Annotated in this window: 206 protein-coding genes, 9 tRNA genes, 4 rRNA genes, 1 other RNA gene and 1 pseudogene (1 of these 221 cut by a window edge); 114 read left to right on the forward strand and 107 right to left on the reverse strand. The window is 37.0% G+C overall.

The annotated features are described in order from the left end of the window. The 5 genes from WC707_03850 to WC707_03870 all read left to right on the forward strand — a co-directional run. Positions 1–290, forward strand: partial view of a hypothetical protein gene (locus WC707_03850; protein ID MFA6066292.1) — the final stretch only. It extends 544 nt beyond the left edge of the window; 290 of the gene's 834 nt are visible here — the last part of the coding sequence; its start codon lies off the left edge, out of view; it ends in the stop codon at positions 288–290. 63 nt (positions 291–353) lie between these two features. Then, positions 354–1,652: a hypothetical protein gene (locus WC707_03855; GenBank protein ID MFA6066293.1), complete on the forward strand. Its 1,299-nt coding sequence runs from the start codon at positions 354–356 to the stop codon at positions 1,650–1,652. A 291-nt stretch (positions 1,653–1,943) separates the two neighbouring features. Beyond that, entirely contained in the window at positions 1,944–2,276 is a 333-nt protein-coding gene (locus WC707_03860; protein ID MFA6066294.1) for a hypothetical protein, read from the forward strand. Between the two features lie 379 nt (positions 2,277–2,655). Beyond that, entirely contained in the window at positions 2,656–3,342 is a 687-nt protein-coding gene (locus tag WC707_03865) for a hypothetical protein (protein ID MFA6066295.1), read from the forward strand. A gap of 254 nt (positions 3,343–3,596) precedes the next feature. Continuing rightward, complete coding sequence (locus WC707_03870; protein ID MFA6066296.1) at positions 3,597–4,301, forward strand: hypothetical protein; 705 nt, start codon at positions 3,597–3,599, stop codon at positions 4,299–4,301. 76 nt (positions 4,302–4,377) lie between these two features. Here WC707_03870 and WC707_03875 read toward each other — a convergent pair whose 3' ends face one another. From WC707_03875 to WC707_03885, 3 genes are all read right to left on the reverse strand, one after another. Then, complete coding sequence (locus tag WC707_03875) at positions 4,378–4,689, reverse strand: hypothetical protein (protein MFA6066297.1); 312 nt, start codon at positions 4,687–4,689, stop codon at positions 4,378–4,380. Between the two features lie 124 nt (positions 4,690–4,813). Beyond that, complete coding sequence (locus WC707_03880; protein ID MFA6066298.1) at positions 4,814–6,052, reverse strand: ATP-binding protein; 1,239 nt, start codon at positions 6,050–6,052, stop codon at positions 4,814–4,816. Between the two features lie 58 nt (positions 6,053–6,110). Beyond that, complete coding sequence (locus tag WC707_03885; GenBank protein MFA6066299.1) at positions 6,111–6,770, reverse strand: transaldolase family protein; 660 nt, start codon at positions 6,768–6,770, stop codon at positions 6,111–6,113. A 141-nt stretch (positions 6,771–6,911) separates the two neighbouring features. Here WC707_03885 and WC707_03890 point away from each other — a divergent pair, with 141 nt between their 5' ends. Genes WC707_03890 through WC707_03905 form a run of 4 tightly spaced genes read left to right on the forward strand, consistent with a single transcriptional unit; the run spans position 6,912 to position 9,558 of the window. After that, the gene (locus WC707_03890; protein MFA6066300.1) at positions 6,912–7,079 is read left to right on the forward strand and encodes a DUF1328 domain-containing protein; all 168 of its coding nucleotides are present in this window, start codon (positions 6,912–6,914) and stop codon (positions 7,077–7,079) included. After that, positions 7,072–7,485 (forward strand): DNA polymerase ligase N-terminal domain-containing protein, encoded by a 414-nt coding sequence (locus WC707_03895; GenBank protein ID MFA6066301.1) that lies wholly within the window; start codon positions 7,072–7,074, stop codon positions 7,483–7,485. Before WC707_03890 ends, WC707_03895 begins: the two co-directional genes overlap by 8 nt. Continuing rightward, complete coding sequence (gene ligD / locus WC707_03900; GenBank protein ID MFA6066302.1) at positions 7,482–8,342, forward strand: non-homologous end-joining DNA ligase; 861 nt, start codon at positions 7,482–7,484, stop codon at positions 8,340–8,342. Before WC707_03895 ends, ligD begins: the two co-directional genes overlap by 4 nt. Beyond that, entirely contained in the window at positions 8,317–9,558 is a 1,242-nt protein-coding gene (locus WC707_03905; GenBank protein ID MFA6066303.1) for a leucine-rich repeat domain-containing protein, read from the forward strand. The genes ligD and WC707_03905 overlap by 26 nt, the downstream gene beginning before the upstream one ends. On the opposite strand, the gene leuS is transcribed toward WC707_03905, so the two are convergent. The 6 genes from leuS to WC707_03935 all read right to left on the reverse strand — a co-directional run bounded on the left by leuS (position 9,551) and on the right by WC707_03935 (position 15,208). Then, the gene (leuS, locus tag WC707_03910; protein MFA6066304.1) at positions 9,551–11,989 is read right to left on the reverse strand and encodes a leucine--tRNA ligase; all 2,439 of its coding nucleotides are present in this window, start codon (positions 11,987–11,989) and stop codon (positions 9,551–9,553) included. The two genes, WC707_03905 and leuS, sit on opposite strands and share 8 nt — an antisense overlap. Positions 11,990–11,991: 2 nt before the next feature. Continuing rightward, positions 11,992–12,477: a hypothetical protein gene (locus tag WC707_03915; GenBank protein ID MFA6066305.1), complete on the reverse strand. Its 486-nt coding sequence runs from the start codon at positions 12,475–12,477 to the stop codon at positions 11,992–11,994. A gap of 4 nt (positions 12,478–12,481) precedes the next feature. After that, complete coding sequence (locus WC707_03920; GenBank protein ID MFA6066306.1) at positions 12,482–13,108, reverse strand: hypothetical protein; 627 nt, start codon at positions 13,106–13,108, stop codon at positions 12,482–12,484. Positions 13,109–13,112: 4 nt separating this feature from the next. After that, a complete protein-coding gene (locus tag WC707_03925; protein ID MFA6066307.1) occupies positions 13,113–13,814 on the reverse strand; it encodes a hypothetical protein in 702 nt (233 codons plus the stop codon). Positions 13,815–13,842: 28 nt separating this feature from the next. After that, entirely contained in the window at positions 13,843–15,003 is a 1,161-nt protein-coding gene (brnQ, locus tag WC707_03930; protein ID MFA6066308.1) for a branched-chain amino acid transport system II carrier protein, read from the reverse strand. Positions 15,004–15,064: 61 nt separating this feature from the next. Next, positions 15,065–15,208: a hypothetical protein gene (locus WC707_03935; protein ID MFA6066309.1), complete on the reverse strand. Its 144-nt coding sequence runs from the start codon at positions 15,206–15,208 to the stop codon at positions 15,065–15,067. 143 nt (positions 15,209–15,351) lie between these two features. On the opposite strand from WC707_03935, the gene WC707_03940 reads away from it, so the two are divergent. Next, positions 15,352–16,002, forward strand: a complete 651-nt coding sequence (locus tag WC707_03940; protein MFA6066310.1) for a hypothetical protein — start codon at positions 15,352–15,354, stop codon at positions 16,000–16,002. A gap of 13 nt (positions 16,003–16,015) precedes the next feature. On the opposite strand, the gene WC707_03945 is transcribed toward WC707_03940, so the two are convergent. From WC707_03945 to WC707_03985, 9 genes are all read right to left on the reverse strand, one after another. Continuing rightward, positions 16,016–16,498: a hypothetical protein gene (locus WC707_03945; GenBank protein ID MFA6066311.1), complete on the reverse strand. Its 483-nt coding sequence runs from the start codon at positions 16,496–16,498 to the stop codon at positions 16,016–16,018. A 5-nt stretch (positions 16,499–16,503) separates the two neighbouring features. Continuing rightward, positions 16,504–17,181 (reverse strand): hypothetical protein, encoded by a 678-nt coding sequence (locus WC707_03950; protein MFA6066312.1) that lies wholly within the window; start codon positions 17,179–17,181, stop codon positions 16,504–16,506. A 33-nt stretch (positions 17,182–17,214) separates the two neighbouring features. Beyond that, positions 17,215–17,898 carry a hypothetical protein gene (locus WC707_03955; protein MFA6066313.1) on the reverse strand — a complete coding sequence of 228 codons (684 nt, stop codon included), beginning with the start codon at positions 17,896–17,898 and terminating at the stop codon, positions 17,215–17,217. Positions 17,899–18,087: 189 nt separating this feature from the next. Continuing rightward, a 5S ribosomal RNA gene (rrf, locus tag WC707_03960) occupies positions 18,088–18,202 on the reverse strand. A gap of 101 nt (positions 18,203–18,303) precedes the next feature. Continuing rightward, positions 18,304–18,418 (reverse strand): 5S ribosomal RNA (gene rrf, locus WC707_03965). A gap of 97 nt (positions 18,419–18,515) precedes the next feature. Continuing rightward, positions 18,516–21,533, reverse strand: a 23S ribosomal RNA gene (locus WC707_03970). 122 nt (positions 21,534–21,655) lie between these two features. Next, a tRNA-Ala gene (locus WC707_03975) sits at positions 21,656–21,731 on the reverse strand. A 44-nt stretch (positions 21,732–21,775) separates the two neighbouring features. Then, a tRNA-Ile gene (locus tag WC707_03980) sits at positions 21,776–21,852 on the reverse strand. Positions 21,853–21,943: 91 nt separating this feature from the next. Further along, a 16S ribosomal RNA gene (locus tag WC707_03985) occupies positions 21,944–23,484 on the reverse strand. Together the 16S, 23S and 5S rRNA genes with 2 tRNA genes alongside form the textbook arrangement of a ribosomal RNA operon. A gap of 466 nt (positions 23,485–23,950) precedes the next feature. Between WC707_03985 and prfB the strand changes: the two genes are divergently transcribed. From prfB to WC707_04005, 4 genes are all read left to right on the forward strand, one after another. Continuing rightward, on the forward strand, positions 23,951–25,036 hold the full coding sequence (prfB, locus tag WC707_03990) for a peptide chain release factor 2 (GenBank protein ID MFA6066314.1): 1,086 nt from the start codon (positions 23,951–23,953) through the stop codon (positions 25,034–25,036). A 93-nt stretch (positions 25,037–25,129) separates the two neighbouring features. Further along, complete coding sequence (locus WC707_03995) at positions 25,130–25,465, forward strand: hypothetical protein (protein ID MFA6066315.1); 336 nt, start codon at positions 25,130–25,132, stop codon at positions 25,463–25,465. A gap of 4 nt (positions 25,466–25,469) precedes the next feature. Next, positions 25,470–25,628 (forward strand): hypothetical protein, encoded by a 159-nt coding sequence (locus WC707_04000; GenBank protein MFA6066316.1) that lies wholly within the window; start codon positions 25,470–25,472, stop codon positions 25,626–25,628. 22 nt (positions 25,629–25,650) lie between these two features. Next, positions 25,651–25,929, forward strand: a complete 279-nt coding sequence (locus tag WC707_04005; GenBank protein MFA6066317.1) for a hypothetical protein — start codon at positions 25,651–25,653, stop codon at positions 25,927–25,929. 95 nt (positions 25,930–26,024) lie between these two features. Here WC707_04005 and WC707_04010 read toward each other — a convergent pair. From WC707_04010 to WC707_04030, 5 genes are all read right to left on the reverse strand, one after another. After that, positions 26,025–26,111 (reverse strand) — tRNA-Leu (locus WC707_04010). A 7-nt stretch (positions 26,112–26,118) separates the two neighbouring features. Then, complete coding sequence (locus tag WC707_04015; protein ID MFA6066318.1) at positions 26,119–26,451, reverse strand: HIT domain-containing protein; 333 nt, start codon at positions 26,449–26,451, stop codon at positions 26,119–26,121. A 51-nt stretch (positions 26,452–26,502) separates the two neighbouring features. Next, positions 26,503–26,589 (reverse strand) — tRNA-Leu (locus WC707_04020). Between the two features lie 55 nt (positions 26,590–26,644). Then, positions 26,645–27,838: a type II secretion system F family protein gene (locus WC707_04025; protein ID MFA6066319.1), complete on the reverse strand. Its 1,194-nt coding sequence runs from the start codon at positions 27,836–27,838 to the stop codon at positions 26,645–26,647. Further along, positions 27,825–28,112: a DUF167 domain-containing protein gene (locus tag WC707_04030; GenBank protein MFA6066320.1), complete on the reverse strand. Its 288-nt coding sequence runs from the start codon at positions 28,110–28,112 to the stop codon at positions 27,825–27,827. The genes WC707_04025 and WC707_04030 overlap by 14 nt, the downstream gene beginning before the upstream one ends. Positions 28,113–28,211: 99 nt before the next feature. Between WC707_04030 and WC707_04035 the strand changes: the two genes are divergently transcribed. Both WC707_04035 and WC707_04040 read left to right on the forward strand, forming a co-directional pair. Next, a tRNA-Ser gene (locus WC707_04035) sits at positions 28,212–28,302 on the forward strand. Positions 28,303–28,393: 91 nt separating this feature from the next. Continuing rightward, positions 28,394–28,470: transfer RNA gene (locus WC707_04040), tRNA-Arg, on the forward strand. A 51-nt stretch (positions 28,471–28,521) separates the two neighbouring features. Here the strand turns inward: WC707_04040 and WC707_04045 are convergent. The 3 genes from WC707_04045 to WC707_04055 all read right to left on the reverse strand — a co-directional run bounded on the left by WC707_04045 (position 28,522) and on the right by WC707_04055 (position 31,018). Next, on the reverse strand, positions 28,522–29,451 hold the full coding sequence (locus WC707_04045; protein ID MFA6066321.1) for a hypothetical protein: 930 nt from the start codon (positions 29,449–29,451) through the stop codon (positions 28,522–28,524). A gap of 97 nt (positions 29,452–29,548) precedes the next feature. Continuing rightward, a complete protein-coding gene (locus tag WC707_04050; protein MFA6066322.1) occupies positions 29,549–30,283 on the reverse strand; it encodes an FkbM family methyltransferase in 735 nt (244 codons plus the stop codon). A gap of 36 nt (positions 30,284–30,319) precedes the next feature. Next, positions 30,320–31,018: an FkbM family methyltransferase gene (locus tag WC707_04055; GenBank protein MFA6066323.1), complete on the reverse strand. Its 699-nt coding sequence runs from the start codon at positions 31,016–31,018 to the stop codon at positions 30,320–30,322. 100 nt (positions 31,019–31,118) lie between these two features. Between WC707_04055 and WC707_04060 the strand changes: the two genes are divergently transcribed. From WC707_04060 to WC707_04080, 5 genes are read left to right on the forward strand one after another with little or no spacing between them, the layout of a single operon-like run. Further along, positions 31,119–31,949, forward strand: a complete 831-nt coding sequence (locus WC707_04060) for a glycosyltransferase family 2 protein (protein ID MFA6066324.1) — start codon at positions 31,119–31,121, stop codon at positions 31,947–31,949. Further along, entirely contained in the window at positions 31,946–32,755 is an 810-nt protein-coding gene (locus WC707_04065; GenBank protein MFA6066325.1) for a glycosyltransferase family 2 protein, read from the forward strand. The genes WC707_04060 and WC707_04065 overlap by 4 nt, the downstream gene beginning before the upstream one ends. A gap of 15 nt (positions 32,756–32,770) precedes the next feature. Beyond that, positions 32,771–33,868 (forward strand): hypothetical protein, encoded by a 1,098-nt coding sequence (locus tag WC707_04070; GenBank protein MFA6066326.1) that lies wholly within the window; start codon positions 32,771–32,773, stop codon positions 33,866–33,868. After that, complete coding sequence (locus tag WC707_04075; protein MFA6066327.1) at positions 33,858–34,856, forward strand: glycosyltransferase family 10; 999 nt, start codon at positions 33,858–33,860, stop codon at positions 34,854–34,856. Before WC707_04070 ends, WC707_04075 begins: the two co-directional genes overlap by 11 nt. Beyond that, positions 34,853–35,758, forward strand: coding sequence for a hypothetical protein (locus tag WC707_04080; GenBank protein MFA6066328.1), 906 nt, complete (start codon positions 34,853–34,855; stop codon positions 35,756–35,758). Before WC707_04075 ends, WC707_04080 begins: the two co-directional genes overlap by 4 nt. Here the strand turns inward: WC707_04080 and WC707_04085 are convergent, their stop codons facing one another. Further along, a complete protein-coding gene (locus tag WC707_04085) occupies positions 35,759–36,550 on the reverse strand; it encodes a hypothetical protein (GenBank protein MFA6066329.1) in 792 nt (263 codons plus the stop codon). It abuts the gene before it with no gap. Positions 36,551–36,565: 15 nt separating this feature from the next. Next, on the reverse strand, positions 36,566–37,771 hold the full coding sequence (locus WC707_04090) for a glycosyltransferase family 2 protein (protein ID MFA6066330.1): 1,206 nt from the start codon (positions 37,769–37,771) through the stop codon (positions 36,566–36,568). Between the two features lie 105 nt (positions 37,772–37,876). On the opposite strand from WC707_04090, the gene WC707_04095 reads away from it, so the two are divergent. From WC707_04095 to WC707_04115, 5 genes are all read left to right on the forward strand, one after another. Then, positions 37,877–37,968, forward strand: a tRNA-Ser gene (locus WC707_04095). A gap of 26 nt (positions 37,969–37,994) precedes the next feature. Further along, the gene (locus tag WC707_04100; GenBank protein ID MFA6066331.1) at positions 37,995–38,615 is read left to right on the forward strand and encodes a LysE family transporter; all 621 of its coding nucleotides are present in this window, start codon (positions 37,995–37,997) and stop codon (positions 38,613–38,615) included. Between the two features lie 76 nt (positions 38,616–38,691). Beyond that, on the forward strand, positions 38,692–39,090 hold the full coding sequence (locus tag WC707_04105; GenBank protein ID MFA6066332.1) for a hypothetical protein: 399 nt from the start codon (positions 38,692–38,694) through the stop codon (positions 39,088–39,090). A gap of 232 nt (positions 39,091–39,322) precedes the next feature. Continuing rightward, complete coding sequence (locus WC707_04110) at positions 39,323–40,276, forward strand: hypothetical protein (GenBank protein MFA6066333.1); 954 nt, start codon at positions 39,323–39,325, stop codon at positions 40,274–40,276. Then, positions 40,269–41,006 (forward strand): hypothetical protein, encoded by a 738-nt coding sequence (locus tag WC707_04115; protein MFA6066334.1) that lies wholly within the window; start codon positions 40,269–40,271, stop codon positions 41,004–41,006. Before WC707_04110 ends, WC707_04115 begins: the two co-directional genes overlap by 8 nt. Here the strand turns inward: WC707_04115 and WC707_04120 are convergent. From WC707_04120 to WC707_04130, 3 genes are read right to left on the reverse strand one after another with little or no spacing between them, the layout of a single operon-like run. After that, positions 40,988–41,599, reverse strand: a complete 612-nt coding sequence (locus tag WC707_04120) for a hypothetical protein (protein MFA6066335.1) — start codon at positions 41,597–41,599, stop codon at positions 40,988–40,990. The two genes, WC707_04115 and WC707_04120, sit on opposite strands and share 19 nt — an antisense overlap. A gap of 10 nt (positions 41,600–41,609) precedes the next feature. Then, positions 41,610–43,241: a cache domain-containing protein gene (locus tag WC707_04125; protein ID MFA6066336.1), complete on the reverse strand. Its 1,632-nt coding sequence runs from the start codon at positions 43,239–43,241 to the stop codon at positions 41,610–41,612. A gap of 28 nt (positions 43,242–43,269) precedes the next feature. Further along, positions 43,270–43,959, reverse strand: a complete 690-nt coding sequence (locus WC707_04130) for a Bax inhibitor-1/YccA family protein (protein ID MFA6066337.1) — start codon at positions 43,957–43,959, stop codon at positions 43,270–43,272. A gap of 61 nt (positions 43,960–44,020) precedes the next feature. Here WC707_04130 and trxA point away from each other — a divergent pair. The 8 genes and pseudogenes from trxA to WC707_04170 all read left to right on the forward strand — a co-directional run bounded on the left by trxA (position 44,021) and on the right by WC707_04170 (position 49,237). Then, positions 44,021–44,371: pseudogene (trxA, locus tag WC707_04135) on the forward strand (thioredoxin). Between the two features lie 117 nt (positions 44,372–44,488). Then, positions 44,489–44,941, forward strand: coding sequence for a hypothetical protein (locus WC707_04140; protein ID MFA6066338.1), 453 nt, complete (start codon positions 44,489–44,491; stop codon positions 44,939–44,941). Continuing rightward, positions 44,925–45,368 (forward strand): hypothetical protein, encoded by a 444-nt coding sequence (locus tag WC707_04145; GenBank protein ID MFA6066339.1) that lies wholly within the window; start codon positions 44,925–44,927, stop codon positions 45,366–45,368. Before WC707_04140 ends, WC707_04145 begins: the two co-directional genes overlap by 17 nt. Before the next feature lie 5 nt (positions 45,369–45,373). After that, on the forward strand, positions 45,374–46,012 hold the full coding sequence (locus WC707_04150) for an ankyrin repeat domain-containing protein (GenBank protein MFA6066340.1): 639 nt from the start codon (positions 45,374–45,376) through the stop codon (positions 46,010–46,012). Next, a complete protein-coding gene (locus WC707_04155) occupies positions 46,009–46,803 on the forward strand; it encodes an ankyrin repeat domain-containing protein (protein ID MFA6066341.1) in 795 nt (264 codons plus the stop codon). The genes WC707_04150 and WC707_04155 overlap by 4 nt, the downstream gene beginning before the upstream one ends. A gap of 36 nt (positions 46,804–46,839) precedes the next feature. Then, positions 46,840–47,631 (forward strand): ankyrin repeat domain-containing protein, encoded by a 792-nt coding sequence (locus WC707_04160; protein MFA6066342.1) that lies wholly within the window; start codon positions 46,840–46,842, stop codon positions 47,629–47,631. Continuing rightward, positions 47,628–48,449, forward strand: coding sequence for an ankyrin repeat domain-containing protein (locus WC707_04165; GenBank protein ID MFA6066343.1), 822 nt, complete (start codon positions 47,628–47,630; stop codon positions 48,447–48,449). Before WC707_04160 ends, WC707_04165 begins: the two co-directional genes overlap by 4 nt. Before the next feature lie 2 nt (positions 48,450–48,451). Further along, positions 48,452–49,237: an ankyrin repeat domain-containing protein gene (locus tag WC707_04170; GenBank protein MFA6066344.1), complete on the forward strand. Its 786-nt coding sequence runs from the start codon at positions 48,452–48,454 to the stop codon at positions 49,235–49,237. Positions 49,238–49,240: 3 nt separating this feature from the next. Here WC707_04170 and cysS read toward each other — a convergent pair whose 3' ends face one another. Next, complete coding sequence (cysS, locus tag WC707_04175; protein ID MFA6066345.1) at positions 49,241–50,566, reverse strand: cysteine--tRNA ligase; 1,326 nt, start codon at positions 50,564–50,566, stop codon at positions 49,241–49,243. A 92-nt stretch (positions 50,567–50,658) separates the two neighbouring features. On the opposite strand from cysS, the gene bamA reads away from it, so the two are divergent. After that, positions 50,659–53,106: an outer membrane protein assembly factor BamA gene (gene bamA / locus WC707_04180; protein ID MFA6066346.1), complete on the forward strand. Its 2,448-nt coding sequence runs from the start codon at positions 50,659–50,661 to the stop codon at positions 53,104–53,106. A 9-nt stretch (positions 53,107–53,115) separates the two neighbouring features. Here bamA and WC707_04185 read toward each other — a convergent pair whose 3' ends face one another. The 3 genes from WC707_04185 to WC707_04195 form a co-directional block, all read right to left on the reverse strand. Next, complete coding sequence (locus WC707_04185) at positions 53,116–53,478, reverse strand: hypothetical protein (GenBank protein ID MFA6066347.1); 363 nt, start codon at positions 53,476–53,478, stop codon at positions 53,116–53,118. Between the two features lie 64 nt (positions 53,479–53,542). After that, entirely contained in the window at positions 53,543–54,031 is a 489-nt protein-coding gene (locus WC707_04190; protein ID MFA6066348.1) for a hypothetical protein, read from the reverse strand. An 11-nt stretch (positions 54,032–54,042) separates the two neighbouring features. Next, entirely contained in the window at positions 54,043–54,546 is a 504-nt protein-coding gene (locus WC707_04195) for a hypothetical protein (GenBank protein ID MFA6066349.1), read from the reverse strand. A 257-nt stretch (positions 54,547–54,803) separates the two neighbouring features. Here WC707_04195 and WC707_04200 point away from each other — a divergent pair, with 257 nt between their 5' ends. After that, on the forward strand, positions 54,804–55,082 hold the full coding sequence (locus WC707_04200; protein ID MFA6066350.1) for a hypothetical protein: 279 nt from the start codon (positions 54,804–54,806) through the stop codon (positions 55,080–55,082). After that, positions 55,079–56,704, forward strand: a complete 1,626-nt coding sequence (locus tag WC707_04205; GenBank protein ID MFA6066351.1) for a penicillin-binding protein 2 — start codon at positions 55,079–55,081, stop codon at positions 56,702–56,704. The genes WC707_04200 and WC707_04205 overlap by 4 nt, the downstream gene beginning before the upstream one ends. Here the strand turns inward: WC707_04205 and WC707_04210 are convergent. Genes WC707_04210 through WC707_04225 form a run of 4 tightly spaced genes read right to left on the reverse strand, consistent with a single transcriptional unit; the run spans position 56,697 to position 60,752 of the window. After that, positions 56,697–57,089, reverse strand: coding sequence for a hypothetical protein (locus WC707_04210; GenBank protein MFA6066352.1), 393 nt, complete (start codon positions 57,087–57,089; stop codon positions 56,697–56,699). The two genes, WC707_04205 and WC707_04210, sit on opposite strands and share 8 nt — an antisense overlap. A 34-nt stretch (positions 57,090–57,123) precedes the next feature. Further along, positions 57,124–58,350, reverse strand: coding sequence for a clostripain-related cysteine peptidase (locus tag WC707_04215; protein ID MFA6066353.1), 1,227 nt, complete (start codon positions 58,348–58,350; stop codon positions 57,124–57,126). A gap of 42 nt (positions 58,351–58,392) precedes the next feature. After that, a complete protein-coding gene (locus tag WC707_04220; GenBank protein ID MFA6066354.1) occupies positions 58,393–59,673 on the reverse strand; it encodes a hypothetical protein in 1,281 nt (426 codons plus the stop codon). Further along, complete coding sequence (locus WC707_04225) at positions 59,673–60,752, reverse strand: glucokinase (protein ID MFA6066355.1); 1,080 nt, start codon at positions 60,750–60,752, stop codon at positions 59,673–59,675. The genes WC707_04220 and WC707_04225 overlap by 1 nt, the downstream gene beginning before the upstream one ends. A 286-nt stretch (positions 60,753–61,038) precedes the next feature. Here WC707_04225 and WC707_04230 point away from each other — a divergent pair, with 286 nt between their 5' ends. Further along, on the forward strand, positions 61,039–61,482 hold the full coding sequence (locus WC707_04230; GenBank protein ID MFA6066356.1) for a thioredoxin family protein: 444 nt from the start codon (positions 61,039–61,041) through the stop codon (positions 61,480–61,482). 20 nt (positions 61,483–61,502) lie between these two features. Here WC707_04230 and WC707_04235 read toward each other — a convergent pair whose 3' ends face one another. From WC707_04235 to WC707_04280, 10 genes are all read right to left on the reverse strand, one after another. Then, positions 61,503–62,429 (reverse strand): hypothetical protein, encoded by a 927-nt coding sequence (locus WC707_04235; GenBank protein ID MFA6066357.1) that lies wholly within the window; start codon positions 62,427–62,429, stop codon positions 61,503–61,505. 62 nt (positions 62,430–62,491) lie between these two features. Next, on the reverse strand, positions 62,492–63,391 hold the full coding sequence (locus WC707_04240) for a hypothetical protein (GenBank protein MFA6066358.1): 900 nt from the start codon (positions 63,389–63,391) through the stop codon (positions 62,492–62,494). A 137-nt stretch (positions 63,392–63,528) separates the two neighbouring features. Continuing rightward, positions 63,529–64,224: a hypothetical protein gene (locus WC707_04245; protein ID MFA6066359.1), complete on the reverse strand. Its 696-nt coding sequence runs from the start codon at positions 64,222–64,224 to the stop codon at positions 63,529–63,531. 167 nt (positions 64,225–64,391) lie between these two features. Then, positions 64,392–65,261, reverse strand: a complete 870-nt coding sequence (locus WC707_04250) for a hypothetical protein (GenBank protein MFA6066360.1) — start codon at positions 65,259–65,261, stop codon at positions 64,392–64,394. Between the two features lie 31 nt (positions 65,262–65,292). Continuing rightward, positions 65,293–65,667 carry a hypothetical protein gene (locus tag WC707_04255; GenBank protein MFA6066361.1) on the reverse strand — a complete coding sequence of 125 codons (375 nt, stop codon included), beginning with the start codon at positions 65,665–65,667 and terminating at the stop codon, positions 65,293–65,295. A gap of 64 nt (positions 65,668–65,731) precedes the next feature. After that, on the reverse strand, positions 65,732–66,286 hold the full coding sequence (locus tag WC707_04260) for a hypothetical protein (protein MFA6066362.1): 555 nt from the start codon (positions 66,284–66,286) through the stop codon (positions 65,732–65,734). A gap of 112 nt (positions 66,287–66,398) precedes the next feature. Then, on the reverse strand, positions 66,399–67,109 hold the full coding sequence (locus WC707_04265) for a hypothetical protein (GenBank protein MFA6066363.1): 711 nt from the start codon (positions 67,107–67,109) through the stop codon (positions 66,399–66,401). Between the two features lie 115 nt (positions 67,110–67,224). Beyond that, positions 67,225–68,259 carry a hypothetical protein gene (locus WC707_04270; GenBank protein MFA6066364.1) on the reverse strand — a complete coding sequence of 345 codons (1,035 nt, stop codon included), beginning with the start codon at positions 68,257–68,259 and terminating at the stop codon, positions 67,225–67,227. A gap of 118 nt (positions 68,260–68,377) precedes the next feature. Next, positions 68,378–69,958: a hypothetical protein gene (locus WC707_04275; protein MFA6066365.1), complete on the reverse strand. Its 1,581-nt coding sequence runs from the start codon at positions 69,956–69,958 to the stop codon at positions 68,378–68,380. Between the two features lie 111 nt (positions 69,959–70,069). Beyond that, positions 70,070–72,595: an AAA family ATPase gene (locus WC707_04280; GenBank protein ID MFA6066366.1), complete on the reverse strand. Its 2,526-nt coding sequence runs from the start codon at positions 72,593–72,595 to the stop codon at positions 70,070–70,072. Between the two features lie 227 nt (positions 72,596–72,822). On the opposite strand from WC707_04280, the gene WC707_04285 reads away from it, so the two are divergent. Beyond that, a complete protein-coding gene (locus tag WC707_04285; protein ID MFA6066367.1) occupies positions 72,823–72,957 on the forward strand; it encodes a hypothetical protein in 135 nt (44 codons plus the stop codon). Here the strand turns inward: WC707_04285 and WC707_04290 are convergent. From WC707_04290 to WC707_04300, 3 genes are read right to left on the reverse strand one after another with little or no spacing between them, the layout of a single operon-like run. Continuing rightward, positions 72,942–73,664: an ATP-binding cassette domain-containing protein gene (locus WC707_04290; GenBank protein MFA6066368.1), complete on the reverse strand. Its 723-nt coding sequence runs from the start codon at positions 73,662–73,664 to the stop codon at positions 72,942–72,944. The genes WC707_04285 and WC707_04290 overlap by 16 nt on opposite strands. Next, the gene (locus tag WC707_04295) at positions 73,651–74,304 is read right to left on the reverse strand and encodes an amino acid ABC transporter permease (GenBank protein ID MFA6066369.1); all 654 of its coding nucleotides are present in this window, start codon (positions 74,302–74,304) and stop codon (positions 73,651–73,653) included. The genes WC707_04290 and WC707_04295 overlap by 14 nt, the downstream gene beginning before the upstream one ends. Further along, positions 74,301–75,077 carry a transporter substrate-binding domain-containing protein gene (locus tag WC707_04300; GenBank protein MFA6066370.1) on the reverse strand — a complete coding sequence of 259 codons (777 nt, stop codon included), beginning with the start codon at positions 75,075–75,077 and terminating at the stop codon, positions 74,301–74,303. Before WC707_04300 ends, WC707_04295 begins: the two co-directional genes overlap by 4 nt. A gap of 165 nt (positions 75,078–75,242) precedes the next feature. On the opposite strand from WC707_04300, the gene WC707_04305 reads away from it, so the two are divergent. Further along, positions 75,243–76,346 (forward strand): hypothetical protein, encoded by a 1,104-nt coding sequence (locus WC707_04305; GenBank protein ID MFA6066371.1) that lies wholly within the window; start codon positions 75,243–75,245, stop codon positions 76,344–76,346. 88 nt (positions 76,347–76,434) lie between these two features. Continuing rightward, on the forward strand, positions 76,435–77,526 hold the full coding sequence (locus WC707_04310) for a M48 family metalloprotease (GenBank protein MFA6066372.1): 1,092 nt from the start codon (positions 76,435–76,437) through the stop codon (positions 77,524–77,526). Here the strand turns inward: WC707_04310 and WC707_04315 are convergent. Continuing rightward, positions 77,514–78,770, reverse strand: coding sequence for a GIY-YIG nuclease family protein (locus WC707_04315; GenBank protein ID MFA6066373.1), 1,257 nt, complete (start codon positions 78,768–78,770; stop codon positions 77,514–77,516). The genes WC707_04310 and WC707_04315 overlap by 13 nt on opposite strands. Next, positions 78,770–79,315: a hypothetical protein gene (locus WC707_04320; GenBank protein ID MFA6066374.1), complete on the reverse strand. Its 546-nt coding sequence runs from the start codon at positions 79,313–79,315 to the stop codon at positions 78,770–78,772. Before WC707_04320 ends, WC707_04315 begins: the two co-directional genes overlap by 1 nt. Before the next feature lie 169 nt (positions 79,316–79,484). Between WC707_04320 and WC707_04325 the strand changes: the two genes are divergently transcribed. The 7 genes from WC707_04325 (at position 79,485) to WC707_04355 (ending at position 85,556) form a co-directional block, all read left to right on the forward strand. Beyond that, positions 79,485–79,853 (forward strand): hypothetical protein, encoded by a 369-nt coding sequence (locus WC707_04325; protein ID MFA6066375.1) that lies wholly within the window; start codon positions 79,485–79,487, stop codon positions 79,851–79,853. A gap of 88 nt (positions 79,854–79,941) precedes the next feature. Beyond that, a complete protein-coding gene (locus tag WC707_04330) occupies positions 79,942–81,147 on the forward strand; it encodes a M23 family metallopeptidase (protein MFA6066376.1) in 1,206 nt (401 codons plus the stop codon). A 21-nt stretch (positions 81,148–81,168) separates the two neighbouring features. Continuing rightward, positions 81,169–81,750 (forward strand): type 4a pilus biogenesis protein PilO, encoded by a 582-nt coding sequence (pilO, locus tag WC707_04335; GenBank protein ID MFA6066377.1) that lies wholly within the window; start codon positions 81,169–81,171, stop codon positions 81,748–81,750. After that, entirely contained in the window at positions 81,747–81,929 is a 183-nt protein-coding gene (locus tag WC707_04340) for a hypothetical protein (GenBank protein MFA6066378.1), read from the forward strand. Before pilO ends, WC707_04340 begins: the two co-directional genes overlap by 4 nt. A gap of 154 nt (positions 81,930–82,083) precedes the next feature. Beyond that, entirely contained in the window at positions 82,084–82,389 is a 306-nt protein-coding gene (locus WC707_04345; GenBank protein MFA6066379.1) for a heavy-metal-associated domain-containing protein, read from the forward strand. 88 nt (positions 82,390–82,477) lie between these two features. Then, positions 82,478–84,079, forward strand: coding sequence for an ankyrin repeat domain-containing protein (locus WC707_04350; GenBank protein MFA6066380.1), 1,602 nt, complete (start codon positions 82,478–82,480; stop codon positions 84,077–84,079). Between the two features lie 16 nt (positions 84,080–84,095). Beyond that, complete coding sequence (locus WC707_04355; protein ID MFA6066381.1) at positions 84,096–85,556, forward strand: ankyrin repeat domain-containing protein; 1,461 nt, start codon at positions 84,096–84,098, stop codon at positions 85,554–85,556. Here the strand turns inward: WC707_04355 and WC707_04360 are convergent. From WC707_04360 to WC707_04430, 15 genes are all read right to left on the reverse strand, one after another. After that, positions 85,553–86,266 (reverse strand): ATP-binding cassette domain-containing protein, encoded by a 714-nt coding sequence (locus WC707_04360; protein MFA6066382.1) that lies wholly within the window; start codon positions 86,264–86,266, stop codon positions 85,553–85,555. The genes WC707_04355 and WC707_04360 overlap by 4 nt on opposite strands. After that, positions 86,253–86,909 (reverse strand): amino acid ABC transporter permease, encoded by a 657-nt coding sequence (locus WC707_04365; GenBank protein MFA6066383.1) that lies wholly within the window; start codon positions 86,907–86,909, stop codon positions 86,253–86,255. The genes WC707_04360 and WC707_04365 overlap by 14 nt, the downstream gene beginning before the upstream one ends. Next, positions 86,902–87,669: a transporter substrate-binding domain-containing protein gene (locus WC707_04370; protein MFA6066384.1), complete on the reverse strand. Its 768-nt coding sequence runs from the start codon at positions 87,667–87,669 to the stop codon at positions 86,902–86,904. Before WC707_04370 ends, WC707_04365 begins: the two co-directional genes overlap by 8 nt. A 115-nt stretch (positions 87,670–87,784) precedes the next feature. Continuing rightward, entirely contained in the window at positions 87,785–88,525 is a 741-nt protein-coding gene (locus WC707_04375) for a tetratricopeptide repeat protein (protein MFA6066385.1), read from the reverse strand. 91 nt (positions 88,526–88,616) lie between these two features. Next, entirely contained in the window at positions 88,617–89,366 is a 750-nt protein-coding gene (locus WC707_04380) for a hypothetical protein (GenBank protein MFA6066386.1), read from the reverse strand. Between the two features lie 68 nt (positions 89,367–89,434). Then, positions 89,435–90,130 carry a hypothetical protein gene (locus WC707_04385; protein ID MFA6066387.1) on the reverse strand — a complete coding sequence of 232 codons (696 nt, stop codon included), beginning with the start codon at positions 90,128–90,130 and terminating at the stop codon, positions 89,435–89,437. Positions 90,131–90,159: 29 nt separating this feature from the next. Further along, positions 90,160–91,215 (reverse strand): hypothetical protein, encoded by a 1,056-nt coding sequence (locus tag WC707_04390; protein MFA6066388.1) that lies wholly within the window; start codon positions 91,213–91,215, stop codon positions 90,160–90,162. 171 nt (positions 91,216–91,386) lie between these two features. Next, complete coding sequence (locus WC707_04395; GenBank protein ID MFA6066389.1) at positions 91,387–92,076, reverse strand: hypothetical protein; 690 nt, start codon at positions 92,074–92,076, stop codon at positions 91,387–91,389. A 200-nt stretch (positions 92,077–92,276) separates the two neighbouring features. Next, on the reverse strand, positions 92,277–93,212 hold the full coding sequence (locus WC707_04400) for a hypothetical protein (GenBank protein ID MFA6066390.1): 936 nt from the start codon (positions 93,210–93,212) through the stop codon (positions 92,277–92,279). Between the two features lie 66 nt (positions 93,213–93,278). Continuing rightward, complete coding sequence (locus tag WC707_04405) at positions 93,279–94,898, reverse strand: ATP-binding protein (GenBank protein MFA6066391.1); 1,620 nt, start codon at positions 94,896–94,898, stop codon at positions 93,279–93,281. Further along, positions 94,891–95,133 carry a hypothetical protein gene (locus WC707_04410; GenBank protein MFA6066392.1) on the reverse strand — a complete coding sequence of 81 codons (243 nt, stop codon included), beginning with the start codon at positions 95,131–95,133 and terminating at the stop codon, positions 94,891–94,893. Before WC707_04410 ends, WC707_04405 begins: the two co-directional genes overlap by 8 nt. Continuing rightward, complete coding sequence (atpD, locus tag WC707_04415) at positions 95,130–96,563, reverse strand: F0F1 ATP synthase subunit beta (protein ID MFA6066393.1); 1,434 nt, start codon at positions 96,561–96,563, stop codon at positions 95,130–95,132. The genes WC707_04410 and atpD overlap by 4 nt, the downstream gene beginning before the upstream one ends. Positions 96,564–96,633: 70 nt before the next feature. Further along, a complete protein-coding gene (gene lon, locus WC707_04420) occupies positions 96,634–99,003 on the reverse strand; it encodes an endopeptidase La (GenBank protein MFA6066394.1) in 2,370 nt (789 codons plus the stop codon). 242 nt (positions 99,004–99,245) lie between these two features. Next, positions 99,246–100,436 (reverse strand): tyrosine--tRNA ligase, encoded by a 1,191-nt coding sequence (tyrS, locus tag WC707_04425; protein ID MFA6066395.1) that lies wholly within the window; start codon positions 100,434–100,436, stop codon positions 99,246–99,248. Positions 100,437–100,445: 9 nt separating this feature from the next. Next, entirely contained in the window at positions 100,446–101,147 is a 702-nt protein-coding gene (locus tag WC707_04430; protein MFA6066396.1) for a hypothetical protein, read from the reverse strand. 113 nt (positions 101,148–101,260) lie between these two features. Here WC707_04430 and WC707_04435 point away from each other — a divergent pair, with 113 nt between their 5' ends. Continuing rightward, entirely contained in the window at positions 101,261–103,330 is a 2,070-nt protein-coding gene (locus tag WC707_04435) for a tetratricopeptide repeat protein (GenBank protein ID MFA6066397.1), read from the forward strand. A 54-nt stretch (positions 103,331–103,384) separates the two neighbouring features. Further along, on the forward strand, positions 103,385–104,059 hold the full coding sequence (locus WC707_04440; protein ID MFA6066398.1) for a hypothetical protein: 675 nt from the start codon (positions 103,385–103,387) through the stop codon (positions 104,057–104,059). A gap of 2 nt (positions 104,060–104,061) precedes the next feature. On the opposite strand, the gene WC707_04445 is transcribed toward WC707_04440, so the two are convergent. Further along, complete coding sequence (locus WC707_04445) at positions 104,062–104,670, reverse strand: hypothetical protein (protein MFA6066399.1); 609 nt, start codon at positions 104,668–104,670, stop codon at positions 104,062–104,064. Positions 104,671–104,833: 163 nt separating this feature from the next. Between WC707_04445 and WC707_04450 the strand changes: the two genes are divergently transcribed. The 5 genes from WC707_04450 to WC707_04470 all read left to right on the forward strand — a co-directional run bounded on the left by WC707_04450 (position 104,834) and on the right by WC707_04470 (position 110,161). Then, entirely contained in the window at positions 104,834–105,907 is a 1,074-nt protein-coding gene (locus tag WC707_04450) for a phosphatidylserine decarboxylase (protein ID MFA6066400.1), read from the forward strand. Positions 105,908–106,042: 135 nt separating this feature from the next. Then, positions 106,043–108,478 carry a valine--tRNA ligase gene (locus WC707_04455; protein ID MFA6066401.1) on the forward strand — a complete coding sequence of 812 codons (2,436 nt, stop codon included), beginning with the start codon at positions 106,043–106,045 and terminating at the stop codon, positions 108,476–108,478. Beyond that, positions 108,475–108,936 carry an rRNA maturation RNase YbeY gene (gene ybeY / locus WC707_04460; GenBank protein MFA6066402.1) on the forward strand — a complete coding sequence of 154 codons (462 nt, stop codon included), beginning with the start codon at positions 108,475–108,477 and terminating at the stop codon, positions 108,934–108,936. Before WC707_04455 ends, ybeY begins: the two co-directional genes overlap by 4 nt. Positions 108,937–109,027: 91 nt before the next feature. Further along, positions 109,028–109,657, forward strand: coding sequence for a hypothetical protein (locus WC707_04465; GenBank protein MFA6066403.1), 630 nt, complete (start codon positions 109,028–109,030; stop codon positions 109,655–109,657). Positions 109,658–109,744: 87 nt separating this feature from the next. Next, positions 109,745–110,161, forward strand: a complete 417-nt coding sequence (locus WC707_04470; protein MFA6066404.1) for a hypothetical protein — start codon at positions 109,745–109,747, stop codon at positions 110,159–110,161. A gap of 4 nt (positions 110,162–110,165) precedes the next feature. Here the strand turns inward: WC707_04470 and hisS are convergent, their stop codons facing one another. Beyond that, positions 110,166–111,413 (reverse strand): histidine--tRNA ligase, encoded by a 1,248-nt coding sequence (hisS, locus tag WC707_04475; protein ID MFA6066405.1) that lies wholly within the window; start codon positions 111,411–111,413, stop codon positions 110,166–110,168. 151 nt (positions 111,414–111,564) lie between these two features. Here hisS and WC707_04480 point away from each other — a divergent pair, with 151 nt between their 5' ends. The 8 genes from WC707_04480 to WC707_04515 all read left to right on the forward strand — a co-directional run bounded on the left by WC707_04480 (position 111,565) and on the right by WC707_04515 (position 118,578). After that, positions 111,565–113,070: a hypothetical protein gene (locus tag WC707_04480; protein MFA6066406.1), complete on the forward strand. Its 1,506-nt coding sequence runs from the start codon at positions 111,565–111,567 to the stop codon at positions 113,068–113,070. Positions 113,071–113,088: 18 nt separating this feature from the next. After that, positions 113,089–115,059 carry a hypothetical protein gene (locus WC707_04485; protein MFA6066407.1) on the forward strand — a complete coding sequence of 657 codons (1,971 nt, stop codon included), beginning with the start codon at positions 113,089–113,091 and terminating at the stop codon, positions 115,057–115,059. A 17-nt stretch (positions 115,060–115,076) separates the two neighbouring features. Continuing rightward, positions 115,077–115,508, forward strand: a complete 432-nt coding sequence (locus WC707_04490; GenBank protein ID MFA6066408.1) for a hypothetical protein — start codon at positions 115,077–115,079, stop codon at positions 115,506–115,508. 282 nt (positions 115,509–115,790) lie between these two features. Further along, positions 115,791–116,219, forward strand: a complete 429-nt coding sequence (locus WC707_04495; GenBank protein ID MFA6066409.1) for a hypothetical protein — start codon at positions 115,791–115,793, stop codon at positions 116,217–116,219. 282 nt (positions 116,220–116,501) lie between these two features. Continuing rightward, entirely contained in the window at positions 116,502–117,473 is a 972-nt protein-coding gene (gene galE / locus WC707_04500) for a UDP-glucose 4-epimerase GalE (protein MFA6066410.1), read from the forward strand. A 65-nt stretch (positions 117,474–117,538) separates the two neighbouring features. After that, the gene (locus WC707_04505) at positions 117,539–118,021 is read left to right on the forward strand and encodes a hypothetical protein (GenBank protein ID MFA6066411.1); all 483 of its coding nucleotides are present in this window, start codon (positions 117,539–117,541) and stop codon (positions 118,019–118,021) included. 17 nt (positions 118,022–118,038) lie between these two features. Beyond that, entirely contained in the window at positions 118,039–118,317 is a 279-nt protein-coding gene (locus WC707_04510; GenBank protein MFA6066412.1) for a hypothetical protein, read from the forward strand. A gap of 54 nt (positions 118,318–118,371) precedes the next feature. Beyond that, entirely contained in the window at positions 118,372–118,578 is a 207-nt protein-coding gene (locus tag WC707_04515; GenBank protein MFA6066413.1) for a hypothetical protein, read from the forward strand. Here WC707_04515 and secA read toward each other — a convergent pair whose 3' ends face one another. Beyond that, entirely contained in the window at positions 118,579–121,137 is a 2,559-nt protein-coding gene (gene secA, locus WC707_04520; protein ID MFA6066414.1) for a preprotein translocase subunit SecA, read from the reverse strand. 108 nt (positions 121,138–121,245) lie between these two features. Further along, positions 121,246–121,953 carry a peptidoglycan editing factor PgeF gene (gene pgeF, locus WC707_04525; GenBank protein MFA6066415.1) on the reverse strand — a complete coding sequence of 236 codons (708 nt, stop codon included), beginning with the start codon at positions 121,951–121,953 and terminating at the stop codon, positions 121,246–121,248. A 113-nt stretch (positions 121,954–122,066) separates the two neighbouring features. Between pgeF and WC707_04530 the strand changes: the two genes are divergently transcribed. The 5 genes from WC707_04530 to WC707_04550 all read left to right on the forward strand — a co-directional run bounded on the left by WC707_04530 (position 122,067) and on the right by WC707_04550 (position 125,732). After that, on the forward strand, positions 122,067–122,498 hold the full coding sequence (locus WC707_04530; GenBank protein ID MFA6066416.1) for a hypothetical protein: 432 nt from the start codon (positions 122,067–122,069) through the stop codon (positions 122,496–122,498). A 145-nt stretch (positions 122,499–122,643) separates the two neighbouring features. Next, entirely contained in the window at positions 122,644–122,871 is a 228-nt protein-coding gene (locus tag WC707_04535) for a hypothetical protein (GenBank protein ID MFA6066417.1), read from the forward strand. A gap of 216 nt (positions 122,872–123,087) precedes the next feature. Continuing rightward, positions 123,088–123,438 carry a hypothetical protein gene (locus WC707_04540; GenBank protein MFA6066418.1) on the forward strand — a complete coding sequence of 117 codons (351 nt, stop codon included), beginning with the start codon at positions 123,088–123,090 and terminating at the stop codon, positions 123,436–123,438. 219 nt (positions 123,439–123,657) lie between these two features. Beyond that, positions 123,658–124,071 (forward strand): hypothetical protein, encoded by a 414-nt coding sequence (locus WC707_04545; protein MFA6066419.1) that lies wholly within the window; start codon positions 123,658–123,660, stop codon positions 124,069–124,071. Further along, complete coding sequence (locus WC707_04550) at positions 124,059–125,732, forward strand: histone deacetylase (protein MFA6066420.1); 1,674 nt, start codon at positions 124,059–124,061, stop codon at positions 125,730–125,732. Before WC707_04545 ends, WC707_04550 begins: the two co-directional genes overlap by 13 nt. 2 nt (positions 125,733–125,734) lie before the next feature. On the opposite strand, the gene WC707_04555 is transcribed toward WC707_04550, so the two are convergent. Then, positions 125,735–126,277, reverse strand: coding sequence for a hypothetical protein (locus tag WC707_04555; GenBank protein ID MFA6066421.1), 543 nt, complete (start codon positions 126,275–126,277; stop codon positions 125,735–125,737). 144 nt (positions 126,278–126,421) lie between these two features. Here WC707_04555 and WC707_04560 point away from each other — a divergent pair, with 144 nt between their 5' ends. The 6 genes from WC707_04560 to WC707_04585 all read left to right on the forward strand — a co-directional run bounded on the left by WC707_04560 (position 126,422) and on the right by WC707_04585 (position 132,460). Then, on the forward strand, positions 126,422–127,336 hold the full coding sequence (locus WC707_04560) for a hypothetical protein (protein ID MFA6066422.1): 915 nt from the start codon (positions 126,422–126,424) through the stop codon (positions 127,334–127,336). Positions 127,337–127,362: 26 nt separating this feature from the next. Beyond that, the gene (locus WC707_04565; GenBank protein MFA6066423.1) at positions 127,363–129,015 is read left to right on the forward strand and encodes an ankyrin repeat domain-containing protein; all 1,653 of its coding nucleotides are present in this window, start codon (positions 127,363–127,365) and stop codon (positions 129,013–129,015) included. A 295-nt stretch (positions 129,016–129,310) separates the two neighbouring features. Beyond that, positions 129,311–130,123: a hypothetical protein gene (locus WC707_04570; GenBank protein ID MFA6066424.1), complete on the forward strand. Its 813-nt coding sequence runs from the start codon at positions 129,311–129,313 to the stop codon at positions 130,121–130,123. A 236-nt stretch (positions 130,124–130,359) separates the two neighbouring features. Then, a complete protein-coding gene (locus tag WC707_04575; protein ID MFA6066425.1) occupies positions 130,360–131,088 on the forward strand; it encodes a hypothetical protein in 729 nt (242 codons plus the stop codon). Between the two features lie 86 nt (positions 131,089–131,174). Beyond that, positions 131,175–131,489: a type II toxin-antitoxin system HicB family antitoxin gene (locus WC707_04580; GenBank protein ID MFA6066426.1), complete on the forward strand. Its 315-nt coding sequence runs from the start codon at positions 131,175–131,177 to the stop codon at positions 131,487–131,489. 149 nt (positions 131,490–131,638) lie between these two features. Continuing rightward, entirely contained in the window at positions 131,639–132,460 is an 822-nt protein-coding gene (locus tag WC707_04585) for a hypothetical protein (protein ID MFA6066427.1), read from the forward strand. A gap of 65 nt (positions 132,461–132,525) precedes the next feature. Here WC707_04585 and ftsZ read toward each other — a convergent pair whose 3' ends face one another. From ftsZ to WC707_04605, 4 genes are all read right to left on the reverse strand, one after another. After that, positions 132,526–133,770: a cell division protein FtsZ gene (gene ftsZ, locus WC707_04590; protein MFA6066428.1), complete on the reverse strand. Its 1,245-nt coding sequence runs from the start codon at positions 133,768–133,770 to the stop codon at positions 132,526–132,528. 55 nt (positions 133,771–133,825) lie between these two features. Further along, positions 133,826–135,067: a cell division protein FtsA gene (gene ftsA, locus WC707_04595; protein MFA6066429.1), complete on the reverse strand. Its 1,242-nt coding sequence runs from the start codon at positions 135,065–135,067 to the stop codon at positions 133,826–133,828. Next, positions 135,064–135,783 carry a hypothetical protein gene (locus tag WC707_04600; GenBank protein ID MFA6066430.1) on the reverse strand — a complete coding sequence of 240 codons (720 nt, stop codon included), beginning with the start codon at positions 135,781–135,783 and terminating at the stop codon, positions 135,064–135,066. The genes ftsA and WC707_04600 overlap by 4 nt, the downstream gene beginning before the upstream one ends. Positions 135,784–135,878: 95 nt before the next feature. Then, the gene (locus tag WC707_04605; GenBank protein ID MFA6066431.1) at positions 135,879–136,613 is read right to left on the reverse strand and encodes an RNA methyltransferase; all 735 of its coding nucleotides are present in this window, start codon (positions 136,611–136,613) and stop codon (positions 135,879–135,881) included. Between the two features lie 98 nt (positions 136,614–136,711). Between WC707_04605 and WC707_04610 the strand changes: the two genes are divergently transcribed. From WC707_04610 to WC707_04630, 5 genes are all read left to right on the forward strand, one after another. Then, positions 136,712–137,383: a phospholipase D-like domain-containing protein gene (locus tag WC707_04610; GenBank protein ID MFA6066432.1), complete on the forward strand. Its 672-nt coding sequence runs from the start codon at positions 136,712–136,714 to the stop codon at positions 137,381–137,383. A gap of 160 nt (positions 137,384–137,543) precedes the next feature. Continuing rightward, a complete protein-coding gene (locus WC707_04615) occupies positions 137,544–138,080 on the forward strand; it encodes a hypothetical protein (GenBank protein MFA6066433.1) in 537 nt (178 codons plus the stop codon). Between the two features lie 13 nt (positions 138,081–138,093). After that, positions 138,094–138,720: a hypothetical protein gene (locus WC707_04620; protein MFA6066434.1), complete on the forward strand. Its 627-nt coding sequence runs from the start codon at positions 138,094–138,096 to the stop codon at positions 138,718–138,720. Between the two features lie 92 nt (positions 138,721–138,812). Next, positions 138,813–139,721, forward strand: coding sequence for a hypothetical protein (locus WC707_04625; protein ID MFA6066435.1), 909 nt, complete (start codon positions 138,813–138,815; stop codon positions 139,719–139,721). A 53-nt stretch (positions 139,722–139,774) separates the two neighbouring features. Then, complete coding sequence (locus WC707_04630; GenBank protein ID MFA6066436.1) at positions 139,775–140,611, forward strand: hypothetical protein; 837 nt, start codon at positions 139,775–139,777, stop codon at positions 140,609–140,611. Here WC707_04630 and WC707_04635 read toward each other — a convergent pair. Further along, entirely contained in the window at positions 140,571–141,518 is a 948-nt protein-coding gene (locus WC707_04635; GenBank protein ID MFA6066437.1) for an RluA family pseudouridine synthase, read from the reverse strand. The genes WC707_04630 and WC707_04635 overlap by 41 nt on opposite strands. Before the next feature lie 144 nt (positions 141,519–141,662). Here WC707_04635 and mgtE point away from each other — a divergent pair, with 144 nt between their 5' ends. The 3 genes from mgtE to WC707_04650 all read left to right on the forward strand — a co-directional run bounded on the left by mgtE (position 141,663) and on the right by WC707_04650 (position 143,309). Then, positions 141,663–143,018: a magnesium transporter gene (mgtE, locus tag WC707_04640; GenBank protein ID MFA6066438.1), complete on the forward strand. Its 1,356-nt coding sequence runs from the start codon at positions 141,663–141,665 to the stop codon at positions 143,016–143,018. 58 nt (positions 143,019–143,076) lie between these two features. Next, positions 143,077–143,152 (forward strand) — tRNA-Lys (locus WC707_04645). A gap of 79 nt (positions 143,153–143,231) precedes the next feature. Continuing rightward, positions 143,232–143,309: transfer RNA gene (locus WC707_04650), tRNA-Glu, on the forward strand. On the opposite strand, the gene WC707_04655 is transcribed toward WC707_04650, so the two are convergent. Together WC707_04655 and WC707_04660 are read right to left on the reverse strand one after the other, a co-directional pair. Beyond that, on the reverse strand, positions 143,298–144,758 hold the full coding sequence (locus WC707_04655) for a recombinase family protein (GenBank protein ID MFA6066439.1): 1,461 nt from the start codon (positions 144,756–144,758) through the stop codon (positions 143,298–143,300). The two genes, WC707_04650 and WC707_04655, sit on opposite strands and share 12 nt — an antisense overlap. Before the next feature lie 54 nt (positions 144,759–144,812). Next, positions 144,813–144,995, reverse strand: coding sequence for a hypothetical protein (locus WC707_04660; protein MFA6066440.1), 183 nt, complete (start codon positions 144,993–144,995; stop codon positions 144,813–144,815). 166 nt (positions 144,996–145,161) lie between these two features. On the opposite strand from WC707_04660, the gene WC707_04665 reads away from it, so the two are divergent. Continuing rightward, positions 145,162–145,731, forward strand: coding sequence for a hypothetical protein (locus WC707_04665; GenBank protein MFA6066441.1), 570 nt, complete (start codon positions 145,162–145,164; stop codon positions 145,729–145,731). Positions 145,732–145,736: 5 nt separating this feature from the next. On the opposite strand, the gene WC707_04670 is transcribed toward WC707_04665, so the two are convergent. The 7 genes from WC707_04670 to WC707_04700 all read right to left on the reverse strand — a co-directional run bounded on the left by WC707_04670 (position 145,737) and on the right by WC707_04700 (position 151,553). Next, complete coding sequence (locus WC707_04670) at positions 145,737–146,012, reverse strand: hypothetical protein (GenBank protein ID MFA6066442.1); 276 nt, start codon at positions 146,010–146,012, stop codon at positions 145,737–145,739. Beyond that, positions 145,999–146,250 carry a hypothetical protein gene (locus WC707_04675; protein ID MFA6066443.1) on the reverse strand — a complete coding sequence of 84 codons (252 nt, stop codon included), beginning with the start codon at positions 146,248–146,250 and terminating at the stop codon, positions 145,999–146,001. Before WC707_04675 ends, WC707_04670 begins: the two co-directional genes overlap by 14 nt. Next, the gene (locus WC707_04680; protein MFA6066444.1) at positions 146,247–146,723 is read right to left on the reverse strand and encodes a hypothetical protein; all 477 of its coding nucleotides are present in this window, start codon (positions 146,721–146,723) and stop codon (positions 146,247–146,249) included. Before WC707_04680 ends, WC707_04675 begins: the two co-directional genes overlap by 4 nt. Then, positions 146,720–147,961 carry a toprim domain-containing protein gene (locus WC707_04685; GenBank protein ID MFA6066445.1) on the reverse strand — a complete coding sequence of 414 codons (1,242 nt, stop codon included), beginning with the start codon at positions 147,959–147,961 and terminating at the stop codon, positions 146,720–146,722. The genes WC707_04680 and WC707_04685 overlap by 4 nt, the downstream gene beginning before the upstream one ends. Positions 147,962–148,093: 132 nt before the next feature. Beyond that, positions 148,094–149,872 (reverse strand): hypothetical protein, encoded by a 1,779-nt coding sequence (locus tag WC707_04690; GenBank protein MFA6066446.1) that lies wholly within the window; start codon positions 149,870–149,872, stop codon positions 148,094–148,096. 51 nt (positions 149,873–149,923) lie between these two features. Further along, positions 149,924–150,196, reverse strand: coding sequence for a septation protein SpoVG family protein (locus WC707_04695; GenBank protein ID MFA6066447.1), 273 nt, complete (start codon positions 150,194–150,196; stop codon positions 149,924–149,926). 223 nt (positions 150,197–150,419) lie between these two features. Then, on the reverse strand, positions 150,420–151,553 hold the full coding sequence (locus WC707_04700; GenBank protein MFA6066448.1) for a hypothetical protein: 1,134 nt from the start codon (positions 151,551–151,553) through the stop codon (positions 150,420–150,422). A 170-nt stretch (positions 151,554–151,723) separates the two neighbouring features. Between WC707_04700 and WC707_04705 the strand changes: the two genes are divergently transcribed. After that, complete coding sequence (locus WC707_04705) at positions 151,724–152,695, forward strand: site-specific integrase (GenBank protein MFA6066449.1); 972 nt, start codon at positions 151,724–151,726, stop codon at positions 152,693–152,695. A gap of 143 nt (positions 152,696–152,838) precedes the next feature. Then, positions 152,839–153,660: a hypothetical protein gene (locus WC707_04710; GenBank protein MFA6066450.1), complete on the forward strand. Its 822-nt coding sequence runs from the start codon at positions 152,839–152,841 to the stop codon at positions 153,658–153,660. Between the two features lie 248 nt (positions 153,661–153,908). Here the strand turns inward: WC707_04710 and WC707_04715 are convergent, their stop codons facing one another. The 10 genes from WC707_04715 to WC707_04760 all read right to left on the reverse strand — a co-directional run bounded on the left by WC707_04715 (position 153,909) and on the right by WC707_04760 (position 162,890). Then, positions 153,909–154,079 carry a hypothetical protein gene (locus WC707_04715; protein ID MFA6066451.1) on the reverse strand — a complete coding sequence of 57 codons (171 nt, stop codon included), beginning with the start codon at positions 154,077–154,079 and terminating at the stop codon, positions 153,909–153,911. After that, positions 154,066–154,749 (reverse strand): hypothetical protein, encoded by a 684-nt coding sequence (locus WC707_04720; GenBank protein ID MFA6066452.1) that lies wholly within the window; start codon positions 154,747–154,749, stop codon positions 154,066–154,068. The genes WC707_04715 and WC707_04720 overlap by 14 nt, the downstream gene beginning before the upstream one ends. Positions 154,750–154,802: 53 nt before the next feature. Continuing rightward, a complete protein-coding gene (locus tag WC707_04725) occupies positions 154,803–155,141 on the reverse strand; it encodes a hypothetical protein (protein ID MFA6066453.1) in 339 nt (112 codons plus the stop codon). A 16-nt stretch (positions 155,142–155,157) separates the two neighbouring features. Next, positions 155,158–155,475 (reverse strand): hypothetical protein, encoded by a 318-nt coding sequence (locus WC707_04730; protein MFA6066454.1) that lies wholly within the window; start codon positions 155,473–155,475, stop codon positions 155,158–155,160. 3 nt (positions 155,476–155,478) lie between these two features. After that, entirely contained in the window at positions 155,479–155,781 is a 303-nt protein-coding gene (locus tag WC707_04735) for a hypothetical protein (protein MFA6066455.1), read from the reverse strand. Positions 155,782–155,796: 15 nt separating this feature from the next. Further along, positions 155,797–156,168 (reverse strand): hypothetical protein, encoded by a 372-nt coding sequence (locus WC707_04740; GenBank protein ID MFA6066456.1) that lies wholly within the window; start codon positions 156,166–156,168, stop codon positions 155,797–155,799. After that, on the reverse strand, positions 156,168–159,158 hold the full coding sequence (locus tag WC707_04745; GenBank protein MFA6066457.1) for a hypothetical protein: 2,991 nt from the start codon (positions 159,156–159,158) through the stop codon (positions 156,168–156,170). The genes WC707_04740 and WC707_04745 overlap by 1 nt, the downstream gene beginning before the upstream one ends. A gap of 25 nt (positions 159,159–159,183) precedes the next feature. Beyond that, a complete protein-coding gene (locus WC707_04750) occupies positions 159,184–160,359 on the reverse strand; it encodes an ATP-binding protein (protein MFA6066458.1) in 1,176 nt (391 codons plus the stop codon). A 35-nt stretch (positions 160,360–160,394) separates the two neighbouring features. After that, entirely contained in the window at positions 160,395–161,786 is a 1,392-nt protein-coding gene (locus WC707_04755) for an ATP-binding protein (protein ID MFA6066459.1), read from the reverse strand. A 633-nt stretch (positions 161,787–162,419) separates the two neighbouring features. Then, positions 162,420–162,890 carry a hypothetical protein gene (locus tag WC707_04760; GenBank protein MFA6066460.1) on the reverse strand — a complete coding sequence of 157 codons (471 nt, stop codon included), beginning with the start codon at positions 162,888–162,890 and terminating at the stop codon, positions 162,420–162,422. A 294-nt stretch (positions 162,891–163,184) separates the two neighbouring features. Here WC707_04760 and WC707_04765 point away from each other — a divergent pair, with 294 nt between their 5' ends. The 9 genes from WC707_04765 (at position 163,185) to WC707_04805 (ending at position 167,699) form a co-directional block, all read left to right on the forward strand. After that, a complete protein-coding gene (locus WC707_04765) occupies positions 163,185–163,700 on the forward strand; it encodes a hypothetical protein (protein ID MFA6066461.1) in 516 nt (171 codons plus the stop codon). Between the two features lie 18 nt (positions 163,701–163,718). Next, a complete protein-coding gene (locus WC707_04770; protein ID MFA6066462.1) occupies positions 163,719–164,063 on the forward strand; it encodes a ribosomal protein L7/L12 in 345 nt (114 codons plus the stop codon). 183 nt (positions 164,064–164,246) lie between these two features. Continuing rightward, positions 164,247–164,705 carry a hypothetical protein gene (locus WC707_04775; protein MFA6066463.1) on the forward strand — a complete coding sequence of 153 codons (459 nt, stop codon included), beginning with the start codon at positions 164,247–164,249 and terminating at the stop codon, positions 164,703–164,705. 11 nt (positions 164,706–164,716) lie between these two features. Next, complete coding sequence (locus WC707_04780) at positions 164,717–165,316, forward strand: ERF family protein (protein ID MFA6066464.1); 600 nt, start codon at positions 164,717–164,719, stop codon at positions 165,314–165,316. 97 nt (positions 165,317–165,413) lie between these two features. Continuing rightward, positions 165,414–165,938: a hypothetical protein gene (locus WC707_04785; protein ID MFA6066465.1), complete on the forward strand. Its 525-nt coding sequence runs from the start codon at positions 165,414–165,416 to the stop codon at positions 165,936–165,938. After that, a complete protein-coding gene (locus WC707_04790; GenBank protein MFA6066466.1) occupies positions 165,935–166,498 on the forward strand; it encodes a hypothetical protein in 564 nt (187 codons plus the stop codon). The genes WC707_04785 and WC707_04790 overlap by 4 nt, the downstream gene beginning before the upstream one ends. A 55-nt stretch (positions 166,499–166,553) precedes the next feature. Beyond that, positions 166,554–167,150 (forward strand): ankyrin repeat domain-containing protein, encoded by a 597-nt coding sequence (locus WC707_04795; GenBank protein ID MFA6066467.1) that lies wholly within the window; start codon positions 166,554–166,556, stop codon positions 167,148–167,150. Beyond that, entirely contained in the window at positions 167,128–167,517 is a 390-nt protein-coding gene (locus WC707_04800) for a nucleoside triphosphate pyrophosphohydrolase (GenBank protein MFA6066468.1), read from the forward strand. The genes WC707_04795 and WC707_04800 overlap by 23 nt, the downstream gene beginning before the upstream one ends. 11 nt (positions 167,518–167,528) lie before the next feature. Next, positions 167,529–167,699 carry a hypothetical protein gene (locus tag WC707_04805; protein MFA6066469.1) on the forward strand — a complete coding sequence of 57 codons (171 nt, stop codon included), beginning with the start codon at positions 167,529–167,531 and terminating at the stop codon, positions 167,697–167,699. On the opposite strand, the gene WC707_04810 is transcribed toward WC707_04805, so the two are convergent. After that, positions 167,675–168,589: a hypothetical protein gene (locus WC707_04810; GenBank protein MFA6066470.1), complete on the reverse strand. Its 915-nt coding sequence runs from the start codon at positions 168,587–168,589 to the stop codon at positions 167,675–167,677. The genes WC707_04805 and WC707_04810 overlap by 25 nt on opposite strands. A 238-nt stretch (positions 168,590–168,827) precedes the next feature. Here WC707_04810 and WC707_04815 point away from each other — a divergent pair, with 238 nt between their 5' ends. From WC707_04815 to WC707_04825, 3 genes are all read left to right on the forward strand, one after another. Then, on the forward strand, positions 168,828–169,706 hold the full coding sequence (locus WC707_04815) for a hypothetical protein (GenBank protein MFA6066471.1): 879 nt from the start codon (positions 168,828–168,830) through the stop codon (positions 169,704–169,706). Positions 169,707–169,777: 71 nt separating this feature from the next. After that, a complete protein-coding gene (locus WC707_04820) occupies positions 169,778–170,668 on the forward strand; it encodes a hypothetical protein (protein MFA6066472.1) in 891 nt (296 codons plus the stop codon). A 118-nt stretch (positions 170,669–170,786) separates the two neighbouring features. Next, complete coding sequence (locus WC707_04825) at positions 170,787–171,974, forward strand: DEAD/DEAH box helicase (protein ID MFA6066473.1); 1,188 nt, start codon at positions 170,787–170,789, stop codon at positions 171,972–171,974. A gap of 60 nt (positions 171,975–172,034) precedes the next feature. Here WC707_04825 and WC707_04830 read toward each other — a convergent pair whose 3' ends face one another. Then, positions 172,035–172,466 (reverse strand): type II toxin-antitoxin system HicB family antitoxin, encoded by a 432-nt coding sequence (locus WC707_04830; GenBank protein MFA6066474.1) that lies wholly within the window; start codon positions 172,464–172,466, stop codon positions 172,035–172,037. A gap of 397 nt (positions 172,467–172,863) precedes the next feature. On the opposite strand from WC707_04830, the gene WC707_04835 reads away from it, so the two are divergent. Together WC707_04835 and WC707_04840 are read left to right on the forward strand one after the other, a co-directional pair. After that, complete coding sequence (locus WC707_04835) at positions 172,864–173,619, forward strand: HAD-IA family hydrolase (protein MFA6066475.1); 756 nt, start codon at positions 172,864–172,866, stop codon at positions 173,617–173,619. Between the two features lie 92 nt (positions 173,620–173,711). After that, positions 173,712–174,356: a class I SAM-dependent methyltransferase gene (locus WC707_04840; GenBank protein ID MFA6066476.1), complete on the forward strand. Its 645-nt coding sequence runs from the start codon at positions 173,712–173,714 to the stop codon at positions 174,354–174,356. Between the two features lie 16 nt (positions 174,357–174,372). Here WC707_04840 and WC707_04845 read toward each other — a convergent pair whose 3' ends face one another. Next, positions 174,373–175,056, reverse strand: a complete 684-nt coding sequence (locus WC707_04845; GenBank protein MFA6066477.1) for a hypothetical protein — start codon at positions 175,054–175,056, stop codon at positions 174,373–174,375. A gap of 93 nt (positions 175,057–175,149) precedes the next feature. On the opposite strand from WC707_04845, the gene WC707_04850 reads away from it, so the two are divergent. The 3 genes from WC707_04850 (at position 175,150) to WC707_04860 (ending at position 179,071) form a co-directional block, all read left to right on the forward strand. Beyond that, positions 175,150–176,157, forward strand: a complete 1,008-nt coding sequence (locus WC707_04850; GenBank protein MFA6066478.1) for a hypothetical protein — start codon at positions 175,150–175,152, stop codon at positions 176,155–176,157. Between the two features lie 39 nt (positions 176,158–176,196). Beyond that, positions 176,197–177,570: a deoxyribodipyrimidine photo-lyase gene (locus WC707_04855; GenBank protein MFA6066479.1), complete on the forward strand. Its 1,374-nt coding sequence runs from the start codon at positions 176,197–176,199 to the stop codon at positions 177,568–177,570. Between the two features lie 205 nt (positions 177,571–177,775). Next, positions 177,776–179,071: an ankyrin repeat domain-containing protein gene (locus tag WC707_04860; protein ID MFA6066480.1), complete on the forward strand. Its 1,296-nt coding sequence runs from the start codon at positions 177,776–177,778 to the stop codon at positions 179,069–179,071. Positions 179,072–179,110: 39 nt separating this feature from the next. Here the strand turns inward: WC707_04860 and WC707_04865 are convergent, their stop codons facing one another. Further along, on the reverse strand, positions 179,111–179,614 hold the full coding sequence (locus tag WC707_04865) for a hypothetical protein (GenBank protein ID MFA6066481.1): 504 nt from the start codon (positions 179,612–179,614) through the stop codon (positions 179,111–179,113). Between the two features lie 102 nt (positions 179,615–179,716). Between WC707_04865 and WC707_04870 the strand changes: the two genes are divergently transcribed. The 3 genes from WC707_04870 (at position 179,717) to WC707_04880 (ending at position 181,310) form a co-directional block, all read left to right on the forward strand. Further along, positions 179,717–180,112, forward strand: coding sequence for a hypothetical protein (locus tag WC707_04870; protein ID MFA6066482.1), 396 nt, complete (start codon positions 179,717–179,719; stop codon positions 180,110–180,112). A 116-nt stretch (positions 180,113–180,228) separates the two neighbouring features. Continuing rightward, positions 180,229–180,906, forward strand: a complete 678-nt coding sequence (locus tag WC707_04875) for an ankyrin repeat domain-containing protein (GenBank protein MFA6066483.1) — start codon at positions 180,229–180,231, stop codon at positions 180,904–180,906. Between the two features lie 89 nt (positions 180,907–180,995). After that, the gene (locus WC707_04880; protein MFA6066484.1) at positions 180,996–181,310 is read left to right on the forward strand and encodes a hypothetical protein; all 315 of its coding nucleotides are present in this window, start codon (positions 180,996–180,998) and stop codon (positions 181,308–181,310) included. Between the two features lie 4 nt (positions 181,311–181,314). On the opposite strand, the gene WC707_04885 is transcribed toward WC707_04880, so the two are convergent. From WC707_04885 to WC707_04895, 3 genes are all read right to left on the reverse strand, one after another. Next, a complete protein-coding gene (locus WC707_04885) occupies positions 181,315–182,004 on the reverse strand; it encodes a hypothetical protein (protein MFA6066485.1) in 690 nt (229 codons plus the stop codon). A 22-nt stretch (positions 182,005–182,026) separates the two neighbouring features. Beyond that, positions 182,027–182,818, reverse strand: coding sequence for a hypothetical protein (locus tag WC707_04890; protein MFA6066486.1), 792 nt, complete (start codon positions 182,816–182,818; stop codon positions 182,027–182,029). Positions 182,819–182,891: 73 nt separating this feature from the next. After that, on the reverse strand, positions 182,892–183,101 hold the full coding sequence (locus tag WC707_04895) for a hypothetical protein (GenBank protein ID MFA6066487.1): 210 nt from the start codon (positions 183,099–183,101) through the stop codon (positions 182,892–182,894). Positions 183,102–183,220: 119 nt separating this feature from the next. Here WC707_04895 and ssrA point away from each other — a divergent pair. The 7 genes from ssrA (at position 183,221) to pth (ending at position 187,759) form a co-directional block, all read left to right on the forward strand. Next, positions 183,221–183,643: a transfer-messenger RNA gene (gene ssrA / locus WC707_04900) on the forward strand. Between the two features lie 182 nt (positions 183,644–183,825). Beyond that, positions 183,826–184,263, forward strand: a complete 438-nt coding sequence (locus tag WC707_04905; protein MFA6066488.1) for a hypothetical protein — start codon at positions 183,826–183,828, stop codon at positions 184,261–184,263. 75 nt (positions 184,264–184,338) lie between these two features. Beyond that, complete coding sequence (locus tag WC707_04910) at positions 184,339–185,079, forward strand: ABC transporter ATP-binding protein (protein MFA6066489.1); 741 nt, start codon at positions 184,339–184,341, stop codon at positions 185,077–185,079. Between the two features lie 15 nt (positions 185,080–185,094). Beyond that, positions 185,095–185,880, forward strand: a complete 786-nt coding sequence (locus WC707_04915; GenBank protein MFA6066490.1) for an ABC transporter permease — start codon at positions 185,095–185,097, stop codon at positions 185,878–185,880. 83 nt (positions 185,881–185,963) lie between these two features. Next, complete coding sequence (locus tag WC707_04920; protein ID MFA6066491.1) at positions 185,964–186,548, forward strand: hypothetical protein; 585 nt, start codon at positions 185,964–185,966, stop codon at positions 186,546–186,548. A gap of 90 nt (positions 186,549–186,638) precedes the next feature. Then, complete coding sequence (locus WC707_04925; GenBank protein ID MFA6066492.1) at positions 186,639–187,238, forward strand: OmpH family outer membrane protein; 600 nt, start codon at positions 186,639–186,641, stop codon at positions 187,236–187,238. An 8-nt stretch (positions 187,239–187,246) separates the two neighbouring features. After that, the gene (gene pth / locus WC707_04930) at positions 187,247–187,759 is read left to right on the forward strand and encodes an aminoacyl-tRNA hydrolase (protein MFA6066493.1); all 513 of its coding nucleotides are present in this window, start codon (positions 187,247–187,249) and stop codon (positions 187,757–187,759) included. A gap of 41 nt (positions 187,760–187,800) precedes the next feature. On the opposite strand, the gene WC707_04935 is transcribed toward pth, so the two are convergent. Beyond that, positions 187,801–188,049 (reverse strand): hypothetical protein, encoded by a 249-nt coding sequence (locus WC707_04935; GenBank protein MFA6066494.1) that lies wholly within the window; start codon positions 188,047–188,049, stop codon positions 187,801–187,803. Between the two features lie 208 nt (positions 188,050–188,257). Here WC707_04935 and WC707_04940 point away from each other — a divergent pair, with 208 nt between their 5' ends. Together WC707_04940 and WC707_04945 are read left to right on the forward strand one after the other, a co-directional pair. Beyond that, positions 188,258–188,680 carry a hypothetical protein gene (locus WC707_04940; GenBank protein ID MFA6066495.1) on the forward strand — a complete coding sequence of 141 codons (423 nt, stop codon included), beginning with the start codon at positions 188,258–188,260 and terminating at the stop codon, positions 188,678–188,680. A gap of 135 nt (positions 188,681–188,815) precedes the next feature. Continuing rightward, positions 188,816–189,469: a hypothetical protein gene (locus WC707_04945; protein ID MFA6066496.1), complete on the forward strand. Its 654-nt coding sequence runs from the start codon at positions 188,816–188,818 to the stop codon at positions 189,467–189,469. 3 nt (positions 189,470–189,472) lie between these two features. On the opposite strand, the gene WC707_04950 is transcribed toward WC707_04945, so the two are convergent. Beyond that, on the reverse strand, positions 189,473–190,243 hold the full coding sequence (locus WC707_04950; GenBank protein ID MFA6066497.1) for a hypothetical protein: 771 nt from the start codon (positions 190,241–190,243) through the stop codon (positions 189,473–189,475). Positions 190,244–190,415 lie beyond the last annotated feature (172 nt).

Raw genomic sequence — 190,415 nt, forward strand, 5'->3', positions numbered from 1 at the left:
CGATACCTACTATTGCAAAAAATATTCCATTATTGTTTATACATTCATGTGATGACATGATAACACCGGTATATTGTTCGCAGCTTTTGAGTAAAATCGCCCGAGACAACGGCAACAATGACGTGTATTATCTCGAGCTTAGCAGTGCCACGCATGGGCAGTATCAATTGAGTCATGAAGCGCAAAAATATCAGGATATTGTTCATGCTTTTTATCAACGATACAACATTCCGCACGACCCCGCCGCCGCCGCCCGTGGCCTTGTCCATCTCGACGCCTGCCGCCTGTAATTTTCTTGCTTTTTTTCTCATGTACTAATTAATATTATTTACAATTAATTTAGGAGAAGCATTATGAAAAATTATTATAGCAAGATTATGTATGTAGCAAGCTTTCTTATTGCTTCTATGCAATTGGTCTTTTCTCAAGAAAAAATACTGGTCAATATTGACCGAAATATTCGAGAGCTAGATGAAGCAACCTCATGTAATATCGGCGATTGGGACAATAACCTAACAAATGCTTGCAAATGCTGTTTAGTTAAAAAAACCCCTCAGTTAGATCAGGGTAAAACTGCCGAAGAAATCATCAGCGAATGTATTCAAAAAGAGCATTGCACGCAGGCGCTTATTGATACGCTCAAAGGACAATCAAGCAACTTGGCATCAACTTTACGCGCATTATATGACAAGTCTGTCATCATAAAACAACTGGACGTTAATGGCATCTCTTTTGATGATAATGGTAATTTTACAGAAAAGGGCGTGGTTACTTTTTTGGAAAGAGCTTACAAAGAAGGCAAATTACCGCACGATGATTTTAAATCAGTAACATGCTTGTCCGCAAAAAATATCCCGGAAGAAAAGGGTTATGCAACCACTCAACTATTTTTAATTAATTCTACATGCGGCAAAAACAAAACTTCATATATCCTTAAAGAAATGGCTGATAAATATACAGAAGCACGCCATCTTGCCGATTTTTATGGTATTAAAAGTTTAGATCAACTTATTTGGCCAAAGATAAAGCCAGGCTATCCATCATTGGCCATTCCTATCGCCCTAATTACATATGACAATCATTATCTATCTTTGATGCCAACAGCACCCGGAACATCTTTAGATAAATATATGCAAAAATATATATCAGAACCAAATGAGCTCAATAAAAAACTTGTTAAAGAAGCCTATTTTGAAGTTGGACGAGCTATGGCAAAATTTCATCAACTATATATGAAAAAAAATGGAAAAAAGCTTACCCCTACAACAATTCATGGCGATTTACATCATAAAAACGTTTTTTATGATCCTGCAAAAAAACGTGTTGTTTTAATTGATAATGAGCGCGTTCCAGGTTTTTTTAAAACTCCAGAATCTGCCGTTACAGATATTGGAACCATATTTTTTGTTAGCACATTTGATGGAATTATAGTCCCAGGAAATTTGGACAAAGAAGCTTGGCTCTCGATGGTTATTCCCGCATTTTTGAAAGGATATGTGAGTCAGTACCCAAAAAATAACCGCCGAGATGTACTTCAAGAAATTATTATGGGCTTAAAAGATTTTGCATTCGGAACCAATCGAGCATTCACTTTTGAACGCTACCATCACATACTTGATCAGTACAATACCCTAAAAAAAATAGGCCTATGATAGTATTTCAAGCGCATCATTATAATGATGCGCTTGAAATAAAAGAATAAGCTTTAGTTATTTATTTTTGGCTCCATGTTATCAACTGATACGCTACTCCAAGTGCCGCGACAGGCACAGCAAACTTTGCACCGGTTCGCAGAGCGGGCTTATCTTCAAATGACTGCATGCAATAATAAAAATTGCATGTGATAGATTGTTTTTTTCCATATTTTCTTATGTGGCACACTTGATCGTTACTTTAAATTCCATGGCACGGCTATAACATCTTCGGTAGTGGCATCATATTTTATGCACCCTGTATACAATTGGTATGGGCCTCAACCAATTACACCAATACCTACTATTGCAAAAAATATTCCATTATTGTTTATACATTCGTGTGACGACATGATAACACCGGTATACTGCTCTCAGCTTTTGAGTAAAATGGCTCGAGACAACGGCAACAATGATGTGTATTATCTCGAACTGAGCAGTGCCACCCATGGGCAGTATCAATTGAGTCATGAAGCGCAAAAATATCAAGATATTGTTCATGCTTTTTATCAACGATACGATATTCCGCACGACCCCGCCGCCGCCCGCGGCCTTGTCCACCTCGACGCCTGCCGCCTGGGATAAACACACGACAGGACTTCATGCTAATAAGCTCGCCGACCCTAATTTAGGGATAAAAATGGCGCAAAATAGCTCGCAATCGGTGATTTAGAAGAAATCGTAGCTACGCCTGGCAGGCGTAGCTACGAAGTAGCGAAGGCTGGTGCGCCATAGCCCTTAGAGCGATAGCGTAACCTATACGACCCTTCAATACCCTTTAATATATCGATCCTATCGCTACTTCCAACCCTTACCACCCCAGTGCTCACGTAGATGCCCTCGCCCCTATCCCCTACCCCTGCCACCTAGGTAAAAAATAGGTTAAAAAATTGACAAATGTGATTTTTATGGTACTATTATAGTAAGTACACTAAGTAAAACAAAATTAATTTAAAGGGAAAATATGATAAAAAAGCTTACAAAATTCTTATTAATACCGTTATTAGTAACCGCTCAGATACAGTCCATGGAAAACGCAGAGGTGGTTGACACAAGAGCAATCAAAGCCCTTGGCGCTGCAGCTTTATTTTGTGGAGCCTACTACGGCGCAAATCTCACAGCCGCGGTCCTTCATGAGCTGGGACACGCTACAACAGGTAAGGCTTTGTATAACGACCCGATTAATATTACTCTGGGACAGACGCCGAAGTCATCTACTATAACCTTTAAAATAAACGTCTCAACAGGTGAGTATGACGAAGTTGAAAACACTGAAGGTATTTTATATAAAAATCCGTATGTGACTATCAACAGAAATTTTTTTAAAAATGGCGGAGGCTCTAGTCATAATCTGGATAAGGATTCACGAATCAAAAATTTTATAGTCAGTGCCGCTGGCCCAGTAGTAGGAACATCATTTGGCGCACTCATAACAAAATATGCTCCATATCCTTATAATGTAATAGGAATTCCTATTATTATAACCAACTTAACTCAATTTATTCCCTTCAATATTAATGGATCTACAAGTGATGGAAGAAATATGGTAAAGCAAATATTTGATACAAACAAAAAATACAGAAAATTTGATGTGGATGAAGCTAAAGCTGCAAAATATTTTAAAGCAAAATATTTTGCAATGGTGGAATAGTTTGCGCAGGCATGGGACTGGCTATGGCTCGCTCCCTAGGTTATTATTAAATTCTTGTCTAACAATCTGTCTTAAATATTAAAAATAAGGGCGTTCAAAATTGAACGCCCTTATTTTTTTACTTAACTAATTTTGCCCACCTCAATACCTGCCATTTGAAATAAAAATATATAAAAAAATTGACAAATGTAATTTTTATGTTATTATTAGATTAATTACACTAAAGTAAAATAAAATTAACATCAGGGAAAATCATGGTAAGATTTACAAAATTCTTATTAATACCTTTATTAATAACTGCTCAAATAAGGTCTATAGAAAATAAAGATATAGCTATAGGCGCGGCGAAAGCCGTTGGCGTTGCCGCGCTCTTTTACGGCGCGTATTACACAGCAAACCTCACCTCAATAGTAGCTCATGAAGCGGGGCATGCTACGGCAGGAAAAATTTTATACAATGATCCAATTAAGTTGGTGTTTGGATGGGGGTCTTCCGGTGTCTTTAACCAAGTCGAAGATGTTTTATTCAAAAATAAGTACATAACGGTCGATAAAAGTTTTTTTAAAGACTATGCGGGATTTTCTTGCGGAAAACCTTTGGACGGCGAGAACCGCAATCGAATGAAAAACATACTCATCGACGTCGCTGGTCCACTGGCCGGAACAGCCTTTGGTGCACTTATAACAAAATATGCCCCATATCCCTATAATATTATAGGAGCTCCTATAATTATTGAAAACTTAACCCAATTAATTCCCATAAATCTCGATAACCAATCATTCAGTGACGGAAGAGACATAATAAAACAAATCTTTTATCCGAACAGAAAAATATACAGAAAATTTGACATTCACAGGTCTAAGGCTGAAAAAATATTAAAGGCAAAAGACATTTGTAATGGTGGAATAGTTTGCGCAGGCATGGGACTGGCTATGGCTCGCTCCCTAGGTTATTATTAAATTCTTGTCTAACAATCTGTCTTAAATATTAAAAATAAGGGCGTTCAAAATTGAACGCCCTTATTTTTTTACTTAACTAATTTTGCCCACCTCGACGCCTACAGGCTTGTGCCGTTGCAATAACTTCTGATACAACACTCGCTGGTTTATTAATAAACTCTGCGGTTATATCTATGACTTCATTTGCCAGTGCTGCATTGGGATTTGCAAGAATATTTGTTATAGTAGCGACTTCTGTTGATTCTGTAACAGCCTGCAGTAATATGCCTGTTGCCGTATTAGACCTTATGCGTAATGAGCAACAGAAAATTTTATAGTTTCGCTCGCCCTGCCTGTGCGCCGTAGCCTCGGCGTAGGCGTAAGTGGCAAACCGAATAACTAATCCCACTTGAACCTATGCACCCTAACCCTTCGATACATCGCTCTAAGAGCGGCACTCAGGGCGACGGGTGCATGCATTCAAACAAATTAAGTTATAAATTTAATTACGCATTATGTGAAGCACTTGATCGTTACTTTAAATTCCATGGCACGGCTATAACATCTTCTGTAACTCGATAACAGATATCCCCAGCATATATCACTACGCCTTTTGCGATATTTAAATGTGGATACGTAGCCCTAAAAGCTTCAATGCCACGAATATCACTTTTACTTACAACTGTAGCAGACTTGACTTCTATGGGATAAAATCGACCGTCAATTTCAACAAGAATATCAACCTCGGCTCCGGCCAATGTCCGCCAATGATAAAAATGGGGGGCCATGGGCAGTGCACCGCAAAATCCTTTTATCATATTAAAGCAATATGATTCAAAAAAGGCTCCCTGCATAGGACTTGCAGCTAAAGCCTCCGGCGATGATATGCGCTGTAAATAGCACGCAAGACCAGTATCAGAAATAATACCTTTGGGCTTAAGCGACAATCTTTTAATGGCATTCATATGAAAAGGGGGCAATTCTGACCATTGATAGGTATGCACAAGTAACCGCAGCCAACGCTGCGCTGTTTTTGGAGCAACGCCAAGCTCTCTTCCCAACTGAGAATAATTTATTTCCTGCGAAGTTAAAGCCGATAACAATGATAAAAAAGTACCAAATGCTGACAAGTCTTCTATATTTTCTAACAGCCGAACATCTCGCTCAACGTACGTTTGCACATATGAAGAAAAATAAAAAGGCAATGCATTGTTTGGCAAATCGATAGTCCCAGGCATTCCACCACGCCATATAGCCTCTATACGCGATGGCACATGTTGCAATAATTCTGAAGAATTTTTAAAAAAAGTATCCGGGTTCTTTAAATACTGCAAAAACCAATTTTTTTCGACATCAAATTCATCATACATTTCATGCGGTGTCATAATACCAATGGGAATAATCACCACCCTTCCAGCCAAACTTTCTGAAACCGACTTTAAAATTGATAATTGCTGGGATCCTGTCAAAAAATATTGCCCGGGTGCATCAGAAGTGTCGGCAAATCTTTTTAATGAAGGTAATAATTCTGGAACAAACTGTATCTCATCTAAAATTAATGGCGAGGTAAAATCTTTTAAAAAAAGATCGGGATTGTTACGTGCGTTATAAATATCCTGAACTGGGTCAAAAACAAATATCTTGATATCTGGAAACATATGAGCCAATAATGAACTTTTCCCAACCTGCCGCGCACCGACCAAGAATATTATTTTAAATAATTTTGAAAAATCTTTAATAAGCTTTTCATAAATACGTTTCTTATAATTCATAAAACACCTCGTTAATTAATCATAACAATACCATTTTACTAGGTGTTTTATCAATATTTTATGGAAATTGCTTAACTCCAAGCTTTTTCCAATCGGCTTCAAAGATATCTATACCGATTTCTGAGAGCGGATGATAGAGAGATTTTTCGAAGATATCGGTTGATACTGTTACGATATCAGCACCATGCAAGGCGGCTTGATGCATGTGCCATACAGAGCGTACTGATGCTGCCAAAATTTCGGTCTCATAGCCGTATGTGTCAAATATTTCTCGCACATCGCTCACAACTTGCAAGCCTGCGCCATCAATATCTTCTAGTCTGCCAATAAAAGGAGAAATATAATCAACGCCGAGCTTTGCCATCATCAGTCCCTGCAATGCCGTAAACACCAACGTAATATTGAGTGATATATTCGCATCGACAAGTTTTTTAATAACAGAACAGTATTCCGGCCAACAGGGGATTTTAACAACAACATTATCAGAAATAGCTGCAATCTTTTTTGCCTGCTCAAAGACAGCGTTCGGATCTTTTTCTGTTACTTCTACGCTCACGGGGCTATCCCCCATGAGTTTGCAAATATTTTTAATAACTTCTATGGGCAAACCGGCTTCTTTGCTCAGTGACGTTGGATTTGTGGTTATACCGTCAATAAGCCCAGAATTTGACCACTTCTGAATATTTTGAATATGCGCTGTATCTAGAAATATTTTCATACCATACTCCTGTTAATTTTTTATTACAGCACAGTATATAAAGCGAGCCTTTTAAATACAATAGTATTGCTTCTGCTCACATTTTTTTAATATACGTAAAGTGTAAACATTTTTAGATACTTAAAAATATAAAGGGAAACTATGTTACTTTATTGGGCAGCAGTATTTTTTATTATCGCACTAGCAGCAGGCATTTTAGGCTTTACCAGCATTGCTCGTGAAAGCAGCGCCGTAGCTCGCATTTTATTTTTTGTTTTTATCATACTTTTTTTGATTTCTGCCATCATGGGAACAGGGTACTTTGCATAAACATATTTTTGTTGTGCAAAAGCATGACGCAAGCCACCTTCACTACGATTTTAGGCTGAAAATCGGCAATGTATTAAAATCATGGGCCGTACCAAAAGGCCCTCCTACAAAACTTAATGAAAAAAGACTAGCCATACCAACTGAGGATCATCCGCTAGCATACGCAACATTTAGCGGGACTATACAAGAAGGTAACTACGGTGCGGGGACCGTAAAAATATGGGATCACGGTACATATTATTCTCTCAAGCAAGAATCCCTCGAAGAATCTTATGATAATGGACGCATGGAAATATGGCTCGAGGGGAAAAAACTTACGGGTCCCTACGCACTTATCAAAACTCATCTTGGAGATAACAACTGGCTGTTGTTTAAAATAAAAAAAACAGGATTACAAAAAACGTGATTAAAAAAAATGTAGAAATAAGTAATCCTGACAAAATATTATTCCCAAAAAGTGGAATCACAAAACACAATATTATTACATATTATCAAAATATCGCAGATCACCTATTGCCCTTTATGCACAATAGGCCACTTACCATGCACAGATTCCCAAATGGAATAGACCATGAAGGGTTTTATCAAAAAAATGCGCCGGATTTTTTCCCCAGTTGGATAAAAACGATACCAATTGCCAAAAAAAATGGCGAAATAACCCATTATATTGTCTGCGAAAACATAGAAACGCTTACCTGCCTTGCAAATAGCGCATGCATTACACCGCACTTATGGCTGAGCACCATAGACAAGCTCCAACAACCTGATCGCTTAATATTTGATCTTGATCCATCAAGTAACGACTTTGATCTCGTGAAAAATATTGCACATAATCTCAAAAAACTATTAGAAGAACTTGGGCTTACGCCCTATCTTATGGCAACAGGGTCTCGTGGTCTCCATGTAATAGTACATATTAATCAAAGAGATAATTTTGATACCGTACGCGAATTTGCACATAAGTGCTCTTATATACTAGAGCATGACAGCCCCCAACATGTTACGCTCGATATTCGTAAAGACAAACGCGGCAAAAAAGTATTTATTGATACGCTCCGTAATAGTTTTGGAGCAACAGCTGTTGCTCCGTATGCTGTCCGAGCACGCGAACATGCCCCTGTTGCAACACCACTTTACTGGGAAGAGCTTGCTGATCGCACATTACGTTCAGATATGTTTACGATCACCACCATATTTGATAAAATAACCTATGACGGAAACCCATGGAAAACATTTCATGGTACAAAAAATCAACTCACGTAATCACATAATCGAAAATATAATCATGCTGAAAAAATATTTTATTATATTGTTTTATTGCGCATCTATACACAGCATGCGTAACGGCAATCAAATAATGGCTATCATTGAAACATCGGACAAAGCATGTGTAACAATTCCAGCTGCATATATAAGCAAGTTAACATTTCATCAAAAAATTTTGCACGCCATAGAAAACAGCATAGGTATATTTATGCATCATGCCCAACCATCAAGCATTCTTGCATTTCTTGGTATATGTATTAAATACCATGATATTGATGCCGCAAACCCTTTTATACCTGAATATAAAAAAACTTCACAGCTCGCTCGGTATCTTTATCAAGAAACAAAAATAAGCAAACATACGCTTAAAGACCTTGTTGAACTTGCACGATATCACAAAGCTCCTAACAGTATAAAAAATGCTCTTTACTGTTTATGTGCTCACACATTAACACCAGAAGAAATAGAAAAATTTGATACGCCAATCTACAACAATATTGCACGATATTATTACCTGCTAACGCATGAAAAACTGAATAATTTCCCCAAAAATATTACAATCGATGTAAACGAATACATGACCTACAATGCCCCACTTCTCGTGGATAAAAATAAAACACTTAATCTGGAAGAATATACTATCTCTGATCTATCAGGCATTGAAAACATACACGATATTAGAACAACGCAGAGCCTGTTCGTAGCACACAATACATTACGCACGCTGCCTGTACAATTTTCAGCTACGCTCAACAATATGCAAAAACTCGATCTTAGCCATAATGAACTTGCAGCATCATGCTTAGAAAATATACACGACTTACCACAGGTAATACATATCGATATCAGCAATAATAGAATTGACTATATCCCAGAAAAATTTGGCCATAATTGCCCAAAACTCCAAGAACTCAAATTACATAACAATACAATAGCAACTATCGCTCCAAAGTGGCTCAAAACGTGCAAAAAAGTAAACACGCTAGCCCTCAATAACAACCACTTAGAAAGTATACCGTATTATTTTTTGCAACAACTGCCAGAACTTACTGATCTTGATCTTTCACATAATAGACTTTCAGAGTTTCCGCACAAAGAGCTGCCATATGCAACAGCTCTTTACAATCTCAACCTTGAAAATAATGCACTGTCGACAAAAACCATAGAAGAAATACAAGCAGTGGCAGGCACAAAAGTTATCTTAACTATTTAATAACAAAGTTAATAATTTTATCGGTAACATAAATAACTTTAACAATCGTTTTATCCTGCAACCATTGAGCAATTTCTTGTCGGGCCAACGGCTCAACGACCAACTGTGATTGTCCCACCGAAAGATTAATACTTGCGCGTAATTTGCCGTTAACCTGAACCGCTATAGTTACCTGAGACGTTTGAACAAAATCAGGATTATACGTAGGCCACGTACATGTATCAAGCTGCTTATGTAATATTTTTTCTAAGAGTTCACTCGCGATATGGGGTGCCATAGTAGATAACAACACTAAAACTGATTCCATGCTTTCTTTATTTAAACGCATATCTTTCTCAAGAACATCATTTAAAAACTCCATAAATGCAGGTATAGCAGTATTCGGCTTAAATGCATCCAAACGCTCCTGAACTTGCTTAATCAAGACATGAACACGCCGCGTTACTTCTTCGGTTTCTTGTTCAACCAAAGTTTTTGGCTGCACCATATGCGCCCACAATCTATTCAGAAAGCGCTTAATCCCCTCCAAGCCATTATCCTGCCATTCGCAGTCTAATTCTGGTGGCCCCATGAAAAGAATATACATACGCAGCACATCAGAACCGTATCGTTCAACAATATCATCAGGGTTTACTACGTTGCCTTTTGATTTTGACATTTTCTCTACAAGCCCAGATTTTTCTGAATATTTACAGACCATACCCTGATTAAACAAATGACTAAATGGCTCATCAAAAGATAAATAACCTGCGTTATACAAAAATTTTACATAAAAACGCGCGTATAAAAGATGCAAAATAGCATGCTCTATCCCACCGACATATAAATCAACGGGCAGCCAATAATTCATGTCTTTTTGACTAAATGGTTCGTCTTGTAAATCTGGATTTGGATAACGTAAAAAGTACCAACATGATCCTGCCCACTGCGGCATAGTATTTGTTTCTCTTTTTGCAGGACCCTTGCACGTTGGACATACGGTATTAACCCATTCGCTTATGCCCGCAAGAGGAGATTCGCCCGTTCCTGTTGGTTGATATTTTTCAACAATCGGCAACTTCACCGGAAGTTCACGTTCCGGCACGGGCACAATGCCACACTTATTACAATGAATAAGTGGTATCGGCTCGCCCCAATAACGTTGACGAGAAAAAACCCAATCACGCAATTTATAGGTGACTTTTTTTTCTGCAAGACCCTTTTCTACGCAATAATCAGCAATTTGTTGCCGTACCTGTGCGGCAACTTTACCAGTAAATGGTGCCGGCTCAATTAAGATGCCATGCTGCGTATCGGTATAACATACTTCAAAACGTTCAACTTTTTTGCGTTCTTCAGCGTCGGTAGGAAATAAAACGGCTTTTAATCGAATATTGTATTTTTTTGCGAATCTAAAATCACGCTCATCATGCGCAGAACATTTAACAATGCCTGTACCATAATCAGCAAGTACAAAACTAGCAACCCAAATAGGCAACTCGCCATTGCCTACAGGATCTACAATATATTTTCCCGTAAATACACCGAGTGGATCTTGCACTAATTTTTCAGGATTATTTGCACGAGCTTCGATAATTTTTGCACATGTATCCAAAATCTCTGCTTTATTATCAACGCCTTCTAATAGCTTGGGTAATAAAGCATGATCAGGCGCTATCACAACAAACGTATCTGCTGAAAACGCTTCAAAATGAGTTGAATATGTTTGTATAACAAGATCAGAATCTTTTACCGGAGCTGTAAAAACAAGCCCTTCACTTTTACCAATCCAATTACGTTGCATCGCCTTAACTTTTTCAGGCCATTCAAGTTTATTAAGACCATCCAATAATTGCTCTGCATATTCAGTAATTTTGAGCACCCACTGCCGAACATTCTTTTGCTCAACGTGCGTACCGCAACGCTCACACGCATTGCTCACCACTTCTTCATTAGCAAGCCCCGTCAAACAAGATGGACACCAGTTAATGGGCACAAATGATTCATACGCAAGACCAGCCTTAAACATTTGTACAAAAATCCACTGCGTCCATTTATAATAATCAGGATCAGTGGTATTAAGTTCTTTTGACCAATCATACAATGCGGCAACTTGCTCAAGCTGTTTTTTAAAAGCAGCAATATTGCGTTCAGTACTTATTTGAGGCTGAATGCCCTTTTTAATAGCATCGTTTTCTGCAGGCAATCCAAAGGCATCCCAGCCCATTGGATGTAATATATTATAGCCCTGTAACCATTTTATACGCGCATAAACATCCGATAACACATATCCACGCCAATGACCAACGTGCAGGCCAGAACCGGAAGGATACGGAAACATATCTAAACAATAAAATTTCTTACCATCCCCCGTAGGTTTTGTTTTTGCTGGAGGATTTTTCGCCCACCGCTCCTGCCATTTTTTTTCTATTGGCGTAAAGTGATATATCATGTTTATATCTCAGATTTATCTGTAGTTTTACTTCTATTATAAATTTCTATTTCTTGTCCGACTTTTTCTTGTTTTTTATTTTTAATAAAATCTTCTAACGCTTGTCTTATAACTTTACAATCTTGCTGTGAATCAACATCAGAAGATTTTTGCATAATCGACACAATGCCATAATCAATCAATTTCTCATATTGCTCCACAGGAAAGCTCATATTACCAGCAACCTGATTAATTCCAGAAGCGAGCACATCTTGTAAATTATTTTTTTTATTTCTTACTCGAGATAATTCACATTTTGCTTGAGAAATATATTTATTATTACGCGATGCGCTTTCCAATTCACTCACAAGTTCAGTCTCTTCCGCTTCAAGCTCTCGCAACATGTTGTTTGCCACGGATAATTGTTTTTCAGAAACAATCATATTCATTGGCGTTAAAACAGAATAAACCGTTACCAATACAATAAAAATATATTTTTTAGATATCATAGCTTCAAATCTCTGATTTTGGGTTATTATTCTCTTCAACTGACAAAACATGTATTTTCTTTAAAAGCTCTTCGTGAGCGGCAATTTTTATGGGATCATCACCAACAAATGTCGACAGAACGTCAGCTGTTTCTTGCAACCGTTTCAGCGCCAATTTTTTTTTATTTTTATCATCCTGCGGCTTTGATCCAATGAACCCCTTCAAGTGTGTATACTGCTCAGCAAATAATAAACATTCGCCCTTTTTTTTATCAAATTTAGCATTAAACGCATGTGCTAACGACTGTATCTGTTTTTTTTTCATAAACCCAGCCATCAGCTGCTTATTTGTTGCATCAAGAGATACCAGCACCGCATGCTCTTCATATCCATCTAACAGCCCGCTTTTGATACTATCTGATAACGTTTCTTTCTCATCTTGCAATACTTTTTCTAAAGCATCAAGATTGTTACCCATGCCAACTAATGCTTCAGAGCAATCTTCTGTGACAACAAAATTCATAGGAGTTGAATGCGTAGCGAGCAGCTTCTCTTCTGGCGATAAAATCTTGCGCTTAACCGATCTACTATTCCCGCCCTCTTCCATGGCATAACTCATAGAAACAGCAAGCAGCATTACCACATATATCATAGTTTTACATTTCTGATTTTGGATCATTATTATTTGCTTGAGACGCTTGCTTATTTTTTAAGTTTTTCGCCTCTTGCATTTGTTGTTTACACTTTTTAACCAAATTCTGCACTTCCCCGTAATTACCAAGATCATCTATAATCATATCACCCTGTTTCAAGATTATTGTATGATGCAATTGATTTATTAAAGACTTTTGTATCGTAATATTTGATAATGCATCATGAAGCTCCTGTATTTTTAATTCTGCATTATTCAACTGTTCAACAGAATATTGATTCTTGTACTGATCAATCTTTAGAGCCGCATTTTGTAGATTATTTATCAGTTTTTGCTCCCTCTGTAGAAGCAAGTTAAAAACAGACTTTAACACGAGCTTGTCATTTGGCGTAACATAATTTTCCATCCGAAAAGTAGGCCGGCTGGGCGCACTCAAAGCCCTTAGCTCATCCATATAACTATCAACTTCAACTGCTTTATCTTTTTTTACTCTATCGGTTGATATTTGTATCTCATGTATGGTTAATGCCCTTTTTATTGGACTCTTCTTCATTGATTTACCAACATGCGCAGAACCAGGCGCAGACGAAGATTTTACTATCTTATCAGGAAATTTTTGAGTAATATCCTTCTGATATTTCGTCATACCTTCTTCCATAGCATAAACACTGGAAATAGCACATAACAATACAAAAATAAAATTCATAAAAAACCCCTGGCTTTTATAATTAAAATTATAATAATGAAACATATATAACATACAAAAGAGTTATAGCCACCGGCAATTTAATATACTTAAATCCAAATAGCTTATACAGTATATTACATAATGTAATAACAATAAAGATCGGATAAGCGGCGACAATAAAAGGAACAGAAAAATCCAAGATTGCTGTAAGTCCCATGCGAGCAATTGCGGCCGTAGTCACCAAAACTAAGCCTACAGAATGCATGTAATTAATGTTACCACGCAAGAGTGAATGTTGAACATAATCAGCAACAACTGCCGTTAATGACACCGTTGTTGTAAAGCATGCCAAGAACACGGTTAAACCTATCAAAGCAGCGCCATACGTTCCTAAAATCCTTAATGAAATAGCGCTAAATATCTGTCCTTCATTAAGAGCTTCCAACCCATGCCCGTGAAATGCGCCTAAATACCCCATGCCAACATATACCCCAGCCAATAAAAATGCAGCGCAAATACTAGAAATGCCAGCGATTTTAATAGCATTGCGTGTTGACGTTTTTTCATCAGCGTGCGCATAACGAGTTAACAATGAAACAATCATAGATCCAAAAAAAATCGACCCTATTAAATCGAGCGTATAATAGCCATAATGAAGACCATCAATAAATAATTTTTTTACAGAAAATGCACTTGGCGTGATCGTAACTCCCTTTACCATACCAATAACAATAATGAGAAGTATGCTCGTCACTTTAAGCGGACTTAAAAATTTACCAATAATATCAAGCAATCGACTTGGCTTATACGTAGCAAAAAAAGTTAAGCTCAAAAAGAAAACAGCAAAAATCAGTGGCGACATTGCCGGTAAAAACGGTTGCAACATTTCATAAGACAACATCACAATACGAGGCATAACCACCAACGGCCCAATAATCATCATACAAAAAAGCGTTGCTATAAAACCAAATGGTGTACCAAGCCTATCAAAAAAAACTCGATAATTTCCATTAAATGAAACAATGGCCAATAAGCCGAGCAAGGGCAAAATAACTCCCGTTACAATAAACCCCGCAAGCCCCGCCAAAACATTGCTACCAGACTCCATGCCAACACGTAACGGAAACATCAAATTACCAGCACCAAAAAGCATCGCAAATATAGTCAAGCTTGTCATAACAACAATAGATAAAAATTTCTTATTCATAAAATCTTTCAAGTAAAAAAGGAGAAAAAATAAAGGCTAAAAATAATAAAAAATATGAGGCTTACCGCCACATATTACACGAAAAAACGGCCGGACAACAACCCGCGCCATACAAAATACATGATACATGTGATGAGATAGATAATGAGATGGATGCTGCCTGAGCATTTCGCACGTCAGACTTACTGTGACTGCGAGTGGACATGATGACTCCTTAAGATGAATTATTAATAATTTCTCAAGATAACAAAATACCAAAAAAACGCAAGCGGATTCCCCTTGGCAAGTGACTCAATAACGGTTAGGATTATTAATAAAAACATCTCTTTACATATAAAAAAGGTAATTGTGAAAATACAAGAACAAAAGCCCACACCCGTCGTTACAGAACACGATGAAAACATACTTGTTGTTAAACGAACAGACCTATTCCCGGTTATTGCATGGCATGGCCTACAAGAAGTCGACCAAGCCTATTTTAGCAACATAATAAGCCAAAAAAAGCAATTTTTGCCGCGCTCCCAAATGGAGCTCGATCCTGAATATAAGCAGATTATCCCGTATCTTATTTTTACTTATGAAGATACGTTTTTCTTAATGCAACGCCAACCTCATGCAACCGAGCAGCGGCTTAAAAGTAAAATGAGTCTCGGTATTGGTGGTCACATCAGAGAGGAAGATATCACTGGTGACGATATTATCAGCTGGGCTACGCGCGAATTTGAAGAAGAAGTTGATTATAAAGGGTCTTATACAGTAGAACCGCTCGGCCTTCTCAATGACGATTCGAATGAAGTCGGTAAGGTTCATGTTGGATTTGTCTATCTCCTCCGCGGCGACTCCCCACTTATTAGCGTCAAATCAGAACTAAAAAGCGGAAGACTTGTCACGTTAGAAGAATGCGATATGCATTATGATACGCTGGAAACATGGTCACAAATTGTTGTTGATTTTCTTCTTGAGTGCTCAGAAGGCAGTGGCTGCTGCTGCTCAAAATAAGTAATTAGCTATATTAAAGAAGGGCACGGTTTTTCACCGTGCCCTTGTGCATTAAAATTATATTTTCTTTTAACAATGGATAACGCTTAAGCATTCGCTCATGCTTTAGTTTTTCACCCTCTTCATGGGAAGCTCCCCAACGTGTTACAATCCAGGGCGTATAATATTTCTTTAATATTTCAAAAATCTTTTTCGTTTTTTTAATATTATTATTATTTTGATCTCCGTCCACATAACAATAACTCATAAATCGCAACATAGAATCTACCGCAAATTTTTTAAAGCCAATGCCTATTCCTTCAGAAATTTGTAAAGATTTGAAAAATTGAAGAGGTGATTTATCTTGAAGTTCTAATTTTTCTTCATCAAGCCTCCCTATCATGTGCTTCCAAACGTCAGGAACGGCTTGCTTTAATTTATCAATATCATAAGCACATGCGCCTTTAAACGAAGCAGATAAACATACAATTGTTAAAAAATATCGTAACAATTTCATAAATTTCACCTTCGCGTTTTTGCTGAATCAACATAATAATAATACGTAGAACCGCCCCAACGGGATTTTGCGCCGCCGGTCCAAGAATGTATTGTAATTTTTTTCTTAATCACATAATTAATATAGTATTGGAACCACTTTTTCATCGATCCGGGATTACTTAATCCAATCTCACATGCGGCTTTATCTAAAATCTGTAAACATTCATTAATCAATTCTGAGCGCTTTTTTTGATTAATTTTTGTTGGCTTTTCATCATAAAGCGCTTCATACAAGACATATATGAACAAATCTTTTGAACAATTTTGATATTCAGGGTTAAAAATAACATCTAAAATTTTTCTACTTTTAGCATACGTACCATGACATTCGGTGCAAAAAGCAATATCCGTTGCATAACAATATCTAAAAAATTTGTTCCAGTCTTGTTCAAATTCTACAGCATTATAAAAAAAAGTTACCGCCGAGTACTCTTCAACTGTAAGAAGCGGGCACTTATCTTTACTCAAATCTTTAAATTTTAAATAATAATATTTAAACTTACTCATATTTTTTATATCAGCATGAGCATCTCTAAAGTGTGCCACCGTATTATAAACATGACTTGGCATGTCAGTTGCAGAAAAAAGCTGGCTCGATATTACTAAAGCTAAATTAAAAATATAATATTTTAAAAAACGCATAATTACCTCGATTAGTTATTATTACTGATTCTTCTAGTGATAAAAAATGACTCCAGCATAACAAAGCGTTCCATATTTTTTTTCTAAAGGAAATTCAATACCCGAATCTAATCTTGTTTTTTTAATAATATCGTCACCCGATTTATATAATTCAGTAAATTTGTTATATAAATGCATGAGCTCTAAACGCTTCTGCACACTTTTGCTTGAAGCAGATTCGTCCTTACATATCAATGCTGCTTTTTCTTCATCTGACAAAGGTCTTTCATAGATAACATTAAATAACCTATCATAAGCTTCATTATTGAGATTTGCTTGCCAAGCATGTCTAACGCAATATGGTACACCATCAAAGTGCTCTACATCTAATACAGAGCCTGTTATATACGGATATTCTGCATAAAAAGTCAAAATGTTTTTGGTTTTTTTAATATTATTATCATTTTGGTCACCAGTAATGTAGCAATAATCTAAAAACTTAAACCAATAATCAATTTCACATTGTTTATAACAGGCTTTAATCGCATCGGTTAATTTATCAGCTTTAACATATTCAATGCAGTATTTTTTTAAATACGCTTTATTTTCAAGCATATCTTCTACCCTGTACTTTAACGGCTCTGAAGCGATCTTTAACTTATCAATATCATAGGCGCATGCACCTTGAAATGAAGCCGATAAACATACAATTGTTAAAAAATATCGTAATAATTTCATAAATTTCTCCATCAATCTATTCTTATTATTTAAATAATTATATTACAAATATTATACTAATCTATAATTTTGTCAAATTTACATCTGTGTAATTATTCAAATAGAAAGCTGCCAGGGGTTATCATAGCGCATTTTCAAGAAAATTAGGCATAAAAAAAGCCCCGAGCATAGCTCGAGGCGTAATTTAATCCCTGGCAGTACCTACTCTTCCAGCCCGTTACCAGGCAAGTACAATCGGCGCTGTAGACTTAACTTCCGTATTCGGAATGGGAACGGGTGTGACCCCACAACTATACCCACCAGGAAAATCTTTAAAATTTGTATTACTAATCTTTTTTCTTATCTCTAAACTAATATAACCTAGATAAAAAAAGCCCCGAGTGTAACTCGAGGCCCTAATTTAATCCCTGGCAGTACCTACTCTTCCAGCCCGTTACCAGGCAAGTACAATCGGCGTTGTAGACTTAACTTCCGTATTCGGAATGGGAACGGGTGTGACCCTACAACTATACCCACCAAGGAAATTTTTCAAATTTTTATTTGTGTCTTGAAATACATGCAATGTAAACTTAATTCCCTAAAATTTTTATCGTTAGCAAAGACGTTTTATAAAAAACGTGATTAAAACATTCGATTTATTAGTACTGGTTAGCTGAACACATTACTGTGCTTACACACCCAGCCTATCGACCTCGTAGTCTTCAAGGAATCTTATTTTTTGGATTGCTCCAAAAAGGGGTATCTTATCTTGAGGCGAGTTTCCCACTTAGATGCTTTCAGCGGTTATCTCTTACGAGCGTGGCTACCCAGCTTGCTTATGGTAAACAACTGGAACACCAGAGGCTCACTCATTCCGGTCCTCTCGTACTAGGAACAACTCCTCTCAAATACCCTACGCCCACGACGGATAAGGACCGAACTGTCTTGCGACGTTCTGAACCCAGATCACGTACCGCTTTAACTGGCGAACAGCCAGACCCTTGGGACCTTCTCCAGCCCCAGGATGCGATGATCCGACATCGAGGTGCCAAACCTCCTCGTCGATATGGACTCTCAGAGGAGATCAGCCTGTTATCCCCGGCGTACCTTTTATCCATTTAGCAATAGCCCTTCCATTCGGAACTACTGGATCACTAACTCCTGCTTTCGCACCTGCTCGACGTGTATGTCTCGCAGTCAAGCTCCTTTATGCGTTTACGCTCTACCGACGATTTCTATTCGTCTTGAAGGAACCTTTGAATGCCTCCGTTACATTTTGGGAGGCGACCACCCCAGTCAAACTGCCCACCAGACACGGTTCTTCGCCCGGCTTACGGGAATTCGAAGTTAGATCTTCAAACAGACAAGGGCGGTATTTCAAGGTTGGCTCCATGCAAGCTAGCGCTCACACTTCAAAGCCTCCCGCCTATCCTACACATATCGATCCAAAAATCAATGTCAAGTTACAGTAAAGGTGCACGGGGTCTTTCCGTCCAGTCGCGGGAAACCGGCATTTTCACCGGTACTACAAATTCACTGAGTGTATCATTAAGACAGCGCCCAACTCGTTACGCCATTCATGCAGGTCGGAACTTACCCGACAAGGGACTTCGCTACCTTAGGACCGTTATAGTTACGGCCGCCGTTTACCGGGGCTTCAATTCAATGCTTCATCTTGCGATTGACATCTCCTATTAACCTTCCGGCACTGGGCAGGCGTCAGACTCTATACATCCTCTTACGAGTTCGCAGAGCCCTGTGTTTTTGTTAAACAGTCGGTTGGGCCTCTTTGTTGAAACCTAAAAATGCTTTCCAGATATAATCTAGTAACATTATAGGCACCTCTTCTCCCGAAGTTACGAGGCTAATTTGCCGAGTTCCTTAATGATAATTATCTCAACGCCTGAGCATTTTCAGCCCGTCTACCTGTGTCGGTTTGCGGTACGATCACTTATACAACTCGCTAGAGGTTTTTCTAGTCAGTGTGGGATCAGTCAAACACGTCTCGCTACTAGAGCTCAACATGCCCATCATACTTCAAGGATAGCAATTTCGCGGATTTGCCTACGAAATTCCTCTTTGTACTTAGATTGGCAAACCATGAGCCAAAATAACCTACCCTACTGCGTCACCCCATCACTCAATCGCTGATAAGTGGTACAGGAATATTTTACCTGTTTTCCATCACCTACTCCAATTGGCCTCGGCTTAGGGATCGACTAACCCTGAGCGGATGAACCGATCTCACGGAAACCTTAGACTTACGGCGAATAGGAATCTCACCTATTTTTTCGTTACTTATACCAACATATTCACTTCTCTAGCCCATCACCTGTCTTTACAGTCAAGCTCGTATCTGCTAGAGAACGCTCCCCTACCCCTGCGTTAAATAAATTTAACACAAGCCATAGCTTCGGTAATTTGTTTGAGCCCCGCTCGTTTTTAAGCGCAAAAACACTTGACCAGTGAGCTATTACGCTTTCTTTAAAGGATGGCTGCTTCTAAGCCAACCTCCTGGCTGTCTGTGTATTTTCACTTCTTTTACCACTTAACAAATATTTAGGGACCTTAGCTGATGGTCTGGGCTGTTTCCCTCTCGACTATGAGGCTTATCCCCCACAGTCTGCCTCCTGTTTTCTAGCGTTGCGGCATTCAGAGTTAGTAAAAGTCCGGTAAGCTTGCGCCCCCAAAACTTAAACTGTGCTTTACCTCCACAACGGATCCAACAAGGCTATACCTAAATATATTTCGGGGAGAACCAGCTATTTCCCAGTTTGATTAGCCTTTCACTCCTATCCACACCTCATCCGAGCAGTTTTCAACCTACACCGGTTCGGACCTCCATCTCATTTAACTGAGACTTCATCCTGGACATGGATAGCTCACTAGGTTTCGGGTCTATCACATGCTACTTAACGCCCTATTCAGACTTGCTTTCGCTACGGCTCCGTTCTTTCTAAACTTAACCTTGCAACATACGATAACTCGTTGGCTCATTATGCAAAAGGTACGTGGTTGCGCGTACGTATACATCGCTTCCACCGCTTGTAGACAATTGGTTTCAGTTTCTATTTCACTCCCCTCTCGGGGTTCTTTTCACCTTTCCCTCACGGTACTTGTTCACTATCGGTCATCAAGTAATATTTAGCCTTACCCGATGGTCTGGGCAGATTCCCGCAGAATTTCACGTGCTCTACGGTACTCGGGAGAATAGATACTTATTATATTTAACTTTTCGCTTACAAGACTGTCACTTTCTATGGTTGCCCTTTCCAGAACAATTCGGCTAAATTAAATATTACATAAGCTAAAGATTGCGCTCTTTAATCATCTAAATCCCACTACCCCTATAACACAACGCACGCAGGCTATCACATGTTATAGGTTTAGGCTGTTTCCCTTTCGCTCACCACTACTGAGGAAATCACGTTGTTTTCTCTTCCTAACGCTACTTAGATGTTTCAGTTCACGTCGTTCGCTTCTTTACCCTATGTGTTCAGATAAAGATACCTTAGGTCAACTAAGGTGGGTTTCCCCATTCGGAAATCTCCGGATCGTAGCTTTATTGACAGCTCCCCGAAGCTTATGGCAGCCTTACGCCTCCTTCATCGCTTCTTGATACCAAGGCATCCACCAAAAGCCCTTTTCAATTAATCACAAACTTTACTAACTTATATTGAGATAAACTCAGTTATTTGTAGAATTAAATTTACATTACATATATTTCAAAGAACACAAAATTTTTATAAACATCGAAAAAAATTCAACATACCTTTTTTGGTGGAGATGATCGGATTCGAACCGATGACCTCCTGCGTGCAAGGCAGGCGCTCTACCAACTGAGCTACATCCCCCTAAGATTACAAATCTTGCTAAAACAAGATGGGAGGCTAGGCTATGGTGGGCCTAAGTCGACTTGAACGACTGACCTCCCCGTTATCAGCGGGGTGCTCTAACCACCTGAGCTATAGGCCCGGTATGTCTGTATATTAAAAGCCTATGATTTTGCAATCATAAAACACACCTTAAAAACTTTAAATTTTAAGATATTAAAGAATCTCCCTCGAAAGGAGGTGATCCAGCCGCAGGTTCTCCTACAGCTACCTTGTTACGACTTCACCCCAATCACTCTCCATACCTTCAGCACTCGCCTCCCTTGCGGGTTAGCTAAAATGATTTCGGGTACAAACAGCTTTCGTGGTGTGACGGGCGGTGTGTACAAGGTCCGAGAACGTATTCACCGCGTCGTTCTGATACGCGATTACTAGCGATTTCAACTTCATGAGGTCGGGTTGCAGACCTCAATCCGAACTTAGATTGGTTTTTTGAGATTGGCTCACTTTTACAAGCTTGCAACTCTTTGTACCAACCATTGTAACACGTGTGTCGCCCTAGGCATAAGGACCATGCGGACTTGACGTCATTCCCGCCTTCCTCCTGGTTTCCCAGGCAGTCCCATTAGAGTGCCTTCTTACGAAGTAGCAACTAACGGCAGGAGTTGCGCTCGTTAAAGGACTTAACCCAACATCTCACGACACGAGCTGACGACAGCCATGCAGCACCTGTGTAATTGTTCGAAGTTACCCTCGAAAAGCTCTATCTCTAGAGCGGTCAAATACATGTCAAGCCTAGGTAAGGTTCCTCGCGTAGTGTCGAATTAAACCACATGTTCCACCGCTTGTGCGGACCCCCGTCAATTTCTTTAAGTTTTAATCTTGCGACCGTACTCCCCAGGCGGATCACTTATCGCGTTAGCTACGACACTAATCTTGCAATGCAAGAACAACGTCTAGTGATCATCGTTTACGGCGTGGACTACCAGGGTATCTAATCCTGTTTGCTCCCCACGCTTTCGTGCCTCAGTGTCAGGAATAGACCAAGAAGCTGCCTTCGCCATCGGTGTTCCTCTCGAGATCTACGCATTTTACCGCTACTCCGAGAATTCCACTTCTCTCTTCTATCCTCTAGCGTACCAGTATCTACCACTGACTCCCGGTTAGGCCGAGAAATTTAATGATTGACTTAATACACCACCTACACACCCTTTACGCCCAATAAATCCGAATAACGCTCGCACCCTTCGTATTACCGCGGCTGCTGGCACGAAGTTAGCCGGTGCTTTCTCTAATGGTACCGTCATTATACAGCTGTATTAAAGCTGCGTTTTTCTTCCCACTTAACAGAAGTTTACAATCCGAAGACCTTCATCCTCCACGCGGCGTCGCTGCGTCAGGCTTTCGCCCATTGCGCAAGATTCCTCACTGCTGCCTCCCGTAGGAGTCTGGACCGTGTCTAAGTTCCAGTGTGGCCGTACACCCTCTCAGGCCGGCTAACCATCATCGCCTTGGTAGGCCTTTACCCCACCAACTAGCTAATAGTACGCAGGCTCGTCTTTTAGCGACAGCAAAGAGGCCATCTTTCTCCCCGAAGGGACTTATGCAGTATTAATCTCGATTTCTCGAGGGTATTCTTCACTAAAAGGTAGATTCCCACGCGTTACTCACCCGTTCGCCGCTTTACTCAGCCCGAAAGCCTTTCTCGCTCGACTTGCATGTGTTAGGCACGCCGCCAGCGTTTATTCTGAGCCAGAATCAAACTCTCCATCACAAAAATTGTAATTGGATATGATCGCAAAATCATAGGCTAAATTTTTAGAAATTTTTTTCGAATATTTCAAAGAAAATTTTTTATCAATCAAGGCGGTTTGCCTTGCTACTGCTTCCTTTTGAAGACTCAAATAATTCTACCAGTTTATTATTGAATGTCAACGTTTTTTATTAAATTGTTTTCAAGCTGTTTTTCGATACAAAATTCAAAAAACACAATAAAAAACCGGTGCGTTTTATTCGAGAAAGATTTCAATGAATTCGACCGCGTTTGCTTGTTTTTGAGTGCTACTTGCTGTCGAGTTCAGGGATAATTATACCTATATGAGGTGCAATGTCAACATTTATTATAAAAATAATATAAAAAGTTTTAAAAAGCATAAATAGGGTACATAAATATATCTTATTGACCGGTATTTTATGATATTCTTAAAGAAAAACAACCCTTCTATATGTAAGATGTATATATGTTATATGATGAACTAAAAGAAAAACTTAAATCAATCGAATCCGACATAACAACGATTACCGCTTTTTGGAATAACTCTCACAATGAAGAGGAGTTCGAAAGACTTGAATCAGAAAGCTTACAAGAAAATTTTTGGCAAAACCCTCATCAGGCAACTATCTTAAAAAGATTACAAGCTCTACGCGCGCAACGCGATCAATATAGAGAAATTATAACAACAGAAAAAGAGCTCGCCGAGCTCATAGTTCTTTTTGAACACGATGAAGTCGAATTAGAGAAATTAAAAACAGAAGTTTTTGCATACATTAAGATGGTCAATCGATTTAAAATATTATTACTACTACATGAAGAGCAAGATAGCGCTAATTGCTTTTTAAACATTAATGCCGGAGCAGGCGGAACAGAGTCTCAAGACTGGTCAGAAATACTCTTAAGAATGTATGTAAGATTTTGCGAACGAGAAAAACTTACCGCAACACTTATAGATTACCAACCAGGGGAAGGCGCCGGTATAAAATCAGGAACTTTATTCATTAAAGGAAAAAATGCATACGGTCTTCTTAAAGGAGAACAGGGCATCCATAGGCTTGTTCGAATTTCGCCCTTCGATGCCAACAAGCGCCGTCACACTTCGTTTGCTGGAGTTTTCATAACTCCTGAAGCTGATCATGTTGAAATAACAATAGATCCAAAAGATTTACGTGTTGACACCTACCGAGCAGGAGGCGCCGGCGGACAACACGTTAATAAAACCGATTCAGCCGTTCGCATAACACACTTCCCCAGTGGAATTGTCGTGCAATGTCAAAATGAACGATCACAAACTCAAAATAAAGAAACTGCTATGAAAATGCTCATGGCCAAACTTGTACAAAAAGAAAAAGATGAACAACAAACAAAATTATCATCTATAGAGAAGAAAAAAATCGAATGGGGATCTCAAATAAGATCCTATGTATTGCATCCCTATAAATTAGTTAAGGATCATAGAACCGAGTTGGAATCGGGACAGCCAGAAGTAGTACTTGATGGCGACCTTATGGATTTTATTGAAGCTTATTTGATCTGGTATAGCAAAAAATAATTACCTATAAATATCGTACTATTGATATTAAAGAGCCGCTTATAGTATTATTAATAATAGGAATATAATAATACTATAAAATAGCGAGCGGCTATGAAAAACTCTTTTTACTGTACAATTGTTTTAACAATAGTTGGATCATCAGTATTTATATCAAATAATGCTATGGAATCAGCAACTTATGAAAAACTAAAAAACAGAGTTGCCGCCCTTAAACAAGAGCTACAAATCCACAGGGAAACGCCCTCACGCATCCCTGTGCTCATCGCACTAAAAAACTTACAAGCAACTATTGCTATTTTTTGCGCATCTGAAGAAGCGCTTGGACGCAAATCGCAATGCGTAGAACTACAAAAAGAGGCGCAATCAATTACGCCTATCGCAATACAAAAACAGTTTCTAATAACACCTATTAAAAAAGAAGAGTGAAATTATGAAAAATTATAATCTTATTGCAATCATTGTTATCATGCTTTCATGCTGTGCGATTATTTATGGTCTTGCAAAAAAAGAATCTCAAGAAGATCCAGTAAAATTAAAAGGACACGACACATCGTCAACAAGTCCAGTACCAGCAATCGTAGAGGAATAAATGAAGTTTAAAGGGAGTTTATATGAAGCATATGTATTACCTATTAACACTCCTATGCCTAACAATTAATATTGCAACAATCGAAGTAAAAATATCATATGATGAATATATTAAGCTTAAAAAACAATATATAGAGTTAAAACAAAAAATTTTAAATTTAAGCGCGCGTAATAGCGTAGGCCTGAGCACTCAATACGCAAATCTCGATAAAGAAATTGATAAATTTTGCGAAACTTCAAAAAGTTATAATAGCCAAACGCTCAAGGAGTGGTGCACGAATTTGCACAATCAAAGAAAATAATCCGTCCTAACGATGAATAATTGTTTTATTTTTTTAAAAAAACTGGCCGTGCCAATCGTAGCTTGCCCAATCGATAGGCGTAGGTAAGCGGAGACTGGTGCCGAGGGCCGGATTCGAACCGGCACAGATATTACTCCACAGGCTTCTGAGACCTGCGCGTCTACCAATTTCGCCACCCCGGCAACTATTTTAATCTGTAAATAATGTGCCTGCTAAAAAATGCGCGTGTAAATGAAATACACGTTGGCCTGCATTATGGCCATTATTAATCAAAAACTTAAATTCCGATGCACCTGCGATTTCTGATGACAGTGTTTGGGCCATGCGCATCATTTTCGACCCATAACAACATTCTTGAGGCGCAAAAGATTGAATATCTTTAATATGTTTTTTAGGAATTATAAGATAATGAATCGGCGCCTTCGGCGCTCTATCTTTTATAACAATAATATCGTTATTTTCGGAAACAATCTCTGATGGTATTTGTCGTTCTATAATTGCACAAAAAACACAGTCGTTCATAAAGTCCCCCAATTAATATTGCCAAGCCTTCAAGCGTGGATAAGCGAAGCCTGGTGCCGGAGGTCGGACTCGAACCGACATGATGTTGCCATCGCGGGATTTTGAGTCCCGTGCGTCTGCCGATTTCGCCACTCCGGCTTTAAAACATAAGGATTTTATTGTATCACAAGGTGCAATAAAATCAATAAATTGATTAGCCCAAAGAATGAGATAATGTTAATAACGGAACATATACGGCAACAAGAAGCAATCCTACAAGAAGACCCAATATAATTAATAATGACGGCTGCAATATGGTAGTAAAAAAAGTTAAAGATTTATGAACCCGCTCACGATACAACTGAGCTGCTTGTTCTATCATCACCGCCAATGTACCCGTTGATTCTCCAATTTTGCACAATGCTTCTAACTCACAAGAATTAATATATTGTTGATGCATTAATGCATCACTCATAGCAACACCCGATGTAATATCGCGAGCAACAGCCTCCAACTCAGATCGCAATACCCTATTAGAAATTGGCTTACTTGCTATAACAACAGCATCGACTAAACGCACACCGCCCTTCACAAGCACTGCTAACGTTTGCAAAAAAAATGCCACCGAAACAGTCCGTACGCAAACACCCAAAATTGGCGTTATAAGAACAATGCGATCGAGCGTATCTTTATAATGCGATAGCCGAGATACTATATATATCCCATATGCCACACCAGTAAAAATTACTAAACATAATAATCCATACCAACTTCTTAACCCATGGCTTATAGAAAAAACAGTCGTAGTCAGCCATGGCAACTTTTTATCAAATGACATAAAAAGCGACTCAAATCGCGGTATAACTCCTATAAAAATGATAAAAAATATGAGACAGAAAAATATAAAGGTGATACTTGGCATTAAGAGCGAATTATAAATAGACTTCAAAAACTTTTGTTCATATTCAGCATATAACGCCAAACTTCCTAATGCCCCTTTGAGATTCCCCGACTCTTCTCCTGCCTGTACCATGGTGCACGCAAAATCGCTAAACAGTCCATCGTGATAAGCAAAAGCTTTGCTCAGCGGAATGCCTTCTTGAATAGCACAAGCGCAATCTTCTATAACAGATTTTAAATAGCTGTGATTGCACGTAGATACCGTTATCAACAACGCATCGTGCAACCTAATCCCTGACATCAGCAATGACGCCAAATGGCGATAAAACGTGGCGATATGTGTTTTTGTATCACCAAAAAATCTATGTCGCACAGTAATCGATGCCTTAATAAGCGCTATTTCGCGCTGCAAGAGATGCGCTGTCAAATGCTCGATCGTCCTGGCAAATAACCGACCCTTTATTGTGGTGCCCGTCAATGAAATACCTGACCACTTATAATAAGGCATTTTGCACCTCCAAGCCGCATGCCTTTTTAAAATCATCTAAAGTTATGTCTGATGTTACCCGTATTTTTTTACGTCGAGCAGTTGCTCCAGAAATAATAGAAACAGATGCTTTCGGCAACCGTAAAGCATCTGCCACCATTGCAATAAGTTCATTATTGGCTTTATTATTTTCTGGAGGGCTTTTAACATAACACTTTATCAAACCAGATTTATCTAAAATCCATTTTTGAAAACCCGCCTGAGGGACAACTTTAATATCAATAATAAGTGTCATACGATCCTATTTAACGTTTTGCTGATAAAGAAAGCTTGCATAAACTATTAAAACATTTATGCTTTCCTGTATACAGTTTTATATAAAAATTGTACAGTAGGAGAGATGGCTGAGCGGTCTAAAGCGCTTGCCTGCTAAGCAAGAGTCTCGGAAACGGGGCACGAGGGTTCGAATCCCTCTCTCTCCACCAGTCTACGTTTATCTGGGCCTTCAGGCTCGGCAAACTACGACTGGCACGGCCAGTCTAAATTTTTTCGGCCAAATTTCTTGAAAATAATTATGCGCCCATAGCTCAATTGGACAGAGCGTCAGACTACGGATCTGAAGGTTGGTGGTTCGACTCCTCCTGGGCGCACCAGTTTCTTTAAAGACTTAATCATCAATCAAAAAACTATCTACAGGCAAATCTTCAATCTTTAACTTCTACCCACTTTTTCTTATTGCGCACTTTTTTTAATTCAACAAAGAAGGGCTTTTTGCAACGATCTCTTGGAATGCTCACCGTATGGATTGTGCCATCGATATTAACACCCGATAAAAGATCGATCACCGCAGGTAGTTGGTGCACAAAAGCCGTTCTAATAAAATCCAAATGCCCCAAATCAGAGCCGCCAATAATTACTCGTGCCTGCACAACATTTAAAAAGTTCTTAAGTTTTCTTTCAGAAAACAACGGAACTTTAACATTGCAGCAACGTTCTATATATTTTGAGGCATAATATGTTCCCTGCGGATCAGATATCTGAGTCCAGTCGCCCATGGAATATAAAGAAATAACATGTTTAAATATTGGCGATGCAGCGTATTGCGCTGTAGCCTCCTGTATTGGCGTAGCCAAAAGAATCAACTTATCAATATTCAAATGGGTATCATGCCGCGCTGCAATAATGCGCCCCAATTCTAATGCAACATTACCACCATGACTATGTCCAATAAGAGTAATCGGTCCTTTATAACCACGTATCTGCTGGTATAACATTTCTGCGGCATTTCTTCTGGCGCTAAACGTTAATTTGCCAGACCAGCCAAATGAATAACACGAAGCTAATGGATACGCTTCAGGATCACCCTCGCTTAAAAGATACAAGAAACGTGATAATAAAAATCTTCTATTAAGTTTATGAGCAGGCACTAATCCAATAGGAGCGTCAATCACATGCAAAATGGAGGCGGCTATAGGAGGCAACGTACCATGAATGGAAATAACTATTGGGCAGGTATCATTAAGATCAAGTACTCGAGGATATTCTGGCTTACCTCCATGTTCTTTTTTCTTTCTTGTTTCACATGAAGAGACAAGCAGCATAACCGCCAAAAATAAAAAAAATTTATTATTCACAAGATAACGCATGGCATTTCACTTTTTTGTAGGGATAACTTAATGAAATATCACTATTCAGTGTAATGCCATGCGTCTTAAAAATTCAATAAAGAGTTTAGTTATCTAATCGTATGAAAAAAGCATCACCATACCATTGCGCAGGATCACGTGGGTTTGTAAAATTGGCACCTATCATAACAAATCCCTCATTTTCTAACCATGCTTTAACATCTTCAAATAAATATTGTCCGGCATAAGCTTCGACAAAACTAACTTCGGTAAAAATTGCTTTTACCGTTTTAAATATACGCGGAGAAGCCTTTAATACATTTAATTCAAAACCCTGCATATCCAGCCACATAAAGTCTATATGGTCCACATTGTAATATTGAGCCCAAGAATCCAATGTTATTCCAGGCACCGTTATAATGGAATTGAATCTCACATCAGAATATCTCAGATGCTCCTTTGGCGGCAGCAGTGAACTTGATGCGCTAGGAGAATGAGGATCACGATCAAGTGTAGAAATATACATATCAACATTTCCATTTTTGTCAGACAAGGCATATGGATAAGCTTTAACGTTATAAAGATTTTGGGTATTTTTGAGAACGCACTGAAAAAGTTGCGGGACAGGTTCAAAAGAATGTATAAACCCATTTTTAAACACATGAGCCATCCTCATGGTATCCCCACCGTCACAAGCTCCAGCCTCTACAATAACCAAATCTTGTGGCAAGTATTTTTTTAATACATCAAATATCAAATGTGGATTACATTCATCTAATTGAATAAAACAGGATATGTTAAAAATTATGGTTAGATTAAAAAATAAAAACATTTTCTTCATAAAACTTCACTCTAGTATGTTGATTGAAAAAATAAATTAAAAATTATTATTTACATATATCTCATCCAAGCCTCCCAAAAAAGTAATAAATTCAAATCCTTGAGATTCCAAAAATGTTCTTATATCTGGATCTTCATAATTATTCTCGACGCTTATAGCTAATATTTTTATCTTATTAAAATCAATCGATTGCAATATTTCCAATTCACCACCCTCAGTATCCAACGACAGATAATCAATTTTGTACACACCCTGCTTTTCCAAAATACTTTCTAACGTCACGCTTGGCACATCCATAATGGTATAAGATCCGCCATGAGCGGCAATATCACGCTTCATGCGCGCAAAGTGCAATGGATGATAGGTATCAACCATACCACTTAACATTTCGGCATAACCCTTAACCGCAAAAAATTTTACAAGGCCACAAGTATTGCCAACGCAGGCATTAACACACATACAATTTCTGTTTTTTAATAACAATTCAAATGCGCCTGCAAGTGGCTCAAAGCAAATCCCTTCCCACCCAAGCTCTTTCTCAAAAAAATAGGTATTACTAAACTCCAGTCCATCATGAGCCCCAATATCAACAAAAAAGCCTTTTCTTTGATCATTAAAATAACGCTCATGCAAAAATTTATCCTGACCAACCTGACTAACATAAGTTCGAATAATACAATTATTGTACAAGCAAGATAATAAAAATAATTGGTATATAATTTTTGTAGAATTCATAGACACTCTCCTGAAAATTAAAAAAATACAATTGCATTTGACAAATTTTTATGTTACTGACTAAAAAAAGCTAACTCCAAATTCATAAAAAAGAAATAACATGTTTAGAAAAAAAATATTATTTTTAATTTTTGTAAACACGCTGTTAGCGGCAATTACCGAAAAACCTTTTGTTATCATAATACCGTCATATAACAATCAAGAATATTACCAAAAAAATCTATCCGATGCTCTTGACCAAGAATATGAAAATTATCGCATTATTTATATTGAAGACGCTTCAACTGATAATACAAAACAGCTCGTAGAACAATTTATTGAAAATCATAAAAATGCCCATCGTATTACGTGTATTTCAAATAATACACGCAAAGGCGCACTAGAAAATCTGTACACTACTATTCACACATGCAATCCCTGGGAAATAATAGTATGCCTAGATGGCGACGACTGGTTATATAACCGTCACGTCTTAGAATATTTAAATGCCGTTTATCGAAATTCTAATGTTTGGATGACATACGGACAATTTATTCAATATCCCGCCAATTATATTGGATGGTGCAAACAGATAGCACCTAATGTCATCCAAGAAAATTCTTTCAGAGACCAATTATGGATCTCGTCACATCTCAGAACTTTTTATGCTTGGCTATTTCAAGCAATTAATAAATCAGACCTACAAATTAATGGAGAATTTTTTCCTATGGCATGGGATTTGGCTATGATGTTCCCCATGCTAGAAATGGCCGGAACTCATAGTAAATTTATAGAAGAAATATTATATGTTTATAATCGTGAAAATAATCTTAATGATGAAAAAATAGATCAACAAAAACAACTAAATTTAGGGTTTCATATTCGATCATTAACTAAATATAAGCCTTTACAAGCATCAGAAACTGTACATTTAAAATGGGGGAAAGTATGAAAAAAAATTTTATATACACATTATTTTTATTACCATTATTATACTGCTCAATAATACGCAGTGCAGATAAAAATTTTGTCGTCATTATACCAACATATAATAATCAAAATCGGTGCATCGCCAATCTGATGTCTGTTTTGGGCCAATTATATAATAACTATCGCGTCATTATTATTGATGATGCATCAACAGACGGTACCGGTGATATTTTAGAACAATTTATTAGTTATTATCAGCTTCATGATAAAGTTATATTGATAAGAAACCAATCGAGACAAGGGGCCCTCGCAAACATTTATAAGGCAGCCCACATGTGCGATCCCTACGAAATAATTGTTGATCTTGATGGCGATGATTGGCTTGCATACGATGGAGTTTTATCATACCTCAATAATGTATATCAAGACGAATCAGTGTGGATGACCTATGGACAATTTTTACAATACCCACTTGGACATAAGGGATGGTGCAGGCAACTACCTCAAGAAATCATCGAGAATAATGCATATCGAGAATATCTATGGATAACTTCTGCGTTACGCACATTTTATGCAAAGCTCTTTCAGCTTATCAAAAAAGAAGATTTGCAATATCACAACACGTTTTTCCCTATAACAAGTGATCTTGCATTTATGTTCCCCATGCTAGAAATGGCCGGCAATCACAGCAAATTTATTAAAAAAGTGCTCTATATTTATGATCGAAATACAGGATCAAATGACGAACATATGAATAAAGAGTTACAAGAAACCATAGAATTACATATTCGTAGATCAAAAAGATATGCACCACTCAAAAAATTATAAGAAGAGAGAAATATCATGAAAAAAATAATCTTAACAAGCGTTTTATTTTTATCAGCTAATGCTCAAGAAAAATTTTCGCTTATTACAACTCTTTACAATGAACCACGACTTGAAAGACTGCTCGAATTCATTACGTGCTTAGAAAAAAATATAGCACATGACTCTATAGATGATATCCACATTGCCTATGATACAACAAAAGATGATTCGTATAATCTCTTGCTTCATTATTTAAAAATACGACCAATCACGATACAATACATACAAAAAAGACCAACATACGGGCAACTTTTTGATTATGCACATCAACATGCAAAAAATAAAAACATTATTCTAACAAATGCCGATATATTTTTTAATCACACGCTTCATCTATTAGATGGCATTGATCTTACTAATAAATTTTTGGCGATAACTCGTTGGCAAGTACAGTTAGATGGAGCGATTACCTTTTATACGGACAACGGATCACAAGATACATGGATATTTAAAACGCCATTACGCAAATTCCAAGATAGCAACATACCATTAGGCATTTGTGGATGCGATAATTGCATAGCCTATCAAGCAATACAATCAGGGTTAGAAGTATATAACCCGAATCTTTCACTACAATGCTGCCACGTCCATCGATCAAATCTATTTACGCAAGAGCATGGACAGGTATGCCCCGGCCCAAAACAAGTAGTCCCCATGTCAAAAATCTATTCACATAAAAACTGTCCTCTCGAATTACAGATCAGCAAAGAAAATGGTTATCAAGAATTAGAAAAATATAAAAATCAAACACCCCTAGAGCGTTCTTATACTATGAGCAAGCTCTATAATGGCAACAATTTTGCCATTGCTGATATTATTACAGCAGAACTTATGATAGGACAATATCAAGACCAAGAATTCGTAAAAAACATACAAAACTATTCACAAAGAGACTATGCTCTATGGCAGGGGCTCATATCGCTTGGTTCAGAAAAATATGATCTTGCGTATACACATTTTCGGGATGCCTTTGAAAATGGATTAATTCATTGGCGAGTACAATGGTATGCGTACTTAGCGCTACAACATTTTAATATAAAATCGCTTACGCACAGAGAAAAAAATGTCCGCTAATAATCTACGCCTATTATGTATATTTTTAATTTCAACAACACTCATAACAGCTGCACCAGCAGAAAAAAAAGTAATTTACATAACCCCAGGTTTATGGGGGAATCTTTTTGATCCATATTATGAAAGCATGTGTCAACTCAGACACATATTGATAGAAAAAGGCTATAAAGTAGAACAGGCCAATTCTATCGCATCATTACCTGATATGGAATGGCTCATAACGTTTGACCTACCATTCCAAGAGCTGCACCATGTACAACAGTATCCGAAAGAAAAATGCGTGGCATTTTTATGGGAGCCGCCTTCAGTAGTTCCTGAAAACTATAATAAACAACTGCATAAGCATTTTTCACGAATATACACTTGGGATGATAGACTAATTGATAACAAAAAATATTTTAAATTTTATTATCCCGTATGCTTTCCCATAATAAACACTCTGGTCCCCTTTACAGAAAAAAAAATGTGCACGTTTATTTTTGCAAACAAGTGGTCTGGTCATCCGCAAGAGTTATATTCTGAACGAAGAAAACTTTTAGAGTATTTTGAAACATTACCTACGCATGAATTTGATTTTTATGGTAGATACTGGAACCCGAAGTTGTATAAAAACTATAAAGGGCCCATAAACAATAAAATAGAAATACTGCAAAGATACAAGTTTTGCATATGCTATGAAAACGTTTATGGAATCCCAGGCTACATAACTGAAAAAATATTCGATTGCTTTAGAGCAGGATGCGTACCCATCTATTGGGGGGCGCCAAATATTAATCATTATATTCCAGAAGCTTGTTACATAGACCGCCGTAGATTCGCCAACAATCAGGAATTGTATAATTTCATGAAAAATATGCCCGAAGCAGAATATAATAATTATATACACTCTGTAGAACAATTTCTTACAAGCGCGAGCGCATACCGCTATTCTATTCCCTATTTTATAGAATTATTTGTTAATCTCATCGAAAGTACAAGTAAATCATGAAATATATATATATTATTCTCGCTGCATACACAGCAGCAATAAGTACCACCCCTCTGTATTTTTGCACAGCAACCAATGATATGTATTTTGCACAACTTATTAATCTCATAGCATGCATTCATAAATACAATTTTGATGAACTTGCAGAAATTGCGGTTTTTGATTTGGGCATGACCACGGAACAACGCACCAATTTAAAAACAGTACAAAAAGTATCTATCCATGATGTGGAATTAACACATCCAGATTTATTAAAACCTGTAAAAACGAGAACGTGGGGCAAGCCCGTACCCGGCTGGTATGCCTGGAAACCAGTCATCATAAAACAAGCACTCGATTTATTCCCCTATATACTGTATATCGATGCAGGAACAACGCTATACGGACCACTTGATTACCTCTTTTTATATATCACAGAGCACAACTATTTTTTTCATAATGGCAGCCCATGGTGCGTTAATCAAGAAGCAACACAACACGTTATAAAAAAATTTAATTTAGAATCACCGTATAATCACTGGATCTTACATCCAACAACACGTGGTTTAGAAGCAGGACTCATGGGCTTAACGCGCGCAATGCTTCAGGATTTTGTATTACCTATGTATGAACTCACTAAAGATTTACGTAATTTTGAAGATGATGGTACCGCGAGTGGCGCATTTGGCAACTCGCGGCACGATCTTACACTTTTTTCGATTCTTGCATTACAAAAAAATTATACCATCCACCAGCACGTTAACAACCCACAAGAGCCGTGCTTATTGCCGACAACTCATGGGCTATTTTCACTACATATAGCATGTAATAAAGAAGATCTACAAAAAGAAACTGCTATCTATTGTTCGCGAAGTGATTTGAGCGAACTTGATAAAAATTGCCCATATATACGCTTAAAATAATTACCTTAAGCGTATATTTAACTCTTTCAACAGTTTATTTATTTGGCGCTTATGATCTTTATACGGCCGCAACATATGTGAATCTATATAATAATTTTTATATAGCTTTTTAGTATCATATGCCCAGTTGCCACGATCAATACGTCTATTTACGGTATGACCAAGTTTAATTAATTTATTTGTTTTTTTATTCCATTCATTAAGACAGTATGAAAGCATATATTCATCGGTTTGCCACCCAATCTGTAAGCAATTCCATTTTTTTATAATATGCGGAATTTCTGCAACATCTGTAATATCAAAAATATCCATAAATACGGATCCGCGGGCAACATTGTAACATATAGGGTATCGATTATTTTTAATATACCAATCATCAGCTCTATCACGATACACTACAAAATGATCATCGGTAATATGCCTCACAGATTCAATAAAATAGTTTTTACTGAGTGGCAACATATCAATATCAGACAATATGCATACGTCATCGGGGAAGTATGCTGGTAAAAACAACCGTATCACTTGCGCATGCAATGCCGTTGGCACACCAGGAATAGGATCAAATCGTATCACATCGCCAACAGTTTCATCTATTTGCGTCCCTGCCGGAGCAATAAGTGCTAGCGTTGGACGCACGCCCACAATATCTTGCCAGGCCTGCGCCACCATTGGCCAAAAATCGATATACATCGGCTTTGTGTCGGTTGCTAAAATTACTCTGTCTATTTTTAAGCACTCGATGGTCGTGCATGCAAAAAAAATAACTAAATATATTTTTACAAATTTCATGATCTCACCCTATCATTATGCTGCAAACGCAAGTTTTTCTTTTCTATCAATATAAAATCTCAAATTATTCTGCAAATGCGTATAATTGGGAAAAGACTTAATTGCAAGGCGCAAAGCGGCTTCGCCTGAATCATATTCTTTGATATACCAGGCGCATCGGCCCAAAATATCATGACGGATAAAATCGTACATATATTTTTCCACAAATAATACATCATCCTGAGGATACGGAACTTGTGCTGCACGCTGTGCAAATAAAAAGCTCAATGCCATACATTGCTTATTTAAATAATACTGAGCAATACGTATAAGTGGCTCCGCTCGAGATGGTCTATACTCATAAGCACGTAAATAATAATCCAACGCTTTTTGCCACATTTTATGCCCTTCCAGCGCAACGCGACTTTCAAAAGCATCACCTAATTTGTAATATGCCATGAAGTTTTCTTCACTCCATCCCTGCATATGAGTTCTGATTTCATAATATTTACAAGCATTGGCAAAATCACCTAGACAGGCATACGTTTGAGCCAAATAAAAAACAGTTCTTGGATCATGCGGATTATCATGATAACTTTTTAATAACAAGTCCCTGTCTCTCAGCCAGCGAATAGCAGACTTATCTCTCCCAACTTGCGTATTTCCAAGCCTAAAATAAATAGAATCAGGAACTTTATATGCGGAGCCAAAATTAAGAACTTCATGAACAACACCAACAAAAAAAAGATCGTAATGCGATTTCATAAGTCGAACACTATAAAAATCTAATGAAGAGCTCAAAATTCTTAGTAAATAACAGGGGATCTGATCATCAAGATGCTCCAAACAAAAACCAAGCAAAGCTTCAATATCATTCAAATACCATTCAGCATCAGGCATAATCATATAAGGAACCTGTGGAAACTGTTGCCGAGCAAGATCCAGAGCTCTATTGCGTGATGTTGCAAAATCAATAAACGGCTCCTGGGCAAATGCATAATTTTTAATGCTACGCTCCACAAAAAACTCCTGCGCTTTTTCTAGCGTAGCATCAGTCGACCCCGTATCAAAAATAAAAAACGCGACGTCATCATCATGGACATACGTCGCTATGGTCTCTTGAATAACATGCGCTTCATCCTTTACCATCAACACAAGTGTGAGCAGCGGCTCCTTGGCAAGCATATAAATGTTCAAAAACAAAAATAAAGTTACAATAATTATTTTTTTAAAATTAATCATACCTCTCCTTTTTCAGTGTGACAATTCCTTCAATTACTTACATTTCAGATATATAAAATAATTGATTTATCGTAAAGAAGAATTACACTAAATAAGAGAATGTTTGGAGAGATGGCTGAGCGGTCGAAAGCGACGGTCTTGAAAACCGTTATTCCGAGGAATCGGAATCGTGGGTTCGAATCCCACTCTCTCCTCCAAAAAAGTCCTTACTACGCATGCCATCATGAATTTACCTATTTTTATACAAGGCATTATTATCGGCATATCCTTAGCCGCACCAATTGGCCCTCTCAGTATTATCTGTATTCGACGTAGTTTAACCGACAGGTTTATGGCGAGTGTAGCAGTCGCACTGGGCGCGGCAACTGCAGATGCTCTTTTCGGTTTTATAGCCATATTTGGCGTAACAACTATTTCAGCATTTCTCATGCATCATAACGCCCTCTTACGTTTTGTCGGGGGTCTTTTCCTTGGATACCTTGGAATAACGACCCTACAAAGAACATCGGTTACAACAACTTCTGGCAATAAATCACAATTTCTCATAACTATTTATCTATCCACTTTTATACTCACCCTCACCAATCCCCTTACGATCGTAGCATTTGGGGCACTCTTCACCGTCTTTGGCATTACAGAACTTGTTAATAATTATACAACAGCCCTACCCCTTATTTCTGGAATATTTTGCGGCTCTGCTACATGGTTTATTTTTTTAAGTACGTTTATTCATCTCTTCAAAAATAATTGGAAACCGGGCACCCTCACCCTTATCAACAAAATTTCCGGCATTGGGCTCATCGTCTTCGCCTGCATCGCCTTTATGAGCATCTTAAAAATATAATAACAATAGTTTTTTACTTGATCGTCAAACGCTGCTACAATTGCCACTATTAATTCCAATTACAACAGGTTATATCATGAAAAAAAATATTCTTATTATTGCATTAATAACATTACTCCCAACAACTCAATGCTTCAGCATAGAAACAAAAACAGTTCTCAGTTTCGGCGCTGGAATAATTCTTGTCGGTTTCAGCGTATGCCATGGAAACAAATGGCATACAATATATACACAACAAAAGCGTGATGCTAAAACTACGTCTGACACAATATCTACTGCAGCAAAAAGAGCCATAGACAACAACCGACAGGACGCAAAATTTTTCACTATAAGCTTAGGGCTTGCCGGACTTGGCTTATTGGCTTACTCAAGTTACTCATATTCACATGCCATGCCCTCTCATACGTATTGGCACAATGCTACCTCACTGTTCTTTCCAAAACAAAAAACTTTTTTAGGCTTTAAAGTCTATTAGCTTAAATCTTGACTAATACGCATTTCTGTAGTTTAATCATAAATAGTATTATTAAACTACAGAAAGAAAAAATCTCATGATGTTATCGCATAACATTTTCTCAGTTTCATTTTTTGCCCCAGCCAGAACTTTCATGGCAGCACTTCTTCTTTGGCCTTTGGCCTAATTCTTTTTTCTCCATCTTTCATTATGTAATTAAAAACTCTTTCTTTTTATTTTTTTAGGATAACTTATGAAAATAGTTATATCGTTCGCCATGCTATCATCCATGCTATATTTTTCTACACACGCTATGGAATTATCTCAAGAATCTATTGCGTCTTGCATAACAGAAAAACCAGCAACCATTCATATCTTTGGAGCCACGCCACGTTACTCAGCTTTTGAAAAATATATGCGTACGCTTACCGAAAACTATGCCGACCTCTCTGCACGTTATGCAAAAAACAAGCGTCTTAAGGGAATTGATGGGAATATCAAAAATTCTATCTGTGCTCTTGCACAAAATCCTGGACTAGAAGTACTTAAAAACAAGCTTGATACTCTTTCTCTCAAAGAACAAATACAGCTTTTTTTGACAACAGGCATAGAACAAAAAACGCTCAAGACTAATATACAACTATTACTTAATACAGCGCATAAAAATAAATCAGCCTCGCATCTTGTGCATATATTCATGCCCAGCTATTTTGCTGATGCGCAAGCATTAAACAAAAAGCCAGAGTGCGCAAAAACGCTCATCACGTTTTTAGAAGAATCTGCAAATTTTTATAAAAAGCTCTACCAAGAAGTAGACCACAGGGATATAAATATACACATTCTTATTCCCAAGCTTGAGCATTTTACCAATATGATAGAAAAAGCCAATACGATCAGCAAACTAGAAGCCAATACGCTCGTTCTTCAAGAAGAACTAACATCTCTTGGTCGCGATCACAATTTTGTATTACTTGATCAGGATATACAAGAATTGGAGCCCATGATCATCACTCTGCGCCAACAAGGCGTGCAACAGATAACAGGTACCGGTATACCGATAACCAATGCTGCGGGCTTCCCTAGTACCATATTTCACCCGTATATACTTAAACAAGACAAGAATTATCCTGCAGCAACTTCACCGATATTTAATAATACGCTTGTAGAATATGTACAAAAACAACACACAGATACTAATCATGAATAAAATACTATTAATAACTATCGCAAGCATTACTTTAATACTATCAGGCGTGCTTTACAAAAAATATATAAACGAGCGCTCAAAAAGAGTGCTTGTGTATACAGGCGATCAGGTTATATTGACTCACCATGCGCAACATGTTGCCTTGCTCGGCTGCACACCACATCCAACTGCATATCTTAAACGCAATAATAACAATGGTGAACTGTTGCGCACCCTCAAACTCGAAGATTTTTTAGATATCGAATACCTCAAAAACTCTTTCGAAAGAACATTTAGTTGTTGCAAAGAACAAAAAATAGATCATCTTATTATTGCTTATTTGCCCGTGTATTATGTCGATATGCGCGAGTTACTGGGTAAAGATTTTGTACAATATTGTCGTGTATTTCTTAACCGCATGGCGCAAGAAATGCCTGATATCATCGAAAAAACAGCACGAGCAAGCGCATTTACTGGTACAACAACACTAGTAATACCGCCTGATTATCAACTAGAACGCGTACCACATTATCTGAATGGTATGCCAGAACGTATAAAATATTTGATTAAGCAATTCCCACGCATAACAAATAAAGCAAAATTAGAAACAATCACCGTTATTAATAATACACAGTCGCAAGAAGATGATATGTTAATCGATTATTTGCAGTATGAGTATCTCTATGAAAAACCAATTACTTACAAAAAATGCGTCACCGGAAAAGACCGGTTTCACAAATACACGTTATAAGACTGCACGTGTACGTGTTCATGCTTTTTGTGCTCTTTATGACAAGCCTTTTTAGGCTTGTCACGAGCTATATCTTCTAATAATTGAGTTTGCTTTTTTTGCTCATACAACTGATTTTTTTGAATACGTTGCTGTTCAATAAATTGAGACTCTTGAGAGAATGTTTTTTGCTTTTCAACAATGCGCATCCAAACCAATAGATCATGTCGAAAATCTCGCAATTTATTATATAACGGGCGATCGAATAAACCGCGTTGCTCAAACCGACGAATATGACTATCAAGCAGATTGCTGTCTCGCTGCATAATATATACAGCTTTATGCAGTGGAGCTCCCTGAGATGCAGTAAGATGATCGTTGCCCACAAAAGACTCCCACAAATATGCAGAAAGCGGCACGTCACAATCACGTGCCACTAAACGAGCTTCTTCCGCAATAGTCGCATCATCAGCTTGCAGGAATGCATAATATCGACTATTCAAATGCATGTAATCATTATATGCGACAGAAAATACATCTTCTGTCGTGCGATGCATACATGACGTCATGGTCAACAGAACAACACCAAATATATACATAACGTGTAATTTCATGAATCCTCTATTATAAAAAATATCCTGCAGCAATAACATACGTACTTTCAGATAATTCTGGCATTGCTTCTCCCTCACGGATAACCGCAAGCTCTTCTGATATCGATTTACCTTTTTCAAGCTGCTTAACATACATTCTGCGACGAGCATTACGCATAGAATAATCTATCCAGCCACCACCAGCAGCCGCCGTTTGCAAAATTTTATCAGCAATACTTGCACCAGTTTCATCTTTTTTTTCCATTTCATTCGACCAAACTCTGCATTTATCAAGGCCTGCAACCAAGCAAGTTCCTTGATTATCGTATACAAAAATACATACATCTCCACGAATAAAATCACTATTATTACTCGTAAAAGCCTCTAACGCTTCTTCGATAGTATGTGATTGACCAAAGGCTATTGCTTTTTCAACCAATGATTGCACCGTGCGTGATTTTGATGTTGGCCAATAACCAGAACCTACTATATAATCACCCGATGGAATCTGAATTTTTTCTATATAAGCGTCTTTATAACCCTTTTTATCAATAAAACTTATCCATCCTTTACCAAAATTTTTCGCCTGATCAAGTACTCTTTGAGTAATAAATTTACCCTCAGGATCCTTAGAATTGCGCAAATTTTGATTAATAAAACCAGGATTTTCAGCATCTGCAAGCACAACACCATCAACATCATACACAAATATTGTTAAAGGCCCCTTAACAAACCCACCTGCTTTATTTGAAAAATCCGCCAATGCAACTTGTCGAGGATTTGATTTAAGATACGCTATCGCACGCTTTACAAAACTTTTAACGGTATCTTCATTAATATCAGGATAGTAACCACCACCAATAATATAACTTTTTTTGGTTTGAGGATCAGTAACTTTTTCTATATATGATCTTTTTTGAACGCCTCTATCGAGATAGTTAAGCCAACCCTTGCCTTCGGTTTGAGCTATTTTTACCATCTCTCTATTTCGATAAAAACCATTAGAATCTTGCCAATCAATAGAATTTTGCCCAACCAGCGAAATATCAGCCCCATGAGCCATTGTATTTGCATCTAAATCATATGCCCATAAATAAATGGGGCCGCGTACAAAAAAACCAATCGGGTTATTAATACGATCAAATGCCTCTTGAGCACCGCGCTCTTTTAAAAAACGAATAGCGTCACGCACCAGCTGTTGACAGATAAATTCATCTGATTCTGGATAAAATCCTGCACCAATAATAAACGTTTTACCATTTTTACTAACTGTCTTAACATATGATTGCTTATTGCTAAAATTTAAAATATAACTAACCCAGCCACCCTTTTCACCTTGCTGGAGCATATCTTCTATAAAATTGCTACCTATTGTATTTTTTTGAGTGGTAAAATTTTGCCAGACCATGTAAGGATTTTCATCGACATAACAAATCCCATCCCGTTCAAAAACAAAGATAAAAATCTCACCCTTTTTCCATTTGGAATCATTTTGAAACGATTGACACGCCCTCAAAAGAGGCTTTTCTTTAAAAAAAACCACCGCTTCTTCGACAAGTTTTTTACAATCAGCAATTTTAACTTTAATATCAACTTCAGTATCGGAGTTAGCCGCAAATGATATGCCCATCGAGCATAATAGTGCAAGGGAAATAAGCTTCATTACATCCTCTTTTTTTAAAAATAAAAAATTAATCTTGTTTTTTGTTTCCCATAATTCTCAATAAGCTTAAGAATAAATTAATGAAATCTAAATACAGCTGCAATGCGGCAATTAACGCAATTTTATCAGCACCTTGAGAATATCCATATGAAACAATCCCTTTAATACGTTGCATATCATAGGCAGTTAAACCGGCAAAGATAATCACTCCAAAAAATGCGGTCACAAGGTCTAGCACCGAGCTTTTAATAAATAAATTACCCACAAGAGCTAAGATCAGACCCCATAGCATCATGCCCATTAATGACCCAAGTGATGTTAAATCAGATTTTGTAACCGCACCGTATACCGCCATTGATGCAAACATTCCTGCCGCAACCATGAAGGTAACGACAATAGATGATGACGTATATACCAAGAAAATTGTAGAAAGCGTAACGCCTGTTAAAATCGCATACGCAATAAACAAACCGAATGCCGCTACAAAACTCAGTCGCATGATCATCATTGATAACACCATAACAACGGCTAATTGCGCTAAAAAAATACCGATAAAAATACCCGGGCTGCTGATCAATGAATGCATGATCGCAGGAGTCGCTGCAATGTAATATGCGGTAAGCCCTGTAATAGCAAGCGCTCCTGACATCCACGCAAAAACGCGATATATCGTATCCTTTACAGCCGCAGAACTTGTTGTTCCATAATAATTTTCCATAGCAGTACATCCTTCTTAACTATATAATTATGAACATAAATCTGATACCTTTTATAAGTATACCATAAAATTATTACCGAGAGGATACAATATGATACTAACCATCACTAAAGAAAACGTTAAACATGAAGTGCAAGAATCAAAAAAACCTGTTGTTATTGATGTTTTTGCAACATGGTGCGGGCCATGCCAACTCATGAAACCACTTTTTGAGCAACTCGCTCAAGAGCTCGGAGATTCCTATGTCTTTGGAGAATTAAATGTTGATGAATCACGCGAACTCGCAATCTCCTACGGCGTAACATCGGTTCCAACCTTTGTCTTTATTAAAAACAATCAAGTCGCAGGAAAAGCAACTGGCTACATGTCTAAAGATGAATTACAGACCAAGATAACCCAAATATTAGGCTAAATGAGCTTATTGAGCAAAGAGACTGGAATAAAAACCAGTCTCTTTGCCTTTACAATTTCCCATAGCGCATACTATATTAAAATAAAATATCCATTTATAGTTCTATAGGAGAGCGTCATGATAGCATCGCATTTATTGTTGTTTTTAATCTTAATAACACAGCTTAATGCGATGGAAAACGATCTCTATAAAATGGTAAAAATAAAAAACGAATCAACCTACACACTACATTTTGACTATGTTGGCATAGAAAACAGTCAGAAAAAAAAATTAATAACCACAATCAAACCGCATGATGAAACTGCCGTTGCTATGGCAAAAACCCCAGCACTATTGCCACTAAAATTACTTTCAGAAATTACTCTCGGAATAATAAACTTTCCACAGGACGCGCTTTTTGATAATTGGTTTAAAGAATGCACCATTACTTTACAAAATAATCAATTAGTAGAAAAATTCACTATTTCAAAAAAAAATTTCGATAGCATAACCGTTACTCAAGAAATCAATGGATTTGGCTTCGCCATAGAACATTTAAAATCATTGGAAAACTATGCATTTGAACAATAAATATATTCTATTCTTTTTTGGCTGTACCATAAACGCAGCGAACAACTTCAAAACAATTACTCTAGAAAACAAAACTGATGATCAAATAAATTTTATCTATGTAAGCAAAATAAACAACAATATCCAAGAATGCATAGCTGAAATCGATAAAAAATCGAGTATCTCTCTTGATATTGCAACCACAAAGCAGCCGTATTATCACAAGATGTTATCATTATTAAAAACAGAAAAAAATGCTGATGTTACACCTCAGAGCATGTGGCTGGGAAAATGCTTCATTAGCATATTGCGCCCCTGCATAACAACAAGTTTAATGATACCCGATAAAGATTTTAATAAAATTATAATAGAAAAAAATAATAAAAACACAATAATAAAAGTTTTTAGAACAGAAGACTATTATCAACAATACGTATTGGAGAAATAAAAGTAATGAATATTTTAATTATTATGCTCTATGCTACGCTCTTTTTATCACAGCCTCTGTCATACACAGGCAATAAACATTCAACCACCTATCAGCCCACCAAAAAAGAAAAAAAACTGATAGCCGCAATACAATCCGGAAAAATAAAAACCGTTCATAAGTTAATTATGCAAGATCCATCACTGCTAGAGAAAAGAACAAAGGGGAAAACCCCTCTGTTATGGGCAGCAGAATATGGTGAGCTTTCTATCATCGCACTCTTACAAGACAAAGGCGCCAATATCCATACGGTAGATATGAAACAAGAAAATGCATTAATGCTTGCCGCTGACAAAGGGCATACGACTGTTTGTCAGTATTTAATTAACGAAGGCATCGATATCAATGCCCAATCCATATTTGGGCACACTGCATTAATAGCAGCTGCATATGAAGGCTATACATCAATTTGTCAATTGCTTCTAGACCATAAAGCTGACATTAGTCTGCGTGACGACCGCAATCATGATGCATATGACTACGCTGCAGAACGAAGAAAACAAGTAACAACAGATAAAGTAAAAAATTATGAAAATATTATGCGTCTATTATTAGAAATGCAAAAACAGAGCGATCAACCGCCACTTAATTTGTTAAACCTATGAAATTGTATGTCATATTATTTTTTTTGAGCCCAAGCATAACATACGCGGGCAACACGCAAGCTCGGATATGTTATAGCACAGCACGCACACACAATAAAAAGCCCAATTCTTATTTAACTCAACGCTCAAAAAGAGTGCCTTCGCTCAAAATCTTGGCTGGACTTGCTGCCGTGACTTATACCGCTTCTAAAGACTACAAAAATACCAATTTATCAGTAGAGATTATCGAATACCTTACGCTTCTCGATATATGCAAAAATGATTATACTAACGGACTTATAATTACAGCGGCGCAAGGCAAAATAGAGTTTATTCAAGATTTTATTGATCTCGGCGCATCAGTCGAAACACAAACAAAACTTGATCAAGCAACGCCCTTATTATGGGCAACAGCACGCAACCATCTTTCTATTATCACAACATTACAATACAATGGTGCTAATATGCACGCCGTTAACATAGAAAAATCAAATGCGCTTATGATTGGAGCGTGCTATGGTCATTATGATGTTTGCCAATACCTCATTAAACAGGGCATAAACATCAATGAACAGAATCAGTGTAAATACAGTGCACTAATGTTTGCAGCTATATCTGGACAACCAAGCATTTGCAAATTGTTAATCGATAACGGAGCTTTTACCGAACTCACTAATAAAAATGAAAAAACTGCGTTACATCTTGCAGCAGAAAAACATGTAAAAATTAATGGACATGAGCAAGCAAAACTAGAAAGATATGAAAATATTATGCGCATATTATTGGACGCCAAAATAAAAGTAGCAAACTAATAGATCTATCAAATATATACAACACAGGAAATAAACATGAACTTCTACGCTCGTAGCACATTATTATTATGTATTTTAGGATCAAACATATTACACGCGGGCAATACACATGCACGAGCACGTAATAATGCAGCTGATAGCAAAAAGAAAAAATCTTATGTAAGGCAACAACCAAAAACAGTGCCGTCCCTCAAAATACTTGCTGGACTTGCAACGCTTACTTACAAAAAACCAAAAGAATACAGCAATTCAAATAAAATCCCCAGAGATCTTATCGCCTATCTCACATTTCTTAATATGTACAAAAGTAATTACTCTCAAGGGCTTTTATTTGCAGCAAAAGACGGCAAAAAAGAATTAATTCAAGATTTTCTTGATCTTGGCGCACCAATCGAAACAGGCGCCGGACTAGCAACCCCATTTCTCTGGGCAGCCCAAGAAGGACACTTGCCGATAGTCCAACTTTTGCAACAAAATGGCGCCAATATCTTCGCAATAAATTCTCAAAAATCAACTGCCCTTATACTCGCATCAATTGACGGCTATTATGATGTTTGCCAATACCTGATCAACCAAGACATACATGTAAATGCACAAAATAAATTTGGACACAACGCATTAATGTGCGCAGCATCAAAGGGACACTCGAACATCTGCCAACTATTACTTGATAAGAAAGCGCATCCTCAAGTCACCGATAATAACAATAGAACGGCCCTTCAACTTGCATTAGAAAAACAAAAAGAAATAAGATTTGATGAACGTGAAAAACAAAAAAACTATGAAATAATTACGCAGCTATTATTAACAGCTGAAAAACAAACATGAAATTTAACACTTATAACATCATACTGTTTTTATTATTTTTGAGTCAACACATAGTACACGCAGGCAATACGCAGAGTAGCAAAAAACAACCACCGCACAATATCGAACTTGATATTATAAAACGAAAACCCTATTTAACGCACAAGCTCAAAAAAGTACCATCGCTCAAAGTATTGGCTGGGCTTGCAACAGTAACCTACAAGAGTCCAGAACAATATACTAATACAAAAAAAATCCCCAAAACGCTTGTAAAATATCTTACATTTCTTAATGAGTACAAAAATAACTACTCTGCAGGGCTCATAATCGCAGCAGCACAAGGAAAAACAGAGCGTGTTCAATCTTTTCTTGATCTCGGCGTACCAGTTGACACACCAACTCATAATCAAGAAATAGCCACGCCGCTTCTATGGGCAGCTCAGGAAGGTCACTTATCCGTAGTCCAACTTTTGCAACAAAATGGCGCCAATATACATGCAACAACTTCACAAGGACTAACTGCACTTATACTCGGAGCACACAATAAACATTATGATGTTTGCCAGTACTGTATTGCGCAAGGCATAGATATAAATGCACAAAGTCAACTTAAAAACACCGCATTACACTGTACAATGAGAAATGGATGTATTCGCATATGCAAACTGTTGCTTAACAATGGAGCACTCACTCAACTCATCAATAACAAAGGAAAAACAGCACTACAACGCGCATTAGAAAAACAAAAAGAAATAAACCCTCATAAACACGAAAAACAAGAAAACTACGAAATAATTATAGGTATGCTATTAGTACATATAGAAGAACACGGAGTATAAACATGTTTTTTTACGTTATATTATTTTTTTTGAGCCCAAGCATAGCATACGCGGGTAATACACACACTCGCATATGTTATAGCAAAGCCTGCACTCAACCTAAAATGCCACGCTCTTATTTAACGCAACAACCCAAAAGAGTGGCCTCACTTCAAATATTAGCAGGGCTTGCTATTGTTACTTATACAGCGCCGACAACATACAATAATGCAACAAAAATACCTCAAGAACTCATTAAATATCTTAACTTTCTTAATGAATATAGAGACAATTATTCTTTGGGTCTTATAGTCGCAGCACAGGAAGGCAAAATAGAGTTTATTCAAGATTTACTTGATCTCGGAGCATACACCGAAGGACATACAAAATCGGAAGCCGCAACGCCACTTCTCAGAGCGGCACAAGGGGGATATTTATCAATAATTGAACTTTTACAGCGCAATGGTGCCTCGATGAATGCTTTGAGCTCCCAAAAAGCTAACGCGCTTATTATCGCGGCGGGACATGGCCAATATAGCATTTGCGAATATCTCATTAAACAAAATGTATATATAAACGCGCAAACTCAATGCGGGCGCAGCGCATTGATGTTTGCGACTATATATGGCCATGAGCAGACGTGCAAATTATTAGTTGATAATGGGGCTCTCATCCAACTCGTCGATGAAGATAGCAAAACGGCACTTCATTTTGCAGCAGAAGAGTATGCAAAAACAGCACTATCTCATCATGAAAAAGAACAAAAATATAAATCTATTATACGACTTCTATTAGACGCCACAAAATAAGTCTCACGTCAGCTTTTTATCCTGAACAATGTATCCCAATGCTTTAAGCTCATCTCGTAATGCGTCTGATTGCTGCCAATCTTTAGTGCGACGAGCGAGTTCACGGGCATCTAGTAATTTTTGAATTTCTGGCGTAATAATAATTTCTTTTTTAACTTCTGGAATTAATGATAAGCCCAAAATGTTTGTAAAAATGTCTTTTACCGCAATCTTTTGAGAATCATCTTCTTGCACTTCTTTACTATGCTCAAAAAAAACGCCCAACATGCCCGGTATATTAAGATCATCAAGCAAATAAGTCATCATAGCATCAGCAACTGACGTTGACCCAGAATTTTTAGTTGTTACGGTATCATAAAAAAGCTTGCAGATTCGCTGATACGTTGTATGTGCAACATCCAAATCATCAAAAGAAAAATCAAGCGGGGAGCGATAATGATGACTTAACAACATATAGCGCAATGCCATCGGGCTATATTTTTCAAAGATGTCATGCAGCGTCAAAAAATTACCCAAAGATTTTGACATCTTTTCTTGATCAATGCGCACAAAAGCATTATGCATCCAATATCGCACAAAAGGCACTGCCTGCACCGATTCTGTCTGAGCAATTTCATTTTCATGATGGGGGAAAATCAAGTCCATGCCCCCGGCATGTATATCGATCGTGCTCCCTAAATATTTGCGCGCAAGCGCGGAACATTCAATATGCCAACCAGGTCTACCAAAGCCCCAGGGACTTTCCCAGCCAACCGCATCATCAGACTTTTTCCACAGAGCAAAATCTAAGGGATCTTGCTTGTCTTCATTAACACTGACGCGCGCGCCGGCGAGCATATCGCCCAGATTGCGCTTGGATAATTTGCCATATTCAGCATAGGTTTTTAAAGAAAAATAAACATCGCCCTGCCGTTCATAGGCATGACCGCTATCAATTAATTGTTTAACAAAAGATATAATTTCTGGAATATGTTGCGTAACGCGCGGCTCAATGTTCGGTTTGAGGCAGTTGAGTGCGCGCATATCTTTTTCATAAGCCGCAATAAAAGTATCTGCGATTACACGGTATTTTGTTTCATCGTTATATTCTTTTTTTGCTTTATTAATAAGCTTATCATCAATATCTGTAAAGTTTCTGCAATACATAACGGTATATTTTTTTGAAAGAAGCCTATACAGAACATCAAAAGTAACATAACATCTTCCATGGCCAATATGAGCGTAGTCATAAGGAGTAATTCCACAAACATACAGAGTAATTTGATGAGCATCCATAGGTATAAAAAGCTCTTTTTTGCCACTAAAAGTATTCGTGATGAGTAGTTTCATGAAAATATCCTTATTACATTTTTTATCAGAAATAGTATCATAATTAAATCTCAATGAAAATCAGTTATGCTATGGGTTTCAGGAGCAGCAGAATGTCTTACACAACGCGCCACCTCTTTATACTTTGGTTATCCATTATGAATAGTGGCAATCTTTATAGTAACGAAATCAACAATTCTGCTCTGGCAGAGTATGATCTTATACCTAAAAGGATTAATGCCATTACCATATCCGGTAACATAGTCGTCTCAACGTCCGCAATAGAAAGTAAAATACCTTACAAGAAAAATGATATTTTTAAAGCATCAAAATCTAACGCGTTAATAAAGACATTATTTAATCTAGGCTATTTTAGAAATATCAAAGTAATGACGGAACCCGTCAGCGATTCTCTTATTAATATTATCATTATTGTCGAAGAAAAAAATAAAGTCGAAAATATTATATATACAGGCAATAAACATCTCACTGCTGATGAAATAGAAAAAAAGATTCATATTTCTGAAATCAAATCAATAGATCCGGAAGAACTTCCCAATCTTGAAGAACAATTAAAAAAATTATACATAGAAAAAAGTTATCATAACGCCACGATTACAAGCTCGCTGGTACAAACAGCAGAAAATCGAGTAAATCTAGAGTTTTGTATAGAAGAAGGAGAAAAATCTCTCATCAAGCGAGTATTTTTCACGGGAAACAAAACTATCCCGAGCAGAAAACTTCGGACACTTATTTTTACTCGAGAAGATTGGATATTAGGTTTTTTTGATAAAGCTGGTAGCTATCAACCTGATGCCATAGAATATGATAAACATGTTATCGAAAATTTTTATCAAAGTAATGGCTTCTTAACCGCACATGTTACAGACGCTCTTGTGGAAACAGACCCGTGCAATAAACATTTTACCGTTACATTTGTCATAGAAGAAGGTGATATCTATGCAATAAACTCGGTAACTGCAAATGGCACAGACGTAATGCCATCAGAACATGTGGTTGCGCGCATTCCCATAAAACCAGGACACGTCTATTCCAAAGAAATGGTCAGAACAACGATGGAAGCTCTCCGGCTCATGTGGGGGGAATTTGGGTACATTTATGCTGACGTTCAACCAAATATCAAACCAAACGTCGCAACAAAAACAGTTGATCTTGAATTTATTACCGATCTTGGCAATAAAATTAATGTTAATCGCATTAACATTATTGGTAACAAAAAAACTCGTGACAAAGTAATTAGAAGAGAATTTATTGTCAATGAAGGAGAAATGCTCACTTCATTTGCCATGGAAGAATCAAAACGTCGCGTAGAGTTACTCGGTTATTTTGATCAAAAAAATGGCGTAAACTGGAAAATATCACGTATTAATGAAAAAGAAGCGGATCTTGATCTTATTCTTAAAGAAGTAAAAACAGGAAAATTATTTGGCCAAATCGGCTTTGGCGGCTTGGATGACATAAAATCACCATCACAATCCTTCAAATTTGGTGGCGGCATACAAGATACCAATTTATTGGGCACCGGTATTAGTTACAATGCCAATGGCACGTACTCGTTCCAAGACAGCACATTATCCGCCAGCATTGCAACACCATGGCTCTTTAATAGGCCGATCAGAGCGGGCATCGATGTTAATCATCGCGACACGATATACGATGATTTTAAAAACGTTAATACAACGCCGGCAGAACGCACAACCGGCTTTGTTGGTAATCTTGGGCTCAAGGTTCCGCGGTTATATTATTCTGTTGTATTATGGGATGGCGGCTGGGATAAAATTAGATACAAATCACCAATTCTTGCTGTGGTTGGACCTCAAGAACAGGCGTTTCAGCCGGGTGTTCAAAAAATTATTGATAATGCATTTATACCCGGTAATTTAGCCTGGATAGGTCTTTCTTCGGTACAAGATTTACGCAACCATCCAACGTTCCCTACCAGTGGTCACCAATGGATTGTCAACACAAAAGTAGGCATACCACATAATGCTCCAGGTAATTTTGGATTTTTCAAATTTGATGCGGACATAAAATATTTTACCCCATTAATCGACGTCTACAATCTTGTCTTGTATATGCATGGTCACGTGGGGCTTATAGCACAACTCGGCAAGCATGAAGTTCCGTATCGTGAGCTGTACCATATTGGTGGTATCGCTACCGTGCGTGGGTTTGAATTTGGTCAAATTGGGCCACAACTTGCCGTACCTAATAATGACATGCTACAAACAAGTTCGTTGGGCGGCAAAAAAGCGTTCTGGCTCAATCTAGAATTACAATTCCCGATTACTCCGGACATGGGTTTGCGCGGCGTCTTCTTTTATGATGGCGGAGCCGGTTGGGATGTTCCAAATGGCAACACGCTCGACCCGCTTCTATTACGCAACAATCATTTTAGTTATCGCCATTCGATTGGCCTTGGTGTACGGCTCTTATATCCAACGCCCGTACGTATAGATTGGGGCTTTAAGCTTGATAGAAAGAAAAAGCGTGGAGAATCGGCAAGCGAAATTCACTTCACCGCCATTCAAGAATTTTGATGCTGTTTTTTACCCAATCATGCGCGGCATTTTTGGATTACGCTTTAATGATAGTATCAAGCGAGATGTTTCAGCATTATAGCCGATTTCAAGAATACCATGAGCAGAAAGAAAATCGTACGTAACAGAACCACGTACTCGTTCATAGCCATCATCAAGAACAACCGCCTGAATGTGTGCCAGCATACCAGTTCTCAAGACATCAGTTGCCAAATTTGCTGATGAATGGGGTTGAACTTCAACGGTTTTTGCTGCCTCCATCGGCGATGTCATATAGCCAACACGTACCGTAAAATCAGTTGTATTGTTAATTTCAATGCCATATGCCGTACATGCGACCAAAAAACTCAGTATGCTTACTATTTTCTTCATAAAATTCTCCTCGTAAAAAGCTGCGGTGAGGGCACCAGAGGCATTCCCCACCGCACACATAATTTTAATAAGCAGCCGGTTGCGATATAGGCTGATTTTGGTCCAATGAAGTTTCATGTGTTTTTCTAGAAAATAAAACTAAATTTACTGGATCCTGAATGTAAGCAGCGTTGGGATCGGCAACAGCCACAATAGGTTTTCCTAAATTTAAGTTTACTTCCGTCCTGTTTCCGCCAGGACAAACTCTTTTATAAAAATATTTGACCGAAATATCATCGCCATACTGGCTTGCAGGATTTAAAAAACCTAACTTAATCGGTCTACCGTCTGGATTAGGTAATGTTTCTGCCCTAACCTTGGTAATCCACCAAGCCCCAACATTATAAGTTCGCATACTATGAGGAGGCACATTAAACGTAAGTGGATCTCCAAGCTTCATTAAAGATATTTTTACTTCTTCATCAAGTCCATTAAGTATTTTAAATTGATCACACAATACAGCATTTGTAATCGTTAAAATAAGTACAGAATATAATAATAGTTTTTTTTCCATAGTATTATTCCTTAACAATTCAAATAATAATTTTTAATTTTACCCTGTAGCTCAGAATTAGTTCCACTTCTAAGTGATGTTAATGAAAGATTACCGGAATCAATAAGAAGCCGATCATCTTCTTTGTACCCAGCATTGGTAGCGCTAGAACTACCAGTACCACTATAATCACCCGTGCCAAGGTTGGCGTTAACTGTAGTAGTATTAGTACCAACAGGCGCTTTTCTTTTATAATAATTAACGGTTATTTCATCAGAATACTTACCATCCGGATTCAGAAAACCTTCTTTGCCAGAATCTGTCCACACGTACACCTCACGAACCTGCTTTGGAAAGCTTCGCTCAGATCTTTTTTGACCAATAGGAACATCAAAATCAATATCACCAGCAGCTATCGTATCCAACTTAACGTGTATAAGCTCTTTGGTGCCATTGGTTATGTGAAAATCACATAAAATATCGGTAATCAACGTTGTTGATAGAAAAACACCTAACAACAATAATAGTTTTTTCATTACTACCCCTTTTACATTAATTCAAATTGTGTAATTTACTACATAATTAATACTAATAAATTTATAATATAAAAGTAAATAATTTATATAAAAATTACTTATTTTAGGGGTAAACTCTGTGATACGGTTATAGTGGTTTACGCCGCTTCGTCCTTCGGACTACGACGGGCGCTCGAGATAAGCGAATTTCGCTCATGGTGAGTGCCGACCGTAGGGAGGTGTATCGAACCATAGCGAACGTATACTTAGGAGAAAACATGACCAAAAACATATCGATACTCAGCATAGTCGGGGTGCAGTTATTGCTTATTTTTTTTTACATCCATCATAATAGCCGGTTAATTAAGCTATCCTACGAAAAACAAAAAAATACAGCGACCTATCAAAATCTACTCAAAGAAAAAAGTGAATTACAACGGCAATTAGAAGAGCTCAATAATCTAAAAAATGTAAAAGAATATGCAACAAACACATTACACATGGTTCCTCAACGACTTGCTGCCATAACACCACTCTATCGCGATCAAATAACATGACAACAAGCCACAAAACGCGATTAATTGGCATATTTTTTGGATTTTTACTTTTTTTTTGCGTCATCACCGCAAATCTGATACGCATACAGTACTTTCAACAAATTTTCTTTAAAAATTTGGCACAAACACAATACCTGCTCACTATTACAGAAGAATCATCGCGAGGGGAAATGTTTGACCGGTATGGAAAGCCGCTAGCAGTTAATACAGAAAGTACTTCTGCCTTTATCACACCATCAACGCTTAAAGAAAAAGAATTAATACACACCTTTCTTAAACAGGAATTCCCTCAAGCGTATCAAAGATTATTACGTAACCCGTATGCAAAATTTATGTACATAAAGCGAAAGCTTTCCCCAGAAGAACTGCTGGCAATTAACAATGCCAACCTCAAAGATATTAATATGTTACAAGAAAAAAGCCGCCTCTATCCATATCCATGCACAGGTATTATTACCGGCATGACAGATATCGATAACAATGGCCTCTTTGGCATAGAACTTTCTTGCAACACTCTCTTAAAAGGAGCTCCGACAATCTATCTTTTGGAAAAAGAAGCACGATCGCGCTATTTTATCAAAAAGGAAATAGAACAGTCAGGCGTATCAGGCAATAATCTTACGCTCACGATAGATCGCGATTTACAATTTTTGGTCCATGAAGAACTCAAAAATACAGTAGAAAAACTACATGCCAAAGAAGGCTCCGTTATTATTATGGACCCACTCACTGGCGATATCATTACCATGGTCCATTATCCAGATTATACAACCCAAACTATGCATGACATATCACTCACTAAAAATAGCCTTATCAGCAATGTCTATGAATTTGGGTCCGTTATGAAAATATTCCCAGCACTTGCAGCCCTCGAAGAACATCTCGTAACACCAGATGAAATAATAGATTGCGAAAACACAAAAACAACCTACATTGATGGCGTACGAGTCAATACATGGAAAGCTCATGGCGCAATAACTTATGCCCAGGTGATCGAATGTTCCAATAACATTGGTACATCAAAAGTAACTCAACGGCTTGGGCCATTATTATATGACCACCTTAAACAATGCGGCTTTGGCCAAAAAACACATATAGCATTACCGGGGGAACAAAAAGGTTTTATTAATCCACCAGAACGGTGGAGCAACGCTTCGCTATTTTCTCTTTCATTTGGATACGAAATCAACGCAACGCTCCTACAACTTGCTCAGGCGTTTTGCATGATTGCCAATGGCGGCTATATTATTACACCAAAAATCTTATTACACGATCCCATCAAAAAATCACTACACCCAATCTATTCAGACAATACTATAACAACTATGCGCACTATCTTAACTAATACCATTAACCATGGAACAGCTTACAAAGCAAAAATAGATGGATATACCATCATGGGTAAAACGGGTACGGCAAATTTATTAGATGATACGGGCGAATATAACAAACATCGCAATATATTTACCTTTATTTGCAACATAGAAAAAGGTACCTATAAACGTGTTATAGGTACCTTTATTAAAGAAATTCCACAAAAAAATGTATTTGCCTCAACAACGGCGGTTCCACTCGGAGAACGCGTTGCCCATACCATGCTCATTCACGACAAAATCATTTGATGCTGAATTTGCACAATTGACTTTTCACAGAACCTGATTGATGAAATGATAAAATTTTACCAGATGATGGAATACACACAACGTCTGCATCATGAGTATTAGTCAACTGGCCTACCCCCATCAACCATAGGATATGAGTATAATCTTGCGTAACTCCCAATTCTTCATCCCGATGCGGTATTGATAGTACTCGTAAAATTTCTAGTTTTTGTTGATCTTTAAATACAGACCACGCTTCCTCTTTATGATTAAAAATGTGCAAAACACTATAAGATGCCTCATCGCACATGAAATCAGCTTGACGACAATATAATTGGGGGGACGGTTCAACCTGCTGTTCCATGCAACAAAGAGAAAAACTCGTCAGTAATACAAACAACAACATACTATTACTTTCTTCTATATAAGAGCCTAAAAAATCAATGTGAACAATTATGCTCACGCAATAAAAACATACGTAAAAATTCTAACCAGCCTGGATGTTTAATAGACCAATCAAGAACGTAATACGATGAATGAATTCTCTTATTGCGCGGCAAATAAACAGATATGCCAGCAGCACCAGCCGCGTCCTTACCAACCACATTAGCAATGACACAATTTTTTAACAATAATCGCGCCTCAAATAATGCATTTTTTAAAGAAGCAGCAATTTTTTGCGCTTCTAGGCCAACAATCGGCATGGTTGCAAGTGATGTCAACAAGTTCGCATAAAAATTATCCATATCAATATAATTGCCATCATCAAAGGACACGCATGAACGCGCGGCAATTGCTTGAGTAAGCGCTGCAGATACAATAAGACAATTTTGGCTTGCCAAAAGATTAATCAATAACTCAGAAATGGTATCAATATTTACTACAAATTTTTTAAAATCAGCAAGACAGACTGCAGAAAGCGTATAATCATTGGTGAGCGTCTGATACGTTTGTTTATATGCTGCAACCCATGCTCGAGCAATATAATCAGGATCGGTTACGCTATAAGAAAAAGGTGCGAATGCACGCGTATAATTCCAACCAGGACCAGGAATAGTTTGCTGAGATGAAACAACATAATCAACATATGGTTCAAGCGTAGCATGCAACTCAGCCGATGCCATCAAACAGGCATCCCACCCAACAATATCAATCTTTTTATGCAATACAGTATCAGTAACAAGCTTAAATGCATTACGCAAGTCCACATCAGTCAAATAATGCCCGGTAGAAAAATCATAACAAACGCCCCTCGGTTGACGATTCAACGGCCCGCTTCCATGATCCCAACCAATAAAAGCAACGTGATCCGCAGGATACTCTGCATATGCCCATGAACAAGCATCAACCACCGTTTTCCCAATACCACTATCAATATTAATATCCTGCGCCAGCGTAACCAGCTGATTTTTATTAACAATAATTTTTTGGGCAATCTTTTTACCACCAGATCTTTTACATAAATAAACCAATATATTTACCGTATCGTTAGACCCAATCTTCATCATTTGCTTAAGATTAAGATCAACAAATTGGTACAAATCATTATCACCGGCAATATACACTAATACCGTCCATGGCTTTTTTACCGCACAGAAAGCTGAGTTGGCCACCAACCCAACAATACACACCATCATCAACGCGTACGTTTTTAAACAAATCTTCATACAACTACTCCCCTATAAAAAATAAATAGACCATTTTTTAATTTACAATGCTAAAAATGCACGCGCCTCCCGCTTGTACAATTCAACCTGCGGCTGATCAAATGGATTAACTCCCATCAAATACGCAAGATACACTATTTCTAACATAGAACTTTGCATATACACGCCGAGCTCATACAACGACTGATTCTGTAATGCAATCGTCATATATGCACAATGTTCTTTATAATACGCCTGAGTAACACCATAAATAATGCTCTCCTGTACCGTACCAAGAGCAAGACCACCCGCCTGTATACCATTGGAAAATGCATTACGCGCAATCGTCATCGAAGAAATATTATTTTTTGACATAAGAAACGTGGTAAATCGATTCTTCTGCCCACCAAGGTACAACTGTGCAACCGAATGCAAATCAACCGTACCCAATGAGACCGTAGGCAAAATACCCTGACCAGCCTTACCCAAACTTTCTGCCATCAACTGCCGATACCACGCACCCAACAATGTCCATGCCGGATTAAAAATAAAAAGATCATGAATAACAATGCCACGTGCGTAATGGGCGTACAGTAATGCCGCTCTTACCGCCGCTTTATTATCAAAACTTACCTGCGTACATAGATTATTTTCTGCTGCAGCGCCCTGCAATATGGCATCAATATCAATACCAAGCATACCCAATGGAAATAAGCCAACCGCAGAAAAAACCGAATAACGTCCACCAACATGCGTTGGTACTATCAATAAAGAAAAATTATTATGCCGAGCACATGCGGCAAGCGGCGAGTGCTCATCCGTTGTAACAACCACCAACTCACGCGCATCATTTGGTCTATATTGAGCAAGCAGATCATAAAAAATCGCGGCATTAATAACCGTTTCTGTCGTTGAGCCTGATTTACTCACAATATTAATCAAAACTTTCTTACCAGCCTGTAAAAAACCCTCTACCAGCGTTACAAGCTCCTGCGTATAACCACTGTCTATAGTATCAGCGCAGTATAACAAAATATTATTTTTAAAATCAGCATTACCCATGACGCCATGTATTGCTTGATACAGCGCACGCGCTCCGGCATCAGAGCCACCAATACCTATCAATAATAGTACATCAATTCCAAGCGCTTTTTTTTCTTCTATAAGTTTTTTACAAGAAGCGTGATATTCATAAAAAGTTGGGAGATTAACCCAAGCATATGGCGTCGAAAAATCTTGTTTTTGAATAGTGGTTTCTACACGTGCCATCTCTGGCTCAAGCTGCGTAATATACTTCAGCAACTCATCATCAGAAATTAAACATGTTTTTTTATATACGTACATTATACTATCACCTTTTGTTCATACAATTGCAGAGCTATAACAGCTCCATATAAATTAATATTATAATCGGCGATAACAAAAAGCGGTACCTTAGACAAAACGTCACTCAATCTATTGCCCGCTACAAACTCATCAAAAAACAATGTGCTCGTAAACAGATGCACATTATGCGTCGCAATTCCACCCGCTATGTATAACCCATTTAATGCAAGCGCATCTAGCGCAAAATTTTTTGCACATCGTGCATACAACTTGGTATACAACAACATAGTATCATAACAACGCGGGTCCTCTTGCGCATACAACGATATTTTGTCTGGCTGGAATGACTCTGTTTTTATAATCTCTGTAACATCTGTTACAACATATTTTTTTGTTGTACCCAAAAAGGCATACAATCTCTGAATGCCCCTGCCAGAAAGAACATCTTCCCAAGACACCATCATAGTATTATTTTTTTCTTGCCGTATAAAAGCAAAAAGATTGTAATCAAACGGCGTTTGTCCTGTACATTCGGCATGCCCGCCTTCAGATGCATAGGGCACATATCTTTGTATATGCTCATGCCACACGAGCATACATTTTCCCATCCCCGTGCCGGCACCAATACATGCCTTATGCGCTTTTGGTCTCGGCTCTCCCTCATGAATAGTTACAATATCTTTTTGATCAATATAATCTATCCCGCAACCAACCGTTTCAAAATCATTCATAAAAACAACATCGGCAATGCCCGTATTTTTTTTGATACTCAATGCATCAACCGTTACCGATAGATTGGTAGGCCGTGCACTATCACGATGTGACGAAACAATACCCGCAATACCAAAACACGCAGTAGAAAAGGTAATACCGTACACCTGCTTAATATACGCCATCAATTCTACACACAATTGTGTATAATCATGCACCATGTGGCTTTTAAAATGGAATGAAAACAACAACGTTATATCGGCACGAGTGACATCAAAAATACCAAAACTTGTATTTGTTCCGCCAATATCACCCGCCAAAAAAAATTGACCGTTTTTATTGTCAAAAGCATTTGTGTAAGCAACTTCACGCATTGATTGCAACATGCGTTTATCTCGATGGTATAAGGGTTATACGTTATGCATGAGCATACCACACCCCCCGTTCATAAAAAAAGATTATTGTTTTATTACCAACTTTTAGATACAACTAAATACATAACGCTTCAACCCTTACTAGAAATCTCTCGATACGAATTTCTTCGAAATTCACTCGAGATGAGCGAGGGGCTTCGCTCGTGGCGAGTGCCCTGCGTAGCTCGCAGAGCGTAGTAGGGTGTATCGAACCACAGCGAAAGCGTAAACAATACATACTAACAAAACGGGAGACCCCATGAACATTCGTCAATTATATTATTCGCTCATCATCATCGCATGCACATCACATACGGCACTACGCACAGCAGCTCTAGATTTTGGACAGCTTGTTGCACAATCACCCAATCTCAATGCAGCATTTACCACCAACGTATTACAGTCAAGCACGCCGGTAGTAGTAAAATTTTTTATGAAAGGCTGCGGACCGTGCAATCTCATGGGGCCTATTTTTGATAAAGCCGCCGATCTTCTCAACGGCAAAGTTACGCTGATAGGAATCAATCTCAAACTATATCCAAGCGTATCATCGCGATACGGCATCCGCTCCGCACCAACATTTATTTATTTTAAAAATGGCGTAGAAGTTAATCGACACATCGGGCCCAATAACAAAAATACCGGCCAGCGCTGGACCCCCGCAACGCTAGCCGATAACATTTTGTCAGTTTTTGGCTTATAAAAAATTACTTATTAATCTAGTTATTTTTTACGCTTGGCTAAAAAAAAACGCATATGGTCTTTTTTAAACTTACCGGTACTTTCAAAGAATAACTGAGCATCGACCATTTCACACTCAAATCCGTTACTGATAACAATTTGCTGCAATCCTACAGCTATATCATCAGTCAGAGGCAACGCCGACTTTTCTTTAGGATTATACGGGACTTTAAACTCAGAAATATGGCTTGAAATATAGTCCCCTAATTGAAATCTTTTCGTAAAATGCACAAAAAAAGCATCCAAAGACATAGATTCGCCTTGAGATGCGTTAAACCGTACGCGAACAACTTTATCCCCACTTTTTGCAGAATCCTTAAAAAACTCGCATTTAATTTTTTGTTCTAGCGCTTTTACTACCGTTGCCTCAATTTCTTTCCTATCTTGGCGCTCACGCTCAACAGCACCTTCTTCTGCTTTTTTATAATTATCTAATTCTGCTCTAAGCTTATCGTTTTCTTGATTAGCGCTTTGAACAGCTTCAACAATTTGTTTTTTTTGAGCTTCTTTTTCTATTGTCTGCTTGTGATTTAAACAGGTATTTAAATCATACGACCCAGAACCCAAGCCAGCATGCATGAATTTATAAATAAATCGCCCATCTTTACCGACATCTCCTTTTATTGTTAATTTAGGATCTAGGTTATGCGCCAGATCAATCAGAAGAGGTTCCGCAGCATTAAGTTTATTTTGGCACTCATCTTTTTCTTTTTTTACGCGTGCTAATTCAATTTTTTTAGACTCAGCCCACAAACCTGCAAATACACCGCCAACTACCAAAGTTCCCACGCAACCCGCAGCTGCTGCTGCAATAAGCTTGCCGCTTTCATTCCAATCATACCAAGCAGCCTGCGCTCCATGCGGCACCAGCGTGCTACCCATCAAAAACAAAGATAATAACTTTTTCATATAAACATTCTTGTAACGAAATAAACCGACAGCCAACACTACTGCATTAATTAGTTCTTTTTTTACTTGGATCTATAAGCTGATTCGGTGAAATCAAATCTTACCAGAGGATCCTTCACTATCTGCCCAAACCCACCTGAGCTATTTGTATAGCCATTTTTACTCAATACGCCTCCAATAGATTGCGCGCTACTCAATGACAAATACATAGTATGGTTATTGTTGATGAAAGCCTTACCAAGTACCATATACTTTTTTGTATCATTGACATATTTAGTCGCGTAGTGAGTTAATGGCTCATATTGATCTTTACTCATCACAACAGCATAATGATCCACCTTACCATTATCCTCAAAATGCCTACGCTCCAGTCTTAATGGTAAAAAGTGCTCTAATATACTTGCTAAATAAGTCTCTCTTGCAGCGGTGGCTTCAAGCTGTGCTTCTACAACGTCTGCACGTTTTTTTTCTGCACCAACATTCGCAACAAGTTTCTTTTTTTCTTTATACACAATGCTAACAGCTGCAGCAATTTGTTTTTTTTGAGCTTTTACTTCTTCTTCTCGCTGTTTCTTTACTCGAATTTTAAAATCATCCAATTTATGCACAGCTTTAGTTTCAGGGTCTTGATACCCATAAAACATCCCATTAGCCTGTAACGATATTTTTACATCAGCGCCTGTATAGTTATTCACAACATCAAGCAGCTCAGCATTATGTGATGTAAGAGCAACTATTTGTTGATTCTTATTCGTATCAGCAGTTGTATTATTTTGGTTTAATTCTCTAATTTCGCGGTTTTTATAACTATTAACCCACAAACCACCGACGGCAAAAACTCCCACATAGCTCGCAGCTATTGCAATAAGCTTGCCGCTTTCATTCCAGTCATACCAAGCAGCCTGCGCTCCATGCGGCACCAGCATACTGCCCATCAATAATAAAGATAATAACTTTTTCATAAACGTCCCTTATAATAAAATAATATTCAATATGATAATTATGCTAATAAAATATAATAAAATTGATTATAACAAATTCGGCTGGAGTTGAATACTATCAAACTCCAGCCGATAATAAAATTATATTGACGATTTTTTTAAGAAATTGGCTGATAACATTTCTCAAATCCATCTTTAAAACTGAGCTCCTGGCCGACTCCTTGATCATCAATCATTTGGACCATAAAGGGAGAAACTGAACTTTCTGACTCAGAGTGTATATTAAATTCTGTATTCAAAACTAATGTAAGACCGTTTTTTTCAAAAGAATCATCAAAGAATTGTCTAAAAAACCTTCCCTGACAAAGACGAGTATTAATATCATCTGCGCGGGTTGTGAAATCTACCGGCGCACCAGAAACATTAGTGTATTTTATACAACCATTATTATCAAAACCTGTAACTACACCATCGCTTATATTATTCACAAATTCAATGACCATATCAATCTGCTTACGCATTAAACCAATCTTTGCTTGTGCCGATGCCAACTTATCGCGTAGCTCTTCGTTTGATCCATTTAACGCACCTAAAGCACCTGACACATCAGCCTTATCACCCTTTTGTCCAGCATTTTTTTGTGCAAACTCTTGCTTCGTCTTCTCAACAGCAGCATCGATGACCTTATTACTGAAATAACTATCCAGCCTATTAACCAAGAAACCGCCACATGCAAAGGCAACAACCAAACCGGTCAACATTTTGCCATTTTCATTCCAGTTCAATCCAAAAGCCTGCGCTCCATGCGGCACCAGCATACTGCCCATCAATAACAAAGATAATAATTTTTTCATAAACGTCCCTTATAATAAAATAATATTCAATATGATAATTATGTTAAAAAATATAATAAAATTAATTATAACAAATTCGGCTAGAGTTGAATACTATCAATCTCCAGCCGATAATAAAACATGCGCACTATTTATTGTGCAGTAACCGAATCAGTTTCCTGATCAACTTACTTAAAAAGCTCTTCGTATAAAGTTTTAAAGGGCATCTTATCCTCAGTGTTAATATTACTAAACACAAAAGGACAGGGTTTTTCATCTGAATCAGAATTTACATTAAAAGCAATATTCGTAGCCAATTTAAAGCCCCGTTTTTCACTACGCGCATCAATCAAACCTCTTAAAAATTTTCCCTGATCAAGACGAATATTAATTTCTTTTGCAAGGTCGATTGGCCTCATCGCTCTCTCGCGATCCTCGCTTTTCTCGTCTTTCACCATTCTCAGGTAACCATCATTATCAACACATTTCAGCACCCCGTCGTCACCAACCTGCATTCTTGTACCACCGCTTACTCGACTCGCAAAATCAAGGGCCTCAGTAAGCTGGCCTTGTACCAATACTAATGACTTAAGAAGCTTTTGGTTTTCTAACTCCTGCGACAGCTTATCCGAATCATCAGCCGCATTACCCTTTTTTTGTCCAGCATTTTTTTGTGCAAACTCTTGCTTCGCCTCCGCAACAGCAGCATCGACGGCCTTCTTTTTCTGCTTATTCGCTTCCTCGAGCGCCTGCGCAACAGCTTCCTCGAGCGTCTGCGCAACAGCAGCATCGATGGCGTTCTTCTTCTCCGTCTCCGCATCCGCTAGCGCCTGCGCAGCAACAGCAGCGAGCTTCAGCGCAACAGCAGCATTGATATCTATCTCTTTCTGCTTATTATTGAAATAACTGTCCATCCTATTAACCAACAAACCACCACATGCAAAAGCAACAACCAAACCGGTCAACTTGCCATTTTCATTCCAGTTCAATCCAAAAGCCTGAAGGCCTTGGGACAAGGTCATAGAGACCAGCGCACAAGCTAATATAAACTTTTTCATATACATTCTTTCATGTTAAAATTTTCAAACACTATTTTTCTGGTGAAACCAGCTGAAACAGAGTAGCATCTTTTTTACCTTTAAACTCTGCGACAACTACGCGATCAGCCTCGTAAAATGCACCATTTTTAAAAATGCCAGCATATGCTTTTTCCGCTTCTGTTTGTTTATCCACATTCGTGAAAAACATATGGCCGTCGCTATTTTTTTCAAAACACTGAGCAAATTGCTCACCCGCTTCAGCTTTTGCTTTATATTTCGAACACCGCACCTCAGAGAAAATCCATCCGCCGGCCAAAGCCACCATGACAGCTGTTGCAACTTTATTTTCGGTAAACCAATTCGCCTGCACGTTGCTAGAAACGAGAACAGAACCCATAACCAATGCTAATACCATCTTTTTCATATAGAAACCTTTTATAAAATATTAAACAAACAAAAAAAATATCGATTTATTTTGTATCACCATCTTATTTCGTAGCTTTTCGCTTCCATTCCATAGAGACACCAGGAGTCGGTTGCTCTACAATTTTAAACATATTTAATGCGTAAAACGATGGCTTACTTTTTTCATCCGCTGCTTGCTTCAGACTCCAAATAGTATCAGGCAACAATTCAGCGAGCTCTTGAGCTATCGGATCTTTTTTTTCGCCATTATTATTAAATTGAAGAAGAGTAAATGGCGATATTAACGATATAATTCTCTTAAATTTTGCAATTTTAAGTTGACGCGTTAGGCAACCTGCACATAAAGTAGCACCATTTTCAATTCTCAAGTTGTCATTAGCTCTTTGCGACCTTAAGAAAGCGTCTTTATAAGTGTCAGCATCTTTTTTATTATTCCCAGCATCGCGCCCGTATTTCAAAGCAAATCCGCCAAGCAATACACACCCACAAAAAGAAGCGGCCATCAATCCGGCCACTAAATTTTTATTATTAGTAATAATGTCATCATACCAAACAGCCTGAAGGCCTTGGGACAAGCTCATAGAGACCAGCGCACAAGCTAATATCAATTTTTTCACGTAGAAACCTTTTATAAAATATTAAACAACTTATATTAAAGAAAATTATTAATAAGCATATCAAATATAAACTCATATTGATACACGATTTTCACGAACAATTATTTCAAAATCAATTAACAGATGTACTTGAAAGCTTTTCCAACTGAGACTCAAAATTTTCGCGTAGAAAACTAAAATGCGCATGATTAGATGCATTATCGCTGCCACATTTTTCCTCACCGCCCATACATCCTCCCTCGGTTCTAAGGGAGACGCAATCACAAGCATTCATTAAATCTAGCCGGCGCCTATCCTGATCCATCAAACACTCATCCAAACGATTCGGTTTAAAGAACACTCTAACTGCTGGGGCAAAGGCTTCTACAAATGATGCGTACGACCTAAGCATCCCAACCAATTGCTGATTTTTCTTATTGCTTTCGCGAATAAGCGCATTAAGATTACATCTTTCCTCAAACGTGTCTTTACGTTCATTAGCCAAATCTTTTTCAACCTTACCAAGCCGCCTCTTTAGATCAATGTTTTCTGATTCTCGAGTATCAATCTGTCGATTCAATTTGATAATGCTTTCTTCGCAACTCGTATGATCAACTGATGCTGAATCTTTATTTTTTGATGGCACAACAAGAGCATTGCGCTGGCCGGCCTGGTAACACAAAATGCCGCCACCGAATACCGCTAAACCGAAAATAGTATAAACCACAGGTTTATTATCTGACATGCTTCTGAAAACAGAATCAACCCATGTGTGCCAATCGGCCTGCGCATGAGGGGATATGAGCAGAGAGCCCATAACAAGCGACAATATAACTTTTTTCATAAAAACTTTTTTTAATGTGTTAAAAATACAACGTCCCACGTACGCAAACGGCGCGCGTCGGCTCATCACCAACGCGCCGATATTTGTTTATTAACAAAATTATTAATAACTTACCTTAATCAACATCATTGACTTTAGAAAAGCTGATTCTTTCAAGGCCATCACGACGAAGCACTCCATCGCCACCAAGATTAACACTAATGGCTCCACAGCCCTTCGCAAGCGCGCCAAATTCTGTAGCTTTTGTTGCAGCGTGATACAACACAAGACCGTACGATACCACACCATGCCCAAGCCTCAGCTGCTTATTCATCTCTGGCGCATTTTTTTCATAATGAGCCAAAAGATCATTCTGACGCTTTATTGCATCAGCTTCAGCGTCAGATTTTTTTGCAAAAGACGTTTCAGCAGCGAATGTCGTCAAAATCGCTATACAACGAGCTATTACACCCTCACGATACTGCAATTGACCTTCAAGCTCACCTTTCTGTTGCTCAAGTCCTTCTTTTTCTTTGCTCAAAGCATCCCGAGCGATCTTCAATTGATCGAGCTCACCTCGCATCTGGCCAAATGCTTCAAGATCTTTATCCTTTTGAGCAATTTTCCCTTGTAATACTGATTTTTCGTCCTTAACAGCCTTCAAATTACTTTCAAATAGCTCTTGCGATTTCACATGTTTCACATTTGCGGAGACCAGATTCGTATTCTGCTGTGAGAGCTCACGGCATTTTGTTTTCTCAGTCCCAAGCTGCTTATCCAGGCTTGCGGCCTGACTCTCAAGTTTACTTTTCTCTTGCACCCACTCATCCTGATGCGTTTTGAAGCTTGCATTGCAATCGGTAATTTTTTGCAATGCAGTTGTTTCTGCTTTTTGCAACTTCTCAATTTTTTCCTTGCATTCTGTATGGACATCAGCAGCTGGGCCTGCATCTCGAACTTCCACAACAGTCTGACGCGGGCCAAACGCATAACCAATGCCCCCACCAACCAATACTGAAACCGCCGTTGCGCCGGCAAGAGTATAAAGTACGGGCTTATTGGACATCATGCTGTGAAAAGCCTGATCCATCCAAGCCGGCAATTCAACACCATGCACGTTAGGAGAAAATACCATAGAAACCATAATTACTGACAATATAACTTTTTTCATAGAAACTTCTTTTTATTTTAAAAATACAATATACACGATCTAACTGTGTATATTGTATCAGATAAGAATTTTATGTTAACAATTAAGCGCACAAAATAAAAAACGCGTCTTAATTAACCTACTGAAGATTTGCGCCTGGCGTCAAAGTCAAGATTCTTTCTCTATCACTTGGAAAAAACCAAACCCTATCATCACGCCGCCATCCAAGTCCTTGAGCATTTTTTGCAAACTCGCTTCGAACAGAATCGTTCCACTGGCATCCAGGAGTCAATCTAACATATATAGCTGCAACTCTAGAGTCGTAAAACCATGCGGTTGCTTTTTTCAGCTTTTCTAGCTCACCCTGCAAACTCTTTTTTTCTTGAGCTTCTCGCTGAAGACCAGCTTCTATTCCGGCTATAAATACTTCAACTTGTTCCAATTTGTTCGACATGCCATTTATACATTCTACATACAAAGCATTTGATTCTCGCATATCTCTTAAATTGATCTGCTGATCAGCGCACGTATTTATTAGACTGTTATTCTCTTCCTGCACGCGATTTACTTCCGCCTCCAGCAAATCCATTTGCTCTTTATTAAGATTATCTCGCACATTAAAATCATGGTTCATTTTTTCCAGAAGCAGAGCAGCATCTTTTTCAGAGGCGCTTGTTATCTTTAAGTTCCGCTGAAGAACTTCGATTTCCCATCTTAATCTCAGTATCTCACGTTGCCGAAATAGTGATTCTCTGTTCGCGTCCGTTAATCTCCCACGAAGATTAGTCATCATGGTAGATCTGAATTGATCATTGTTAAAATATGAATTACAAGCAGCCCTATAAGTTTCAGTATGCATCTTCTGTTGATTCAGTTCATTCTGCAAATCAAAATTACGATTCCCAAGTCGCTTATTTTGCTTTTTGAGCTTATCTAAAGCTGCTTCTTTTTGCGCCAACAATTGCTCCTGGCTAGAAATATGCACCGCATTAAGGTCACAAACTTTTTGAGCCTCCACCAGATTACGCTGCAAAGCAGCCACGTCTGACTCCAGTCGCTGTCGCAATTGATCACGACCAGCTTGAATAGCACTAACTTCACGCTTACTTATCTCTAACGCCTGCCTATTAGCTCTTTTAAGTTTTTTATAAGTTTTCAATAATTTAGAATACTGAATATCACGTTTGTGAAAATTTTTGCGCGCAATAATTAAATCGTTTTCCAAATTATTGCAAATATCGAACGATACCTGAAGCATAGAAGCGCACATACGGTCAAGTGGCGCCGATTCAGCCGCTGTTAGCAATTGCTCTGTAAATTTATCACAAACTAATTTCTGCGCGATGCTCAAATTTTCAGGGGAAACAGGATAAAGTTCCGCCAAGCTCTTAGCCGAAACATTTTGAAACTCTGACCGGCCTCCAACATTTTGGTTTAAATCACCAGGAATAGGTAGTGCGTCTGCCGTTACGCTATTTCCTGTAAAATGCTCAGGATTTTGTTTCTTAGCCTGAGTCAACTGAATGCGAAGAGCTGCACTCTCTCTGTAGTTAAATACCCCAAATGAAACACCGATCACAGTGGCCACACCCATGAAGCCGACCATAAATTTTGGATTGTTATCACAAAAATCATACACAGGCTGTAACATAAATGACGCCGTGGCGCCGTGAAAGCTGACGAGAAGCGTCAGACACAATATTGAATATAACTTTTTCATAAAATTCCCCCAAAAAAAACAAGCGTACCCGCCCCAATAATAAAAAAAGTATACCAGATTTCATATAAATGACAATCTGATATACTTTGATTTTTAATTCTCGTCTTAAAATTACTCTATAATAATAGAATCTTGCTTAAGAGAAATAGTTACCGTTTTTGCAGTAGGGTTTTTGAGTAAATAAGCAGAGAGTGGGACACCGACATGCTGCTGGATGGCGCGCTTGAGTGGACGAGCGCCGAACTCTTTTTCATACCCCAGTTGAGCAATTTTAGCGATAACCTCCGGAGTAATATGCAAAACTATCTGCTTTTCTGCCAGTCTTTTTTGCAATTGGGATAGCTGTAATGCCGCTATTTTCACAACATCGTCCTGAGTGAGCATTTTGAAAAATGCTATGCCATCGATACGGTTTAAAAATTCCGGCTTAAATGCTTTTCGTAATAAGCTTTCTATAGATTTTTTGACAGTATCATTAATGGCGCCTGCTTCCAGAATAATATCAGACCCAATATTAGACGTCATAATAATAATAGTATTCTTGAATGACACGGTCCGCCCCTGACTATCGGTCAAATGCCCCTCATCCAAAATTTGTAAAAAAATATTAAAAACATCTGGATGAGCTTTTTCGATCTCATCAAATAAAATAACCGCGTATGGCTGCTTACGTACAGCTTCAGTCAATTGACCACCTTCTTCATAGCCAACATAGCCCGGAGGAGCGCCGATAAGCCGCGCAACGGCATGCTTTTCCATATACTCTGACATATCAATTCTGATCAGTTTTTTTTGATCATCGAAGAGAAATTCCGCAACGGTTTTGGCCACTTCTGTTTTACCAACACCCGTAGGTCCTAAAAACAAGAATGAACCAATGGGCCGATTGGGATCAGTGAGACCAGTTCTATGCATCAAGATCGCATGTGCAATCTCTGCAATCGCTTCATCCTGGCCAATCACACGTTCTTGCAGCGTTGACTCCATAGCAAGCAATTTTTTGGTCTCATCACTCTGCAGCTTATCTGCAGGGATACCGGTCCAACGGGATAAGACTGCGGCAATATCGGACTCATCAACTTCTTCTTTTAATAATTTTTTTGGCAAAGCATCCACGATAGTCTGCTGATGAGCAAGATCCTGCTGCAACTTAACCATTTTGCCATATTTAATTTCGGAAGCCTTGGCAAAATCACCCTCCCGCTCTGCCTGCACAAACTGATTATGTGCCGCTTCCAACTGCTCTTTAATAGTATTAATTTTTTCCAGCGGCGCTTTTTCTGCCTTCCATTGGCTTAATAAGAGAGCGTTGCGCTCTTTAAGGTCGCTCAATTCTTTTTCTAATTCTTGTAAACGTACATGAGCCGTGCCATTTTTTTCTTTAGAAAGTGCAACTTTTTCAATCTCTAGCTGTCTAATTTTGCGCTCAAGTTGATCAATTTCTTCCGGCTGAGAATCTATAGACATTTTGACCATGGCAGCAGCTTCATCGACCAAATCTATTGCCTTATCAGGCAAAAAGCGATCACCAATATTTTTTGATGATAGGATAACTGCGTCAACGAGCGCCTGGTCTTTTATTCTAATGCCGTGATGTAATTCATAGCGCTCTTTTAGCCCGCGCAAAATAGAGATTGCATCATCAATGGTCGGCTCTTCAACTAATACTTTTTGAAAACGGCGCTCCAAAGCAGCATCTTTTTCTATATATTTTTTGTATTCTTTGAGTGTCGTTGCGCCAATACAGTGTAGTTGCCCACGCGCAAGTGCAGGCTTTAATAAATTAGACGCATCCATGCCGCCACCGGTAGCACCAGCACCGACCAGCATATGTAATTCATCAATAAATAAAATAATATTATCAGAGCTTGTTTCTATTTCTTTCAAAACGCCCTTAAGCCGCTCTTCAAATTCCCCCTGATACTTGGCGCCGGCTATTAAGAGCCCGAGATCAAGCGCATACACAGTATTATTTTTTAAGCTTTCTGGGATATCATTATTAATAATACGCTGCGCAATACCTTCTACAATTGCCGTTTTTCCCACACCCGGCTCACCGATAAGCACCGGATTGTTCTTGGTTCGACGGGACAGGATTTGAATAACGCGCCTAATTTCTTCACTGCGACCTATAACCGGATCAAGTTTGCCATCCTTTGCCTGCTGCGTCACATTTTGGCAATATTTTTCTAAGAGCTGGTACTGACTTTCTGCATTTTTGTCTTTCACGGTTTTTCCTTTTCTGATCGTCTGTATGTGATTGAGTAATACAGCGCGACTAACTGGTAATAATTTTATTTCTGCAAGAACAAGCATAACATGCTCAAGACTGATAAAAGAATCCTTCAAAGTATCTGCTTCTTTTTTACATGCAGCAAAAAAATTTTCTAAGCTTACATCTGCGGTTAACTGCGCACCTTCAACATGCGGCAGCTTATTTAATTCTGCTGTAGAAAGATCTGTGAGTTGCTTAAGAGGCAGGTGTACTAACGCATAAACCGACCGACAAAACTCCTGCGATAGCGTTGCGATAAGAATGTGGAGTGGCATGAGAGTAGGATTTTTGTGCTCATGCGCGAGCATGATCGCCTTGTTTACTAATTCTTGCGTTGCTGTTGTAAATTGTTCTGTATTCATAGGCAACTCCTGTAAAAAAATATAAGAATAGTTTATATACTATTGTACTCTTTTGGCCCATCATAGCCAATACATCACCTTGGCTATATAACCAAGAAATACGATGTATTATAGATAAAAAAACAATCACAGCATTTTATCCCAATGCAAAAAATTATCTTTTTGACTCCAGGGCACACGGGACAGAAAAACCAGGATCGAATGTTGCAATTGACGTTGGATTTCGCATGGATATTCATCAATGGCAATTTTTATGGAACTTGCTTGACGCCCTGCCAACAGCACAAAAAATTGATCTTGTTGATATAAACAGATTGCCCAATGATATGCGTCAAGCAATCCTATTTTATACAAAAGCTTGAATAGCGGGGTGTTGGGGGAGTTGGTCAAGGCCGTCGCAGAATTCTATAATGCGACCAGACTCGAGATAATAAACGCGGTCAAAAACTTTGCGCACAAAACCCATGTCCTGACTAGAAAGCCCAATAGTAAGACCATTTTTTGCCAAAGAAAGTAATATGGCGACCAAAATATCAGTATTAAACGGGTCAAGAGACGCCGTCGGCTCATCAAGTAATAAAATGCGGGGATTTAAGCATAATGCCCGGGCGATGGCAACACGCTGCTGCTGACCACCAGAAAGCTCCGATGGATATTTATCAACAAAATCTTGCATTTCTAGCCGCTGCAAAATAAAAAGTGCTTGCTGCCGCGCTTGAAAATAATACGTACCATGAACAATTTGATGCAATGGCATGTCATGAACCAACAACGGGTCAATGCAATTTTCTATAACAGTCATGTGGGGGAATAAATTAAAATCTTGAAAAACATAGCCTATTTCTTCTGATCGTTGGCGATGCGTCAAGCCACTCAATTGCTTATCATTAATAATAATCTGGCCTTGAGTTATGGGCATAAGGCCGACCAAAGACTTAAGTAATGTTGTTTTGCCAGCACCACTTTTACCAATAAAACTCGTAATGCGTCCCGGCACCAACGTGCAAGAAACATTGTTAAGAAGCGTATTTTTTTTTACTTGGACGGTCAGGTTATTAACGATTACCATGGATAGTCTTTCGTTCACTATATATTAATAGTACATGCAAAATTGCCGAAAAAAATAAATAGATACACGCAATCATAAGATAAACCGGAAGAGGATTAAGCTCACGAGAAATAATGTTCATGCCCGTGCGCGTCAGTTCAGTTACGCCAATAGTTGCCAACAAAGACGTGCTCTTTAATAACTGTTCAAACTCTCCAAACAGTGCGGGCAAAATTGCTTTAAACAACTGTGGCAACATGACACGACGTAACGCGTGATAGAGCGGATACCCCAATACCATACACGCATCCCATTGACCACGCGGGATTGCATTAATTCCGGCACGAATAATTTCGGCAACGTAACCGCTAGAACAAAAAGCAAGCGCGCCCGTTGCTGCGACAAAACCAGAAATTTTGAACCCAAATAGCGCGGGAATAACAAAATAAGCAATTAAGATATGTACATAAGCAGGAATACCTTTGGCAATAAACACATATATACGTATAAATATACTCAGCTTGCGTAGCGCCAGTCGGCGACTTATTAATACACCTAAAATGGTACCAACCAATAAGCTAAAAAAACCTGCAATAAGCCAGGCCGCTATGGTGACCATAACGCCATGCACTATCAGAGGGACATAGGGTGCAAGACTCACGCAATACCCCACTTTTCTTCATACTTTTTAAGAGTCCCATCCTGTTGCAGAGCGACAATAGCACGCTCTACTTGATTAATTACGTCTTTATTTTCTGGGAGTATGGCAATACCAATACCCTCGACCTGATCTTCAGGAGCCAATGGCACATCAAGCGTTACAATTTCTGGATATTTGTTTTTAAATTTTTTTGCAATAGCAGGTTCAACAAAAGCTGCAGCGGCTTTACCGTACTGAATATTAAGCAGCGCATCATCAATTCTTTCTGTTGGCAATACGTTAATGTAATATTTTGCTAAAACTGCTTCCTGTGATGATCCCGGCTCAACGCAGACCGTTAGGCCCTTCATATCTTCTATGCTTTTAATAGCGCCAGGAATAGCCCCCCAAAAAAGAAGAGGATAAGACGTCACCAGCTCACCCTGATACCGCACCATAGCTACACGCTTAAGACGCTCTTGAGTAATCGATAAACCCCACATAATCGCATCAATACTGCCTTGGTTAAGAGCCATAAAAAGGGCGGTCATGGAACCTAGATCTAGCAACTCAAGCTTTTTACCCATTTTTTGAGCTAATGCATGTGCTACATCGATATCAAAGCCTTCATACTCATTATGTGTATTAATACTGATAAAGGGTGCGTAACCAGAAGCCACACCTATAGTAAGGATATTTTTGGGGTTAGGTTGCGAAACGCGTGTAAAGAAGAGATACATGCCGCAACCAATAACCAGCGCACTTACCAGCGCTAGAATTATTTTTAATTTCATGAAAGTCCCATAATAGAAATATTTTGCTCAATTAACAGCTCTTGGTAAAATTCTAACAAAAACCCCCAGTAATTCAAATATAAGCCACGAAAAACTTGACATTTATCTTATATAAGTTACAATTAGAAATTATAACAAAAAAATAATTACATTATTGGGAATAATATGATGAAATATGTTTATAGCTTACTACTCTTATTAACAACAATTACGAGCGTCCAAATTATGGGCATGAATCCTCATTTAACACCCCCACAAATTGAAATGTGCGAGAAGATTAAAAATCTTAACGTATCAGATACGCATAATGTCCCCACAGAAGAATATAAGAATACTGCTCGAGAACTCATAAAGCATGATTTATCTATCGAGATATGCGTACAACGCCGCGTAGAAGAAGAAAGAAATAAAGCCCGTGCAAAGCTTGAAAAAGAATTCAAAATTGCACCCAATTGGGAAGAACATGATGTTCGTGTACAAAAAAAATGCTCCGAACAAGCACAACATGCACATGTTACGTTTGACCCATCAGTTCCACAAAAAGATGTCGAATTTATCAACAAAATTATTGAAAAAAACAACATAAAGCTCCCATTGCGCGTAGAAAAAAAAGATTCCAAAGCAAATCCTGAAATAGGTCTTATGGAAGATGGAAAAACTTTTATCTTAACACTCACTAAGCAATATGATCGTCACAGCACAGAAGCCCAAGAGGGACTATTATTACATGAATTTACTCACGGAACACGAGGCCATGACTATTATATGGATGAAATTCGAGAAGAACTTAAAAAACAAGCCCTAGCTTATCAAAATGCCAGAATAGAGGCTGAGCGAGGAGACACGAGAACACCATTTCGTACATTATTTTGGATACGCAATCAACATAGTGCAGAAATTCTTGCAAAAGCTCGTGAGGAAGAAGAACGATACTATGCAAAGATCGCAAAACTACAAGAAAATCCAGCATATTTAGCGCATGCGCGATCCTTAGAATTTGAAGCAGACATGGGTCCGACTGCGCAAGGAACTCTTGAAAATGCACGCGCTATGGCATGCAAGACAAGAGAAGTTGTCACAATAACTCCGTTATCAGAAGTTAATAAACAATCAAAACATCCTGCACCACTACAAATGATGTATGATGTAAAACGAATTGTACTACTTAAAGAAGCTGCAGAAGATGTGCGTAATAAAACTGCACAAACAAATACACCAAAACCTAAAGGTGATGCGTATTTTTCACAATTCAATAATCAATTTGAGTAAATGATAGTTCTACTCGACAAAAAAATGTGTAAGTGCATAATATAAACGCACATCAAGCACTTACACCATCATTTGAGTAAAATTTATTATGAAATATATATATAGTTTGGTTTTTCTGTCGGTAGCAAACCCTCATATTATGAGCATGAGTTTAACCGAAAAGCAGATTGCCGCGTGCAATAAAATCAAAAATATCAATCCCCTAGAACAATACGTAAATCCTACATCAGAATATAAACAGACAGCTCTACTGCTTCACCAAAATAATGTATCAACCTGCACATGTATGCGCTATTTTATTGAAGAAAAAACGAAACGCGCCCATAAAGCGCTCGAAAAAGAGTTTGAAATTACTCCCCATTGGCAAGAGCATGACAGAACGATTGCCGCAATGCGCGCAGAAGACGTACGCAATGCGCAATTAATTTTTCATCCATCTCTTCCTCAACACGAGGGTGAATTAATACAAAATATGATTCAAGAAAAAAATATACAACTACCACTGTATGTAAAAAAAAGTAATTCCAACAGATCATGTTATATAGGCTTAAGAAGGTTAATACCACAAAACACAAGAATATTTAAATTAGCTCTAACGCATAGAGATTTCGATAATTGTAATGAGCAGGAAAAAATAGGAACATTGTTGCATGAACTTAAGCATGCAGAACAATCTCACCTCTATTACGAAATAGCGCTAGCACAGGAACTTCAAAAGAAGGCCGAATTTTACAAAAAAAATCGAGTACAAGCCTATGATGACTGCCAACAAGGCAATATAATTCGTAAAATATTAAACATAAAAGATAAAAATGCCGAACAGATCTATATACAGACAGCTCAACGCGAATCATGGTATGAGCAAAAAGTTAAAAACTTAAAAAGATCGCCGTCGTATTTAAAATTTAGCCGTTCTCAAGAAGCTGAGGCCGACCGCATTCCGGCTGCATGTGGAACCTGTGAAGATGCACGCGCCATAACAAGCATGACAATAGATATTTTTAAAACAACACCAGCAAGAAATGCGCACAAACAATCAACACACCCCTCTCCTGTAACAAGAATAGAATGGGCAATGCGCATTAAGGGGGTTAAAGAAGCTGAAGAAGCTTTGCGTATAAATGAGCCGGAGCGTAAAATTAATATGTATTTCTCAAGAACAACCAATCAATTTGAGTAAGACTTTTTGCGCAGCAGTTTGTGATAACTAATGGCAAAATGGTGCGCATAATCGCGCAAAGCAATAATGAGTTGGCCAAGATGCGTTTGCACATCAAGCACCAAACCTTCGGGATGAAAATCTGTAAATAATGTTTCTTCTCGCTTTGCAATACTAATGCACGGAATCTGTGGGAAAATATGCCGAACGGCATTGCGCTGTCCTTTGCCACCATCAATAAGAATAATATCAGGAAAATCCCCCAATTTATAACGGCGTTGTACAATTTCTTGCAACGCTGCATAATCATTTTGCCCCGTCAATGAGCGAATTTTAAACCGCCTACATTTATTTTTATCAGGTCGTCCATCAACAAACCGTACACAAGAACCAACAATATGCGTACTTTGAAAATGGGATATATCAAAGCAATCTATAGACTGCGGTAAAACAGGCAGATCAAGCAACTCTTGCAATGCACTTAACCCCTGCATGAGTTCATCATCAGGGCGCCGCAATGGTGATGTTGCATACATCACTTCTTGTGCATATTTTTTTTCGGTAAATCCTGTTTTTATAGTCGCAAAAATTTTGTCTATATTTTGTAAATATATGCTCAACGTTCTTGCTTTTTCAAATTCCAAATTTTTTATATACACACGCATCTGCTGCTCTATAGTTTTTAAAAACGCAGCATGATTGCCTTCAAAAGCCTGCAGAGCCAATTCTAACCTAATTTTATAATCGGTAAGATCAAAATCAATTTTACAACTGCCTGCACAATTGCCCAAGTGATATTCTAAACATCCGCCAGGTATTTTGACCGCACACATCTGTAATTTAAATGTTTTGAGCAAATAATCATATGTAGAACGAGCTTCTTTTTTATGTAAAAAAGGGCCGAAATACTGACCCTTTTCTTTTTTAACACGAACAAGTTTTATTTCTGTCGGCGTAAATAGAATATACAAGAATGGGTTACCAGATTTTAACAACGTATTATATTTTGGTTTAAAATCTTGAATCAGTTGCGCTTCTAATAACAATGCTTCTATTTCATTTTTGGTGATAATGCATTCTATCGTGACATGTTCTTTAATTAACTCTGCCACCTTCCAGTCATCATTTTTATTTCTAAAATATGACTGTACGCGATTTTTGAGCGACTTTGCTTTTCCCACGTACAGAACAACATTGTGCGCATCTTTAAAAATATACACGCCGGGCAATCGCGGAATGTTTTTTATAACTTCTTGCACGCTCATTAGCCTAACTCATTTACGTGAGAGATATTTTCTGCACCTACGAAAGCATATCCATTAATATCTGGCCTAATCCCAAAATAGTGATGGTGATGATGATGGTGATGGTGATGGTGCTCATATCTATGAATAATAACTTGCGTATCAGGAACGGGAGCACCAGTTGATTCGAATACTTTTTGTTGCGGCGGGTAAATATAGTGATAGCCTTTTTTTATTCCTGGCCACACGACAAAATAACACCCACATAAAATAATGGCGACATGCCATGGATTCATCAAATTAACTTGATCGGCCAGCAAAGCAGCATATCCTTTGGAGTTGTTAATATTTGCACCAACATTTCTAAAAGTAAACGCCGCTTGCGCAAACGCATCACCTAAAGAGCGTTGGAATGGAGTATCGGCTTTAGCAGTACTGAGGTATATACAAACAGGAGCAAGCGTAATAAAAGGCGCGGCGACAGCATCACGAAGAGTGTACATAGCATAAGAAGACGAAGTGCATAGCATGAGCAAAAAGCCCACACGTAAAATATAATATTTCATTATGAACCTTTTTCTGTAAATGCATATTTCTTATGGGTATTATAAGTAACAACACCCATTTTGTAAATGTAATGCCTCAATTGCCCCTTGCGCAATGCCCCAAAAACCTTTAATATGTGATGTTTGAAATATTATAATATAATCATCGTATTTTTTCGGAGTTCATTTTATGAAAAAATTATTCTTTTTTTCCCTCATGCTTCTTGGAAGCAACGCACATGCTGTACTTGAAAAATTTATTTCAGGCGTCGGTAGCGAAAAAGCTACTAAGCTATTATTATCAGCAAAAACAGACTCAAAACTCCGTACAATAAAAAAATGTCCAACATACTGTGAAAAAATACTATATGCACAAGATGAATTGGGCTTAGAGAATGAACAAGCTCAATTTTTAATTGCAAAAATTAAAGGCGCACATCACGTTGTACGCACTGAAGGAATAGAAGCATACAGAAATAAAGGCATTAGCGATAGTAAATCAAAAAGCATGATACAAAATAAAATTGCACAGCAAGCAATACAATCTTCTCAAAAATAATAAAGTCGCAATTTACCTTATCCGTAAAAAAAGTTATAATTTTTTTATTAATTCTTAAAAAAACTTAATTTTATTACAGAGAATAACTATGGCATTTCGGATAAAGGTAATGGTATTAATTCCCGCGATCGCGATTGCGACATGGGCTAGTTGGAATACATATAATTATTTTTTTGATACAACAAATCCAGTGGTAACACTGACAGGTATCGAAACAGATGAACACTATGCAGGTGATATCACCTGCATAGTAGATGGAAGCGATGACTACAAGGTCTACGATATTTCTGTTTTTTTAGATAATAAAGTGCTGGTTGGGCATCATAAAATTAATAGATCATCATTTCAATATTCATTTCCTGTCGCAACAAAAGTATTAACTTCCGGCAAGCATATTTTAAAAATAACTGTTCAAGATGGATCATTTAATAAAAACTCGACCACCAAAGAAGTGCCTTTTTTTGTTGACAATTCACCGATTCAAGCAGCTTTTATAAAAAGCGACGCGGATCTTAAAGTCTTTCAAGGCAGAACACTTCATCTTCAATTTCAGATGAATAAAGAAATAAAATCAGCCGTAGCACGCACACTTGCACAAACATATACATGCGTACCAGAAGCGCCAAATTCTCTTATTTATGAATGCTTTATACCAATAAAAAGCGATGAGATTCCTAATGAATACCTCATTCATCTTGATATTATCGACAAAGTAAATAATACGTTATCAGTTGATAATAAATTTCATATCGTGATGTATCCTTTCAAGAAACAGCAACTCACCCTTAATACCGAAAAAATAAAACTTGAAAATGAACTTGGTTTGAGCGAGCGGCAATTAGAAGCAGACTTGGAAGAAGCAACGAGAAAATCTCCTGCGACAAAATTGTGGCAGGGCAGTTTTTATGTTCCCTGTGACATGAAAGGCATTTCGACAGAATTCGGCACCCTCAGAACAACTCAGGAACGAGGCAAGTATCCACATAATGCAATTGACCTTTTAGGCGCCCCACGCAGCGTTGTATGGGCAACACAAGATGGTATTATTACGATAAAAAATCGATACGCACATAGTGGCAACACCATTGTTATTGATCATGGATGCGGCATATTATCATTATTTTTTCATCTAGAAGATTTTGCACCACTCAATGTTGGCGATAAAATAAAAAAAGGTAAACCAATCGGAACGCTGGGCATGACAGGGTACGCCAGCGGCTATCATCTGCACTGGGGATTGCGCATTAATAATATTGATGTCGACCCAATGCAATGGACAAGGCATGATTTTTAATCAAAAAAAAGAGAGTAATAAGTGTTTTTCATTCCAAGAGGCAATAAGCTGTATTGTATTATAGCGCGCTGGCCATCATACGCACGATACGCCATTGTAAGCTTGTTTTTCATTATCATCGTACTTGCATGGTGGCTGATTGCCTACGTGCCGTTGCGTGAAAATTGTAAGATGTATAAGAACGAAATCGCTCTCTTGTCTGGCGCAAAAAAAATTACCGATATTATGCAGCAATGTACGGCTATTTCCCACGAGATTGATAGTCTTGCCCAATCAATAGAAATAACCGCACGCAAAAAAAAGTTTTTGTCCCATCATGATATCGCACGAGAAATTATTATCATGCTCACTACAAGTGGAATCATGATAGAATCTATCGAAGTGGGCAACTTGATCAAAAAAGAATTTTATTCGCTCGCTCCGATTACATTGAGCATACGTGGAAGTTTTTATGTATTGATGCATTTTATAACATCAGTGTCAGAACTGGGGCCTATGGCATCATGCAGTTACTGCAAAATGACTACTATAGAAAACAACAACCTTGCCTGCACATGCGTTATTCAATCTTGTTTAATCACGATTAATGAAAGTACGCTATGAAAAATGCATTATGCATGTATGTTATGTGTCTTGCTTTGCGCAACCCATTCGCCTATGGACCTCATGAGAATGTGGTTGGAGTAGGAGCATTTTTATGTGACAATACACAGGTGTCTGTTATTCAAGAAGGAACGGATATTAAGATTATAACACGGGCTAAAAAAAGCCCTTCAACTTAAGATTAAGCTGAAGGGTTAGGGGGGTGAACAGTACAAAAAGCACTGTTCATTTGGGGACATTGTATAATATTTTTTAATTTTCATGATCGTAACAACCTATAATTAACTTGTCAAGCTTGATGGTGGAAAAAATAAAATGCGCTTCTTTTTTTTTATGTTAACATTAATGATTACGGTCACTGGCTGCGGCAAATTGCACAAAAAAAAACAATTACCCCGTACAGAGATCACTCACAGCCTTACGATATCTGTTGAAGGAGTTGAATGCGAACGGTGTGCACAAGACGTCACACTCGCTCTCAAAAAAGTTCCTGATGTAACCCATGTAGAATTTATTGTTAAAAATGGTAACTATGAACAGGGGCACTTTGCAATTACGCATGTACACAAAGACCAAAATCTTGAAAAAAATATACAAGCGGCTGTAAAAAAAGAAGGCTTTGCTATACTAAAAAAATAGTCTCTCATTTTCTTAGATGCTTTATTTTTGTTCTTATTTTTTTCTATTGTATACATAAAACACGCACAATATTTTAGAAAGAATACGTATGAACAAAAAAACAATCTTTATTCTGTTAATTATAATTTTTTGGGCGCACCCTATACCTGTTTCATTTGAGCGGCTCATATTAGTTGATGCCAAAGGGAAACTTCAAAAAACCGTTGATCTTATAGGAGACGCCCATCTTGCAGTACGCGAGTCAGTTAGGCGACCATCCCGAGGCAAAAAAGAATTATTATTAACCCATAATGTAGAGGGTACAGAGGTTATTGAACAAAAACTTTTTACCACTGCAGAAAGAACTCTTCTTATCGCATTACGTACATTACATAAACGTTCTGAAAAAATTGATATATTATGGGAAGCTTTACCAAGAGACTTAGTTATACAATTGAAAATTAATGTACCATTTCTTTTTTATTCTGGATTTATTGCTGAAAAAAAATTTGGCATGAATAATAAAGGCGGCTTAAAATTTATTAATGCCGATAGTTATAGAAGAACATTTGGACCAAATGGTATCTATGTAGATATGATACCAACATTTATAACTCAACCTGGAAAAATCGATCCAGACATTTTGCAAAAATATACTTTTAGCATGGTTGATTTTAAAAATTGTTTAGAAAAAGTAATCGAAGCTTTTTCACAGAAATCAGCTCAGATTCAAAAAAAATCTCCCGAAATATATGCACATATTGAACCATACTGGACCAATTTAAAAAACATATGGCAAAAAGAAATCATCGAAGAAATGATAGACCCTGCGTTGATAAAAAATAAAGATATAAACATTCCTGAATTTTTAGCCAGCCTAACATTTGAACAAATAGATATATTTTTTTCAAATGTGCTTCATCAAATCATAAACACCGAAATATTGTTTCAAATTATCGGCTCTGACACAGAGCATGTTATCGCGTACACGGGAGCTGCCCATAGTATAGTTGTAAGAAATATCTTATTGCAGCATTTTGGCTATCAAACTGAAATCGCTATTAATGTCGTCGATCCTACCATGAAATACTTGTTTCCACTTTCTCATCGAGCGTGGCAATTTTTACTTGAATCCCCGCAAGCATCATTTCAAAAATATAAACACCGAAAAAGGCCATTATTATTTAATGAAACAGAACGCGAACAGCAATTTTATACTATTATTGAAAAAATGAATGACGTAAGCCTAGAGCAAGAAGCAGCGCAAAGTGCTTTTATTAAAGAGCAGCTTGAACCATTTTTTAAAAAATCTGATAAAAGCTACATCAATTTTTTAGAAACACATACGGCTGATACGTTTGAAACATTATTATTTAGTGCCGTAAAAAATAACTTGCCAAACATTGTTGAATATTTAATACGCAAAGGGGCGCGAGTTAATACTGCCAATATATATGGCGGAACTCCCGTACACTATGCAAGTGCCACGTTGCCATCGCCAAGAATATTTACATTTTTGCTCAAGAATGGCGGAGATATTACGATACAAGATAACGCAGGCAGAACACCCATCGATATTGTAAATGAAGAATGGAAAGCTCAATTGGACAAACTATTAAAAACAAAAACTGAAAAAAGTTCCCGCACACTCGTACACTCTTTGCAACAATTAGAAAATAATTTAACCATGTTATACAACTATCTTATATAGAAAAAAAGAAATAAATATGCACAAAAAAATAATCTTTATTTTGTTAATTATCAGTTGTTGGGTACATCCTATACCTATCTCATTTCAACGGCTTATGTTGCTTGATGCACATGGAAAACTACAAAAAACGATTGATCTTATTGGGGACTCACATCTTGCTATGCATGAGCGCGTTAAACGACCATCCAGAGGCAAAAAAGAATTATTAATTGATATTGAGCAAAACCTTTTTACTACTGCAGAAAGAACCCTTCTTATTGCATTACGCACGTTACAGAAACGCCCTGAAAAAATTGATGTATTATGGGAAGCTATTCCACACAATTTGGTTTCAGGCCTAACACCTAGCCAAATACCATTTCTTTTTTATGCTGGATCTACACTTGAACAAGAATTTAATACTACAGGCAATGCACAATTTATTAACGCTGATCGCTATAGAAGATCGCTGGGTCCAAACGGCATCTATGCAGAAATAATCATGCAAGCGATACAAAAAACGCAAGCAGTTGATCCGCAAACAGGTAAAGTTGCAACTTTTAAAATAATAGATTTTAAAAATGATTTAGAAAAAATAATTGCACATTTTTCAGATGAGCTAACTCATATACACCAACAACCTGAATTATTCCAAACCCATATAAAAGATGTATGGCAAAAATATATTATTGAAGCAATGCTCGATCCGCTGTTACAGCACAATAAAGATGCAACTATCCATGAATTATTAGCGCCTTTATCACAAGAGGCCCAGCAAATACTTTTTAACAATATGGCATTTTTTATTACAGATATGGAAATGCTCATTAAAATTATAAGATCTGACAAAGCGCACATTATTTTATATGCAGGAGAGAAACATACCAATTCTGTCAGTAACGTATTATTAAATAATTATTATTATAAGCCAGAAATTACCATTAAGCCCATAATACAGCCTCATATGACATATATTTTCCCCCTTGCTCACAAAACATGGAATTTTTTACTCGAGTCTCCGGAAGTATCATTTAAAAAATATAAAGCACATCAGCGCAAGCAATTAATATTTGATGAAACAGAGCTCGAGCCTGAATTGTATACCATTCTTACCAGAATGAATGAACCAGAAAAGAAAGACGCTTTTATTAAAGAACAACTTAAACTTTTTTCTAAAAAATCTCATAAAGGTTATATTGATTTTTTAAAAGCTCATAGAGCAGATACGTTTGAAACACTGTTATCTGTTGCAATAAAGAACAATTTGCCAAAATCTGTTGAATATTTGGTACGTCAAGGGGCGCGCGTTAACAGTATTGATATTTTTGGAAAAACTCCCGTGCACTATGCGTGCATGCTACCCTCTCCAAAAATATGCATGTCATTACTGAACAAAGGCGCACATCTTAATATATACGATAATGACGGCAGAACGCCGATTAATTATGTAAATCCAATGTGGAAAAATCAAAAAAAATTTACGGGCACTATAAATTAGTGCCCGCTAACAAATTTGTAAATGAGCGGATAGTTTTCTGGAGATTTTTTAAAATCATCAGAAAAAGCGGTTTGAACAATTTTACCACCATCCATTAAATAAATAGTACAAGCAAGGCGCGCAATAAGATGCGTGTCATGTGATGCCACCAACACCGTGTACCTTTGATCAGCTAATCTTTGAATAGAATCTGCGACGTAATTGGTCAACAATGGGTCCAGCGCTGATGTAGGCTCATCCATGCAAATAACTCGCGGACGCACAGACAATGCACGTGCAATTGCTAAGCGTTGCTTTTGACCACCGGACAAACGAACAGCGGGAACATGTTCTTGCTCACTAAGATTATATTCTCGCAATAGTAAACGAGCTTCTAATATCGCCTGCTCATGTGGGACCCCCAACCCCTTTTCTAGGGGGAACGTAATATTATCGAGAACCGTCATATGATCAAACAAATTAAACTGCTGAAAAACCATACCGAAGATATGCGAGTATGTATTATTTTCTGGATGAATAACAGAATTATTATACGTAATTACTCCAGAGTCAGCAGGCTCTAGAGCATTGAGAATGCGTAACAGTGTCGATTTGCCAACACCTGAAGCCCCGAGCAAGAGCGCAACTTCACCCTCTGCAACCGACAAAGAAATATTGTCCAAAATTTTTTTATTATTAAATGTTTTTGAAAGATTATTAATACTGAGCATTGTTTAATCGCTTTTCGTAATAATTAACCAAACTAGAAAGCGTGGTTGTCATGATAAGATATATAACCGCTAGCGCGCAATAAACAGATAAGGCATCATATGTATGACTAATAACAATTTTGCCCTCTTGATATAACTCTGTAACCCCAATAATAGATGCCAAACTTGAATCTTTAATAAGCGTCACCGCTTCGTTGCCTAATGAAGGCAAAACAACGCGTAGCGCCTGCGGCATAATAATGTATCTGATAAGATCTATTCTTTTTATGCCTAGTGTTTTTGCCGCTTCTATTTGCCCTCTACTTACCGAATTAATTCCAGAACGAATAATTTGACTCACGTATGCACTACTATTAAGACCTATTGCTATAATTGCTGCTGACAGCGCTGATAAAGATAATCCTGTGATTGATAAAATATAATATAAAAAAACAATGTGAATAAGCATAGGCGTACCGCGTATAAGCGTCACATACACCATGACAAAATTCTTTAATAGCGTACTGTTGCTTGTTTGTGCGATACCCAATAACACTCCCACAAAAAAACCGATACCCAGAGCCGCACTTGCAATACATAAACTGACTGCCGCGCCATGCAGGAGACTTGGTAACGCTGCAATAATAATCGTCATATTAATCATGCGATAGCCATGCTTCTTTATAATGTTGAATTGTACCGTCTTCTACCATATCAGTGATGATTGAAGCTACTTTTTGAGCCAGCATCGGATATTCTTTACAGAGAGCAAGAGATACTGTTTCAGCAGCTTCTTCCAAGATAAAAACATTGTAATCAGTAATATTATTTTTTTCAAAAAATGGTTTAACAGCTTGCGATGCTATCACGTATGCATAACCCCTACCATGACTCAATGCCAAAAAGGCATCAGAAACAGTACCTAAGCGCCTTATCTTGATCCCAGGAAATTGTGACATATATACATCGGCGGTATATCCCTGATTAACAATAACCTCTTTACCTTCCAAATCTTTCAATGATGTAACAGGGGCATTCGATGCAAGTGATACAACGACCAACTGATCGCCCGTCAAATGGGGTGGCGCAAAGAGCACCCGTTCAGCTCGAGCAGGCGTTGCTGTCAAACCTGCGGCAACCATATGAATAGTGCCCAATTGTAATTGAGGAATAAGAAGTTCAAACGGCATATCTTTTAAAATAAGCGGCTGACCAAGGCGTCGACACACTTCATTAACGATGTCTATATCAAGACCAACAATTTTATCGTTTTCTTTAAATGAAAATGGCTTAAAATCAGCCGATGTTCCAACAATAATGGGAGACGGGATTTCTGGCAATGTGCGCTGAGTGATATAATTGAACCAAAAAAGGATTACAAAGCTAGTAACGATAAAAAAAAGTATGATAATTTTTTTTTTCATGAAGATCCCAAATTCGGCACGATAAGACTAGAAAGTTAGGCTTTAATTTTAATAGTTATAGGTAATTTGTCAATAATCCATCCCATTCGATCAAAGTAATGGGATGGCAAAACTATTAATGCGTATGCGTCAGCAAATTTTTGTTAAATACGATAAAGCCCAGATTATAATACGGCATTCTATAGTGCGGATTAAGCTCTATAGCCTTTTTTATCATATCAAGCGCTTTTTCCGTATCTTCCATCAAAAAATATGCGCACCCAAGATCATTATACGTAGCATAATTATGTTTGCTTATTTCTAGCGCTTTATTAAACCATGCAATAGCCTCATCAAGCTTATCTTGGTCATATGCCAGCGTCCCCAAATTATGATAAGCATAATCAAAATCTGCATGTTTTTTGATTGTTTCTTCAAAATAATTTTGCGCTTTTTCAAAATCATGCATATGCAAATATAAGATACCCAAATTATTACTAATCGGAGCACTCAATGGATCAATAGCATAAGCTTTTTCCAAAAATTCTTGCGCCGGCTGAACAAGCCCGTTTGATACAAAAAGCGTACCCAGGTTGTATGCCGCGGCAGCGCTTTTTTCGTCAACTTCAAGAGCTCTTTTTAAAACCTTTATGGCTTCATTAAATGACCCCTGAGCTGCCAACAAGGCCCCCAAGTTACATAAAATATGTGAAGAGTCCGGGCTCGTTTCTAGTGCTTTTTTATAGCATTCCAGCGCTTCCTTAATTTCTTGTTTATCAAAATGCTCCTGCCCTTTTTTAAACAAAACATCAGCTTCTGCTGTTAAACCCGGCGCCGCATTATAATACATATAAGGCGTTGTCAGGGTTGTGGTCATTAAATTGCTCTTGTTTATCATACGATCAACTCACTCATAAAAAAATAATACTATTCTTTTGAGCATACATCTTTTTACGGCTTAAATAAACCTACAGGGTCTTACTCAGGCTCAAAACCGGCGGCGCACACTTATGTTTTGGTTTATATGAAATAGTTTTAAATTTATTTTTTTTAGATGTATTTTCAGCAGCCAATTCAGCTTTTTTAACGTCTTCAAGATCTCTCATCAACTTCTCACGAGCCGCAACGATAAAGCAAGCTGGATCAAATTCTGCTGGATCATACAGTTCTGGATGCAGTATAGAATAAACCCCACCAAGATCAGTTTGTATATCCTTAAACAGTGGGTTTTCTTTCATGCCATTAAACATGTATCTCGTTAAATCCACACGGCAATCATCTACAACTTCTTTAAGCGCGGTTGTCAAAACCACTTCTAAAGCGCTCAAAGCATTAATAGCTTCAATAATACTATTCTTCTTATTAAAACGCTTAGACTTAACAATATCGATTGATCTTGCGAAAGTACTTTTCCAAAGATCATCTATACTTTGTTTCCTCTCGCGCTTAATTTTGTTATCGTCTTCTTCTTTTTTTTGAGTTGCTTGTTTAGCCTCATCATTTTTCTTATCTCTCTGCAACCTAAGACCATACGCCAAATCTTGAATTGAAGCATCAAATATTTCTGATGAGTTACGCTTAGTAGCAAAATCATCGTGCAATTGTTGCTGAGTAGCCGTCCCTACATCGCTAATGCTTCTTCTTTTAACAGCTCCGGTACACAAAGCAGCAAATGGGATACTGCTCAACACGAAAAATACTATATTATTTTTTATCATAAAAACTTTCTGATACTTTTCTGGGTGGTGCCGATCGGCACCACCCAATTATAAAGCCTTAATTAAACTTATTGGTTATCGATGCCCGCAAGCGTCACAACTGGCGCCATGCTCTTAGGCCTTTTATTAGCCTTTATTTTTGTTACGCTACCGTCATGAAAAACATAACCTTCACGCAATAATAATGTTGTTCTTATTTTGCTTATAAGGGTAACAAGATTGGTTTTATTTACTTGCGCATCATACTGAAAAGCTGGCTTACTGATCAAAATTTGCTCTATATCATGTCGTATTTTTTTTAAACACTTAGCGTTATCTATGCCGCTAAATACAAGACTCGCTACGTGCTCATCAGCCATAACATGCGAACGATTGGTTGCACTATATTCATCAGATGGGTCATACGGAAAATAAATTTGATTCATATCAAGGCAAGTAATCAAAATTTCTTCATATGTATCCACAAGCGCTAATGCAGTTTTAGCAGACTTGTCTTTTGAACTCGACTTATGATGAGTAACGCATTCAAAAAGCTGAGCGCCTTTTGCCCTCTTTTGATCAATGGTACTTAAACGCAATTCTTCCAATGCCCAACGTTCATCAAACTCCTTCTTCGATCGAGCATTTTCTTGCTCTTTAGCACTTCGCACATCATTCTTAGAATCTTCTGCAGTGATGCTATTTCTGGTTGATGTTAATCCGGTACAAATGGTAGTAAATGGTAATGCAGTTATTACAACAAACATTATGGTATTTTTAATCATAAAAAAACTTTCTTAATAAAATATTAAACTTAATTATTTTCTTGTGTAATCAATTGATTTGCTGAGCCAACTAACGTACTACTTTCATCACGAAGAAGCTGTGTAGTGGCTGAATCAGACAAATGGCTTGCATCTCTGACCAGCGAGATATTTGATGTGCTAGGCAAACTGTGATGCTTCGACATCTTTGCATCACCCACCATATGAGATCTTAAAACTCTGTTTTTAACCTTCTGGCCAAAAGATATACGAGGTTGATTCTTCGATAATTCTTGTTCAGAAACATAAGCACCGTTTTGCGTTTCTGCCTCAGATAATAATGTGCATGCATTTTTCATGAAGGGCTCAATCTCGCTCTTATAAAAACTTACATCAAGCTGCGCAGACTCCATCGCAAGACAAACAGTATAATATACTGTTTCGATATCTCCGCGTATTATCTTAAAATGCTCATTTTTATTTTCTAATATTTCACAAAATACTTTACGGATCCATTTATCATAAGGTCTGTAACCCGCAGCAGTTTTCACTTCTCTTGCAACGGCTCCATTATTTATAATCTCTTCCTGAGAGAATTTTGGGATCGCTACCATTTCATTCATAGCAATCAAATTCTGCACAACTGTCACATATTTCTTTAAGGCATCTATCGCATACTCCTTATGCCGACGAGCGCATTTTGCGTCATGCCAAAGCTGTAATGTATCATCAAGTTTATTTGATACCTCTTCCATGCGCGCCTCATGCTTGGCCACAATTGCGTTCATTTCAGGAAGTTCTTTCTCATCCAATGCTATCTTCCGCTTGGCTTCAATTTTATATATCGCATCTATCGCATCTCCAATCAAATCATTCACAAATTCAGAAGCGTCAAATGTCTTTTTTGGCACAATAACTTCTTCTACAAATAACAATGTTGCTAATGCAGAAGAGGCAACAGGTTCTGACGCTGGCTCTAACTTGATAACGGGCATTTCTGTGATAACCATTGATCTCGGTCGTCCACCAACTTTACTCAGCCTCGTACACAATGTACTAAAAGGCGTTATGCTGATCACAGCACACATTAAAATATTTTTAATCATAAAAACTTTCTTAATATTAATAGATTTATCGTAATAAAAAACAATTTAGAATATTTTTTTCTTACCTTTCGCGCAATAAAGGCTGCCCGCACTGTGCAGATTTAAAAAATTATTAATTGCTCTGCAGAGCTGGCGGCTAACCAATAGTACAGTTATATTTGTTAATAAAAGTTAATTACCTTGAAGTGAAATGTTAGTCGCTCTACGAACGTCATCGCCACCAATAAGCTGCGATAATCTGGAACCATCCGTAGATAAGGTTTTGATGTTATTTTCGTGTTTTTTGCCAAAACCTAACCAAGCACTCTTCTTGCTGATCGCCATCGCGTTACTATTAACCCGCTCAGACCGCTGCGTTCGTTTTTCACTCACACATGTGAGAAAGCTGCTTAAATATGATGATAATACAAGAGGCCCTTTGCATTGTTGTATTAATTTTAATTGAGCAGATTGTATCATATCGGCAAACGCGATCTGCCCCACTAGTACCGTGAGCGCATTTTCATCAAGCAGTCGTGAAATTTTTTCATGTTGTTGTTCAATATCACTACGTATTAATCTAAAAGGCTTATGCCGATTTTGTGCTATTTCATTAAATATTTCATGAATCGACTCATTGTAATCTGACACTTGCAATAAATCATTCATATTAACAAAATTATTTAAAATAGTTTCATACATTTGCAAAGCGTAAACAGCTGGGATGACATAATTACTATTGCTAGAAATTTTTACCTTCTGCCGCAACTCATGAGTCTTGATATCAATTCTCTTAACTTCATACCTATTAACATTTTTCATGCACATAGTAGAAAATGGCAGGAGCCCGCTCAACACACATATCATAATATTTTTTACCATACATACTTTCATGTATTAATATATTATTGTAATAAAAGAACACAGTAATTATAGCAAAAATATTAAAATATTACCTTATATTTTCTAAGTTTTTATACAAGAATATAGCGCGCAATGTGCTGATTTGAAGCTTATTATCGCTCCTGCACATTGCGCGCTATATTTATAATAAAATTATTTCTATTAATTAAATAAAGTCATTATTCTTCATCTGAAGATGAATCAGGCTTTTCCATGCAACTTTGACTTTTAGTGAGTTGCTGAGACGTTGTCTCCAATGTCAAATGAGGCTTTGCAATTTTTAAAGACTGGGCTTCGGATGGCGTTTTCTTTGTAAATGCATTCTTTACCGAAGTCATAAAACCAGGTTTCTTATTATTTTTTGATTCTTCTTTCGCGCTGGAAGTCTTTTTATTGTACTGTTTTTCTATTACAGCTAAACGCGCTTTTTCCATGCCTGTAGAAAGAATTTTTGGGTCATGCAAATTAACCGCAAAATAATCAGTATCTTGTAAAATATGACAATATAAATCTTCAATACTTTCTTTTCCATACCTAAAGGGGGCATGTCCATTGTTTAACATGTTATTAAGGACACGCCTTACAGCAATATTATAAGCAACATGTGGCACAATATCTTCACCCGCAGTATGTTTTAATGCCGCTCTATACCTGGTTGCGAGATCACTACATTGAAAAAAACTATATATAGCAGCTTCATATTGGCTATAGGCAAGAAGCGCTTTTTCAATGTCAGAACTACGACCATTAATGCGAGCAGTAGCTACAAGTGCAAGATTTTTCTCATATTTCTTTGCTATACCATAACAAGCCTTTAACTCAAGCTGAACTTCTTCTGACACGCTTGGAGCATCCGGCTCCTGAACAACAACAGCAGGCTTTACCAATTTAGCAAGAGCAACTTTTTCTGCTGCTTGAGCTATATCCTCGACAATCTCACCAATAAAAGCATGATGCGCAGGCGCAGTTGATGGATTGGTATTAGGAACAACGACAAGAGTAATACTGGACTTATCATCCTCGTCAATCTCCATCTTGCCATATTTTTTGCCTGTACCCACAGCAGCAAATGATACAAACGCCGTCAGAATAAAGAGAATATTATTTTTTGTCATAAAGACCCCTATAATTAATACATTATTGTAATAAAAAACAAAACTTTATTAATTATAGCACGTTAATTAAAAGATTTCTTGGATTATTTCATTGATATTTTTATGAACAACGCCTTGCATAGCGCGATAAAACTGTTCATCATAATTTCTTGTTTCTATCACGATGGGCATCATAACCGCGTGTCCAATCAGCATGGCCTGTTTTTTGCTTTCTAAAGAAGCGAGAATTGATCGCAAGTGATGAGCGTTGCTGACGCCATTAAGAACAGCCTGTATATCTTTTTCATCATGTAATTGTGCAATAATTTTTGTACCAATTTGAGACATGATTTCTGGGTCTATACCAGAAGGACGCTGATCAATCACCAAAAGCGAAACGTAATATTTTCTCATTTCGCGTGCAATAGTGCCAAAAATAGTTTGGCGTGCTGTTTGTGGATTTAAAAACTTATGGGCCTCTTCTATAGTGATCATTAATTTTTTTGGCTCATCATATAATGCACGACTGCCCAAAAACTTTTCCGTTTTTTGAATATACAGCGCATGAATACGGCGCGTAATAATGTTGGCAAGCAATAAGTAACAAAATGTTGATGTGTAATTACCAAACTCAATAATAATTGATATCCCGTTATCAATATATTCTATCATGCGATCAATAACATTTTCTTGGCGCGGCAAATCTTTTACAAAAAAAGGCAACCTTTCTATATGTTTCAACTTACGATACAAAGCAGCAATGGACTCTGGATGCGCACCAACACGCGCTGCAAACTCTTTGAGCGTATCACCGCTCTGTAAAAGAGCCATTAACCAATCTTTTTTATAATAAGCTGCTACAAGATATGCCGCTTCACAGGCAGTTGGATGTAGATTAAGCTCTTCTTGCAAAGAGAGAATATCTTCTACATGAATAGATCCGTAATCTAATAACATCTCAACATCCGGCGAACCACCACGGCGCCGCGTTGATGCAGGATCAAGAGAAAAAATAGCCACTTTATCATCAAACAGGGTCTTAAGCCCCTTAACAAACTGATTAGCATGGCCTTCTTTTCTAGCTTGCAAACCATATTCACCGTGCATATCAAAAATTAAGTTAACGGCTTTTTCTTGTTTTATTAATCCAGCAAGTACAAGTCTTGTTAAAAAAGTTTTACCCGTTCCTGTTTTTCCAAAAATGCCATTACTACGTTCTGTTAATTTTTCTAAATCTATGCAAACCGCAGCCTGCATATCCAAAGGATTCCCGATATTAAAATACTTTTTTGTAGGCTCCCGCTCATCGCCAAAGATTGATGCAATATCTGCTTCAAGCGCCTGACTTACCGGAGCAAAATGGCTCGGAATAGTTTTAACAGGCATAGGCTTATTATCATACGTCAGCATCAATAAAGGTTTAAGCCGCGCTGTAACATACATGCCAGTATTTTTAACAATATCCTGCAATAAAGTTTCTTGGTCTGTTGGCGGAAATAATAAAATATCTGGATGAGAAACTTCTAACGTTAAATCAGTGATTAATGAAAAAAACCTATGCTGCGTCCCCATAATGCATACAAATTTACCAGCTTTAATTTCTTCTAATGATACATGCGAGCTCATGCGCATGACAAAACCTTCAACCAAAGATCCTGATGTAATCATGCCAATAATGGCCTTGTGATTATTATTATTCTTATTCATGACAAATAATCGTAACACTATCTCGTTCTATTTTCGCAAGACCACCCTGCATAGCAACTGCCTCAAAAACACGCGCAGCCGTATACATATTAATGCTTTGAGCAGGTAAGAGAGTAATATATGGAACATGCCCATACTGAATAATCATGCTCCCAGAAGGCGTCTGAAGCTCTATCCACTGAACATTATACTCATGAGATTCCATGGGACGAATAATTTTAATAATAAAATTCACACAAGTTCTCGAGTTAATTTTTCTGCTTTTTCAAAAACTTCTTCCAATTGACCTACCATATAAAATGCCTGCTCAGGAAGATGATCAACTTCACCGCTAATAATACGTTTAAAATCAGCAACCGTTTTTTCTATTTTGACATATCTACCCGGAACGCCACTGGCAAATTCTGCCGTGAAAAGAGGCTGCGTCAAAAACTTTTGTATACGCTTTGCACGATTAACAATTTTTTTATCTTCCTGCGATAATTCATCCATCCCAAGAATTGCAATAATATCCTGAAGTTCTTTATAGCGTTGTAAAATAGATTGTACTGCTCGTGCAACCTCGTAGTGATCTGATCCAACAATAGAGCGCGCGAGTCCTTTTGAATTTGACTCTAACGGATCGATTGCCGGATATAATCCCAATGCCACCAATTTACGCGACAGCACCGTGCTTGCATCTAAATGCATAAATGTTGTTGCCGGCGCAGGATCTGTTATATCATCTGCGGGTACATACACGGCCTGAATAGATGTTATAGCGCCGTTAACCGTATTAGTAATACGCTCCTGGAATGCACCCATTTCTGAAGCAAGAGTAGGCTGATACCCAACAGCAGAGGGCATCCGACCAAGGAGTGCCGAAACCTCTGAGCCTGCTTGTACAAGCCTAAAAATATTATCAACAAACAAAAGGACATCTTTTTTTTCATGATCTCTAAAGTATTCTGCCATGGTCAAACCAGTGAGCCCAATGCGTAATCGCGCTCCTGGCATTTCACCCATTTGGCCAAATACCAAAACAGCTTTATCGAGAACGTCGAATCGCTTCATGTCCAGCCACAACTCGTTACCTTCTCTTGTGCGCTCACCAACACCCGTAAAGACGGAAACCCCTTGATGCTCTATTGCAATATTTCTAATAAGCTCTGTAACGAGAATGGTTTTACCAACCCCTGCTCCACCAAAAAGACCTATCTTTGATCCCTTAAGGTAGGGGCACATAAGATCAATAACTTTAATGCCCGTTTCTTGTATCTCATTTTCAATTTTTTGATCTATAAATGCGGGAGCATCCCTGTGTATAGGCAATCGCTCTGCTGCAACAAATGTCGGCAACTCATCAATAGTACGGCCTAATACATCAAAAATTCTTCCTAAAGTCTGAGGACCTACTGGTACCTTAATAGGGCCACCGGTATCAATAACTTTAAGCCCACGAGAAACTCCAAAAATATTTTCTAAGGCTATACAGCGTACAACGCCATCCCCTAATTGCTGCTCAACTTCAATGCTTGCCATTTTTTGAGCAGCTTGCCCTTGCATGGGAATCAAAATCTTAAGTTCATTATAAATTGCTGGAACCGTATCGCGATTAAACTCAACGTCGATAATAGTCCCACTGACGCGTAAAATAGTACCTGTGTTATTTGAAATATCACTCATGAAGTTCCTATACCCAATGACGTATGGCATTTTTTTTAAGTATATGCTTCCTGAGTTTGTATTTCAAACTTTATGCAACACTTTTTACTTTTTCATTGCCACCTGGCATTAAAACATGATGTAATACCTCATCAGCATGCTTAACCCAAATAAGTTCTATTCCCTTTATCAGATCATCAAGCCCTATTATGTCTTTTTTGTTTTTATGCGGCAATATAATATGCGTTACTTGATTGCGCAATGCAGCCAAAATTTTTTCTTTAACGCCACCAATCGGCATAACATTACCACGCAAATTAATTTCACCCGTCATTGCGTAATGAGCATTGATAGGTCTAGAGGTCAAGGCTGACAAAATAGAACTCAACATAGTTACGCCGGCTGATGGTCCATCTTTTGGTATACCGCCACTAGGAACGTGTATATGTAAGTCGTACGCCGTAAACATAGATGGGTCAATATTAAATTCTGTATGATGCGCACGAGCGTAACTCAATGCGGCTTGGGCTGACTCCTTCATAACATCACCAAGCTGTCCCGTTAACATCAATAAGCCTTTACCGGGCATAATCATCGCCTCAATTTTTATCATCTCTCCACCATATACTGTCCATGCAAGCCCGTTAGTGATACCAACTAAATGTTCATGGCACGGATCTTCACTCAAAAAACGCTGTGGGCCAAGATATGTTTCTAGGCTTTCGGGAGTAAACGTAATAATTTTATTTTCTTCAACAATCGCTCGCGCGGCCTTTGCACATAATTTTTTGATGACACGTTCAATTTCTCGAACACCTGCCTCACGCGTATAATTAACTACAATTTCATTAATAACAGATCTATCAATAGACAATGCATGGTCAGTCAACCCACACTCAGCAAAAGCTTTTGGAATAAGATGTTGCTCTGCGATGCGTATTTTTTCTTCAGCTATATACCCCGACAATTGAATAACTTCCATACGATCTCTGAGCGGCTCAGAAAGCATATCAGCATTATTCGCTGTTGCTATAAAAATAACTTTAGACATATCGAATGGGATACCAATATAATTATCATAAAATGTTTTGTTTTGTTGCGGATCAAGTATTTCTAACATAGCGGCTGAAGGATCACCCCTAAAATCCGCCCCTATTTTATCAAGCTCATCAATAATAATAACCGGATTAGAAGAGCCTGCTTTACGAAGTCCTTGAATAAATCTACCAGGCATTGCTCCAACATACGTTCTGCGATGTCCACGAATTTCTGCCTCGTCTTTTACACCGCCCAATGATATCCTAAAATACTCTCTACCCAAGCTACGCGCTATTGACTTACCTAATGATGTTTTACCGGTCCCTGGAGGACCTGCAAAGCATAAAATAGGCGCATAGCCATCTTTTTTAAGTGAGCGAATTGATATAAAATCTAAAATTCTTTCTTTTATTTCTTTAAGACCATAATGATCTTCATCCAAAACGCGTCGAGCATGCTCTAAATCAAGATTGTCTGTCGTCTCTACCCCCCATGGTAGAGCCAAGACCCATTCTATATAATTACGAATAACGGCCGCTTCCATAGAGTCCGGCGATGTTTTTTCTAATCTATTAACCTGACGGTTAATTTCAACGGTTGCTTCTTCTGACAATGCAATTTCAGTAATCTTTTGTCGTATTTTATCAAGATCATCATTATCGTCTTCGCCCAGCTCTTTTTTAATTTGACGCAACTGCTCGCGCAAATAAAACTCCTTCTGAGCCTTATTCATAGAATCACGCGCACGATTTTTAATGCGCTCCTGCACCTCTGCAAGCTCAATTTCTTTAGATAAATGCTTATACAGCCCATCTAAGAACTGTTCATAGGTTGCGCACTCCAACAGCTGTTGTGACTGTTCTACCGAGAGATTTAAATGCGATAAAATAAAATCTGCTATTTTTTCTGGATCGTGCATCTTAGAAATAATTAAATGAAAATCAGGGCTCAACGATTGCCCAGAAATAGCCATTTTTTCTGCCAATGCTTTAATGTTTTTTATATGAGCAGACATTTCTTCTGATTGATAATCACTGTCTGACGGTATATACCGAATGGTCGCCGTTAAAATATCCGCATCAGCAGAAAGCAATTCGACCTCTGCCTTACACAATCCTTGAACAAGAATTTTGACACCACCTTCTGGGATCTTAATAAGTCTCATAACCGTAGCAACTGTTCCAACAGAATACAGATCTTTGGTCCCAATAGCTCCCTGATGATTTACAGACTCTTTATGCGATGCCAAAAGAAGTATTTTCTTTGACTGATCATCTAATGCAACATTAATACCCTTAATAATACGCTCATCAAGGACTAATAACGGTACAATCATGTGCGGAAAAACAACAACATCCATGGTAGGTATAACCGGGAGCACCTGTGGCATAGAATCTTGTAGAAATTGTGTGGCCGATTTCATAACAACTCCCCCTTTGGACCTCTCGTGAGGTATTCCCCTAATAACTTTATCCCTATGCCTGATTCTATCCAAGAGTTATATAATAAAACAATAATTTCTTAGAAAATTCATATTTAGCTTTTTTTAGCTGTATTTTTTCAAAAAATACATAATAATTATTACAAATCTTGAATATATAGAAAAATATATGCTATTAAAAACATATTAATATGAACTATAAACTTATAATAAAAAATTAAAGGTTAGGAGAGCGTATAAAATTTATGCTTGCCTATTTTAATATTCATTCCAGTTTGCCACTGCACCAGAGCCTTAATATCGACAATTTTTATTCCATCAATAGTAACAGCACGCGCCTCAATAAGCCGACGCAACTCTGATGAGCTTGCCTCTGGATTCAATATTTTGAGTAACTCTACAATAGACACTGGGTTTTTTGTACCGATAGGAAGCGTTACCTGCTGAGCATGCTCAAAATCACGTTTTTGAAATAAATGCTCAAACGTCTGTTGTGCCGCATCAGCTTCTTGCATAGACCAAAATTTGGCAATAATAGCATGAGAAAGTGCTTTTTTAAGCTGCATCGGGTGCGCAGCTGCTGCTTGCACTTGCTGTTTTAAGAAGGCAACTTCTGATACCGTCTTACCCAATAAAAGTTCGTAATAAACCCACATAAGATCATCAGATATAGACATAACTTTCCCATACGCCTGGTCTGCCGCTTCTGTCAATCCAATGGTATTGCCCAAAGATTTTGACATTTTTTGCACACCGTCAAGGCCTGGCAAAATAGGCAACGTCATGATGACCTGCGGCTCTTGGCCGTATTGCTCCTGCAAATGCCGCCCCATAATAATATTAAACGTTTGGTCCGTGCCGCCCAACTCTACATCTGCTTTCAATTCAACCGAATCATACGCCTGCAAGAGCGGGTATAATAATTCATGGAAGCTAATAGTTTGCTGGCTCTCTAATCTATTTGCAAAATCTTCTCGCTCTATAATACGCGCCAGAGTAACGTGTGAACACAATCTAATCCAGTCACGGCTACTTAAAGTATCAAGCCACTCAGAATTATATCTAATAACAATTTTATTAAGATCTAAAACTTTTCCCACTTGCTGAATATAAGTCTGTATATTGTGCTTAATAACTTCTTCAGTTAATGGCGGACGAGTCTTTGACCTGCCCGTAGGATCGCCTATGCGGGCGGTAAAATCCCCAATAAGAAAAATAATGGTATGTCCAAGATCTTGAAACTGTCTCATTTTTGAAAGCACAATAGTATGACCCAAATGAAGATCTGGTGACGTTGGATCTGCGCCTAATTTAATAATTAATTTTTTACGACTATCAAGTTTTTTAATAAGCTCATTTTTTGGCAAAACCTGCACGGCACCCGCGCAGAGCGAAGCATAAGAATTTTCTTGCATAACTATCCTTTACCAAATGGCTAACATATAAGCACTGTGTACAATGATACTCAAAAAAAGAGCTCTTAAGAAATCTGCAAAAAAGAAAAACATTATCATAGGCCCCAACAGCATAAAATAATCTGCATACTGCATATAGTCATATTTTTTTTCAAAACCAATCACAAGAGCGTACCTAAAAGCATTAAGAATAAAACTTAACGACGCAATAAAAACATTAAAAAATACAACCGCCATTAACAAAAAGGCGGAAACAACCATCCATGAAGGATAATGAGGAAATGTGTCTGTAAAATATTTAAGCGGAATATGCCCAGAAAAAAACATATGAAATGCGCATTCCAATGCCCGAGCTTCAAAAAAAACAACCAGCGTAAATAGTGATATAAAGGCCAAAACCAAACTAATAAACGTTTCGAAAAAATAAACACATATTAAGCGCAGCATACGATAGGGTGATTTAATTGCGTAGGGATCAATAGGAATTTGCCGTCCCCATCCAAATCCCAAAAAGACAATGAGGCCTAGACCGATGGCATCTATATGATCCAATGGATTAAGCGAAAGCAAACCAGCATCCTTTGCCGTACTATCCCCCATTTTATCTGCGAATAATGCCTGCGAAGCGCCGGACACGGTTGTAGAAAAAAAATAGGCGAACACGAGAGCCATTGACGTAACGATTGATTCTATAGTATTGAGATTGATCATATTAAAAACTAAGTCGAAAATTGGGCTGGTGCCCTTGTATATAATGTATAAACTACTTTTATCAGTTTAAGAAAAAATAAAAGTATGGTCAACTTAACACAAGAGAGTACGTTATGATAAAAAAACGCATACATACGCTATATTACGCGATCACACCCCTATTGCTTACCACAATAACCTGCATCTTTTATTACCCTTCTGTATGGTTTGGATTTCAATTTGATGATCTAGATAATATCACAAAATTTTATCCAATCAGGCATATGGTATTTAGAGAAATTTTTTTAAAAAATTCTCGCTGGATATCGTATTGGCTCAACGGCTTTTATTATTCCGTAGCCAGCTTTGATCCATTTATATATCGCTGCGGCAACCTTTTTTTTCATTGCATAACCGGCGCACTTGTTTTTTTTGTCACGCATGCGCTATTCACCAGAATGCGCACAAAAAATTTTTTTTCTGAGCACGCATATATATTGGCATTTTTCACATCAGCTCTCTTTTTGCTACATCCTCTTCAAACACAAACAGTGTCGTATGTAATTCAGGGGCAATTAGAAGGCCTTTCAGGACTATTTATCATGAGCATGGTGTTAAGTTTTTTGATCGCAACTGGTCCTTATACAACATACATACAATACAGCGCATGGCTTTCTCTTGCCCTCTGCACTTTTTTAGCATGCGGCACTAAAGAAATATCAATTATTGCACCCTTATTGTTGATAATAATCGACTGGTTTTTTGTCGCTCAAGGCGATCTAAAATCTTTTAAGCGTAGACTACCCATTCACTGCCTCATAACATGCTGCGTTATCGGGATATATATATACTTTTTAAAGCCACAATTTTTTTTAAATATTCTTGGTTTTCGTACAGAAGTTGCTAATAATATCGGCAATGTTTTAACACATAATAGCCAAGACACCATTACCCCATATAACTTTTGCATATCGCAAGCAAAAGTTATTTTACACTACATAGCTTTATTTTTCTGGCCGTTCACTATGAGTGTCGATTATGACTGGATGTTGTGTAGAAATATTTTTGCGTTAGATTGCTGGTTACCGTTCACGCTTCTCTTTTGTTCGCTTATATATATTGCATCACGACTGTATCGAGACACAACCGATGTTATCAGCTTTTGCTATATCTGGTTTTTTATTGCTCTGTTGCCAAGAGCAAGCATTATTCCATCAACTGAATTAATTGCCGATTACAAAACGTACACGGCCTCTTTTGGGATTTTTATTATACTAGCCGCCATAGTTGTTGCTGTATGCAAACGCTCAAAATTTAAAAATTATATATATATTTTTTTAATACTTATTTTGGGCTATCTCACCTACCAACGAAATACAGTTTGGAGCTCTGAAGAAGCCTTTTGGCTCGATATTATCAAACATGCACCAAAAAAAGCGCGCGCATACAATAATTACGGCGTTGCACTATCGCATCAAAACAAGCACGAGGCCGCACTCTCGTATTTTGAAAAAGCTCTCGATCTTGATTATCGTTATCCTGATGCATTAAATAATAAAGCATTTGCACACTCTTCTTTAGGACAACTTGATAGCGCAATTCACGCCATAAAACAGTGCATTATGCTACAACCATATTATCCAGAAGCGTACAATAATTTAGCATCTTTTCTCATGCAAAAGCACAACTACAATGACGCGCTTGATGCTCTCGATAAAGCGATATACTTGCGTCCCCATTATGGCAAAGCATATTTTAATAAAACACGTATTTATCTTATGCTAGACCGCGTAGAAGACGCCTGGCTATCGGCAAAAAGTGCGTGCCTAGAAGCTGACTTTGATAATGAACTGGGCTTTAATGCTTTTGGCATGACAAGCCTGATGCTTAACAAATTTGATGATGCTATTTTTGCTTACAGCAAAACGTTGGCAATAAACCCACACTCATTCGAAGCACAATTTCATCTGGCAAATGCCTATTATCTCAAACATGATTATCAACAGGCTTTACCTATTTTTAAAACATTACTTTCTCACAAGCCGCATGATATTAAAATACTCTATAATTATGCAGAGACATTATTGGCTCTCGATAACTATCAAGCTGCGCTTGGGCTGTACAGGCGCTTACAAAAAATCGCACCGACGCTACCTGGATTAGACCTACGCATTGCGCAATGTCTTGCAAAAACATTGCAATAACACGTGCTGTTATTATTAAATAAACCAAGCAATACACAACACAAAAGGGGCTGTATGTTATTTAAACAAAAAACCACAGTAATTATATTTTTATTATCAAGCATATCAATGCTCGGCAAAAGCAAAGCACCAGAAACAAAAAACAATAAACAATATATCGCACATTTGTATGCACAAGTAACAGGATTTGGCATTCCCAGCGACGAAGTATTATATATTACCCGCAAGGGCGGGGCGCCGACTTATGGGGAAATAACGTATGAAGCAGCGCAAGAATTATTAGAAGATTTAAAATTAGCATCATATGATATTTTTTATGATCTTGGATCGGGAATCGGTAAATTGGCAGTCCAGGTCGCGCTGACAACTCCCGCAAAAAAAATAGTTGGCGTAGAACTTTCCACCACCCGCCATAACACCGCGCGTAAAATAGCAAAACAGATTAAAAAAGATCACAAACTATCCAAATATAAAAAGATAGCATTCGAAAATAAAAATATAACAGAAGTATCGCTCAAAGATGCGACGGTAATTTTTATGTGCTCTACATGTTTTTCGCAAGAACTTATGCAAAAAATCATGCGCGTACTTGCCCATCATAAAAAAGGCCTCCGCGTTGTAACACTACAAAAATTACCAAAGAATGATCTCTTTATACTGGTTAAAGAATACAGGCTGCCGATGACATGGTCACCAAACAGCCCTGTATATTTATATTGCAAAAAATAAGATTATTTTTGATGATTCAAAAACGTTTGCATTGTTGCAATAGCTTTAAGGTTATCCTTAAGATTTTTGCATTCTGTGCAACCTACATCAATCTTGCAAAACTCTTCTGCTGCTGCATTGATAGCGCCTGAGGCATCGCCCGACAGAACTACTTCTGCTGCTATTGCTACCTTTTCGGCGGCATCACGTGCTGCTTTTTTATCTTTTAGTATTTCTTTGACATTAGCCTTGGCAATCAAATCTACCAACCAAAACAGAGAAATTTTTTGATCAGGTCGTACTAATTGAGCAGTTATTTTAACTCTTTCGCTGAGATGCGCAATCTCTTGCTGTTTATCTGACGATACAAACCAACCAAATATTTTTCCAAAGAACGGTGCTTTTTCAGCTAGTGCATTATAAGTTTTATACTTCAAGCGCAACAGAGCCAAATCTTTATATTGACTAGACTGACCTAAAAAGCCTTCAAATTGATCAATACGACCTAATACATGCTTCTGAAAAGGCATATAGGCGCATGTTCCTCGTAATTTTTGTCCAAAATCTTCTAATACCCCTGCTTGCGCAGTAATGACAGATAACAGCATTATTGCTGGTAATAAACGTTTCATAAAACCTCCATTAAATGTTAATAATATTATACTTTTGTAGTATTACTAGCGTAACAAATAATAATTATTTGTCAATTTTTAATACAAAAACAGAATTCATACTTGACTTTTTTTATACAAATTGCATACTATTTACACAGCACATATTAGATACAGGGGCTTTATGAAACAAAAAATAATACACGCACTACTCGTTTTTTTTAGTGTCTGTGCTATGATGAGCACCAAGGCGGATGTGCCAGCGGGACACTTTAACGCCCTCATGAAAAACATCAAAAAAGCCTTTAATTACACTAATAAAATAAGTTTTAGTAGTTTACGTATGTCAAAAGAAATCTTTCACAGTGATTTGGCTCAATTAGACCCTAAATCCCTGGACGTCATAGCTGACGACAATAAAGCGGTGGGGTTTTTATACGGCAATTCAATAGGGAAAATCGTCTGTTCAATAATAACCAAAAAATACCCCAGTGCTGCAGCCGGTTTTTTTGCGGATTCCCGCCTGAGCAAATACCTCATTCCCTCATTTATCAAAAAATATCATATAAATATGGCTGATTATAGCCAAAAAACGAACGAATTTGTGACTCTAAACGACTTTTTTAAACGAAAAATAAAGAGCGGCGTCCGCATAATAAGTACAGCTCCGTTAGTTTCTCCCGCAGATTCCGCCGTAACCTGTATCGAAAATATAGGTACAACTGCTGCAAAGAGCTCTTTTACGATTAAAGGCACACAATTTGATCTAGAAAAATTCTTAGGGGATAAAAAATTAGCAGAAGCCTACACGGGCGGCACGCTCCTTATCTTCAGATTGGCTCCGGGTGATTATCACCGCTTTCACTTTCCTGTAACGGGGACTGCAGAAGCAGCCGTACGTATTAAGGGAAATTATCAATCCGTACACCCACTTGCTTATATCAATGGCATTAACCCATTACTAGAAAATGAACGCAGATTAATCAAACTTACCTATAATGCTCATGCAACAACTCAAGAAGAATGCATTATTGTTCCGGTCGGGGCATTATTTGTCGGGCGCATGGGAGAAACGTATACTCCGGGCGCAGAGCATAATAAAGGTGATGAAATGGGATACTTTGAGTTTGGGGGCTCGACAGTTATTGTGCTGTTTAAGAAAAACATCTTTACTATAGACCCTATTATCGTAGAACGCTCTTTAGCTGGCAAAGAAACCGTCATCAAAATGGGCCAAGCCGTCGGCTTTGTTCAATAATAAAATTTTTATATAACTACGTATGCTTATGAGGCTGCACGGTAAACTGCAGGTCCCTATTTTTTTGACCTCAGACAAGATCGCGATTAAGCTAAAGAAATAACTATTTTTACCGATTTTCTTGGACTTTGCTGTATGGAAAAAAAATACGACTATCAACACGCGGAAAAAGATGCTCAGGCCTTATGGGATGCTGAAAAAATTTATGCTTATACCAATCAAGAAGGACCGCTCTATAGCATAGACACACCACCGCCGACAGTTTCTGGCGCTTTACATATTGGCCACATATTTTCATACACGCAAACGGATATTATTGCACGCTACAAACGTATGAACGGGCATGCTGTTTTTTATCCATTCGGCTTTGATGACAACGGTCTACCGACTGAACGTTTTGTCGAAAAAAAACGAGAAATTACCGCCCATCAAGTAGGCAGAACAGCATTTATAGAAGCATGCTTACAAGAAACGCATAGCGTTGAAGAACAGTTTAAGCAACTGTGGCAGCGCATGGGACTATCGGTTGACTGGAGCGCATGCTACTCAACAATAGATAGACAATCGCGCGCTATTTCTCAAAAATCATTTATAGAATTATATAAAAAGGGCTTTGCCTACCGCAAAGAAGAACCTGCGCTGTATTGCACCGCATGCAGAACATCGGTGGCTCAAGCAGAACTTGATGATGTCGAAAAACAAACATTGTTTAATGATCTTGTTTTTACCACAACAGACAATGAAGAACTTATTATTGCAACAACGCGCCCTGAATTATTAGGATCCTGCGTTGCAGTGCTCTATCATCCAGAAGATACGCGTTATCAACATCTTGCAGGTAAATCTGTGATAGTACCCCTCTTTAATAATACGGTACCCCTCATCGCTGACGAGAGCGTTGTCATAGAAAAAGGCAGCGGCCTTGTTATGTGCTGCACCTTCGGCGACAAAACAGATATTGAATGGTACAAAAAACATAAGTTTTCTTATAAGCCATCATTTGGCCAAGATGGACGTTTTATACAGGGCCCACTTGCAGGATTAAAAGTTGCAGCTGCACGAGAAGCAATTCTTGCATTATTAAAAGATGCAGGCGTTATTCGCCAGCAAAAAACAATTACGCATGCCGTCAATATTCATGAACGATGCAAAAATCCGATCGAATATTTAATGATTGCACAGTGGTTTATAAAAATTTTACCTCATAAAGAACAACTGCTTGCACTCGCGGACTCTATTACGTGGTACCCATCGTTTATGAAAACACGCTACAAAAATTGGGTAGAAAATTTACAATGGGACTGGGGTATTTCTCGCCAACGTTTTTATGGCATACCATTCCCTGTTTGGTACTGCAAAGACTGCTCAACGGTCATTGTACCGGATGAAAAAATATTGCCCGTAGATCCTCAAGAAATGCAACCATACACCACATGTTCACAATGCGCATCGCACAATCTGATACCAGACACTGATGTTATGGACACCTGGAATACGTCTTCACTGACACCATATATCTGCGCGCAGCTGTATGGCAAAGAAAATTTTATGCCTATGTCGATGCGACCACAAGCACATGACATTATTAGAACATGGGCGTTTTATACTATCGTCAAAGCGTGGATGCATGACAATATTATTCCATGGAAAACTATTGTCATTTCTGGACACGTATTAAGCAGCGAAAAAGAAAAAATATCTAAATCTCAGGGCAATAGCCCTTTGATCCCAGAAAATCTACTCAAAACTTATCCTGCTGATGTTATCCGGTACTGGACCGCGTCAGCAACATTGGGACAAGATGTGGCCTTTTCTGAAAGTCAATTTAAAATCGGTCAACGCTTACTGACTAAGATGTGGAACGCATTTATTTTTATCAAAGAACATACCGTCACTTCTGCAAATTTTGATGGAAAAATGGTCCACGACTGGGCATTTTTATCAGACGCAGATAGCGTCCATCAATGGCTTGCGCATAGAATAAGTGAAACGCATAAACTGTATGTCAAATATTTTGAAGAACACGAGTTTAGCTTAGCACTTGATACGATTGAACGTTTTTTCTGGCATGACGTGTGCGATAATTATCTCGAACTTGTTAAAGATCAATTACTGCATCCCGAAAATTATTCAGCTCAACAAGTTGCAACAACACGCACGATGCTCTATACAACCGGCATAAGAATTTTACAATTATATGCAGCGTATATTCCTCATATTACAGAAGCTATTTATAATGCTGTGTATGGCAATGGCATGATTATAAAATCATTACACCAAACCAAATTTTCGCATTACGATTACGTGTATGAAAATCAAGAAAGTGCACACGCTATCACACTTGTATTACAAATTGTTAGTGAAGTAAGAAGACTCAAATCTGATCATCAGTTGTCGCTCAAAACTGAACTTTCGCAACTGGTGATACACAGTACACATAATCTCACATCGCAAGAACGTTTAATTGCAGGTATCTCACGGGCGCACATAATTGTGTTTAGTGCAGAGCCTGGAGTATCACAACTCATTGCCTACAATAATGATACATGGAAGGCGACCGTCACGGTATGATTTTAATTAAAAACACGCAACGAAAAGTTATACTTGATACACAAAAACTAGAACAAAATGCGCAGGTACTCTTGGATAGCCTGCGCTATTCTGACTATGATCTGGGCATCTGGATCACTACCAATAAGACTATACGCTTGTACAACAAAACATATCGGCACAAAGATAAAGCTACCGATATTTTATCATTTATGAATTATCCACAACTTCAAGCTGGTAAACGCATTCGACCTATTGATGGTGATAAAAATCTTGGGGATCTTATTATTTCTGCGGAATATGTTGTACAGGAAGCGCTTAAATACAACGTCACGCTTGAACAACGTCTACAAGTATTATTAGTGCACGGCATCTGCCACCTCTTGGGATATGATCATATCGAAGACGCAGACTATCGCCGCATGCGGGCAAAAGAAGCCTATCTTCTCAAAAAGCTACGTAGCTCTTCGCAAAAATAAGACCCACCCACCGCTCATCTCGAGATCGCACGTAATTTATTTACACATAAACAATCTTGCTCTACATTTTCTTAGTTGCATAAGAGGGCGTATGAATATTAATAAGAAAAACAATATATTTTTTGAATTGAATAATAATGAAAAACTCGTCATAGAACTTCAAGATCCATTAGATATGGTCTTTCCCTGTGATGATATATGGATAAAATATTTGGGAAAAAATTCTTTAACATTAAGCTATGATTGTTTATTTTACTCACTAAATCAATTTACGGGCATGCTCCTTTCCGCGACAAATAACAGCTTGCCACTACATCCATCTATCAATAAAGATATTGGCTATTTATGGAATCAAGAATTGCACGGTGAACCAGAACTATTGCAAGAAGAACATCAAGGCCAACTTTTTTGGGTAGGCGAACGCTATAATCTATGGTCAACCCCGGGAGATATAAGACCAAAAGTAACCACGTGGCTTTATAATGATAAAAACGGGGATATTATTTTTGAAATAACACCAAATTATTTTTGGCATTTTGATGAACCAACGCCAGATGAAGATTATATTACCTATGAAGAATTTATGAAAAATTATGAGCCATATGTAATAAGAACAATCCCTCATGAGGTTGCCCAAACGTGGCTTGAACAAGCAAGTAAGTTATTAGAACAAGTAGAAAATAATTCGAAAAAACACAGCCCCACCGCTCATCTCGAGTAAAATTTCGAAGAAATTTTGTATCGAGAGATAGCTCATAAAAGGATTTATAAAAATTAGATATGGCGATTAATCAGAAGGGGATTGGGCATGATTGAACAATGGATCAGATGGGAACCAATAGAAGGTTTGGAAAAAAAATATTGCATACATAGTATTGAAGATACTCTTGAAGGATTTAGCGTATTGTTGTCCAACATCCATAATAAGGAACAAAAAATTCGAATAATATTTGAAAACTCCGTAGATGCCTATAGAAATACTCATGAAAATTTTAGGTCAAGCCTCAAATATGCGCTTAGTCTAAAGTATGGCGATACATTTTATGGAAGTTGGACATTTTTTAAAGTCACCAATTCATTATATATACAATGGCTTTTTGAACAATCTTTCGGGACTTCTGATTCATTAAACTTTATTCATTTTTCATTTATCGCGACAAATTCGATACTAGATATTGTTACTAATTATGAACCAAAAATTGAGCTCATAGAGACGGAATTGTAAAAGCCTATATCGCGAGCTCTTTGACAACATCAGATTGATTAACACGACGTTCATCGCCGGTGATCATATTCTTTAACGTCACGGTTTTAGCAGCTTGTTCATCCGGGCCGATTAATAAACAATACGCTACGCCTTTTTTGTTAGCCGCACGCATCATACTTTTGACCGAATCATTGTCCAACATAACTTCAACCGTTTTACCATGTAGCTGCAACTGGTCAGCCAGTAGCAGCGCAACCATGTGCTGATCCTGCGAGAATGGCAAAATTGCTAGTAATGATTTTTGAACAGGCAATGTAAGTTTATCTTTATTTTTTTCTAACATGAGAAGAATGCGCTCAATGCCAATAGCAGCTCCCAATGATGGCAATGGTTTTTTTGCACCAAGCAATGTTGCCAACCCGTCATATCTACCGCCGCCACAAAATGCATTTTGCGACCCAAGGTCACCACTCACAAATTCAAAAACGGTTTTATCGTAATAATCGAGACCTCGCACTAACGTGGGCTTGTGAGAATAAGAAACCGAAAGTTCTTCAAGATACTGCTGAACCGTCGTCCACTCGTGCGTACATGTTGCGCACAAAAAATCAGTCGTCTGCGGCGCGGTGCGATAGAGTTCTTGGCATGTTTCATTTTTGCAATCAAAAACCCTCAGAATGTTTTTTTCTTTACGGTCAAGGCATTTTTCGCAGAGTAGGCTTACATTTTTTTCTAAAAAGAGATGTAGTGCTTTTTTAAGCTCTGCTCTATCGCTGTGGCAGCCCAAAAAATTAATTAATAACGCATAAGAATCGAGCAATAAAATTTCATGAAAAAATCTATCGAGAAGAGTTATCAAAAAAACATCATAAGAAACTGTCGCAGCACCAAGCATTTCTATGGTCACTTGATGAAACTGCCTAAACCGCCCTTTTTGTGGGCGTTCATGCCTAAACATAGGACCGTAGGAAAAAACTTTCCAGGGTTGCTCCTGAACATCATTATTGTAAAATGCGCGAACAGTCGAAGCGGTTGCTTCTGGCCTTAAACAAATGGCTTCATCGCCACTTGATGTAACAAAATACATTTCTTTACTAATCACGTCGGTTTCTTGACCAATCGTACGTTTGAAAAGTTCTACTGGCTCTAAGATTGGTGTACTTATTTCTGAAAAATTATATTTTTCGAGATGTTTTTTTATATGGGTAATAAAAAAATTAAACAGAGAAAGATCAATAATATCGTGTGTGCCTTTAATGTTATTAATCATAATATCCTCTATCTATAGACTTTTTACCCTATCATTTTTTAGTATACCTCTATGCAAAAAAAATTAAACAATAATGTGTTGACGTATTAATCACAAAATTGCTACATCTTAGGCAAACAAAAATGTTTCATCAAAAAAAGGGAGTAATATGATGAAAAAAACAATACATCGCCTTATGCTTATAGCCGCTACAGTCAGCGGAAGCATGAGAGCCGATGACGCTGTCAGCCAAACATTTCTTTCCATCCGACCACAATTTCAATTCGGGTCACCAGAAAAAGAATCAATCTTTCGCAATGATCGCATGTCACAAAAAGAATGCGGCATCTGGGGCGCTCTCGATATAGTCCCATTTGGCGGACAGTCAACAAACGCTAATCGCATTACCAAATACTTCTTCCCCTTCAACAAAGCGACCTTGCTTGTTGCAGAAAACGGCTCATCTGCTGCGGCAAACAGAGATGTTGATCCTCAGCACTTTAACATAGAAACTCTTGATAATACCTTCCAAAGTACCATTACCATGTGCCCTCAACAATCTGTTGCTGCCGTTGGTTTTGACTGGAAGCAATCATTATCAAGCAGAGAAGATGGCTGCATCAAATGGTGGTTAGAAGTAGTTACTTCGGTCGTCCACGTACAAAATAAATTGAATTTTAAAGAAAATGTCATTGACAATGGCGGCGGCGCATTAGCAAACACTCTGGGGCTTGATAACGCTCAAGTTGTTGGCAACATGACACAAGCATTTAATCAATCGACCTGGAAATATGGTAAAATCGGCTGCAAGCCACTAAAAAAGACCGGTCTTGCAGACATAGAAATCGCATTAGGTTGGAATGCATGCCACACAGAAATGTGCCACTATAATGGTTATGCCGGCGTTGTTATACCAACAGGCAACAAACCAAAAGCACATTATGTTTTTGAACCAATCGTTGGTAACAACAAACACGTTGGTATCATGTACGGATCTAATATGGGATTCAAATTTTGGGAATGTGGCGATCATACCATTACTGGTGAAATAGACATCAATGGCCGCTATCTTTTCCGCAACAAACAACGCCGATCCTTTGATTTGTTTGATAAATCATGGAGCCGTTATATGGAAACATATGCATCTCTAGCTGAAGCACAAGCTGCTGCTACTGAGCAAAGCACACGTTCTGGTACATCAGGTATCAATCTTTTCACTGACTGTGTTAAAGTGAGCCCACGTTTTTCCGCTGTTGTAAACTCAGCATTTATTTATAAATATCACGGCTTTGAATTAGAAGTCGGTTATAACTTCTACGGACGTCAAGCAGAAAAAGTAAGTCTATGCTTTGATGAAGATTCTGCACTTAAAGATGCTGCAGGTCTTGGTAATACAACAATCGCACGTACCATTGGTCATGAATTTTCTTGCGCTGCGTGCCCTGATGTTACCATTCCACTTGCTGGTTATACACCAATTACAACAGCCCAAATTAATATTGACTCTGCTGCAACTCCTGCTGCTATCTCTAACATTATTTATGCAACAGGCGCTTATAACTGGGACTGCTGGTGCTTCCCTACTTTTGTAGGCTTGGGCGGATCATATGAATTTTCTCATGTTAATACAGCCATTCAACGTTGGACTGTATGGGGCAAATTGGGAATGTCATTCTAACAAATCTAAAGGACTATTATGATAAAAAAATTAATTACAGTAGTTGCGCTCGCAGCATTTATGCTGCCTGCGCCACAGATACTATTGGCAAAAGACGCACCTGCGGGCGGCCGAGCCACTTTTGATAGGTACAAACAAGCAAGTAAAACGTACCAGGCTGATCCAACTAATGATATCAAGTATCAAGCATTCGAAAAGATTGCAAAAGAACTTACAGCAGAATATCAGATACGCAAAATGCAAATGAAACAAGGCGTGAAAATAAAACAAACCATCAATAAAGCGTGGTATGATATCGCCAAAGCAGACTTAAACAATGCCCGCGCCGCCCGTGCAGCCCGTGGAAAAGCTGTTCCAAAAGCAAAAGAGATCGAACAACAAACAAAAGTTGAAATTCTTGCAAACGCCTCTCCAGAAATGCGTGCAGAAGTCACACAAAACACTCCTGCTACAGAAAAAGTTGCCGACGTTTTAGCAACTGTAAACGAGGTCGAAAAGAACCTCGAAAACGCTGAAAACGTACTCGCCAGCACTTCAAGTCCAGCCGTTAAAGAACAGCAAGTAGAAGCTATCAACAAAGGATTAGAAACTCTCAAAAAAGAAGAAAAAAAAGCTGAAACCGCGGTATCGACAGCAGCTCCAGGCAGCACCGATAAAAAAGATGCTGAAGAAGGCGCAAAAGTTGTAACAGAAAAAGTTGAAGAACTCACAAAAGAAGCTGAAAAAGTTATTACAGAAGCTACAGGGCTAGAACTTCCACCACCAGTAGTAGAAGAAACTACTAGTGTTCAGCTTCCACCGCCACTAGACGTAACAAAGCTGCCAAAACCAATAACTCCTGAGGCTGCAAGCCTATCTGCTAAATTAGCAAGGATCAAAGATTTTCAAGCGTATATAAATAAATATAAAAAAGAAACATTTGAATTCTTAAGTTCCGATAAAAAACTTCAGATCGAATCTGATATTAATACAGCAGTTGCTGACGCGCTCTACACAGTGGGACTTACGGTAGGCAAAGACACTACTGAACTGGCCAATAATATCTGGATGTATTTGGAAGACGCGCTCAATCTGTTGGGCAAAAATAAAAATATTTTTGTCACTAAGAAAAGAGCAATAATAGATGCAATGAATGAGCTGTATAATAAATACAAATTTGGCACAGGTTGGTTTACGGGGCCTAAATATAAAAAACTCGAATATAAAGACTATATATCAGAAGAAGCAACAAAGACAAAACCAAAAAAATCTCAAGAGGAAATAGATCTAAAAAGAGCATCTGACTATTTAGATGCGATAAAGATTCAAACCCTAAAAGATCTTTCAGAAACAAGCAAAGAAGTAATAACACCGACTACCCCTAAAGCCCAAGAACAAGAGATCGAAAGCGCTAAAAAGCAGCTAGAACAAGCACTAAATCAAGCACTTGAATATGGCGACTTGTATATTATTGTTACGCCGACAGACAAACAAGATCCGGCAAAAGCAGCTGTCTATTATACTTTATTCGAAAACATATTAAATAATGTTGTGGCAACTCCAGATAGAAGAACCAGCGGCAATCTTGAAATAAAACGTCGACTAGTCAATCTATTAAATGTGTATCTAAAAAAATATCCTACTTGGTCTACAAAAGTGACTGGTTATTTTAAATTTGAAAACTATAGTCCAAGTAAGGCGGTTGTGCCCGGCAAACCATCGACCCAAACCACGACATCAACCCCAGCCACCGGCGGCGCAGTGAAGAATTATAGCACGATGAGCAAAGAAGAAGTTGAGCAAGCTTTTGCTGATCTTAAAAATGATCCGGTGATGGATGAAGACGCTAGTCAAGCGAACAAAGACGCCGCAAAAAAATTGGCTGCTAATTACGAAGCTGCAATTAAAGCGGGAGAAGATAAAAAAGCTGAGCCAATAAAAATTAATGCCGCAAAACAAAAATTAAAAGATTTACGCGAGTATTATAAAGAAATTGGTATTGATTTATAAAATTTTGAAGGGCACATATGAAAAAAATAATATTTGCAATAGTTTTTGGAATAAATCTATCGATGAACGCTGTTATATCTGATGATGAGTATTTTGATAGCGCTAGGAGCGAGGGAAATAAAACAGTTGCAGAGGCCATTTATCACGTATTAACAGGAAAAACACAAAGCAAAGCTCTCAGGGATTTTAAAAAAACATTTCAGAGTGATCCAAAGCCGGCGGCTGGCGGCGGGGTTGATCTGAGCCAAGCGTCAAAAGAGTTCAGGGAAAAACTTGAAGCAGCTAAAACAGAAGAGCAAAAGATTGCTCTTTTCAGTGATCTCTTCACAGACCCTAAGCTTTCTGGACACAAAGCGATTGCTGCTTTAAATGCTAAAGAAACTGATCTTAAGTTTCAAGACGCAGTTAAAAATGCTAAAATTGCGGCTAAGGCAGCAATAGGAAATTAATAACTTTACTCAGAAGAAGTTATGCAAACAGGGGCCGGGAGAAATCTCGGCCCCTCTGCTATGCAAAAAAATTCTCCCCACATACTTTTATTAGTGCAAATAAGTTTAATAAAAGCGCTGGATTCTGGGCTGCTTTTTGTATTTCAAAATGCTATAATACAGGTATGGAGCCTCTGAAATTGACAAATTTTTAGATTCTTGTAATATAAGATAAGTAACGTGAATATTGTATATATATACAATATGTAATCTATAAAAACAGATACAATCAAAGGAAACATTATGAAATTCACATCAAAAGCATTATTACTTACCTGCGTAGCTACTCTTTCTTTGGCTTCTTTAAAAGCTGATGAACCTGCAGTAGAAGCTGGAAAAGAAGCAGTAAAAACTGTTGCCGCTGCAGCTCCAAGCATGTTCACCAGATTAGTTGATTCTATAAAATCATCCTGGACCAGCATTGCAACAACAAGCTCAACAAAAGCTGGCGAAGTTAAAACTGCTGTTTCCACAAAAGCATCAGACGTTGCAACATCTGCTCAAGCATTGATCGAATCAATGAAAAAGTCAGAACTTGCTACAAAAACAGGTGAATTTTGTACAGCAAATTCAGGAAAAATCACAGGTGTAGTTGTTGTTTCTGCAGCACTCATTGCAGGCTACGCAATTTACAAAACATACTATGCTGAAAAGAACGAAAAAGCAGCGTAAGCTCTTTTTAATTATTCAAGTTTAGAATAAAGCATTAATACGGCTGGGCGTAATACCCCGGCCGTATTTTTTTTAAACCTCGATACTCAGTTCTTCTAAATTCAATCAAAGTAATTGATCTCTCGATACATTCAACTTTGCCCTATAGGCTACGTCGAACACTCGAGATGAGCGGTGGAGAGCAAATTAAGTTTGCTCATAGTGATTTTTGGCTAGGATTAGGTAAATTTTGCCCCCAATAAGCTGGTGGAGTATACTGCCCACAGCATATGGGAGTAATACATGAAGACAGTTCTTGTCACCGGCGGGGCGGGGTATATTGGATCAGCAATCAGCTTGATGCTGGTGCAGCATGGATACCGAGTTATTATTATTGATCATGCGCCGCAGGTGCCGGACGTACTTGTGCACGAACAAGTTATTTTTTATTCAGCCGATTTTGCAGACACGCAGCTCTTGAATACTCTTTTTACCCAGTTTATTATCACGGCAGTGATACACTGCGCAGCGTATATAGAAGTAGCAGAATCGGTAGCACATCCTCAAAAATATTATAATAATAATGTAACCAAAACGATTACTCTCTTAGATACAATTATACAGCACAGGCCGGTACCCGTTATTTTTTCCTCAAGTGCCGCCGTCTACGGCACACCACTGAGCCTACCCATACCAGAAACACACCCCAAAAATCCTATCAGCCCCTACGGCATGTCAAAATATATAGTAGAGTGCATCTTGCACGATTATAATAGAGCCTATGGACTGCCTTATGTTGTTTTTAGGTATTTTAATGCTGCCGGAGCCCTGCCAGAATATAAACTTGGCGAACGGCATACACCAGAAACCCATATAATACCCTTGCTTATACGCGCAGCAAGCACGCAGAAACCATTTACTATATTTGGCAACTACACTACGCCTGATGGGAGCGCCATTCGGGATTATATTCATGTTGCAGACATTGCGTCTGCACACATACAAGCACTTACTTATATACTTACTACAAAGATATCTCATATTTTTAACCTGGGAACTGGTGACGGCAACTCTATTTTAGAGGTGATCGCAGAAGTAAATAGGCTGACCAAGCATCCCATAATCTCCCAAACCGCCCCTGCACGCGCCGGCGACCCTGCAGCTCTCGTGGCAGACATAAGATCAGCACAATCCATTCTTGGTTGGAACCCGCACTATCAGTTGCAAAATATAGCAAAATCAGCATATATTTTTTATATAAATTATTGCAATTAGAATAGTTTTATTGCTATAGTAAAATAAAAGCCTCATTTATAAAAAATAAAACACGAAAGGCTCTTATGTGTAAAAAATTAGTAGGTTTAGTATTGTTGGCAACAACAGCAGGGTCCGTTTTTGCATGTCCCTATACATTTATTAACGATAGTGACAAGCCTGTTATTCTTGCAGAATATATTTCGAAGGCGCAGTTTGTAGAACCGAATGGCGGCAAGGTTACCGTTGTAGCTCCCATGAGCTCCGAGCATGATCATAGTTCTAGCCCTGAAACAGACATAGATCATGGTGATTTGGGAACGGAAAGTCATGGTTGGAATGGGCACGCACATATTTATGTGTACAAAAAAGTAGATGGTTCTGATTTTAAGCTTGAATATAAGATAAAAGAAGCTGCGTGCGGTAAAGATAGCAAGATTAGTTATAGTCTTCTTGAAGGCATGGCGAATGGGACAGAAAACACCGGACGCTTTGGTATCAAAAAAATGACGCCGGAACGAGAAGAAGCGAAGGTAAAAAAATTAGCGTATAAAGAACTGAATAAGTAACCAATAAGGAGAGTCGTATGAAGAACAAAAACAGAAACTTCGAGAACAAAAACAATCAGAACAACCAAAATGCTGTTCAAAAACAGGCTGGTTCTGGCGCTGAACAACAAAAAAGCGCATGGAACAATCCAAATGCCAATAAACAACAAGGCCAAGAAAAAAAGGCCCAGCATGAAGGCTCTTATAATAAGCACGGCCAACAGCAAAAAGAAACTAATGGCAAAGCCGCTTCTTGGGAAAAACATAAAAAGGGTGGTTGTTGCGGTAACAATAACGACAATAACTGCTGCTCATAATTATTAATTTTTTATGTGCGGGGCAAAAGCCCCGCACTAACTTGAAAGATAATCATGTCACATAAACATTATCGAAAAAAAACAAAAGAATTCAAAGAAAAAGAAGCTGAGGAACAGGCAGAGCAATCAGCGTTGATCAATTATATGAAGAGCAACGACAAGCGTGTTTCTCGTGGTGCTTTGCATGACAAAAAGCACAAGCGTCCTGAAGAAAATGAAAACTATCGCACCCGCTATAAAAAAAGTCGAGTCGAAGAATAATTACTTCCCGTGGCATTTTTTGTATTTTTTATCCGATCCGCAAGGACACGCTTCGTTACGATTAACCTTATCACTTGCAACAGCTTGTGCCTGAGTTTCTTCCGGCGATGCCGTTCCTGCAAGTTGTAATTGATCAAGTTCATCTTCGCGTTTTTTTGCCAACGCTTGTGTATCAAATTTTTCAAAATTAATATGGAAAATGTGATGAATAATTTCAAAGCGAACAGCGCGCATCATGTCTTCAAACATAGCAAAGGCTTCTCGTTTATATTCGATGAGCGGGTTTTTTTGTCCCCAACCACGCAAACCGATACCTTCTTTAAGATGGTCTAAGTTAAGCATATGCTGTTTCCAGGCTTGATCTAAAGATTCTAGCATAATCCATTTTTGCGCTTCACGAATAACTGCACCAGGATTTTCGTTATCACTATTATTATGGCTATGGGCATTTCTAATAAGGTCGTAACGCTTGAGTAAATAATTAATAATATCACTACGTAGCACCTCACTATTATTTTCTGAGAACGCTTGCTTATTAAGCTCTTCTAATCCGATTCCCGTCATTTGAGCAACAGCCTTACAAATATCTGCACGTATTTCGCCGGTCAGCGCACGTTCTTGCGCATGGTGACTGACAATATCACCAACGGCATCATCAATAAGATCCCGTATAAGATCAAAACTTCCTTCATTGCCTTCTAAGATAATACGACGGTACTGATACATAACAATACGTTGTTGATTTAACACGTCATCGTATTCCAAAAGATGCTTACGAACTTCAAAGTTTCTTTTTTCAACTTTTTCTTGGGAATTTTCTATATTTCTTGAAATCATAGGAGATTCTATTGTTTCTTCTTCCGTCATACCAAAGCGTTGCATATTTTTTTTGATGCCCTCGCCGGCAAAAATCCTAATAAGGTCATCTTCCAAAGAAATATAAAAACGAGATTCACCAGGATCGCCTTGACGACCAGATCGACCTCTCAACTGATTGTCGATACGCCTACTTTCATGACGCTCTGTTCCGAGAATATATAAGCCACCAGCAGCTATAGAATCAGCCGTTAGTTTAATATCTGTTCCTCGACCAGCCATATTGGTTGCAATAGTTACGTGTCCTTTTTCCCCAGCGTGAGCAACAATATCAGCTTCACGTGCGTGTTGCTTTGCATTAAGCACTTCATGAGGAATGCCGTGCATCTTTAAAATATTACTCAAAAATTCTGAAGTTTCGATCGCGATAGTACCTATCAAAACCGGCTGTCCCTTGGCGTATCGTTCTTGAATATCTTTAACGATCGCCTTATATTTTGCATTTTTAGAAAGAAAAATATAATCAGGCTTGTCATCGCGGATCATTGCCTGATTGGTAGGTATACTGACTACATCAAGCTTATATATTCTATGAAATTCTTCTGCTTCTGTAGCCGCAGTCCCGGTCATACCCGCAAGTTTTTTGTATAATCTAAAATAATTTTGCAAAGTAATTGCTGCAAGTGTTTGACTTTCGCGCTCAACCGTCACGCGTTCTTTGGCTTCTAATGCCTGATGCAATCCGTCACTATAGCGGCGGCCAGCCAACATACGGCCGGTAAATTCATCGACAATAAGCACTTCGTCGTCTTTTACTACATAATCAACATCGCGCTTAAAAAGAGTATGCGCACGCAGCGCCTGATTGATATGGTGCAATAATTTTATATTTTCTATAGCGTACAAATTTTTAATACCATAAGCGGCTTCTACTTTATCAATACCAGCTTCGGTCAATTGCACTGATTTTTCTTTTTCATCAATTTCGTAATCAATTTTATCTACAAGTTTTAATGCTATAGCATTTGCCTGAGCATATAGAATGCTGCCTTCATCGGAGCTTCCTGATATGATGAGTGGCGTACGTGCTTCATCAATCAATATGGAGTCAACTTCATCGACGATAGCGTAATTAAGATCGCGCTGCACATAATCTTCCAATCTAAATTTCATATTATCGCGTAAATAATCAAACCCAAGTTCATTATTAGTTGCATACACGATATCGCATGCGTATGCCTTTTGGCGCTCTGCATCATGCATATTATTTTGTATAATGCCAACCGTTAATCCCAGGTGATTAAAAATAGGGCTCATCCATGCAGCATCACGTCGCGCTAAATAATCATTGACAGTAACAAGATGCGCGCCCTTACCAGACAGCGCATTGAGATATAACGCTAATGTCGCCGTTAATGTTTTACCTTCACCCGTTTTCATTTCAGAAATTTTACCCTGATGCAATACAATACCGCCAACAAGTTGCACGTCATAATGACGCTGGCCAAGCTTGCGACGTGAGGTTTCTCGCACAACGGCAAACGCCTCCGGCAAAATATCATCGAGTGTTTTTCCAGTAGCTAATTGTGCTCTAAATTCGACAGTTTTATGAGTTAATTGCTCATCACTCAATGCTTGAATTGCTGGCTCAAAAGCATTAATCTGAGCAACAATCGGTTGTATGCGTGAAAGCTGCCGCGCATTAGCGGTGCCAAATATTTTTGCTATTAAACCTGCGATCATCGAAATCCTTAAATTTTAACGGGGATTACTATAATTTGTATATACATAATTTATTTTGATCATATAAATAACACTAGTATAACACAAGAGCAATCGGCGCGATATCTCTTATTGTAAAGTTACAATAGTCACTTGCCGCTGAGCATTATTATCACGCCGATATGAACAAAAATGCAGGTCGCACATGGTGCATATGTTATAGTCACTATTAATCGCGCCAGCGCTTATTCCCGCATCTATCAACAACAATTTATTATATAACGGCACATCAAAATATTTTTTATTATCTATATTTTTTATATATTTTTTTAGTTTAACATTTTGCACAAAATCTTCTCCAACTTCATAACAACAAACACGCGCAGAAGGTCCAAAAAAAACCTGTATATGTGCTGGGCTACAGTTATAAGCTTTTTGCATTGCTTGTACAACTTTTACGGCAATTCCGGCAAGCGTTCCCTTCCAACCCGCATGGGCATTGGCAATTATCTGTTGTATCGGGTCATGAAAAATAATGGGCAAACAGTCTGCCGTTGCGATTCCAAGCCCCAGATGAGGCATATTGGTTATCAGATAATCTCCTTCATGCTCATACGGCCTATATTCGTGCATTTTTGATATAATTATCCCCTCTGTACCATGCGTTTGCTTTAAAAGGGCTAAATCTTGCAAACCTAGAATTTGAGCGAACCCTTCAAAAAGTTCTTTTTGTAGTAATTCTTTGGGGTCTTTTAGCCCATAAAATTGCCCCGGGACAAAAGATTCTCGCCTATCCCCAAAATATATAGCCAAGCCACTTTGCCTATGCATAATCATAAAATTAGCCCTATTCTCAAAATTCGCTCAATAATCGACTTATTGCATTATTATGCTATAGTTTCACCTTAAAGCAATCATAATAATTATACTAATAATTACAGGAACGCAACATGAAAAAAATATTATTATCAAGTCTATTAGCCGCACTTTTAGTTCCTACAATCACCAAGCCTTTAGAAGATAAAACAACATACTGGATCCTCGCTGGCCTTTTTGGCGCAACAACAGTTATAAGCTTCAAAACAACTGCAAAGCATTTAAGTGACGCGATGAAGCTTACTACGGTCATAATGACAAAAAAATTTCAAACAAATGGCTTGCCTCCTGAATTACAAAAACCAATCGGTCGGATAAACTTCGCGATACAGGTCAAACAAATCCCAGAAATACTTACAAGCCTCGACTTATCTCAAGATATTACCGATGATAAATTAAATGAAAAACGCACTCAAAGCAGCATTGCAATGATACAATATGGTATAATAGGGGCAACGTTTTTTGGAGCCGCCTGCTATTGTGGAATAAACGCATATAACCAATAACAAGCTCGAACAATACATACAAAAACAGCTCTCTTTTACCACCTTAACCCCCCTCAACTAGCCCTCTTTACTTCTTGACTATTTGCATTAATTAAGTATAATTATTAATAACAATAAGCTTTATGTAATATTTTATGGAGATTATATGAAAAAGATACTAGTAACAGGCCTATTAGCCGCGCTTCTGGCCCCTACCATAACCAAACCCGTAGAAAATTCGACATGGTCTAAATTTTTCTTAGGAATGTCGACTACAGCCGGCACAGTAACACATCTGTATAAATATAATAACAATAGATCAAAAGTAGCTGGAATCTGCACCCTTTCATTTCTGGGAGCTTTTTATTACTTTGCACATCGCGCGCAAAAGTAATAATTCAAGAAACTTAACCTCCCCCAAGCAAAACATATCTTCAAAGTCGTACACAATCTGCGGCTTTTATCTTTATTATCAACTAACCCCAAAAAAACCCTCCGGACACCTCTTATAACCCACCTCAACCAACCGGCTCAATTTCTTGACTATTTGCATTAATCGGGTATAATTATTAATAACAATAAGTTTTATTTAATAATTTATGGAGATTATATGAAAAAGATACTATTAACAAGCCTATTAGCCACACTCCTAGCCCCTACAATCATCAAGCCGGCAGAAAATTCGACATTGGTGGGCATTTTTGGCTGGGCAACCATTGGATCATTAGCGCGGGGATATTACATGACTTTCAAAGCTGATAGCTGCGACGCTGCTCACTGGCAGTTGCGAGGGACAAATGCACCCACCCAAGTCACAGAAATCAGAACCAAAAATAACATCAAGTCTGGGTCCTATAAAAATGAATTACTTATGCGATCAAGACAATATCAAGCAAAAGCCTTAGGAAGCTTCCTTTTTGGTGGCGCATGCGCCATGACCGCGTATTATTTTATGCAATAGTAAAATTTTACTTAAATTTGAACGCATAGATTTAAGATACTTTGCTATAAAAGCCGTAGTTTATACGGCTTTTTTCTTTATTATCAACTAACCCCAAAACCCGCCGACCGCCTCTTAATAACCCACCTCAACCAACCCGCTCAATTTCTTGACTATTTGCATTAATCGGGTATAATTATTAATAACAATAAGCTTTATGTAATAATTTATGGAGATTATATGAAAAAGATAGTATTAACAGGCCTATTAGCCACACTCCTAGCTCCTGCAATCACCAAACCGGTGGCAAATTCAACCTGGGCCAGTATATTTTTTGGCGCAACAGCGGTTGCATCATTTACACTAGCACATTCTTTTGATCAAAAAACACAGGAAACAAAAAAACAGGGTTTTAATGTGCTTAAAGATAAAAAAACGATTTCTTCTGCGCAGTCTGAGCCTGAGATTCGCGCTGCAATATCTGATAAACTCGCCAAGACAATGGAGGGCCAAACGGACAATAACCTAAAAAACTCAAAGCAATCGTTCGGCAAGGCGCGCAACCATAACTATCGATCAAATATGCTTACAGTAATTGGCGTTGCATCAGCGATAGGTTGTCTGTGCTCTGCATATCATACATGGACAAAATAATGCGCAGGCTTTATAAAAAAATAATATTACTCATCAGCGTAAGCACGTTGATGTTACGCGCGGGGGAAGAAGAAAGACTCATTGCCGCAATACAAAACAGCGATACGGCACAAGTACACCATGCGCTTGCAGAAAACGCCGACGTTAATTTTTATAAAAAAAACACACCAACAGATTTTGCCAAAGCTGATTGGACACCGTTGATGAAGGCTATTGCAAAAATGAATAGCTCTATCATAACAACACAATCACTGATTAATACGGTATACAATATATCAAAATACGCATTCATTGGCGGAACGGCAGCAGCTGGCGCGCTTTCATTGTGGCAACGATCACCGTATGCTCTTTTAGCAACCGCTGCAATCACCGGAACTGCCATGCTCGGGTGCACACCACTCATTAAATCAGCAAATAAAAAAATTATCGACGCACAGCATAACACCGTTAAACTTATACTTAAGCATGAAGCCCTTGATAAAAAACATCAGGATAGCAATGGTGTATCAGCGCAATCGCTCTGTCACCATGGACACGCTCTCTTGCATTCACCAGACTTATGCCCACCTTATCATGCATATACACCAGAACAGGATTATGTAGAAAAATTAGACAGCATTGAAGCTCAATTGACAGAACAGGCGCAACACACAATAAGCACGTCAAAATGTGCAAAATTTATCAGCACTAAACAATTTGCACCAATTAATGCACACGACAAATTACCTATCATTTTTGATCCAAGTTACGACATCTCTTTTGGCGGCATCGAACAATTACACCCATTTGATACCAAAAAATACGGGAAAATATGCAATTATCTTCTTAAAAATTTAAACCTCATCCCAAGCCAACTGTATAACCCAGAACGCGTTTCTGATACAGATTTGTTACTGGTACATAGCCCAGAATATCTTAAACACATCGCAAATTCGTTTAATCTGGGCATGATCGCAGATTTACCGTTATTGGGCCTATTTCCTAATCGTATCGCACAAAAAACATTACTTGAGCCAGTTAAGTTGGCCACGGGCGGGACCATCCTTGGGGCAGATTTGGCCCTTAAACATGGATGGGCTATAAACCTATCTGGTGGATACCACCATGCAAAATCTATGGAACCTGTATTGGGCGGCTTTTGCATTATCAATGATATTTGCATTGCGGCTAAAAAGGTCCTTAATGCGCATCCAGGATACCGCATACTGATTGTTGACCTTGATGCTCACCAAGGGAACGGACATGAAGAAATCGCACAAAAAGACCCTAATATTGCCATATTTGATATGTACAATGGAGATACATGGCCGGGAGATTTTGAATGTCAGGAACGAATCAACTTTAATCTTCCACTCAAGGCAAGAACGCAAGATGCTGAATATATACACATATTATCAAGCAATCTGCCACAAGCAATAGACTACGTACAGCCTGATTTAATTATCTATAATGCGGGCACTGATGTGTATGAAAAAGACCCTATCGGCGCACTTTCTTTGACCAAGCAAGGTATTATTGAGCGCGATCGCATAGTATTTACCGAGGCTATAGGGCGGAAAATCCCTATTCTTATGGTACTTTCTGGCGGATATCATGCCGATAGCCATGCAATTATTAGCGAATCTATCATGAACCTGCGGAATACTGCGCTGAATAAGTAATTTTATTTTTTCTTATAAGAAAAACCGAAGTCTTTGCCCTGTTGATGTAACGTTATTTCCATATCAGTACATTGATAAGCAATCGCTTCTCCTGCCGCAACGCCTACATTAGCGAGCATCTCTGCTAATATAATTGCACCTGCAGCCTTGGCTTTTCCTGTTGCCATCAGAAACACTGTTCCTGACGTTGCATACGGCGCATTTTGTGATTTCATAAATTTAATCGTACCAATATCTTGCAAATCAAAGGTTGCTTCGATATCTTTTTTTCCTGTATGAATTCTTGCCGAAACACATTTAATACAAGCACCCGCACATACAACGCCTCGATCTTTTTTAAAATTAAATGACCGAGATTCCTGCGGCGCTACTGATACTTTACACTTACTCTTATCATCAATACCGCAGCCATAACAGCACCCAGCCAAAGAGCTGTGCACATAAAAATCAACGGGATAATCAGTTGCGTTACGCAAGTTGACGGTATACCCATGACAAACCTGTACACCAACCGCTAGAGCTAATCCAATCAATAACTTTTTCACGATCTCACCTTTTTTATTTTAATTATTTAATTATTATAATAAATTTATCACAATTCGATCATAATATTCAATAAACAATAAACTGCTCTTTATTTTTTTGCATAAAAATAGATATGCTCTTCTTACACACGGGGAGCTATCCATATGAAAATAAAATTACACATAAAAATCATGCTCGCGCTGGGCAGTTTTTTTGTAATGCCGTTACAGGCGGTTATTTCGGTTGTTTACAACTTAAGAATTGCAGAAACGACCAAGCGACAGGCATTTGATAAAAATGGAACTCATTACATGTCTCTCGGCGTTGCTACACCCTTTAACATATATCGCAAAAAGTATAATGGGGACATGCATGACGCTGGCGGCGTATTAGGCACACTGATATATGCACCAGAAAAATATTTTTTACGTGTTGATACAGCCGTTGCACAAGTACAACAAAAAGCGCCGAACAATTGCTTTGCTACGGTTCAAGCAGACGATATTCTTTTTACTGGAGGCTACACAAAAACGATCAATAAACAGGCTCGCGTCACCATTTCTGGTCTTTTGGGTATCCCAACGCACAAAGATAAAAGCCTTGAGCACGTACAATTTGGCTATGCGCACGTCGGCCTTGGCGGACAAATTGACGGATCCGTAGATTATTTAGCAAACAATAAGCATTTTATTTTGGGCGCACTGCGCATGATACATTTTTTCCCGAGAACAACGTGCGCTATAGTAAATAATTGCCCCAAAAAATTTACTTTTACAAATGGCACCACTAACGATTTTCTTATTGCACATCGCAGTCGCCTGGGGAACCATCGATGCGAAATTGGTTATGATGCATCAATGCTTTGGGGAACAAAGATACATCCAAGCCTAGATGCCACAATACAAAAAACAGAATACATCAGAAGCAGTTTTTATGGCACGTACAAGTACCATTTTGTGATAAAAAAGCTACCTCAGGCAATCACCGCTGCATTCTCTTATGGTTTTGACCACCGCCCCAAACTGTATGGCAACAAACGCATCATCACCGCCTGGGCCTCCTGGGGTGTGAATTTTTAAATATATAAGCTGTAATTGGAGACCGTATGAATTTCTTGAAGCAAAAAGTTATCACGTTATGTTTGATTATTTTTTTATGCAGTTTTCTTACCGTACTTTCCTATCCCTATCGTTTTCAACGCTTGATGCTGCTTGATAAAAACACGCAAGATATAAAAAAATGCGTCGATATTATATATGATATTCACATCATGGCGCCCGATTTTGCCAAAAAACCATCCCGAAAAAACGTACGCGAGGGATTACTAAAATTAGACGAGCGCCATGCTTTATCAACCCCTGAGCGAATACTGCTTGCTGTTTTACGAACATTGAATAAACAAGCCGATGAAAAAATAGATCTATTGTGGGAACTTGTACAAAATGCTGAATTTTATCCTGCAACACAATTAGATTTTATGTCATATGGTGGAAAAGTTTTTCCAAAAGAATTTAAAAATTCAAACAATATTACATTTATTAATTCTGATACGTATAGAGCAAAATTCAATGCTATAACATCAATAGCTAATAATGGCCCCCAATATAGTTCAGCAAAAATTGTAGATATTAAGTCTGGTTTAGACAATTTTTTCAATATTGATTTATCTTGCGAAAAACACACCATTCGACAATTTTGTGATTTATTCAAAATTACTGATAAAGATAACTTTACTCTTGCAAAAAAAGATTGGCTTTCTTTTAAAGAGCTTTATGAAAAAGAGGCAAAACCCATTTTTAACGATATTTTAAAACACAAAGCTCACGCAACCACAACAGATTTAATAGAACACTTAGAACATCTACCCCCAATACAAGAATCTCTTCTTCGACAACAGCTTGCTTCTGTCATTAATCAGATAACCGATTTTGAATTACTGATCAATATATTAAGCTCTTCTTCTAAAAATCATGCCGTAATATATGCTGGCGGAGCACATTGTAAAAGAATTTGGCAATGGCTTCAGAATGTCTATGGATACGATCTTATCACTGACCTTGGCTCAGAAATTAACTATACGAACGCTATAATTTCTCATAAAGCGTGGGCCTATTTGCTCGAAAAACCTATTCAGTCACTTAATCGTTACAAACAATGGGGCAATCGCCCTTTTATTAATATCGTGACAGAAGGGTCAGAGATATGGAATAACTTTGCACAATTTTTTAATATTTTTATTCATAGATCAGATGCAGAAATGCTTGAACAATTGCAGCAATTTTTTAAAAAAGCTGACAAAACATTTGTGAATTTTATGGAGACGCGTTTATACACACAAAACAATCAAACTCTATTGTTCACTACAGTCAATCAAGGCTTGATGCAATCTACCGAGTTTTTAATCAAACATGGCGCTCGCACAAATGTACCGGATAACAAAGGACAAACACCTCTTTTTTATGCAGGACCGTATCCAGATATAGTTAAGTTACTGCTTGCACATGGCGCCAATGCCTCAGCAAAAAATAACAATAACCAGTCAGTGATGCGCTATTTATATAACCAAAAGAATACCGACCCCGAAAGCAAAGTTTTGATCGCACAAAATCAGCTCTCATTTAAATGGCTCACACGAGCAAAAAAATACCTCAGCAAACTCTTTGGATGGTCAAAACCTAAAAATGCACCATCAAAACTAGAAACTGCCCTTATCCAACTTGACTCACACCTTAACCTGCTGCAAAAAAGCCTGAGATAAAATTAGTTAAACAAGGTGAACAAACTTAAATCGCAACTTATAACTTTTACGGTATTTTTGCCTCTAAAAATGCCACAAAACGCATAATTACTTTCTAAAAACCCAAAATAAAATATTACAATTAAGAAACAATCGCTCATATCTAAAGTTTGAGGCCTCGAAGCAAGGCTATTTTTACAGCAAATTACAGGCGCATCCCCTCAATAATACCCACATATTAAATTGACAATTTGAATTATATTTTGATATTATAATAGTAAATAATAAAAATAAAAAAATATAATTTTAGGATGTTATGAAAAAAATACTATTTTGTGAAGCAATTGCTGGTTTATTAGCGGCATCCGGCCTCATTGCCATGTCATTTAACCAATCACCAGTACCAAGTTTGTGCAACCAATATCAAAATGATCAGAGGCAATTTTTTAACAATCTCGGTCAATTTGCTCAAAAAACGCGTCCACAAAACGCTAAAAGTATGCAAAAAACAGTTGACCTGGCCACCTATCAAGCGCCTGAAAACTTAAAAAAAACGTTGGATCAACATGCTGATAGCATGGCTGACGTTTTTAGCAAAGGACATGAGATTTATTCGTTCCCCTGGCTACCCAATTATTTCATCAAAAAAAATGCGAAAAGCCGCATTGAAGGGCTTGAGCATTCCCAACAGACACTCGATAAAAATAAAGAAATTACACTCATAGAAATGCCAAAAAAATTTATCTATTATAATCCAATAAGTAAAAAAGAATACGTTATAGCTCCGGCAATAGAAGACGTCAAACAACCTCTTACTACAGAACAAACTAAACAATTTGCTGATTTTATCGTAAAAGCTGGCTGGAGAGATGCACACCGGGCAAACTTTATGATCGGAAAAAATAAAAAAATATATCCAATTGATACTGAAATTCACACATTTAATCAAAAAAATAAAATTGATCAAAAACAGGCAGCTATAGAGGGTCTCAGCTTATTAACAGGCGCAGTAGCCCCTGGTACAGAAGCTGCGAATTACCTTCGCAAGCGTCGTGAGTTTGAAAGTGATTCATTGGATGTTGCCCAATGGTTTAATGAAGAGCTTAAAAAAGAAAATCAAGCTTTATAGTATAGGCCTATTTTACCCCTACAAATGCCACAAAACGCATAATTACTTTCTAAAAACCAAATATTATTACAATAAGAAAGAATCGTTCATATATAAAGGGCAAGGACTAGGCGCTTGAGCTATTTTTACGGCAAATTACAAGTACAACTCTCAGTAATACCCGACTTGTTAAATTGACAATCTGTATTAATATGATATTCTAATAATAAGTAATTTTATAGATACATGGAGTTTATATGAAAAAATTAGCCCTTTTACTATTCTCTGCAGCAAGTCTTTACGGCATGCAAGATGAACAAGCTTTTACTCCGGATGAACCTGTTATTATTAAGAATAAACAAGATTTGATTCATGCTATTAAAAGCATGAACGTATCCCCAGCGCACGGCCTTGATACTGTTGATGTAAAAATGACTAAGGAAGCTTCCATAGCTACGAAAATTACAGAGCAATGGTTTCCAATAAAAAATTTTATCGCATCTGACGACAAACTGTCAGTAACAACAGCAAACATGGTCGCCAACAAAGCATTCGAAATGCAAAAAATATATAACTTAAACAGAACTCATAATGACCTAATAATAAGCGAAAATAAACCGCTATTATATTCTCTAGCATTCACCGCTTTAACATTGATGATACCAAACCAATACGATAGGCGACCTGCATTTACGCTTGGTTGTGCACTAACTCTCCACTACATAATTACTTTGAAAAAACGCACAATAAATGCATATAAAACTCAATATAATTTCGAACACCATCTTGTCCCCATATTTAAAGACATGAAAGAGACATGTTTAGCGCAGTTAGAAGATTATAATATAAAACAAAAATTTGAAAAAAACTGGGACAACAGAGAGCGCTCAAACCTAGGCGGCATTGGTCACGCAGTTAATAATATTATTAATGCGCAAGCATTCAGCGCAGCAATTGATAAAAAAATTGGAAGAAAAAATAATTAAAAAATAACATAATCTTATAAAAAAAGGGGGGCAAAATGTCCCTCTTTTTTTTGCGGAATTTTTTTAATACATGCAGGAGTTAAACCGTGAAATACAAAGGTTATATTGGCCAGGTGACTTATGATGACAGTGCAAAAATCTTTCATGGCGAAGTTATTGGGTTAAAAGATGTCATCACTTTTCAGGGCGAATCGGTAAAAGAACTCGAACAAGCATTTAAAGATTCGATCAATGATTATCTTGAATTTTGTCATAAACGTAACGAGAGTCCGGAAAAAACCTTTTCAGGCAATATTCGTGTAAGAATGAATCCAAAATTACATGCAAGTCTTGCTCTTGAGGCAGCAAAAAAGGGTATAAGTTTGAACGATCTTGTTACTCAAAAACTCAGCAAAAGATAATAGTTATCGCTGCCATTCGCCCGCGACAAACTTTATAGTCGATTTGCCCAAAAAATACCCGGGAGCAATTGACAATATGTATTAATATATTACTATTATAGATATACAATAAGTAAAAAAATAAGTTTTAAAATACATAGAGTTATAATATGAAAAAATTATCCCTTTTACTACTCTGCTCAGCAAGTCTTTACAGCATGCAACGCAGGATGAAGTTTCCCAATATGACTACTGACGACCTTTTGGTTGCGCAAGTTAAAAAAATAGACCTTGGCATAACTGAAGATGAATATCGTAGCGCAACCGATAATATCAAAGATCCCATGAAAAAAATAATAGAGAAATATACGACCATAGGGGGCAAAATTTCGGATCAATGGCAAGATTTCGGAAAAAAGTTTGCAGCCCACGAATTCTTGTCTCTAGAAAAGCAAAAGGCTGTATATGATGCTATTGCCGACAAAGCATTTGAATTGCAAAAAAAATATAACCTAAAAAGAAGCTATACTGACATATTAATAACCGAGTCTGAACCACTCCTATATTCTTTAGGATTCACTGCTGCAGGATTCATGTTATCGGATAAATACATAGGAAGAATTGCTTCAAAATTTGTAGGATTCATGATACCAGATAAATACGATGGCACTATTCGCAACTTGGCAATTGTGTCTGGCGTTGTACTAAGCATTAATTATGCGTACACTTGTAAACAACGCGCAAATGAAAAATTTTTGGTGACTAAAGAAATCTTAGAACCAAATCTGCTCCCCATATTTGAGCATATGAAAAAAACATACCTGATAAATCTCGAAAATCAAGATGTGCAAATAAAACAAAAATTTGAAAAACAGTGGGAACGCAGAGAGCGCTCGACATTAGGTAGTATTGGCCACACTGTTAACAATCTTTTTCGCGCAAAAGAATTCAACGCGACGGTTGATAAAAAAGCTGGAACAAAAAATAATTAAAAAAATAACATAATCTTACATGCAAGTGGGGACATCCGTCCCCACTTTATTTTTTTATGCTTTAGTTAATTGTTTTTTTGTTGGGCCTGTTTTTCTTGTATCATACGGCGCAAGATGGTAGGCACTTCGATATCATCGCTTGGCTGTGTCGGCTGAGCTGATTGCACCGCTTGCGCTGATAATTCAGGAGCCGACGCCTCTTCCACCTGCGATTTTTCTTGAGCAAGATTTTCTTGCACGTGCTCTTGCACAGGATGCTTAAAAAAAATATCAGTAATTTTATTCTCACGTACCGGCGTAACCGGTGCTGTAACAATAGGTTTTTCTTCAGGCTTTTCTTGGACTTGCTCAAAATCAGTTGCAATAATAGTTATCGCAATATCATTTTGTAGAGATTCATCAAAAACAAGCCCGATAATAATATTAGCATCCGGATGCGCCTGTGCATGTAGCTCTGATGCTGCAACCTCTATATCACTCAAATCAAGCGCGCTGCTGCCGGTGATGTTTAATAAAATACCACGAGCCCCAGCAATGCCTTTATGCGAAAGAAGCGGAGACGAAACTGCTTGTTTAAGAGCATCAAGCGCTTTTGTATCTCCAGATGCTCTACCACTACCCATAACAGCAAAACCCTTGCCTTTGAGAATAGACTTAACGTCCGCAAAATCTACGTTAATATGCCCAGGACGTCTAATAATATCTGCGATGCTTTTTACGCACTGATTAATAATATTGTTTACAAGACTGAATGCATTAACTAACGATAGTTTTTTTTCATGCAAATCTAATAATTTTTGATTTGGGATAACAATCAGCGTATCAACTGCACCTTCTAATGTTTTAAGCGCTTTTTGCGCAACAGCCATACGACGAGCACCCTCAAAATTGAAGGGCAACGTGACTATTGCGATAGTCAACGTAGACCGTTCTTTAAGCGCCTGCGCAATAACCGGCAATGCACCAGAACCGGTACCACCACCAAGACCACCCGTTAGGAAAACAACATCAGCATCTTTAATATGTTCACAGACAACATCCAAATCTTCTTCAGCAGCTCTTTTGCCAAGATCGGGATTGGCACCAGCACCTAAACCCTTGGTCGACTTTGAACCTAACTGAATAATAAGCGATGCTTTTGACGCATTAAGCGCTTGTGAATCAGTGTTTGCTGCAATAAATTCAACGTTATCGTATTCATGGGATATCATACTGTTAATAGTATTACCACCAGCGCCGCCCACACCCACAACTTTAATAATGGTATGCGATACTTGTGCGCACTGCACTTCTTTATCAAAATCTATCACGACAGCTCCTTTTTTTTATTTTTTATAGCCCTACTTGTGACGGTATCACAGCGCGCTAAAAAAAGTCAAAAACCCATGATTTCATACGCGAAAAAACACGATTTATCATAGGACCAGAAAGCTGCTCCATTCTTTTATTTTTATTTTTTTTGAGAGCATGCACTAAAAGACCATACGCGGTTGCATACATTGGGTTATTCAGCGACTCTTTAAATGCCGCAGGGATTTTTGGCTTCCCAATTCTGACAGGGCAAGCAAGAATATCTTGCGCCATGGTAACAAGACCTGTCAGCAATGATCCGCCACCCGTTAAAATAAATCCGGAAGCCATATAGACGTCCAAATGATACTGCTTAATTTCTGCATTAACCAATAATAAAAGCTCTTGAGAACGATATGCTAAAATAGTAATCAGGTCCTGCAAGAAAACTACTTGACGATGCTCATGATGCAACGTGTCTATTTCTATGTATTGCTCTATAGGATTTTCAATATGTGTATTAAGCGGCTGCATGCCATAAGCATGCTTTATCGCTTCAGCTTGAGTAAACGTAGTTCTCAAGCAATGTGCTATATCTTGTGTAAATAAATTGCCCGCTATGGGAAAAATTTTTGTATGGCGTATCGTACCGCGATGATAAACCGCAAAATCTGACGTTCCTCCGCCAATATCAAGCATCCCCACACCCAAATTAATTTCATCAGAACCAATAACAGCATCAGCAGATGCTAACGGCTCTAGTATAATATCGCGAACTTTAATCCCCGCCGCCTCGCAACAACGTATAAGATTTTGCACAGAAGATACATTACCTGTAATAATATGTACCTGAGTTTCTAGTCTAATGCCATGCATGCCCAAGGGATCCTGAACATGATGATTACCATCGATAATATAAAATTGTGGAATAACATGCAGCACTTGCTGTCCCTCTGGTATAGTAACGGCCTTTGCAGCTGCAATGACATGTGCAATATCATAATCACGCACCTGCCCCTGCTTAATGGCAACCATACCTCGAGAATTAATTGACTGAATGTGACTGCCCGAAATACCTATATAAGCAGAATCAACAGAATAACCTGCCATAAATTCTGCTTCTCGTACGGCAATTTTTATAGAATCAACCGCTGCAGCAATATCAACAACAATACCGCGCGCGAGTCCGTGTGAAGGAGCTTTACCAATCCCAATAATTTCACAAAAATCATTATTATTATGAGCAATTAATACACAAATTTTTGTAGTCCCGATATCAATTGCAACATACAAAGAGTCCTGAGAGACCTTTTTCATAGAACGCCCCCCTTATGCGTAGAAAGAATAATATAATCTTTAAAACGTACATCAATCGTATAGGTGTTTTTTGTCTTATCGGATATTATTTTTGTACAAAAATACTGTATAAGCGGCGCTAATGCTTGGTAACAAAATAAATCGCTGGTTGTTTTTACCTGTATACAATGCATATCGCGTGGAACAATAAGAATATGCGTTTTGTTGTGCCAGACAACGGCATATTCTTCAAAAAATTGCCGTGGAATACCTTGAATAAATTGCTCTAAATCATGAATATTGCGTAACTCGGTTTGAGCAACGTGAATAGTTGGCAAACTACTCACGAGACCCGCATCATAGTAATCAGAAAAAAACAACTGCCCCGAAGAAAGCGCTACATACGTTTTATCAGGAAAAGATACCTGTACGATAGGTTTATGGCACGCAACACGAACATACGCACTACCCAAAGGGTTATAGCGCCAAGAAAGCGCATCGACCGTTGGCACATCTTGTTGCAACATATTCACAACGTGCACCGCAGGATATTGATATAACACCTGAGGCGTAAGCGTATTTTTAATTTTTTCTTGCGCTGCTTTAGACAAAGCATAATCTAGAGAGAAGAGCAGCGTAGCTTTTTTTTTCTGTACCGAAATACAATAAAAAAAAACTATACTGGTTATAAAAAATAAAAAAATAATAACCTTATGCCTATGGCATATAACAATCATCCCCTAGCCCCCTAACACCTTTATAGAGATGGCATGTCCCTGCTACTTTTCATAGCCTTTTTGGAATGATTGTGTCAATAAATTGACCAAATGTATTAAATTTTCTTAATATGTGAACCAATTAAAAAGAGTAAAATCCCTGCGGCAACAGAAGCATTATAAGAAATATCTTTTCTGCGTTGCGGAAGCATAACTTGCTGCCCAAGAGATAATATTTCTGAAGAAATACCGGTAGCTTCATTGCCAATTACGATACATAGTGGCTTTTGATAAGGCATCGCCACTGCATTTTCTCCGCCTAGGGTTGCCAAATAGAGTCCATAGCCAGCTTTTTTGAGCTCTTGTGCTGCAAAAATCGCGGATGGAGCTTCGTAGATATCAACGTGTTCAGAAAGGCCTGCGGCTGCTTTATATGTTGAAGCATTCAGTGGAGCGCTATTTTTTTTGACAAGAATAACTCCGTCGACACCGGCACAATAAGCTGATCGCAAAATTGCACCCAAATTGCGCGTATCCTGGACGCCATCGATCATTAAAAGAAAGGGGTGCTTTGTCGCATCAAAAAACTTTTTTCTAATAGGTAAAAGCCCTGCATAGGCGACAACACCTTGATGATCAACCGTTTGAGCCATACGGGCTAATGCATCGCGCGGTACATAGTTAACTTGAACATTTTTTGGTAATAATCGTTCAATCATGCTCCAAGACTTAGGGACAGGTTTTGTGGTGTAAATAGCATGCAATTGACGCTTTTTTGCTGTTAAGAGTTCAATGACAGGATGAATGCCAAAAATGATTTCTTGTATTTTTTGAGGAGTCTTTTTATTCATAGTAACTACGTAAATTTCTTGTTAAAAATAGATCGATCAGTAATATATACTAGTATATCTCTTTTTTTTAGTTTTGTATTTTGAATAGTTAGGCATATATGATTTTTTTCAAAAAACAGCATAACGCTTTTTTATACAGTGCATTAATATTATTGAGCACTGCAGGTTTTTTTGCTTTGGGTAGAAGCCTGAGAGCTTTACAACCATTAAAAGAGCTCTTTCATGCTGGGGAATATGCCAGAAAAACGCTGATACGCGATAATAAAATAAAAAAAGTGCTCTTCTCTCCTGATAATCCTGTTAAAAAAACACTACTGGGCTTAATACAAGAAGAACAAGAGTCTATCAGGATAGCCGCATTTTCTTTAACCGATATAGATATTGCCGCGGCACTTATTAAAGCTCATGAACAAGGCATTCTTGTTGAAATCGTCGTTGATGGACAGCAGTCACGATCAACGTATAGTAAAGTGCCTGTTTTATTCAAGCGCGGAATTCCTATTTTTAGCTATGAACCGCTCGCTGGCAGTAAAGAAACCAAAGAATGGACGTCATTAATGCACAATAAATTTATTATATTCGGCAAATCCCTGTTAAATAAAGCAGTATTATGGACCGGTTCATTTAATTTTACCCGTACGGCATCTCTGCATAATCAAGAAAATGTCATAATCGATGACGATCAAGAAGTATCCTGCGCTTATATGAATCATTTTGAAGTGCTAAAAAGAAGATGTCATCGCGTAAGCTCTCCATCTGCCTACGCGTAACAGCTTCACTACTACATAATTTCTTCTCAATAGTAACAAGGTTATTTCTGTTTCTTAAAAAAATCAATGATAATATTTTTTTAAGAATATATTGCAATTATAAAATAAAAAAATATATAGTAATTAAAGAGTACCTATATAGTTCTTAACGAGGGTTGCTATGAAAGAAATAATAAGAAAAATATTTTTAACTTTATTCTGCCTTGCTTTTTCTGGGCATATTTATGCAAATAAGCTTGACGATTTAAATAACACACTGGAAGGTTTTAAAAGAAAAATCGCTACCGAAATCCCTGCTATTATTACACAGTTAACGCAAGCTCAAACCACAATCTCAAGCATTTTAAATCAAATACACAGTAAAGAGGGCGAGCTAGTAGCAGCTCAAAAAAAAATTGATGAGTCAAAAAGCCTTATTTTAACAACAAAAACTGATGTGCAACATCAACAAATCATACCTTCACTCATTACAGATCCACTTATCACCTCACTTGACCTTCAGCAACAAATGGTTGATGAACTTAAACAGACCATAGCCGATGCCAAGCATGCAGTTAACATCATTACTCAAGATGCCAATACCGCTATAAGAAACATTGGAGCAACAAAAGCTGACATTACTAACTTGGCAACATACCTAAGAACACTTATAGAAAAAGGGCAAGATCTTATCAGAAAATTAAGTTTTAAAATATGATATGGAGATTATTATGAAACATTTACAACATATACTTATCATAGTCAGTATAATTAATATTTGTCATATAACACATACATATGATCTCATGGACGCATCGAAAAAAATTAATGATGGTAGCTCTCAACTACAAAGTAATAAAAATGATATGCTCTCCCTCAAAACAGGTATAGCAACCGCTCAATCATCCATTACTGATTACACTAAAAACATACAAGATTTTCTTGCTCAAGAAAGACAGCAGATGTCAACCGTTAAAGATCTAAGTATAAAGGTTCATGACTTTTTAATTAATTTTAACACCATGGGTCAATCATTTAAGAAAAAAGTTGACGATGTGCCTGTTGTTGGAAAAATAGCATCATTCTTTCACATTGATGAGGTAGCAGAATCTTTGGGAAATGATATTGGCAATATTGTTATTAATCATGTGAGACCCGTTGAAATGACCTTAAAAAGCGCTAGTGGAACATTACAATCAATTGACAAGTTGTTAACCGATGGACTTACCAATATTGGTATCATTAATGGACATCTTAATAAGGTAAATTCACTTCTTGATCAGATAACTCAAGAGCAAGATAAAACATTACTAGCTATGAAAAACGTCTCAAAATACCTTCAAGACATGTCAAAATAAAAAATATAAAAATATTGCTATTAGTAAATAATTAGTGTTAGAATAGTAATAGACAAGAGTAATTATATTAAACGCAAAATAGGGGTATTGTTATGAAAAAAACAACATTTTACAAAGCTATCGGCATAGCTATGGGTTTATGCAGTGGATTTAATGCTATTGCCGGCTTTGCAAGCGTCAATAAAGCAATAGAAGAAATAAAACAACAATCGCTAGCAGCATCACAAGCGCCAGAAGCGTCACGTTTACAGCCTAATATCTTTTTGAGACCAAGAGGGTATTATGATCAAGTGATTCCACAACAGCCAAAACAACTAGACGTTAATTTTGAAGGAATTATCAATACAGCTAAAGACTTCATTACAAATTATTCACATAATGCATCTTTAGAAGCCGGCATACAAACAGCATTAGAACACATCCCTTATAGAGCATTGGGTATAACTGTTGATGAAGTTAATCAAATCAAAAATGGTCTTATCCCAGCATCCATTAAAAATAAAGTTAATGAGAATATACATGAAGCTATCTTATTATTTAACAAAATTCAGCCACAGTTAAAAAATCTCCCAATAGCTATAGCGCTTATGGAGTCTTACTTAACTCAAGCAGTAAGCAAAGAGCATCTTACTCAAGAAGTGTTAAATGCACTTAATAAAGTAAGAGATTTTGCCTTAAAAAATAATGATTTGCTTATGAAGTTTGGTAATAAATTAGCAGATATACTTGAAAAAAATCAAAACTTCTTATTAAAGAATTTAAATATTGATAAAATCAATACTTCAAGCATTAATGATATTATTAATCGTCTCAATGAATTAGCAAATATTATTAAACCTGATATTGAAAAACTTATTAATGATTTAAATCAAGCTGATAAAAACCAAATAAATGATTTATTAAATACATTTAAGAGTATTAAGTTTGACAAAATTAAGGTTAAAGAAATAGAGGCCGATATTGTTGAATTTCTTAAAAAAACTATGCCTGGAATAGTATAAGACAATAATTAAGAGGGGGCATGCCCCCTCTCTTAATTAACAGGTAAGATATTATGAAAAAAAGAATGCTTATTGTACTGCTTGGATGCGCACATACGATAACCATAAAAAGCGCAGAAAAACAATTTTCTGCAACAAAACTTGACATTGTAGCAATCCTCAAGGGCGTGCAAGATTTTGTACAAAATTATTCGATCCCGCCATCTCTCGTATCAGCTCAGTGGAATATCATTAGACCAAAAGTAAATTATCAAAGCGCACCGATCATATCAATACAAATGGCCTTAATACAAATCCCCTATAGAATTTTTGGCATTACTGCAGCAGAAGTCAACCAATTTACACAAGGCGGCATCCCTGCAGGAATAGGAACAAAAATTCATAATAATTCAGCCGCCGCATTTGAATTATTAAAAAAACTTCCTGTAATTTTTGAAGACTTACCCAATTTTATTTTAGACGTATGTAGATATATGAAACTTGCAATAAATCCAAAAAACATGCCGCCAGAACTACGAACTGCAGTTGATACTATAGAAGAAACCACAAAAGCTAAAAGAAACTTTATCAGCGATTTTGGCCTTAAATTTGCTGCCGTTATGCAAGATTTGAAAATTGCACTTATTCTACAAAACTTATCAGCATATAAACAGACAGTGAGCATAACGGATCGACATATTATGTATGAACTTTCTCAGGCATCAAATAAAATAAAACCCGAGTTTGAGTCGCTCACCAGTACGCTCGGCTCAGTTGAACCAGACTTTATTGATACTGTCTTTGATGCTTTAAAAAAAATTAATTACAAGAAATTAAACTACCAAGCCATAGAGCAAGACATTCAAGCCTTTAATATCGAAAGCCGTCAACTGTTTGCACATGCGCAATAAGACGCTCTATATCAACAGGAATTGGCGCTGTAAAACTAAATTCTTGATTATCAAAAGTAAATGCCACAGAAGATGCATGCAGAGCTTGTCGCGCTATAAAATCTGACTTTTTTCCATAAATAACATCGCCTACAATTGGATGACCAATCGCAGCCATATGCACGCGAATTTGGTGAGTTCTTCCTGTTACCGGCGCTGCTGAAACAAGGGAATGATGGGGAAAGCTCTTCATAACGCAAAAATTGGTAACCGCTGGACGTCCAGCGCCAGAAAGATGGGTCATTCTATAGGGCTTTGCTAAATCTCTTGTCACAGAGAATGATATGGTGCCAACGCCTTGAGCTAATACGCCTTCTACGACAGCTATATACGTTTTTTTAATCTTTCTTTCGCCAAATTGCTCAACAAAATAGTCATAGGCTTCTTGAGTTTTGGCAATAATCATAATGCCAGAAGTTTCTTTATCAAGCCTATGAACAATACCAGGGCGCCCCGAAGAGCCAATAGTCGCTTTGTCAGGATAGCGACGCATAAACCAATCTGCGACAGTGAAAGTATACTTATCAGTTGCCGTTGCATGCACCATGATTCCTGCAGGCTTGTTAATAATAACAAATTGTTCATGTTCATATATGACAGGAATAGCAATTTCTTGTGTATCTTTTTTTTGCTTGTCCACGAGCAAAGAAGAAAAATCAATTGTACAAAAATCACCAACTTTTAAAATATAACTTGGCTTTGTATATTTACTATTAATAGTGATACGATGATGTGTAATAAGATTTTTAAAAATATTTCTTGCGAGGGTTGGAAAATTTTTATGCAAAAAAACATCAAGTCTTACCCCAGAATCTGAGGACTGAATAACAAAATCTACGATTAATTTTTCCGGGGGGAGCTGATCCACAAAGGCCTCCAATAAAATAAAATTGAATAAGCGGCATTTCTTTGTTTAAGCATAAGACGGCTGCATTTAAAGTCAAATGGACAATACTATACGAATAGTCTATGATGAATAAGAATGACTATTTACAGACATGCGGGGTAAGGGATGGCACTACAAAAAATTTTCGAACAAATTCGAAATAATATAGATGCAGTTATTAACAAAGAATCAACAATAGGATTAGCCCTCTGGCATGAACTTTTAAAGCAACATCCTGCTGACATAGCTCAATTATTTTCATATCTTAATGAAGATGATGCGCAACAACTTTTTTTACATTTTCCCGAACACTTACAATGCTCTGTTTTTATAGAATTTTCTAACATTCAAAAAACTTTTTGCCTAGCCTTTCTTAATGATACAACTAAGCGCGACCTGCTCAACAGTCTTCCCATCGATGAATTAACGGATTTTTTTGATGACCTCTCTAATCAAGAGCTCAAAGAATATCTTAAATTATTACATAAAAATGATAGAGAAAAAGTCCTATCATTATTGCAGTTCAATCCGGAGTCTGCCGGCGGCATCATGGATATGAACGTACTCTCGCTTATGCAAGATTTTACCGTTGAAAAAAGCATCCAAATTCTGCAGCGGCTACAACCAAACAGAGATTTGCACCAACAAATTTATATCACCAATGAAGAGAATCAACTCACTGGACATATTCGGCTCGAAGATCTTGTTTTAAAAAGCCCTCAAGTACGCCTCGCATCCATTTTACGTCCAAATGAGCTTGTCATTCATGTTGACCAAGACAGAGAAGAAATAGCTCAACAGATGATACACTATAATTTAATGATAGTGCCTGTAACAAATCATGAAAATATTTTTTTAGGAGTGATTTCTAGCGACACGCTTGTTGAAGTGATAGAACAGGAGGCCAGCGAAGATATCTACCGAATGGCTGCCCTGTCACCCATTAAAAACACCTACTTCGAAACACCATTTTTTAAACTATTGTATCAACGCGGATCTATTTTATTAATTCTTTTAGTCCTGCAATCATTTTCTAGTCTTATCCTTCAAAAATTTCAAGCAACCCTCTGTGGTTTTTTAATGTTTTATATCACCACACTGATTAGTACCGGCGGCAACACCAGTAGTCAAACATCAGCCCTTGCAATCCAAGGCATGGCAACAGGGGAAATTAATGATGCTAATAGATGGCGATTTATAGGTCGCGAATTTTTAATGTCATTATTGATTGCCACCCTTCTGAGTGTTTTTTCTTTTATACGTATTTATGCAACACACCACCAATTATGGGGCAGTTTAACCGTAAGTCTTTCCCTTGGTATTATTATTATTGTTTCAGTATTATTGGGAAGCTGCATGCCGTTATTATTAAAAAAATTAAACCTAGACCCTGCCCACTCAGCAGGCCCATTACTCGCAACCCTCATGGATATTATCGGTTTACTCATTTATTGTGGTATCAGTTATTATATTTTCGCGTAATTAAGCTGTTTTTCTTGACAAAATGACAAGAGATTTATATCTTTAATACATATTTTGAGAGCCGCTAGCTCAGGTGGTAGAGCAACAGCCTTTTAAGCTGTGGGTCGTTGGTTCGAATCCAACGCGGCTCACCAGACGTAGTTTACCGATCATAAATGCGCGGACAAACGAAAACTGGCGAATCAAATTACCACTCTTTCTATGAAATTACACGTCCCTATCGTCTAGCCTGGTCTAGGACATCGCCCTTTCACGGCGGAAACAGGGGTTCGAATCCCCTTAGGGACGCCAAAGTTGACTAACTGAATAAGTCAGTAACAAGTCAAACGGTTTATGAGCGTCGTACAGCACATTCTCGCCCTCAATCCTGAGGTTCTGAAGTACCAGTTTTATCAACTGCCGTTTTTCTTCAACTTCAGAACTTATAAACAAATCATAGGCTTTATTGCTTATATCTAACAAGTACCTAGCTGTTACATAATAATTATCTTCTGCTTCTTGCAACTGAGCCAAGCGATCATTGGTATCATTCATCTGATCACGCAAATTCAGATAAAATCTGTCATAGTGTTCATCAGTTATGCGGCCTTTTAATTTATCGAGATAGAGTCTGTCCATCATAGTGGTCAGCTCTTTTTGCTTTTTAGTAAGTTCGTCAAAATGTTTATTATGAAACTCTATTTTATCTTGATGGACTTCATTGAGTGTGCCAATTATCAATTGCATAATATTGTCAGGAAGCTGCAATTTCTTAAAAACTTGTCCCAGCTGCTCAGTAATTTCTTCTTCGCGAAACCATTTCGCATCATGCTTGCCATTATACTGTGTGCAATGATAGTAGACATGTCCCTTCTGCCTTTCAGGCGTTATAGATAAGCCACAATCACCACAGCGCAATAAGCCGCGATACATATATGGTAAGCCGGCATATTTAAATTTTTTCTTATTGAAACCGCCTTTAACTGCTTGAACTTGATCAAAAAGAGTCTTGGTAATAAGTGGCGGATATTTATGCGGATACATCTTGCTCTTAACCACCATCATTCCATAGTAAAAATGGTTATTAAGAAGTTTATCGATATAACCCTTTGACCAAGTCACACCATAATCATCTTTAAGCTTTTCAAGAAGCAGTTTCATTGAATAGGCACTGGTCGCGTATAATTCAAAAGCCTTGGTGATAATATATGACAAGTGCTCATCGACAATAATATCTTTCTTCTCATCCGGAAGCCTAATATTTTTGTAGCCAAAAGGAGCTTTACTGGTCCACTCGCCCCTACGCAACTTTTGCTCATTAGCGCGTTTTACGTTATCACTTATTGCATCAGAATAATATTTTGCAAGACCAAGGCTGATACTAAATTGAAATTTCTGTGTAGCGGAAATCTGACTGTTAATAATTTGTCCATCTGATATAAAGTGCAACTCAACTTCGTCCCTTAAGGCCTTCTCATAAAGAGCAGAAACTCTTACATCAAATATATTGCCCCTGGTGAGTCGATCCACTTTATCAAAACAAATAACTACTTTTTCTTTTTGCTTAAGAACAAAATCGATGATACCGTCGAACTCATCTCGCTGGTCTGTATATGCGCTTTCATCAAAGCTACAGCTTTTAATGATATTGAAATGTTTATTTTGACAGTACTTTTCAAGACGAGCTACCTGAGCTGGTAGGGACAAGCCCGCTTCTTTTTGTTCTTCAGTGCTGACACGAGCTATGATAACTGCATTCATGTTTTTTGATACTTCTTCGTATTAAAGTCTATAATTAGCTTTAAAATTGATTATTTACTCTTTTGAGCCAACTTCTTTTTCATATAGCAAACGTATACCTTCGCATAGAAGAGTAGACCTATCCGTCTTATTTCGATCTCTAATACGTTTAATAAAAACTTCGTCTAATAGTAGTTCATCATCCTCTGACATATAAACGGTAGTTTTTGCCTTTTTAGGCATTTGTAAATCTTGCATAGATTAATCCCCCAAATATTTGATCTTTTATACGACATAAACAGAATATCATTTTTAAAAATGACGTCAAATCGCTATGATTTTAAATATATTTGACAACTTGACGCTATTTCATATTTATTGTATTATGATAGATAAATTAAATACCCCAAGAGATAAACTAAATATGGATGAAAATAATAAATCACTTTTCATTGAAAAAATAAGCGAACCAGTACAAGCTGGAATCATATTGTCAGTTGCATGGCTAATAGTAGCTTCGTTCATCTATTTTGATCAATTAACCAATTATCCCTCTTCGTACAATGAACGCCTAGATCTTCGTATCAACGATTATTTTAAATGGGATGATGATATTGAACGCAAAGATGAAGCTCTTGAATATGCTAAAGCTCATGGCGATGGAGCTAAAGCACAAGTGCTATTAGATATTGGGTTTAGATTCCTAAAACCGGCCTTCAGTGCTCTTGGATACCATGCTCTTATAGTATTACCCATTCTTATGGGATGGCTAATGGCCTACATTATCGCACGGAGACGTAAATATCTTTTTATAAGTATTTCCGCCTGTTTACTTTTTTTAGCGCTCAGCAATCTCATGCGACTTGCCAAAATTTATCTTCTTTTATGTATATGTATTTTTATCTTTTGGCTTCTTATAAAAGCAGCTATTTATGAATTGTCTTACATATTTTATAAAGCAAAAGAAGATGCCAAAAATAAAGATAATTCGTAAGATTACTACTGATCGACATAACTATTTTTGCTAATATATTTAAGCGCCTCAACAATAGGAATTCTTTTCATGAGCGCGGCTCTTTCTGCATTTATATCACAAAGCGCTTGGCACATTTCAAGTACATTTAACCATTTATCACTTTTCTTAGCCCATGCCTTAAGTTGTTCATAAGAAATATCCATCTTGAGGCAAATTTCGGATAAAGAATAGGTATCATGCTCACGACATGCCATAAGCAATTTTGAAAAGTTTTGTTGTTTTCTATCAGCCCTTTTCATTAATCAACCCATTTAAAGATAAGAGCGATGTTCGTGTTGAATTAATGAACTGTCGCCTCTCACTTCTTTCCATACAGGCTATTTCTGAATAATAACCATGTTTTAATGGTCGCCCTTGGTGGTAATAACATCGTCCATTTTTAAGCGCTATGTGTCGACAGGGATGCACTCTTGAAGAATTCTTTTTAGGTTGAGCACCACACTTGGGTAACCTTGAAAAGTCCATTTTGAATCTCATGTCTTCCCCTTCTCTTTTTCTTTAACCCCTGGCTGAATTAACGTATTAAGAATAGCATCTCCATCAGAGTGAATGTTATAGTTAACGTTAATAGTCTGACTTTTGCCGCGATATTGTTGAAGCATATTAAGTGCTTGATGACTCAAGCGCACCATCATCATCGCTTGTCCCATAATATTATAATTATCTTGTGCCATGGTCTCAATGCCTTTTAAGTGCAAAGAAACAAACTGGGCTGCTAATATTGTTTCAACGGTATCTTGTGGTTTAATGCCACGCATGAGACTTACTACGGCATCAAGATCATCGTCACTCCAAGCATTTTCCTTAGGCCAATGACTTGATGAGTTATAAGATAAAAGCATAGCCCGCTTAACAAGCAATCTTGCAGCATTTTCATTATCACAATTCATTGCTTCAATAAGAAGAGAAATTTGGTTTGGCGATGCCACCTTTTTTAATTTTTTTGTCATAGATTTCCCGTTATTTTATTTTCTTGTTCCACTAAATGTTTCATTAATCTCAAGCCACTCTGGAGCTCCCCTGTTTTAGCTCGAGGTGAATCTGGCCCCATATTTATTTCTTGCTCAAGCTTGTTATAAGCAAATCTCGATATTGTTCGCTCACTAATATAATGTAGAGCCCAGTTAACTAATGCCTGATCTTCTTCATTCCATGATTTTCTTACCAAGTTTAAATCATATTGCATTTGCATTGATACCTTTGAAATAATCCATGTTTTAATATCAAAACCCTGTTCTATAGCCTCACCAATATCTTTGCCAATTGGAGTTGGATAAGCTATTGCATGTGCATATAATGATTGCCACTTATTCAACATATTTTTGCCGGCGTCATCATTGTCATAGCAAATAAACAAATGGGGTTTCTGCTTTGCTAAATAGTCAGCTAATATATCAGGATTTTTCATACTGCTACCAACGGCTAGTGCAAATCCAAAATCATTTATAATATTTTGAAGAGCAATAGCATCTAACTCTGATTCAACTACAACCATTACGTTGCGATTATTTGTTTCCCCGTTAATATACATCCCATCTGTGCTGCCAGAGATTATTACATATTTTTTTTCATCGCCTTCTTTCCATTCGGAACGTCTTACTTTTAAGCCAACAACTTTGTTTTTTTTAAATGTTGGTATGAGAATGCCTTTTGGTAGCCATACCTTGTCCTTCTCAACTTCCCAATGAGCACCATCTTGCCATAAGTCTTCCGATATCCATCCAAGCTTATTTTTTTTTACCGCTTCTAATGATATGCCTCGTTTGGCAAGATAAGCCAAAGCGTCATGCCGTTTTAAAATTTCCGAATAAGAACATTCAACAAGTGCTGTAGCATTATTAATCCATGTTTCATTTGGTTGTCTTGGGATAGCCGAAGAAATCAATTTTGCCTTATCTAAAGAAAATGAAAATGATTCACGCTTGGGTATGGTGATTCCAATACGTTTTAATGCCTCGTTAAATTCTTGACCAAGAATATCCCTACAAAATTGAATAGTATCGCCACTAATTTCACATTGTCGACAAGCATAATAACCAATACAATTTTTCTGTTGTCTATTTGGTTGCATAAAGAATCTATCTGTCCCACCGCATTTAGGGCATGACGATTTATATTCCCCGCCTTGAGTTCCGGCTACCCACTGAGGATTGATACCCGCTTCTTTTGCCAATTCAAGCAAATCCATAAAAATATCCTTTTAGTTGGTGGATGTAGTGGATATGGTGGATTTGGATAAGCTCACTCGAAAAATTTACACAATTTAAAATTTTTTCGACAAACAAAAACAAACCCACTATATCCACCATATCCACGAGCTCTATTTATTAATTTTTCTTACACGCCACAAAAAAGTACCTTGATTTTTTTCCATTTGTTCAAGGCGAAAACCGTTTTCAATGCGATTTTTAAAGGAAGCGAATTTTTTAGCCAAAATACGTGAGTTTATTTCTTCTTTGCGATCAGGTGCAAGTTCACAAAGCACATCTTTAAGTTCTTTGCTTGTTTCATCCATAGATGTAAGAGCATGACAAGCTAACTCTTTTACTTTAATCGATTGCTCATTAAAAATTTCATACCAGCTAGAGAAGAGGATTTCCAATGTGTTGCGTATTGGATCTGCATCTTCAATTTCCTTACGGCTTTCGCATGGATCAGCTAAGCCAATCCAAATAACTGCAGAACGGACCCAGTTGCTCCATGCCTCAAATCTACCAAATGGAGAAACATCAATTTTAGGTAAACCTGCAACATGATAAGCTCTAAGAATAATAAGAGCGGCTCTTACTAGTGCTGCTCTATGTGTAGGTATATGTAAATAAAGATTTTCTCTAAAGGATCGTTCTTCTGGCCGTTCAACCTGTGGATCAATTTTACATAACAATGTTCGAGTAGAAATATCTCCCATAAACGTTAAATTATTGCCTGTAGCAAGAAAAGTTGCATTTGTTAAGACAGTTCTCGTTTCATTGCCACCAAGAAGGCGATCTTTGTATTCCCGCTGGGTTAATATTGCACATAATGAGGCGCTTCCAAAAGGCCTTTCCACATTGTCATAACAAACAATTGGGTCACCCTCCATTAAAATTGCCATAATGCGTTTTTTCTCCTCTGCTTCACTATCAGCTTGCGCAATGACACTATTTGGTTTACCTGTGGTAATAAGAGCAGCCACATCAGCCAAGAGACTTTTACCGCTAGCCATCTTGGGAGCCGTAAAGCCAAATAATGGAGCCGTTGGTATAGATTTGCGTATTAATGCAGTAAGTATTGCGGTTATCGATACCGATTTACTTACTTCATCTTCAAATGGAAAATCTTTAATCAGATTTAAAAGTAGATCCTTTGCAACTAAGGCATCTTCATATGTTGGATATTCGGGTATTTTTTCAAAATCGCAGTCACCTGGTATAAATAACATGCCAGAATTTTCATCGTATCCAGGATTATCGAGAATGCTTCCATCTTCTCGCAAAGTAGGAGTATTAATAATCCCTACAAGGATCGGCAATTTCCATTCTTGTTTGGCCAGAAGACAACGTGCTATTTTTTCTGGGCAGTCAATTTTTCTTGTATCATCCTTTGTACCAAGTCTTACAAAATTACCCAATTCTGTTAAAAGTAACGTAAGGTGGACCTGATCAATTTCTTTGATAATTGCCGTATCTCTTGCCCGTCGCTTAATAGGAGCTGATTTTTCTTGTGGAATAAAAGATACATTGGCTACGCGTACCAACTTTCCAGCGCGCTGATAAATATTCTTTTCACGATGTCTTATGAGAAGATCTTCAACAGCGTTAACAGCTTCATGCAATTTTGCCGGTTCAATGCAAATAGTAGCTTCAAGCTTTTTTCCATGTAGAAGTAAATTGCGGCCTATTTGCTGAAGTTCGAGTATCTGTGAGGCAATTTCAGGATCATCATCAATAGGGGGTATAACCTCTAAAAACTTTTCGATAGAACATTTATAGCCAAGTTGCTCCATCCTACTTAAAAGAAAATCTTCTTCTTTGATCAAATCTGCACAAGCAAGATCAAATTCTTGCGTAAGGCTTTTTTTATTTTGATCATTGGGCTTGTCTGTGCTAATATTATCCATATTAGTTCTCCAAAATGTATACACCATCGACTGCATCGATGGTTTTTGCTTTTAATTACTTAATCTCACAACTTCTTTAAATTTAGTAATAATCTCCTCTTCTATTTGTGTAGCAATTTTTCGGTTTATTGGATGAAATACATGAAGACCTCCATTAGCTGTCTTCCGAGTTGGGTAAGCTAAGCGATATCCACCACTGGGGCGCGTATAGACACCTATAGACCCAAGATAAAAGCTGTCGTCAAACACAAAGCTCGCAAATGCAACAAGGCCATTAATCGGTTTGATGGGTGTTACTTCTATCTCGCTTATTCTGTTGCTCATGCGAATACCTCTTCGTTGTATTAGTCCTACGATCAATTTGAATTAATAAGGAAAAAAACATTGTAAGTCGGTTAAGCTCATCAGAAGACAGCATTACTTCCGCGTTAGAAGCTAATTGTTTTTTTGTAATGAGGTTTTGGGCAGACTGTGTTTTTTTTTCCATGTACACAGTCTATTAAAAAGAAAGTCGGCACGACTCGTGCCGAGAATTTGATAGTTATTGCTACTTGATTTGTGTAAAAATAATTCTTGGATTACAAAAAATATTGTTATCTTTTTGTTTTTGTTGAATAACTCGCCCCAACTTAAAACGTGCATTAAATGCCTTGTTAATATACTTGATTGTGTGGTCAATTAAACGCATCTGCTTGCCATCGAGTTCATATTCTTTTTCACCTTTAATACAAGTGTATGCATTCTGATAAGAGATAGTTTTTTTATTTAACAATTGACTTGCTAATTTCTCCGCATGGCTATATTTACCAAAAATTAGTCCATCCTTATCATCTCCATCTTCATATAACTTGAAAATTAAATCGCCATTAACTTTTTTCCACCACAACTTTTTAATACTGGATGGCTTGTTAATACCTAAATAAGAAAAATATTGTTTTATCGCTTCCATAGTTCTTGGTACATGTTGCTTGTATTCATCTATATTAAAAAGTTGTCCATAATCTTCTAACTCAAGCAAAACAAGTTTCTCATAAAGCTCTTGCAGTTCTTTAATACTCGGATCCTTTTTTGATCTATCCAAAATAGCTGCCCTATATGCTTCACTATCTATACCTTCATAAAACGTCCTCAGTTTACGAGCGCTATTCCAATCGCTTATTTCTTGTTTTTTTTGTATTTTCCATTGCGCGCTTTCCCATTCATTAACAGATGCTTCAAAGAAAAGTTTTTGTATTTTTCCATCTTCATCAATCACAGCATATTTACCAACAAATACCCGATGAATAGCTTCTTTAGCTAAAAGGGATAAAATTTTACGCAACATACAAAAACGACCAAGGGCAAGCCCAAGACCCAATATCTCAGGATTTTCATATTGTCCTAGGGCATCAGTAATATCGGAATTTACTGATGCTCGCTTCGTTATATATTTTTTTATCTTCACGTATGCTTTATCTAAAACGATTAAAGCGTTATGCTCAAGTTTGCCCAAAAACGATAAATCCTGATCGCCTACAGTTAATATGGACTCAAGAGCGCTGTGTAAATGAGTATTACTAAAAATTGCATTTGTAAATTCATACAATAAATTAAAAAAAATCTTTAAATTAGTTACTGCAACTGTCCGATTGCAAATTGACTGCAACTTTTCCAATAATGGCTGAATTTCAGATGATACCATTTCATTACCTTTTCAAGCTTTTATTAATATTTTGCATGTTTAGTTTTTATATAGTTTAAGAAAAATAATTTTATTGGATAGTAACAAGCCATTATGATTCTTAAATGTCCAAATTTATGCTAAAATATATTGTATATAATGCTATTTATACACAACATTTCGAGTTACGCATGAACGATCCTGTCCTTCCTAAAATTATCGATAATCAAAAGCTGTATAGCTTTGATGAAGCCCAATCAACAAAAAAAGAACTCATTTGGCAAAAGTTAGCAAATACCACTGTTGAGCAGGCGATACAAGAATGGCTTGAGGCCCTGGGGCCATTAACCGCCAAGAACTATGCAAGTGGTATGAATATGTTATCTGCTGCAGGCCTCCTTAACACTCAGACAACGTTACAAGCGTTCGCCATAATCACTCATGATGCTGTTATTGATAAAATTAAAAACCTTCCCAATGCATTAGAAAGCACTAAACAAGCACGAGCGGCATGTTATATATCATTCACGCGCTTCTTAAATCGGCAAACACAAGGTCTTATCAATAAAGTTATGCCAAGCCGCGAAGGAACGACAAAAACTTTTTATCGTATTCGCGAAAAAGTTAATACTGAAGCCTTGACACGTGTTCAATGGACAGCATTTCTGCGAGAGCTCAATAAGATCAATAAGCGTGATTGTTTAATTGCGAAGATTATTTTGCAAGGTGGTAAACGAGTGAGCGAGGTACTGACCCTCAAGATTGGTCAGATAAGCGATCAGGAGAAAGAAATAACCTTTAGGCAATCAAAGACCAGAGGTTGTGAGAAAGAAACGATTATAACGTATCCTAAGTCGCTATTTAATGAACTGAAAAATTATATTGGTAATCGTGAAGGCATAGTGTTTGTTACAAAGAATAATCAGCCTGTAATGCTTAATCAGCTGGCAGTTACTTTTAAAAAGGCAGGTCTTTTAGCGGGCATAAAGAAGGTTACTCCCCATGTATTAAGAGCTTCTGCTGTTACTTATTTTAAGGACCAAGGTTGTTCTGATAGCGATATCATGAAGGTAACAGGCCACGCATCAGCTGAGATGATACATGCGTATGACAAAAGTGAACGTGCTCAAAATGCCAGCAAGAAAATCAACTTGGTGGAATAGTCGAAAAAGTTTGATTTTGGCGGACGAATCGCAATTATTATGTTATTTTCTATATAAGGATTATCAAAATAGTACGGTAGCCACACTGTTTTTATAAATTTTACAATACTGCTCTATAAAAAAATCTAATAATTAAGGACTACATGAAAAAGTTATCACTATGCCTTTTACTTATCTCATACAATATATATGCAGATTCTTGGAATGTAATTCAAGATAGAATTAATAGCGTGATGACAAAGGAATTTTTAAATAACAATCAACAAATGGAAGCTAAATATCAAAACGAGATTCTTAAGATTTTTCTGAACAAAAAATTAATGATGCAAAATGCTCATAAAATAGTACAAGAACTCAAGGTGATAACCCGACAATGGTTAATATTATCTAAAGACAATGCCAATACCACAAAAGCGTTACATAAAAAATTACTTGATGGCGTTCGTACAGGCGTTATAAAAAACTTTGATCAATTCATAAATATCGTTGAGGAATATGAGTTAAAAAAGATTACCCATATGGATAATCTTTTTGAGCAAAACAAAGATATTATTATTTTAAAGGATATAGCCAAAGCATTTTTATGGCCGTTTAGTGCAGAATCTGTAAAACGTTTAGTAAAAAACCTACATAAAATCGAACCTTTTGAAATCAATGAAGATATTTTTGATCATGATGAAAATTGCATAGATTGTGTATCAATGCCTTGTACTTATACAAGAATTTATAAGACATATAATTTATCCCGCTCAGAAGAATTTGAACGCGCAGCAAATTTATTAGAAATATTGCTTAAAGACCCTCTATTCCATGACACAATTGCTTATACAATGTCTAACCAAGAAAATTTTTGGTATAACTCGCCAGAGTATATTGAATTTTTTGAAATATATAAAAAACTAGAGCAAGAATTGAATTTCATATTAGAAGACTTTATGAGAGATATCGAAAAAATAAACGCATAGCCGTATCTATAAAAGTGATAAGGACATAGACTCACGAAATCTATGTCCTTTAAAATAAGTAAATTACGATAATAGAATTTTCATTCTGCGTGTCCAAATAAATCTTTATTTGCGAAATCTATAGCTTCAAGTAATATCTTTTTCATGTCTTCAATATTTTTACATTTTTTCTCAAAGATAGGGTTATCCCAATCATAATCTTTAATAACTACAATTTTAAAAAACCCATTAGGCTCAAATTCTGGATACTAGCCAACATCAATTAAGTGATTATTAGCTTCTAGTTGTAGAATATCTTCTTTATAAAAAAGTTCTTGTTTTTCAAATGACAATGATGGATCAAGATAAAAACCATCAAAAAGAACTTTTACTTTTTTTGATCTTATGTCTTTTAAGAAATCCAATTTAAATTTGTTCATTATGCTCAAATAAATCTTTATTGGTTTCACTTTTAAAGATTTCGAGTTGTTCAATATTGGCACATCGATATCGTTTAAATAGGGCTATCAAATCGGCTAAATCATTACGAGATAGGTTTTTATATATAGTATACATATCTAGTTTTTGCACGCTCTTTATATATTGAGCCTTTGCTAACCATTCCGACATGGATTCTCTGTCATGTTTCGAATTAAACTTCTGGGGAGAGATTTTAATATATACTTCTTCTTTGGATATGACACCTACCGTGATATCGCCAGGCTTTATTTCAACAATATATCCCTCTGATAAATTGAAGATAAATTTTTCAAAGGTAACGCGCCTTACAATGTCAAAATATTTAATAATTAAATCTAAATTAGCTTGAATGGCAGGCAGTCTACCATCACTCCAGTCAACATAAACAGTTTTATCAATAGGCTTTCCAAGTAGTTCTTCAAGAGAACTGATGATTCTCTCAGGGTCATACTCAAGATATATTTTCTTTTCTATTCTATCCCAATCTATTTTACCCCAATAAGTAATCGGATATGAATTTTCAAATAATTGAGATAGCTTATCCGATTCTTGCGTGGGCAATAGAGTTGCACCGAGTGCTTCTATGCATTCTTTAAATAACGGGCGACTTTCTAAGAATTTTGATGTCATAATTCGTCACTTTTTTGACGTGAAAGTTATTCGAAACTGCTAAGATAAAACTATTAATGATTATTTAAAGAATTTGCTTTTTCTTTATCAATTTTCGATTTTGTACTTTCATAAGATCCTACCATTTTTCTAATTAAAGAATGAACTTCACGTAAATAAAAATCCATATTTTCATAAGCTTGATGTAATCGATATAATAACTCTTTTATTTTAGCCTCATCGCTACATAATTTTAATTCTTCTAAAATAACTTTTAGATTATTCTCAACTTCATGATATTTATCAATACTTTTTTGAGCTTTTTTAAATTTAGATTGACTAATAATGCGTCCATCAACGGAATTGTTGTATTTTTGGATTGTCGTAAATATCTTTAATAAGAAATCATTCATATAAATCTACTATCATTTAATTAATATGTTTATTTTTTTTAAATTTATTTTGATCCAGCATTTTAGCTATTAATTCACCAATTTGATCAAATTGCCACTCAATCATTCCGACTTCTAAGTGTAAATATACAAATTCATCACCTATCTTAGTAGTATTTTTAATTTTATTTGAATTTAATTTAATTAATATATCATCCAATTTTTTTAATGTTTGAACGCAGTCCCTCAAATTATCTTCTTCCTCGTCCAAATCATCATTAGAAAGTTTTTTTACATTATTGGAAGAATTCAATTTTTTTAAAATCTCAAAAGTTAAATTTAAATTATCAATCATAATTTAAGTCTCCGATTGATAATCATTTTTACAGTTACTTGATAATTTCCAAATTAATTTATCTACAGCATGAAACCTGCTTAAGAGATCGTAATAAATTCTATTGAGCCTAATAAGTAGTATTTTTTGTTCTTCAGGTGTGCATAATTTTAATTTATTGCAAATTTTATTTAATTCTTTCTCAATTTTCACTACTTTATCAATCTTCCTTTCCGTTTGTTTGAATTGCAAATCAGAAACAACTTTATTTTTTGATATATTATTAATTTTTTTTAAAACATTTATAATTTCTTTTAAACTTGCCATCTAAGTTCCTAATAGTTATTTTAATTTTTTCTTACTATAAACCTTACGCAATTCTTTACTATATAATTTTAATTTTCCTTCAGTTTTAGAAAGTGATTCCACGATCAACTCATTTGTTTTATGAAACTGAAAAACGATGTCAAAAAATATTAAATGTAAATCCAATAATCCATCCCTGATTTCGCCTATTCCTTCTGATGGATTTTTATAAGAAGAAATTAACGAATCCAAAATGCTACGTAATTCTTGTAACGATTTCATATGGTCTCGAAGATCACTTTCCTCATATAATTCTTTTTTGTTAAAATTTTTTTTCGATGAATTTGAATTTAATACTTGCAATATTTCTAGTGTTATTTTTATATTATCGATTATATTTTTTGTCATTATAATTTCCTACCCTTTATTTGCCCTGTTTTTAATCCATTTAAGGTTCCATCCATATTTAAGACACACTTGGCAGTTCCACTTTTATCAAATACCTCAATATGATTTCTATGAAGCATATCTAGATAAAATTGATCTCCCTTGTTTAAATATTGATTATTTGGTTTTCCATTAACTTTATATATTTGAGCTCCTTGATAAATATATCCTGTGGGAATACTTTCTTTTTTAAGTTCTCGACCGATATCAGAGTTGAAAAAATCCTTCATAGTAAACTTTTGATTTGGATCAACACGCGACTGAGAGATATTTTTTGTTTCTGATTCACCAAGTTTTGATCGGGACGAACCGCCTGTTTTATTAGGGTTTGATCTGCTTAAATGATATTTTTTAAGTTCTTTAAATCCATTAACCGCTTGAAGAAGTTTAGCTCCATCAACAGTAGCAGTTGCAAGTGCACGTCCAGCTCCATAAGGATTATTATCTACTACCGCATAACCAATAGCTATAGCATCTTCTATAAAATCTTTACCGTGCGTTATTATTGCATGACCATTAAGACTCATGCCTATTGCAGTTGCAACTGGTGATGCAATAACCGACGCTGCTACATTAACAACACAGCTTACAGCAACAGCAGTAGGTAGGCCTTTTAGTGTATCAATGCCTTGGTGACCGATTTCTTCACTAAAGCCACGAACAACTTCTTGAAGGGCGCTGAGGAATAATTCTATTTCTCGTTGCGCTTCTTTATTACCTTGTGAATAATGATTCTGTAACACTTGTGCAAGTTTTATCGATTCAGCATCAAGACCATCCAACACAGCCCCGTGACCAAGTTGTACATACATGTTAATGGCACTAAATCTTTTCTGACACTCTTGTTCTACCCCTTTGCTAAATTCATGAGATTGAAAATGTTGCTTTATTTCACTGGATTCTTGGTGAAGTACATACTTATTAGGAAACATTTCAGCAAGCTTCTGTTGCGCTGCTTGCAACATTTCTTGCCTAACATCTTTATTATATGCAGGAACTTGTACAGATGTTGCGGAAGAAGACGAAATATTATTATTAGATATATTTACAATCTCACGTTCAGCATTTCTATCGCGCATTTCATAAATTTCACGTCCTCTTTCTTGCCCGATCCAACTATCAACCTTATCTTGTAGCTGCTTGCCTGATGCAATAAGATTTTTAGCGGCACCTGCGCCAAGCGTGGTTGCTATTAGGGCGTATGACATATATTTGCCCGTTGTAGCCTGATCTATTTTTATATCTTGGAGTGTTAGCTTTGCGCACTCTTCATAAAATGTTAATCGCTGTACTGCTTGCGCGTAAATAAGCCCAGTTTCTAAATACTGTTTATGAATATTTTCTAGTTTATAATCATTTACCAGATCATCTGCTAAATTTTCACCTTTTTTTTTCTGTTGCAATATTTGAGCTTCATTATGAAGCGCCATTAATTTATTTTCGATTGCTGGTAAAACATCAAACTTTTGAAATTCTCGAGCTAGCAGTAAATTATTAAAAATGGCGATTTTATCATTCGATGCCAGTTGAAGTAAAAAATTTTCTTTAAAAGCATTTATTTGATAAAGAGAGGGCTTTATTTCTATTTTTTTATCTCGCAGTACAAGAATCTCTTTATGAATATTTTCAATTTCATTGATTATAAAGTGTTCATGCGCCTTGCTTCCTAATAAATTTTTTACATTATCGACTAATGAAGGATCACGAAAAGAAGGAGAAAAATAAAAGTAATGCGATAAATTTGGTTTTTTCAAAGTATTAAAATATTCGGGAATGTCACGTATTTCTGGAGATGCACCTGATCTTATTAAATGCCCAGTAGCACTAAGCGTCCCTTCAATAAGCTCTAATCTCTGGCCAAATAATTTTATTTGATATGGTGCATTTTTTTGAGCCTTTTCTTTATATTTATCAAATTTATCATTAAGCGATACTAATTCATCAGTATGTGCATGTAGTGCATGTCCGCGGGTACCCTCAATAGCTCTAGGGAAATCCGGAGCAAACCTTTCAACTTCAGCATCTTGAATTAGGCCAATATCTGAATAAGTAGCGTTCTGCACATGATCAAGGAATTGCACATCAGAATTATCTATTGGCAATGCTTGGCATATTTTATCTGCTTTACCAATATCGTCCGCTACCTTACATAATATTGCCTGATGTTCTTGCAATTCATCTTGTACAGCAGGTTTGGTTTCTTTATTTTGTTCAGCAATAGTGTCCTGATTTTTAAAAAAATATCCATAAACTATTTCTGTTGTTTCTGTAACTATCTTTTTACATGTCTCTATTGTTGGTTGAATTATAGAAAACAAGGAAGGCTGGCTAACAATTACCGCTCTTGCAGGCGCAGGATTTTGTGCATTAGCCAAGATTTCATAAACACCATGGGCTGCAATAGGACGACCACCCTTTGACCATACAGCCATATCAATTTTTCCAACCAATGGAATTACTGGCTTAATAGCAACATGATCAGATGTTTGTTTTACATCAGGATTTATCGCTTGCGCTTTTTTGGCTTGTTCCTTAGCGTCGTTTTCTGCCTTTATTTTAGCCTCGGCTTCCTTCTTCGCTATCTCTTGTAATACCCGTGCCTTTGCAGCTTTAGCTGCTTCAGCCGCAGAACTATAAGTTTCTACCTGATTTTTTACTTCAGCTGATGAAGCAGTTGGCTTTACATCAGGACTGACGGCCTGCTTCTTTTCAACTTGTTTCTTAGCCTCAGCTTCTGCTTTCTTCTTTGCTTCAGCCTCTGCCTTGGCTACTTCTTGCAAAACTTTTAATCTGGCAACTCTTGCAACTTCTAAAGCAGCGGCATTTGATTCCGCTTCACTTTTTGTTTTTGCCTTCATTCTTGCCAAAATCTCAGAGTTATTATTCATCGCAGATGTATTTAAAACAACTACAACGGCCAATAATAACAATTTTATGTTTAAGTATTTCATGGATGCCTATAAAAAAAATAAATAATCAAATGCCGTCAGAATAAGATTGAAACCATCTTGTGGAAAATAAGCCCTTTTTACCCGTTGCATCTATTGCTTGGCGTATATACGCACAAATATGCTTAGGATTGTCTGGGTTTTTCTTATTATCAGAAAACCGTTTTAGTAATGCAGTTGCGACAATATATTCAATATCTCTATTAGAAAAGCCACGAGATTTAGTTTCAGACAAGGATTCATCAGTCTCAAAACGATTTCTTACCTTGGTCACATAAGCTAACCTATGGGCCAATTTTTCATCAATTTCTACGCCATTATCTGCGAAAACTTTTTTAAATAATTGAGCTCGTTGCGCAACAGTCAAATCTTTAATTTCGCAAACAGACCCAGCAAATCTGTCTTTTATAGCTGGGTCAAGAGCCTTCATATCATTTGTTGCTGCTATTACAAAGATATTTTTGTTATCTTGTAAATCTTGCAATTCTGTTAATAACGTTATTAAAACAGCTCTATGCTCATTGTGCATATTGTCAGTTCTTTTAATAGCAATGGCATCAATTTCATCTATAAAAATAAGAACGGGTCTATCAAGTTTTTTTGCAGCTTCAAATGCCCTACGAATTCTTCGTGAAGACTCGCCAATATATTTATCCGCAAAAAAAGACGCCGAAAATGAAAGATATGGCAATTGCAATGCATGCGCCAATATCTTAAACAGATGCGATTTCCCCGTACCTGGCTTTCCATGCAATAATAGTCGATTATAAATCTTAATATTATTCTGCAAGCACTCATCATGGTTACTAAAATAAAAGATAAGATCTTCTACTTGTTTAGGAATATCACCAATATACCGCTTAGAGATTCTTTCTTGTATAGGCAATTCCCTATCTTCATCAGAAAGCGCACCTGGTTCTTTGGGAACAAAAAATTGAGCATCTTTATTATCAGTGTCATTTTCTATTGATTCGCCAGATGCAAGAAGAATGGCATCAACCAACTTACGCTTTTCTTCGAGTATACGTGCATCACGTATACTCGTTTCATAAGCGCTTAAAATCTCAAATATTTTATCATCTGGAATTTTTGATAAAATATGATCTAGTCGATCAAGTTGCTTATCAATGTTATTACTTTTTTCTTCAGCATAAATGGACAAAACCATCAGAGATATTAAAAAGCTATTAATAAATTTACACATGATGGTACATTTCATTTTATAAAAAATAATTTTATCTAAATACCTTCACAATATTTTGTATTTTGCTTATCGGCAAAATTACCTGGTTTTCCAGATTCATCTATTGTTTTTCTTACATAAGCACAAAGATGCTGATTGCATTTATTATTTTGCTTACAATCTATATGTTTCTTGAATAATGAAGTAGTAACAATGTGTTCAATCTCACGGTTCGAAAATACATAGAGATAACTATAACTATTTTTCGTTCGCTTGTTTGCATTCGCAGCACCCGTAAAATCAATGATTCCATTTTTCACCTCTGGTTGAGGATCAACTATAGCGCCTTCATCTAATTTTATTTTTGTGCCTGTTACGTCTGCTAATCGATGTGCAAATTGATCATCAATAATTGCCCCATGATCTTTAAAGGCTTTTTTAATTAATTTTTCTCTATAGGCAATTGTAAGTGGCTTCATCTCAATTATAGAACCAGGAAATCTACTGGTAACTGCAGAATCAAGTGCTTTAATATCGTTAGTGGCAGCAAAAATAAATATATTTTTATTTTTTTGAAGCTTTTGTAATTCAGTCATTAATGTTATTAATGTTGCTCTTTGCTCATCATGAGTACTATCTTTTCTTTTAGTAGCAATACCATCTACTTCATCAATAAAAATGAATACTGGCTTATTAAGTTTCTGAGCGGTGTCAAAAGCTTTTCGAATTTTACGAGAAGATTCACCTATATATTTATCTCTAAAAATTGGTGCATTAAATAAAAATGATGTTACTTGTAATTCGCGCGCAAGCACTTCAACGAGGTACGATTTGCCAACCCCCGGCGCTCCATACATTAATAATCTGTTGTCGATACTTATATTGTTTTTAACACAATCATCATGATTACTAAAATAATCAATAACATCATTAACTTGAGGTGGAATATCCCCCATAAATTTATTAGAGATTCTTTCTTTAGCCGTTAATTTTTTCTCGTCTTCAGTAAGCGGCTCTGGCTCTATTGGTTCAAAAAGATGACCTTCTTTATCATTGCTATCTTTTGATGGAACTTGAGTACCATTATCTGGTGATGGATCTTCAGTGCCCACAAGAATTTCAATTATTCTTCGCTTTTCCGCAAGCATACGTTCTTCATGCTTATACCGATCATAAGCACCAACTATTTCTGCCAACTGCTGTGGGGTAACCGAATTTAACACCCTCTCTGCCACTTCAGCGCGTTTTTTAAAAATATCATCTTTTTTATCTTCAGCAAAAATAGAATTGCTTTTTTGCAAAGCATAACCAACGCTTACACCTGCTGAGCCGCCAATCAGAAAAGTTGACTTCATCGACTTCTTGGAAAATCTTCCGAACATGGCGTTAGAATTTAGAGGTAGTAATAACAGACTTAATGCATACCAATAATTATTAATTTTAAACATAGTTTACCCTTCGCGCTTTTTGCGCATAGTAATATTTATACGATTTTTATAAGATTGCTTTTTTGGTTGTTATGTAACTTGAATCTCAGATAGAGATATGGTGAATAAGAAAGAAATAATATTAAGAATATTTCATGTGATGTACTTTCATAGTTGCAATTTTGCACCGATTTTTTTTAATAACAATACCCTCATTTTTAAAAAAATCAAATAATTAGATATCTTTTTTTACAACAAGTTCTGATTGAAACATTAATCAATATTTCTGGATAATGCGTATTAATCGATTAAATCAACATATTGTTTGCACAAATTTTATGAAGACTTATAATAGTGAGCGTGTGTATTCATTATCACACAACATTCATAACATAGTTGTTATGGACTGATTTTTTTCCCCCATGAATTAATTTTCGTGGGGGTTATTTTATAAAATACATCAACATGATAAGCGTACTTTAAAAAAAGACATACAATATACGCTTAACAGTCATTGCAGATTGCATGATGAAAAGAGTGCGAACCAGAATCCCATATGAAGCAATATTGGAACGATTAAAAACTCGTATGAGGTTGAAATGGAGAAAAGAATTGGATGCATAGATAAAGTATCAATATGCATCCAATGTTATTTTAATTAGTTATGGATTGAAGATGCTCATCTATGGCACTATAATCACATTCTATTATTTCTTCCTTGGTAAAAAAGTCTTCGGAAGGATGATGACCCATTTCTGGAATAAGGGTATCACGTAATACAAAATATTCTCTTATGTGTTCATCTGAATACATTGCATTTTTATGTTTTAATTTTAAATATTTAGCTTTTTTTATAAATTCATTACGTGTTGTAGCTGATAGAGAAGGATCATTAGAAAGTTTTTCTACTTTATAATCGAATAAATCCTCTTCGTCCTTCATTCTGTCAAAAGATGCTCCGGGATTATTTACATCTGGTATAAAATGCGGCGTAAGTATAATAGATGAACCATTCATACTTATTTTAAAAATCGTGTGCCTTTCTTTAATGTTAAGTAATTCTAAAATCGACTTATCAAAAACAAGAGCGTGACTATCACCGTGTTTAACAAGTTTTTTTAACATACTGTCTCCTTCAAAAATTATTATTTATTCATTAACGACAGAAAGTTTACTGCAGCTACGCTATAAAAATCAAGCCCAATTTCAGATAATCTTGGAATAAAATTATAATTATTTAATATGGCTAAAGTGTTGATTTACTGATAATTGTATATTAGAAGCAGAGAGAATTGTTTGAATATTTTGCAAGCTGAAGCTAAACTCTAATTGACGGTTCCTGAACGTATCTACGAGGGGACGCCAGTCTTCGTTGCTTAGTAACTTCGTTAGACTGGCGCCAGCAAAAGAAAAGAAAATATGATTTTGCACGTTATCACTTTGCTCATTTTTTCCATAACAATACTCCCTACAGAATCTGTGGCCATGCAAGAGGCCTATCCCATTGAGGCGAAAATACGATTCTGTCCCATGTTTGGCCGCCAGATCTCTTTTTTTAAAGAAGATAATAATAAAAATTTGGCACAGTTAACGTTTAAATTTTATGATGGGGGCACGGGTGGTTCAATAGAATACAATGGCCCTCTTGATATCAAGAATGCTCAACATACTTTTAAAGACGATTATACAACAATCAAGGTCTCTCAGATTAAAAATGTTAAAGAGTATGATTCATACGCTTCAGCGTTTTTTGTACGCGGCATGGCATTCTTCTTTCCGCGGATCCCTACCTATCTGAAACAAGAAATAATTTATCAGGATAATGGATCCATCACCAAAAAAGTTTCTTTTCAACATAGAGGCGTACAGCTCACTCAGGCTATGATAGCTGCAGGCGGCTTATACCTTGCTTATTCTTGTTTCATAAAAAATTAAGATTTTTGGAGTGACATCATGACTATTCTAATACTGCTCTTACTATTCTGCACATTCTTAATAACCACACTTCTCGGCGAGTTTTTTTTAACTAAAGAAAAGAACAAGAACGAACACATACAAAAATTATACAGCGATGCTCAAGAAAAATGCGTGATTAAGCTTGTTTCGGTAGGTCCAGACAAAATTAAGATTATTAAAGCTTTAAGAGAATGCACTGATTGGGACATAACAATAACCAAAAATAAAGTTGAAGCACCACTGCCTGCCGTTCTTATAGTTGATATGCCGATAGCGCTAGCAGAAGAATTAAGAACCAAGCTAGAAAAACTAGCTACTATTATTGAGATTCATAAGTATTAAATTTTTTAGTCTTTTATAAAATCCCTCTCTCTTCTCTTGAAAAATTACTATTAAGATTAATATATAAATAATGCGAGAGGAAAAGCAAGAGTATTTCGTATATAATATTGCATTTAAAACAATGATGCGATATATTTGTTATTATTTATTTTTTTAATTCACAATATATTTATGGGTATGTACATGAGAAAATTAATAGTTTTTATTTTTTTAGCTTTTATGAGTATGGCTTCTAATGCGACAACCGTAGCAGAAAACACTGGATTTTATGGTGTTTATATTAAAAGCATGCCTTTTTGGACATTTTGGAATTATAACAAAGCACTGTTAATCATAGCCGAAAGTGCTCAAGTAAGTACTGGAGCTGCAGGTTATATGATAAATGAGCGCATGCCAATTTTGTGGACATGGGATTATGAAAAAGCCCAACAATTAAAGAATGAATTATTACAGTTTAATTGTGATTCAGAAATTAGAGAAATAACGTTTGCTTGTACAGATAAAGGAATAGAAGCTCAATTGGAATTGGCAAAATTTGCTAATAAATTTAATGACATTGCAGATTCAACTACGAGCCTATCTGATGCACGACAAGCAATGATTGAGTTGCTAGAAAAAGAAATAAAAGATTCAAAAGATTAAACTAAACGCATATGGATCAATTTCAATCATCAGACGTAAACCACATTATGCTCGCCCTTATGGAGCTTCATAAAGAATTTGGTGTTGTTGTCAGCAAAGACCGCAAGGGGCATAAAGGCACCTACGCGTCACTCCCATGCATTCTGGAGTCAATTCATAAAATGTGCTCCAAGCACGGTCTTATTTTAACGCAAGCATCACGCATTATTGATGGAAAAATTGCGCTGGAAAGTATCTTAAGGCATCCAAAAAGCGGCCAATGGATCTCATGCCAGTCACTTCTTACCCCAAACACTGAAGTGCAAAGTTGCGATCAGGCATGGGGAGGCTCAAGCACCTATCATCGACGCTATGATGCCATGATGCTTTTGGGTATATTCTCAGAAGATGATCCTACCGATCATGACGGAAATATCGAAAATAACAAAGACCAGAAAAATAGCTCTCTTATAAATGAAAAACAGTATGCATTATTACTGGCAAAAATACAGGGAAATAAAGAACTGGAAAGAAAAATTCTCGCTACGCTCAAGCTCAACAAACTCTCCGACATCCCTTGGAAAGAATTTAATAAAGTTTTGCAATACGTAGAAAACGCCAAAACAATTTAATTTTAAGAAAAATTATTCTAAAAAAATCTGTTTACATCTGTGATCCATGTGATACCCTTGCTTTTCTTAGCAAATATACAAACATCGGGGAATCTGCATGAACAGACTATACATCATTCTTATGCTGCTGCTTTCATCGAATGCATCGGCATTCTTTAACAATCGCGAAAAAGAATTACAACAACTTAAAGAGCAACTGCACGCAGTTGCAAAAAAAATAAGCGATATAAACGAACAAATTAGGCAAAAAGAAGAATTAATTTTTCAGCTTAAGGAGCGAGTAAAGCAAAGATCTCGAGTTTATTATGCAGAACTGAGAATGCAGTTGCGTGAAACAAATAATGATGAAAAGGTTATTGATCAAATAATTGCAGAAAATATAGCCAATAAGAGAAAAAATATTGAGCAGATACAATCTGGTAATTTTAAAAAAATGTTCGAAAAACATACAACAGAATTCTCAAAAGATATGTGTCCAATGTATATTTTGATGCCTAATTTTGCCGTTGAATGCATGTTATTATACTTGCTTTTTGATCAATTAGCACAACACATATTCGAGTTAGAAAAACTAGATGAAAAAATTGAAGAATTTAGTAAACCAAGTGGCGGTCAAAAATGAAACTATATTTTTTAACCTTCTTAATCATGTTTTCATGTTGCGCCAACGAAGAAAAAAAACCAGAAACAAATCAAAACAATTTCAAAACAAGTAAGAGCCTTATAGGCTTTGGTCTATTTACATTAGCCTCATTCGCTTTAGCAAGTCATCCAGTAGCAGCTATCGGCGCGGCAACAACGGTAATAGATTTAGCAAAACTTTATTATAATACGCATACCGGAACACAAATATTACAGCATGCTGCTTGCGCAAGTACTCTTACTGCAAATGCTGTGGCTTTAAAAAATATGCATGATCAACAAAAAATAAATACTGTACAACTCGCAGAAGAACAAGATAAAAAAGACTTTCAACGCTACCAAATAGATCGTCAGAAGAAAACGATAGAACATCAAGAAAATCTACAAGCATGTTTGATCAAAAATAGAGATAAACCCAAAGGTGACTTAGGGTTCCCCGATTGCTGCAAAGATCACGTGCAATTTTACGGAAGTATTGCAGGGCTCCATGCATTGAATAAGATGCAAAAAGATTTTGAAAAATTAATTAAAAAACCTTAAAGTATATCGTGATGTTGTAAAAAATTAATATAATTAATAAACAAAGAGAGAACTAATGAAAAAATTATTGTATTTTGCATGCTTAATGCCTTATTTTGCATGTGCTATGTCTCTTAAAGATGCTTGTTTGCGGGATGATGTTCTTAGAGTACAAGCTCTATTAAAAAGCGATAAAAATATATTACATAGCAAAAACGATAAAGATGGTTTTTCACCCATTCATTATGCCGCGGGCGAGTGCTCCTTAAAAGTTTTACGACTATTGCTTGATATACAACCTGATGTAATAAATGAACCCGATATTCGCGGCAACATCCCCTTTATACATCTCTTTTTGGGAATATTTAGTTGGAGGGAACGCGTTGCAAATCAAAAAAAATTAGATCACTATATGAAATTTGCTGTAGAAATGCGCATTGTGCAAAAACTAGGGCCAACTGTTAAAGAACAAGAACAGATAAACATGCAACAATTTGAAAACTATAAAAAAGCAATAGATTTATTTATCTCAAAAAAAGCAAATTTAACTATAGCCAACAGTTATGGGAAAAAGTGGATCGATATCCCGGGCTTAGATCCAGAATTATCAGCCTATGCTCACCGACAAATACAATTATTAGAAAGTGCACATGATAAAATTTCTTTGCAATAAACTCGGCCGAGATAAAGGACTAGAAAGCTTTAAAGCGGAAGGCATTACACCAAAATATAAACTACTCAGCGGAAATGAATTGCGTGAAGCCTTAAAGCATAAGCTCATCGAAGAATCTTATGAAATACGCGATGCTGATGACTGCCAAGAAGTTATTGCCGAATTAGCAGACGTGCTAGAAGTAGTTGATGGGCTGTGCAAAGCATATGGCATTTCGGCCAAAGACATTGAAAAAGTAAAAGAAAAAAAGTATCAAGAGCGCGGGGGCTTTGCAACAGGACTCTATATTGAAACGCTAGAAATGGAAAACGACAATCCTAAAGTACAACACTTTCGCGCATCCCCCGATAAATACCCAGAAGTCTAAGGCTAGAGTTTTTGACAAAGCGTTTAAATGAAAAAGGTTTTAATCATTTTGCTCAAACAACTGATATTGTAAAAAAACTAGCCGATCAAGAATTTGAAGCTATTGGCATTGCTATGATAATCGCGACATCATTACTTGATTACAAGCAAGTAACAAATTATCTGATTTCATGGCGTATATGACGATCTCCAAAGGACGTCCATGTTGCATGATCTTTATCTGGATTAAGCACAACTTCAAAATCAGGAACGAATTTTTCATAGCGCATTATCCCTCTTGATTCAGAATAAGATGAAACTATAGGTTCTACTTTCGCTGCTTTACCCAGAGCTGAAATATGGCTGAGATAGCCATCTCGAGGCTTCATAATCCATTTTCCGTCACTGCCCCGCGCCCATTCGCCTGGAACTACTACAACCAAATACTTGCTCAAAAAACAATCAACATTACTATCAAATAACATTGCCGCTTTTTTGAGCCCTAATACTTGATTCATGCTATCGATTGGAGGATAGTGGCTCATCATAACATCCCACATTCCAGATTTACGTTTCGCGATCAGAGCCAATGCTGTACAACCACACAAACCAAAGGTAAAAATCGATTTTATCTCTTTTTCTCTCGGCATTAAACCAATTTGTTTTTGATCCCACATATGAACTATTGTTCCTGGGTATGTCAATGGCCCATCTTGGCGCGTTTGCTTAATTTCCATTGGCTCAATGCTACGAAATTTCGCTGGGCGATAAGGTACTATTGCTAATGATATTTCTGGAGTATAACCCAGTTTTCCTGCGGGAGACTTAATATGCCATTCTTTGCCTATTTTCACACATGTATCTGTTTCCTTTAAATCAGTATCAAAGCATATTTGAGGAAGCATTTTCATCTGATTCTTTTTAGCAATAGACATTATTTCTGCATTTTTTACGTCTACAGCAGAATAGCCTTTTGTTTTTTCATGAAACTTTGCCGCCTTATCTATTTTTTGCATTATAGATGGGAGTTTTTTATCCATGCAGTACGTCAAACAAAAGCCTGTCAAAATCGCACATAATAGTAATTTTTTCACAATTTCCCCAAAATTTTATAAAAAAGTAAATATCGCCAGATTAAATAAAGATTAATATAAAATTGCTTAATGGTCAAAAATCACAAAGCTAGATCTAGCGCGATATTTACTATAAAATATATTGTTTTTATAAATATTTCTATTATAATTATTATTGCATTGTTTGCATTATTTATATTATACTTTTAATTATAGATTAATAAATAATTATAAAAACAATATATAAAGGCAGTAGATCATGAAAATAAGTATATTAAGCAAGATTATTCTCATAGTTTCTCTGGCAAGTGCTCATGTAAGCCATTCTATGAATATGACTCAGTCCATCAGCAGGCTGAGTGATCCACTTATAGAAAGCGCCGTAAGCTTTGCCACTACAGGGGCACAAAATTTAACCAATCTAGCCCTTACCAATAGCCCTGCTGCGGTTAATTTTGGTATTTACCAGATTATTAATAAATTTAATAAACCAGCTATCATAATTTTTGGAACCGAAGCGGCAGTATTATTAACCCTCAGTTGCAGCCAAGGTGACCCATTAGCTTGCTTATCGTCTTTAATGACGCTAGATACTTTACATGCGGCAACTCAGATTGCAGTAGAAAATGTAGGGACCGGTGCTACCTATGCATTAGGGGAAGAATTTGCTCGAAAAATAATTACGTTAGGCCATGGCACAGCATCACGACATCTTGTACACACAAGCCTCAGCACACTTGCTGGCGCAGGTATGGGTTTTTATGCCTGGAGCATGGACCCATCACTCGGTCAATCAATGCTCTTATCAGCATGTTCTGCCATCGTTCTTACATCACTTACTGCAGCAAGCACGCAACCCGCCCTTAAAAATATACAAGATAAACTTATGGGCTCACTGAACAAAGTGTCGACAGGCCTAGGAAAGGTTATTGGCGTAGCAACTATTGCCGCTGGCACGGCAGCCCTTGCATATCAACAAAATTCTTCACAAGAAATATTAAATGCTGTTATTAACGCAACTAATCATGTAGTTAGCCCAGGAGCTTTGGCCTCCGCTCAAGGCATGATCCGTTCAAATTACAGCTGGATTACAGGCTATCGCTGGACCCAAAACATGTTCAAAAAATGGTCGTATTAAATTTGTAGATTTCCCTAGGAGATTTCAATTAATTTGGGATTATGATGTAAAATCATAACCTAGGGAACCCTATGAACATTACCAAAATAAGCTATTTTGCAGTTATAATAGTATCTTTTATCCATACGCAGGTTGCGACTTCGCAGAAAGTTTTAATCGTTACTCATGTTTTTAATCGTCCTGATTTTATAAAACTTCATAAAAAAACCTTTGATGCTTTTTTGGAAGATGATTATGAATATGTTGTCTTTAATGATGCTTCTAATAAAGCCATGGAAAAACTCATAGAAAAAACATGCAATAAGCTTGGGGTAAAATGCATACGAGTACCACAAAAAATACATAATACTGATCGCAATCCCAGCGTTCTATACGCAGATAGCCTTCAATATGCTTTAGATAAGCTCATTAAAAATTATCACGGCATCGTTGCCATGGTAGAGGCCGACATGTTTTTAATACGCCCCTTAAGTATTACTCATTATCTACAAGAATACGATCTCATAGGATGCCATCAATCGCGTGATGGAAACAGTGGTCAAATAACCTATATTTTGCCGGCACTAGTATTTTTGAACATGAAGACAGCACCCAATAAACACCTGATAGACTTTAGATGTGGCCAGATTGATGGAACTCAAACTGATACGGGCGGCAATATGCATCATTATTTCAAAAATAGCCCTACCCTGAGGTACAAGCTTTTTGATGCCATATCTGAATCACGCGTCCCGCGAGATTATAGGGCATTACAGTCACTCGGATTTAATGATCTGTGCGCCGATTTTTTTCTTAATTTGCTGCCAAAAGGCAAATATATGTTTGAATTTCACGCGGACAATCACTTTTTACATTATATGTCCGGCACAAATTGGCGTGGCGACAAAAAGACATATCTACGAGAAAAAAACACTATTTTGCATGATTTTATTAAAAAATCTATAAAGTACTACAGAAAATAAAAAATAAAATAATCTATTTTTTACTAAAATACCCCTTATTTGCACCAAATACTATTAGAAAAATAGAAATTATGGCAAACTTATAGATATATAGCACCGTTACTAGGAAAAATAAAAAATGGCTCATTATAAATCAAATAGACCAAATAGTACCAATAGAAGATATGGCGGCGGCAGCGGCAGAAGCCAGTCGGCCAGAGCAGTCAAAAAATTCGATCCCTCTCTTTTTATAAAAAAAGTAGAAGAAAAAGTAATCTCTGAAACATATGTACCAAAAAACACTTTTTCAGATTTTGCCATAGAGCCGCGACTTAAAGAAAATATTATTAATAAAGGTTATACCCTACCCACTCCTATACAAGATCAGGCAATACCCTTTCTCTTAGAAGGCAGGGATATTATCGCTACAGCCAATACGGGCACGGGTAAAACTGCGGCATTTTTGATTCCCCTCATCAACAATGTGTTAACCGACAGGACAAGTCGCGTATTAATTATTGCCCCTACCAGAGAGTTGGCCGGGCAAATTGAAAGCGAATTTAAGGCATTTAGCAATAAAATGGGTCTCACTTCAGTATTATGTATTGGCGGAACAAGTGTTTATAACCAAACTAAAGACTTTAGAAGAAATCCTGAATTTGTTATAGGTACGCCGGGCAGATTAATGGATTTGGAGCAAAATCAGGTTATAAATTTTGGCCAATACACATCGATTGTTTTAGATGAAGTTGATAGAATGCTCGATATGGGATTTATCAATGATATAAGATATATTATTGACCGCTTACCTCGCAAGCGTCATTCGTTATTTTTCTCTGCAACGATACCAGCAAATATCAATAATGTCATGGATACATTTTTACATAATCCTGTATCAATAAGTGTAAAAACTCGTCAATCAGCTGAAAACGTCAATCAAGATATTATAAAAATTGGTTCAAAAAACAAAATTGATGTATTGCATGATGTACTCATTGCACCAGGTTGCACAAAAAGCATCATATTTGTTAGAACCAAGCGAGCTGCAGATAGATTAGCAAAAGCATTAGCAGAGCGTGGATTTGATGTTGCCTCTATTCACGGTGACAAAACACAAGCTCAACGCAATAAAGCGCTCTCGTTATTTAAAAATAATAAAGTGAAAATTTTGTTAGCTACCGACGTTGTTGCACGAGGCATTGATATTGACGACATATCCCATGTTATCAATTATGACCTACCTCAAACACATGAAGATTACATTCATAGAATTGGCCGAACCGGCCGTGCTGGCAAAATTGGCCAAGCGATAACATTTATCGATTAATTAAAAGGCGCCAGTTTGCTAAAAACAAACTGGCGCCTTTTATTATTTTTTAGACTTAATTTAAATTGTCAGTGCAAAATCAATAGAAAAATCGGGATAAATTTTTTTAATCATACTTATAATTTTCAAGCTCGGATTACACCTTCTCGCTTCCAGTCGTTGATAACTATACAATTTTTCAAAACCCATTTTTTTTGCAGCTTGTTTTTGCGTCCATCCGTATTTAATGCGCCAATATCTCACAAGAAAAGAAAAGGCCACCTGCGGATCTAAAGATACTTCTATAATAGTTCTAGAATTTTTTATATTTTTGTCAGGCATAGCAGCTAAATCTTTAGAATTTGATCGTTCTTCAACGTACAGATTTAAAGCTTCTTGCATATTTAATTGCAATTCTTCTTTTGTATCCGCTTGCGTAAAACATCCCTCCAGCTCAATACATTCAGCCCAAAAACCTGCAGCTTCTTTATGAATCTTAAAATGATATTGCATACTTAACCCTTATGTATTTGCCTCTAACAGCTTCCTTAAAGCGTGCTCCAACCCCCTAGACAGTTCTTTATGATTTGGGATAATAACAGTCGGGCAATCTTTTTTCTTTAATTTTATATGGCTGCCTTTACCGCCAGGTACAATTTTATACCCGACTTTCTCAAACAATTTACAGAGATCTTTTCCACTTATAGGCACAATTATCTCCTGAGATACTACACCAAAATAATACCAATTATATTTGGTGCTTGTCAATAAAAAACACCAATACCCTCAAGAACAAGATCTATTTAAATATTTCTAATTGAATAGATATTGAAATAATCAACTTGACTTTATTACTATATTTGATATTATATATTAAATAGTAAACTATATAATATAGTAGAGATTTTATATGATTATACGCCAATTATCGCTCGTAATATTATTGTCGACATTTGCTTTACGCAGCGAATATGCACAATTATGCAACAATTCTCCTGATGTAATTGAATTTGCATTCGACATGCACGAGACGCTGGTAACAAAGAACGTTTCTAAAATGATAAGCGTAGCCCTAAAACGTGCTGGCGTAAAAGTTACCAAAATGGCTGCGCTCTTAAGTTATGAATATTCCCGATTTAAATTAGACGGTCAGATACGACCAACATACAAACTTTATTTAGATATTTATAGCTTAAGTAAACGCCCCTATGGCGCCACTTTTGAAGAATACAAATTTCTCCTTGATACCTATGATCCGACCTTGGGACCTATAGCGGAAGAAATGGCTTCATCGTTTGATGCTATAAGCGGTATGGAAGCATTATTACAAGAATTACATGCACTAGGTTACACGCTGCGCATTGCTACCAATGGCGGCCCTACGGATTATAACAACATAGCCGCAAAACATTTGGGGTTATTTGGCCACTTACAAGATGGATTAACCGTTGATATTACAGAGCCTGAAGTCCGCAAACCCTATCCAGCATATTTTAAGCGCTATCAAGATCGTTATAATCAAGACAACATAAAGACTCTTATTTTTATAGATGACAACAAGCTACATGTTGATGCAGCACAAGCCGCAGGCATGATCGGCATTCTGTTCAAAAATGCTCAGCAATTACGTAACGATCTTAAGCAATTAGGCATAGCACTTACATAAAATTATATAAGCATGTCTGTTTGCGTTTTACACGTAATTGTATGAGAATAATTTTAGATCTTGAAGCACTAAAATGTAAGAAAGAAGAGTATATGAAAAAAAATATTTTAATTTTAGCATTGGCATCTATTTTTATAGCACGAGCAGAAGACATGCCAGAGCCATACCGTTCATTAATCGAATTACCTGAAGATACACATAATTGGCTCAGCAACTGTAATAAAAAAAATTTAGCAACTCTTATTATGCAACTACATCCAAAAGTTGTTGTCGAATTGGGCAGTTGGCTCGGCGCATCGGCAATCTTTATGGCGTCTCGATTACCAGAAAGCAGCATTTTATACGCGGTTGATGACTGGACTGCAAGTACAGATACCAGTATCCAAGCAGATGCAAGCGTACAAGAAAAACTGTCCACACTGTATCAACAATTTTTATCCAATGTAAAAATACACAAGCTCACCCATAAAATTATTCCAGTACGCATGAAAACATTAGAAGCCGCGCGTTCGCTTAATGTAGTCGCGGACTTGATTTATGTTGACGCATCACACGATGAAGAAAGCGTGTATAAAGATATTATGGCATGGTACAGCAAACTTAAGACACATGGCATCATGTGCGGAGATGATTGGCATGCAGCATCAGTACGCGCCGGTGTCAACCGCGCTGCACATGAGCTGGGATTATCGGTGTCAGTCGACGGATACTTTTGGTTTTTCCCACCAAAAATGTAAAAATTTTTAATATTACTCATGAGATTTTATCAATGGGGGTTTCGAGTAATTCTGAAGATAAAAAGCTTTCAAATGCTGAGTAAAATTCTTGTATTTTTTTAATAAAATTGGGGTTTGATGTAAGATCATCAAAAGCGCCGACGGCGTCATAGTTTGCATACGTATAAAAACTCAGATTCCCTACTCCTTTTAAAAATCTATCAATACTCGCAACTGAAGGTCGCTCGCTAAAATAATTTTGCAATAATGTATGCCATTTTTGAATAACATCAGGATCGGGGCACAATGCTTTTTCTGTCTCATATATGGTATCAAAATACCCCATAATTTCATGCCAATCATAAACTGCTTCATACAGCACTTGATCTTCCGCCATTTTCATAATCAAAGGAAATAGCGCGACATGCACAGATGAATAACGATCAGGGGCTTGTCTATCATAAAAATCAGGCTCAAAGTGTCTGATACGCAAAATGTCTACCATATTATGAAATAACATACCCGCCCTAAACGACGATGGACATGACATAACATCATTCCAACTGACCGGCTCAAAATGAGTTTGCTCTCTATCAAGATGTGCTAAATATCTAATATCAGGAAAACTGGTTCCAACAATAAATTCTTTTTTATCAATGGTACCCGGTAACAAAGAAAGTATTTTTAACGCGAGCACGACATGCATTATTGGTGACGCCATAATTATGCCTTTCAAGATTTTTTATAAAAATATTAACACATGTTGCTATTTCTATCTATAATGCTCCAAACTTACATAAAAAAAGGGAGTGTCGTGAATCTTTCAAAAATATTTTTCATACTATGTACAACAATAAGCCATCTTAATAGCATGGAGAGCGGCAGAACAGCTTTTGAAAAACAATGGCCATTTGAAAAACTCGACACCAAATATGACGAAATATTTTCAGAACTAGCACCAGTTTTATATGCTCCTGGAGTATATTTTCCAGAACCTGAGCTCCGTATTCTTCAAGATGCATGCGATTATATAGAAAACCCTAAAAGACACATTGCGCTTTCATCAGAATTAAAAAACGTGCTTGACCGTTATATAAAAAACCCAATTGATAAAAAACAAATACGCAGGGTACTGGAAAACGTTTTTATAGCAAATCATGCACACTTGTATTCTAAAAATTATCCATTCATGCTTGATACCTGTTGGGATAATATCGATGGCTGCGCACAAAACAAAGCCATTGTTATCTATCATAGTATGGGAGGTGCGGACGAAAACTGTGAAAAATATATTAAAAATCTTGATAATAAAGCAGCCTCATTTGCACCAGATTTTTATGATTATTCCAAACATAGAATGTTACATACAGGAACGGAGCTTGAAAAACTTATCGCAAGTTATCAATATTTTGTGGCACAACAACAATTAAAAAAATTATATCCTGATTCACAAATACCTACATATCTTTTTGGCACAGCATCTCGTGGAAGCGTTATTGCATACTTAAGCAGCAAATTTAAAAAGGGACAAGAGCCGAGTGGCGGCTTTATTATGCTCGCACCGAATATTACTGAAGCATCCCCAATTATTACATTATCTCAACCATTATTAATTATTCACAGCTCAAAAGATCGCACTGAGGCTTATCAAAAATCTCAAAAATGGGCCAAAAAACACGCAAAAATAGGCAGCGAGGTTTATTACTGCGCTATGCCCAATATTGAACATAGCAAACTCTTTAATGATAAAACATGCTTACAATATATGCGGGCATTTTTAGACAAAGATTTTTGCAAACTCAAACAACTACGCCTTAAATAAAATCCTATGCAAAAAAATTATAGCGATTAATGAGATGAAATGATAACACACCCAAAAAAACATAAAAAAACACTCTTTATATTTAGACGAGACTTGCGTTTAGACGATAACATCGGGTTAATCGAAGCCATAAAAAATTCTGAAATTATTATTCCCATGTTCAATTTTGATCCCATGCAAATTGGATCAAAAAACGCTTACAGAAGCATGCATGCGATTGAATTTATGATTGAATCACTCCATGAATTACATGAGCAACTTAAAGAAAAAATGGGCAAACTATATATTTTTTATGGGGATCCCACAACAACAATAAAAAGCATTATCAAAGATCACAACATAGATGCGGTATTTATTAATCTTGATTATACTCCGTTTAGCATGCAACGCGATGCCGCAATTACAGAATTATGCAAACAGCACGCCATACATTTTCAGGGACATCATGATGCTTTACTCATCGGTGATCCTGATGCTATCAAAAATTCTTCAGGCACCACATATCGTAAATATACAGCATTTTATAGAGCAGCTACACAACAAGCAGTTGCGCAACCCAAACCTCTGCCACATGATTATGCATTTTATACAGGATCATTAATGGGAGCTGAAGACAATGCATATATTTTTAAAAAAATCACGCAACAAACTCATGTTAAAAAAAAGCTTCAGAATATTAAAAAATTCAAAGAATATGAGACAGAGCGTAATTTTCCAGCGCTCGATGCAACAACGCATTTATCCGCTGCACATAAATTTGGAACCATTTCAATACGACAAAGCTATCATGCTATTGCAAAAACACTCGGAACATCCTCGCAGCTCATAGCGGAATTATATTGGCGCGATTTTTTTACGTATTTTGCTTATCATTCACCGCACGTATTTGGAGGACCTTTTTATAAAAAATACGAACAACTTGCATGGTCATCCAATAAAAAAAATTTTAATGCTTGGCGCATGGGAACGACCGGTTTTCCTATTGTAGATGCTGGCATGCGCCAAATGAATGCAACAGGCTTTATGCATAATCGGGTACGAATGATTGTTGCCTCATTTTTGGTAAAAGATTTACATATTAATTGGTTGTGGGGAGAACGTTATTTTGCAACACAGTTAACCGATTATGATCCTGCAATTAATAACGGCAATTGGCAATGGATCGCTTCAACCGGATCTGAAGCTCAGCCATATTTTAGAATTTTTAATCCATGGTTACAGCAAAAAAAATATGACCCTCAATGTCTGTATATAAAAAAATGGGCCCCTGAACTGCAAAATATTCCGAACACCGCCCTGCATAACTGGCACACACACTATCATAATTATACAGAGACTGACTATCCCGCCCCGATGGTAAACCATGAGCATGAAAAAGAAATAAGCATATCTTTGTATAAAAAAATAGCTTAAATAAACTTAAGTGGGCTTTGCTATACATAGCGTAGTTCATATAAAATTTTTTTTAAATTACAAAAACAAACCTTAAATAAAAATATTATTGATCATAATAGTCAATTTGTATATACTTAAAATAAATACGGGCCCTCCGCAGCTTGCAGGCACGCCCATCAATAATACTTAAATGCATTGCTCACGAGTAAAAACCAGAGTACTGATGAAAAAAACAATACTTATTATATCTCTATGTACGATCATGACAATGCATCCGGCGAGTCCTTGGGATAATCTTAAAGCATCGTATTATGGCTTTGTAAAACGCACACAAGGCATCGCTACAATGTTTAGCAATACAGCATTTGGCGCTAAAAAAAGTATTATTATGGCTTACTATAGGTATATTCGGCGTACCAAAAAATCTGAAGAATCAAAATTACCCGTATTTACTACTGCACCAGGTTGGAGCGCAAAAACTCTTGATCAAAAAGTAGCATTACTTAACAGTAAACCCGATAAATACAAAAACATGCTCAATGTTTTTGACGCACCACTTATAACCATTGCAACACGCAACCAACAAGAAGGTTACGTCATCGTTCCACAATTAATTAAATATGGCGCTGATATCAACAAGGCGGATAAAGAAGGCAAAACAGCTCTTATGTACGCAATTAACCTTCCCAATCCAGCAATATTTAATCGCCTCTTAAGTACCAAAGGCATAAATATAAATAGTCAAAACATAAGGGGAAATACTGCTCTTATGATTGCTGCAGCGCGCGGCAAAGGTACTATGGTTAAACGGTTGATAGAAAAAAAGGCACAGCTTATTCTTAAAAATAACAATGACAAAACAGCATTGGATATCGCAGCGGATGTACTTGAACAAGAACAAGCTCAAAGCCTTAAAGATGAAGAAAAACTTAGCGTCGAGGCACTGCTCAAAGCATTATGGGCGAAAGTTCTTATCAATAAGCTAGATGATAAGAGAAATACTATTCTTATGCGCGCAGCAGAAAGAGGGCATAGTGCTATGGTTGAATTATTAATAGATAAAACTGGTCAACTTCTCTATGGAATTGACAAAACAATGCGCAATAGCACCAATGAAACTGCAGAGCAGATTGCTCAAAAAAAACTTACTGAAACTCCTGTAACCGATACCAAAAAAATAAATGCTTATAAAAAAATTATAAAATTATTAGGAAAATCAACTTATACCTATAGACCAGAACCAAGTTATACCTATAAACCCGCTGATAAAACAACACAAGAACCTAACATTACTGATAAAGATGCAGTAAAACGCTATGCAGCTAATATTCATCTCCTAAATGCTTACCAAGTTCTAGGCATCAACGCTGATGATGCTTCTCAGACCAAAATAAAACAAGCATATAAAAAATTAAGTAGAAAATGGCATCCAGATAAACATTTAGATAATAAAGAAAATGCCACAATAATAATGCAAAGAATAAATTGGGCTAAGAGTACTTTGCTAGGGACCAAATAATTAAGAATATACTCGAGTAAAACGTTACAAAAAATCGACCTAGAGAATATTTTTTAATTGCTGCACGACGTTCTTGGCATCGCGTTTTTTAGTGCACACATTTTCTGACCCAAGTAATTTGTATACGTTATAGCCCGCGGAGCCTATAACAGCCGCATCAAAAGCCAAATTCATGCTACTGATCGTTAACTGCTGACTATTATTGCTACCCATGACATCGAAAATATCAAAAACCGTTTTTAATACAACGCAAGGAACATGCAAAACCCGCAATATAAGCTGGGACCTGGTAAGTTGCGCCTCTTGCTCTGTGCGCATCGCAAGCACTTCTACCGCTAAATGCATAAGATTTCTTTTTTCAGCTACCACATCAGCTTTAGACACATCTCGATTAACCGTTTTTAACAAAATTTCTATGCTTTTATGATCGCTTTTCAAAATTAATGCCCTAAGATTTTCTATTCTACTCGACGCTTCGAGCTGATCATCCATACTCAATAAAACAAACGATTGTAATAAAAATAATAAAAATAGTTTCTTCATGATTTTGCCTTTTTAGATACTATGCTTAATATAAAATTTGTCCCATTGCACACTATGTGTTATATTTTTTAATTATCTAAATTTTTATTATAGAAAGATACTATGTTCAAAAAAATACTCCTCGTATGCCTATCGCTCATTTATACAACCGTACAAAGTGTAGAGACTAACACAATAATAGAAAAAAAATATGGCGTAACAGTGGAGCTAGAAGCTTCCGCTGAATTTTTTGAAAAATGTAATAACATATGCGAAATTCTCACTATTGATTCCATTGATGATATCGGAAATCTTTTAGCAACGGGCATGCCTGTTTGGTTTGCTCAAAGCTACCAAGACGCCGAACGCATGCAAGAAATGCTTAAAAAAGAAGGCTACACTGCAACAATAACAGAAGTTATTCTGTATGATGCGCCCGATGCCAACGTAATCAGTCTCCAAGATCAATTGCTCAGAATGCAACTGATAACGCTAGCCTACAGCAATTTGCAACTCTGACACATAAACGAATAAATATATAAGCTTTTAAATAGTCTAGCAATGACCAAAATGTCGATGCTAGACTATTTTTGTATTAAAAATCACATAACAAGACGATGTAGGATTCAGCACTCATGCTCAATAAAAAACACCTATCGTATATTATTACTTCGACTTTTCTAATGCTAATTCTTGTTGCTTTTGGCATACATAGACATATGCACAAACAAAACGCTTCTTTGAAAAGTAAAGAAATATTTACACCTCAGCAATTTAGCCAGAAAGATATCAACTATTATCACACGAATTTTGGCATAAAGCCTTTAGATCTAGCTCTTATCACTGCGGTGAGCGAAAACAATCAAGATCGCGTAAAACAAGTGCTTGCCGATGGCGCAAACGTCAACGTAAACGTAGATTATGACCCACCCCACCAAGGCTATACGCCATTGGCAGTTGCCATAAAAAATAATTTTCTAGCTATGGCAGAGCTCTTAATCGATGCCGGTGCCGATGTAAATGCAGTAATAGATACCTATGGTATTTCTGATGTAAAACAGTATGCTGGTACCCATAATGTGCGTAACAATCCGCTTCTTTCTTATGCAATTATTCTCAATAAGCCCGAGATGGTACAGTTATTACTGCAACACGGTGCTGATGTTAATAAACAAGACCCTGTTTTTACGTGGTGCACCCCCCTAGCAATCGCTTATTTCAATGATCGAAAAGAAATAGCGCACATGCTCATCAACGCCGGTGCAAAAAAAATAAGCGTGCTAACATACCTAAAAATTAAGTATGCATGGTGATTAGATACGCTATTTCGCTCATGGATGTACCTAAATTAAAATGATATATTCTACAAATTATTTATTATTTTTTTAACCGAGGAGCAAATATGTTCAAAAAGTTATGCGCAGTTTTTGTGATAGCATCATCGATGTTGATGATTCACGCCATGGAAGAAAATCCAGACAAGAACTGGCAAGTAACATACAATGCGGCGAAACAACAGTATATCGGCGTGCAGGAGCGATATCCTGAAGAGCACGGCGCTTTTAAATTTTATACTATTTATGCCTCTTATGAAAACGGCCGACATGATGGCTGGGATTGCAATGATAATGCCGATGGTAATTTTAGAGCATTTGGACAAAAGGCAAGTCAACACTACTATCAGTTATTTAAAAAAATCCATGAGCAAAAAAAGTAAATTTTTATAAAAGCTTAAAAATTTCTTCTGAGTTGTCATGACCTTTTATCTTAAATGCGCTCATATCAAGGGTACCTACTGTTTTTGTAGGTACTTTTTGTTGTAACAGTTCTTGCCTTAATTCTTCAACCGGCGCATCATGGCTTTCACAAATTCTGCCGATAGTAATATGTGCGCTAAAGGGGAATTTTTGTTCAATCTTATAAGTGTCTTTAAGGTACCCCGTAATACGCGTTGCTAATTGCGTCAATGTTGCATTATCGCTTGTTTTCAATACGACATTTACATAGTTTTTCTTTTTTAGACCACCACATTCTATTTCAAACTTACCTGGCCAATATTCCAATTGCGCGTTATTAACATTATCAGTAATGCTAATAGTTTTAAACTCTTGAGCAATTTTTTGTAATGAACTTGTTAATTCTGGAAATTTTTTATTAACCATATCAATTGATAACTCCTCTTGGCTAACAAATGCTAATGAAAGATGCGGAGAAAATGCAGTTGCTTCAAACACATAACTACTTGTTTTCTTGCAATTGATCTCCTGAATAAACTTAACAATCCTATTCCGCTTTTCATCTATTATTTCGGTAACCGCGGCGGGAAAAGCGATAAGAATGTACACCCCAGTTTTCGTGATAGATGCGTTGAGTGTTACGATTATGAGAAAAAGTAAATTTTTTTTATACATGACTATCTTTCTTTTTTATAAACTATTTTTCAGAATGAGCAACTGATTGAATAAAACGTGCGTGTGGATCATAATCTACCACTGTTGTACGTGTATAAAGTCGACGATGATTATCTGCAAGAGAGTTGCCAAAAATAGTGCCTTTATTAAAAGAAAATTGCCACTCATTATCACGCACTTTCATAGAAATATATTTGCCAATTTCCTGTTTTTGATAATAGCACCTATATAATCCAGCAACTAATGGAATAGTTTTTAATTCTTTTTCAAACACATCTACATGCGTTGTTGTTGGAACAAACCACCGTGATGCAAAATCGGGCCAAAAATCAACATAATACGGAACCGCTTCATGTTTTTTACAAAAACCAATAAATGTTTGCAAATCTTGGGACGTAATTTTTTCTGAACATCTGATATACATACAACGATGTTTAAGCGCTAAAGCATTATGATAATCGGCTAAATCTGGATGTTTTTGCTGTATTATTTGTAATGCATTTTTAACATTTTGAGCCAATATTTGTCTATGCGTATTCTCTATAATTTTTTCATATTCTACCAGTGGCAATGAATCTACAATGTCATAAGCTGTTGACATATCTTGATCATGTTCTGGTTCTGAAACAGTTTCTGCATAAAAATAGGAATAATTTTTTCCTTCAAGCTTAAGAAACCCTTTTGAATCATGTAATACAGGACAACTTTTTTTAAAAACATCTAATAATTTTTGACGATCATGCACGTCCATGCAATAACTTTGTTGGATAGTTGCGCAAATAAATACACTCACAATATATATATTTTTATTCATGTTCATTAACCCTCTTGTAAACCGTACAACATATAATTCCAAGAGTATGCCACAAGTAAAAAATATAGCTTAATTATTTTTTAAGCTGACTGGCCCAATAAAGAAGCCCAATCGTAATAACGCCATTAAAAAGAATACCCCAAGTCAAATTCATATTCTGGGTCCAGAGAATAGAGAAAAACTTGATCGGCAACATGCCCGCTCTGCTCACCACAATATGCGCTAATGTGTGAAATGCCTCTGCCCCGGCGAAAAACATAATGATATTTTTTTTAGAAAACATATGGATCTCCTACGTTTTACCGTACATTATATAGATATTGACTATTTGCAAGATTTATAATACACTGTTTCTATTATAGAATAATAGATATTTGTTCTTTGAAATAGTATAAAAAGTTTGGGGGCGTACTGGCTTCGACGTGGCGTTGATATCTTAGAGAGCATGCCGAGCTTTGGTTCAGTACTCGTAAATAAAAGAATCAAACAATAAGTGTAAAAACACAAACAGACGTTCCAGCTTATAATTTCGGAGCCGAACTACTTAGCTTTACCCAACAACCGGTGAGCTACGGGTTGCAAGCTCAGTAATTAGCTGATAACACTTGTTAGATCCGGCGTGTCTATCAGCAGGGCTAACACGTATCACTCAGATAGAACTCTTATGCGAGGTTTTTTTGTTCTGTAGCATAACCGTACACAAAACAGGCTCTTTTTCAATTCTTTGTCTTTGAGAGAGGAAAAGAGTAACATCAAAGACTAAGCGTGTAGCGCTATAAGGTTGACATACTGCGGACATGGGTTCGATTCCCATCGCCTCCACCAGTCTTTTATACTATTAAATTCTTGTCTTTTCATACTCTTTTATCGCACGCTAAATACATATTTTATTTCGCGCTACCCTTCGATACATCCCACTTCGCCCTACGGGCTACGTCGGACACTCAGGATGAGCGAAATTATAAAATATTTTTACTTATTAAAGTCTATTTTATAGAGAGTGTGGCATGAAAAATATTTACTTTTTTATAACGTTATTGTCTTGCAACGCAGCCGTTCTAGGCATGGAGTCTAATACTCAAGCACCACGTATACCTCAAAAATTAATTACGGGATTCCAATCAATAAAAGCTGCACCAGAAAATACAAGAAACTGCTGGTCTATTTTTGTATCAGATGCCAACCAAGTAATAAATTCCCCTATCGTAGAAGATCTGGAACTGGGGCTTGCGCAAGAAGTCAACTCCCTGCCCGCAACAAATGCCCTAGCGCAGCTACTACAATTAATGAACAATAATATCATGAATGCCCATATACAAAACGCCAATGCAATAACAACAACTAACCAAACAATCCAAACTGCAATAGCTAAAAATGCGCTTGCAATGGCCGGGCTGGGCCTTGTCAATTTAGGTTTTATATTATACACAGTCTATGGAAAATAATTTTTTAGATAATATTAATTGAATAAAACCCTCTTTTTAGGTTACACTTATTGATATTTAAAAAAGAGGCACATTATGCATGATGTAATATTAGAAATAAAAAATATTTCAAAACGATTTATAGACAAAAAACATATAATAGATGCACTTTCTGATGTGTCTATTTCAATTTTTAGAGGCGAGATACTGGGGCTTTTAGGCGTCAATGGCGCTGGCAAAACCACGCTATCATCGATTATCGCCACGCTGCATCCACCAACATCGGGTGATATTTTGTATAACGGCAGTTCTATTTATACTCATATGTATGAATTTCGCAAAAACCTAGGCTTTTGCCCCCAACGACCTAATTTTGATAGATTATTGTCTGTAAGAGATAATTTGATATTTGCTGGCAGATATTTTTTAATGCCAGAAGACCTCATTCATGAACGCGTAAAACTACTGATGGAACAATTTGAATTAACTCGTTACGCATCATCATCGGCACTTATTCTTTCTGGTGGCTATAAACAACGTCTCATTTTGGCTCGATCAATGATGCATAATCCTACGGTACTCATTCTCGATGAACCAACCGTTGCACTTGATCCTCATATTAGACGGCAGCTGTGGGATATTATTTTAAATCTCAAAAAAATGGGCGTTACTATTATTTTAACAACCCATTATATAGATGAAGCAGAAATATTATCAGACCGAGTTTGTATTTTGGACAAAGGACGCGTTCGTTTAATAGATAAGCCTTCAAACCTTATGTCGACCTATAGTAAAACAAGACTAGAAGATGTTTTTTTACAATTAACACAAGATTAATCTTAGGAAAAATATATGAATTCTTATGACACGTTACATATTTTTAAGTGGTTATTATGGCGGAATATTATTATTTTACGTCAAAATCTTTTAGACAAACTAATTGATGCCTTTGTATGGTCAACTAATTATATTTTGATTAACACCTATGTCATGCCCTATTTTGGACTCAATCCTGAATATGGCTCTTTTATTTGGGTTGGCACCATCGTTACTATGGCTTTTTTTGAATCTATTTATGGCGCCAGTGATTTGGTTAATGATTTTGAAAATGATAAAGTTATCGAATATTCATTAGTTTTACCCATCTCTGCCCCACTCGTTTTCATAAAAACAGCGCTCAGTATTTCGCTTGACGCAGCAGTCTTAAGTATATTTCTTGTACCATTGGGAAAAATTTTATTAATGGACAGACTTGCATTACATAATTTTAGTATTATTAAATTTATTATTATCTTTATGAGCATGAATTTATTTTTTGGCTTCTTTGCATTGTGGATAGCAAGCTGGGCAAAAAATGGAAAAAACTTTTCTTATGTTTATAGACGCGTTGTCAATCCCATTTGGATTTTCGGCGGTTATCAATTTACGTGGCTGGTTTTATACAAAGCGTTTCCGCAATGGGGGCTGCTCTTATTATGCAATCCTCTCACGTATGCGTTTGAAGGCTTGCGCTCGGCAATTTTAGGACCTGTTGGCTATATCAACTTTTGGGCCTGCGTCGGCGCATTGTGGCTATTCACCATTATTTTTGCTTACTGGTCACTCAGATGGATGAAGCAACGCCTCGATTATATTTAAGGGAGATAGGTCGATTTACTTTCTGCGATATTCTTTTATAGTATCAACAATCCGATACATATTATAAACACAGAAGGTAACACATGAAATACATATACATAATGACACTATTACTCAGTTCAGCTCACATGTTTGCTATGCAATTAACCCCCAATGAACAGGCCTGCTTTGAATCATTTTATGAAAACTTTGACAGCCAAATGCACGCCTATCATGCGCTTACAGAAGACGAACAGGCTATTTTTTGCTCCAAAAGCACTTCTTTGCAAGAAGCCGCTCTGCATAAATACGCAACGGAATTTTATCATGCAACTTGCCAAACCAACAAACCATTTGAATATTGCACGCCATTTTTACATAAAACCCTATTAAAAATGCGTGATATCATGGATCATCATGACATTACAAAACCTACAAACTATATCACGGCGTACATGTATGTTTTTTCAGAATTATTACAACCGAATGAAAGATCCGCTTTTTTAAAGGATATTTATGTTTATAATAAATTATATTCACTCAGTATTTTTCACAAATGCGGAATACTTTTAGCGCAAGAACTGATAAAAATAAATCTGATTTCTGATACCGAAATAGACAAACAACAAGCCGCTTACGAATATTATCTCAAAACAACAACCGCGTTCAAAGACCGTTATGGCCATTAAACGTTAGCCAAGTTGACTGTTTTTTGTAATCACGTTACGTTTTAAGAATGTAATATCAGTACATTTTATTATTTATAAAGGTTATTTCTTATGAAAAAAAATATATTATTAGCCAGCTTATTGGTAATGACCAGTGCTCTCTTTGCTGACAAAGAAATAGTTAAACAACAAAAAATTGGCTACATACATATACAAAAACTTATGGATGGACCGCAGGCTCTTCTTGAATGTAAAGAAAGAATTCAAGATCTACAAAATGAACTGCAAGAAAAAGCTGACAAAATTCAGGGCAAAGTTAAAAAAATGCAGCAGTTGGATTCAGAATTAAAAAATAAAGAAAAAAACAAATGGAGCTCAGATCCCGTGCGTGAAGCAAAAGCTGAAGAACTGATGAAGCTACAAAAAGATATCGAAATCAGCGCACAATCACTTGAAAATTATCAAATGCGCATGGTACAAGAAATTCAAAATGATATCTTTGCAAAAATAGAAAAAGTTGTCAGCAGAGTAGCACGCGAAAAAGGATACGACCTCGTTCTTGGGCAAGGCGCACTCTTTGTAAGTAACTCATGTGATATTACTGACGATGTCCGCATAGAACTTGATAAAGAATACAAAGCAGCAAAGGCGGCTGCAAAAGTAGCAGAAAAAAATGCTGCAACAAAAACAGAAACCGAAAAAATCTCATAAAAAACAACATGATAAAAATCATAATTGGCCTGGGTAATCCAGGCCAAAAATATTCTTACACCCGGCACAATATTGGCTTTTTAGTGGTTGACCAACTCGTTGATATGCATAATGGTTCTTGGAAAAGCAAAAACGACGCCGAAATAGCAGAAATAACTATAAACAATAAACCTATTTTGGTGATAAAGCCGCAAACATTTATGAATAATTCTGGTGCAATTATGCCATCACTTCAAAAAAAGGGTATAAAGCCAGAAGAAATATTAGTCGTGCATGATGAACTTGAACTTCCATTTGGCAAAGTTGCCATAAAACAAGGCGGAAGCGCCAAAGGACATAATGGGTTAAAATCTATTATATCGTATATTGGAGATGCTTTTAGTCGTTTAAGGTGCGGGATTGGCAGGCCGGAACAACGTGAAGATGTTGCTGACTATGTTTTGAATAATTTTTTACCCACAGAAGATGTTCAATCTATGATCGTCGACGCCATCAAAAAAATAGACACAGTCTTACAATAAATAAAGAGCGTCGTAAGATAGACGCTCTTTATATTAATTATTTAACGGCAATTGCATTTTTCATCATGATTGATGAGCTTTTCAACAAGCATTGCAATGCTGAGCGCGCCACAAACACCAACAATATATTTGAATGGTGTAACAAGGTGAGCCAAATTTGTTTCTACAAAGTGTAGATGAAAAAGATTATATCCATATGCTTCAAGCCCCCAATTAAGAGCGCCAATAGCGGTGACAAGCCAAACAAGTACACCTATAATGCGAAGTACTGGTGGGTGATGATACATCATAAAATTCTCCTTTAAAAAATAGATTGTATCTTAAAATACACTATACGCATTAATTACCTTATAAATTGTCGATTATGAAGTAAAGAGTTTGCTTTGCAGGTACATAACAGTTAAAATCAACAAGTTTTTCAGTTTGACATTTTTAATAACAAGTAGTACTATAGTTATAGTATTTAAAGTAAATAATATAATTCACTATGGAGTAAAAATGAAAAAGATATTATCAATAGCCCTGACTATAACAGCATTGCCATGGGCTCTTATGGCTGAAAACAGCCGTACGGTAAAAAAGACACCTTTTATAGGTATCTGGGCACCAGCAACATACGCTTCAATGACGACAGGTATATATGCAGGGTCACAGTTGGCTGAATCTATTAAAGGCGCTCACAGCTATTACACAGCACAGCAGGACCTAGCTGGTCTAGCCGATAAAGCACAAAACTTAAAAGATAAAAAATCACCTAAGTACAGTCTCAAAATCGACCGTAATATACGTCAAACCGCACTTTTACAGCGCGTTTCTGCTGCAGCCTTACAATCAGCCAAAAGCACTGCTGTAAGGGGTAATTTATGCCTTGCAGCTGCCATAAGCCTCGGCTCCGCCGCTTATAAGGCTTTTAGATCATAAATATATTAACAAAATCACTGTTACTTATAGATAGGGGGTAAAATAGCCCCCTTTTCTATGTCTAAAAACTGGGCCTAAAATCTGGCTTTCTGCTATAATTCTTTATCTATTTAGCCTACATAACGCGAGAATTTTATGAGAAAAAGATATTATACCGTTTTATTGTTACTGCACGCACATAGCTATTGCATGGTGCCAATTAATAGTTCTGAGGACCTTAAACCATTTTTAGGCCATTTTGTCTGCTTTACAACACATTCTGAGCATATACTTTCGCATAAAGAATATAAAAACGAAAACTCTGCAATGTATGCCAAGTTATTAGAGACAACGCTCACAGGGAATACGGGAAATAGTTTTGTGGTAGATAAATTGCTCAATCTGGAAAACAATCAGAAGAATAGTATCACTTTTATTATAGATTACCGTATTAAAGAATATGCTTTAGGCATGAGGCTTTTAACCTTAAAAGACATTATAACAATAAGAAAAGCTATTCTTAATAAAAAAGCTAATTTTATACGTTGCAAATCTAAATCAATAACAAACGAGCAGTTGCCTATAGATCACGAGCTACTCAAGCTTGGCAATTTAACAAACAATGAAAAAAGAAAATATCTCAATTATAGCCTCGAGTCACTTCATGTGCTTCGCCTGGGCTATAATAGACGCGGCTCTATGTTAGCGCGCCTTCCCAAAGATATGCTTAATTATATCAGCGATCTGGTTATCGATGTAGAGATTACTGATGAAAAAAACCAAACGTTAATACTACCGATAATCAAGTAACTACTACTTATTTTGATTTGATTTTTTCAGATGAGATATAATTTCATCAAAAAAACGCGTTTCCTGAGATCCCAAATAAAATTTATCTTCTGATACATGATTAAAATATAAATGTAAAATTTCGTTTTTAGTAAAATGGGGATTATTAAGACTTGCACAATATATTGCAGCAGCAACCTTTTCCGGGTCCTCTTTTGTCATAATTGCTTTACCAGATTTTATTTTTTGCAACAATTCTTGCAAAGAATTGTCACATGCACAATATAATTTCCCGGTCAATCTTCTACATGGCTCATTAGATTCTTTTGAACATACTTGTTTGCTCATCATCGGATTTTCTAAAAATGTATCAGGAACATTTTTCCAATGATTACTTTCTTGTTGTTTTTCTTCATAAGGAGTTGATTGTTCACCGCGCCCAATTTTAATAACATTACTTATCTCATGAATTACTCTTTCAGGCGTTGCGCGACTACTTCCAAGACTTACATCAGTTATATGAAATGAATCTTCTATTGATGACAATGCGCCACTACCTTGCCACTTATTTGGCGAGATAACAGCAAAGGGCTTTATTCTTGTTCCCTTCTTTATGAGTCTAAGCATATGTCTAACAGCCTTACAGTTATCTCCAAAATTCATTTGATGATAACATTCTTCCGTTAATAAAGAATCTTTTGGTAATTTATCATCGCCAACCCACGGCTCTGAATCTTCCATCGCAAATATCCGCATAACTGACAATGCTACAAAAAGAATTTTATTATTATTCATAATTATCCTTTATATTTTATAATTCTATCTACATCTAGGATTATTGAGCTTGTTTGAGATTGGAACGATAAAAAAGTTGAAAAAGAATTGAAAATGCGCTAAAAAAATCCCCGACAGGAGAAACGAAAAAATCTCAAATCGGGGAGTTTAAATGAAGCATATTATGCTCCAG

The organism is Candidatus Babeliaceae bacterium (genome assembly GCA_041660765.1).
In the GTDB taxonomy this organism is placed as follows: domain Bacteria; phylum Babelota; class Babeliae; order Babelales; family Babelaceae; genus JBAZVR01.

Excerpts from the sequence above, each read along its gene's own strand:
- WC707_03855 (MFA6066293.1), top strand. The coding sequence starts at position 354 with ATGAAAAATTATTATAGCAAGATTATGTATGTAGCAAGCTTTCTTATT.
- WC707_03860 (MFA6066294.1), top strand. The coding sequence starts at position 1,944 with ATGCACCCTGTATACAATTGGTATGGGCCTCAACCAATTACACCAATA.
- WC707_03865 (MFA6066295.1), top strand. The coding sequence starts at position 2,656 with ATGATAAAAAAGCTTACAAAATTCTTATTAATACCGTTATTAGTAACC.
- WC707_03870 (MFA6066296.1), top strand. The coding sequence starts at position 3,597 with ATGGTAAGATTTACAAAATTCTTATTAATACCTTTATTAATAACTGCT.
- WC707_03880 (MFA6066298.1), bottom strand. The coding sequence starts at position 6,052 with ATGAATTATAAGAAACGTATTTATGAAAAGCTTATTAAAGATTTTTCA.
- WC707_03885 (MFA6066299.1), bottom strand. The coding sequence starts at position 6,770 with ATGAAAATATTTCTAGATACAGCGCATATTCAAAATATTCAGAAGTGG.
- WC707_03890 (MFA6066300.1), top strand. The coding sequence starts at position 6,912 with ATGTTACTTTATTGGGCAGCAGTATTTTTTATTATCGCACTAGCAGCA.
- WC707_03905 (MFA6066303.1), top strand. The coding sequence starts at position 8,317 with ATGGTACAAAAAATCAACTCACGTAATCACATAATCGAAAATATAATC.
- leuS (MFA6066304.1), bottom strand. The coding sequence starts at position 11,989 with ATGATATATCACTTTACGCCAATAGAAAAAAAATGGCAGGAGCGGTGG.
- WC707_03915 (MFA6066305.1), bottom strand. The coding sequence starts at position 12,477 with ATGATATCTAAAAAATATATTTTTATTGTATTGGTAACGGTTTATTCT.
- WC707_03920 (MFA6066306.1), bottom strand. The coding sequence starts at position 13,108 with ATGATATATGTGGTAATGCTGCTTGCTGTTTCTATGAGTTATGCCATG.
- WC707_03925 (MFA6066307.1), bottom strand. The coding sequence starts at position 13,814 with ATGAATTTTATTTTTGTATTGTTATGTGCTATTTCCAGTGTTTATGCT.
- brnQ (MFA6066308.1), bottom strand. The coding sequence starts at position 15,003 with ATGAATAAGAAATTTTTATCTATTGTTGTTATGACAAGCTTGACTATA.
- WC707_03935 (MFA6066309.1), bottom strand. The coding sequence starts at position 15,208 with ATGTCCACTCGCAGTCACAGTAAGTCTGACGTGCGAAATGCTCAGGCA.
- WC707_03945 (MFA6066311.1), bottom strand. The coding sequence starts at position 16,498 with ATGAAATTGTTACGATATTTTTTAACAATTGTATGTTTATCTGCTTCG.
- WC707_03950 (MFA6066312.1), bottom strand. The coding sequence starts at position 17,181 with ATGCGTTTTTTAAAATATTATATTTTTAATTTAGCTTTAGTAATATCG.
- WC707_03955 (MFA6066313.1), bottom strand. The coding sequence starts at position 17,898 with ATGAAATTATTACGATATTTTTTAACAATTGTATGTTTATCGGCTTCA.
- prfB (MFA6066314.1), top strand. The coding sequence starts at position 23,951 with ATGTTATATGATGAACTAAAAGAAAAACTTAAATCAATCGAATCCGAC.
- WC707_03995 (MFA6066315.1), top strand. The coding sequence starts at position 25,130 with ATGAAAAACTCTTTTTACTGTACAATTGTTTTAACAATAGTTGGATCA.
- WC707_04000 (MFA6066316.1), top strand. The coding sequence starts at position 25,470 with ATGAAAAATTATAATCTTATTGCAATCATTGTTATCATGCTTTCATGC.
- WC707_04005 (MFA6066317.1), top strand. The coding sequence starts at position 25,651 with ATGAAGCATATGTATTACCTATTAACACTCCTATGCCTAACAATTAAT.
- WC707_04015 (MFA6066318.1), bottom strand. The coding sequence starts at position 26,451 with ATGAACGACTGTGTTTTTTGTGCAATTATAGAACGACAAATACCATCA.
- WC707_04025 (MFA6066319.1), bottom strand. The coding sequence starts at position 27,838 with ATGCCTTATTATAAGTGGTCAGGTATTTCATTGACGGGCACCACAATA.
- WC707_04030 (MFA6066320.1), bottom strand. The coding sequence starts at position 28,112 with ATGACACTTATTATTGATATTAAAGTTGTCCCTCAGGCGGGTTTTCAA.
- WC707_04050 (MFA6066322.1), bottom strand. The coding sequence starts at position 30,283 with ATGAAGAAAATGTTTTTATTTTTTAATCTAACCATAATTTTTAACATA.
- WC707_04055 (MFA6066323.1), bottom strand. The coding sequence starts at position 31,018 with ATGAATTCTACAAAAATTATATACCAATTATTTTTATTATCTTGCTTG.
- WC707_04060 (MFA6066324.1), top strand. The coding sequence starts at position 31,119 with ATGTTTAGAAAAAAAATATTATTTTTAATTTTTGTAAACACGCTGTTA.
- WC707_04065 (MFA6066325.1), top strand. The coding sequence starts at position 31,946 with ATGAAAAAAAATTTTATATACACATTATTTTTATTACCATTATTATAC.
- WC707_04070 (MFA6066326.1), top strand. The coding sequence starts at position 32,771 with ATGAAAAAAATAATCTTAACAAGCGTTTTATTTTTATCAGCTAATGCT.
- WC707_04075 (MFA6066327.1), top strand. The coding sequence starts at position 33,858 with ATGTCCGCTAATAATCTACGCCTATTATGTATATTTTTAATTTCAACA.
- WC707_04080 (MFA6066328.1), top strand. The coding sequence starts at position 34,853 with ATGAAATATATATATATTATTCTCGCTGCATACACAGCAGCAATAAGT.
- WC707_04085 (MFA6066329.1), bottom strand. The coding sequence starts at position 36,550 with ATGAAATTTGTAAAAATATATTTAGTTATTTTTTTTGCATGCACGACC.
- WC707_04090 (MFA6066330.1), bottom strand. The coding sequence starts at position 37,771 with ATGATTAATTTTAAAAAAATAATTATTGTAACTTTATTTTTGTTTTTG.
- WC707_04100 (MFA6066331.1), top strand. The coding sequence starts at position 37,995 with ATGAATTTACCTATTTTTATACAAGGCATTATTATCGGCATATCCTTA.
- WC707_04105 (MFA6066332.1), top strand. The coding sequence starts at position 38,692 with ATGAAAAAAAATATTCTTATTATTGCATTAATAACATTACTCCCAACA.
- WC707_04110 (MFA6066333.1), top strand. The coding sequence starts at position 39,323 with ATGAAAATAGTTATATCGTTCGCCATGCTATCATCCATGCTATATTTT.
- WC707_04115 (MFA6066334.1), top strand. The coding sequence starts at position 40,269 with ATGAATAAAATACTATTAATAACTATCGCAAGCATTACTTTAATACTA.
- WC707_04120 (MFA6066335.1), bottom strand. The coding sequence starts at position 41,599 with ATGAAATTACACGTTATGTATATATTTGGTGTTGTTCTGTTGACCATG.
- WC707_04125 (MFA6066336.1), bottom strand. The coding sequence starts at position 43,241 with ATGAAGCTTATTTCCCTTGCACTATTATGCTCGATGGGCATATCATTT.
- WC707_04130 (MFA6066337.1), bottom strand. The coding sequence starts at position 43,959 with ATGGAAAATTATTATGGAACAACAAGTTCTGCGGCTGTAAAGGATACG.
- WC707_04140 (MFA6066338.1), top strand. The coding sequence starts at position 44,489 with ATGATAGCATCGCATTTATTGTTGTTTTTAATCTTAATAACACAGCTT.
- WC707_04145 (MFA6066339.1), top strand. The coding sequence starts at position 44,925 with ATGCATTTGAACAATAAATATATTCTATTCTTTTTTGGCTGTACCATA.
- WC707_04150 (MFA6066340.1), top strand. The coding sequence starts at position 45,374 with ATGAATATTTTAATTATTATGCTCTATGCTACGCTCTTTTTATCACAG.
- WC707_04155 (MFA6066341.1), top strand. The coding sequence starts at position 46,009 with ATGAAATTGTATGTCATATTATTTTTTTTGAGCCCAAGCATAACATAC.
- WC707_04160 (MFA6066342.1), top strand. The coding sequence starts at position 46,840 with ATGAACTTCTACGCTCGTAGCACATTATTATTATGTATTTTAGGATCA.
- WC707_04165 (MFA6066343.1), top strand. The coding sequence starts at position 47,628 with ATGAAATTTAACACTTATAACATCATACTGTTTTTATTATTTTTGAGT.
- WC707_04170 (MFA6066344.1), top strand. The coding sequence starts at position 48,452 with ATGTTTTTTTACGTTATATTATTTTTTTTGAGCCCAAGCATAGCATAC.
- cysS (MFA6066345.1), bottom strand. The coding sequence starts at position 50,566 with ATGAAACTACTCATCACGAATACTTTTAGTGGCAAAAAAGAGCTTTTT.
- bamA (MFA6066346.1), top strand. The coding sequence starts at position 50,659 with ATGTCTTACACAACGCGCCACCTCTTTATACTTTGGTTATCCATTATG.
- WC707_04185 (MFA6066347.1), bottom strand. The coding sequence starts at position 53,478 with ATGAAGAAAATAGTAAGCATACTGAGTTTTTTGGTCGCATGTACGGCA.
- WC707_04190 (MFA6066348.1), bottom strand. The coding sequence starts at position 54,031 with ATGGAAAAAAAACTATTATTATATTCTGTACTTATTTTAACGATTACA.
- WC707_04195 (MFA6066349.1), bottom strand. The coding sequence starts at position 54,546 with ATGAAAAAACTATTATTGTTGTTAGGTGTTTTTCTATCAACAACGTTG.
- WC707_04200 (MFA6066350.1), top strand. The coding sequence starts at position 54,804 with ATGACCAAAAACATATCGATACTCAGCATAGTCGGGGTGCAGTTATTG.
- WC707_04205 (MFA6066351.1), top strand. The coding sequence starts at position 55,079 with ATGACAACAAGCCACAAAACGCGATTAATTGGCATATTTTTTGGATTT.
- WC707_04210 (MFA6066352.1), bottom strand. The coding sequence starts at position 57,089 with ATGTTGTTGTTTGTATTACTGACGAGTTTTTCTCTTTGTTGCATGGAA.
- WC707_04215 (MFA6066353.1), bottom strand. The coding sequence starts at position 58,350 with ATGAAGATTTGTTTAAAAACGTACGCGTTGATGATGGTGTGTATTGTT.
- WC707_04220 (MFA6066354.1), bottom strand. The coding sequence starts at position 59,673 with ATGTACGTATATAAAAAAACATGTTTAATTTCTGATGATGAGTTGCTG.
- WC707_04225 (MFA6066355.1), bottom strand. The coding sequence starts at position 60,752 with ATGTTGCAATCAATGCGTGAAGTTGCTTACACAAATGCTTTTGACAAT.
- WC707_04230 (MFA6066356.1), top strand. The coding sequence starts at position 61,039 with ATGAACATTCGTCAATTATATTATTCGCTCATCATCATCGCATGCACA.
- WC707_04235 (MFA6066357.1), bottom strand. The coding sequence starts at position 62,429 with ATGAAAAAGTTATTATCTTTGTTTTTGATGGGTAGCACGCTGGTGCCG.
- WC707_04240 (MFA6066358.1), bottom strand. The coding sequence starts at position 63,391 with ATGAAAAAGTTATTATCTTTATTATTGATGGGCAGTATGCTGGTGCCG.
- WC707_04245 (MFA6066359.1), bottom strand. The coding sequence starts at position 64,224 with ATGAAAAAATTATTATCTTTGTTATTGATGGGCAGTATGCTGGTGCCG.
- WC707_04250 (MFA6066360.1), bottom strand. The coding sequence starts at position 65,261 with ATGAAAAAGTTTATATTAGCTTGTGCGCTGGTCTCTATGACCTTGTCC.
- WC707_04255 (MFA6066361.1), bottom strand. The coding sequence starts at position 65,667 with ATGAAAAAGATGGTATTAGCATTGGTTATGGGTTCTGTTCTCGTTTCT.
- WC707_04265 (MFA6066363.1), bottom strand. The coding sequence starts at position 67,109 with ATGAAAAAAGTTATATTGTCGCTTGTTATGGGCTCTCTGCTCATATCC.
- WC707_04270 (MFA6066364.1), bottom strand. The coding sequence starts at position 68,259 with ATGAAAAAAGTTATATTGTCAGTAATTATGGTTTCTATGGTATTTTCT.
- WC707_04275 (MFA6066365.1), bottom strand. The coding sequence starts at position 69,958 with ATGAAAAAGTTATATTCAATATTGTGTCTGACGCTTCTCGTCAGCTTT.
- WC707_04280 (MFA6066366.1), bottom strand. The coding sequence starts at position 72,595 with ATGAATACAGAACAATTTACAACAGCAACGCAAGAATTAGTAAACAAG.
- WC707_04285 (MFA6066367.1), top strand. The coding sequence starts at position 72,823 with ATGGATATTCATCAATGGCAATTTTTATGGAACTTGCTTGACGCCCTG.
- WC707_04290 (MFA6066368.1), bottom strand. The coding sequence starts at position 73,664 with ATGGTAATCGTTAATAACCTGACCGTCCAAGTAAAAAAAAATACGCTT.
- WC707_04300 (MFA6066370.1), bottom strand. The coding sequence starts at position 75,077 with ATGAAATTAAAAATAATTCTAGCGCTGGTAAGTGCGCTGGTTATTGGT.
- WC707_04305 (MFA6066371.1), top strand. The coding sequence starts at position 75,243 with ATGATGAAATATGTTTATAGCTTACTACTCTTATTAACAACAATTACG.
- WC707_04310 (MFA6066372.1), top strand. The coding sequence starts at position 76,435 with ATGAAATATATATATAGTTTGGTTTTTCTGTCGGTAGCAAACCCTCAT.
- WC707_04315 (MFA6066373.1), bottom strand. The coding sequence starts at position 78,770 with ATGAGCGTGCAAGAAGTTATAAAAAACATTCCGCGATTGCCCGGCGTG.
- WC707_04320 (MFA6066374.1), bottom strand. The coding sequence starts at position 79,315 with ATGAAATATTATATTTTACGTGTGGGCTTTTTGCTCATGCTATGCACT.
- WC707_04325 (MFA6066375.1), top strand. The coding sequence starts at position 79,485 with ATGAAAAAATTATTCTTTTTTTCCCTCATGCTTCTTGGAAGCAACGCA.
- WC707_04330 (MFA6066376.1), top strand. The coding sequence starts at position 79,942 with ATGGCATTTCGGATAAAGGTAATGGTATTAATTCCCGCGATCGCGATT.
- WC707_04340 (MFA6066378.1), top strand. The coding sequence starts at position 81,747 with ATGAAAAATGCATTATGCATGTATGTTATGTGTCTTGCTTTGCGCAAC.
- WC707_04345 (MFA6066379.1), top strand. The coding sequence starts at position 82,084 with ATGTTAACATTAATGATTACGGTCACTGGCTGCGGCAAATTGCACAAA.
- WC707_04350 (MFA6066380.1), top strand. The coding sequence starts at position 82,478 with ATGAACAAAAAAACAATCTTTATTCTGTTAATTATAATTTTTTGGGCG.
- WC707_04355 (MFA6066381.1), top strand. The coding sequence starts at position 84,096 with ATGCACAAAAAAATAATCTTTATTTTGTTAATTATCAGTTGTTGGGTA.
- WC707_04360 (MFA6066382.1), bottom strand. The coding sequence starts at position 86,266 with ATGCTCAGTATTAATAATCTTTCAAAAACATTTAATAATAAAAAAATT.
- WC707_04365 (MFA6066383.1), bottom strand. The coding sequence starts at position 86,909 with ATGATTAATATGACGATTATTATTGCAGCGTTACCAAGTCTCCTGCAT.
- WC707_04370 (MFA6066384.1), bottom strand. The coding sequence starts at position 87,669 with ATGAAAAAAAAAATTATCATACTTTTTTTTATCGTTACTAGCTTTGTA.
- WC707_04375 (MFA6066385.1), bottom strand. The coding sequence starts at position 88,525 with ATGACCACAACCCTGACAACGCCTTATATGTATTATAATGCGGCGCCG.
- WC707_04380 (MFA6066386.1), bottom strand. The coding sequence starts at position 89,366 with ATGATAAAAAATAATATAGTATTTTTCGTGTTGAGCAGTATCCCATTT.
- WC707_04385 (MFA6066387.1), bottom strand. The coding sequence starts at position 90,130 with ATGATTAAAAATACCATAATGTTTGTTGTAATAACTGCATTACCATTT.
- WC707_04390 (MFA6066388.1), bottom strand. The coding sequence starts at position 91,215 with ATGATTAAAAATATTTTAATGTGTGCTGTGATCAGCATAACGCCTTTT.
- WC707_04395 (MFA6066389.1), bottom strand. The coding sequence starts at position 92,076 with ATGGTAAAAAATATTATGATATGTGTGTTGAGCGGGCTCCTGCCATTT.
- WC707_04400 (MFA6066390.1), bottom strand. The coding sequence starts at position 93,212 with ATGACAAAAAATAATATTCTCTTTATTCTGACGGCGTTTGTATCATTT.
- WC707_04405 (MFA6066391.1), bottom strand. The coding sequence starts at position 94,898 with ATGAATAAGAATAATAATAATCACAAGGCCATTATTGGCATGATTACA.
- atpD (MFA6066393.1), bottom strand. The coding sequence starts at position 96,563 with ATGAGTGATATTTCAAATAACACAGGTACTATTTTACGCGTCAGTGGG.
- lon (MFA6066394.1), bottom strand. The coding sequence starts at position 99,003 with ATGAAATCGGCCACACAATTTCTACAAGATTCTATGCCACAGGTGCTC.
- tyrS (MFA6066395.1), bottom strand. The coding sequence starts at position 100,436 with ATGCAAGAAAATTCTTATGCTTCGCTCTGCGCGGGTGCCGTGCAGGTT.
- WC707_04430 (MFA6066396.1), bottom strand. The coding sequence starts at position 101,147 with ATGATCAATCTCAATACTATAGAATCAATCGTTACGTCAATGGCTCTC.
- WC707_04435 (MFA6066397.1), top strand. The coding sequence starts at position 101,261 with ATGATAAAAAAACGCATACATACGCTATATTACGCGATCACACCCCTA.
- WC707_04440 (MFA6066398.1), top strand. The coding sequence starts at position 103,385 with ATGTTATTTAAACAAAAAACCACAGTAATTATATTTTTATTATCAAGC.
- WC707_04445 (MFA6066399.1), bottom strand. The coding sequence starts at position 104,670 with ATGAAACGTTTATTACCAGCAATAATGCTGTTATCTGTCATTACTGCG.
- WC707_04450 (MFA6066400.1), top strand. The coding sequence starts at position 104,834 with ATGAAACAAAAAATAATACACGCACTACTCGTTTTTTTTAGTGTCTGT.
- WC707_04455 (MFA6066401.1), top strand. The coding sequence starts at position 106,043 with ATGGAAAAAAAATACGACTATCAACACGCGGAAAAAGATGCTCAGGCC.
- ybeY (MFA6066402.1), top strand. The coding sequence starts at position 108,475 with ATGATTTTAATTAAAAACACGCAACGAAAAGTTATACTTGATACACAA.
- WC707_04465 (MFA6066403.1), top strand. The coding sequence starts at position 109,028 with ATGAATATTAATAAGAAAAACAATATATTTTTTGAATTGAATAATAAT.
- WC707_04470 (MFA6066404.1), top strand. The coding sequence starts at position 109,745 with ATGATTGAACAATGGATCAGATGGGAACCAATAGAAGGTTTGGAAAAA.
- hisS (MFA6066405.1), bottom strand. The coding sequence starts at position 111,413 with ATGATTAATAACATTAAAGGCACACACGATATTATTGATCTTTCTCTG.
- WC707_04480 (MFA6066406.1), top strand. The coding sequence starts at position 111,565 with ATGAAAAAAACAATACATCGCCTTATGCTTATAGCCGCTACAGTCAGC.
- WC707_04485 (MFA6066407.1), top strand. The coding sequence starts at position 113,089 with ATGATAAAAAAATTAATTACAGTAGTTGCGCTCGCAGCATTTATGCTG.
- WC707_04490 (MFA6066408.1), top strand. The coding sequence starts at position 115,077 with ATGAAAAAAATAATATTTGCAATAGTTTTTGGAATAAATCTATCGATG.
- WC707_04495 (MFA6066409.1), top strand. The coding sequence starts at position 115,791 with ATGAAATTCACATCAAAAGCATTATTACTTACCTGCGTAGCTACTCTT.
- galE (MFA6066410.1), top strand. The coding sequence starts at position 116,502 with ATGAAGACAGTTCTTGTCACCGGCGGGGCGGGGTATATTGGATCAGCA.
- WC707_04505 (MFA6066411.1), top strand. The coding sequence starts at position 117,539 with ATGTGTAAAAAATTAGTAGGTTTAGTATTGTTGGCAACAACAGCAGGG.
- WC707_04510 (MFA6066412.1), top strand. The coding sequence starts at position 118,039 with ATGAAGAACAAAAACAGAAACTTCGAGAACAAAAACAATCAGAACAAC.
- WC707_04515 (MFA6066413.1), top strand. The coding sequence starts at position 118,372 with ATGTCACATAAACATTATCGAAAAAAAACAAAAGAATTCAAAGAAAAA.
- secA (MFA6066414.1), bottom strand. The coding sequence starts at position 121,137 with ATGATCGCAGGTTTAATAGCAAAAATATTTGGCACCGCTAATGCGCGG.
- pgeF (MFA6066415.1), bottom strand. The coding sequence starts at position 121,953 with ATGATTATGCATAGGCAAAGTGGCTTGGCTATATATTTTGGGGATAGG.
- WC707_04530 (MFA6066416.1), top strand. The coding sequence starts at position 122,067 with ATGAAAAAAATATTATTATCAAGTCTATTAGCCGCACTTTTAGTTCCT.
- WC707_04535 (MFA6066417.1), top strand. The coding sequence starts at position 122,644 with ATGAAAAAGATACTAGTAACAGGCCTATTAGCCGCGCTTCTGGCCCCT.
- WC707_04540 (MFA6066418.1), top strand. The coding sequence starts at position 123,088 with ATGAAAAAGATACTATTAACAAGCCTATTAGCCACACTCCTAGCCCCT.
- WC707_04545 (MFA6066419.1), top strand. The coding sequence starts at position 123,658 with ATGAAAAAGATAGTATTAACAGGCCTATTAGCCACACTCCTAGCTCCT.
- WC707_04550 (MFA6066420.1), top strand. The coding sequence starts at position 124,059 with ATGGACAAAATAATGCGCAGGCTTTATAAAAAAATAATATTACTCATC.
- WC707_04560 (MFA6066422.1), top strand. The coding sequence starts at position 126,422 with ATGAAAATAAAATTACACATAAAAATCATGCTCGCGCTGGGCAGTTTT.
- WC707_04565 (MFA6066423.1), top strand. The coding sequence starts at position 127,363 with ATGAATTTCTTGAAGCAAAAAGTTATCACGTTATGTTTGATTATTTTT.
- WC707_04570 (MFA6066424.1), top strand. The coding sequence starts at position 129,311 with ATGAAAAAAATACTATTTTGTGAAGCAATTGCTGGTTTATTAGCGGCA.
- WC707_04575 (MFA6066425.1), top strand. The coding sequence starts at position 130,360 with ATGAAAAAATTAGCCCTTTTACTATTCTCTGCAGCAAGTCTTTACGGC.
- WC707_04585 (MFA6066427.1), top strand. The coding sequence starts at position 131,639 with ATGAAAAAATTATCCCTTTTACTACTCTGCTCAGCAAGTCTTTACAGC.
- ftsA (MFA6066429.1), bottom strand. The coding sequence starts at position 135,067 with ATGAAAAAGGTCTCTCAGGACTCTTTGTATGTTGCAATTGATATCGGG.
- WC707_04600 (MFA6066430.1), bottom strand. The coding sequence starts at position 135,783 with ATGATTGTTATATGCCATAGGCATAAGGTTATTATTTTTTTATTTTTT.
- WC707_04605 (MFA6066431.1), bottom strand. The coding sequence starts at position 136,613 with ATGAATAAAAAGACTCCTCAAAAAATACAAGAAATCATTTTTGGCATT.
- WC707_04610 (MFA6066432.1), top strand. The coding sequence starts at position 136,712 with ATGATTTTTTTCAAAAAACAGCATAACGCTTTTTTATACAGTGCATTA.
- WC707_04615 (MFA6066433.1), top strand. The coding sequence starts at position 137,544 with ATGAAAGAAATAATAAGAAAAATATTTTTAACTTTATTCTGCCTTGCT.
- WC707_04620 (MFA6066434.1), top strand. The coding sequence starts at position 138,094 with ATGAAACATTTACAACATATACTTATCATAGTCAGTATAATTAATATT.
- WC707_04625 (MFA6066435.1), top strand. The coding sequence starts at position 138,813 with ATGAAAAAAACAACATTTTACAAAGCTATCGGCATAGCTATGGGTTTA.
- WC707_04630 (MFA6066436.1), top strand. The coding sequence starts at position 139,775 with ATGAAAAAAAGAATGCTTATTGTACTGCTTGGATGCGCACATACGATA.
- mgtE (MFA6066438.1), top strand. The coding sequence starts at position 141,663 with ATGGCACTACAAAAAATTTTCGAACAAATTCGAAATAATATAGATGCA.
- WC707_04655 (MFA6066439.1), bottom strand. The coding sequence starts at position 144,758 with ATGAATGCAGTTATCATAGCTCGTGTCAGCACTGAAGAACAAAAAGAA.
- WC707_04660 (MFA6066440.1), bottom strand. The coding sequence starts at position 144,995 with ATGCAAGATTTACAAATGCCTAAAAAGGCAAAAACTACCGTTTATATG.
- WC707_04665 (MFA6066441.1), top strand. The coding sequence starts at position 145,162 with ATGGATGAAAATAATAAATCACTTTTCATTGAAAAAATAAGCGAACCA.
- WC707_04670 (MFA6066442.1), bottom strand. The coding sequence starts at position 146,012 with ATGAAAAGGGCTGATAGAAAACAACAAAACTTTTCAAAATTGCTTATG.
- WC707_04675 (MFA6066443.1), bottom strand. The coding sequence starts at position 146,250 with ATGAGATTCAAAATGGACTTTTCAAGGTTACCCAAGTGTGGTGCTCAA.
- WC707_04680 (MFA6066444.1), bottom strand. The coding sequence starts at position 146,723 with ATGACAAAAAAATTAAAAAAGGTGGCATCGCCAAACCAAATTTCTCTT.
- WC707_04685 (MFA6066445.1), bottom strand. The coding sequence starts at position 147,961 with ATGGATTTGCTTGAATTGGCAAAAGAAGCGGGTATCAATCCTCAGTGG.
- WC707_04690 (MFA6066446.1), bottom strand. The coding sequence starts at position 149,872 with ATGGATAATATTAGCACAGACAAGCCCAATGATCAAAATAAAAAAAGC.
- WC707_04695 (MFA6066447.1), bottom strand. The coding sequence starts at position 150,196 with ATGAGCAACAGAATAAGCGAGATAGAAGTAACACCCATCAAACCGATT.
- WC707_04700 (MFA6066448.1), bottom strand. The coding sequence starts at position 151,553 with ATGGTATCATCTGAAATTCAGCCATTATTGGAAAAGTTGCAGTCAATT.
- WC707_04705 (MFA6066449.1), top strand. The coding sequence starts at position 151,724 with ATGAACGATCCTGTCCTTCCTAAAATTATCGATAATCAAAAGCTGTAT.
- WC707_04710 (MFA6066450.1), top strand. The coding sequence starts at position 152,839 with ATGAAAAAGTTATCACTATGCCTTTTACTTATCTCATACAATATATAT.
- WC707_04715 (MFA6066451.1), bottom strand. The coding sequence starts at position 154,079 with ATGAACAAATTTAAATTGGATTTCTTAAAAGACATAAGATCAAAAAAA.
- WC707_04720 (MFA6066452.1), bottom strand. The coding sequence starts at position 154,749 with ATGACATCAAAATTCTTAGAAAGTCGCCCGTTATTTAAAGAATGCATA.
- WC707_04725 (MFA6066453.1), bottom strand. The coding sequence starts at position 155,141 with ATGAATGATTTCTTATTAAAGATATTTACGACAATCCAAAAATACAAC.
- WC707_04730 (MFA6066454.1), bottom strand. The coding sequence starts at position 155,475 with ATGATTGATAATTTAAATTTAACTTTTGAGATTTTAAAAAAATTGAAT.
- WC707_04735 (MFA6066455.1), bottom strand. The coding sequence starts at position 155,781 with ATGGCAAGTTTAAAAGAAATTATAAATGTTTTAAAAAAAATTAATAAT.
- WC707_04740 (MFA6066456.1), bottom strand. The coding sequence starts at position 156,168 with ATGACAAAAAATATAATCGATAATATAAAAATAACACTAGAAATATTG.
- WC707_04745 (MFA6066457.1), bottom strand. The coding sequence starts at position 159,158 with ATGAAATACTTAAACATAAAATTGTTATTATTGGCCGTTGTAGTTGTT.
- WC707_04750 (MFA6066458.1), bottom strand. The coding sequence starts at position 160,359 with ATGTGTAAATTTATTAATAGCTTTTTAATATCTCTGATGGTTTTGTCC.
- WC707_04755 (MFA6066459.1), bottom strand. The coding sequence starts at position 161,786 with ATGTTTAAAATTAATAATTATTGGTATGCATTAAGTCTGTTATTACTA.
- WC707_04760 (MFA6066460.1), bottom strand. The coding sequence starts at position 162,890 with ATGTTAAAAAAACTTGTTAAACACGGTGATAGTCACGCTCTTGTTTTT.
- WC707_04765 (MFA6066461.1), top strand. The coding sequence starts at position 163,185 with ATGATTTTGCACGTTATCACTTTGCTCATTTTTTCCATAACAATACTC.
- WC707_04770 (MFA6066462.1), top strand. The coding sequence starts at position 163,719 with ATGACTATTCTAATACTGCTCTTACTATTCTGCACATTCTTAATAACC.
- WC707_04775 (MFA6066463.1), top strand. The coding sequence starts at position 164,247 with ATGAGAAAATTAATAGTTTTTATTTTTTTAGCTTTTATGAGTATGGCT.
- WC707_04780 (MFA6066464.1), top strand. The coding sequence starts at position 164,717 with ATGGATCAATTTCAATCATCAGACGTAAACCACATTATGCTCGCCCTT.
- WC707_04785 (MFA6066465.1), top strand. The coding sequence starts at position 165,414 with ATGAACAGACTATACATCATTCTTATGCTGCTGCTTTCATCGAATGCA.
- WC707_04790 (MFA6066466.1), top strand. The coding sequence starts at position 165,935 with ATGAAACTATATTTTTTAACCTTCTTAATCATGTTTTCATGTTGCGCC.
- WC707_04795 (MFA6066467.1), top strand. The coding sequence starts at position 166,554 with ATGAAAAAATTATTGTATTTTGCATGCTTAATGCCTTATTTTGCATGT.
- WC707_04800 (MFA6066468.1), top strand. The coding sequence starts at position 167,128 with ATGATAAAATTTCTTTGCAATAAACTCGGCCGAGATAAAGGACTAGAA.
- WC707_04815 (MFA6066471.1), top strand. The coding sequence starts at position 168,828 with ATGAAAATAAGTATATTAAGCAAGATTATTCTCATAGTTTCTCTGGCA.
- WC707_04820 (MFA6066472.1), top strand. The coding sequence starts at position 169,778 with ATGAACATTACCAAAATAAGCTATTTTGCAGTTATAATAGTATCTTTT.
- WC707_04825 (MFA6066473.1), top strand. The coding sequence starts at position 170,787 with ATGGCTCATTATAAATCAAATAGACCAAATAGTACCAATAGAAGATAT.
- WC707_04830 (MFA6066474.1), bottom strand. The coding sequence starts at position 172,466 with ATGCAATATCATTTTAAGATTCATAAAGAAGCTGCAGGTTTTTGGGCT.
- WC707_04835 (MFA6066475.1), top strand. The coding sequence starts at position 172,864 with ATGATTATACGCCAATTATCGCTCGTAATATTATTGTCGACATTTGCT.
- WC707_04840 (MFA6066476.1), top strand. The coding sequence starts at position 173,712 with ATGAAAAAAAATATTTTAATTTTAGCATTGGCATCTATTTTTATAGCA.
- WC707_04845 (MFA6066477.1), bottom strand. The coding sequence starts at position 175,056 with ATGGCGTCACCAATAATGCATGTCGTGCTCGCGTTAAAAATACTTTCT.
- WC707_04855 (MFA6066479.1), top strand. The coding sequence starts at position 176,197 with ATGATAACACACCCAAAAAAACATAAAAAAACACTCTTTATATTTAGA.
- WC707_04860 (MFA6066480.1), top strand. The coding sequence starts at position 177,776 with ATGAAAAAAACAATACTTATTATATCTCTATGTACGATCATGACAATG.
- WC707_04865 (MFA6066481.1), bottom strand. The coding sequence starts at position 179,614 with ATGAAGAAACTATTTTTATTATTTTTATTACAATCGTTTGTTTTATTG.
- WC707_04870 (MFA6066482.1), top strand. The coding sequence starts at position 179,717 with ATGTTCAAAAAAATACTCCTCGTATGCCTATCGCTCATTTATACAACC.
- WC707_04875 (MFA6066483.1), top strand. The coding sequence starts at position 180,229 with ATGCTCAATAAAAAACACCTATCGTATATTATTACTTCGACTTTTCTA.
- WC707_04880 (MFA6066484.1), top strand. The coding sequence starts at position 180,996 with ATGTTCAAAAAGTTATGCGCAGTTTTTGTGATAGCATCATCGATGTTG.
- WC707_04885 (MFA6066485.1), bottom strand. The coding sequence starts at position 182,004 with ATGTATAAAAAAAATTTACTTTTTCTCATAATCGTAACACTCAACGCA.
- WC707_04890 (MFA6066486.1), bottom strand. The coding sequence starts at position 182,818 with ATGAATAAAAATATATATATTGTGAGTGTATTTATTTGCGCAACTATC.
- WC707_04895 (MFA6066487.1), bottom strand. The coding sequence starts at position 183,101 with ATGTTTTCTAAAAAAAATATCATTATGTTTTTCGCCGGGGCAGAGGCA.
- WC707_04905 (MFA6066488.1), top strand. The coding sequence starts at position 183,826 with ATGAAAAATATTTACTTTTTTATAACGTTATTGTCTTGCAACGCAGCC.
- WC707_04910 (MFA6066489.1), top strand. The coding sequence starts at position 184,339 with ATGCATGATGTAATATTAGAAATAAAAAATATTTCAAAACGATTTATA.
- WC707_04915 (MFA6066490.1), top strand. The coding sequence starts at position 185,095 with ATGAATTCTTATGACACGTTACATATTTTTAAGTGGTTATTATGGCGG.
- WC707_04920 (MFA6066491.1), top strand. The coding sequence starts at position 185,964 with ATGAAATACATATACATAATGACACTATTACTCAGTTCAGCTCACATG.
- WC707_04925 (MFA6066492.1), top strand. The coding sequence starts at position 186,639 with ATGAAAAAAAATATATTATTAGCCAGCTTATTGGTAATGACCAGTGCT.
- pth (MFA6066493.1), top strand. The coding sequence starts at position 187,247 with ATGATAAAAATCATAATTGGCCTGGGTAATCCAGGCCAAAAATATTCT.
- WC707_04935 (MFA6066494.1), bottom strand. The coding sequence starts at position 188,049 with ATGATGTATCATCACCCACCAGTACTTCGCATTATAGGTGTACTTGTT.
- WC707_04940 (MFA6066495.1), top strand. The coding sequence starts at position 188,258 with ATGAAAAAGATATTATCAATAGCCCTGACTATAACAGCATTGCCATGG.
- WC707_04945 (MFA6066496.1), top strand. The coding sequence starts at position 188,816 with ATGAGAAAAAGATATTATACCGTTTTATTGTTACTGCACGCACATAGC.
- WC707_04950 (MFA6066497.1), bottom strand. The coding sequence starts at position 190,243 with ATGAATAATAATAAAATTCTTTTTGTAGCATTGTCAGTTATGCGGATA.